The sequence below is a fragment of the Ornithinibacillus sp. 4-3 genome, assembly GCF_040958695.1.
Classification (GTDB): domain Bacteria; phylum Bacillota; class Bacilli; order Bacillales; family Amphibacillaceae; genus CALAMD01.
Window position 1 is genome coordinate 1,211,098 of record NZ_CP162599.1, and the last position, 230,686, is coordinate 1,441,783.

Annotated in this window: 213 protein-coding genes, 1 tRNA gene, 4 pseudogenes, 1 riboswitch and 2 other annotated features (2 of these 221 running past the window's edge); of the genes and pseudogenes, 147 read left to right on the forward strand and 71 right to left on the reverse strand. The window is 34.7% G+C overall.

The window, feature by feature from the left end; all coding sequences use genetic code 11:
• Positions 1–1,538: the 5' portion of a catalase gene (locus AB4Y30_RS05885; RefSeq protein WP_368654562.1), read on the reverse strand. It extends 523 nt beyond the left edge of the window; only the first 1,538 of its 2,061 coding nucleotides appear in the window; the start codon lies at positions 1,536–1,538; its stop codon lies off the left edge, out of view.
• Between the two features lie 313 nt (positions 1,539–1,851).
• Here AB4Y30_RS05885 and AB4Y30_RS05890 point away from each other — a divergent pair, with 313 nt between their 5' ends.
• Positions 1,852–2,697 carry an MBL fold metallo-hydrolase gene (locus AB4Y30_RS05890; RefSeq protein WP_368655176.1) on the forward strand — a complete coding sequence of 282 codons (846 nt, stop codon included), beginning with the start codon at positions 1,852–1,854 and terminating at the stop codon, positions 2,695–2,697.
• 205 nt (positions 2,698–2,902) lie between these two features.
• On the opposite strand, the gene AB4Y30_RS05895 is transcribed toward AB4Y30_RS05890, so the two are convergent.
• Entirely contained in the window at positions 2,903–3,415 is a 513-nt protein-coding gene (locus AB4Y30_RS05895; RefSeq protein ID WP_368654563.1) for a DUF3231 family protein, read from the reverse strand.
• Positions 3,416–4,044: 629 nt separating this feature from the next.
• Here AB4Y30_RS05895 and spxA point away from each other — a divergent pair.
• The 6 genes from spxA (at position 4,045) to AB4Y30_RS05925 (ending at position 13,495) form a co-directional block, all read left to right on the forward strand.
• Positions 4,045–4,440, forward strand: a complete 396-nt coding sequence (spxA, locus tag AB4Y30_RS05900) for a transcriptional regulator SpxA (protein ID WP_368654564.1) — start codon at positions 4,045–4,047, stop codon at positions 4,438–4,440.
• A gap of 456 nt (positions 4,441–4,896) precedes the next feature.
• Positions 4,897–5,586 carry an adaptor protein MecA gene (gene mecA / locus AB4Y30_RS05905; RefSeq protein ID WP_368654565.1) on the forward strand — a complete coding sequence of 230 codons (690 nt, stop codon included), beginning with the start codon at positions 4,897–4,899 and terminating at the stop codon, positions 5,584–5,586.
• A gap of 133 nt (positions 5,587–5,719) precedes the next feature.
• Entirely contained in the window at positions 5,720–6,883 is a 1,164-nt protein-coding gene (locus AB4Y30_RS05910) for a competence protein CoiA (protein ID WP_368654566.1), read from the forward strand.
• Between the two features lie 61 nt (positions 6,884–6,944).
• Complete coding sequence (pepF, locus tag AB4Y30_RS05915; RefSeq protein ID WP_368654567.1) at positions 6,945–8,744, forward strand: oligoendopeptidase F; 1,800 nt, start codon at positions 6,945–6,947, stop codon at positions 8,742–8,744.
• A gap of 998 nt (positions 8,745–9,742) precedes the next feature.
• On the forward strand, positions 9,743–10,108 hold the full coding sequence (locus tag AB4Y30_RS05920; protein ID WP_368654568.1) for a LytR/AlgR family response regulator transcription factor: 366 nt from the start codon (positions 9,743–9,745) through the stop codon (positions 10,106–10,108).
• A 345-nt stretch (positions 10,109–10,453) separates the two neighbouring features.
• On the forward strand, positions 10,454–13,495 hold the full coding sequence (locus tag AB4Y30_RS05925) for an ATP-binding protein (RefSeq protein ID WP_368654569.1): 3,042 nt from the start codon (positions 10,454–10,456) through the stop codon (positions 13,493–13,495).
• Positions 13,496–14,298: 803 nt separating this feature from the next.
• Here AB4Y30_RS05925 and AB4Y30_RS05930 read toward each other — a convergent pair.
• From AB4Y30_RS05930 to AB4Y30_RS05940, 3 genes are all read right to left on the reverse strand, one after another.
• On the reverse strand, positions 14,299–15,165 hold the full coding sequence (locus AB4Y30_RS05930) for a DsbA family protein (RefSeq protein ID WP_368654570.1): 867 nt from the start codon (positions 15,163–15,165) through the stop codon (positions 14,299–14,301).
• Between the two features lie 14 nt (positions 15,166–15,179).
• A complete protein-coding gene (locus AB4Y30_RS05935) occupies positions 15,180–15,566 on the reverse strand; it encodes a globin (RefSeq protein WP_368654571.1) in 387 nt (128 codons plus the stop codon).
• A 198-nt stretch (positions 15,567–15,764) separates the two neighbouring features.
• Positions 15,765–16,367, reverse strand: coding sequence for a CYTH domain-containing protein (locus AB4Y30_RS05940; protein ID WP_368654572.1), 603 nt, complete (start codon positions 16,365–16,367; stop codon positions 15,765–15,767).
• 218 nt (positions 16,368–16,585) lie between these two features.
• Between AB4Y30_RS05940 and AB4Y30_RS05945 the strand changes: the two genes are divergently transcribed.
• The 5 genes from AB4Y30_RS05945 to AB4Y30_RS05965 all read left to right on the forward strand — a co-directional run bounded on the left by AB4Y30_RS05945 (position 16,586) and on the right by AB4Y30_RS05965 (position 20,901).
• Complete coding sequence (locus tag AB4Y30_RS05945) at positions 16,586–17,215, forward strand: GTP pyrophosphokinase family protein (RefSeq protein ID WP_368654573.1); 630 nt, start codon at positions 16,586–16,588, stop codon at positions 17,213–17,215.
• Between the two features lie 26 nt (positions 17,216–17,241).
• Positions 17,242–18,045 (forward strand): NAD kinase, encoded by an 804-nt coding sequence (locus AB4Y30_RS05950; RefSeq protein WP_368654574.1) that lies wholly within the window; start codon positions 17,242–17,244, stop codon positions 18,043–18,045.
• 21 nt (positions 18,046–18,066) lie between these two features.
• Positions 18,067–18,942 (forward strand): RluA family pseudouridine synthase, encoded by an 876-nt coding sequence (locus tag AB4Y30_RS05955; protein ID WP_368654575.1) that lies wholly within the window; start codon positions 18,067–18,069, stop codon positions 18,940–18,942.
• Positions 18,943–19,028: 86 nt separating this feature from the next.
• On the forward strand, positions 19,029–20,387 hold the full coding sequence (mgtE, locus tag AB4Y30_RS05960) for a magnesium transporter (protein WP_368654576.1): 1,359 nt from the start codon (positions 19,029–19,031) through the stop codon (positions 20,385–20,387).
• A 130-nt stretch (positions 20,388–20,517) separates the two neighbouring features.
• Positions 20,518–20,901, forward strand: coding sequence for a CotO family spore coat protein (locus AB4Y30_RS05965; RefSeq protein ID WP_368654577.1), 384 nt, complete (start codon positions 20,518–20,520; stop codon positions 20,899–20,901).
• 71 nt (positions 20,902–20,972) lie between these two features.
• Here the strand turns inward: AB4Y30_RS05965 and AB4Y30_RS05970 are convergent, their stop codons facing one another.
• Positions 20,973–21,428: a CotY/CotZ family spore coat protein gene (locus AB4Y30_RS05970; RefSeq protein ID WP_368654578.1), complete on the reverse strand. Its 456-nt coding sequence runs from the start codon at positions 21,426–21,428 to the stop codon at positions 20,973–20,975.
• Between the two features lie 206 nt (positions 21,429–21,634).
• Between AB4Y30_RS05970 and AB4Y30_RS05975 the strand changes: the two genes are divergently transcribed.
• On the forward strand, positions 21,635–21,898 hold the full coding sequence (locus tag AB4Y30_RS05975; protein ID WP_368654579.1) for a hypothetical protein: 264 nt from the start codon (positions 21,635–21,637) through the stop codon (positions 21,896–21,898).
• Positions 21,899–21,903: 5 nt separating this feature from the next.
• Here AB4Y30_RS05975 and AB4Y30_RS05980 read toward each other — a convergent pair whose 3' ends face one another.
• The 6 genes from AB4Y30_RS05980 to AB4Y30_RS06005 form a co-directional block, all read right to left on the reverse strand.
• Positions 21,904–22,617, reverse strand: a complete 714-nt coding sequence (locus AB4Y30_RS05980; protein WP_368654580.1) for a DUF421 domain-containing protein — start codon at positions 22,615–22,617, stop codon at positions 21,904–21,906.
• Positions 22,618–22,779: 162 nt separating this feature from the next.
• Positions 22,780–23,229, reverse strand: a complete 450-nt coding sequence (locus AB4Y30_RS05985; RefSeq protein WP_368654581.1) for a hypothetical protein — start codon at positions 23,227–23,229, stop codon at positions 22,780–22,782.
• A gap of 9 nt (positions 23,230–23,238) precedes the next feature.
• Complete coding sequence (locus AB4Y30_RS05990; RefSeq protein ID WP_368654582.1) at positions 23,239–23,676, reverse strand: GNAT family N-acetyltransferase; 438 nt, start codon at positions 23,674–23,676, stop codon at positions 23,239–23,241.
• A 79-nt stretch (positions 23,677–23,755) separates the two neighbouring features.
• The gene (locus AB4Y30_RS05995) at positions 23,756–24,490 is read right to left on the reverse strand and encodes an alpha/beta hydrolase (protein WP_368654583.1); all 735 of its coding nucleotides are present in this window, start codon (positions 24,488–24,490) and stop codon (positions 23,756–23,758) included.
• A gap of 69 nt (positions 24,491–24,559) precedes the next feature.
• On the reverse strand, positions 24,560–26,380 hold the full coding sequence (locus AB4Y30_RS06000) for an ABC transporter ATP-binding protein (RefSeq protein WP_368654584.1): 1,821 nt from the start codon (positions 26,378–26,380) through the stop codon (positions 24,560–24,562).
• Positions 26,370–28,097 (reverse strand): ABC transporter ATP-binding protein, encoded by a 1,728-nt coding sequence (locus tag AB4Y30_RS06005; RefSeq protein WP_368654585.1) that lies wholly within the window; start codon positions 28,095–28,097, stop codon positions 26,370–26,372. Before AB4Y30_RS06005 ends, AB4Y30_RS06000 begins: the two co-directional genes overlap by 11 nt.
• Positions 28,098–28,546: 449 nt before the next feature.
• Between AB4Y30_RS06005 and AB4Y30_RS06010 the strand changes: the two genes are divergently transcribed.
• The 3 genes from AB4Y30_RS06010 (at position 28,547) to AB4Y30_RS06020 (ending at position 31,678) form a co-directional block, all read left to right on the forward strand.
• Positions 28,547–30,058 carry an aldehyde dehydrogenase family protein gene (locus tag AB4Y30_RS06010; RefSeq protein WP_368654586.1) on the forward strand — a complete coding sequence of 504 codons (1,512 nt, stop codon included), beginning with the start codon at positions 28,547–28,549 and terminating at the stop codon, positions 30,056–30,058.
• 154 nt (positions 30,059–30,212) lie between these two features.
• Positions 30,213–30,284: transfer RNA gene (locus AB4Y30_RS06015), tRNA-Val, on the forward strand.
• Positions 30,285–30,640: 356 nt separating this feature from the next.
• A complete protein-coding gene (locus tag AB4Y30_RS06020; RefSeq protein WP_368654587.1) occupies positions 30,641–31,678 on the forward strand; it encodes a hypothetical protein in 1,038 nt (345 codons plus the stop codon).
• A 197-nt stretch (positions 31,679–31,875) separates the two neighbouring features.
• On the opposite strand, the gene AB4Y30_RS06025 is transcribed toward AB4Y30_RS06020, so the two are convergent.
• The 5 genes from AB4Y30_RS06025 to AB4Y30_RS06045 form a co-directional block, all read right to left on the reverse strand.
• Entirely contained in the window at positions 31,876–32,217 is a 342-nt protein-coding gene (locus tag AB4Y30_RS06025; RefSeq protein ID WP_368654588.1) for a hypothetical protein, read from the reverse strand.
• Between the two features lie 112 nt (positions 32,218–32,329).
• Entirely contained in the window at positions 32,330–32,665 is a 336-nt protein-coding gene (locus AB4Y30_RS06030; RefSeq protein ID WP_368654589.1) for a hypothetical protein, read from the reverse strand.
• 511 nt (positions 32,666–33,176) lie between these two features.
• Positions 33,177–34,274 carry a nitric oxide synthase oxygenase gene (locus tag AB4Y30_RS06035; protein WP_368654590.1) on the reverse strand — a complete coding sequence of 366 codons (1,098 nt, stop codon included), beginning with the start codon at positions 34,272–34,274 and terminating at the stop codon, positions 33,177–33,179.
• 155 nt (positions 34,275–34,429) lie between these two features.
• Complete coding sequence (locus tag AB4Y30_RS06040; RefSeq protein WP_368654591.1) at positions 34,430–35,386, reverse strand: superoxide dismutase; 957 nt, start codon at positions 35,384–35,386, stop codon at positions 34,430–34,432.
• 203 nt (positions 35,387–35,589) lie between these two features.
• Positions 35,590–36,039, reverse strand: coding sequence for a CoxG family protein (locus AB4Y30_RS06045; protein WP_368654592.1), 450 nt, complete (start codon positions 36,037–36,039; stop codon positions 35,590–35,592).
• 525 nt (positions 36,040–36,564) lie between these two features.
• Between AB4Y30_RS06045 and AB4Y30_RS06050 the strand changes: the two genes are divergently transcribed.
• From AB4Y30_RS06050 to AB4Y30_RS06080, 7 genes and pseudogenes are all read left to right on the forward strand, one after another.
• A complete protein-coding gene (locus AB4Y30_RS06050) occupies positions 36,565–36,825 on the forward strand; it encodes a holin (RefSeq protein ID WP_368654593.1) in 261 nt (86 codons plus the stop codon).
• A 158-nt stretch (positions 36,826–36,983) separates the two neighbouring features.
• The gene (locus tag AB4Y30_RS06055) at positions 36,984–37,943 is read left to right on the forward strand and encodes an N-acetylmuramoyl-L-alanine amidase (protein WP_368655177.1); all 960 of its coding nucleotides are present in this window, start codon (positions 36,984–36,986) and stop codon (positions 37,941–37,943) included.
• Positions 37,944–38,223: 280 nt separating this feature from the next.
• Positions 38,224–38,817 carry a hypothetical protein gene (locus AB4Y30_RS06060; protein WP_368654594.1) on the forward strand — a complete coding sequence of 198 codons (594 nt, stop codon included), beginning with the start codon at positions 38,224–38,226 and terminating at the stop codon, positions 38,815–38,817.
• Positions 38,818–38,878: 61 nt separating this feature from the next.
• Positions 38,879–39,018: pseudogene (locus AB4Y30_RS06065) on the forward strand (ArsR family transcriptional regulator); the annotation flags it as partial.
• A gap of 11 nt (positions 39,019–39,029) precedes the next feature.
• Positions 39,030–39,767: an azaleucine resistance protein AzlC gene (gene azlC, locus AB4Y30_RS06070; RefSeq protein ID WP_368654595.1), complete on the forward strand. Its 738-nt coding sequence runs from the start codon at positions 39,030–39,032 to the stop codon at positions 39,765–39,767.
• On the forward strand, positions 39,767–40,093 hold the full coding sequence (locus tag AB4Y30_RS06075) for a branched-chain amino acid transporter permease (protein ID WP_368655178.1): 327 nt from the start codon (positions 39,767–39,769) through the stop codon (positions 40,091–40,093). The genes azlC and AB4Y30_RS06075 overlap by 1 nt, the downstream gene beginning before the upstream one ends.
• A gap of 19 nt (positions 40,094–40,112) precedes the next feature.
• Positions 40,113–40,631: a DUF1572 family protein gene (locus tag AB4Y30_RS06080; protein WP_368654596.1), complete on the forward strand. Its 519-nt coding sequence runs from the start codon at positions 40,113–40,115 to the stop codon at positions 40,629–40,631.
• 57 nt (positions 40,632–40,688) lie between these two features.
• On the opposite strand, the gene AB4Y30_RS06085 is transcribed toward AB4Y30_RS06080, so the two are convergent.
• Positions 40,689–42,350: a 2-isopropylmalate synthase gene (locus tag AB4Y30_RS06085; protein WP_368654597.1), complete on the reverse strand. Its 1,662-nt coding sequence runs from the start codon at positions 42,348–42,350 to the stop codon at positions 40,689–40,691.
• 67 nt (positions 42,351–42,417) lie between these two features.
• Positions 42,418–42,643, reverse strand: a binding site (T-box leader).
• A gap of 352 nt (positions 42,644–42,995) precedes the next feature.
• Between AB4Y30_RS06085 and AB4Y30_RS06090 the strand changes: the two genes are divergently transcribed.
• The 4 genes from AB4Y30_RS06090 to yidC all read left to right on the forward strand — a co-directional run bounded on the left by AB4Y30_RS06090 (position 42,996) and on the right by yidC (position 46,307).
• Complete coding sequence (locus AB4Y30_RS06090; protein ID WP_368654598.1) at positions 42,996–43,868, forward strand: DMT family transporter; 873 nt, start codon at positions 42,996–42,998, stop codon at positions 43,866–43,868.
• A 134-nt stretch (positions 43,869–44,002) separates the two neighbouring features.
• Positions 44,003–45,154 (forward strand): AI-2E family transporter, encoded by a 1,152-nt coding sequence (locus AB4Y30_RS06095; protein WP_368654599.1) that lies wholly within the window; start codon positions 44,003–44,005, stop codon positions 45,152–45,154.
• 38 nt (positions 45,155–45,192) lie between these two features.
• Entirely contained in the window at positions 45,193–45,567 is a 375-nt protein-coding gene (locus tag AB4Y30_RS06100) for a hypothetical protein (RefSeq protein ID WP_368654600.1), read from the forward strand.
• Entirely contained in the window at positions 45,516–46,307 is a 792-nt protein-coding gene (gene yidC / locus AB4Y30_RS06105; protein ID WP_368654601.1) for a membrane protein insertase YidC, read from the forward strand. Before AB4Y30_RS06100 ends, yidC begins: the two co-directional genes overlap by 52 nt.
• 173 nt (positions 46,308–46,480) lie before the next feature.
• Here yidC and AB4Y30_RS06110 read toward each other — a convergent pair.
• Positions 46,481–47,732, reverse strand: a pseudogene (locus tag AB4Y30_RS06110) (IS110 family transposase).
• A gap of 347 nt (positions 47,733–48,079) precedes the next feature.
• Between AB4Y30_RS06110 and AB4Y30_RS06115 the strand changes: the two are divergent.
• From AB4Y30_RS06115 to AB4Y30_RS06135, 5 genes are all read left to right on the forward strand, one after another.
• On the forward strand, positions 48,080–48,229 hold the full coding sequence (locus AB4Y30_RS06115; protein WP_368654602.1) for a hypothetical protein: 150 nt from the start codon (positions 48,080–48,082) through the stop codon (positions 48,227–48,229).
• A 392-nt stretch (positions 48,230–48,621) separates the two neighbouring features.
• Positions 48,622–50,295 (forward strand): thiamine pyrophosphate-binding protein, encoded by a 1,674-nt coding sequence (locus AB4Y30_RS06120; protein WP_368654603.1) that lies wholly within the window; start codon positions 48,622–48,624, stop codon positions 50,293–50,295.
• 18 nt (positions 50,296–50,313) lie between these two features.
• Positions 50,314–51,483, forward strand: a complete 1,170-nt coding sequence (locus tag AB4Y30_RS06125) for a Glu/Leu/Phe/Val dehydrogenase (protein WP_368654604.1) — start codon at positions 50,314–50,316, stop codon at positions 51,481–51,483.
• A 113-nt stretch (positions 51,484–51,596) separates the two neighbouring features.
• Complete coding sequence (locus tag AB4Y30_RS06130; RefSeq protein ID WP_368655179.1) at positions 51,597–52,295, forward strand: ABC transporter ATP-binding protein; 699 nt, start codon at positions 51,597–51,599, stop codon at positions 52,293–52,295.
• The gene (locus AB4Y30_RS06135) at positions 52,285–53,442 is read left to right on the forward strand and encodes an ABC transporter permease (protein ID WP_368654605.1); all 1,158 of its coding nucleotides are present in this window, start codon (positions 52,285–52,287) and stop codon (positions 53,440–53,442) included. The genes AB4Y30_RS06130 and AB4Y30_RS06135 overlap by 11 nt, the downstream gene beginning before the upstream one ends.
• A 62-nt stretch (positions 53,443–53,504) precedes the next feature.
• Here AB4Y30_RS06135 and AB4Y30_RS06140 read toward each other — a convergent pair whose 3' ends face one another.
• Both AB4Y30_RS06140 and AB4Y30_RS06145 read right to left on the reverse strand, forming a co-directional pair.
• Complete coding sequence (locus AB4Y30_RS06140; RefSeq protein ID WP_368654606.1) at positions 53,505–54,557, reverse strand: NAD(P)H-dependent flavin oxidoreductase; 1,053 nt, start codon at positions 54,555–54,557, stop codon at positions 53,505–53,507.
• Between the two features lie 28 nt (positions 54,558–54,585).
• The gene (locus AB4Y30_RS06145; RefSeq protein WP_368654607.1) at positions 54,586–55,707 is read right to left on the reverse strand and encodes a response regulator; all 1,122 of its coding nucleotides are present in this window, start codon (positions 55,705–55,707) and stop codon (positions 54,586–54,588) included.
• Positions 55,708–56,263: 556 nt separating this feature from the next.
• On the opposite strand from AB4Y30_RS06145, the gene AB4Y30_RS06150 reads away from it, so the two are divergent.
• From AB4Y30_RS06150 to AB4Y30_RS06165, 4 genes are all read left to right on the forward strand, one after another.
• Positions 56,264–57,439: a hydroxymethylglutaryl-CoA synthase gene (locus AB4Y30_RS06150; protein WP_368654608.1), complete on the forward strand. Its 1,176-nt coding sequence runs from the start codon at positions 56,264–56,266 to the stop codon at positions 57,437–57,439.
• Positions 57,440–57,504: 65 nt separating this feature from the next.
• Complete coding sequence (locus AB4Y30_RS06155; protein WP_368654609.1) at positions 57,505–58,971, forward strand: nicotinate phosphoribosyltransferase; 1,467 nt, start codon at positions 57,505–57,507, stop codon at positions 58,969–58,971.
• 272 nt (positions 58,972–59,243) lie between these two features.
• Positions 59,244–59,552 carry a hypothetical protein gene (locus tag AB4Y30_RS06160; RefSeq protein ID WP_368654610.1) on the forward strand — a complete coding sequence of 103 codons (309 nt, stop codon included), beginning with the start codon at positions 59,244–59,246 and terminating at the stop codon, positions 59,550–59,552.
• Between the two features lie 118 nt (positions 59,553–59,670).
• Complete coding sequence (locus tag AB4Y30_RS06165) at positions 59,671–60,192, forward strand: hypothetical protein (protein WP_368654611.1); 522 nt, start codon at positions 59,671–59,673, stop codon at positions 60,190–60,192.
• Between the two features lie 82 nt (positions 60,193–60,274).
• Here the strand turns inward: AB4Y30_RS06165 and AB4Y30_RS06170 are convergent, their stop codons facing one another.
• A complete protein-coding gene (locus tag AB4Y30_RS06170; protein ID WP_368654612.1) occupies positions 60,275–60,949 on the reverse strand; it encodes an RraA family protein in 675 nt (224 codons plus the stop codon).
• Positions 60,950–61,230: 281 nt separating this feature from the next.
• Here AB4Y30_RS06170 and AB4Y30_RS06175 point away from each other — a divergent pair, with 281 nt between their 5' ends.
• The 3 genes from AB4Y30_RS06175 to AB4Y30_RS06185 all read left to right on the forward strand — a co-directional run bounded on the left by AB4Y30_RS06175 (position 61,231) and on the right by AB4Y30_RS06185 (position 64,057).
• Positions 61,231–62,460, forward strand: a complete 1,230-nt coding sequence (locus tag AB4Y30_RS06175) for an amidohydrolase (RefSeq protein ID WP_368654613.1) — start codon at positions 61,231–61,233, stop codon at positions 62,458–62,460.
• 18 nt (positions 62,461–62,478) lie between these two features.
• The gene (locus tag AB4Y30_RS06180) at positions 62,479–63,699 is read left to right on the forward strand and encodes an amidohydrolase (RefSeq protein WP_368654614.1); all 1,221 of its coding nucleotides are present in this window, start codon (positions 62,479–62,481) and stop codon (positions 63,697–63,699) included.
• A gap of 94 nt (positions 63,700–63,793) precedes the next feature.
• On the forward strand, positions 63,794–64,057 hold the full coding sequence (locus AB4Y30_RS06185; protein WP_368654615.1) for a hypothetical protein: 264 nt from the start codon (positions 63,794–63,796) through the stop codon (positions 64,055–64,057).
• 303 nt (positions 64,058–64,360) lie between these two features.
• On the opposite strand, the gene AB4Y30_RS06190 is transcribed toward AB4Y30_RS06185, so the two are convergent.
• The 4 genes from AB4Y30_RS06190 to AB4Y30_RS06205 all read right to left on the reverse strand — a co-directional run bounded on the left by AB4Y30_RS06190 (position 64,361) and on the right by AB4Y30_RS06205 (position 66,723).
• Complete coding sequence (locus tag AB4Y30_RS06190) at positions 64,361–64,498, reverse strand: YjcZ family sporulation protein (RefSeq protein ID WP_368654616.1); 138 nt, start codon at positions 64,496–64,498, stop codon at positions 64,361–64,363.
• 29 nt (positions 64,499–64,527) lie between these two features.
• Positions 64,528–64,629, reverse strand: a complete 102-nt coding sequence (locus tag AB4Y30_RS06195) for a YjcZ family sporulation protein (RefSeq protein ID WP_368654617.1) — start codon at positions 64,627–64,629, stop codon at positions 64,528–64,530.
• A 162-nt stretch (positions 64,630–64,791) separates the two neighbouring features.
• Positions 64,792–65,604: a DUF2268 domain-containing protein gene (locus AB4Y30_RS06200; protein WP_368654618.1), complete on the reverse strand. Its 813-nt coding sequence runs from the start codon at positions 65,602–65,604 to the stop codon at positions 64,792–64,794.
• A gap of 18 nt (positions 65,605–65,622) precedes the next feature.
• Positions 65,623–66,723, reverse strand: coding sequence for a histidine kinase (locus AB4Y30_RS06205; RefSeq protein ID WP_368654619.1), 1,101 nt, complete (start codon positions 66,721–66,723; stop codon positions 65,623–65,625).
• Between the two features lie 245 nt (positions 66,724–66,968).
• Between AB4Y30_RS06205 and AB4Y30_RS06210 the strand changes: the two genes are divergently transcribed.
• Together AB4Y30_RS06210 and AB4Y30_RS06215 are read left to right on the forward strand one after the other, a co-directional pair.
• Positions 66,969–67,769: an SdrD B-like domain-containing protein gene (locus tag AB4Y30_RS06210; RefSeq protein ID WP_368654620.1), complete on the forward strand. Its 801-nt coding sequence runs from the start codon at positions 66,969–66,971 to the stop codon at positions 67,767–67,769.
• 306 nt (positions 67,770–68,075) lie between these two features.
• Positions 68,076–69,203, forward strand: a complete 1,128-nt coding sequence (locus AB4Y30_RS06215) for a response regulator (RefSeq protein ID WP_368654621.1) — start codon at positions 68,076–68,078, stop codon at positions 69,201–69,203.
• 87 nt (positions 69,204–69,290) lie between these two features.
• Here the strand turns inward: AB4Y30_RS06215 and uraA are convergent, their stop codons facing one another.
• Positions 69,291–70,583 (reverse strand): uracil permease, encoded by a 1,293-nt coding sequence (gene uraA / locus AB4Y30_RS06220; RefSeq protein ID WP_368654622.1) that lies wholly within the window; start codon positions 70,581–70,583, stop codon positions 69,291–69,293.
• A 383-nt stretch (positions 70,584–70,966) separates the two neighbouring features.
• Between uraA and AB4Y30_RS06225 the strand changes: the two genes are divergently transcribed.
• The 6 genes from AB4Y30_RS06225 (at position 70,967) to AB4Y30_RS06250 (ending at position 76,661) form a co-directional block, all read left to right on the forward strand.
• Positions 70,967–71,200, forward strand: coding sequence for a type II toxin-antitoxin system death-on-curing family toxin (locus AB4Y30_RS06225; protein WP_368654623.1), 234 nt, complete (start codon positions 70,967–70,969; stop codon positions 71,198–71,200).
• Positions 71,201–71,600: 400 nt separating this feature from the next.
• Positions 71,601–72,824: an NAD(P)/FAD-dependent oxidoreductase gene (locus tag AB4Y30_RS06230; RefSeq protein WP_368654624.1), complete on the forward strand. Its 1,224-nt coding sequence runs from the start codon at positions 71,601–71,603 to the stop codon at positions 72,822–72,824.
• Between the two features lie 413 nt (positions 72,825–73,237).
• Positions 73,238–73,345: riboswitch (TPP riboswitch) on the forward strand.
• Positions 73,346–73,427: 82 nt separating this feature from the next.
• A complete protein-coding gene (gene thiT / locus AB4Y30_RS06235; RefSeq protein ID WP_368654625.1) occupies positions 73,428–74,006 on the forward strand; it encodes an energy-coupled thiamine transporter ThiT in 579 nt (192 codons plus the stop codon).
• Between the two features lie 134 nt (positions 74,007–74,140).
• A complete protein-coding gene (locus AB4Y30_RS06240; protein ID WP_368654626.1) occupies positions 74,141–75,565 on the forward strand; it encodes a hypothetical protein in 1,425 nt (474 codons plus the stop codon).
• 158 nt (positions 75,566–75,723) lie between these two features.
• Positions 75,724–76,116: a VOC family protein gene (locus AB4Y30_RS06245; RefSeq protein WP_368654627.1), complete on the forward strand. Its 393-nt coding sequence runs from the start codon at positions 75,724–75,726 to the stop codon at positions 76,114–76,116.
• 47 nt (positions 76,117–76,163) lie between these two features.
• Positions 76,164–76,661 (forward strand): LURP-one-related/scramblase family protein, encoded by a 498-nt coding sequence (locus AB4Y30_RS06250; protein WP_368654628.1) that lies wholly within the window; start codon positions 76,164–76,166, stop codon positions 76,659–76,661.
• Positions 76,662–76,752: 91 nt separating this feature from the next.
• Here AB4Y30_RS06250 and AB4Y30_RS06255 read toward each other — a convergent pair whose 3' ends face one another.
• The 7 genes from AB4Y30_RS06255 to AB4Y30_RS06285 form a co-directional block, all read right to left on the reverse strand.
• Complete coding sequence (locus tag AB4Y30_RS06255) at positions 76,753–77,535, reverse strand: GntR family transcriptional regulator (protein ID WP_368654629.1); 783 nt, start codon at positions 77,533–77,535, stop codon at positions 76,753–76,755.
• Positions 77,536–77,700: 165 nt separating this feature from the next.
• On the reverse strand, positions 77,701–78,735 hold the full coding sequence (locus AB4Y30_RS06260; RefSeq protein WP_368654630.1) for a low specificity L-threonine aldolase: 1,035 nt from the start codon (positions 78,733–78,735) through the stop codon (positions 77,701–77,703).
• Positions 78,736–78,750: 15 nt separating this feature from the next.
• Entirely contained in the window at positions 78,751–79,920 is a 1,170-nt protein-coding gene (locus tag AB4Y30_RS06265; protein WP_368654631.1) for a cation:dicarboxylase symporter family transporter, read from the reverse strand.
• 380 nt (positions 79,921–80,300) lie between these two features.
• On the reverse strand, positions 80,301–80,840 hold the full coding sequence (locus AB4Y30_RS06270) for a GNAT family N-acetyltransferase (protein ID WP_368654632.1): 540 nt from the start codon (positions 80,838–80,840) through the stop codon (positions 80,301–80,303).
• 12 nt (positions 80,841–80,852) lie between these two features.
• A complete protein-coding gene (locus tag AB4Y30_RS06275; protein WP_368654633.1) occupies positions 80,853–81,476 on the reverse strand; it encodes a TetR family transcriptional regulator in 624 nt (207 codons plus the stop codon).
• Positions 81,477–81,735: 259 nt separating this feature from the next.
• Positions 81,736–82,605, reverse strand: coding sequence for a permease prefix domain 1-containing protein (locus AB4Y30_RS06280; RefSeq protein ID WP_368654634.1), 870 nt, complete (start codon positions 82,603–82,605; stop codon positions 81,736–81,738).
• Positions 82,606–82,607: 2 nt separating this feature from the next.
• Positions 82,608–82,943: a PadR family transcriptional regulator gene (locus AB4Y30_RS06285; RefSeq protein WP_368654635.1), complete on the reverse strand. Its 336-nt coding sequence runs from the start codon at positions 82,941–82,943 to the stop codon at positions 82,608–82,610.
• An 896-nt stretch (positions 82,944–83,839) separates the two neighbouring features.
• On the opposite strand from AB4Y30_RS06285, the gene AB4Y30_RS06290 reads away from it, so the two are divergent.
• The 4 genes from AB4Y30_RS06290 (at position 83,840) to cydC (ending at position 89,868) form a co-directional block, all read left to right on the forward strand.
• A complete protein-coding gene (locus tag AB4Y30_RS06290) occupies positions 83,840–85,186 on the forward strand; it encodes a cytochrome ubiquinol oxidase subunit I (RefSeq protein WP_368654636.1) in 1,347 nt (448 codons plus the stop codon).
• Complete coding sequence (locus AB4Y30_RS06295; protein ID WP_368654637.1) at positions 85,186–86,202, forward strand: cytochrome d ubiquinol oxidase subunit II; 1,017 nt, start codon at positions 85,186–85,188, stop codon at positions 86,200–86,202. The genes AB4Y30_RS06290 and AB4Y30_RS06295 overlap by 1 nt, the downstream gene beginning before the upstream one ends.
• Before the next feature lie 217 nt (positions 86,203–86,419).
• Complete coding sequence (gene cydD, locus AB4Y30_RS06300) at positions 86,420–88,153, forward strand: thiol reductant ABC exporter subunit CydD (RefSeq protein WP_368654638.1); 1,734 nt, start codon at positions 86,420–86,422, stop codon at positions 88,151–88,153.
• Positions 88,150–89,868, forward strand: a complete 1,719-nt coding sequence (gene cydC / locus AB4Y30_RS06305; protein ID WP_368654639.1) for a thiol reductant ABC exporter subunit CydC — start codon at positions 88,150–88,152, stop codon at positions 89,866–89,868. Before cydD ends, cydC begins: the two co-directional genes overlap by 4 nt.
• A gap of 105 nt (positions 89,869–89,973) precedes the next feature.
• Here cydC and AB4Y30_RS06310 read toward each other — a convergent pair whose 3' ends face one another.
• From AB4Y30_RS06310 to AB4Y30_RS06325, 4 genes are all read right to left on the reverse strand, one after another.
• Positions 89,974–90,249, reverse strand: a complete 276-nt coding sequence (locus tag AB4Y30_RS06310) for a hypothetical protein (RefSeq protein ID WP_368654640.1) — start codon at positions 90,247–90,249, stop codon at positions 89,974–89,976.
• A 136-nt stretch (positions 90,250–90,385) separates the two neighbouring features.
• On the reverse strand, positions 90,386–90,724 hold the full coding sequence (gene ytxJ, locus AB4Y30_RS06315; RefSeq protein WP_368654641.1) for a bacillithiol system redox-active protein YtxJ: 339 nt from the start codon (positions 90,722–90,724) through the stop codon (positions 90,386–90,388).
• Positions 90,725–90,825: 101 nt separating this feature from the next.
• On the reverse strand, positions 90,826–91,488 hold the full coding sequence (locus AB4Y30_RS06320) for an oxidoreductase (RefSeq protein WP_368654642.1): 663 nt from the start codon (positions 91,486–91,488) through the stop codon (positions 90,826–90,828).
• A 30-nt stretch (positions 91,489–91,518) separates the two neighbouring features.
• Positions 91,519–92,367 carry a LysR substrate-binding domain-containing protein gene (locus tag AB4Y30_RS06325; protein ID WP_368654643.1) on the reverse strand — a complete coding sequence of 283 codons (849 nt, stop codon included), beginning with the start codon at positions 92,365–92,367 and terminating at the stop codon, positions 91,519–91,521.
• A gap of 332 nt (positions 92,368–92,699) precedes the next feature.
• Here AB4Y30_RS06325 and AB4Y30_RS06330 point away from each other — a divergent pair, with 332 nt between their 5' ends.
• From AB4Y30_RS06330 to AB4Y30_RS06350, 5 genes and pseudogenes are all read left to right on the forward strand, one after another.
• Complete coding sequence (locus AB4Y30_RS06330; protein WP_368654644.1) at positions 92,700–94,259, forward strand: ABC transporter substrate-binding protein; 1,560 nt, start codon at positions 92,700–92,702, stop codon at positions 94,257–94,259.
• Between the two features lie 48 nt (positions 94,260–94,307).
• Positions 94,308–95,192: a polysaccharide deacetylase gene (locus AB4Y30_RS06335; RefSeq protein ID WP_368654645.1), complete on the forward strand. Its 885-nt coding sequence runs from the start codon at positions 94,308–94,310 to the stop codon at positions 95,190–95,192.
• Between the two features lie 859 nt (positions 95,193–96,051).
• Positions 96,052–96,216, forward strand: coding sequence for a hypothetical protein (locus AB4Y30_RS06340; RefSeq protein WP_368655180.1), 165 nt, complete (start codon positions 96,052–96,054; stop codon positions 96,214–96,216).
• A gap of 41 nt (positions 96,217–96,257) precedes the next feature.
• Positions 96,258–96,591 (forward strand): annotated as a pseudogene (locus AB4Y30_RS06345) (dihydrodipicolinate synthase family protein).
• A gap of 218 nt (positions 96,592–96,809) precedes the next feature.
• Entirely contained in the window at positions 96,810–98,384 is a 1,575-nt protein-coding gene (locus AB4Y30_RS06350; protein WP_368654646.1) for an ABC transporter substrate-binding protein, read from the forward strand.
• Positions 98,385–98,626: 242 nt separating this feature from the next.
• On the opposite strand, the gene AB4Y30_RS06355 is transcribed toward AB4Y30_RS06350, so the two are convergent.
• The 3 genes from AB4Y30_RS06355 to AB4Y30_RS06365 all read right to left on the reverse strand — a co-directional run bounded on the left by AB4Y30_RS06355 (position 98,627) and on the right by AB4Y30_RS06365 (position 102,607).
• Complete coding sequence (locus AB4Y30_RS06355; RefSeq protein WP_368654647.1) at positions 98,627–100,231, reverse strand: ABC transporter substrate-binding protein; 1,605 nt, start codon at positions 100,229–100,231, stop codon at positions 98,627–98,629.
• A gap of 201 nt (positions 100,232–100,432) precedes the next feature.
• Positions 100,433–101,599, reverse strand: coding sequence for an NAD(P)/FAD-dependent oxidoreductase (locus AB4Y30_RS06360; protein ID WP_368654648.1), 1,167 nt, complete (start codon positions 101,597–101,599; stop codon positions 100,433–100,435).
• A 102-nt stretch (positions 101,600–101,701) separates the two neighbouring features.
• Positions 101,702–102,607, reverse strand: coding sequence for a LysR family transcriptional regulator (locus AB4Y30_RS06365; protein WP_368654649.1), 906 nt, complete (start codon positions 102,605–102,607; stop codon positions 101,702–101,704).
• A gap of 328 nt (positions 102,608–102,935) precedes the next feature.
• Here AB4Y30_RS06365 and AB4Y30_RS06370 point away from each other — a divergent pair, with 328 nt between their 5' ends.
• Genes AB4Y30_RS06370 through AB4Y30_RS06380 form a run of 3 tightly spaced genes read left to right on the forward strand, consistent with a single transcriptional unit; the run spans position 102,936 to position 106,630 of the window.
• Entirely contained in the window at positions 102,936–103,874 is a 939-nt protein-coding gene (locus tag AB4Y30_RS06370) for an NAD(P)-dependent oxidoreductase (RefSeq protein WP_368654650.1), read from the forward strand.
• Between the two features lie 2 nt (positions 103,875–103,876).
• Positions 103,877–105,229 carry an MmgE/PrpD family protein gene (locus AB4Y30_RS06375; RefSeq protein WP_368655181.1) on the forward strand — a complete coding sequence of 451 codons (1,353 nt, stop codon included), beginning with the start codon at positions 103,877–103,879 and terminating at the stop codon, positions 105,227–105,229.
• 45 nt (positions 105,230–105,274) lie between these two features.
• Positions 105,275–106,630: an MmgE/PrpD family protein gene (locus AB4Y30_RS06380; RefSeq protein WP_368654651.1), complete on the forward strand. Its 1,356-nt coding sequence runs from the start codon at positions 105,275–105,277 to the stop codon at positions 106,628–106,630.
• A gap of 447 nt (positions 106,631–107,077) precedes the next feature.
• On the opposite strand, the gene AB4Y30_RS06385 is transcribed toward AB4Y30_RS06380, so the two are convergent.
• Positions 107,078–107,557 carry a glutathione peroxidase gene (locus tag AB4Y30_RS06385; RefSeq protein WP_368654652.1) on the reverse strand — a complete coding sequence of 160 codons (480 nt, stop codon included), beginning with the start codon at positions 107,555–107,557 and terminating at the stop codon, positions 107,078–107,080.
• A gap of 483 nt (positions 107,558–108,040) precedes the next feature.
• Here AB4Y30_RS06385 and AB4Y30_RS06390 point away from each other — a divergent pair, with 483 nt between their 5' ends.
• A complete protein-coding gene (locus AB4Y30_RS06390; RefSeq protein WP_368654653.1) occupies positions 108,041–109,618 on the forward strand; it encodes an ABC transporter substrate-binding protein in 1,578 nt (525 codons plus the stop codon).
• A gap of 366 nt (positions 109,619–109,984) precedes the next feature.
• Here the strand turns inward: AB4Y30_RS06390 and AB4Y30_RS06395 are convergent, their stop codons facing one another.
• The 6 genes from AB4Y30_RS06395 to AB4Y30_RS06420 form a co-directional block, all read right to left on the reverse strand.
• On the reverse strand, positions 109,985–111,421 hold the full coding sequence (locus AB4Y30_RS06395) for a M20 family metallopeptidase (RefSeq protein ID WP_368654654.1): 1,437 nt from the start codon (positions 111,419–111,421) through the stop codon (positions 109,985–109,987).
• Positions 111,422–111,474: 53 nt separating this feature from the next.
• Positions 111,475–113,046: an ABC transporter substrate-binding protein gene (locus AB4Y30_RS06400; RefSeq protein WP_368654655.1), complete on the reverse strand. Its 1,572-nt coding sequence runs from the start codon at positions 113,044–113,046 to the stop codon at positions 111,475–111,477.
• Positions 113,047–114,142: 1,096 nt separating this feature from the next.
• On the reverse strand, positions 114,143–115,585 hold the full coding sequence (locus AB4Y30_RS06405) for a M20 family metallopeptidase (RefSeq protein ID WP_368654656.1): 1,443 nt from the start codon (positions 115,583–115,585) through the stop codon (positions 114,143–114,145).
• Positions 115,586–115,697: 112 nt separating this feature from the next.
• The gene (locus AB4Y30_RS06410) at positions 115,698–117,296 is read right to left on the reverse strand and encodes an ABC transporter substrate-binding protein (protein WP_368654657.1); all 1,599 of its coding nucleotides are present in this window, start codon (positions 117,294–117,296) and stop codon (positions 115,698–115,700) included.
• Between the two features lie 316 nt (positions 117,297–117,612).
• Positions 117,613–119,409, reverse strand: coding sequence for an IS1182 family transposase (locus AB4Y30_RS06415; protein WP_368654658.1), 1,797 nt, complete (start codon positions 119,407–119,409; stop codon positions 117,613–117,615).
• A gap of 289 nt (positions 119,410–119,698) precedes the next feature.
• Positions 119,699–121,138, reverse strand: a complete 1,440-nt coding sequence (locus AB4Y30_RS06420) for a sodium:solute symporter (protein ID WP_368654659.1) — start codon at positions 121,136–121,138, stop codon at positions 119,699–119,701.
• A 743-nt stretch (positions 121,139–121,881) separates the two neighbouring features.
• Between AB4Y30_RS06420 and AB4Y30_RS06425 the strand changes: the two genes are divergently transcribed.
• From AB4Y30_RS06425 to AB4Y30_RS06435, 3 genes are all read left to right on the forward strand, one after another.
• Complete coding sequence (locus AB4Y30_RS06425) at positions 121,882–123,042, forward strand: alanine--glyoxylate aminotransferase family protein (RefSeq protein ID WP_368654660.1); 1,161 nt, start codon at positions 121,882–121,884, stop codon at positions 123,040–123,042.
• A 152-nt stretch (positions 123,043–123,194) separates the two neighbouring features.
• The gene (locus AB4Y30_RS06430; protein ID WP_368654661.1) at positions 123,195–124,181 is read left to right on the forward strand and encodes a zinc-binding dehydrogenase; all 987 of its coding nucleotides are present in this window, start codon (positions 123,195–123,197) and stop codon (positions 124,179–124,181) included.
• Between the two features lie 157 nt (positions 124,182–124,338).
• Positions 124,339–125,211, forward strand: coding sequence for a DMT family transporter (locus AB4Y30_RS06435; RefSeq protein WP_368654662.1), 873 nt, complete (start codon positions 124,339–124,341; stop codon positions 125,209–125,211).
• A gap of 392 nt (positions 125,212–125,603) precedes the next feature.
• Here AB4Y30_RS06435 and AB4Y30_RS06440 read toward each other — a convergent pair whose 3' ends face one another.
• From AB4Y30_RS06440 to AB4Y30_RS06460, 5 genes are all read right to left on the reverse strand, one after another.
• Entirely contained in the window at positions 125,604–126,977 is a 1,374-nt protein-coding gene (locus AB4Y30_RS06440; RefSeq protein ID WP_368654663.1) for a M20/M25/M40 family metallo-hydrolase, read from the reverse strand.
• Between the two features lie 127 nt (positions 126,978–127,104).
• The gene (gene spoVAE / locus AB4Y30_RS06445; protein WP_368654664.1) at positions 127,105–127,458 is read right to left on the reverse strand and encodes a stage V sporulation protein AE; all 354 of its coding nucleotides are present in this window, start codon (positions 127,456–127,458) and stop codon (positions 127,105–127,107) included.
• 6 nt (positions 127,459–127,464) lie between these two features.
• Entirely contained in the window at positions 127,465–128,469 is a 1,005-nt protein-coding gene (gene spoVAD / locus AB4Y30_RS06450; protein ID WP_368654665.1) for a stage V sporulation protein AD, read from the reverse strand.
• A complete protein-coding gene (gene spoVAC / locus AB4Y30_RS06455) occupies positions 128,470–128,949 on the reverse strand; it encodes a stage V sporulation protein AC (RefSeq protein WP_368654666.1) in 480 nt (159 codons plus the stop codon).
• Between the two features lie 202 nt (positions 128,950–129,151).
• Positions 129,152–129,568, reverse strand: coding sequence for a YhcN/YlaJ family sporulation lipoprotein (locus AB4Y30_RS06460; protein WP_368654667.1), 417 nt, complete (start codon positions 129,566–129,568; stop codon positions 129,152–129,154).
• A gap of 311 nt (positions 129,569–129,879) precedes the next feature.
• Here AB4Y30_RS06460 and glp point away from each other — a divergent pair, with 311 nt between their 5' ends.
• Genes glp through AB4Y30_RS06475 form a run of 3 tightly spaced genes read left to right on the forward strand, consistent with a single transcriptional unit; the run spans position 129,880 to position 133,609 of the window.
• Positions 129,880–131,142 (forward strand): gephyrin-like molybdotransferase Glp, encoded by a 1,263-nt coding sequence (glp, locus tag AB4Y30_RS06465; RefSeq protein WP_368654668.1) that lies wholly within the window; start codon positions 129,880–129,882, stop codon positions 131,140–131,142.
• Positions 131,143–131,163: 21 nt separating this feature from the next.
• A complete protein-coding gene (moaA, locus tag AB4Y30_RS06470; RefSeq protein WP_368654669.1) occupies positions 131,164–132,189 on the forward strand; it encodes a GTP 3',8-cyclase MoaA in 1,026 nt (341 codons plus the stop codon).
• Between the two features lie 46 nt (positions 132,190–132,235).
• Positions 132,236–133,609 carry a TrkH family potassium uptake protein gene (locus tag AB4Y30_RS06475; RefSeq protein WP_368654670.1) on the forward strand — a complete coding sequence of 458 codons (1,374 nt, stop codon included), beginning with the start codon at positions 132,236–132,238 and terminating at the stop codon, positions 133,607–133,609.
• Between the two features lie 331 nt (positions 133,610–133,940).
• Here the strand turns inward: AB4Y30_RS06475 and lepB are convergent, their stop codons facing one another.
• Complete coding sequence (gene lepB / locus AB4Y30_RS06480) at positions 133,941–134,456, reverse strand: signal peptidase I (RefSeq protein ID WP_368654671.1); 516 nt, start codon at positions 134,454–134,456, stop codon at positions 133,941–133,943.
• A 305-nt stretch (positions 134,457–134,761) separates the two neighbouring features.
• Here lepB and AB4Y30_RS06485 point away from each other — a divergent pair, with 305 nt between their 5' ends.
• Positions 134,762–134,923: an FbpB family small basic protein gene (locus AB4Y30_RS06485; RefSeq protein ID WP_368654672.1), complete on the forward strand. Its 162-nt coding sequence runs from the start codon at positions 134,762–134,764 to the stop codon at positions 134,921–134,923.
• A 501-nt stretch (positions 134,924–135,424) separates the two neighbouring features.
• Here the strand turns inward: AB4Y30_RS06485 and AB4Y30_RS06490 are convergent.
• The gene (locus tag AB4Y30_RS06490) at positions 135,425–135,937 is read right to left on the reverse strand and encodes a YkyB family protein (protein WP_368654673.1); all 513 of its coding nucleotides are present in this window, start codon (positions 135,935–135,937) and stop codon (positions 135,425–135,427) included.
• 30 nt (positions 135,938–135,967) lie between these two features.
• On the reverse strand, positions 135,968–136,831 hold the full coding sequence (locus AB4Y30_RS06495) for a metallophosphoesterase (RefSeq protein ID WP_368654674.1): 864 nt from the start codon (positions 136,829–136,831) through the stop codon (positions 135,968–135,970).
• A 405-nt stretch (positions 136,832–137,236) separates the two neighbouring features.
• Here AB4Y30_RS06495 and cbpB point away from each other — a divergent pair, with 405 nt between their 5' ends.
• The 5 genes from cbpB (at position 137,237) to AB4Y30_RS06520 (ending at position 141,732) form a co-directional block, all read left to right on the forward strand.
• On the forward strand, positions 137,237–137,689 hold the full coding sequence (gene cbpB / locus AB4Y30_RS06500) for a cyclic-di-AMP-binding protein CbpB (protein ID WP_368654675.1): 453 nt from the start codon (positions 137,237–137,239) through the stop codon (positions 137,687–137,689).
• A 241-nt stretch (positions 137,690–137,930) separates the two neighbouring features.
• A complete protein-coding gene (locus tag AB4Y30_RS06505) occupies positions 137,931–139,412 on the forward strand; it encodes an MDR family MFS transporter (protein WP_368654676.1) in 1,482 nt (493 codons plus the stop codon).
• A 436-nt stretch (positions 139,413–139,848) separates the two neighbouring features.
• Complete coding sequence (locus AB4Y30_RS06510) at positions 139,849–140,409, forward strand: peroxiredoxin (RefSeq protein WP_368654677.1); 561 nt, start codon at positions 139,849–139,851, stop codon at positions 140,407–140,409.
• 47 nt (positions 140,410–140,456) lie between these two features.
• Positions 140,457–140,900, forward strand: a complete 444-nt coding sequence (locus AB4Y30_RS06515) for a redoxin domain-containing protein (RefSeq protein ID WP_368655182.1) — start codon at positions 140,457–140,459, stop codon at positions 140,898–140,900.
• A gap of 163 nt (positions 140,901–141,063) precedes the next feature.
• Entirely contained in the window at positions 141,064–141,732 is a 669-nt protein-coding gene (locus tag AB4Y30_RS06520; protein ID WP_368654678.1) for a TrkA family potassium uptake protein, read from the forward strand.
• A 107-nt stretch (positions 141,733–141,839) separates the two neighbouring features.
• Here the strand turns inward: AB4Y30_RS06520 and AB4Y30_RS06525 are convergent, their stop codons facing one another.
• The 3 genes from AB4Y30_RS06525 to AB4Y30_RS06535 form a co-directional block, all read right to left on the reverse strand.
• Positions 141,840–142,223 (reverse strand): hypothetical protein, encoded by a 384-nt coding sequence (locus AB4Y30_RS06525; protein WP_368654679.1) that lies wholly within the window; start codon positions 142,221–142,223, stop codon positions 141,840–141,842.
• 155 nt (positions 142,224–142,378) lie between these two features.
• Entirely contained in the window at positions 142,379–144,046 is a 1,668-nt protein-coding gene (rnjA, locus tag AB4Y30_RS06530; RefSeq protein WP_368654680.1) for a ribonuclease J1, read from the reverse strand.
• Between the two features lie 3 nt (positions 144,047–144,049).
• Positions 144,050–144,259 (reverse strand): DNA-dependent RNA polymerase subunit epsilon, encoded by a 210-nt coding sequence (locus AB4Y30_RS06535; protein WP_368654681.1) that lies wholly within the window; start codon positions 144,257–144,259, stop codon positions 144,050–144,052.
• Positions 144,260–144,755: 496 nt separating this feature from the next.
• On the opposite strand from AB4Y30_RS06535, the gene AB4Y30_RS06540 reads away from it, so the two are divergent.
• On the forward strand, positions 144,756–145,529 hold the full coding sequence (locus AB4Y30_RS06540; protein WP_368654682.1) for a Cof-type HAD-IIB family hydrolase: 774 nt from the start codon (positions 144,756–144,758) through the stop codon (positions 145,527–145,529).
• Between the two features lie 99 nt (positions 145,530–145,628).
• Here AB4Y30_RS06540 and def read toward each other — a convergent pair whose 3' ends face one another.
• On the reverse strand, positions 145,629–146,180 hold the full coding sequence (gene def / locus AB4Y30_RS06545) for a peptide deformylase (RefSeq protein WP_368654683.1): 552 nt from the start codon (positions 146,178–146,180) through the stop codon (positions 145,629–145,631).
• Between the two features lie 208 nt (positions 146,181–146,388).
• Between def and AB4Y30_RS06550 the strand changes: the two genes are divergently transcribed.
• The 6 genes from AB4Y30_RS06550 to AB4Y30_RS06575 all read left to right on the forward strand — a co-directional run bounded on the left by AB4Y30_RS06550 (position 146,389) and on the right by AB4Y30_RS06575 (position 153,432).
• The gene (locus AB4Y30_RS06550) at positions 146,389–147,039 is read left to right on the forward strand and encodes a YkyA family protein (protein WP_368654684.1); all 651 of its coding nucleotides are present in this window, start codon (positions 146,389–146,391) and stop codon (positions 147,037–147,039) included.
• Positions 147,040–147,670: 631 nt separating this feature from the next.
• The gene (gene pdhA, locus AB4Y30_RS06555) at positions 147,671–148,753 is read left to right on the forward strand and encodes a pyruvate dehydrogenase (acetyl-transferring) E1 component subunit alpha (RefSeq protein ID WP_368654685.1); all 1,083 of its coding nucleotides are present in this window, start codon (positions 147,671–147,673) and stop codon (positions 148,751–148,753) included.
• A 1-nt stretch (position 148,754) separates the two neighbouring features.
• Positions 148,755–149,732, forward strand: coding sequence for an alpha-ketoacid dehydrogenase subunit beta (locus tag AB4Y30_RS06560; protein WP_368654686.1), 978 nt, complete (start codon positions 148,755–148,757; stop codon positions 149,730–149,732).
• Positions 149,733–149,754: 22 nt separating this feature from the next.
• A complete protein-coding gene (locus AB4Y30_RS06565; RefSeq protein ID WP_368654687.1) occupies positions 149,755–151,071 on the forward strand; it encodes a dihydrolipoamide acetyltransferase family protein in 1,317 nt (438 codons plus the stop codon).
• A 4-nt stretch (positions 151,072–151,075) separates the two neighbouring features.
• Positions 151,076–152,488: a dihydrolipoyl dehydrogenase gene (lpdA, locus tag AB4Y30_RS06570; RefSeq protein WP_368654688.1), complete on the forward strand. Its 1,413-nt coding sequence runs from the start codon at positions 151,076–151,078 to the stop codon at positions 152,486–152,488.
• A gap of 140 nt (positions 152,489–152,628) precedes the next feature.
• The gene (locus tag AB4Y30_RS06575) at positions 152,629–153,432 is read left to right on the forward strand and encodes an inositol monophosphatase family protein (RefSeq protein WP_368654689.1); all 804 of its coding nucleotides are present in this window, start codon (positions 152,629–152,631) and stop codon (positions 153,430–153,432) included.
• Positions 153,433–153,488: 56 nt separating this feature from the next.
• On the opposite strand, the gene AB4Y30_RS06580 is transcribed toward AB4Y30_RS06575, so the two are convergent.
• Entirely contained in the window at positions 153,489–153,665 is a 177-nt protein-coding gene (locus tag AB4Y30_RS06580) for a DUF5325 family protein (RefSeq protein WP_368654690.1), read from the reverse strand.
• A 314-nt stretch (positions 153,666–153,979) separates the two neighbouring features.
• Here AB4Y30_RS06580 and AB4Y30_RS06585 point away from each other — a divergent pair, with 314 nt between their 5' ends.
• Positions 153,980–154,279: a YlaH-like family protein gene (locus tag AB4Y30_RS06585; RefSeq protein WP_368654691.1), complete on the forward strand. Its 300-nt coding sequence runs from the start codon at positions 153,980–153,982 to the stop codon at positions 154,277–154,279.
• Between the two features lie 57 nt (positions 154,280–154,336).
• Here AB4Y30_RS06585 and AB4Y30_RS06590 read toward each other — a convergent pair whose 3' ends face one another.
• Positions 154,337–154,543, reverse strand: coding sequence for a YlaI family protein (locus AB4Y30_RS06590; protein ID WP_368654692.1), 207 nt, complete (start codon positions 154,541–154,543; stop codon positions 154,337–154,339).
• 175 nt (positions 154,544–154,718) lie between these two features.
• Between AB4Y30_RS06590 and AB4Y30_RS06595 the strand changes: the two genes are divergently transcribed.
• Entirely contained in the window at positions 154,719–155,015 is a 297-nt protein-coding gene (locus tag AB4Y30_RS06595) for a hypothetical protein (RefSeq protein ID WP_368654693.1), read from the forward strand.
• A 55-nt stretch (positions 155,016–155,070) separates the two neighbouring features.
• On the opposite strand, the gene AB4Y30_RS06600 is transcribed toward AB4Y30_RS06595, so the two are convergent.
• A complete protein-coding gene (locus AB4Y30_RS06600) occupies positions 155,071–155,649 on the reverse strand; it encodes a YhcN/YlaJ family sporulation lipoprotein (protein WP_368654694.1) in 579 nt (192 codons plus the stop codon).
• Between the two features lie 105 nt (positions 155,650–155,754).
• On the reverse strand, positions 155,755–156,240 hold the full coding sequence (locus tag AB4Y30_RS06605; protein WP_368654695.1) for a hypothetical protein: 486 nt from the start codon (positions 156,238–156,240) through the stop codon (positions 155,755–155,757).
• A 219-nt stretch (positions 156,241–156,459) separates the two neighbouring features.
• On the opposite strand from AB4Y30_RS06605, the gene AB4Y30_RS06610 reads away from it, so the two are divergent.
• The 4 genes from AB4Y30_RS06610 to AB4Y30_RS06625 all read left to right on the forward strand — a co-directional run bounded on the left by AB4Y30_RS06610 (position 156,460) and on the right by AB4Y30_RS06625 (position 159,764).
• Entirely contained in the window at positions 156,460–157,311 is an 852-nt protein-coding gene (locus AB4Y30_RS06610; protein ID WP_368654696.1) for a DUF72 domain-containing protein, read from the forward strand.
• 50 nt (positions 157,312–157,361) lie between these two features.
• Positions 157,362–157,907 (forward strand): histidine phosphatase family protein, encoded by a 546-nt coding sequence (locus AB4Y30_RS06615; protein ID WP_368654697.1) that lies wholly within the window; start codon positions 157,362–157,364, stop codon positions 157,905–157,907.
• A 273-nt stretch (positions 157,908–158,180) separates the two neighbouring features.
• Positions 158,181–158,456, forward strand: a complete 276-nt coding sequence (locus AB4Y30_RS06620) for a YlaN family protein (protein WP_368654698.1) — start codon at positions 158,181–158,183, stop codon at positions 158,454–158,456.
• 96 nt (positions 158,457–158,552) lie between these two features.
• Positions 158,553–159,764 (forward strand): FtsW/RodA/SpoVE family cell cycle protein, encoded by a 1,212-nt coding sequence (locus AB4Y30_RS06625; protein WP_368654699.1) that lies wholly within the window; start codon positions 158,553–158,555, stop codon positions 159,762–159,764.
• A gap of 94 nt (positions 159,765–159,858) precedes the next feature.
• Here the strand turns inward: AB4Y30_RS06625 and AB4Y30_RS06630 are convergent, their stop codons facing one another.
• On the reverse strand, positions 159,859–160,779 hold the full coding sequence (locus tag AB4Y30_RS06630; protein ID WP_368654700.1) for a heme A synthase: 921 nt from the start codon (positions 160,777–160,779) through the stop codon (positions 159,859–159,861).
• A gap of 584 nt (positions 160,780–161,363) precedes the next feature.
• On the opposite strand from AB4Y30_RS06630, the gene cyoE reads away from it, so the two are divergent.
• From cyoE to AB4Y30_RS06665, 7 genes are all read left to right on the forward strand, one after another.
• Positions 161,364–162,302 (forward strand): heme o synthase, encoded by a 939-nt coding sequence (gene cyoE / locus AB4Y30_RS06635; protein ID WP_368654701.1) that lies wholly within the window; start codon positions 161,364–161,366, stop codon positions 162,300–162,302.
• Positions 162,303–162,373: 71 nt separating this feature from the next.
• Positions 162,374–163,447 (forward strand): cytochrome c oxidase subunit II, encoded by a 1,074-nt coding sequence (gene coxB, locus AB4Y30_RS06640; RefSeq protein ID WP_368654702.1) that lies wholly within the window; start codon positions 162,374–162,376, stop codon positions 163,445–163,447.
• Positions 163,448–163,485: 38 nt separating this feature from the next.
• Positions 163,486–165,342, forward strand: coding sequence for a cytochrome c oxidase subunit I (ctaD, locus tag AB4Y30_RS06645; RefSeq protein ID WP_368654703.1), 1,857 nt, complete (start codon positions 163,486–163,488; stop codon positions 165,340–165,342).
• A 2-nt stretch (positions 165,343–165,344) separates the two neighbouring features.
• A complete protein-coding gene (locus AB4Y30_RS06650) occupies positions 165,345–165,959 on the forward strand; it encodes a cytochrome c oxidase subunit 3 (protein WP_368654704.1) in 615 nt (204 codons plus the stop codon).
• A gap of 3 nt (positions 165,960–165,962) precedes the next feature.
• Positions 165,963–166,271 carry a cytochrome c oxidase subunit IVB gene (ctaF, locus tag AB4Y30_RS06655; protein ID WP_368654705.1) on the forward strand — a complete coding sequence of 103 codons (309 nt, stop codon included), beginning with the start codon at positions 165,963–165,965 and terminating at the stop codon, positions 166,269–166,271.
• A 277-nt stretch (positions 166,272–166,548) separates the two neighbouring features.
• Positions 166,549–167,469 (forward strand): cytochrome c oxidase assembly factor CtaG, encoded by a 921-nt coding sequence (gene ctaG / locus AB4Y30_RS06660; RefSeq protein ID WP_368654706.1) that lies wholly within the window; start codon positions 166,549–166,551, stop codon positions 167,467–167,469.
• 33 nt (positions 167,470–167,502) lie between these two features.
• On the forward strand, positions 167,503–167,958 hold the full coding sequence (locus AB4Y30_RS06665) for a DUF420 domain-containing protein (RefSeq protein ID WP_368654707.1): 456 nt from the start codon (positions 167,503–167,505) through the stop codon (positions 167,956–167,958).
• 113 nt (positions 167,959–168,071) lie between these two features.
• Here the strand turns inward: AB4Y30_RS06665 and AB4Y30_RS06670 are convergent, their stop codons facing one another.
• Positions 168,072–168,440: a YugN family protein gene (locus tag AB4Y30_RS06670; protein WP_368654708.1), complete on the reverse strand. Its 369-nt coding sequence runs from the start codon at positions 168,438–168,440 to the stop codon at positions 168,072–168,074.
• Between the two features lie 244 nt (positions 168,441–168,684).
• Here AB4Y30_RS06670 and ylbD point away from each other — a divergent pair, with 244 nt between their 5' ends.
• The 6 genes from ylbD (at position 168,685) to coaD (ending at position 171,588) form a co-directional block, all read left to right on the forward strand.
• A complete protein-coding gene (gene ylbD, locus AB4Y30_RS06675; protein ID WP_368654709.1) occupies positions 168,685–169,056 on the forward strand; it encodes a spore coat protein YlbD in 372 nt (123 codons plus the stop codon).
• 11 nt (positions 169,057–169,067) lie between these two features.
• Positions 169,068–169,334, forward strand: coding sequence for a YlbE-like family protein (locus tag AB4Y30_RS06680; RefSeq protein ID WP_368654710.1), 267 nt, complete (start codon positions 169,068–169,070; stop codon positions 169,332–169,334).
• Positions 169,335–169,487: 153 nt separating this feature from the next.
• On the forward strand, positions 169,488–169,937 hold the full coding sequence (locus tag AB4Y30_RS06685; protein WP_368654711.1) for a YlbF family regulator: 450 nt from the start codon (positions 169,488–169,490) through the stop codon (positions 169,935–169,937).
• 41 nt (positions 169,938–169,978) lie between these two features.
• The gene (locus tag AB4Y30_RS06690) at positions 169,979–170,236 is read left to right on the forward strand and encodes a YlbG family protein (RefSeq protein ID WP_368654712.1); all 258 of its coding nucleotides are present in this window, start codon (positions 169,979–169,981) and stop codon (positions 170,234–170,236) included.
• A 272-nt stretch (positions 170,237–170,508) separates the two neighbouring features.
• Positions 170,509–171,075 (forward strand): 16S rRNA (guanine(966)-N(2))-methyltransferase RsmD, encoded by a 567-nt coding sequence (gene rsmD / locus AB4Y30_RS06695; protein WP_368654713.1) that lies wholly within the window; start codon positions 170,509–170,511, stop codon positions 171,073–171,075.
• A 30-nt stretch (positions 171,076–171,105) separates the two neighbouring features.
• Positions 171,106–171,588, forward strand: a complete 483-nt coding sequence (coaD, locus tag AB4Y30_RS06700; protein ID WP_368654714.1) for a pantetheine-phosphate adenylyltransferase — start codon at positions 171,106–171,108, stop codon at positions 171,586–171,588.
• Positions 171,589–171,643: 55 nt separating this feature from the next.
• Here the strand turns inward: coaD and ylbJ are convergent, their stop codons facing one another.
• Positions 171,644–172,846 (reverse strand): sporulation integral membrane protein YlbJ, encoded by a 1,203-nt coding sequence (ylbJ, locus tag AB4Y30_RS06705; protein ID WP_368654715.1) that lies wholly within the window; start codon positions 172,844–172,846, stop codon positions 171,644–171,646.
• Between the two features lie 245 nt (positions 172,847–173,091).
• On the opposite strand from ylbJ, the gene AB4Y30_RS06710 reads away from it, so the two are divergent.
• Positions 173,092–174,114: a SepM family pheromone-processing serine protease gene (locus tag AB4Y30_RS06710; protein WP_368654716.1), complete on the forward strand. Its 1,023-nt coding sequence runs from the start codon at positions 173,092–173,094 to the stop codon at positions 174,112–174,114.
• Positions 174,115–174,729: 615 nt separating this feature from the next.
• Here AB4Y30_RS06710 and AB4Y30_RS06715 read toward each other — a convergent pair.
• Positions 174,730–175,938, reverse strand: coding sequence for a nucleotidyltransferase (locus tag AB4Y30_RS06715; RefSeq protein WP_368654717.1), 1,209 nt, complete (start codon positions 175,936–175,938; stop codon positions 174,730–174,732).
• Between the two features lie 355 nt (positions 175,939–176,293).
• Between AB4Y30_RS06715 and AB4Y30_RS06720 the strand changes: the two genes are divergently transcribed.
• Together AB4Y30_RS06720 and rpmF are read left to right on the forward strand one after the other, a co-directional pair.
• Positions 176,294–176,842, forward strand: a complete 549-nt coding sequence (locus AB4Y30_RS06720; protein WP_368654718.1) for a DUF177 domain-containing protein — start codon at positions 176,294–176,296, stop codon at positions 176,840–176,842.
• 42 nt (positions 176,843–176,884) lie between these two features.
• Positions 176,885–177,058: a 50S ribosomal protein L32 gene (gene rpmF, locus AB4Y30_RS06725; RefSeq protein WP_368654719.1), complete on the forward strand. Its 174-nt coding sequence runs from the start codon at positions 176,885–176,887 to the stop codon at positions 177,056–177,058.
• A gap of 160 nt (positions 177,059–177,218) precedes the next feature.
• Here the strand turns inward: rpmF and AB4Y30_RS06730 are convergent, their stop codons facing one another.
• On the reverse strand, positions 177,219–177,770 hold the full coding sequence (locus tag AB4Y30_RS06730) for a helix-turn-helix domain-containing protein (protein ID WP_368654720.1): 552 nt from the start codon (positions 177,768–177,770) through the stop codon (positions 177,219–177,221).
• A gap of 185 nt (positions 177,771–177,955) precedes the next feature.
• Between AB4Y30_RS06730 and AB4Y30_RS06735 the strand changes: the two genes are divergently transcribed.
• The 22 genes from AB4Y30_RS06735 (at position 177,956) to AB4Y30_RS06840 (ending at position 204,269) form a co-directional block, all read left to right on the forward strand.
• Positions 177,956–178,420: an RsfA family transcriptional regulator gene (locus AB4Y30_RS06735; RefSeq protein ID WP_368654721.1), complete on the forward strand. Its 465-nt coding sequence runs from the start codon at positions 177,956–177,958 to the stop codon at positions 178,418–178,420.
• A 682-nt stretch (positions 178,421–179,102) separates the two neighbouring features.
• Positions 179,103–179,969: a 2-dehydropantoate 2-reductase gene (locus AB4Y30_RS06740; RefSeq protein WP_368654722.1), complete on the forward strand. Its 867-nt coding sequence runs from the start codon at positions 179,103–179,105 to the stop codon at positions 179,967–179,969.
• Positions 179,970–179,981: 12 nt separating this feature from the next.
• Positions 179,982–180,365, forward strand: coding sequence for a DUF3397 domain-containing protein (locus AB4Y30_RS06745; RefSeq protein ID WP_368654723.1), 384 nt, complete (start codon positions 179,982–179,984; stop codon positions 180,363–180,365).
• Between the two features lie 186 nt (positions 180,366–180,551).
• Complete coding sequence (gene bshC / locus AB4Y30_RS06750) at positions 180,552–182,171, forward strand: bacillithiol biosynthesis cysteine-adding enzyme BshC (RefSeq protein WP_368654724.1); 1,620 nt, start codon at positions 180,552–180,554, stop codon at positions 182,169–182,171.
• 201 nt (positions 182,172–182,372) lie between these two features.
• On the forward strand, positions 182,373–182,804 hold the full coding sequence (gene mraZ, locus AB4Y30_RS06755; RefSeq protein WP_368654725.1) for a division/cell wall cluster transcriptional repressor MraZ: 432 nt from the start codon (positions 182,373–182,375) through the stop codon (positions 182,802–182,804).
• A gap of 19 nt (positions 182,805–182,823) precedes the next feature.
• Positions 182,824–183,798, forward strand: coding sequence for a 16S rRNA (cytosine(1402)-N(4))-methyltransferase RsmH (gene rsmH / locus AB4Y30_RS06760; RefSeq protein ID WP_368654726.1), 975 nt, complete (start codon positions 182,824–182,826; stop codon positions 183,796–183,798).
• A 2-nt stretch (positions 183,799–183,800) separates the two neighbouring features.
• Entirely contained in the window at positions 183,801–184,169 is a 369-nt protein-coding gene (ftsL, locus tag AB4Y30_RS06765; protein ID WP_368654727.1) for a cell division protein FtsL, read from the forward strand.
• A gap of 15 nt (positions 184,170–184,184) precedes the next feature.
• Positions 184,185–186,386, forward strand: a complete 2,202-nt coding sequence (locus AB4Y30_RS06770) for a penicillin-binding transpeptidase domain-containing protein (protein ID WP_368654728.1) — start codon at positions 184,185–184,187, stop codon at positions 186,384–186,386.
• 92 nt (positions 186,387–186,478) lie between these two features.
• The gene (locus tag AB4Y30_RS06775; protein WP_368654729.1) at positions 186,479–188,410 is read left to right on the forward strand and encodes a stage V sporulation protein D; all 1,932 of its coding nucleotides are present in this window, start codon (positions 186,479–186,481) and stop codon (positions 188,408–188,410) included.
• Between the two features lie 246 nt (positions 188,411–188,656).
• The gene (locus AB4Y30_RS06780) at positions 188,657–190,126 is read left to right on the forward strand and encodes a UDP-N-acetylmuramoyl-L-alanyl-D-glutamate--2,6-diaminopimelate ligase (protein ID WP_368654730.1); all 1,470 of its coding nucleotides are present in this window, start codon (positions 188,657–188,659) and stop codon (positions 190,124–190,126) included.
• Between the two features lie 3 nt (positions 190,127–190,129).
• Positions 190,130–191,494: a UDP-N-acetylmuramoyl-tripeptide--D-alanyl-D-alanine ligase gene (gene murF / locus AB4Y30_RS06785; RefSeq protein WP_368654731.1), complete on the forward strand. Its 1,365-nt coding sequence runs from the start codon at positions 190,130–190,132 to the stop codon at positions 191,492–191,494.
• Between the two features lie 125 nt (positions 191,495–191,619).
• Entirely contained in the window at positions 191,620–192,594 is a 975-nt protein-coding gene (gene mraY / locus AB4Y30_RS06790; RefSeq protein ID WP_368655183.1) for a phospho-N-acetylmuramoyl-pentapeptide-transferase, read from the forward strand.
• Positions 192,591–193,934 (forward strand): UDP-N-acetylmuramoyl-L-alanine--D-glutamate ligase, encoded by a 1,344-nt coding sequence (murD, locus tag AB4Y30_RS06795; RefSeq protein ID WP_368654732.1) that lies wholly within the window; start codon positions 192,591–192,593, stop codon positions 193,932–193,934. The genes mraY and murD overlap by 4 nt, the downstream gene beginning before the upstream one ends.
• A 90-nt stretch (positions 193,935–194,024) precedes the next feature.
• Positions 194,025–195,134 carry a stage V sporulation protein E gene (spoVE, locus tag AB4Y30_RS06800; RefSeq protein ID WP_368654733.1) on the forward strand — a complete coding sequence of 370 codons (1,110 nt, stop codon included), beginning with the start codon at positions 194,025–194,027 and terminating at the stop codon, positions 195,132–195,134.
• A 138-nt stretch (positions 195,135–195,272) separates the two neighbouring features.
• On the forward strand, positions 195,273–196,013 hold the full coding sequence (locus tag AB4Y30_RS06805; protein ID WP_368654734.1) for a cell division protein FtsQ/DivIB: 741 nt from the start codon (positions 195,273–195,275) through the stop codon (positions 196,011–196,013).
• A gap of 180 nt (positions 196,014–196,193) precedes the next feature.
• Positions 196,194–197,471 carry a cell division protein FtsA gene (ftsA, locus tag AB4Y30_RS06810; protein WP_368654735.1) on the forward strand — a complete coding sequence of 426 codons (1,278 nt, stop codon included), beginning with the start codon at positions 196,194–196,196 and terminating at the stop codon, positions 197,469–197,471.
• A gap of 90 nt (positions 197,472–197,561) precedes the next feature.
• Positions 197,562–198,683, forward strand: a complete 1,122-nt coding sequence (gene ftsZ / locus AB4Y30_RS06815; protein WP_368654736.1) for a cell division protein FtsZ — start codon at positions 197,562–197,564, stop codon at positions 198,681–198,683.
• 841 nt (positions 198,684–199,524) lie between these two features.
• A complete protein-coding gene (spoIIGA, locus tag AB4Y30_RS06820; RefSeq protein WP_368654737.1) occupies positions 199,525–200,433 on the forward strand; it encodes a sigma-E processing peptidase SpoIIGA in 909 nt (302 codons plus the stop codon).
• Between the two features lie 27 nt (positions 200,434–200,460).
• Positions 200,461–201,171 (forward strand): RNA polymerase sporulation sigma factor SigE, encoded by a 711-nt coding sequence (sigE, locus tag AB4Y30_RS06825; RefSeq protein ID WP_368655184.1) that lies wholly within the window; start codon positions 200,461–200,463, stop codon positions 201,169–201,171.
• A gap of 122 nt (positions 201,172–201,293) precedes the next feature.
• Complete coding sequence (sigG, locus tag AB4Y30_RS06830; protein WP_368654738.1) at positions 201,294–202,076, forward strand: RNA polymerase sporulation sigma factor SigG; 783 nt, start codon at positions 201,294–201,296, stop codon at positions 202,074–202,076.
• A 570-nt stretch (positions 202,077–202,646) separates the two neighbouring features.
• A complete protein-coding gene (locus tag AB4Y30_RS06835) occupies positions 202,647–203,786 on the forward strand; it encodes a gamma-glutamyltransferase (protein WP_368654739.1) in 1,140 nt (379 codons plus the stop codon).
• A gap of 72 nt (positions 203,787–203,858) precedes the next feature.
• The gene (locus tag AB4Y30_RS06840; RefSeq protein ID WP_368652992.1) at positions 203,859–204,269 is read left to right on the forward strand and encodes an HTH domain-containing protein; all 411 of its coding nucleotides are present in this window, start codon (positions 203,859–203,861) and stop codon (positions 204,267–204,269) included.
• Positions 204,270–204,358: 89 nt separating this feature from the next.
• Here AB4Y30_RS06840 and AB4Y30_RS06845 read toward each other — a convergent pair whose 3' ends face one another.
• Complete coding sequence (locus tag AB4Y30_RS06845) at positions 204,359–205,543, reverse strand: IS110 family transposase (protein WP_368655145.1); 1,185 nt, start codon at positions 205,541–205,543, stop codon at positions 204,359–204,361.
• Between the two features lie 311 nt (positions 205,544–205,854).
• Here AB4Y30_RS06845 and AB4Y30_RS06850 point away from each other — a divergent pair.
• The 21 genes and pseudogenes from AB4Y30_RS06850 to AB4Y30_RS06950 all read left to right on the forward strand — a co-directional run.
• Positions 205,855–206,784, forward strand: a pseudogene (locus AB4Y30_RS06850) (IS3 family transposase); the annotation flags it as partial.
• A gap of 93 nt (positions 206,785–206,877) precedes the next feature.
• Positions 206,878–207,531, forward strand: coding sequence for a gamma-glutamyltransferase (locus AB4Y30_RS06855; RefSeq protein WP_368655185.1), 654 nt, complete (start codon positions 206,878–206,880; stop codon positions 207,529–207,531).
• 283 nt (positions 207,532–207,814) lie between these two features.
• Positions 207,815–208,057, forward strand: a complete 243-nt coding sequence (locus AB4Y30_RS06860; protein ID WP_368654740.1) for a YlmC/YmxH family sporulation protein — start codon at positions 207,815–207,817, stop codon at positions 208,055–208,057.
• Positions 208,058–208,139: 82 nt separating this feature from the next.
• Positions 208,140–208,958, forward strand: a complete 819-nt coding sequence (gene pgeF / locus AB4Y30_RS06865; protein ID WP_368654741.1) for a peptidoglycan editing factor PgeF — start codon at positions 208,140–208,142, stop codon at positions 208,956–208,958.
• Between the two features lie 20 nt (positions 208,959–208,978).
• A complete protein-coding gene (locus tag AB4Y30_RS06870; RefSeq protein ID WP_368654742.1) occupies positions 208,979–209,650 on the forward strand; it encodes a YggS family pyridoxal phosphate-dependent enzyme in 672 nt (223 codons plus the stop codon).
• Positions 209,651–209,764: 114 nt separating this feature from the next.
• On the forward strand, positions 209,765–210,208 hold the full coding sequence (locus tag AB4Y30_RS06875) for a cell division protein SepF (protein ID WP_368654743.1): 444 nt from the start codon (positions 209,765–209,767) through the stop codon (positions 210,206–210,208).
• A complete protein-coding gene (locus AB4Y30_RS06880) occupies positions 210,209–210,469 on the forward strand; it encodes a YggT family protein (protein WP_368654744.1) in 261 nt (86 codons plus the stop codon).
• 2 nt (positions 210,470–210,471) lie between these two features.
• Positions 210,472–211,248: an RNA-binding protein gene (locus tag AB4Y30_RS06885; protein ID WP_368654745.1), complete on the forward strand. Its 777-nt coding sequence runs from the start codon at positions 210,472–210,474 to the stop codon at positions 211,246–211,248.
• Positions 211,249–211,382: 134 nt separating this feature from the next.
• On the forward strand, positions 211,383–211,889 hold the full coding sequence (locus AB4Y30_RS06890) for a DivIVA domain-containing protein (protein ID WP_368654746.1): 507 nt from the start codon (positions 211,383–211,385) through the stop codon (positions 211,887–211,889).
• Between the two features lie 67 nt (positions 211,890–211,956).
• Positions 211,957–212,171, forward strand: a binding site (T-box leader).
• A 221-nt stretch (positions 212,172–212,392) separates the two neighbouring features.
• Complete coding sequence (ileS, locus tag AB4Y30_RS06895; protein WP_368654747.1) at positions 212,393–215,146, forward strand: isoleucine--tRNA ligase; 2,754 nt, start codon at positions 212,393–212,395, stop codon at positions 215,144–215,146.
• A gap of 166 nt (positions 215,147–215,312) precedes the next feature.
• Entirely contained in the window at positions 215,313–215,612 is a 300-nt protein-coding gene (locus AB4Y30_RS06900) for a DNA-binding protein (RefSeq protein ID WP_368654748.1), read from the forward strand.
• A 620-nt stretch (positions 215,613–216,232) separates the two neighbouring features.
• Positions 216,233–216,700: a signal peptidase II gene (lspA, locus tag AB4Y30_RS06905; protein WP_368654749.1), complete on the forward strand. Its 468-nt coding sequence runs from the start codon at positions 216,233–216,235 to the stop codon at positions 216,698–216,700.
• Entirely contained in the window at positions 216,701–217,609 is a 909-nt protein-coding gene (locus AB4Y30_RS06910; protein WP_368654750.1) for an RluA family pseudouridine synthase, read from the forward strand.
• Positions 217,610–217,844: 235 nt separating this feature from the next.
• Positions 217,845–218,384, forward strand: coding sequence for a bifunctional pyr operon transcriptional regulator/uracil phosphoribosyltransferase PyrR (pyrR, locus tag AB4Y30_RS06915; protein WP_368655186.1), 540 nt, complete (start codon positions 217,845–217,847; stop codon positions 218,382–218,384).
• 203 nt (positions 218,385–218,587) lie between these two features.
• Positions 218,588–219,505, forward strand: coding sequence for an aspartate carbamoyltransferase catalytic subunit (locus AB4Y30_RS06920; RefSeq protein ID WP_368654751.1), 918 nt, complete (start codon positions 218,588–218,590; stop codon positions 219,503–219,505).
• Positions 219,468–220,745: a dihydroorotase gene (locus AB4Y30_RS06925; RefSeq protein ID WP_368654752.1), complete on the forward strand. Its 1,278-nt coding sequence runs from the start codon at positions 219,468–219,470 to the stop codon at positions 220,743–220,745. Before AB4Y30_RS06920 ends, AB4Y30_RS06925 begins: the two co-directional genes overlap by 38 nt.
• 125 nt (positions 220,746–220,870) lie before the next feature.
• The gene (locus AB4Y30_RS06930; RefSeq protein WP_368654753.1) at positions 220,871–221,626 is read left to right on the forward strand and encodes a dihydroorotate dehydrogenase electron transfer subunit; all 756 of its coding nucleotides are present in this window, start codon (positions 220,871–220,873) and stop codon (positions 221,624–221,626) included.
• Positions 221,623–222,534, forward strand: a complete 912-nt coding sequence (locus AB4Y30_RS06935) for a dihydroorotate dehydrogenase (protein WP_368654754.1) — start codon at positions 221,623–221,625, stop codon at positions 222,532–222,534. Before AB4Y30_RS06930 ends, AB4Y30_RS06935 begins: the two co-directional genes overlap by 4 nt.
• Complete coding sequence (gene pyrF / locus AB4Y30_RS06940) at positions 222,531–223,238, forward strand: orotidine-5'-phosphate decarboxylase (RefSeq protein WP_368655187.1); 708 nt, start codon at positions 222,531–222,533, stop codon at positions 223,236–223,238. Before AB4Y30_RS06935 ends, pyrF begins: the two co-directional genes overlap by 4 nt.
• Positions 223,222–223,836: an orotate phosphoribosyltransferase gene (gene pyrE / locus AB4Y30_RS06945; RefSeq protein ID WP_368654755.1), complete on the forward strand. Its 615-nt coding sequence runs from the start codon at positions 223,222–223,224 to the stop codon at positions 223,834–223,836. Before pyrF ends, pyrE begins: the two co-directional genes overlap by 17 nt.
• 97 nt (positions 223,837–223,933) lie before the next feature.
• Positions 223,934–224,797 carry a LysR family transcriptional regulator gene (locus tag AB4Y30_RS06950; RefSeq protein WP_368654756.1) on the forward strand — a complete coding sequence of 288 codons (864 nt, stop codon included), beginning with the start codon at positions 223,934–223,936 and terminating at the stop codon, positions 224,795–224,797.
• A 62-nt stretch (positions 224,798–224,859) separates the two neighbouring features.
• On the opposite strand, the gene AB4Y30_RS06955 is transcribed toward AB4Y30_RS06950, so the two are convergent.
• Positions 224,860–226,560: an NFACT family protein gene (locus AB4Y30_RS06955; RefSeq protein WP_368654757.1), complete on the reverse strand. Its 1,701-nt coding sequence runs from the start codon at positions 226,558–226,560 to the stop codon at positions 224,860–224,862.
• Positions 226,561–226,721: 161 nt separating this feature from the next.
• Between AB4Y30_RS06955 and AB4Y30_RS06960 the strand changes: the two genes are divergently transcribed.
• From AB4Y30_RS06960 to remA, 3 genes are all read left to right on the forward strand, one after another.
• Positions 226,722–229,376, forward strand: coding sequence for a cation-translocating P-type ATPase (locus AB4Y30_RS06960; RefSeq protein WP_368654758.1), 2,655 nt, complete (start codon positions 226,722–226,724; stop codon positions 229,374–229,376).
• A 271-nt stretch (positions 229,377–229,647) separates the two neighbouring features.
• Positions 229,648–230,010 carry a CotD family spore coat protein gene (locus AB4Y30_RS06965; protein WP_368654759.1) on the forward strand — a complete coding sequence of 121 codons (363 nt, stop codon included), beginning with the start codon at positions 229,648–229,650 and terminating at the stop codon, positions 230,008–230,010.
• A 442-nt stretch (positions 230,011–230,452) separates the two neighbouring features.
• A protein-coding gene (gene remA / locus AB4Y30_RS06970) for an extracellular matrix/biofilm regulator RemA (protein ID WP_368654760.1) crosses the window boundary here: on the forward strand, positions 230,453–230,686 show its 5' portion. It continues 27 nt past the right edge of the window; only the first 234 of its 261 coding nucleotides appear in the window; its start codon is at positions 230,453–230,455; its stop codon lies beyond the right edge, outside the window.

Genomic DNA, 230,686 nt, shown 5'->3' on the forward strand with positions numbered 1-230,686 from the left:
ATATTATCTGCAATGATGTTAGCCATTTCCTTATCTACATTAACAAGCAGATTAACGTTTTGTTGACGAACAGATCTACTTTTTACTTTTCCAAGCTGGTAGCTGAAGCCTTCAATCGTATGCTGCTTTTCAATTGGAACCATACTATTCCAAAGTATCCTTGGTTGAGTAAAATAATCTTTGAATGAATCACTTCGAGCTCTAATCTTGTAACCATCGACTTTCTCTGGATAACTTTCATATCCGCCTTCCTCTGGAGGTACCGTATATGGGGTATTATTCGCTAGTGAATTTTGATGATAGTTAACCTGGTCAACATCGATCCGGTGTCTCATATAGCCACGCCGTTGATTATTATGGAATGGACAGATTGGTCGATTAATTGGTAAATCAACGTAATTGGCACTACCAAGACGATGTTGTTGTGTATCTCTATATGCCATTAATCTTCCTTGCAAAACAGGGTCATTTGAAAAGTCTATTCCAGGCACGACATTTGCAGGGTTAAAGGCGACTTGTTCAGATTCCGTAAAGTAATTATCAATATTTCTATTTAACGTCATCTTTCCGACAAGTTGAACAGGAACAAGCTCTTCTGGCCAAAATTTTGAAGGATCAAGAACATCGAAATCAAAATTAAATTCATCCTCCATGGAAATCAATTGAACACCTAATTCGTATTCAGGATAATTTCCACAATCAATTGCCTGTCTAAGGTCTCGACGGTGGAAGTCTGGATCAAGGCCACCGATTTTCAGTGCCTCATCCTGAAGCAAAGAATGAACACCAAGGACAGGCTTCCAAACATATCTCATAAAGGTTGCTACATTTTGTTCATTTACAAATAGATATGTGTTGATGGACCATGATTCCATCATTCTATAACTTCTTAAAATTCCGCGATCAGACATGATCCACTGTACCATATGAAGTGCTTCATAATTATTAGCTACGTAATCCCAGAAGCGATCATGAGCACCAGAAGCTGTTGGTATATCATCCGATTGTTTAGATTGATATGCATGCATTGCATCTGGAAATTTCATTGCATCTTGATTAATTAATACGGGCATTGCAATTGTGGTCAAATCGACGTTTCCTTCTTCGGTATACAGTTTTACACCTTTACAACGTAAATCCCTTGCTGTATCATATGAACCTTTAGCACCCTGAACAGTAGAAAAACGGACAGTAACTGGCGTCTTTTTCCCCGCTTCCTGTAAGAATCCCGCTTTTGTTACATGTCTCATGGACTGATAACATTCAAACTCTCCATATGCACTGTAGCCTCTTGCATGAACTACTCTCTCTGGTATCTCTTCATGGACAAAATGGGACATTTTTTCAAGAAACTCATAGTCTTGACGTAATGAAGGTCCCCGCACTCCAGCTTTTAATTGATCCTGATCTTGAGATCTCTTTTTTCCTTCTTGTGTTGTCATTGGCTTGCCTGTGCTTTGTACACGGAATTTATCTAATTGCTCTTGTTTTGCATTGTTATTGGCAGAATTTTGATTTCTTGATGATTTATCATCCATGTAATCACCACCTAAATTTAATTTTTTAACGCTATTTATATGTCTATGTAGTTTTTCAGCGCCTAGAACAGTCGAACTACATCTACATACATTCTTAATATTCCGTCAAGTATTTATGTCTACAAAGGAGATAATTTGGATGATAAATATAATATCTATCTAGGACAAGTACAGGATAGTTACATATTTTGTACTCTATTCCTAATAATAAAGAAGAATCAGAGCAATTATTTGCATGTATTGCATTTGGATGATATTCCAAACAAAATATGAAAAGTGGTGAAAACCAATGGAAAAAAACAGACATGATGGTATGAATGATGCTATGGAAGGCAAGTTTTTGCCATTGTTCTCTTTTACAAGTGGAATGGTGCACGAGATACTAACTGACCTATACTGTTACACAAATCAAATTGTAAATCTGTGCTGTGTAAGAAATCTTGAAAATACAGAGGAATGGGTTTTAGTTGATACTGGTATGCCTGAATCCGCTAACCGTATTGTTGAAGTGGTGGAAAAACTATTTGGGGAAAATACAAAACCAAAAGCAATTATATTAACACATGGTCATTTTGATCATGTTGGTGCTGTGGTAGATTTAGTAGAGAAATGGAGAGTAAAGGTTTATGCGCATGAAGCAGAATTACCTTTTTTAACCGGAGAAAAAAGTTATCCAGAGCCTGATGGTTCAGTTGAAGGAGGATTGGTGGCTAAGATGTCCCCAATATTTCCAAATGAGCCAGTTGATTTAGGAAATAATGTGGAGGCATTGCCTTCTGATGGAAGTGTTCCTCATATGCCTGGTTGGCGCTGGGTATTTACCCCAGGGCATGCTCCTGGGCATATTTCATTATTTAGGGATAAAGATAGGGTTCTTATTGCGGGTGACGCCTTTGTCACCGTAAAGCAAGAATCACTTTATAAGGTGATAACCCAAGACAAGGAAATCAATGGACCGCCAAGATACTTGACTACTGATTGGGATGCAGCAAGGGAGTCTGTTGAAAAATTAGAAGCTTTAAAGCCGACAATTGCAATAACTGGACATGGCCGCCCAATGAGTGGAAAAGAGCTTGTAGATGGTTTGGCTAGGTTAGTAAAAGATTTTGACCAAATAGCAATTCCAGATTATGGACGCTTTGTGAATCGAAAACATTAAATTTGCCCTTTAAAAGGTTTTAAAACAAAAGAAGGAGTGCCAATTTAGGAACTTCTTCTTTTGTTTTGTATTAAGATTAAGAAATTATCATTGTGTGTTTAAATCAATTCTTGGGCAAGAACTTCTAGAAGTAACGCTCATAGAGACGAAAGGTCGTAGAAGTGAAAGACTCCGACTTCAAGCGTAACTAAATGGTCACAAATTATTAACAATCTTCTGCCTTATAATGGTGTAGTGGTGGAGGAACTAGCCACCCTTTATCTTTATTTAACTGTAGTGCTTTAGCTCCAAGTGCTGCTTTTTGAACATGAAACTGACCAAACATCATAGCAATGTCTTCTCTAATGGATTTTCCCATAATTGAACTACAAGCTACCAATCCTGCTGCAATATTCATCGAAATCATAGCAGCTATCTCAGGGTCAGTAAAACGTGCTCCGGCTGGAATGTCTTCTAAGCGGGCATTGGGACGCTCAGGAGGAGTTGGGGGTAATTCTACTCCGTTTTCTTTTAATAATGATTGAATTTGTTTAACTTCTTGCTGTCCACTTTGAATAGCTTCTTCGAGTAATTTTTTTAAATCTTCGTCACCAGCATGATTTAGATGAGTTTGATAACCAGCAATTACTCCTTTAGCTGTTATGAGAAACGACCATGTACTAAACACTTCCCCATAGTGCATTGGTTCATTTTTTGGATTTCCACTTAAAATTCCCATTATAATCCTCCTAATTAAATTCATCATTAGTGCTATCTTGAAAGCACTTATCACTTAGACTGCTCAATCTATTGATATTTAATTCACTATTTGTAAGTGTTTGGAGAAACTATAATTTTGAATCATGAAATTACTAAGAAGAAAATGTTAGAAAACCTTTTATTAATTTGATTAGGGGTTGGTTTATCATTTCATTAGTCTTTAATTATAAGGTCTGTATCATATTTTTCTTATAAATTATATAAAATGATCAGAGGTAAAATATTTGTTCCAAGATTCAATTCTCAGTTGCGTATTGTTTATTTCGCTATTTACAAGATCACGATAACAACAGGGGATATTTTCTTAATCAATATGATTGTCTATTAAAGATAGAAAAGGAATTATTCCTTGCTTGATAGGAAATGAAAAATTGCTTTACCAATAAACGTTTTAATATCCAGTTTTTGGGGCATACTATGAAGAAGGGGACAGCTATTGTATTTTGAAACTTTTATAAAAAAGGTCGAAAAATCTTGAAAATGCTCTACCTTTAGCTTGACAAATATAGTATAATTATTTATATAGTTACTTGGTTGAACATTTATAAGAATGACCATACACACTTTTTAGATGAGGAGTGAAGTTACATGGTAACACTTTATACCTCACCAAGTTGTACGTCTTGTAGAAAGGCGAAGGCATGGTTAGAAGAGCACGATATATCGTTCACAGAACGAAATATATTTTCTGAGCCGTTATCTTTGGATGAGATAAAGGAAATATTGCGAATGACAGAGGATGGTACAGACGAGATTATTTCAACACGCTCTAAAGTATTCCAAAAGTTAGATGTTAATATTGATTTACTTCCTTTAAAGGATCTATTCCAGCTAATCCAAAAGAATCCGGGCTTATTAAGAAGACCGATTATTTTAGATGAAAAACGTCTCCAAGTTGGATACAATGAAGATGAAATTCGTCGGTTTTTACCAAGAACGGTGCGCACATTCCAATTACGTGAAGCGCAGCGAATGGTTAATTAATATTCTATTCATTTTATATGATAATGTAAACGCAGAGGACTTAGGTTTTCTGCGTTTTATTATTTTTAAAGTGCTCTTGCACATGTTATACTGTAAGAGGTATCTCAGCCTGTAAAAGATCAAATACTTTTCTAGGCTTTTTTTATCTGGGTAAACCTCCACTTCCATGTGTAATTTATATGTAAAACGGGAAAAGTCTTTATAAGAGGCAGGTATTTCCCATTTCTTTCCATAAGTAATATTGAAATTCTTTATGAAATGACAAATCCAATGAAATCGTCTATAATCTTAATTTAATTAATTAAATTCTTTAGGCGTTTTAGCTTTTGATTAAGAGATGAATAGAATACAATATAAGTAGAAACATATAAATCCATCCATAGATGGAAACATTTCTTTAATAAAAGAATTTCAATTGAGTAAGTACTCTTACTTTATAGAAGGGAGAGAATTGAAATGGAAATAGAAAGAATTAACGAAAATACAGTCAAATTTTATATATCGTATATAGACATTGAGGATCGTGGCTTTGAGCGCGAGGAGATTTGGTATAATCGTGAACGTGGTGAGCAACTCTTCTGGCAAATGATGGAGGAGCTTAACTACAAGGAAGATTTTTCTTTCGAGGGTCCACTTTGGATTCAAGTTCAAGCATTGGAAAAAGGGTTGGAAGTACTTGTTACAAGAGCTCAGCTTTCCGCTAATGGAGAGAATGTAGAAATACCGGTTGATGGTGAGAAGACAATTGATATTCCAATTGAAGAGAAAATTGAGAATATGTTTGAGCAAGGCTCAGCTAAACTTACAGAAGAAGCTGAACAAGATTGGAGTAATGACGATAGTGATAATGTCATGTGGATAGTTGTAAGTTTTGATGATTTCGAGGATGTTATCCAATTAAGTCATGCTTTTAAAGCAAACCATGAACATATAGAAGAATCACTATATCATTTTGAAGATAACTACTATCTGTGCATTGAATTTACAGAGGATATTTTCAATGATGATGAACAGGAAAACATCATTTGCCAAATTCTTGAATTCGCTAATGAATCAGAAGCATCTATTCACGTCATCGAAGAATATGGAAAAACAATATTTGAAAAAGATGCATTAACTCAAGTGAGAAAGTATTTTCCGGCATAGCTAAAGACACCTGTAAGGGTGTCTTTTTTTAGCTGGAGATGCTGTAGAACTAATTTTCAGAAGTAATCCTCTTCCAATTTCCTCTAATTTATATTTCCCTTATAAAAAATTCTATTTGAGGTGATTTTTAATTATGCTACAAGCAAAAACAAATACAGGAGAGCTCATTATGCTTACCCCTTTTTCACGAAAGGAGATTGATGTGCTACGAAGGAAAGAGTCATTTTACTGTCCAGTATGTGATGAGCAAGTGATTATTAAAGCTGGCAAGCAGGTGATTCCTCATTTTGCTCATCGACATAAGTCAAACTGTTATTTACAAGAGGGTGGAGAAGGAGCTTATCATGAGGCTGGTAAATTACAGCTTTATCATTGGTTACAGCAACAGAGATTACCAGTTAAGCTTGAACATTATTTGCCAGAAATCAATCAACGACCAGACCTATTTTTGGAGTTCAACAATCGAAGGATTGTCATAGAATTTCAATGTGCAAGAGTACCAATAGAACAAATTCAAGCGAGAAATAAAGGATATCTCCAAACAGGTATTGTCCCGATTTGGATATTAGGTGCAAATCTATTTAAACGATTATCAACAAACCATTTGAAGCTAGACCAGTTTCTACGACAGTTCATTCATAAATTCTCCATAGAACATCCCCCAAGCCTTTATTTCTTCCATCCAGAAAATCTGCAATTTGTTTCTTTTCAACATATTTATCCCGCAACAGGTAAAAAAGCAATTGGTACATTTTTATTTCAATCTCTTTCTAAGCTCTTATTTTCAGAAATCTTTGCGGTTAAAAGCTTATCTGAGCAGTTACTTTATGAATTATGGAGTAAAGAGAAGTCTAAGTGGCGTGTCAGCAAACGCATCGGAAAATGGTATAAATGGCTATATGAAAAGGGAACGAATATAGATTATTTACCTTCCTGTATTCACCTGCCTGTACCTGGACAAATATTGATGAAATCTCCCTTATGGGAGTGGCAAAGCAAACTCTGTCTAGAACTAATCCGTCAGATAAAAATTGGTGACATATTTACGTTGCAAACTTGCTTTCATTTACTTAAAGACGATTATTATTCCCCAGAAAACTATCCACTTTTTTCATCCACTATAAACCCAATCGAAGCATATCTTAAACTTCTTGAAGCTTTACAAATTATTCAGGAGGTTTCTCCAAATCAATATATAAAAATTCATCCACTTCTTTTCCATACTAATCTTTTTTCAGCAATGCATGAAGACAGGCAAGTGTGTAATATTTTAAAACAAATCAAAAAACAAGCATAAAATGGAAAAAATTCGTTATACTATAATTGGATTGAAATAGATTTAGAGGAGGAGAAGTACTATGGCGAACAATGAATTAAAGCGTCGTGAGCAAATTCCAGTCGAACGTACATGGGATTTAACAGCCATTTTTGAAACAGATGAGAAATGGGAAGAAAGCTATAAGCAGCTACAAGCAGACCTTCCAAAAATTCAAGAATTTAAAGGTCAGATCGGATCCTCAGCACAAAGTCTATATGATTTATTTAAACTACAGGATAATCTTTCAGAGCGCTTAGGGAAGCTATATACATATTCGCATATGAAATATGACCAAGACACAACTAATGCTTCTTATCAAGCGATGAATGGGCGTGCAGATCATTTGCTTACGATGTTTTCTAGCTCAATGAGTTTTATCGTTCCAGAAATTCTTGAAATTGATGAAAAACAACTGGCAGCTTTTCTAGAGGAAAAAGAAGAACTGCGTCTATACAAGAAAGTACTAGATGAAATTAATCGACAGCGTCCTCATACTTTAAGTGAAAGCGAAGAAACGCTATTAGCAGAAGCCTCAGATTCATTACAAACAGCATCACAAGCATTCAGCATGCTAAACAATGCTGATTTAGTATTCCCTAAGATTAAAAATGAAGCTGGAGAAGAAATTGAATTAACACATGGACGCTACGTAGGCTTTTTAGAATCGAAGGATCGTCGCGTTCGTAAAGAAGCGTTTCAAGCAATGTTTGAAACGTATGGAAAATACAAAAATACATTTGCTGCAACATTAAGTGGAAATGTAAAAAAGGATAATTTTTATGCTAAAGTGCGTAATTATGAATCTGCAAGACAATCTGCACTTGATAGCAATAATATTCCTGAATCGGTATATGATAATTTAGTGGAAGCGGTCAATGAGAAATTACCTTTATTACATCGCTATATTGAATTGCGCAAAAAGGTACTGAAAATTGACGAACTGCATATGTATGATTTGTATACGCCCCTTGTAGACACAGATATGAAAGTAACCTATGAAGAGGCTCAAGAATATGTATTAAAGAGCTTAGCGCCAATGGGTGAAGAGTATATTAATATTGTTGAAGAAGGTTATAATAATCGCTGGATTGATGTAGAGGAGAATAAAGGAAAACGAAGTGGTGCTTATTCTTCTGGAGCATATGGAACAAATCCATATATTTTATTGAATTGGCAAGATAATGTGCATGATATGTACACATTAACACATGAATTAGGACACTCTGTTCATAGTTATTACACAAGGAAAGAACAGCCATTTCGTTATGGAAATTACTCCATTTTCGTTGCCGAGGTAGCTTCTACCTGTAATGAAGCTCTACTCACAGATTATTTAACGAAGCATTTACCAGATGAGAAGCAAAAATTATATATTTTGAATCATTTTCTAGAAGGATTCCGTGGAACAGTATTTCGTCAAACCATGTTTGCTGAATTTGAACATCAAATTCACTTAGAACAGCAAAAAGGGAATGCACTCACTGCAGATCAATTAACAGAGATGTATTATGAACTGAATAAGAAGTATTTTGGTGAAGAGATGCATATCGATGAAGAAATTGGTCTAGAATGGTCAAGAATCCCACATTTTTATTATAATTATTATGTGTATCAATATGCGACAGGCTATTCTGCTGCAACTGCATTAGCGAAACAAATTCTTGAAGGAAAAGATGATGAAGTAGCACGTTATATTAGCTTCTTAAAAGCAGGAAGCAGTGATTTTCCAATCGAAGTATTGAAAAAAGCTGGGGTCGACATGACAACCAAACAACCAATAATCGATGCATTAAATGTTTTTGAAGAAAAATTAGCAGAAATGGAAGCTTTGCTTTCGTAGACTTATACAACAACTAAAATAGATGCTGGATGAAAAAGGCTAATTATTTCAGAAGAAGTTAACCTTTATTATCCAGCATTTTTGCATGCGTAGTTTCTCGATTGAAGTTAGTTGAATGAATTATTTGATTGTAGTATGTGAAATATGATATGTCCGTGGCGTAAAGTCTAATTTCATCACCGTATAACTAGATGTGATTCCGTTTCAAAATAAAAGAACATGTTATTTCGAAGTGAAGAATAGGTAGCAACAATACAATTGGTCTAACTAACATGCAACAAGGAATGTGCTAGTAGGCTAAATTTGCGGACTAGCACATCACCAGCTTCACAACCTCTGGAATTTTTCATTTTATGTTCCTATGAAAGAGGACATTTACTTTCAAAACTTTCTAGTCATCTAACGCATGCCACGATATATATGACGGTGTGTATATGAATAGAGTGTTAAATAAATGGAGACAAAAAGCAATGGCAATATAATGATAAGAGGAATTATTTGCATAAAGGCAAGGATGGTTAAGAAAAAGAGAATTATCGTTACAATGAAAAAGGTAAGTGTTAAAAAATCTTGCAAGCTTCTTCACTCCAATCTAAATTATTGGCCTTTATAATTTTATGAAACTTATGAAAAAAAATGCCTAGCTTAGATAAAGAGATTTTAAATTAAGAAATAGCTGAATCCAATGTGTACACAAGTCGATATTAAGCTGAAACAAAAGAAAAGCCCAATGTGTGTAAAATAGAATCATTGTCGATTTTATGTGGAAAAAGGAAGTGGAATAAGTAAAAGTTCTTGTTTAAATGATATTTTTCCGTAAAATTATTCATAAGAGCATCTTTGGTACTATCCTAACGGTGATATTGGGAGTATTTAATTAAGGTACATTTTTGTGCTTAATCATTTATAGTCTAAAGAGGCCATAAAATATGGTTGTCAAGAATAAGTTCTAGCTTCTGATGCAGCTTTACGTAAATGATGATGAAAAGAGGTATTCCATGCTTAAACTTTGTATTATAGATGATGAGCATTTGGCATTACAATATTTGAATTTTATGCTGAATAAAATAGAGGGGGTACGGGTTAAAGGCATATATAGCAGCCCGAAACATTTAATTGATTACGCTGAGAACCATCACATTGATGTAGTATTTATGGATGTACAGATGCCTGGTATTAGTGGATTTGATTTAGCTGAGCAATTATTGAAAATCCAGCCTTCCTTACATATTGTGTTTGTGACTGCCTATGAAAAGAATGCGGTAGAAAACTTTAAAGCAAAAGCATTAGATTACATATTGAAGCCGATACAAGAGAAAAACTTAAGCTTATTAATCAACCAAATTAAAGAAAAAACACTCTAAAGACTAATTTCTAATTCTAAGAATAAAAAGATTGATTTTTAATTCGTAAACAATTAGATAATGGAATAAACCGTGGATGAGCAAAAGGAATTTGGTCTAATAACATCACTACGCAGGTTGCAAAGGTTATATGGAGTGTAGAAACTGATTTATTTAACAATAACCTTCAAATAGTTTAAAAATCTTGGCTAGCAGAGATGGAACAGGATAGAGCTTAGTAAGAAAAATTTTTCTACATTAAGTTCGACATTAGCTGATGAATCAATGATATAGAAAGAAATGTTGATCTCTAGGTAAGTTCCACTTTTTTGCTATGAAACAGAGTAGCAAAAAAAGGAGAGGGCTATGATTCGAAAAAAAATATTATTTACACTACTATTTATTATTTTACTTACTAGCTTTCGTTTGATATGGCTAGCTTTTTTTGATGTGGAAAAGATTAGTTCTATTCAAGATGGACAGATCCATTTAATGAAACAGAAAACAGGAGAATTGGAAATTATAAGACTGAGTGAGGATTGGGAATTTTACCCTGACCAATTAATCACTCCTGAGGAAATAAACCATGCTGGTGCTCCTCAAGAAAATTTGTCTATTCAGTTTCCAGATGGTTGGTTTACCTATTCACAGAATCAAGAATATTCCTATGGTACATTTCGTTTGCAGGCAACACTTGATGAAGCACTTGTTCATCAGCCTTTAGCTTTTTATATGCCCAGACTCCCTTCGGCACATAAAATATACATTGATGGAAAGTTGGTGGGGGAATCTGGTAATCCAGCAACCCAGGTGGAAGACTTTTCATTAAAAACACTCCCTTATGAGGTAATTTTTCAAGCGGAATCATCAAAACTTGATATTCTTATACAAGTTAGTCATCTTAATAGTCCAATTAATTATAGTGCGCAACCATTACTATTTGGTACCGCAAGCGATATTTATAGTATATTACATGTGAATATGCTGGCAAAAATAATCGTGATTATTTTTACACTTTTGTTCGCTAGTATAGCTATTTTTTTGTTTTGTATGAAATATAGACCTAAGCTAATGTTTTATTTTGGGCTGTTAATGACCAGTCTTGCTCTAATGGTATACTTTGATCCAGAGGGAGCTGTTTTGTTGCCGCAACCAATGGGAGAGATTGTTCGTGTTAAATTAAATTTTTGCTTACATGTTTTGATAATGATTTCGTTATTTAAGTTTAGACAGCATTTCTTAGCATACAATACGCCAAAAATACTCGATCGAAGTGTATTTATTCTAATTATGGCATATAGTTTGTTTGTCTTAATAGCGCCAATTTCTATTATTTTTGCATATCAATGGCTGCTTGGTATTATAGGTATACTTAATGTGCTTTTAGTTGTTATCCAGGTTATTAAAGCGAATAAAGAAGGTTTGCCGGTGCCGGACGCTTTTCTTTTAATATTGGCGGGAATTGCTGTATTTAATAATGTGATATGGGCATTTTTAAAGCATCGAATGGATCTGGTACTTTATTTCTACCCTCTAGACCTACTAATTGCTTTATTTCTTTTTACATGTTTTTGGGTTGGTATGTTTTTGCATCATGTAAAGGATATTGAAGAAAAAAACAAAAAACTGCATCAATTCAATAAGAGCAGAGATGATTTTCTTGCGAATACCTCGCATGAAATGAGGAATCCATTGCATAGTATGATACATATTGCACAATATGTATTAGATAATCGGGAGAATAAAATCATAAACAAAGATCGCCAGGATTTGATGTTGCTTATTCAAGTTGGAAAAAGAATGTCGATGTTGATCAATGACTTGATTGACTTGTCTCAAATAAGAGAGCATAATTTACGACTAAATAAAAAAGTTGTATACCTTCATGGGCAGGTCAAAGTTGTGTTAGATATGTTGGCACATGTAATAGAAGGAAAGCCAGTACAAGTTCTTAATCAAGTAAGTCCATCATTTCCGCCGATAGTTGCTGATGAAAATCGCCTAAATCAAATATTATTAAACCTAGTGCATAATGCACTTAAATTTACAGAAGAGGGTACGATTACGATACAAGCAAAAGTGGCAGGTGATATGGCAGTAATTGAAGTTATTGATACAGGAAAGGGTATTGATAATGTCGATTTTGAAAAAATTTTTCATCCATATGAGCAAATAATGGATGAAAAGAAATCCTACCAAGAAGGAAAAGGATTAGGTCTGGTTATTACTAAAGAGCTTATCGAACTACAAGGTGGTACGATCCATGTAGAGTCGAAATTAGGAAAAGGGAGTACATTTCGCTTTACACTTGCATTATGTAAGAATAGTGCATTAACACCTAAGAATACCAATCGAATTGAATCAAAAGGAAAGAATGTACGGGAACAGACAAATCCTATACAGAAATCGCCTGAACAACAGTTTAGCATACTAGTTGTGGATGATGAACGAATCAATCAGACTGTGATATCCAAAATATTAGATAGAAATCGATATGAGATTACTTTTGCTGATAGCGGAGCAGAAGCACTAGCGTATCTAAATAAACAACAATTTGATTTAGTGATAAGTGATGTAATGATGCCTATGATGTCAGGTTTTGAGCTGACACGAGAAATAAGAAAACATTATAATTTATCTGAATTACCTGTTTTGTTACTCACAGCAAGGGCCAGAACCGAGGATTTAGAGACTGGCTTTTTAGCAGGAGCAAATGATTATGTAGTGAAGCCAATTGAACCCTTAGAATTGCGAGCAAGGGTACGTGTGCTCACTGATTTGAAAGTTGCTGTCACTGAGCGGTTGCACATGGAAGCAGCATGGATGCGAGCTCAAATTAATCCACATTTTATATTTAATACGATTAATGCGATTTTCAGTTTAATAGAGTTCGATCAAGACAAGATGCGGGAGTTATTTGGACATTTTGCCTATTATCTACAAACGAGTTTTGATTTTCAGAATGCAGATCATCTTGTTTCGTTAGATAAGGAGCTAAATTTAGTAGATGCTTATTTGGCGATTGAACAGACACGTTTTGGAGATAGGATCCATGTTCATAAATTTATCAACGTGGATAGCACCTCTGTGCTTATCCCACCTTTGTTGCTTCAAACTTTAGTAGAAAATGCGGTACAGCATGGAATCTTAAACCGTCAAGAAGGTGGTAATATTACTATCGAGGCGGAGGATTGTGGAGTTAACTATGAAATTAGAGTGAAGGATGATGGAGTGGGAATCCCGGAAGAAGTAAAAGAGATGTTGCGTACTAAAGTTCGAGTCGATAAATTTGGTATTGGATTATGGAATACAGAAAAAAGACTACAGCAGTATGCTGGTGAAGGATTATCTATCACAAGTGAAGATGGTAAAGGCACTACAATTCAATTTCAGCTACCAAAGAAATGAATATTTGAAATGTTATACCTCTAACTCCACTTGTATAGAATTTTGTATTTGTTAAAGAAATGATCATGTGATCTGACAGAGCAAGATTACATGGCTGTAAAGTATACTTTGAAGACATGAAATTTTCTAGAAATCTCAGGCAACAATACAAATAAAGATGAATAAAAGTATTGATCTAAGGGATTGCAGAGCTTAGAGATGCCACCAGAGAGACAATGCAAAACAACGCTTCATCAGGCTATAGCTAATGCCAAATATAATTACTGATGGGCGCATAAATTATAACGTTCAGTAAAATTACGTAAAGATAATAAAATTAAGATTATCTCAGTTTTATGTTTATATAGAAAATAAGCAAGTGAGTTCCCTTTAGAGTATAAGTAAACTAAGAATACATCTAAGAGGGAACTCACTTGCTTATTCTAATAATGTTAAAACTTTCAACTGATATTTCAGTTTTTTATAGAGTAAGAAAGTATATAAAATTTACGCAAATTAATGCTTATTCAGAGATAGCGCTGTCTGGCTCCGAGCGCCAAAAACTAAGAGCTAACGCGAGCACCCTACAATAAGTCAACTTCGACTTTGTTTTATAAGGAAGCCCGACTAAAACCAGGCTAAAGCCTAACGTCGGACCCCTAAAGGGGCATGTTTCCTTTATCTCGGTTGGCCACTCCAATCTCTATGTTTTTACGACGCATAGGATGTGCTACGACGTACAAGATGTACTAGTGCGGATGTTGCCACAGGAAGTGGCGTACTTAATCCGTATTCCCCTAACGTTGCGAAACGACGTCGCGTTTTTAGTCTGTAAGGGCACTCTGCGTTTTTCGTTCTTCTTTAATATATTTCCAAACATCATCATAACAGTCAGGAATGCATTTCACTTTTTGCATCATTTGTAGCTTCTTTAATTGACGTAATGTGTCTGCTATAGACCAATCATAAATAATTGATAGTTCTTTGGTTCCAGCTATTTTATAATGAGCTAGGAAATCTTCGAGACTAGGTTTTTCTACAGGATCTATATCTGTATGCATCATCTCTTCTAAAATAGAAACATAAATATCATAACTATAAATACCAGAAACTTTAATACCTTGCTCATCTACTGCTGCTTGGTTAAAGAAAACAAAGGTTGGTGTTGATTGAACTTCCATTTCTTTTATAATTGCTAAATCACATTGTAATGCTTTACTTGTTGTTGCAGAGCAGATATCATTTTTGAATTCCTGTACATCTAAATTTGCATCTTCGGCACATTGGATGATCAATTGTTTATCAATGACATCCATCTTTCTTAGAAAATAGTATTCTTGTAATTGACGTAAAAAGTTCTTCCCTGCATTTTTTCCTTGAAGCTCCGCAGCTTTAATAGCTAATGGAATCCATGAATACATATTAGTAGGATAACTAGATTTATGATTTTGTTCTATATGGCTTTCGTTGAGTACTTTTAAATGGCAGCTTAAAATGGTGCGAAATGTAAATAAATGTCCATATTCAAGATATAGCTTCAATAGATAAGGTTGTAAAGACCAACACTCTGAACAAAAGGGATCAATAAAAACATAAATTTCGATTGGTTTATGAACAGGGTTCGAATATTTTTGCGGCGATGTGTTTGTATGCTGAAAGTTATTTAATGGTTTAGCATGTGTCCAACTCACATCGATTCTCCTTTCTATTGTTCTTCAGTATTTACCATATGTTGCCCTACCATTGTTAAACGTTCAAAAATAGCGGTTTTATATGGCTCTGCTATTTCAGCTTCTTCTAAAGCGCCGTGTAAGCAGGATAGCCATGCTTCTTTACGTTTAGGTGTTATTTCAAACTCCATATGACGACGGCGAAGCATCGGATGCCCACGCTCCTCTGAATAAAGAGCTGGCCCACCAAAAAATTGGATAAAAAACAATCGTTGTTTTCGAGCTGATTCTTCTAAGTCTTCTGGAAAAATTTCTAATAAATCGGGATTTTTTCCAATTCTTTTATATAGACCATCTATAATTCTTTCAATTGGTTCTATTCCACCAATCGCATCAAATATTGTTCCAGGTTTCATCGTCATGGATTACTCCTTCTCCAAAGGGTTGATTATATTTTAGCAATGCAGAAGTCATAGGGCAAATGATGTGATTTCCAATTTCTATTTTGTCAGGATTTAATAGATGTAAATGAAAAGAAAGACGAAAGAAAATTAAGAGAAATTCCGTTCTGATACCTTCTTAAAAAGATATGCTTCTACATAGAAATTATAAGACATACTTTATGCTTTAGGTTTTAATTTTACTTGTGTCTCTTGAGGTAATGTTTTAAAAAAGCGTTCAATCTTTGTAGGTGTATCTCGTGTGATAATTCCATGTGTAGTAAGGATTTGCTGGAATTTTTTTGAGCCGACTTGTTGATTTGGCGCTTCTAGCTCCAATTCGTAATCTTCTTTGCCATTATAAATGCTATGATCAAGAACAAGGGTTACCTCCTGATCAGTTGTTTCATAACGAGTGGTTGTTAAACTTCCAAAGAAAATCATGTCTTTTAATGAAATACCAATTTTATTGATTTGCTTTTCCACATGCTGTGCACTAGAGGGTTCTCCTTGCATCCATGCTTCAAAATCTTCCTCTGTCAATCTATCATGTGTTTCTAAAATGCCATCTGGGTGTGGCTGCTTTAATGTTAATTGAAATTGATTGTTTTTACTACGAATTCGTAATGCATATCGATGTGTAGCAAGTTCGAAATTCTCTGTATCAAAATAATAATTTGTCTGTGATTCGGGTTTTTCTGGAAAAGGATATTCATGTAGTAATCGTATAAATTCTTCTTTAGTTAGTAAATTTTTATATTCAATCTCTATTTCTTGGCTCATTTCTGCCCACCATTTCAATGATATATTTTTTATATTTATGTTCAGCGTAATGAACATGGCTAGTGAGTATTATTATCCGAAAATGAAACTACATTTGCAAAAGAAAACCATTGATTATGGTATGATGAAAGGAGGAGAGAATATTAAGCTAATGATGATTCTTTAGTAAATCAAATTTTCTTGAATGAAGATGGAATGTCATATAGGTGGTGAGCATGATGAATTGGGAAAAATTTCTTGCACCATATGCGCAAGCTGTGGAAGAGTTGAAAACCAAATTAAATGGGATGCGTATTCAGTTTGAAAATGAATCACAGCATTCACCAATTGAATCTGTAATAGGAAGAGTGAAACCGATACGAAGCATCTTAGAAAAAGCGAAGATGAAGAATGTCCCGCTTAATCAAGTAGAAGAAGAATTACAAGATATTGGTGGAATACGTATTGTATGTCATTTTGTGGATGATATCTATACAGTAGTAAATTTAATTTGTGCTCGTCATGATTTCACTGTTATTGAGGAAAAGGATTATATTCAAAAAAATAAAGAAAGTGGATATCGCTCTTATCATATTATCATTAATTATCCAGTTGAAACGATTCATGGGGTGAAATTAGTACAGGTAGAGATTCAAATTCGTACATTAGCGATGAATTTTTGGGCAGTCAATGAGCATTCGCTTAATTATAAATATAAGGGAGCAATTCCGCTTGAAATCAAATCTAAATTGAAACGTGCAGCAGAAGCCGCTTTTAAATTAGATGAGGAAATGTCAATGATTAAAAATGAAATACTAGAAGCACAACAAATGTTTAATCGCTCTGAAAGGGAAGAGGGGTTATACTAAATATGAATGAAGGAGGGAATATTACGATGAAGTTTTCCATTGTATCAAGAGGTGATGAACGTTCTCAAAACCTTACAGAATCAATTATTGCGTATTTAGAAGGTTTTTCTTTAATATATGATGAAAAAGAACCTGAGCTTGTTATTTCTGTTGGTGGTGACGGAACTTTTCTAGAAGCTTTTCACCGTTATGTTCATCGATTATCTGAAACAGCATTTATCGGAATTCATACAGGACATCTTGGGTTTTATGCGGATTGGACTCCAGATGAATTAGAAAAGCTTGTGATCGAAATTGCGAAAACACCATATCAAATTGTAGAATATCCATTATTGGAAGTTATTATTTGTCAACGTGGCAATGAAGAAGGAGAGCGGGTATTAGCATTAAATGAAGCAACTATTAAAACGGCAGAAGGATCGGTTGTATTCGATATTGATATCAATGGAGAGCATTTTGAAACCTTCCGTGGGGACGGGCTTTGTATTTCGACACCAACTGGTAGTACTGCATATAATAAAGCTTTGGGTGGGGCAATTATCCATCCATCCCTTGATGCAATACAGGTAACAGAAATGGCATCTATTAATAATCGTGTTTTCCGAACAATTGGTTCTCCCTTAATTTTACCAAAACACCATACTTGTGTATTAAAGCCAGGTATTAATAGTAGCTTTTTAATTGCGAGAGATCATTCAACCGATACATATCAGGATGTAATCTCTATCCAATGTCGGGTAGCGAAAGAGAAAATTCGTTTCGCTAGATATCGTCCATTAACTTTCTGGAATCGAGTGAAGGAATCATTCGTATCAGCAAGTGATAAGTAATCTGTATGAAGTAGGGATATGATGAGAAGAATAATTGAAGCAGCATATGATGGCATGATGTTAAGGGATTATTTGCAGAAAGAGTTGCATTTTTCAAGAAGGATCATTAAAGGATTAACCTCAACACCTGGTAATATCTGGATTAATAATGAACCACAAACGGTCCGCTATACATTATGTGTAGGGGACCGTTTATTCATCCAGTTTCCACCAGAGGAACGCGGAAGTGTATTACAACCTGAACCAATTCCACTAACAATGATTTATGAAGACGATGATTTAATGATTATAGATAAACCTGCTGGCATGGCAACACTACCATCATCTGTTCATCGCTCAGGAACATTAGCAAATGGAATTCTCGCCTATTATGATAAAAAACATTTACCTTTTACTGTGCATATTGTAACAAGGTTAGATCGTGATACATCTGGTATTGTTCTGATTGCTAAGCATCAATATAGCCATTCCTTACTAGCAAAAGCGCTGAAAGAAGGCAATGTGATGCGAAAATATTTTGCTGGTGTTGAAGGCAAGCTTTTGCCAAAACAAGGAACAATCAATGCACCAATTGGACGAGATACTAGATCAATTATAAAACGTTTAGTGACAGAAGAAGGGAAAACGGCAATCAGTCATTATCAAGTAAAACAAGAAATGGGCAGTTATTCACTGGTTGAAATTAAATTAGAAACAGGAAGAACACATCAAATACGGGTACATTTTTCCTATATTGGACATCCACTTGCAGGTGATGATTTATATGGCGGAACACGTATAGATATAGCTCGTCAAGCCTTGCATTGTAGCGAAATTTCTTTTGAACATCCCATTTCAAAAAAGATAATGCATTTTCGTTCTTCCAATCCAGAAGATATAGAAAAATTGTTTATGTGAACACTGAATAGGATATAAGTAATAAATATCATTTAATATAAGGAGCATATACTAAGAAAATGTAAAAAGCAGAGAAGGTGAAATACATGGACAAGCATACAGACAATGAAAAAGACATTAAAAAAATCCAATTAGCATTAACTAATAAACATATGGATCAATTTCGCCAGTTGTTTTTAGATGAACACCCATATATTCAAGCGCAATTTTTTATCAAACAAGATGAAGAAAGTCGTCAATTGATTTATGCACATTTATCAGCAGAAGAAGTTGCCTTGTTTATGGAAGATATTGACCATGAAGATACAAAAACTTTTATTATGGAAATGGATACACCATTTGCCGCCAGCGTATTAGCAGAAATGCCAGCAGATGATGCGGTAGACATTTTAAATGAATTAGATAAGGAAGTAGTTGTCAGCTTTTTAACCATTATGGATGAGCAAGCTGCAGATGAAATTAAGCAGCTTCTACATTATGAGGAGAAAACTGCTGGTAGTATCATGACTACAGAGTTTGTTTCTTTAATAAAGTCACAAACAGCCAAGCAGGCGATGGCACGAATTAAAGAAATTGCTCCAGATGCAGAGACTATCTATTACATGTATGTTGAAGACGCTAATAAAAGATTGGTTGGCGTATTATCCTTAAGAGAATTGATAGTTGCTAATGAGGAAACATTAATGGAAGAGATTATGGATGATAACCTTATTTCTGTTTCTGTTGGTGCTGACCAAGAAGAAGTAGCGCGGATGATGCGAGATTATGATTTCCTTGCATTACCTGTAGTCGATTTTCAAAATCATTTATTAGGGATTATTACGGTAGATGATATTTTGGACGTTATGGATGAGGAAGCTAGCGATGACTATTCAAAATTAGCAGCGATTTCTGATGTTCAAAAACCTGATGATAGTGCTATTGTAGCGGCGAAAAAACGTTTGCCCTGGTTAATTATTTTATTATTCCTAGGAATGTTGACGGCAAGTCTTATCGGTCAATTTGAAGAAACATTAGAACAGGTTGCTTTACTAGCAATATTTATTCCACTTATTGCAGGAATGGCTGGTAATACAGGAACACAATCATTGGCAGTTGCTGTAAGAGGACTAGCAACAGGTGATTTTGGTCAACAAGGTAAGTTGAAATTACTTTTGCGAGAAGCAACCACTGGTTTGATTACTGGTTCAGTTTGCGGACTCTTAATTGCAATCATCATTTTTGTTTGGAAGGGAGAAATCTTTTTAGGTATTCTTGTTGGTTTTGCCATTTTAACTACTTTAATTGTGGCAACATTATCAGGCTCCATTATTCCAATCATTATGGATCGACTTAAAATTGATCCAGCTGTAGCATCTGGTCCGTTTATTACTACAATTAATGATATTATTTCAATTTTAATTTATTTTGGCTTCGCAACAGCATTTATGAAATATTTAATATGAAGAAATAGTAGGAGAAAGTCCGCACACTTAATTGGTGCGGGCTTTCCTTATGAAAAATAAGTATGAGTACACGGATGAATGCCCATTATCATATATTAAGATGAATAGTTGAATAAAGGAGGAAGAGTAGATGGATAAAGAAAGATACGCAAATGCACCATTGCTTTTTATTCATCAAGCACAACATATAAATCCGGAAGTACAAATGCAATATAATTATGTATCCAATAGAAGAAGTGAGCGAAGAGGGAAAGATAAGCAAGAAGAGAATATAAAAAAGGAAAATACATCAAATACTAAATTTAAGGATCTACCTGTTAAGGAAAAAATTAATTATATTCAATCCTTGCCAGATAATGCACCGAAAATGTATTATCATGTGCTTACGAAAGAAAGGAATTACCGCGGAGAGGTTGATGAGGTTCTTGAAAATGAGTTAATTCTTTCGTCCAGTGGAAATGAATGGAAGTTAGATATTGATAAAATTACTGACATTCAAATTATTGGCTTTTAAGGAGGATGAATCCTTTTAAAATGCAAAAAAAGAAAAGAGAGAAAAACCCTCTTTTCTTTTTTAAGTTGCATTTACATTGCAGAAATTGCTGGTAAACATGTAATGTGACAGAAACAATTCGCATCAACAGTAATACAGATACCAGTTGCTCTTAAATGACGTGTTTTCTGATCTGTAGGATCATTAGGATTACGATCATCATCTTGTGGATCTCTTAATAATTCTAGAACGGCACAGCAATTTTTATCTACACTTTTCACGCGGAAATAAAAGCTGCCTACTACGTTACCGATCTGATTAGAACGCGCACCGAATCCTTTAAATGGCTTACAGGTACCTTTACAATATAAAATTACAGGTACTGTATCTAATCCATTTCTTTCCTCGTTTTCACCAAGTAAATCACGAATTGAACGTTCACAGCTCGTATCACAGCAGTTTTCAACGATATCTGTTTGTGCTCGTGCAATCTCTTTTAATGTATCACATACACAATTTCCAGTATGGAATTCTTTCCCACAACCCATAAACAATTTCCCCTTTCTTGTGATGATTGACTACTCTAGTCTGTATTAGAATATGTTTTAGGAAACTGTTCGTGTGGGCAAAAATTTAAATATAAATCTTAAATAAAATCAAATAAAAGGTTTAATTGATTCATTTTTCGGAAAATATAATAAAGAAGAATTTTATTTAGAGGATGTATGAAAATAGCAATGTGGAGGGATATTAAATGGGATATTTATTACCAATTACATTGAATAGATATAGGGATTATCATGTTCGATCAATCATGGGAAAAGAAAAAAATTATCACATAGAAAAAGCAGCTAAGGTAACTCCAACGCCATTTAATCAATTGTTAGAAGAAGAGAAACGTAAATACCAAAGATTTAATCGCAGAGATAAGAGAAAAAATCTTCACAGATATTCAGATAATCAACAAAAACCAGTAGCAGATGAGTGGGGAGGTCATCTTTTTCATAAACGTGTATAAATAAATTATTTAGGTTTTACTTTTTTATTATATTCTTTTGTTTTAATATTTGTATAAGGTAGGATGAATAGACCTTTACCTTCTAGCCATTCCGCATAAAAAACTTCTGTGATGGACTTGTATTGTTGACGTTGTAATTCTGCTTTCACCCATTGTTCAGTCATATTTAATTCGGCAATGTTGTCTTCTATAATTTCACCATCAGAAATAATGGTTATAGCTACATGAACATCTGCAGCTGGAATTTCTAAATCTGATTTTGTAGGTAGTTGTAACGGAGCTTTTGTTAGTACAGACAATTGTCCATTTGTTTCTAAAATAGCATATTCTACATCTTGAACAGCAAAAACATCTTTATTTCGTAGCATATGTTGAAGCTCACCAACATCAATTTTATTTTTTTTCATTTCGTCATAATTAATGAGACCTTTATCAATGATAAAGGATGGTTTACCTTCTAAAATATAACGAGAGCCTTTAAACTTTTGAGTAATTAGTTCAATGACATACAAAATAAGCCCAAACAAAATAACAACATATGCGATATCCAATATTCCAGCATCTGGATCAAATAAAGCATTACCTACTAATTCACCAAGTAATACTGCTGCAATAAAATCAAATGCAGTAAGCTGAGATAATTGCCTTTTACCTAAAAAACGTGTAACCGCAAATAAGGCAATAATTCCAAACAACATTTCAAAAAACAAGCCTAACATGATGTATTGACCTCCCATTTCATATACAATCCCGCTCATAACTTATAGCGTATCCAGAATATGAAATATCATGCAGAAACCACTTTTTTCTATTTTAATTAAAGTTGCTAAAAAAATAAGACCGAAAAAACTGTGATGACAGTTTTTTTCAGCCCTATAGTATTAACCCCATTGATTAAAGATAATATGTCCAATAATTGCTGGTCTCCAATAACGAATTTCTGCTATTTCATCAGAGCTTAATGAAGATTGTTCTTCGTCAAAAGGTTGGTTTAACGTCTCTGCATCAAGTACTTGATAGTATGGAGAGAGATATTTTTTCCACTCTAATACATCAATAAAAATAGCTTCACCATGTTGTATCTCTGATGCAAAAGCAATAAAAGGAAAATGCTGATGCAGAAGAATTAAAAAATCTTTATGATTATGTAGAGTTGTAATTTGAGCAAGATGATAATTATTCGGATATTCTGCTTCAGTCCACTGGGTAACAAGTCCACCAGTTTTTAAAATAATGTTATAGCACAGCTGTTTAAATAATTTTTTATCTACTTCAGGAAGCGCAGGTTCTCCAGCTTTATGAAATCCAGTTATACCTCTAGGTAGTCTCATCATTCTCCCTCATTTAACTGATGAAGGTAATTTTTTGGTCATCGTTACATGTGGGATTCCCGCATCATAAAACTCATCAGAAACAGTCTCATAACCTAGCTTCACATAAAACTGTTCTGCATGTGATTGAGCATTTAGCTTAGCTTTTTGATAACTATGTTCTGCAATAACTTCTTCCATAGCTAAAATCATTTGCTGACCATACGACTTTCCACGATATTCCTTTAGAACACAAAGCCGCTCTAGCTTTCCGTATCCATCTACCCAACGTAATCTTCCAGCAGCAACAGCCTTATCATCTGCATACCCTACAAAATGAATTGCTGTTTCATCAAATTCATCATGCTCGATTTCTGGATCTACTTTTTGCTCTTCGATAAATACGGTTCCACGAATTTGATAAGCATCTTTTAATTCAGCTTCAGATTTTACAATTACAATTTTCATTTTCATCCCTTACTTTCTGTATAAAATAGTAGTGAAATGTTAGGCTGTAGAGAGGGGTATCTCTACAGTATTAGTTAAATTATATAGAAAACATTAGTTTAATAACATCTGGTAATTCCTTTTGCCAGTATTTCCATGTATGATTTCCTTCAGCTATTTCTTCATACGTATATTCGTCTGTCTTACTTGCTAAAACTTCTTCAAGTTCACGGTTTGGAGCTACAAAGTCAACCGAACGATTAAAGGAAGTTTCAACAGCAGTTTCTTGTAGACCGATAGAATGATATACATTTGTTAGATCATTGGCGCTGTAGCTTACACGATTCATCACTTCCTCATCGATGTAAGGAGACTGCATAATTACATGAGTAAAAAGGTCAGGATGAGAAATCCCAGCCATTAAAGCAATTGTTCCCGCTAAGGAATCCCCCATTAATGCATGAATAGACTCATTTGGATTATATGGAAGTAATTCATCTAAAAATGGAATAACTTCATCTGTTAGAAATTGCACATAAGCATCATATTGATCACCATTTGGATGGTATTTACGTTTACGATCTTCTTTATCTAGATAATGAATTCCGACGAAAATCGTATTTATAAGCTCGCCACTTTCATGAAGACGATCGCTAATAGTTGCAACACGACCGAGTTGAAAATAATCATTTCCATCTTGCATAATACAGATTGTATAAGGATCAGCAGAAGAGAGTGTTTCTGGTTCATATATTTTTAATTCTTTTTTCTCCTGAATAAACTGGCTATCAATCTCTTTTGTATACATTGTTCCTTTTCTTTTCAATAAAAGCACCTACTTGCTATCATAGTATTATTTGATTATAGAGGTTGAACACGCACTTATAACACTTCATAATTTTTGCTAAGGCATTAATCTCTTTAATTGATTTTGATAAAGCTGATTGTATTTCCCTTGTTGCTCTACTAATGCATCATGATTTCCTCTTTCAATAATTTTTCCATTTTCTAGCATGATGATTTGATCAGCTTCCTGGATTGTATTTAGACGGTGAGCGATAACTAAACTTGTACGTCCGTTCATTAATTTCTTTAATCCTTGTTGAATTTTCATTTCTGTAATGGTATCAATATTACTTGTTGCTTCATCTAAAACTAATAAGGAAGGTTTTGCTAGGAATGCTCGTGCAATGGTAATTAATTGTCTTTGTCCCTGGCTGATTCCTGTTCCATCCGTATTTAAGATTGTATCATACCCTTTAGGAAGTTCCATGATAAAATCATGTGCATTTGCATTTTTAGCAGCCTTTATAATTTCTTCATCTGTTGCTTTTAAATCACCATAGCGAATATTTTCACGAATCGTCCCATGAAATAAGAAGGGATCTTGTAAGACAAATGCCATATGGGAGCGTAAATCATTCCGCTTAATCTGCTTTAAAGGAATCCCATCTAATAATATTTCTCCACCTGTATAGTTATAAAACCGTGATACTAAATTAATAATTGTTGATTTTCCGGCACCAGTATGACCGACAAAAGCAATGGTTTCTCCAGGTTGTGCTGTGAAATTAATATTTTGCAAGGTTAATTCTTTTTCATAAGCAAAGGAAACATCTTTAAACTCAAGACGTCCTTGGATATGATCAAGCGTTTTTGCATCTTTCTCATCTGCTTCTTCCTGTGTTTCATCCATAATATGAAACACTCTTTCTGCTCCAGCAACAGCAGACAATAACACATTAAATTGGTTGGAAAGCTCATTAAGTGGACGTGTAAATTGTCGTGCATATTCTGTAAAAATAACAATGACTCCGACAGTTATATATCCATTAAATGCAAGAATTCCACCAAACAATGCAATTAATCCGAAGCTTAAAAAGTTCAACATATTCATTACTTTTGGAATATAACCAGAGAATACCATAGACCAGAAGCCAGATAATTGTAGTTGATCATTTTTTTCACGAAAATCTGTATTTACTCGCTCTTCCTGTGAAAAGGTTTTGATGACATGATGACCTGAAACCATTTCTTCCACAAAGCCATTGACCTCACCAAGACGATTTTGTTGGAGCTTAAATAAAGGACCTGTACGTTTAGTAATCCAGCGCATACAGATAAACATGACTGGAATAATAGTCATTGTAATGACAGTAAGCAGGGGACTTAAATAAAGCATTACACCTACAGTCCCGATTAATGTAAGCACACTAGCAAAAATCTGAATAACAGATTGATTCAAGGTGATATTTACATTATCAATATCATTTGTCACCCGACTCATTAATTCTCCATGTTTTCGCTTATCGAAAAAGGAAATTGGGAGCTGATGAAATTGCCGAAACAATTCATCACGCATTTTATACACTGCATTTTGTGCAATTCCAATCATCCAATAGTTTTGTAAGAAAACAGATACCGAATGCATTAGATAAACCCCAACTAGTAGAAGCAGTAATGTGCCTAAGCCATTTACATTTTGCTGTACAATAAAGTCATCGATTGCCATACCTACCATAAATGGTCCTAATAAACTTAATGCGGAGCTTATTAGCACCATTGAAATGACAAGAGTCAATTTTCCTTTTTCTCGTGTTAAATAAGACCAAATTCGTTTAATGGTTTTCCACATGTTTTTTGGACGATTTTTCTTATCTCGCTTAACCTTCGATAAGGGAATTCTTTCATATTGAAAAGGCTCTTTTAGTAGTTTAGTAAACATTACGAAGCTCCTTTCCAAATTGAGATTCAACAATTTGATAATATAATTTAGAGTCCTTCATTAACTCTTCATGTGTTCCAATTGCTAATACTTTTCCTTTATCAAGCAAAATGATACGGTCTGCCCGCATAGCGGTAGCAATCTTTTGCGTGATAATTAAGGTCGTGCAATGATCACGCTCAATCGCATCAAGTAATCGGGATTCAGTGTCTATATCAAGTGCACTAGTACTGTCATCAAGCATTAAAATTTTTGGCCGACGAATTAAAGCTCGAGCAACAGAAATACGTTGTTTTTGTCCACCAGATAAGTTTACACCTTTTTGGCTCACGACTGTCTCGTATTTTTCAGGAAGTGCCATGATTGTTTCATGGATTTGTGCATCCTCCGCCGCTTGGATAACTTCTTCTTTGGTAGCATCCTTTTTACCCCAGACAATGTTATCTGTGACAGAGCCACTAAAAAGTAAAGGGTTCTGTGGGACATAGCCAATTTGCGAACGAAGATCTTCTAAATCATAAAGCTGAATATCCTTGTCATCAATGAAAATCTCCCCAGATTTAATATCATATAGTCTAGGAATAAGCTGAAATAATGTAGATTTTCCCGAGCCTGTAGCACCTAGAACAGCTATCTTTTCACGTGCATTAATTGAAAAAGATATATCCTGCAATACTTGTTGATTCATATTTGGATAAGTAAAGGAAACGTTTTTAAAATCAATTTTTCCATCTTTAATGATATCAGGATTAGCAGCTCGATCCTGAACCTTTTTTTCATTAATAGCTAATACCTCACTCAGACGATCAGAAGAAGCCTTGGCCCGAGCAAAAGCCATAATGATAAATGAAAACATCGAAATCGACATTGCGATTCGTAAGGCATAGTTTCCAATTGTTACGACATCACCGACAGAGGTTTCTCCCGTCATAATTTGTTTATTTCCAAACCAAAGAATGAAAATTAAACTTAGGTTCATCACAAATAACAGAATAGGTGTGGATGATTCTACAAAGCGAAAAGTAAACCGCGTAGAATCAGCAAGCTCTTCATTAGCTTTTGTAAATCTTTTTATTTCAAAAATTCTTCGTACAAACGCTTTAATTAAGCGCATACCAGCCAAGTTTTCCTGTAATAGTTGGTTGACGCCATCAACATTATTTTGTACACGATGAAAATATGTACTAGCCTTACGTAGTACCCATAACATAAATAGAACAAGTAAAGGTACTGTAACAAGAAAGATTGCTGCTAGCTTTGCATTTACAATAAATGCCATGATAACGCCACCGATTACCATTAAAGGTGCACGTGTCATAATTCTTAGTGCCATATAAATGGTATTTTGAACTTGACGAACATCATTTGTAAATCGGGTAACAAGTCCAGAGGTTGGGAAGCGTTGTAGCTGACTTAATGAGAAGGAAAGAATCTTTTCAAATAATTTCTCTCGAATGTCATATGCAAAGCGATTGCTCGCATGAGAAGCATAAAAGGAATTAATAATTCCACAAATGAAGGCCAAAAGGGTAAGGCCTAACATAATTGATCCCCACATGATAATATTGTCCATGTTTCTATTCATAATCCCATCGTTTATCATTAATCCAAGAAAGAGAGGAAGTAATAATTCAATGATTAATTCGATGAACGTTAGGGAATAAGCAATAACGATTGGAAATTTATAAGGTTTTAAAAACGCCAAAACTCTTTTCACAAGCATCCCCCATAATCGTATTTTAAATTTTCTTTTTATTAATTATAGAACAAATAAAAAGTGGATTCCACGAATCACGCTTAAAGTAGGAAATTTGCTTTGAATAGATTCTTCCAATACACTTAAAGTTATGTGAAAAGAAGAAGATTTATCTGGAAAATAAAAGAGGATGTTCAAAAAGTCCAACAGAAATGATAGGGCGAATAGGGGAACTTCGACTAAGTTCCAACACGTCCTGTGTTGAACGTCGAAGTCATCACATCCTATGAAAGTCCGTTCGTAAAATGATATCGCCTTGAACTTTCGACGCACAGGATGCGCTACGACGCACAGGATGTACTAGTGCAGATGTTGCGAACTTAACCGATGATGGTCCTTTTTGAACACGCACTAAAAAGAAATCTTTTTAAGTATCTGGATAGATAATTTGAGAAAGGAGAATCATCTAAATGGAAAACTTACAAGAAAAAGTAAAAAAAGTACAAGCACAATTACAAGAGAAACAAAATATGTATATTGATGGTGAATGGGTAGACAGTGCATCAGGAGCAACAAGAGAAATGATTAACCCAGCAACGGAAGAGGTTATTGCAACAGTCGCAGATGGAAATGAATCAGATGCTGCGCAAGCAGTAGAAGCTGCTTATCGTAGCTTTTATCAGGATGGTTGGTCAGAAAGCTATGCGCGCGATCGGGCAGATAAGCTATTTGCCTTAGCTAATTTATTAGAAGAACGAGTAGAGGAATTTGCGATTATTGAAACATTGAATGCTGGAAAAGTGTTGGATGATGCTATTTATGATATTCACGATGCAGTAAATCAATTGCGCTATTATGGAGGACTAGCTACAAAGCCAAACGGACAAACCTTTGATGTTCCTGATAATGTTCAAACATTGGTTATTGCTGAACCCGTTGGCGTAGTTGGGGCGATTGTTCCATGGAATTACCCATTATTAATGGCAATGCAAAAACTCGCTCCTGCTATAGCCGCTGGATGCTCTATCGTAATAAAGCCTGCGGAGACAACACCACTAACTTTAATTAAATTTTTTGAACTGATTGATGAAGTTGGTTTTCCAAAGGGAACAGTGAATTTAATACTTGGAGACGGAGCTTCAGTTGGAGCAGAGATTACAAGACATCCTAAAGTAGATAAGGTTACGTTTACAGGTGGAAATGCAACTGGAAAGAAAATCATTCAGGCTTCAGCAGATACGATTAAGAAAGTAAGCTTAGAATTGGGTGGAAAATCACCATTAATCATATTCGATGATGCTGATTTTGAAGCGGCAGTGGATCATGCATCTTTTGCTATTTTCTCAAACCAAGGTCAAGTATGTTCAGCTGGATCAAGACTCATTTTACACGAGTCCCTGCACGATAGATTTATGGAAGCCCTTGTTGCATTAACAAAGAAAATTAAAGTAGGCAATGGATTAGCTAAAGAAACAGATATGGGGCCGCTGATTTCTAAAGAACATTTTGAACGAGTGCTTAACTATATTGCAATAGGTAAAAACGAAGGTGCAGAACTAGCTTGTGGAGGAAATCCTATTGATGGAAAAGGCCATTATTTAGAACCGACCATTTTTACGAATACTACTCCAGATATGCGAATTGTGAAAGAAGAAATCTTCGGACCAGTCTTAGTTGTACAAACATTTAAGACAGAAGAAGAAGCTATTGCACTTGCCAATGATAGCATTTATGGATTAGCTGGTGGTGTATTCACAAATGATTCAGCAAAAGCAATGCGTGTTATTAAAAAAGTACGTGCTGGAATTACCTGGATTAATACGTACCATAATACGTATAATGAAGCGCCATGGGGCGGATATAAGCAGAGTGGAATAGGTAGAGACCTAGGAACCTATGGCTTAGACCAGTACCTGGAATATAAACAAATTAATATGAGCCTAAATGTAGCTCCATCTAATTGGATTAAAAATAGAGATTAAAATAAGCGAGATTCCTAGATATGATAGGAATCTCGCTTTATAGCTGTAGTTGACTTTAAATAAAGAATCACCTATAATAAATTCTGCATCTTCAAATATATCTGATTCCGTAGCTCAGCTGGGAGAGCGCCACCTTGACAATAATAATTATTACGAGCCGTTAGTTCAGCGGGAGAATACTTCCTTGACAGGGAAGGGGTCACAGGTTCAAATCCTGTACGGCTCATAGATTTAAGCCACTTCATATTCTTGTGAAGATGGCTTTTTATTTGCTTTCAAAAATGTGTAGAAATTTAGAGGAATGCAGTCGGAATCATATAAATTATAAAAAAGGTTGATAGCAAATCAAGTTTTTTTATGGAGATAGATAAATTAAAAGAAAAATCCGTAATGAATAAGCTGTAGATAGGTAAGAAATGAATAGAATAGAGAATTCTTATTTGGAACAGCGATTTTTAAAAGATAAATAGAATTGAAATAAGTACATCCTGAGATAACTGTTGTCTGTTTCAAGGCTATTGACTTGGCATTTGTGTTTGTTAGAATTGATTTAATGGAGAATGACGACAAAGGGGCTCAATTATGAATAAGTTTTTGAAATTAAGTGTATCGAGTATCATGGTTGGGGGACTGCTTGTTGGTTGTGGTGATTTGGCAACAATCAAAAATAAGGAAGAAGTAGAAAGTGATACAGTAGCAACTGACAAAATAGATGAAGTTGTTGCGGAACAAGAAAAAGATGAGTTGCTTCTGTGGGAAAGCAGCGAAAACTTTGGTGAATGGATTACGAAATCTATCGAAATTCTTGAAGGGGATTTGGACGATCCAAGAATTGAACAATCAGGGAATGACGAGGGATTTACGTATTATTTGAAGTCAGAAGCAATTTCGGAATTGAAGCTCGAAATGAGACCATGGGTAGAAGGTAAAACAATAGGTGAAGACATGAAGAATTTGGTCATGCTTCAATCGATACTTGGTCATTTGCAATTTGTTCGAACTTCACATTTAGGATATAGCGGAGAAGCGATAGAAGCGGTTGAACTTGTAGAACAATGGGAACAAACGCCTGACGAGATGAGGGAAGCCAACAAATACATGAAGCAATTATTGCATGACCTTGACATTGCGGTCAATCACGATGGAGAAGGAGAAACATATGGCGTAACACATACGTTGGATGGCGACAAAGTTTTAGAAATGGAGAAGGCTTGGAATGGTGGCGCTATTCCTGCCTCGGATCTTGAAATTGAATTTTTCACTTATGGAGACGACTTAGACTCGAATTATGATTCACTTGAAAGTTTCGTTAATGAGCTTTCCAAAAATTGGGCGCACGATTCGCAATTCCGAGTAAATCAAATGGACTATACTGCTGAAATGCAACTTGTAGAACAAGCGCTTTATGATATAGCATACTTCGAAAATGAAATTGAAGAATTAGGATTATCTGAACAATTTGGAGACCTGCAACAAACTGGCTTCGAAATGGTAGTCAATGATTATGATGACCGTGACACGAAAATTCACGATGAACTAGCGGTAAAATACGAAGAAATTTTAAAGGTTATAATAGAAGAATCAAATGGAGCATTTAAAGATTTCGAAAGCGGCGATTAATTTCGCCGTTTTTTCTTGGTTTCATATCTTTCTTAGGTTATAGCCTAGATATCTAGTAAATTTTTATATTTTAATTGTTTTTAAAAACTTTAAGAGAAAAAGATGGACGAATAGTTAGATAAAAGTATCTAAATGATTTTAAAAAATATAACCTATCTCTTGCCGATTTCCAAAAAGGGGACATGCTTTGACTCCATTTACCATGAAAGTAAAATTGCAACTGCAATTAGTAACAATATGTACAAACTTTTAAACTTATGTTCTTTCCACATGCTAACTAAAATATTTACTCCTGCAATAGCCATTAGAATAATCCCTATTTTATTTAATATAATTAAATAAAATAGGTTTCCTAACAGAATAAGCAAATATCCAATTATAAGTAAACCAACGGTAAAAAAGAAACTCTTTGATTTTAAATCTCTTTTAGCCTCGTTTTTCTCTTTTTCACTCATTGTTCTATACTCTTTAACAACAAAAAAGGTAGTAGCTCCTAAAGTAATTAACAAGAATACAAGGGTATCAACGTTTACTGCCAAATAATCTCTCCTAAACTATTAAGATGTTTCATATTACCTGATATTTACATTACTTGATGGTGTAAAAAGAATAATTAAAGGTGGAACAAAAGAAACTATTATTTACTTATGTTTAGTTAACAAATGTAGTATGTTTAGCTTTCCAATCTTCCAACTTGATGAAAACCCAAAAACCATAGATACCTAGTGTAATAATAGTTAGCAACCACCATTTAATCCAATTTCCAAATAAGCCGATGGCAGAACCATTAAATTTCATCCTTTTACCTTCAATAACAGTGTGATTAATTCTCCATCCATAAATCATCGTAACTGCCCAAGGATAGCAAATTCCTAAAGTACAGATAGTTACTAAGGCACCTAATATTACCCAACCTACAAATTGTAATAATCCCCCATCAAAAAAAGATGTTCTTCCTCTGTGTACTTGAATGGTTTGTGTAGACATACTTATCCCCCCAGTATTTTTTATAGTGATTGATAAAAAAATATAATTGCTACAAAAGAATTAATATATAAATTCTTTTGTAATTAAATATACCTATATAAAAGTTGAAATTTTTTTGAAGTGAGAATTAACCATAGTATGTTAGATCTCATCTCTCACGAAATTCCCCGAACTGAGACTAGTTATTTTGTAATAGATAATATTATATTAACAGAAATAAATGAAAAAAGGTAATCTTGTTATTTTTCGAGTTAATTTCTTTCCAAAAGAGCTTTATAAGTAGGTCAATCGAGAACATCATAAATGAGATGAATCAAAGCATTAATTTGTATAACTGAAAAAAGAGCCAAAAGAATGTTGAGGTTATTTTAACAGTCGCGAGTATTTGGTGATAAAATAAAGCAGCTCATAACAGCTTATACATGAAGGACTGTTACGAGCTGTATATAGATTGCTTACTAGGGGAGAAGTTGTATCTCAAACAAACTAGAAAAACAATTTTACTCCTACTCTAAAAAGTGGGTTTTGATTGGTAAAAGTAATTTGGTGTTACAATATCATTCTTATATGGTTTATGGTAAATATGAGTTGTTGCAGGAGATACTGGCGGAATAAGCCATGTCCAGTTCCCTGTTATTGATCTGCCATGCTTTTCTTCGTTCTTTTCAAAGCTTTTAAATTGTTTTGCAGCGGTATGATGATCAATTAAAGTCACACCAGCTCCTCGATAAGAATGTAGTACCGCAATATTTAGCTCGACCAAGGCTTTGTCAATCCATAATGGGTTTTGTTTCGTATTTAACTTCATTATTTCTGCCATTTTAGGTAATAAATTATAGCGATCACTATCTGCTAAATTTCTAGCTCCAATTTCAGTTCCCATGTACCAGCCATTAAAAGGAGCCATAGGGTAATCAATTCCACCTATTTCCAAGCGCATATCTGAAATAATGGGAACAGCATACCATTTAACATTTAAGTCACTAAAGTCATCGAATTCTGGATGAGTTATTGGTACCTCTTTGATAGTGTGCTCTGGTATTTCGAAAATTTTAGGTTCTTTTCCTAATTCTTGTATAACTAAAGGTAGGATATCAAAATCACTATGCTTTCCTTTCCAGCCAAGTTCTTCGCACATCTTAGTAAGCTCTATTGATGTTGAATCGCCAATCACTTTATCCCCAATTTGATATCCAGCATAACGAATTAATTGATGATTCCATATTCTGATTGGGTCTTTTTCAGTTTTACGAGGGGCAAAGATTGTAATGGTAGATTGGATTTTTCCATCATTTGTAGCAAACTTAATATGTTCAATAAGTTTCTCATAAGCTTGCTCTGTTGTATGTACATCTCTTGCATCAAAGACATTTAAAGTATTCCAAAGTAGTCGGCCTATGCAACGATTGCTATTCCGCCAAGCCATTTTTGCGCCATGTATTAATTCAAAATCTTCATGAGTGTATGTTCCAGTAGCATTTATCTCATTTTTAATATTCGTAATTCTTTTTTGTTGTTTTTCCTTAGATATGCCAAGCTCGTCATAACAATTTTGTATGAATTTCGTAGCTTCTATAAATAAATGATTAGTTTTAGTAGATTGAATCATCTGTATCAACTCCATTACCTTAAGTTTATCATGTGTGTATATTTGTAATAACAATAGGTGTGGAGAATCTATGAATTTTTTGTGGAACGGTAAATAAGTAGAAGAAAAATTACAATAACTTTTTCTTCTACTTACATATAAAATAGTATTGTTTTTTAATAGGGTTTCCAGCGGAGTTTCTCAGCTTCTCTATATCTACGGTCTACAGCATCCCAGTTAACAACATTCCACCAATTATCTACATATTGGTCACGGTTATTTTTGTACTGTAAGTAATAGGCATGCTCCCAAACATCAAGAACGAGGAGAGGCACGACATCCCATTGACTTAGATTTTGATGTTTTTCTGCCTGTAAGATTTCTAGACGATGTGCCCTAGGAGACCAAACGAGAATTGCCCATCCGACACCTTCTACATTTTTAGCTGCTTCAGAAAAATGTTTTTTAAACTTTTCGAAACTGCCAAAAGATTCATCGATAGCTTGTTTTATTTTACCAGACGGGACTCCGCCGCCTTTAGGACTCATAATTTCCCAAAAAATGGTGTGTAAATAATGGCCTGCCCCATTAAAAGCAGCCTCTCTTTCCCAATGTGTAATTAATTTATAATCATTCTTTTTTCTAGCCTGAAGCATTTGACGTTCTGCTTCATTTAATCCATCTACATATTTTTGATGATGCTTTAAATGATGAAGTCTCATGATCTCTTCACTTATATAAGGCTCTAATGCATTATAGGCATAAGGAAGAGGAGGCAATTTATGTTTACCAATTCCAACCTTCGTTCCACTGTTCTCGCCCCGTAGTTGCTGATCGTCATTATCTGCATCCGGAAGCTTTTCTTCACGTTCTTCACGACTTGGTGATGGATTTAATAGTAGCTCCCATTCATCGTATAAGTTTTGAGCGGTTTGATATAAGTCATCTAATGTTTCATCTCTAGATTCTTCCTCAAGGGATCTTTTGAATTGTTGAATCTTATTTCCCCATTCTTGCTCCTTTTCTTCAGAAGGAAAATTTAGGCTTCCTTTAAGCTGTTGAGAGTTCTGATACACGGTATCACACCAATTAATTAAATACGATCGATAATTTTGTTGCGTTTGTTCCACCAACGAACACCCACTTTCTGCTGTTTGTCATTAATATATTAATGAACTAGGTGAATGGTTCATATGGAATAAAAATAGGAACAATTTGCTTGTCGATAATTATTTAGATGGATAAAAATGAGTCGATGAAACAAGAGAGAGCATTAGAATTTGGAACATTAAACAAGCTATAAACCCATTGTAGATAAGGTTTATAGCTTGTTTTTCTAAACTGTTTGCATATGATGAATCTTATTTGCGACTGCTTTTGTTAACTCTTGTGCTGTTTTAGGTACGAAGTTTTTTAAAATAGGATTAATGAGTGGGCCCATCATGCCTTTCGCAGTAATATCAAGATTACCGGTCATTTTTGTTGTGGAGTCTAAATTTGCTTCCGCTTCAAAGTATCCATTACCCTTAAAGTTTTCGTTTAATCCAGTTAAGTTAAAGGATATACGATTGGGCTCTTTCCATTCTGTAATATCAATTTGTAGCTTAACGGTTTTCTGTATGATTCCAATATCACCCTTAAACACCCATGTAGACTGCTTATCATTTATAATTTCATGTGCAATATACCCTGGGACTAATGGAGCCCATTTGTCCATATCACTTACGAAATCCCAAATTTCATTTATTGGTGCCTCTAATTCTGTCACGTAAGTTCCTGTTGACAATATTATATCCTCCCTCAAAATACAATCAAATTAACGGTTCTTCTTGTTTGTTTTCTCAACATGAAGCCCTGCTAAATAGCTATATGTTCTAATTCATTCAATTATTCCAATGTTATATGGATATCTTTTTCTTTTTTTGTTTTTTTGCTCTAGTCCTATTAAAACAAAGCAAGATATATTTTATTCATCTTGAGCATAAAGATGATAAACAAATAAATCAATTAATGAAACAGTACGAAACACGTTAGCTGTACATGCATAAACTAAGATAGATTTAGCAAACATTAAAGCAGCATAAAGAACAATAGATCGTATAAAACCAAATTATTTCAAACAAAAGCGAAAGTAGGGCCTGTTTTAAAACGTTGAGATTGCATCCAATTTCGGAAGAATTCAATCCCAATTGAGCTTCCTTTAGTTGAGAGATAGAGACAAAGAGCACTCTCATATTAACTCCTCTTTTTTGGCAATCGAATTGGATAGGAGATTTACGCATTCTTATCTTTTAAGAAAGGAGATTTTACAATGGAAAGTATTTTAGTATTAGCGACATTGATTGCCCCAATAGTCACTGGATTAGTACAGGCTATTAAAGTCGCATTTCCTATTAGGAAAAGCTTGTTGCCATTTGTAGCTGTTGTGGTAGGTATCATATTAGGGTTTGTGGCTTACCCATTTAGTGATGTGGAAACTGCCTCTAGATTATGGGCTGGGGGTATGGCAGGACTTGCATCAGTTGGCTTGTTTGAATTAGGAAATCAAAGGAATGGAGAAAGGAAAGAGTAGCTATGTAGCTGCTCTTTTTTTAGGTGAGAGGTTATAAAGTTTTTGCCTAAATGTGTCTTATATCTAGATTTGAGCGTAACTGCCCTTTTCTTAATAGGTAATTACAATGTACAAGTTTCATTTAACAACATACATAAAAGTAGGAGGTGTTTTTTGTGATGAAAGTTTTTATCGATCCTGGACATGGTGGTGCTGATTCAGGTGCATCTGGAAATGGAATACGAGAAAAAAATATTGTATTAGATATTGGTAAGAAATTACAATCGAAATTAGAAAAATATCCAGATATTCAAGTGCGTTTAAGTCGTACAACGGATCAGTATGTGACATTAACTCAGCGTGCTAATAATGCGAATGCTTGGAATGCAGATCTATTTATATCCATTCACATAAATGCTGGGGGAGGAACAGGGTTTGAGTCCTATATTTTTAATGGTAATGTATCTTCTAGAACAAAAGATGCCCAAACTATGATACATGAAGAAATTATTGAACAAATAGGTGTTGTAGATAGAGGAAAGAAGACAGCTAATTTTGCTGTGCTACGTCAGACAAATATGCCTGCAATCTTAACAGAGATGCTATTTATTGATACAAAGGCAGATGCCGATAAACTAAGGGATAGTCAGTTTATAAATAAGGCGGTTACTGGTTATGAATTAGGTATTTTAAGATTTTTTGGTTTAGAAAGATCGTCTGCAGAAGGGGGCAGACCAAAACCTACAAAATCTGATCTGTTTATTCGTCAAGTACAGCAGTTTGTGGTTGATTATGGTTATAACATCACTATTGATGGAATTGCTGGACCTCAGACAAAACAAGGATTAATTAAAGTGCTTCAGGCTGAGCTTAATAAACAGTTTGAAAAAGGTTTAATTATAGATGGTATTCTAGGACCTAAGACATCTGCTGCACTTGTTACAGTAAGAAAAGGAGCAAGAGGGAATATTACCAAAGTGCTACAAGCATTGCTCTATATAAACGGTTTTAATCCTGGTCCGTTTGATGGGATTTTTGGTGAACAGACTTATAAAGCAGTTCAAGATTATCAAAGGTCTAACAAGCTATCTGTGGATGGTATTCCAGGAAGAGTTACATGGACAGCATTGCTTAAATAGGGTTACTTTATTTTAATAAAATGATTGCTAACATGCCATAGGAGTATTCACTCCCATGGCATGAAAAATTATTTGATATTTTATGATAAAAGCATTAGATTAGACATGGTGAATTAAATTTTACTTTTTACAATAAGGTGGACTTTTTATTTGAAAATCAAACTTACATAAACACTGTTTTTCAAGAATTACGCAATCTATTTTACCATTGCGAAAATGGACAAACATAATAATTTTTTACTAAATAAGCTTATTTAAGATTAAAAGAAGGGGAAGAAAAATGAAAAAATTATTTGTGCTACTCCTATTAGGACTACTTTCATTAGTTTTAGTTGCATGTAGTCAAAAGGATATGGAATCAAACACTATTGCTACTAGTGAATTAACAGAGAGAGAAAAAGCTATACTTTCGACTACTTCAGATAAATCATTTGTATTTGATTTTAATATAGACAGCGAATATGAGGAAATAACTGTATGGGTTGAAAAATTTGAATCAGGTATTTTGGTTGATGATGGATTAGGACATATAACAACACAGGCTGGGGAAAATGGATCTATTATTTTTACAACTTCAAAAAATGATAATGAAAAGCAGAATATCTTTAATATTGGAATTAGTACTGATGAGAGCACGTCTTCCATAATTATTTCGGATACAGCTTTAGAGGAAATGGCAAGTGTGTGGAACCATATTCCAGAAGAGAAGTCTTTAGCTAATGGAGAGGTAGTATTGGCAAATATTTGTTATTCGGATGACGAAAATGGTATGCAATCACTTACAACAGATTTTTATGATGATGTTGATGGTCATATGGGTGAGCTAGCAGAATATGATGTTGTCTATTTACTTAAAGCTGAATTTCTCAAGTAAACATTAGGGAAATAGTTTAATTGAGTATTACACCACGATTTCAAATTTGCATTTATCAAAAAGGATTATTACAAAAGATATGGAGAGCTATCGTAATTTTATCATCGACTCTTTAATGAAAAATCCAGCATTTAGTAAGATGGATACATTGTAATGAGTACAGAAAAAAGAACGCTTAGTCTCCCTATTGAAGAGGGGTAGGGGGAAGGAAGATGAATAAAGTAACTATGGAAAACAGTGTGAACCAGGCAAAGGTACTTCCAGCATTTCGTGTGGCTCTGCCAGCTACTATACCTATTTTTGCAGGTTTCACATTTCTAGGGATTGCTTATGGAATATTAATGAATTCATTAGGATTTAGTGCTATCTATCCTATTTTAATGAGTTTACTGATCTTTGCGGGATCAATGGAATTTGTAGCTGCAAATCTTTTGCTAATGGCTTTTAATCCATTAAACGCATTACTACTCACCTTAATGGTCAACGCTAGGCATTTATTTTACGGTATTTCCATGCTTGAAAAATACCGTGGAGTCGGGAAGAAGAAACCATATATGATTTTTGGACTCTGTGATGAATCATTTGCGATTAATAGTACAGCAACTATTCCACCACAGATTGATAAAGGATGGTATATGTTCTTTGTCACAGTATTAAATCATTTTTATTGGGTGTTTGGTGCGGCACTTGGGGGAATTTTTGGTTCTTATCTTACATTTAATACAGAAGGCTTAGAATTTGTAATGACAGCACTTTTTATTGTTATTTTTATCGAGCAATGGATGAAGGAAAAGGGGCATCATAGCTCGTTGATAGGGCTTGGATTATCGGTTTTATGCTTGATTTTATTTGGAGGGACAAACTTTATTATTCCTGCGATGATTGCAATATTAGGGGTACTGACATTAATGCGTTCAACTCTCCAAAAGGATGAGGTGAAGGCAGTATGATGAGTACCGCGCAGCACATTATCACAATTGCAATGATAGTACTTGGGACAATGTTAACTAGATTTATTCCTTTTATCGCTTTTCCTTCTGATAAGCCTACTCCCAAGTATATTCAATATTTAGGAAAGGTATTGCCTGCGGCTGTTATTGGATTACTTGTTGTTTATTGCTTTAAAGATGTTCGTTTAACTTCTGGAAGTCATGGGATTCCAGAATTGATCGGTGCAGTTATTGTAGTAGTTTTGCATTTTTGGAAGAAAAATATGTTTATTTCTATTGCGGCAGGAACTATTGCTTATATGTTTTTGGTACAAATGGTATTTTAAAGAAAGGTGGTGTTAAATCATGAAGCTTGAGACAAATTTATCAAAAAGTTTAATCGAGAAATTTGATTTATTAAAAAAGCGCTGTTTATTGGTTATAGAACAACTGAATGAAAATGAACTTGTTTGGCAACCTAATAATGAGAGTAACTCCATTGCTAATTTATCCTTACATATTCGTGAAACGGTACGATACCGGGTAGAATCTTTATATTCAGAAATAGTAGTAGAGCGTGAGCGGAATAATGAATTTGAAACAGGATTAATACTATCGAAAACAGAAATCGTTACTCATGTAACTGAATCATTTGTTATCTTAAAGAAATTAGTCCAAGATCTATCAGAGGAAGAACTGTTAGAAAAACCTTATCTAAATAATAATACGCTTTCGCATAGCGCCATGAATAAAGATGCAACGGTTTTAGATGTGTGCTTGCAAATGTTAGCACATCTTTCTGAACATGTGGGACAAATCTTTTATATTGTAAAATTAATCAAAAGTGATCAATATATAACAACTACTTTTCCCAAAAAGCGATAAAAAAACAAACATCCAGTTATCTTCAAATTGGGAAGATGCTGGATGTTTGCTTATTATTTATTTCGTTAATACTTTATTAATTACGCTAAATAAACCTTTGATAGATGAGACCATGATATCTGTGTCGATTCCGCTTCCCCAGTATACCTGGCCATCCTTTGCACGGATACCGACATAGGATATTGCTTGGGAGCTTGAACCAATTGTTAAGGCATGCTCGTTATAAGTTAAATCTGTGTATTCAAGCTGTAAATGTTCTTTTAATGCATTACTTATCGCATCAAAACGTCCGTTACCTTTACCGCGACATGTAATCTCTTCTCCATCGACTTTAATAGTTACCGCAGCATTATATTCACCGTTTTCGGTATATTTAAAGCTGACATATTCTACCGGAGTACTGATATTAACATATTCCTGCATAAATAAATCGTAAATTTCTTCTGGTGAAAGCTCTTTATGGCTTTGGTCAGATACATCTTTCACATGATAGCCAAATCCTTCACGCATTTCCTGCGGTAAGTCAATGCCATATGTTTGTTGCAGGATATAAGCAACTCCACCTTTACCAGATTGACTGTTGATGCGGATGATATCTCCTTCATATTGACGTCCAATATCATGTGGATCAATTGGTAAATAAGGTACAGTCCAAAAATCACGTACTTCATTTTCACGCCATTTCATACCTTTTGCAATCGCATCCTGATGTGAACCAGAGAATGCGGTAAATACTAGCTCACCTGCATACGGTTGTCTTTCATGGACAGTCATTCTTGTTAAACGCTCATATTTTTTGATGATTGCTGGTAGCTTTTCAAAATTTAATTTTGGATCGACGCCGTGGGAATACATATTTAAGGCTAGTGTGACTATATCCACATTCCCAGTTCTTTCTCCGTTTCCAAAAAGAGTACCTTCTACACGGTCTGCTCCGGCAAGCAAAGCAAGTTCTGTATCTGCAACTCCAGTTCCACGATCATTATGTGGATGAACAGAAAGAATTACATTATCTCTTGCCTTTAAATGGTCGCTCATATATTCAATTTGACTTGCGTATACATGTGGCATAGACATGGAAACAGTAGCTGGTAGATTAATGATAATTTTATCGTCAGCAGTTGGATTCCAAATATCAATAACACGATTACATATTTCTAATGAAAATTCGATTTCTGTACCCGTAAAGCTTTCAGGAGAATACTGGAATTGGAAGTTCCCAGGTGTTTCTGCTGCATATTTTTTCAGTAATTCTGCACCTTTCACAGCAATCGCAATAATTTCTTCTTTAGATTTTCTAAATACTTGATCACGTTGAGCAACAGATGTTGAATTGTAAACGTGAACAACTGCTTTTTTTGCACCTACTAATGACTCAAATGTGCGTTTGATAATATGTTCACGAGCTTGTGTTAATACTTGAATAGTCACATCATCAGGAATTAAATCTTCTTCAATTAATTTACGTAAGAAAGCATATTCTGTTTCTGAAGCAGCAGGGAAGCCGACTTCAATTTCTTTGAATCCAAGATCTACAAGCATTTGGAAGTATTCTAATTTTTCTTCTAACGACATTGGAATAATTAATGCTTGGTTACCGTCACGTAAGTCAACACTACACCAAATCGGCGCCTTGGTAATATATTCTTTTTCTGTCCATTTCAAGCTTTGGACGGGAGGCATAAAATAGCCTCTTGAGTACTTTTCTACATTTTTCATTTTTAACTCTCGCTTTCTATATAAATTATTAGTCAAATAAAAAAGTCTCGTCTCTATATAAATAATAAATAGAGACGAGACTATACTCGCGGTACCACTCTAATTGATTAATGATTAATTCATTAATCCGCTTAAAGTTCTTATTAACGGTAGAAAACCGACTACCCTTACTTCTTGTTTTTCAGGGTGGTAGCTTATGGACGAGTTCAAAGGGAATAATTACCGATTTACACCAACCATCGGCTCTCTAGACAATTATTAAACCTTCTACTACTTCCAATCTTAGCATATAAATATTTCATCTCAGCGTTTAATCACTGAGACAATTTGGAGAAAAGAATCTCCTTTTCTATGATTCATCCTTATTATGTGGATGAGCTTTGCTAATCAAGTTAAATTACATACTATAGTATGCATTAATAGCTGTAAAGTCAATAGTTATTTAAGTTTTAAATTAAACTTATGACAAATTGTGATAAAAATTAAGCTGATTTCCAAAGTTTTATATTGCCTTTACTCTCTATGTAGCAAGGTATATGAAATTTTCTCTATGCTATTAGGATCATGGATGGGGGAGAACATATCCAACTTTTCATTTAAATGATACAATGTCCATGAAAGTGAAAAGAATGGAAGTGATGCATCATGACAAGAACTCAAGCCAATTTAATTTTAGTTACGATTACAATTAGCTGGGGTACCTCATACATATTTATGAAAATGGCTGCAGATACGATGTCTGCTTTTTCAATTGTAGCTTTACGATTTGGAATTGCATTTATCCTAATGTTTTTACTTTTTTATAAAAAAATGCTTAAAGTGGATCGACGAACTTTACAATATAGTTTTGTATTAGGAGCACTTCTCGCAGCAACTTTTATTGTTTTCATCGCTGGAGTTAGAACAACATCAGCCTCAGTTGCTGGCTTTTTAACAAGTACAACAGTTATGTTTGTCCCATTATTCCAAATGATTATAACAAGGAAATTGCCAGTTAGAAAAATCAGGATCGCTGTTCTACTTGCTTTTATTGGATTGTTACTCTTTAGTATCAAAGGTGATTTTTCATTATCAACAGGAGCACTTCTTTGTTTAGCAGGAGCAGCAATTTATGGAGTTTACATTATCGTAACAAATAAGTTTGCTAAAGAAGTAGACGCTTTTGTCCTCGGTATTTATCAACTTGGATTTACTGGTGTGATTGCGTTAATGTTTGTCTTTATTGCTCAAACTCCATTAACACCGCCATCTAAAATGGAATGGATTGCAGTGCTGGGTTTAGCTATAATTTGTACAGCCTATGGTACAACCATGCAGCCTGTAGCGCAGAAGTATACAACAGCGGAAAATACAGGCTTTATTTTTGCACTTGAACCACTATTTGCAGCAGGATTTGCCTTTATTCTTTTAAATGAAACACTGACTGGGCAAGAATATATTGGTGCTGCTTTTATTTTGATTAGTGTATTAATAGCAAATTATACTCCACGGGAGAAGAAGGTAGTATCAACTTCATAATATGTTAAAATAATAACTAAATAAAGTTAATAGAGGATGTTCAAAAAGTCCAACAAAAATGACACGGCGAATTTCTACGTTAACGTCCTTTTTATCGACTTTTTTGCACATGTACTAATAGAGGAGGGGCTAAATTGAATGAACCCAGTAAATTTATTAAATTTTTAGGTGGAAAAAATTTAATATTTTCCTTGGTAGTATTAGTTTTATTAGGATTAGTAATCATTGTTTTTGATAAAATATCTTTTCTTTTTGAACCAGTGTTTATTATCATGGCAACGATTACACCACCTGTAATATTAGCTTTTATTGCTTTTTATCTATTAAATCCAGTTGTAAATTTACTTGAAAAAATTAAGATTAATCGACTTTGGGGGATTATTCTCCTGATTATTGCGTTTTCTGGTATCATTACAGGTGTTTTCATGCTCACTATACCAGTAATTCAGCATCAAATTATGGAGTTAATTACAAATTTCCCAGGCTACATAGAAACGATTAATGAGACAATTAATACACTTGTAAGTAATTCAATTATTGAAAATTATTATAATCAAGCACGCTTATGGGTAGAGGATAATATTGGTAATATTCCATCTACAATTGGAACATATTTAGGTAGTGCAATTGATAGTATCGCAGGGTTTGCTCAAGCATTGACAACCGTTATTGTATCACTTATTACTTTTCCATTTGTCTTATTCTTTTTATTAAAGGATGGGAAAAAATTTAGAGAATTCTTTTTAAAATTATTTCCAAAAGGTTTTAGAAAAGACGTTGATCAAATCATTAGTAATATGGACACACAAGTAGGTTCATATATTCAAGGACAGATTTTTGTAGCCTTTTGTATTGGTCTTTTATTATTAATTGGGTATTTAATTATTGGCTTAGATTATGCGATTACATTAGCTATTATTGCTGCGGTAACTAGTGTAGTACCTTATTTGGGACCAATCATAGCAATTACACCAGCAATCATTATCGCAATTGTTACTTCACCATGGATGCTAGTGAAATTAGCTATCGTCTGGGCGGCAGTTCAGTTAGCAGAAGGAAATCTAATCTCACCAAACGTGATGGGAAAAACAATGAAGGTTCACCCATTAACGATTATGTTCGTCCTGTTAGTTGCAGGAAAGATTTTTGGATTAGTTGGGGTAATTCTTGGAATTCCAGGTTATGCGATTTTGAAGGTGCTCGTTACCTATGCATTTGGCAAATTTAAACTTCATTACAATAAATACTATAAAGATGGATATGAAGCAGTAGAGCCAAAAGAATAATGATTTATGGATAATAATCTGAAAGGAGGTGAGTATGTATGTTTTTAGAGGTACTAAGTGATTTATTTGCAAACTCACCAGTATTTTATATGTATTTTGGAATGTTTATTTTTACAGTTGGATGGAGTCAAATGCTTATCTTCCAGCATCATCGTTTACATGTGCATATGAATGTGACCATTAATGAACTTCAGAAAGTTGAAGTTGATAATAGGATGTTTACACAACCGCTTATTCAGCATGTTTTATTTATCAACTGGTTTATTAAGAAGTTCAAACGAGCAGATAAATCTAGTACAGATCAAGAAGACACGTCTCTCTCTTATTTTAAAAATAGATTTAAAATAAGAGGAGGACAAAAATGGAGAAAAACAACATACTTACATCCTTTGCAGGAAAAAGCATTATATTAGGAGCTATTCTTTTATTATTTTTGACAGGCTGTGGTGGTGGCGATTTTACACCAATTGATGCATCAACAACAGGCTTTTTTAATCAATATTTCGTCTATCCATTTTCATTGCTGATAAAGGGTGTTGCAAGCTTTGTAAATGATAGTTATGGATTATCAATTGTACTAATTACATTAGGATTAAGGCTTGTGATTATGCCTTTTATGGTAAAACAACAGAAGCAAGGTCAGCATTCTCAAGCAGTAATGAAAATAATCAAGCCTGAGATGGAACAGATACAAGAGAAGTATAAAGATAAAAAAGAAGTTGAACATCAGCTAGAAATGCAGAAAGAATTAAGTGAACTATACAAAAAGCATGATTTTAATCCTGGAAAAATGATGTTAGGTTGCCTGCCATTAATTATCCAAATGCCATTTCTGATTGGATTTTATTATGCGATTCGCCGCACACCAGAAATTGCAGAGCATACATTTCTTTGGTTTAATCTAGGGGAAACTGATTATATACTGATTGCAATTGCGGTATTGGTCTACTTTCTACAAGCGCGTGTTAGTATGCTTGGTTTAGATGAAAAAAGTAGAAAAACAATGGCAATGATGGCGTATTTCTCACCAATTATGATCGGAATAATTTCCTTTGTTGTACCTTCAGCTCTAACAATGTACTGGGCTGTAGGAGGAATATTTATGATTATCCAAACTTTGTTTATCAAGAAGATTATTTTAAAACAAATATAGGCTTACTAGGAAGAGACTGGGACAAAAGGAAAAACTAAGCTTGAAATCCAAACAATATTCAAGTGAAGCGTAGGAAAAAGTCTGAAATAAAGACCTCAAAGGTATCATTTAATTATAGACATGCCAAAGAAACCATCAAAAGATGATTTTTAAAAAATGGATTTGAATCAATTCTAGGTAGCGGTAGGTCGCTCTAGAATGCGAAATCCTTGAGATTTTGCGAATGAAATTGCTTGTTCAACCGTGATTTCACGGCTTACTGGAAGAACATCTACTGTTTGGTATAATTCCGGATTATAAGGTTCTTTCTTCTTTAAAATATGATATATTGCAGTTAATAACATTCGTGCGATGGCGATAATCGCACGTTTGTGACCGCGTCGCTTTTTTATGTTTAAGTAGCGGTTTCGAATTTCGGGATGTTTATCGCTCTTCACTACACTAAGACAACATTGTACGAGGAGAGGTTTTAAATATACTCCTGCTCTCGAAATTCTAACAGACTTTTTCTTGCCGGCACTTTCATGATTGGTTGGTGTTAACCCTGCCCATGAACATAAATGCTTGGCTGTCGGGAACACGTCCATCTTCACACCTATTTCTGAGATAATAGTAATGGCAGAAAAGATGTTTTTAATGGACGGAACAGTCAGAAGTAAATTTATTTCTTCGGTGTAGGGTTCGGCAAGAAAAAGAATCATTTTCTCAAGCTCTTGCTTCCGTTCTTGAATATCCTCATAATGTTGTTTTATCACTGCCATTTTTCCAGCCTGTTCAGGAGTGATAAAACCATCCACCGCAAGCTTTAGTTCTTCGACTTTATGTTTCATTGCCCCAAAAACTAATGGTTCGATATCAAAATCAGTATGAGTTGGATGGTCTAAAAGTTTTTGAATAATATTCATAGAACCTTTTCCAAACGTGTCACTGACAGTGTTGGCAAGTTGAATGTTAGAGACAGTTAAACTATTTTGAAAACGATTTTTTTCACTGGAACTAAAATTAGTGAGTTTATAGCGATAACGCATTAAATCTCGAAGCTGTCTGATTCGAAATGGTGGCATAAAACTTCCAGCTACCAAGTCATGTTTGAATAAATCAGCTATCCATTTCGCATCTTTCTTATCTGTTTTTTTTCCCTCGAATCGCTTTCACATATTTAGGATGTGCTAAGGTGATATCACAGGAATCCTCCAATATATTAAACACAGGAATCCAGTATTTTCCTGTTGATTCCATGCAGACATCTTTACAACGATGTTCATCAAGCCATTTGGACAGCTCTCTCAATCCCTTTGTATAGGTTGAAAAGCGACGGCTTTGATAGGAAGTAACTCCATTGGTTGTGGAAGCAATCACCGCCACCACAAAATTTTTGTGGACATCAATACCACAACAAATAGGGTAGACAATTTTTAAAGCCATAAAAAGACTCCTCTCTAGAATATATAGAGACAAGCCACAGGGACTGACTACCCAGCTGTAAACGTATTTGTTTTCTCCAAAGATAAGTCTTCGTGCTCGATAGGCACACTTATTTGTGCTTAAAAAGGTAATCTACACATATATATACGCGGTCATCTCCTATTCGAGACAATCCACTCCCTACGACGTGATTTGTAGTATGTGACACATCTCTATATTTTTAGATTAATGATTCTGAGTCAGAAAGCAAATTTTATTTCCTGTCGTTTTGTGCCTCAAGCAAAGCGAGAGGCATGATTATATATACGTAGACTCCTATGGGAGGAAGGCCTAGGTGAGACCCCACAGTGCGTAGCACGAGGCAGACGAGTACGCCACATCCTGTGGCAACGTCTGCATTAGGACGTCCTGTCCGTCGAGGCTTTCCAGCCGCCCATGGAAAGCGAAGTATATTTCCGAAGCGGTTATTTGCACAATTTATGTTTGGAATTAGCTAAGTAATAAATTCTTTTGTCCCAGTCTCTCTTAATAATTTGCGGAGAATTTCTTGTGTAGTCCTTTTGTCCTGTTTTTAATTTTAGTGATATGGATATATCTAAGTCCTTTTTTCTCAGATATACAAAGAGTTATATTTTCTTGTAATCCTATGATCTAGCTGAAACAGGTAAGATGAATAATGTAAAGAAATAGAAGGAAATACGTAGTTTTATTTTAGGGTATTCATAGAAATACCCTAGTAATTTTTATCACATCATTTGCAAAATCTAATTACCTATGTAAGCATAATATGGTGTAGGTAAGTGTTAAAACTTACCTTTTTTAGATGGGTTTATAGATTTGAATATGAAAAAGAAACCATAAAAATATTCAATTACTTAGGAGGTAGAAAATGACTTATAAAGATTCAGCATATACGGTATCTGATGCAGTTGTTGAAGAATTAGTTGGAGCAGGAGTAGAAGTGATCTTTGGGATTGTAAGCATACATAATATGCCAATTTATGATGCAATCTTGCGTGATGGTCAAATTCGCATTGCTACAGCTAGATCTGAAGGTGGAGCAGTAAATATGGCTGATGCTTACACGCGTGCTACAGGAAAATTGGGTGTTGTTATTACAAGCACAGGAGCGGGCGCAGGAAATGGTGCTGGTTCTCTAACAGAGGCTTGGAACTCAGGTACACCACTCCTACATATTACAGGAGAAGCAGATGCTAATTATATCGGAACAGATCAACGCTACATTCATGAATCAAGAGACCAACTACAAATGATGAGTGGAGCTAATAAATCAGCTTACTTATTAAAACGACCTAAATTAATTACTCCATTTATGAAAAAAGCCATTCAAGATGCTTTAACAGTTCCTAAGGGACCAGTTACCGTGCAAATTCCAACAAACTATCAAGCACTTATTATTCCAAAAAACGAGCTAGTCTACACGAAAAAATGTGATGAAAAAGAAGAGCAAATAAACATCCCTGATGCTATTATCAAAAAAATTGTAACTGCGAAGCGTCCAGTGATTTGGATAGGGGATGGAATTATTCATTCAGGAGCTTCTGCTGAGTTATTAACATTAGTTGATAAGCTTCAAGCAAGTGTAGTTACTAGTGAATCAGGAAAAGGTGCGATAGATGAGGCTCATCCATTATGTATCGGTAACTTTGCATGGTTTCCAGAGGTAGAAGAACATGTAAGTAAAGCGGATTTACTGCTTAGTATAGGAGTTCGTTTCAGAGGAACAGAGACAAATAATTGGACAACACCAGTTCCAGAAAACCATATTAATATCGATGCCAACCCAGAGGCATTTAACCGTAGCTTCGATACGCAGCACTTATTAGTAGGTGATGCAAAAGCAGTTCTCCAAGAAATAAATAAACAATTAGTAGATCAATCAATCACTGTGGATTCAACATATGTCGATGAAGTGAAGCAATTACGTCTCAAGGTTAGAGAGGCTTTACGTCAAGTTATTCAGCCGTATGATGAATTTGCAGACATTATGAATAAACATTTGCCACAGGATAGTATTCTCATTACAGATGTTACAATTCCTGGATATACTTGGGCAAATAAATTAGTTGATGTTCATGAACCAAGAAATTATTTATATATGACTGGTGGAGGAATTGGACAAGGTCTTCCAATGGCAATTGGTGCTAAAGTGGGACAACCGAATAAGCCTGTTGTGCTTGTCGCTGGCGATGGAGGATTCATGGTTAATTCTAATGAAATGATCACTGCAACACATGAATCAGCACCAGTAATTACTCTGCTATTTGATGATGGTGGCTATGGAATTTTAAAATATTATCAGGAAGCAGCATATGGTAGACAAGTAGGTGTCGACCTCGTTAATCCAGATTTTGTGATGCTAGCAAAATCAATGGGACATGAAGCAGAGAAAGTCACTTCTGCAGCAGCATTTGAGGAAAGTTTGCAGAATGCATTAGCAAGTAATAAATCATACTGTATTGTGGTTGATGTGGAAGCAGTTGGCGTATTGGATTATGAGGATTCTCCAGAATATATTCGCTCTTTCCGTCCACATGAATAAGAAGAAGGGGGTTATCTTTTGAAAAAAAACAAACCATATTTCGTTGTTGAATGGAATGATACAGAAACAGATGCACAAGGATGGCTAGTTGTTCATAATTTTGTAAAAGGATATACAGGTGGAGGTACACGTATGCACCCATCTGTTACAAAAGAAGAGGTTGAGAGACTTGCTGAAGCAATGGCATATAAATATGTAGCAAGCGAATCGACAACAACTGGTGGATGTAAAGGTGGAATTTCATACGATTATAAAGCACCAGATGCGTATGATGTCTTAAGAAGATATATGATTGCAATGCTACCATATATTGATCATGGAGTATCTTTAGGTAGTGATTTAGGGACAAAATATGAAGATGTTTTGCAGATATTTAAAGAGTTTGGTATCGATATTCCACTAACACAATCCATGAAAAAGGATCCAGCTGTTTTAGAAGGAATTAAGAGATATGATAAGCTTTTACTAGAAAAAGTAGATGGTCTCTTATTAAATGATGTGGTAACAGGCTATGGAGTAGCATTTTCTGTAGATGAAGCTTGGAAGTTTAACCATGCTAGTAAAGGTGCTAAAGTAGTTATTCAAGGCTTTGGTAGCGTAGGAGCTAGCTGTGCATTAAAGCTATCTCAATTAGGCTATAGCATAGTAGGTATCTCAGATGCGAACCTACTAGTAACCTGTGAAGATGGATTAGATGTACAGAAATTGATAGACCATAAAAATAATTATGGAGAAATGGATCCAGCTTCATTTGCAGATCATTATGAGACACGCCCCAACACAGACTGGCTTGAAGTAGATTGTGATGTACTTATCCCTTGCGCATTAGAAGATGTCATTCATGAAGGAAATGCACAGGACGTGAAAGCAAGTCTAGTTGTTGAAGCGGCAAATATTCCAGTATCTGCAGCTGGAGATGAAGTGCTAAAAGATAAGAAGATTGATATTGTCAATGATTTTGTAGCAAATTTAGGTGCAATAAGAGCTTATGATGCAGTTATTTTTGGGTTAGTAGAACCAAATACGCAAGCAGTTATCGATGATATTGAACAGCTATGTCGAAAAAATGTACAGAAGCTATTTACTGAGGCTAAAACACAAAATCGTTATCAACGAGATGTTGCTTTTGAATTATTTAAACCAAGTAAAAGTGATTTTGTTGAATATACCGCTCAATTTAATAAATAAGATTAATACGGCTGACGAATTTCAATCTATTTTCGTCAGCCGTTGTTTATTTTGCTAGAATAGAAACAAGAAATAACTACTTGGTATAAGAGAGTGGTGAAACTGTGACGTTAATGAACGTAAATATAAATCAAGCTGGTTATGAAGAGAATGTTGCTACTGTGGAGAACATTCATTTTAACATTGAAGCCTCGCAGCTGCTTGGAATGATTGGACCAAACGGAGCCGGGAAGAGTACAACCATTAAAACAATACTTGGACAAGTTGCTTTTTTTGAAGGGAATATTGAGCAAAAGGAAGGCACTACTTATTCCTTTATTCCTGAGCGTCCTATTTATTATGATGAATTAACCCTATGGGAGCATTTTGAATTTGTTGCTGCTGTGGAAGGATTAGGTGAAGAGAGCTTAATTTATGCCAAACAATTTTTAGAGAAGTTTAAATTAATTGACCATCTGCATGAATTTCCTCGTAGCTTTTCTAAAGGAATGCAACAAAAAGGGATGATTGCTTTGGCATTGTTTACCAAGCCAGACATATTGATTATTGATGAGCCCTTTATGGGACTTGACCCAAGCTCAACGAAGCTATTATTAAAATTAATAGATGATGAATGTAAGAAGGGCACAGGGGTTCTAATGTGTACACATATTTTAGATACAGCGCAACGTATTTGTGATTCCTTTATTATTATTGAAAAAGGATTAATGAAGGCTAATGGAAATTTACAAGAAGTGCTGAAACAATGTGATGTACATACAGGAAGCTTATATGATTGTATTGCAGATGAGGAAGATATAAATGAAGAGTAGAAGCTTATTTCTCACTCGCTGGATACAGGATATAAAATATCAGTTATCTGTTTATCGACTTGTCATAGATTGGACGGTTATTATTTATGCTACCATTCCAGCACTTGCTATTTTTATTTATGCGTACCACAGTTGGTGGCTGGAAATACCGAATTGGGTTCAAGATGTACCAATGTCAGGTGTCTTTCTCCTGCTCTTTCTATTTCTATGGTATGGTGCGTTTCGTACTTATGTTAGGGAAGCAGATCTAGTATTTCTACTTCGAAAGCCTAGATTATTACTTCATTTAAAACGTTTTGGATTGGGTTATTCTATTGTTAAACAAATTGTTCCAGCTAGTATTTTAGCTCTTGTGCTTGCACCCTTCTGGTTTAAGCATTTTCAATGGGGATTCAGCCAATTAATATCCTTCGTATTACTATGGACTGCATTAAGATGTTTTGTACTAGGTGTAAAGGGTCAATTACAACAAGAAAAACGCTTTTGGAAGAATCGTATATATTGGTTAGGGTTAATACTGGCAACAGCGCTTCTTTGGGTAATTAGCTATTATTGTATTTTCTATGGTGGTTTTTTGCTTTCTATTGGACTTTTTATTATCTTTATTGCTATAGCTTTTTATGTGATTAGAAAGCGCTTCTTAACCCTACATACACTGGAACAAGATCTATTAATAGAGAATCATCAGCGTAATAAAATAGTAAATACCATTTTTAATTTGTCCTTTGAACTAGAGGGGATGCCTAAGCGAACATCGAGTCGCAAAACACCACTTTTATTTCGAAAATCACAACGAATTTTCTCCAATCGTACAGCAGAAAAAGGGTTTCATGAATTATTTATGAAAGCCTCGTTAAGGGAAAGAACATATTTATATAAGTATTTACAAATTATTGGTTGGACAAATGCAGCAGTTATTCTTTTTCCAAAATGGTGGATAAAAATATTGATTCTTGTGATAGGATTATTTGTCTTAAATGTATGGTTGAAGGAGGTGTGGGATAAAGTGATCGGCTCACATCCTTACACCAAAAAATACAATGAAGAAGCGGCTTATCGTAAAGCAAGAGGTCAAATGATTGCTGTCTGTTATATCCCATATGTTTTCTTCTTACTATTTGGAATATTGTTCAGTTTAATTTTTTGATAAAGGAAAAAGCGAGCATAGATAAGATAATAAATCCTTGTCCATGCTCGTTTTTAGATCATTTATAAAGTTAATGCATCCATTAATGCTTTAACACTCTGCTGTTTGGCAAGCTGTGGGTTATGCCCAGACCAGAGGGACATATAGGCTGTGTTATTTAATAAAGCAGCTTGTTTACGAATAGATTGGGTTAAGGCATTTTGAACTGGAAAGGGAGGGAGTAGATGTTCATATTTCTCCATGTATTGCATGAAGTCATTCTGAATTCCTTGTGCCCATTTTCCAGAAAATGCACAAGTTAATTGTAAATCTGTTTTGTTTGCTTGAATAATAGCAGACTTATATATAGGGTGAGCGCCGCTTTCTTCACATGTTAGAAAAGCTGTGCCCATTTGTACAGCATCTGCTCCTAGCTCTAATACAGTTTTTATCCCATGCTCGTCCATAATGCCTCCTGAAGCAATGAGGGGGATATCTATCGCTTGATTGGTTTGGCGAATAAATTCATTTAACTCAATTCCAGCTTTTGGCGCATTTGCAGTAAAACTACCACGATGTCCACCAGCCTCCTGCCCTTGTAAAACGACCATATCAAAGCCAACTTCTTCCACTAGTTTTGCTTCTTCTAGCGTTGTAGCAGTACCAATTAACAAAATATTTGCCCCTTTTAATTGTTCAATTATCTCCTTGGATGGAATTCCAAACGTAAAGGAGCAAATAGGTACTTTTTCAGCTATAATTATTTCAATTTGTTGCTGAAAGCTTCCTAAAATCTCTTCATAAGTAGGGATAGAAGGAACTGTAAGATTATCTAATTCTAATTGTTTGCATATAGGATCTAATAATGTCAATGCTTGATTTATATCTTGCGTATGAACGACAAAGGATTGTGGGGTAAATAAGTTAATTCCAAACGGCTTTTCTGTCAGTTGTTTGATTTCAGCTATTTGTTTCTTAGTTTGTTCGGGTGTCAGATAGCCTGCACCAATCATTCCTAAGCCACCTGCATTTGCTACTTCTATAATCAGTGAAGTAGTTGTGATACCTCCAGCCATTGGTGCTTGAATAATAGGATAGGTAATATTCAATTGTTCTGTGATTTTGTTTGGTAACATAATCCATGCCCCTTTCGACAGGATAAAGCTATTTTAATTCCTTCCAATTATTATACCAAACAAGGATTGCTTTGCTTGGCCTTTTGTTAGCTTGCTGACATGCAGCATCATAAGTGCGAAATTGATGATCTACGAGTACTCCGTAACCTAATTTCGCATATAACTTCATTAATTTAAGATGTGCACTCATTTCTAATGGTGAACGTTTAGTGATTTCTACTAACCAATGCTCCATCGCTTCCGTATTTTTGGTTTGATGAAAGTATTTAGTGATAGCAAAAGCCCCTTTGAGCCATTTTTGCTCTAGTTTCTTTCTCCATCCTTTTAACCATTTGTATTCAAAGCCTGGCAAGTAATTCCCTTTACACACCCTTAAAACTTCTTCATAATCTTTAATCGTTTCCCTATGTAGTGGAGGAAGGTTTAAGAATTTCTCTTCCCATTGAAAAACATCAACTTCAACTTGTTTCGTTGTTAAGCAATAACCATTTCCATGATTAAGAATTTGAAAATGGTTGGGCCATTTAGAAAGTGCTTTTCGTGCATGATATACCGTGTTATATAACTGTGAATATACACGTTCTTCATTAAATTTAGGCCAGAATGTAGAAGCTAGGTCAGATTTGGAAATTATTTCATCCTGGTGATGAAGCAAGTATAAGAATAGCTCTTGAGACTTACTTGTTCTCCAAGGAATATCTTCTACCATATTATTGATATGGATAGCGAATGCACCACAAAAATGAATATGGATGGTTTGTGATAAAGGTAATGAAGGTTCCTTTTTTGTTTCTTTATCTTTTTGGATGCGATTTACAGTTGTAATTAATTTATTAAAATGAACTGGTTTTAATATATAGTCTGTTATATTTAACTCATATGCTTGTGTAACATATTGTTCATGAGCAGTAACAAAAACAAATTCAATATTAGGATTAATCGTATAGATTTTTTCTGCTAATTCTAAGCCGTTCATTTCGGGCATCTCTATATCTAAGAAGACGATATCTATTTGTTTTAATATGTCGGTTTCTTTATCTGGATCAAAAATAGTGTATGAATTCAATAGATTAACCATTTTTGTTTGATTTAGCATAATGGTTAGAGAATCAATTGCAAGAGGTTCATCATCGATTATGATAGCATTCATAGCTACAGCCCTCCTTTGTTTGGTAAAAAACATTTTAGTTTTCTTTCTTAACCATATATCGGATATAACTTGCTGTTATTATAGGATAAAAAAATGCACAAAAAATATACATAAATTGGAAATATTTGAAAATGGGTTAAGTCAATCAATGCTGTTTAGAAAAGTGATTGAAAAATATGTCATTTTAGCTTAGAAATAATTTGCATATTTCTAGTATTTAGAAGTCTAATGATTCAATCTGAAATCCAGCACGTACTAATTTAGCGAAACATTAAGATATGACTATTTCATGTATAAAATCTTGACGTTTTATTAACTATTTTCTTAGGAAACTTGATACAATAAACATACTACGATAAAATTAATACTTCGGAACATAATACATCTTCGTTCCACAAAGTTGTATTTAATTGTAGTTTATATTACTATTTTAAAGGGCTTTGTATTACATGTAACATTGTAATTCATTGTCTTTATTTGTAAATATGAACGAAGCTTACATTGACCTTAAATAATAATGTTTGATTTTTTTAATACGTTTCAAAGGAGAATACCATTGAAAATAGGAATTGATAAAATAGGTTTTTACACCCCACATCTGTATGTCGATATGAACGAATTAGCTAATGCGAGAGGTGTAGAACCAGAAAAATTCACTGTCGGAATCGGACAAAGCCAGATGGCTGTTACACCAATTACACAGGACGCTGTATCACTAGCTGCAAATGCTGCATTACACATTATTGATGAAGAAGATAAGGAAAAAATTGACTTAGTTATTTTCGGAACAGAGTCAGGTATTGATCATTCTAAATCAGCAGCAGTTTATGTACATCATTTATTAGGGATTAATCCACAAGCTCGCTGTATCGAAGCAAAACAGGCTTGTTATGGGGCTACAGCTGCTATTCAATTAGCTAAAGGTCATATTGCATTACATCCCGAGAGCAAGGTACTTGTGTTAGGTGCTGATATTGCTCGTTACGGATTAAATACTCCTGGAGAATCTACACAGGGTGCTGGTGCAGTTGCTCTATTAATAAGTGCAGAGCCTAGAATTTTAGCATTAGAAGAGAAAAGCGCATATTTCACAGCGGATATTATGGATTTTTGGCGTCCCATTTATTCAGATATTGCTTTTGTAGATGGAAAGTTTTCAAATGAACAATACATTTGGTTTTTCAATAAGGTATGGGAGCAATACCAAGAGAAAACAGATTTAACTTTAAATGATATTAACGCAATTTGTTATCATCTACCGTATACGAAAATGGGCTTAAAAGCATTAAGAACAATAATAGAACAAGCGTCAGAAGAGCAGAAAGAGCAATTACTTTCGAACTATCAAATTAGTACAGCATACAATAGGAATGTTGGTAATATCTATACAGGTGCGCTATACTTAAGCTTACTTTCTTTATTAGAACAAAACAAAGATTTAAAAGATGGATCACGTATTGGTCTATACAGTTATGGCTCAGGTGCTGTTGGTGAATTTTTTACAGGGATTTTACAGCCAAACTTTAAAGAGCATTTGAACAAAGAACAGCATACAAGCTTGTTCGCCTCTAGAAAACAAATTTCGATTGAAGCATATGAAGAGATCTTTGAAGAAGAATTGCCTACTGATGGTTCAACAACGGAACTGGACATCACACAGGATCCAGCACCAATTTGCTTAGCAGGAATCTCTGATAATATGCGTCAGTATGTGAATAAGTTAACAAAGTAATACGCTTTTTATATATAGAAGGAACCTTATAGCGTATCACTAAAAAAATAATTGGAGAGCAGAAAATGAGTTATTTAGATGATAGTTTGTCTCTACATACAGATTTATATCAAATTAATATGACAGAAACCTATTGGAAGGATAACATGCATGAAAAACGTGCAGTCTTTGAAATTTACTTTCGAAAACTTCCATTTGAAAATGGTTTTGCGGTATTTGCAGGGATAGAAAGAATCATTAATTACTTACAAAACTTCCAATTTTCGGAATCAGATTTAGCATATTTAAAGAATGAACTTGGGTATGAAGATGATTTTATTGATTATCTAAAAACGATACGCTTTACTGGCAATATAAAAGCTGTTTGTGAGGGAGAAATCGTTTTTGCAGATGAGCCAATTATTCAAGTAGAAGCTAATTTAGCAGAAGCGCAATTAATAGAAACAGCATTGCTAAATATTGTGAATTACCAAACATTAATTGCTACAAAAGCAGCTCGCTTTAAACATATTGTAGGAGACCAAGTTTTAATGGAATTTGGTACACGTAGAGCCCATGAAATGGATGCGGCAATCTGGGGTACACGAGCAGCATTTATTGGTGGATTCAGTGGAACAAGTAATGTGCGCGCAGGAAAGCTCTTCGGAATCCCTGTTGTTGGAACACATGCACATGCAATGATTCAGGCATATCGTGATGAATATACAGCATTTAAAAAGTATGCTCAAACACATAAAGATTGTGTCTTTTTAGTGGATACATATGATACATTGCGCTCAGGAGTTCCTAATGCAATTAAAGTTGCTCAGGAACTGGGAGATCAAATTAATTTTATCGGTATTCGTTTAGATAGTGGAGACATGGCATATTTATCAAAACAAGCTCGCAGGATGCTTGATGAAGCAGGCTTTCCAAATGCAAAAATATTTGCATCCAATGATTTAGATGAAGCAACTATTGTGAGTTTACAATCACAAGGTGCTGCTATTGATGTATGGGGAGTAGGTACGAAACTGATTACTGCATATGATCAACCAGCATTAGGAGCAGTATATAAAATCGTAGCTATCGAAAAAGAAAATGGAGAAATGGTTGATACGATTAAAATCTCTGCTAATCCAGAAAAAGTAACTACTCCAGGAATTAAAAAACTTTATCGTATCATTAATCGAATTAATAATAAATCAGAAGGAGACTACATTACTTTAAGTGATGAGGATCCTAATCAGGAAGAACGTTTGAAAATGTTCCATCCTGTACATACGTATATTAGTAAATTTGTAACTGATTTCGACGCAGTCGATTTGCATCATGATATTTTTAAAAATGGCGAACTTGTTTATAAGCTTCCAGAGCTTAAAGAGATACAAGCTTATGCAAAACAACAATTAGAATTATTCTGGGATGAATATAAGCGAACAATTAAACCAGAAGTATATGCAGTTGATTTGAGTCAAAAAGCTTGGGATAATAAAATGGATAAAATTCGCGAAGTACGTGAAGAAGTTATCTTAATGGCAAAGAAAAGATAGTTGAATGAGCGGGTAAAGTTATTGGGAAATAACTTTACCCGCTTTTCGTTCATTTATCTATAAAGTTTGTTACTATTTAATGTAAAGTAATAAGTCTGGGAAGTGATATTATTAGAAAAAGGATTATCGTATTAGGGGTATCAGTATTAGTAATTGTAGTTCTTTATTTCATTAAAAATGCTGTAGGATCCACCACATATGCAGAGCTTTTAGAGGAACTGATAGGTGAAGACGCAGAAATAACGGAAATAAAATTATTTACTGACCAAGAGATGCTTGGTAAAGTTTTTACTACAACAATAGAAAACGAAGATATGATAGAGGAAATTCTTCAATCTCCCTCCATGAAATTAGAAAAAACTTCCGAAGATTCACCGCTAATGTTAGAAAATACAATGTATATACACTTAAAAAGAGACAGCAATGAAATAATAGAAGGAGATAGCGTAAGATTGAGTTTTAATGACAGGTTTCTTCAACTTGGAAATGATAGATATGAGATTGTATTTGGAGAAGAAACTGAACTGAATTTATATAATGTGATAAGAAATGCAGACATTGAGTGGACTGCTATTGAATGAATAGCATGCGCTGTTTAAATCTCCATCTGTAAGCCAATCAGAATGTAACAATGTCATTGCTTGCTCCATATTTTTTGTGAGATTTATTATTATATTAATTAAAGTGGAAAGGGGTATTATGAGAAGAAAAATTATAGCAATAGGAGTAATACTAATATTATTATTGGTGTCATATTTTTCCCATAAGTTGACTTTTACAACATATAAAGACCTTATGGAAGATTTTATAGATGAAAATGCAGAGGTCATTGAAATAAAAATAGCTAGTAGATCTGATATACAACAGAGAAGCTTTTCAACTGTTATAGAAAGTGAAGAACTGATAGAAAAAATTCTTAAAGAACCTTCCATGCAATTGAAAAAAACAAATGAACCACTACCTATATTAGAAAATAGTCTATTTATAGAATGGAAAAGGGGAACAGGAGTAGATGGAACCGAAACAACAAAAGAGAATAGTAATTCGATCTTCTTTAATCAGAACTATCTTGATATAGGAGGTAATCATTATAAGATTTTTCCTGGATTAGAAGATATAATAAATCCATTTGATGCTGTAAAGGTTTTGTTTAGAGGAGAAGACCCAAGAAATTTATTTGATGTTGTAAGGTATGCAGAATTGGAATGGGTTGAAAATTGATTTAAGTACAATCCTACGTTATTTGCTAATCCATAAGAAATCTCCTCTTTCTAGAGAGGAGATTTCTTATGGATATTCATAGCTACTCAATAAACTGATAGCCTTTTTCCTTCAATGTTTTATCTATCCAGCTACGATCAACAGTTCCAGCTTTGATTTCTTCAATTTGTTTTTCTTCTTTTGCTTGATAAGCATCAATCTTCGGTAATAGACCTTCTGTTTCGGCAAGTGGGACAACAACAAGACCATCTTCATCTCCAACGACAAGATCCCCAGGATTAACAATCATACTATCAATTTCAACAGGAACATTAATTTCACCTGGTCCATCTTTATAAGGGCCCAGATGTGTTACTCCTTTAGCATAAATAGGGTAATTTGCCTCTTTGAATGCTGCAACGTCACGGATAGATCCGTTAATGACAATACCAGCTGCTTGTTTCTCCATTGCAATGGTCATCATAATTTCGCCAAATACGGCGTTCTTTAATTCACCACCAGCATCGACCACAAGTACATCGCCAGGTTCAAGCATATCTAATGCTTTATGAATAATTAAATTATCTCCAGGTCGTGTTTTTACTGTTAATGCTGTACCAACTAGTTTCCCGTCTCCATGAAGAGGGCGTAATTCAGCAGTTCCACCTCGAAGTCGATCCATATTATCACTAATATGAGGAGTAACGACATGCTGATATTTTTCTAATAATGCCTTGTCTGCGCGATTACGACGATAATATATTCTTTTTTCACTCATAATTATCCCTCCGTTTTTTTGAAGTCTCTATTTAATATATTCTATCATAGACACTACCTATTGTATTAAAGATATGAACTAAAATTCTGAATATGGCGTATGTTTGATTAAGAAATGTCTATATGCTATATTAGTGTTGTTTAAAGTTGAATGAAGGATGCGTTTTCTGGGCTTTAAGAAAGTAGATAAATTAGGCATGTATTTATTCTTGTTTAGGAATATTCATGTCCAACTTTCTTATACGCTAATGAAAACGCTTTAATTAATTTTAAGGAGGGAGTATGTTGACAAAGCTGCTTATAAAAAATGCAAGATTAGATGCAGGATATGAAACTGATTCGCGTGGAGTTGTACATACATTAACGGAGAAGAAAGATATTTTGATTGAGGAAGGAAAAATCACTCAAATTAATGACTCCATTGAAGCTAATGATGTTGAGGTGCTGAATGCGGACGGGAAATTACTTTTACCTTCTTTACGCGAAATGCATATTCATATTGATAAAACATATTTTGGTGGACCTTGGAAAGCACCAAAGCTTCCAACCAAGTCTAGTGTGGCTTTTAGAATTGAAGAAGAATTAGAATTACTACCAAAACAATTGCCATATGCTGAGGATAGAGCAAGGTATTTTGTAGAGCATTTGATAAAAAATGGACATACTCATATTCGAACACATTGTAATGTTGATCCTGGTATTCAATTAAAACATATGGAAAATACGTTAAAGGTACTTGAAGATTATAAAAATGATATTTCCTATGAAATTGTGGCATTTCCCCAGCATGGTCTTCTACGTAGTGGTGTTGAAGGTCTTATTCGTGAAGCAATGAAAATGGGAGCAACCTTAGTGGGTGGGGTAGACCCTGCAACAATTGATCGTAATATTGATCGCTCTCTTGAAACAACCTTTGACATTGCTGTAGAAGCAAATGCTGGCATTGATATTCATTTACATGATCCGGATACATTAGGAATTTTCCAAATGGAGAAAATTGTAAAACTCATAAAAGAAACAAAGCTACAAAATAAAGTAACAATTAGTCATGCGATGTCTTTAGGACATATTAAAGCAGATAAAGTGTTATTAAAGGATACTGCACAAATGCTCGCAGAGGTGGGGATTGATATTACATCGACCATTCCTATGAATAGTGGAACTATCCCTGTTTTAGAGTTATTAGAATATGGAGTGCCGGTTAGTGTGGGACATGATAGTTTAATGGATCACTGGAGTCCATTTGGTACAGGGGATACGATTGAAAAGTTAAGCATATTTGCTGATCGTTTCCGTTTGGTAGATGAAAAGTCTTTAAGTAATGCTTGGAGACTAGGAAGTGGTGGAATTCGTACATTAAATGAAAATGGGGAACAGCAATGGCCTAAAGTAGGAGACGAAGGAAATGTATTGCTTGTTGATGCATCATGCTCTGCTGAAACGGTTGCCCGCAGAAAACCTATTACACATACTATCTATCAGGGAAGAATCATTAGTAGCTTAACAAATTAAGGAATGGAGGTTTTGGATATGCAATCCTACTGGTTAACAAATGTTAGATTAGAAACTGGAGCATATACAGATGCAGAAGGTTATGGACATACACAAACAGATTTATTTGATTTAAAAATTGAGAACGGAAAAATCACCGAGCAAGTAAATAGTGCTCAAGCAAATCATGACGATACGTTAGAAAAAATAGATGCGAATGGGAAGTTAGCTGTTCCGGCATTTAAAGAAATGCATAATCATTTAGATAAAACATATCTTTCATTGCCTTGGAGATCTACCAAATTAACAGATAATCTAAAAGACAAGCTACATAATGAAGCTATGGAGCTTGTAGAGATTTCTCCAACAACAAAGCAAAGAGCTTCTGCCATGATTGATTTATTGCTGTCCCACGGAGCAACTCATATTCGCACACATGTAAATATTGATGATTATATTGGATTAAAGAATTTAGAAGGCGTATTAGCTGCATTGGAGGAATATAAAGGCATTGTAACTCATGAAGTTATCGCATTTCCACAGCACGGGCTATTAACTGGAAATGTACCAAAATTAATGCGTGAGGCAATGCGTAATGGTGCTACAATGGTTGGGGGATTAGATCCAGCAGGTATAGATGGAGCAATTGAAAAATCGCTCGATCTAGTTATGGATATTGCTGCTGAATTTGATGCAGATATTGATGTACATATCCATGACCATGGTCATGTTGGTTGGTATACGATTGATAAATGGATAGATATGATAGAGGATGCAGGCTGGAAAGGACGTTGTGCTGTCAGTCATGGATTTTCATTAGGTGGAATTCCAGAAGCCTTACAACATGAAGCAGCTAAACGATTAAAGAGTCAAGAAGTCTCCATTATGTCTAATACTGGTCTGGCACGAGTATTACCACCATTTGATATTTTAGATAGCTATGGAGTCCCTATTCATTTTGGTTTTGATGGTTTTTATGATTCTTGGAGTTCATTAGGCTCTGGAGATTTATTGGAGAAAGTACGTAATCATTGTATAATGAACCGTAAAATTGATGAGCATAGCATTCGTAAATCACTTAAATTTATTACAAAGGGAATTACACCGTTAAATGATGAAGGGAAAAAGGTTTGGCCACAAAATGGAGATGCTGCTGACTTTGTTTTCTCTGATGCTAGTTGCTCAGCAGAATTAATTGCTCGCCTGCCAAAAGAACGTACAGTTATGGTTGCTGGTAAAGTTGTTATTGGCGAACTATAAGCCTATTTGTTCATAGTCATTACAAATAAACTATACGCGTCTCTTTCTCACTCATAAGATGCTATATGCATGTATGAGTGAGGAGGGGTGTTCTTTGTCTAGAGATCATTATTATAATTTATGTCAAAAACATGTAGGACGTTGTGTTGAAATTAGAACAAATGATGGAAGGGTTCATAGAGGTCGAATACGTAGTGTGGATCGACGGTATGTTTATATGGAACCACTAGGAGCTAGAGGTCGTGGATTAGGAGGCTTAGGATACGGCTATTATGGTGGCTATGGTCGTGGTGCTGGCTTTAGTATTGCACTAGGATTTATCACAGGTCTTGTTTTATTTCCACTTTTATTTTGGTAAACAAAATGAAGCTTTAGTCTGTGGGAATTTTATTCAATATAACTGGACGCATAACTCGCTTCAAGAAACGCACATATTTCTTGAAGGGAGAGCGGACAGCTCTTCCACTGATATACTGCTTGTAATGTGCAAAAAGTGAAGCTCGCAGACGTAACAATAGTGTACAACCTATATATCGAAAACACCCACGACTTTATATTAGCAATAACGCTTGAAATCATTTCAAGTGTTATTATATTTTTTGTAAAAAACAAAAAAGCAGCAAGCCTTTGGGGAAAGGGATTGCTGCCTCTGATCAAGAGGTTAACAGAACCAAGCTGCACCTACAATTATTAACAAAATAAACAACACAACGATTAACGCAAATCCACGACCAGAACCGTAGCCACAACATTCAGCTCCACCAACTGGGCCGCCATAGTCACAACCCCAAAAATTCATTGAAATCCCTCCTTAATTATTAATAAGCTTTAGCAAAATCCTACGTAAGCTGTTCCTACAATGATTAAGAGAATGAATAGCACTACAATTAGCGCAAATCCTCCACCATAACCGCCAACATTTTCACCCATTCGTTATCCACCTCCATTGCTTTTGTACCCAATATATGTTTATTTCCTAATAAGGGTATGGTCATTATCCCAATTTTTGATTATTTAACTTCGTAGCTTTACTAAAATTCCCGCTCTTATGAAGAGGAGTACAAGTGTCACTAAGTTTTGAAATAATCGCGACTAAGGTTCTGTTGTAAATGGAACCAAGTCTTCTTTATCTGGAAGGAATGCTTGAGATGCTTTCATTAAGAGTTGCTGTGAATTATAATTTTTGTCATGACAATATTTTTCTACCAAGTAATAACCTACTGCATAACCAACCATGCGGGGGAGAGGAGAATGACCATATAAAATTTGTAGATGCTTCTCATCCGACCTTCGTAAAGTAAAATTGGGGAGTATCCACCGTTTATAATAATCTTTTAGCTGCTCTATGGTGTAGGCTTTTGTCCAAAAAGCAGTATGAGATTTACCAAATCGCTCCATCACAGCGTACTCAGCAATACCTTCCATGATAATGGAATCTAACAAGGTGTAATCATCATGGGGTTTTGACTGATATTGCATCCGACAAACATGATTATATTCATGAGTAAGAATTATTCTAGCGTCTAATATGGTGGACCTATCTGATAAAAATAAAAATAATTTATCAGAAAAGGCAATTCCTGATTTTCCTTGAAAATTTTCTTGAAGGGATAAAGCATTAGTATCCGCAGGGAGAATATAGATAGGGTGGGATGGTCCATTCCAATCATTAACTAAATCATGAAACTCTGCTTTAAGTGTTTCCCAAATGTTTTCCTCTAATAAATGATTGGTGATGTCTCTAATTTCTTCGATATTGTTAAAAGGATGCATACCATGTAGGACAAGATAATGATAGACTTCGTTGATATCAATATTTGGAAAAGATGTTATTATCTGCTTTAAGATAGTTGATGGGGATACTTTATCATCACGTAGCCAGTTGTCTGTTGCGATGATGGTCAATTTAATCACCTCTAAATATCATATGAGTATAATAATTTGATGACACATCAAAACAGGATTGACGAATAAATCATACCTCGCCAACCCTGTGTGATAGATGACGCCGATTCCAGTAGAATTGGTTGTATCAAAGTTTAATAAATCTTTGATTTTATCTTCAGGAATACCAACTCCATCATCACTAATTTTTACTATTGCTTCTTTGTCTTTACGCGTTATCTGAATCGTAATTTTACCACCAGAGAGACGTTGTAATATTCCATGTCTGATTCCATTTTCTACTAATGTTTGAATGGACATGGAAGGTACATAAATATGATCTAGCTCATCCATTATCCATTCCACCTCAATCCGATCACCAAAGCGCTCTTTCTCGATATACAGGTAGGAATGAACAAAATCGATTTCTTCTGATAATTTTACTAATGTTCCTGTTTCTAAGAATCGAAAGCTTTTCTCCAAATAATTAGTAAATGTTTGTAGCAGGGTAATCATACGGTTCTCATCCATATAGCTTAATGAAATAATAGAATTCAATGTATTAAACAAAAAATGTGGTCGAATCTGTGCATGTAACCAAGCTGCTTCCATATCAAAATGCTCTTGAATGGAGCGCTTTAATGCCGTTAATGCATGCACACGGGATTGTAGTTCTATAGCATCAACTGGTATGGTTACATAATCGTTTGCACCAGCTAGAAATCCTTTTAGAATGTCTTCAGATTGATTACGAGCAATCAGTAGAAGGATTGGCAAATCGGAAATAGAATCATTTTCACGAATAGTTTTAGTTAATCCATATCCAGAAAGCCTTGAATTTGATAACCTTGCATTGACAATCACTAAATCCCATTGTTCGTTTTCAATTCGTTGTAAAGCTTCTTTTCCATTAGAAATAGTAATAATTTCATATGCAGGTGATAAAATGTTTTTTAATACTTTTAAATGCAATGGATCATCATCAATTACTAAGATTCGTGCACCTGAAATAATTGCTAATTGCTCTGAAATTTGTCTAATTCCTCCTGTTGTCATTAAGAGGGAATCTTCAGTTGAAATAGAATCTGCATGAGCTTTCTGTTGTCTTGTCTTAGGCTGATCCTGCTTTAATTCACTCATATAGCTTATTGGAAGCGTGAAGATGAATTTAATCTTATTCCTATCCGTTTGAGCATTGATTTTCCCACCATGTAATTCAACTAATTGCTTGCAAATTACTAGTCCAAAGTCAACTTTTTCCTGTGTTATAGCAGTATAGGATTCTGAAAGTTTTCCGTTGCTTTCAACAGAAACATGAACATGCTGTTGCTCTTTTGTGGCGTCGATAATTAAAGTTTCCCTTGTTCAATGGATTTCATTGCATTATGAATAAGATTAAAGTGAAAATCGATCGTGACGCATCAAAAGAAGCTTTACGAGGTTATGAACCAACGTTACATGAAATTGGAGACGACAATACCGTAGATTCATCTACATGGGAAGCAACATCTCGTCATCTAGAAGAAGATGGTGAGCGTGACCCAACATTAGACTTTGGATTCGTTAAGACTAAGAAGGTAAGCGTAGGAGACTATGTCTGGATTGATGTAAATGGTGATGGTCTACAAGATGATACGGATATTAAGCTTCCAGGGGTAGTATTAGAAATTTTTGAAGAAGATGGAGAAACACCAGTAATAGATGTTTATGGAAATAAAGTTGGTCCAACAACAACAGATAAAAATGGCTACTATATCTTTGAAAACCTACCAGCTGATAAAACGTATGTAGTAAAAATTAATCGTGAATTATCAGCGAAAGCATTAGAAGGTTTAGAGCCAACATTACATGAAGTTGGGGATGACAATTCCATTGATTCATCAACATGGTTTGCGGTATCTCGTCATTTAGTAGAGGATGGTGAGCATGATCCAACGCTAGACTTTGGATTCATCATTCCAACTGAACCAGAGGAGCCAGTTGATCCTGAAGATCCAACAGATCCAGAAGAACCTTCTAAACCAGAGGAACCGACAGATCCAACTGATCCTGAGAAGCCAACTGATCCAGAGAAACCAGAAGAACCAACTAAACCTGAACCAAAAGATGAAGATAAATCTGATAAACTACCAGAAACAGCAACAAACACATTAATATTAAGATCTTATAAAATGAGCTTGTATTAATTATCGCTGGAGTTCATTTCATCTCCAGAGGAAAGAAACTAAATCAAGAAGAATAATAAGAAGGAGAAAAGTCGCTTAAAGTCTATTTAAGTGGCTTTTCTCATCTATTATTTATATTTATGGCTGTCCAGTGTAAAAATACTACAATTAATATTTAGATAAGAAAGATACATATGCTTTTAAGGAATTTTCGATATCAGAAAGATGAAGAGATTTCAAAGAATAGAGCTTAACAAGCTTTCCGAACTAGATTATACTTATGTTAGTATTAAATTCTGTTATATGTCTTAGAGAGGGGAATGGTCATTGCGAGCAATACTGATTGATGATGAATTATTAACCCTAGATTTTTTAGAGAGAAAATTAAATCAGCTATCAAAAATTAACGTAATCGGAAAATATACAAATCCACATGAAGGGCTTATTGCAGTAATTAAGGAAGAACCAGACATTGTATTTTTAGATATAGAGATGCCAGAAACAACAGGGATGACATTGGCAAAAGAGATTCAAAAGGCATTCCCGACGATTAAAATTGTATTTGTTACTGGATTTGAAGAATATGCGGTTAATGCATTCGAACTACAAGTAGAAGATTATGTTTTAAAGCCATTTGACGATGAAAGATTGATGAAGACAATTGCTAGAATTTCTAATCATACTATGAAAAAAATGACGAAACATATTAAAATGATATGTTGTTTTCAGCAGCTTAGCTTCACTTATTATGGCACAAAACAAGAAGCAATCGATGTGAATTGGCGTACATCAAAAGCAAGAGAGCTATTTGCTTTTCTTGTTCATCATCGTGGTCAATTTGTAAGAAAAGATATTATACTAGAGCATTTTTGGGCAGACTCAACAATAAAAAATGCATACGCACAGCTTTATTCAACGATTTATCAAATCCGTAAGTCGTTGGCAACTGTTGATTTTAATATTAAAATTATTAGTTCAGATAATAGTTATAAGCTAGAGTTGAATGACGTAGTAACAGATGTTGATCTATGGAAAAAAGACTTAGAAGAAATTCCTTTTGTGACGAAAGAAAATATCAAAAGGCATAAAGAGCTTTTAGAATTATATCGCGGAGATTATTTTGAAGAAGAAGGTTATCTTTGGGCAGAAAATGAGAAGAATAGATTGCATGTTGATTGGCTGGATCATCTAATGAAGATCGCAGATTATTACATAAACATTGAAAAACATGGAGAAGCAATCATTTTATATTTGAAAATGCAGGAAATACTTCCTTATAAAGAGGAGAGCTATTTTAAACTAATGAAACTATATCATACATTTGGTGATCGTTATTCTGTTATGGATCAATATAAGCGGTTAAAAGGGATGTTGAATGAAGAATACGGCACAGAGCCAAGCCAGGAAATTGAACAATGGTTCAAAGAATGGGAACAAGCACAAGCTAAGAAATGATAAGATCTTTGTATATATAAATTACAGATTAAAGAATCTCCATCTTCTTTCTCAGAAAGATGGAGATTCTTTTTGACCTGTTGAAAGTTACTTATCATCATTAGATAATTTTAATATATTAATTACTTTAAAGAAGATACCTAATACAATTGCTACAATGGTTGCTAACCCCATCCCTTTTAATGCTACTTCGCCAATACTAATAGTTGCACCACTAATTCCAACAACAAGCACGACACAAGTTAGAATGAGGTTCTGAGATTGACTATAATCAACTTTAGCTTCTACAAGCATGCGAATTCCACTAGCAGCAATAATTCCGAATAGTAGAATGGAGATACCGCCCATTACTGGTTTTGGAATAGATGAGATTAATGCAGCTAATTTTCCGCAAAAGGATAGTAAAATTGCGATACTTGCTGCCCCACCAATGATCCATGTAGAATAAACTCTTGTAATTGCTAAAACACCAATATTTTCACCATAGGTTGTATTTGGTGTTGAACCAAAGAAACTGGATAATATGGTGGAAATTCCGTTCCCAGCAAAGGAACGATCTAGACCAGGATCCTTCATTAAGTCCTTTCCAACAATATTACTTGTAACAAATAAATGACCGATATGTTCAGGAATTAATACGAGTGCAGCTGGAAGAATAATAAGAATTGCTGACCAATCAAATTTCATCGTATAGAATTCTGGTGCTGTAATCCAAGCAGCTTCTTTTACTGGATCTAGATCTACTAAACCAACGTTGTAAGCAATAATATAACCAATCACAATCCCTAATAAAATAGGAATAATTTTTAGGAAACCACGTAAAGTGACCCAACAAATAATGGTAATTGCTAATGTGGAAAGAGCAACCATTGCTACTTTAGGATCCATTACCCAGGTACTTGGATCAGCATCATCTCCTGGAATCCAACCTGCCATCTCTGCAGCAACAGGTACTAGCTCAAGTCCAATGACGGCAACAATAGCTCCCATAGCCGCTGGAGGGAAAATTACATCAATCCAAGAGGTTCCTACATATTTAACAATAATTGCAACAAGTGTTAACACAATACCTACAGCTAGAAAGCCCCCAAGAACATAACCATACCCATCTAAGCCATTATGCATGCTAAGTACGACTAGAACAGGTGAAATAAAGGCAAAGCTTGAACCTAAGTAAGCTGGTATTTTCCCCTTTGTTAGGAAAATATAAATGAGTGTTCCAATCCCGTTCATTAATAAAATAATTGCTGGATTAATTCCAAATAAAACTGGGACTAGTACAGTTGAACCAAACATTGCAAATAAATGTTGAAGACTTAATGGAAGACTTTGCAATAATGGAAGTCGTTCATGTACTTGAATTTCATCGTATTTCTTCATTTTCTAATCCTCTTTTCCTTCGTATATTTTTGCATATGGAACAGAAAAAACACCTAGTCTAGAGTTAGCCAGGTGTGGAAGGTGGATGGAATATAAATATCCATACTATTATTCATTTCTCCACCTTGCCAGCCTCTCCGGACTGTATTAAAGGTCTTTCAAAAAACTTATTGATTGTATGTATTGTCACAGTAATTGCAAGAATTGTCAATAATATTTTAATGGTAATTATTAAAATGATAAATCTTGTAGAATGGAATGCTGATTATTGTAAAAATAGCATCTGAAAACATATTTTTTATCATGTAACTAGAAATGAAAATTAAAGGGTGTTTCCCTGAAATGTGTCGAACAAAGAGTAGTAGAGCCCCAAACCAAGTATTTTGGGGGAAGAACAGTACCCAGGTCTATTTAGAAAAGCAGCAGTATATTGGTATCGAATTACAATATCACATTGTTTTAGTGATGGTAATAAAAGAGTGGCAATTATTTCTACCGATTTATCCCTGAGGTACAATGGATACAAAATTAAAGTTGATCAAGAAACTTTATATGCGTATTGTTTGCGAATCGGTGATCATAACACAAGACCTACACTTGATAAAATAGAAGATTGACTAAAAAGAAATGTTGTACCACTCAATTATTTTAACTAAGGATTATTTTATTTTTAAATTATATTGTAACTGATGATTAATCAAAGAACACCTCACATTAATTTGTGAGGTTTCACCTATAATATAGTCCAATTTTAGTACATCACTCACTTATCTTAGCTAGCGGCATTTGTTTTCAATTCTTTATTTTGACAGAGATTATATGAAATTTCTTCCACTTTTATTAGGCAGTTTTGTTCTGGAAAAATTAAAAGGAATAAAAGCGAATAATTACTGAAAAATAATGGAATTCGTTCGCATTATCGTATAAACTTTGATATTATAAGTTTGTCTTTATAATTGTCCGATTATGGAAATTGAACAAAAATCATTTTTATGATTAGGAAGGTGAATGACAATAATGAATATAGTGAGACCAAAGATTGTTGTTCTTGGTGCTGGTTATGCTGGACTAATGACAACAAAGCAATTAACAAAAGTTTTATCCCCAGAAGAGGCGGAAATTATCCTTGTAAATAAGCATAACTACCATTATGAAACTACATGGTTACATGAAGTTGCTGCTGGTACAATTAATCATAACCAGGCTCGTGTTATGTTAAGTGATGTAGTAAGTCAGAATCGCGTGCGTTTGATTTATGATGAGGTTGAGAAGGTAGATAAGGAAGAGAAGAAAGTTGTTTTATCGAATGCTGAATTAAGTTATGACTATTTAGTTGTAGCTTTAGGATTTGAATCGAATACATTTGGTATTAAGGGAATGGAAGAGAATGCATTTGCTATTAAGGATATCGATTCTTGTCGCTTAATTCGTGAGCATATGGAATATCAATTTGCTAAGTATAATAATAATCCAGATGCTGAGGACCATAGCTTAACTATTTTAGTAGGGGGCGGTGGATTTACTGGTATCGAGCTTGTAGGTGAGCTTGCAGAACGTGTTCCTGAGCTATGTAAGAAGTATGATATTGATCGCTCTAAAGCAAAAATTATCAATGTTGAAGCTACTCCTTCTATTTTGCCTGGCTTTGATGAAGAGTTAATTACATATGCAAAGCAATCTTTAGAAGCTCGTGGCGTTGAATTTCGTTTAGGGGCAATGATTAAAGAATGTACAGAAGATAGCTTTATCGTTGGTGAAGAAGCAGAAGAAATTAAAGCAGGTACAATTGTTTGGACTGGTGGAGTAACTGGTAACTCTGTTTTAGGTGCTTCAGGCTTTGAATTAAACCGTGGAAAAGTTTCTGTTACAGATGATTTACGTTTACCAGAAGATGAGAATATCTTCGTTCTAGGCGATTGTGCATGGGTTTGGAATAAGGAAGCGGATCGTCCATATCCACCAACAGCACAAATTGCACTTCAACAAGGTGTAGCAACAGCGAAGAATATTAAAGCATTAATGTACAACCAACCATTAAATAACTTTGAATTCCATGACAAAGGAACGGTTGCTTCTTTAGGTAGCACAGATGGAATGGGTTCTGTCTTTAATGGTAAAAAATTATTCGGTAAGCCAGCTGCAGTAATGAAAAAAGTAGTGGATAACCGTTCTTTATTCTTACTTGGTGGTGTAGGTTTAATTCTGCGAAAAGGTAAATTAAATCCATTTGATACGCTATAAGAGCGTGTTCAAAAAGGTCATTTCTACGGGACTTTTTGAACAACCTCTATAAAAAGTAAGCAATAAATGGCTGAATAGATTAGCTAGCATTTTCAATTAGTAAACGAAGAAAACGCTAAAGAATGGGAGGTAAACCTAAGATGAAAAACGGATTTTTTAGTTGTTTAGTATTAGGTGTTGCTGCGTTAGTAGGGTATACGATTATTACAAGAACTTTAGAAGAACAAAAAGACTTCAGATAAAAATAATCAAGGCATTGGGAGATGGTGATTCTACTCCTGATGTCTTTTTATTTGCATAATAACCGACCATTATGAAGGGACTCTCGACGCAAGCTTCTACTTTTCTGAAAAAGGGGAATCTTGTTTTATTTTATTTTCTAAGCTATAATAATGATTAGCAAAAAAAGTGTATAAAGCCTCAGGGGGAGCCATATGGCTGAGAGTGAATGTGGGAATAATCATTCAGACCCTTTGAACCTGTTAGTTAATACTAGCGTAGGGATGAGAGCTTATTTGATGGAGCAAGAGCGTAAGGAAGAACCCATCAGAAGCTTCCCTTGGCGTTGCTTTTTTTGTGGAAAAATAAAGGGAGGCATGTTTGATGAGTTCAAAGAAAGTGCTATTTCTAGTAGAGGTAGCCATTTTTACAGCACTTGCATTGGCGCTTGATCTGATTCCGTTTCTAAGCTTTAAAATTTGGGGGCAAGGTGGATCTATTTCCTTTGCGATGATACCAGTATTTATTATCGCATTCCGCTGGGGATTAAAAGGGGGATTATTATCTGGATTTTTATTTGGGATACTCCAAATCCCTTTTGGCGCTTGGATTCTAACACCGTTGCAAGGTTTTATTGAATATGGATTAGCTTTTACCGTCATAGGCTTCGCAGGAGTATTTGCAAAACAAATTCAACAAGCTGTGAAGGATGGAAGAGCCGGAAAATATTTCACGTATATTTTGCTAGGCGTATTATTAGGAACTACCTTACGATTTATTGGGCATTTTATAGCAGGAGTTGTATTTTTTGAAAGGTTTATGCCAGAGAATTTTACAAATATCTGGTTCTATTCCTTTGTATATAATTTCTCTTATTTATTCCCTTGCTTTATTATTTGTAGCGTCGCTGTCTTTTTCTTGTTTTATAAACAACCACGTACTTTATTAAATACAGCATCTTAATATTTGTATACTCACTTCTTCCATGAAGTGAGTTTTTTGTATTGAAAACAAGTCCTAACAACATTTGAAAAATGGTCACCTAACCACTGACATTCGCATAGATTATAGCATTCTATGTAGAAAGGAAGAAACCTATGGATTTGTTGTTTTCACATTGGTTATATGCTGCATTTACGCTAATAATAATTATTACAATGATTTTTAGGAAAGGTGTAGTTTTACCAACATTAATAGGGACATTTTTGGTTGGATGGGTTTATAAAGGAAATATTGTAGATGGATTTACTTCTATATTTCAGGCTAATTTAGTTGCTGCAACTGAATTATTTAATATTTTCTTAATCATTACATTTATGATGGCATTACTTCATTCCTTACGAGATATTGGAGCTGATCAGAAGATGGTTCAGCCGATTCAGAAGGTAATGATTAATGGTCATGTTTCCTTTTTTGTATTAATTGCTGTAACGTACGTTATTTCCCTTTTCTTCTGGCCTACTCCTGCTGTTCCACTGATTTGTGCATTATTGGTTCCAGCTGCTGTTCGTTCTGGTTTACCAATTATGACAGCTGCTGTCGGAGTAGCACTAGCTGGGCAAGGAATGGCTTTATCATCAGACTATATTATTCAAGTAGCGCCAAGTATCTCTGCCGCATCAGCAGGATTAGATACAAGCATTGTTGCTGATAAAGCATTTATTCTGTCACTTATTACTGGAGGTATTGCGATTTTCCTTGCTTATTTCATGTATCGTAAAGGAATTCGTAGTAAAAATCATCCAGATAGTGAATTAGAATTACAGGCAATACAAGAGGAAGAGGATATGCAAAAAAGGGAAAGTACGATTAAAAACTTTACCTTTTGGAGTAAACTCTTTGCGATTCTCGTACCATTGACTTTAACAGCAGTAGTTGTTTATATGATCTATACAAAATTGGCATATGGAAGAACAGGTGGTTTAGAAGGTGGCGATGGTGCAGCGTTTATTGGTGGAGTTGCAGTTATTCTCCTTGTCCTTTCTACAATTGCGTTTGGTAGACAACATGCATTAGATTATGTAAGTAATCATATTACTAATGGATTTATGTTTGCATTTAAGGTGATGGGCCCAGTTATTCCAATTGCAGGATTCTTCTTTTTAGGAAGTAATGAATTCTCAGGGAAAATTTTGGGAATAGAAGAATCTCCACCTGCATTTTTATTTGATCTTGTTGAATCTGCTCAACAATTTATTCCACAAAGTGCTCTTTTCGCTGGTATCAGTTTATTAATCATTGGGATCATAACGGGATTAGATGGCTCAGGATTTTCAGGCTTACCGTTAACAGGAGCTTTAGCAGCTACATTAGAAACTAATGGAATGGATGCTAGTACACTTGCAGCGATTGGGCAAATGGGAGCGGTATGGACTGGCGGCGGAGCAATTATTGCTTGGTCCTCACTAATCGCTATTGCCGGTTTCTGTGGAGTATCTGTCATGGAGTTAGTAAGGAAAAATTTTATACCTGTTATCATAGGTCTTGTTGCAAGCACGCTTATTGCTGTGTTCTTTTTATAAAAATTTTCTTCTATGTAAGTAAGAAATTTCAACTTCTTACTTACATAGATTATCGATTTTTAATGGACAGGCTTGGGTTCAAGATCATGGATAAAAGGTAAAATGGAAGTTATAATAAATGAGTATTTTTATCTTTAAAAAGAGGTAGGTGTGTTGAGATGAAAAAAGCAGCACCATTTTTGATGTTTCAGGGAAATGCAGAAGAGGCAATTAACTTTTACGTAGATAAATTTAAGGAAGCAGAACTTAAAAGTATGACTTACTATCAGGCAAATGGAGCGGGAACAGAAGGAGAGGTAGCAAGTGCTGTCTTCGCTGTTAAAGGACAGGAATTTATGAGCTTTGATAGTCCAATTAAGCATCAATTTGATTTCACACCGTCCTTTTCTGTTTTCATTACTTGTGAATCAGAGGATGAAATAGATACATTATATGCTAAATTGTTAGAAGATGGACATCCATTAATGCCGATTGGGGCTTATGGTTTTAGTAAGAAATTTGGCTGGGTGAATGATCGTTTTGGTGTTTCCTGGCAATTGAATCTAGAGTAATAAATAAAAAGATGCAAAAAATTCAAAGATAAAAAGGGGGCTACATCATGAAACAGCTTTTTATTAAACAAAAGGTCTTCAGTCTAGGTGAGAAGTTTACGGTTAAGGACGAACAAGAGAATGATGTATATTTTGTGGAAGGTAGCTTTATGCAGATTCCAAAGGTATTCTCCATTATGAATGAAATACGAGATGAAGTTGCACATATTACAAAAAAAGTGTTTACCTTTTTGCCGAAATTTGAAGTTGAGGTTGATGGGCGAAATATCTTAACCATTAAGAAAGAGCTCTCCTTTTTAAAGGCACGCTATTCGATTGAAGCAGCAGATATTGAAGTACAGGGTAATTGGTGGGATATGGATTTTCAAATCATACATCAAGGTGAAGTCATTGGGCAAGTAAAGAAAGAATGGTTTACTATAGCTGATAGCTACACGGTTCAAGTAGTGGATGAAGAGATGGAAGCTATCGTTATTGCAATTGTTGTGGCTATTGATTGTGTGAAAGCAGATCAATCATCTTCAGCCTCTGTCAATAATTTCTAAGCATATCCTTTTTTCTTATGAATGTGTGTTTTCTTATATGAATGCAAAAATCCAGCGAATGAACCAAGATGCTCATTTGCTGGATTTATTGTTACTCACTATCATTTTGTACAGTTGGTGGAATGGTTGGCCACATTGGAGTAATGCTAAGGCTATTTAAGTTTACTTTAAAAGCGAAGACATCATATCGATAGTAAAAAATGATTTTCTCGACAAGTTGATTATCTGTACTATAGGTTAAGCGAGATGCCTTCAGCAGAGGAGAGTCTTGTTGAACATTGAGTATTTTGCCAAGTTCTTCACTTGCGGGACATGCTTCAATTGCCTGTTCTGCTTGACTGAGCTTGATTCCTAATTTGTTTTCAAGTAATTCATAAATTGTATAATGTTCAAGTTCTTGATTACTTAAATGTTTGCCTAGTTCCCAAGGAATATATGCTTTTGCTAAGGCGATAGGTTTCTTTTCCACGAAATGAACTCTCTCAATTGCCAAGGTATCAATTTTTTTAGTTGTTTCTTTCACTAGAAAGCTATCTTCAGTCTGTTGTTTTTTCATTTTAATAATTTTTACTTCAGGGTCGTAGCCGCTTTTCTTAATAATATCAGATAGGCTTTGTAGCTCGTCTAACGTTTGTTCTACTTTTTCTTGTCTCACATATGTACCTTTACCTTGACTAGTCACTACAAGACCTTCATTTTCTAGTACTTCAATTGCTTTTCGAATGGTTATTTTACTGACGTTAAATCGCTCTTCTAGCTCTTTTTGAGTCCCAATTCTTTTTCCAGGTTGAATTACTTCAGAGAAGATATCCTTCTTTAATGTTTCTGCGATTTGAAGATAGAGTGCAATTGGGTTTTCTCTTGAGATAGTCATTAATACCAACTCCTACAAATTACAAGTAAATACAGCGACGTATATGTTCCTATGCTAATTTAAGTATACAGGATTATTACTAAATTACTATTTTTTTCATAGGCTAGCTAGGTGTTTGCATGAAAAAAACCACTTTTCTAAGTAACTCGAAAAGTGGTTTGTTATCTAAGCATGCGCTTTAGTAAAAGAAGCAAAAGAGGCAACAACTTCGTCAATGTCTTCATCGGTAATTAGGTAATGGACAATCATACGAACTTGCTTTTTACCAATGTTTTTAACTTTGATACCTTTCTTGAGTAGGTAGTCGATTAATTTTTGTGAATTCCAATGATCTTTTTCTAGTTTTGGTGAGACGATATTTGTCTGTACATCAGCTAAATCAATGGATAAACCGTCTAATTTCGCAAGTCGTTGAGCTAGTACTTTGGCACGGTCATTATCTTCTTTTAGACGATTGACCATATGCTCTAAGGCATAAAGAGCAGGTGCTGCAATAATACCAGCTTGTCGCATTCCGCCACCGAGTCGTTGACGGTTTAAAATAGCTTTATCAATAAATGCTTTAGAACCAGCAAGAATAGAACCAATTGGACAGCCTAATCCTTTTGTAAGGCAAATTTGTACAGCGTCCACTTCTTGGCAAATTATTATTGGATCTACATTTAATTCAACAGATGCATTAAACAATCTTGCACCATCCATATAAATAGGCAAATGATATTCATTTGCTAATTTGCGGATTTCCTTTAAGTTTTCTAATGGAATGATTTCGCCTTTATTCAGGTTATACGTATTTTCAAGGCAAATTAGACTTGTACGTGGTCTTTGAATATCACCGACATTAATAGCGTTTTCTATCTTTGCTAGATCATAGCTACCGCCATTAACTGGAATGGGGCGAATTTGAACCTGAGCTACTGTAGAAGTTGCTGCTCCTTCTAGTGTAAAGATATGAGAGTCTTCACCCATAATAATTTCTTCTCCTCGATTACAGAAGCTCATAATTGCTACTTGATTCGCCATTGTTCCAGATGTAACAAGTAGGGCAGCTTCCATTCCAAGCAGTTTTGCAAATTCTTTCTCTAGTTGATTAACTGTTGGATCTTCACCCATAATGTCATCACCTAATTGCGCATGAAGAATGGCTTCTAACATTTCTTGTTTTGGCAATGTTACTGTATCGCTTCTTAAATCAATCATTTCTTTTTACCTCCATTAAGCACTTTCTGTTCCTTTATTTCCAAAGAAACGGTTGACGATTAAGGCAAGAGCTCCGTCCCCAGTAATATTTGTTGCGGTACCAAATGAATCCTGTACCATAAATAAAGCTAGCATTAAACCTAGTCCAACCTCATCGAAGCCTAAAATCGATTGTAATATCCCAAGTGTTGCAAGTACTGAGCCTCCAGGGACTCCAGCAGCGCCAGTTAAAACGATACCAAGTACGATAATAAAGACGATAATCAAATTGATTGGTGGTAATTCGCCAAGGGTAATAATTGAAACAGTAATGGCACTAATGGTTAATGTTAATGCAGCACCAGCTGTATGAATATTTGCATATAATGGTATCACGAAATCGGCAATTTTTTTATCCATATTTGGAATTGTTTTTGCCTGTCTTAAGGATACAGGCATTGTAGCTGCGCTAGACATCGTTCCAAGTGCGGTTACATATGCTGGTAACATTGCTTTAAATGCCACAAATGGATTTGCTTTTGCTATAAAAGCAGCTAAGCTAAATTCAATGGTTAACCAAACTAATTGAAGCAGGATAATAAGAACAAGCATTTTTCCAAAGATAACAATTGCTGAAGTCATTTCACCTTTGGCTGTAATACCAGTAAAAATACATAAAATAAAAATAGGGATAACAGGAATAATAAATTTCCGAATGACAACATCAATAATATCTTTAAATTCATCAACTAAATTGGCGATAAGCTTTGATTTTCCCCAGCTTGCTGCTAGACCAATTACAATTGCCAGAACTAATGCGGACATAATATCCATCATTGGTGGAAAGGCAATTTCTACAAATGGTTCTCCAATTTCTGCACCTTCAACATCCGTAAATGTTCGATTAGCAATGAATTTAGGAATAATTAAATAGGAGCTAACTGCTGCAATTGTACAAGCAATAATTGTATCAACATAAGAAAGTCCAACAGAGAATGTCAATAACTTTCCAGCATTCTCTTTCAGTTGAGCGATGCTTGCTGCAACAAACGCAAAGATAATAAAGGGAATGAAAAACTTAATTAAATTACCTAAGAAAACTCTACCTGTTTCCGTGATGCTGATTATCCATTGTGGTGCAAATAAACCAATTAAAATACCAATTATAATTCCAATTAAAAGTTTCGGGATTAGACCTAATTTCACAAGTAATTCCCCCAATCTATATTTTTAAATATTGCAAAAATAATAAGAAAAGCTTCCTCCTTTCAATTTAAATTAATTATATTATATTACAACATATAATATGACATCATATGATAAGTTGTCAATGTGATGATAAAGTAAAATTTTGTTTAGGGAAATATAGCGGTTAATTATATAGTGATGAAATTAAGGATAGAGAAGGAGAGGAGTTTGAATAAAGGGGAAGCATCAATAAAGCCAGCGAATGAACAAAAACTGCCCATTCGCTGGCTTTATTAGATGCTACTTTTCTTCGTATAAATGCTAGAGTAAACAAAGATAAACATAAACGCTATATCTATATTTCTAGAATAAGAAATCAAGTTGGAGCATTTTAGATATTATTGTTTCGCAAAGTATTCATTTTGCAGAAGTCCCATATGAATGATGTCATGCCACTTGCCATTTCTAAATAAACTTTGTCTACTGTTTCCTTCTTGTTGAAAACCAATCTTAGTGTACAAATGAATAGCCCTATCATTAAAAGAAAACACATTAAGGGAAACTCGATGAAGGTTCATTTCATAAAAAGCGTAATCCAGTAGTAATTTCAATCCTTCTGATCCATATCCTTTACCCCAATATTCCTTTTCTCCGATATCAATAATACATTCAGCATTTCTATTTTTATAATCAATGTTAATTAATGATACAATACCAATCGATATCTCGTTTTCTTTTTCAACCATGATATAGCTTTTGGCTGTAGAAGATCCCAATATCACATGATCTACAAATTCTTGCGTTGCATTTATCGGATAAACATCCAAAGAAGGATTGGTGGACTGTATAACTTCTATATCATTTCTCCACTTATGATAAAGTTCTGTATCTTCCTTTGTCACTTTTCTCAATTTTATTCTTGATGATTCAAATAACATAACAACCACTCCTTATTTTGTGGATTTTGGATTAATTAATTTTTCTAAAGAGAAAAGTAAGACAGATAATTGATCCTTTACTTTTGTTTGTTCATATCCCAATTGAAATGTGTCCAACATCAAACCATTTATAAATGATATGAGATATCTAGCAATCGAACAGGTGGAGTGTTCAGGTCTAAATTCTCCTCTATGTGTTCCTTCATTTAAAACTTCCTCTATAACTGCAGTAGTCTGATTGTAACGTTCTGCAATGTAAGGGAAATTGTCTTTGTTATTGGCATAATTGGAGGATAAAAAGAATTCCGCCTTTGCATAGAGTAATGTTTGATCAATTGTTTCAATATAAATATGCTGTTCTTCAATCCAGTTTTTTAGCTGTTGCCATAGTGGAGTTTCGTCGGAGAGCATAAAATACTGAATATCTTTTTGGTCATCATATTTTAATACCTCGATAAAAACATGATCAATATTATTGAAATAACTATACAATGCACCCCTAGATATTTTGGCTTTGTCCATAATATCTTGCATAGATGTGTGAACAAATCCTTTTTCGATAAACACTTTCTTAGCTGCTTCTATCAATTCTTTTTTTCTTTCCTTTTTATATTTCTCACTAACTTTTGGTGCCATAAAAGCTACCTCCTTAATAATTGAGAAAAAAACTATACACTATTGTCGTTTTATATTGTGAATTATACCGACAATAGTGTATAGTTTCAACTATGTTTTGCGATAACTATGGAAATTCATTTGTAACAATTAGTCATAAAAAACCACATTCTTATCAAGAAGAATGTGGTTAAGTATTTGTATTAGTATAAATAATTTCTTCCTTCTAAAAAGTTCAATCATGCTTCAGTTAATTTATACTAAATTCGATTGATAGCTTCTATTTTTTCTTCATATAAAATGCTAGAGCGAACATCATTAGCGCAAATGCGAGGACAAAAGGTATCCAGCTGTATATCCATAGTTTTAGAAGAAGCAATAGAACAAAAGCGCCAATTGCTAAAACCCAGATAGCTGCTGTTATGATACCAAAGGCTGCAGCATTCCCTGAGTTTTGAAATTCTTTTGCCCATTCCATTTCTGCTGTTTCAACTTTTTTCACCCACGATTTACGGTGATCTGCTTCAGTAATTATTAAATAACTCAGTACTCCAATGCTTGGTAAGGCGAAAGGAATTAAAACTCCAAATGCAGCAGCTAATGATTTTGCTTCTCCGAAGATTAACATAGGTACTAATAAGGCACCAAATAACAAAACAAAAGTTGCGATTCCATAGATAGAAGCACGCACTGGTCGCATTGGATTTCTAGTGGCTGTTTCTTGTGTTAATGCCATGTACACGAATCCTGCTATTGGGATAGCTAGGAATACGAATAGGGAACCGATAAAAGCTTCAATTTTATTGGATGCAAAAAATCCTTGGAAAGCAATAATGATTCCAAATAATGTCAGCACTGCTAAGATAGTATAAATTGCTGCTCTAGGTTTTGAGATAAAGTGACGTAATGACATGTATTGATATTCAAATACTTCTTTCTTTTTTGATAAACTCATTTCATCAGCGATTTTATTTACATCAGCAAATTCTATTTCAATTTTTTTCATTGCATCATTTCTTGTGGTACCTGAAGCGATTAAATTATCAACCCGTTCTTGGAGATTGGTTAATAATTCTTCTTTGAAATCATGTAATTCAGCAGTATCTTCATAAGCTTCAAATGCTTTATCAATAAACAATTTTAATTCCATTTTTACTCCTCCATAAATAATTTTTCTAAAATTTGCTTGGTAAACTCATAGTCCTTCAGTTTTTGTTGATATAATAAGCGGCCAACATCTGTGATTCGATAATATTTTCTCCGACCGCCCTGGGTTTCATCTCCCCAATAAGATTCAATGAATCCGTCTTTTTCCAAGCGTTTATAACTAGAATAAAGTGTTGTTTCTTTCAATTCATATAAGTTATTTGTCTTCTGTAATACGCGATTATAAATTTCAAACCCATAACGATCACGTTTTTGTAAACTTGCAAGCACAATTGTATCTGTGTGACCACGTAAAATATCACTTGATAATCTTCCTTCCATTAGACTCACCATTCTTTCTTATCATAGTACTACGACTGTCGTATATAATGTTTTAAAAAAGAGATGCAAAGATAGTGCTGATTGTTTTAATTGTATGTCATAGTACTACGACTGTCAAGTATATAAAAGTACTTAATTTAAAAGGAATGAAAATCGATATAAAATTCTTATTAAGAAACATTGTCACAACCTTGTCAAAAAGAGCTTGTTTATAGTGGGAGATGAGACCGCTCTCTATACTTTTTCATTTACTACTTTGTTATACTGAAAATAAATAAAGAGAACTTAAATAAACTGAATATTAATATTTGTCATCTTGATAATTGGATTTCGTGGATGATTATTGAATCTCTATTTCGCTACTGAATGAACGAATAACATGAGAGGTTAGAAATTAGTTTCATCTAAGTTTTATTCACCTCTACAGTAGGGAGGGTTCATAGAAAAGCAATCTGTTAGACAAAATTTAATTAATATGTGGTTTCTTCAATCTTCATTGAGACGTCTCCTGCTTAGGAATGGATTTATTGTCAGAAAATATTGTGAATTTTTTGTGTGATTGGCTTAAGGATATTTATTTTAAAAAAGATGAATAATGATTTATAAAGTAATATTTAACAAGCCAGTAGCTGTAGGGTTTCTACTGGTTCCGTTCTATATATACCAACTTGAATAATGAAAGCCACAGGATTAGCAGTCACATTTATTTCATCTATTGGGGGAACAATAACAAGAAAAATTTGATTATAGTAAGTGTTATTGTTGCACTACTTAAGGGAAAAGTAAGACATTAAGTTAAATACAGAAATTTTAACTCTTTTCATTTCAGCTATAGCATTAAAACTTGAATTGGCGAATGATTTTAGTGTGATAATTGCAAGAAGGAGAGGAAATGTATGTTATTTGATGATCCAGTATTTATGAGTCGAATGTTAACGATATTAACATTATCTTTTCACATTATTTATGCAACCATTGGTGTCGGTATACCATTAATGATAATGATTGCACAATGGATCGGGATTCGCAAAAATGATCAGCACTACATTTTAATGGCAAGAAGATGGGCTCGTGGATATGTTGTTACAGTAGCAGTTGGTGTTGTAACTGGTACAATTATTGGTTTACAGCTTTCCTTGTTATGGCCTAACTTTATGGAGCTTGCTGGTCATATTATTGCACTTCCTTTATTTATGGAAGTTTTTGCATTTTTCTTTGAAGCTATTTTCTTAGGAATTTATATTTACACTTGGGATCGTTTTAAAGACCAAAGAAAGCATTTCTTATTGTTAATACCTGTCATGATAGGTGCTGGTATGTCGGCATATTTCATTACAGTTGTAAATAGCTTTATGAATGCACCACAAGGATTCGATCTTGTGGATGGTGCACTAACGAATGTTAATCCGATATTAGCGATGTTTAACGTAGCTGTACCAACAAAGGTATCTCATGTACTGGCTACTGCATATATGACTTCTGCTTTTATTCTTGCAACTATTGCAGCTTTCAAATTGATAAAAGGCTCCAAACATGCTTATCATAAAAAAGCTTTGTATATGACAATGAAGATTGGTTTAGTATTTGCTTTAGCTGCAGCAATTATTGGTGATTTTTCAGGGAAATATTTAGCAGAATATCAGCCTGAAAAATTAGCAGCGGCAGAATGGCATTTTGAGACGGAAAGTGAAGCACCTTTAGTGTTATATGGTGTATTGGATGAAAATAATGAAACACGCTATGGTTTAAAAATTCCGTACGCATTAAGCATTCTCGCGCATGGTTCACCAAACGCTGAGGTTACTGGTCTAAATGAGTTTCCTGAAGAAGAGAGACCACCATTAAAAATCCATTATTACTTCGATATTATGGTTACGATTGGTGTGTTTATGATTGTTGTTTCATTGCTATTCTGGGTTGGTGTAAAACGGGGATGGCGTTTTGTAGAAGGAAAAGGATTCAGATGGTTAATTGTCGCAGGAGGTCCATTATCCTTTCTTGCAATTGAGGCAGGCTGGTGGATGGCAGAAGTAGGTAGACAGCCATGGATTTTACGAGGGATTATGACTGTCGATGAGGCAGCTACAACTAGTGATTATGTTGGTTTAATGTTCATTCTCTTCTTGATGCTTTATACGGTACTCGCGATCGGAACTATTGTTATATTAAGACGTATTTTCCTTCATAATCCGATTGAGAAGGAATTAGAAACACTAGAGCCTGTTAAGGATGGTGAGCGATAATGGGTTTAGAAATCTTAGGTATCACTGTACTATGGATCTTTCTTTTTGGTTATTTGATTCTTGGGTCTATTGATTTTGGTGCTGGATTCTTTAATGCGTACAGCATATTAACTGGAAAAGAGAGGATTCTCTCAAGTATTATTCAGCGATATCTCTCACCTGTCTGGGAAGTAACGAATGTGTTTTTCGTATTCTTTTTCGTTGGAATGGTTGGTTTCTTCCCACAATCTGCATTCTATTTCGGTACCATTTTACTTATTCCCGGAAGTATTGCCCTCATTTTAATGGCGATACGTGGTTCCTATTATGCTTTTGAGACTTATAGTTCTAAGGGACATAAAGGGTATGCATTTATGTATGGTGTTGCAGGGATCTTAATTCCAGCTTCATTATCTGTTGTATTTGCTATTGCACAAGGTAGAGTTGTTTCCATTGAAAATGGAAATCCAGTACTTGACTATGCGGCATTATTTACAAGTCCATTATCATGGTCAATTGTAGTACTTGCGTTAATTGCTGTTCTATATATTTCAGCTGTTTTCCTCACTTGGTATGCACACCAAGCTGGAGACGGGGAAGCAAGTAATTTAATGAGGAAATATGCTCTTATTTGGGCAGTGCCATTAATCATTGCAGCTGCAGGTATTATTTTTGAATTAAGAGCTGCTAATCCGGAATTGTATTCTAATATATTAAATCTATGGTGGATGTTTGCCTTCTCATTTATTTTATGGTTATTAACCCTATGGCTTGTATGGCAAAGAAAGAATTATGCTACTGCAGTTTGGCTCTTGATCGGTCAATTTGCTTTTGCCTTTTTTGCGTACGGGATTGCTCATTATCCTTATATTCTTTATCCACACGTAACAATTCATGAGGGGTTTACAAATCAATCTATGGCTATTTCATTAGTTATTGTATTTATCCTTGGACTTGGACTATTAATCCCATCCATTTATTTACTATTGAAGCTTGTTTTATTTAATCAAGACGACCAAAAAAATAAGAAAGAGTGAGAAATATATGTTGAATGATTTCCTGATTTTTATTGCTCCTGTTCTTATGATAGGCATAGCTATGTTCCTTTCTTTTTTCGTATCAGTGAAGGATGAAGCTGTTAGAGATGATCTAGAGTCGGATGATAATGGAAAATAACATATAAAATAAATCTATAAAGATAGAAAAGATGAAGTAAAGGATAAAAGTAATGATTTTTATGTAGGGGACATGAACATGAAACATTTAAAGAGTGCTGTTTCATCACAGAAAAAAAGCTTTATCAGTTTCTTTATATTAGCCATATTGACAGGTGTTATGATTATTGGCCAAGCGTACTTACTTGTCACTATTATTGAAGATGTCTTCCTTAATAATCAGACTTTTCGTGTGATACTTCCGTTATTAGGGATATTATTGCTTGTTTTGTTTGCGAGGGTTTTATTCAGTCATATCAGTACACGCATAGGAATTCGAATGGGATCAAGGGTAAAAAATGATTTTCGTACAGAGCTACTGCACCAATATGCTCAAAATCCTATTCAACTATCCCAGCGTGGACAATCAGGAAAAAAGGTTAGTGTCATGATGGATGCAGTAGATGAAGTGGACAGCTATTTTAGCCAATACTTACCACAGATGATTCAATCTGCGATTATTCCATTTATGATTTTAATCTTTATTTTTACACAGCATGCTAATACGGGATGGATTATGCTGATTACGACACCTTTTATCCCTATTTTTATGATCATTATTGGGATGCAAACGAAAAAGAAATCCGAAGATCAGCTTGAGAAGCTCGGAATCTTTTCAGGGAGATTTCTCGATACATTACAGGGGCTTGTCACCCTTAAATTATTTGGCCATGCTAAAAAGCAAAAAGAGATTATCGAGAAAAGCAGTCTTAACTTCAGAGAGGCCACTATGGATATCTTAAAGGTTGCCTTCACGAATTCATTTATGATGGAGCTCATCTCGATGTTAAGTATCGGTATTATAGCTCTTGAAGTAGCTTTACAATTAATTGTATTTGATGGTATTTCCTTCTTTACGGCATTCTTTGTGTTAATTCTCGCTCCTGAATTTTATTCCACATTAAAAGAACTTGGTAATGCTTTTCATAATGGACGTAGTAGTATGGGAGCAGTAGAAAAAATAACAGATGAATTAAATGAAGAAGAACAACCTGTTAATAAAGGAGTATTAACCTTTCAGAAGGAGAAGGCACCTCCAGCAATTACTCTAGAAGAAGTAGACTTTAGTTATGGTGAGGAAGAATTCGAATTAAAAAATATAACTGCTCAGTTTCCACCATATAGCCAGATTGCGATTGTTGGTCCAAGTGGGGCAGGAAAAACGACTTTATTACACATCATGGCCGGTCTTATTGTTCCTTCGGCAGGAAAGGTCATTGTAAATAATCAACCTTTAACAAGCTATCAAGAAGAGGAGTGGCTAAATCAATTAAGCTATATTTCACAGAATCCCTATATATTTTCTGGTACGATTACAGAGAATATTGCGATTGGTGGAGGTAGCGAGACTTCTGAAAAGGATATCACAGCCGCAGCTGAACAGGCAGGGCTTATGGGCTTAATAAAATCATTAGAGAATGGTTTTAATACACAGGTGGGAGAGGCAGGAAGAGGATTATCTGGTGGTGAGAAACAGAGATTAGCACTTGCAAGGGCTTTTTTGAAAAAGCCATCTATCATTCTGTTTGATGAACCAACGACTGGACTTGATCTATATACAGAGCGGATTTTACAGGAATCTATTAATAAACTGTCAAAGCAAGCTACCATCATTACAGTGGCACATCGACTTCACACGATACAAGATGCTGACCAGATTCTTTTTCTAGAAGATGGAAGGTTACTTGGGATTGGCACACATGAACAGTTGATCAATCATGTACCTGCATACCGTGACATGGTTGTCATTCAGCGGGGAGGAATGGCGCGATGAAAGAATTAGCCATAGTCACCAAATTAATGCTGAAGGAAAAAAGAGATATTCTATTATCGATTCTTGCTGGCTTTATTGCAGGGATTGCTGCTGTAGGACTTTTTGCAGCAAGTGGATATCTTATCTCTAAAGCTGCTCTAGAACCGCCATTGTATGCTTTAATTATCTTGACCTCAACTGTGAAGCTACTCGGATTTACGAGAGCATTAACACGATATGTAGAACGATACTTTTCACATCGTGCCACATTTACCATTTTAAGTAATCTAAGAGTATCTTTTTTTGAAAAGCTCGAACCATTAGTTCCAGGCGTTTTTCAAAAATATCGGAGTGGTGACTTACTAGCCCGTATTGTGGGAGATGTTGAAGCATTACAAAATTACTTTTTACGAGTTTTCTATCCACCAATTGTGTTAATGATGGTTTTTTTAAGTACGGTTTTATTTACGCTTTATTTCTCAATATATACTACGGTTATTTTACTAATTGGCTTTGTTTTAACGACATTTGTTTTTCCTTTACTGTTTGCTTTGAGACAACGAAAAATTAATAGCAAGGTTAGAGAGGTTAGGGGATTACTGTCCATGGAAGCAACGGAGTTTTTATATGGGTTTCGCGATCTAAAAATATATCAGAAGCTGGAAAGAAAAGAACAACAAATTAATGAAGTGTCGAACAGTTATATTCATGAGCAAGAAAAAGAGCAAATCCATATTGCTTCAAGCCAATCGGTCAACACCTTTATTTCATTATTCATAGCCTGGCTTGTTTTAGGAGCAGGAGCTTATGCTGCCTCCATTGGAGAAATGGACGGAATCTTTTTGGCTATGCTAGTCATGATTGCTTTAACTGTATTTGAAGATGTAGATACAATGGCCATCTTTCCAGTATATTTAAATGATAGTAAACGGGCAGCAAGGCGTTTATTTTCTGTTGTTCGGGAGCAAGAATTGGATAAGCCTAAACATCAAAAATGGATGGAGCTTCCTAGTAAAAAGCCATTCTCTATTAAAATGGAGCACGTTAGCTTTACCTTTCCAGATGAATGGAGGAAATCTATTGATGATATTACTATTCATTTGCCAGCTGGATCAAGAACCGCGATTGTTGGTCCAAGTGGTTCAGGAAAATCAACATTACTTCATCTCCTTTTAGATATATATACTGTTGATCAAGGAGAGATTTTAATTGATGGTCAATCCATTTCTCTCATCCATCAGGAGGAGCTATGGAACAAAGCGAATGTAGTGTTGCAGGAGAATCACTTTTTCTATGGAACCATTCGAAGCAATTTACAGCTAGCAAGGAATGATGTAACGGATGAAGAAATGCAGACGGCTCTTTTCAATGTAAGGCTTGATCATTTTACACTCGATGATCCTATATTGGAAAAAGGAGAAAATTTATCAGGTGGGGAAAAACAACGTTTAGCAATTGCTCGTGCTATGCTGAGAGGGGAGAGCTGTTGGTTTCTCGATGAGCCAACATCTTCTGTTGATGCATTAACAGAGCAGTCGATTTACAAACAGATTTTCGATCAAGCTAGGAATGATACATTAGTGCTCATCAGTCATCGTCTTAATGGAATTGAAGAAATGGATCAGATTATTGTCATGGACCAAGGGCGTATCATGGAGTCCGGAACATTTGCAGAGCTCATGAAGAACAAAGGATATTTTTATGAAATGAAAAAAATTGAGAAGAGCCTGTTATAAGATAGTCTAGGAAATTGAAAAAACATACTAAAATCAGTGGGTAAAATCATCGACGGGTGAACTTATCCACTAATCTTTTAGTATGTTTTGTCTTCATAAAAATATTTATTTAGCTTTCTTTAATAACCTAACATCAGCTTGGGTATTTATTAAAGCTTCATTTAGAACCTCGAACTTTGCATCTATCTTGTCTACTTTACTATCTAACTTATTTACCTTAGTATCCAATTTATCAACTTTACTATCTAACTCATTTACCTTAGTATCCAATTTATCAACTTTTTCATTTGTCTTTTTCATTTCTAAGGATAAATTGTTTACTTCTGAAGATAAATCCATTATCGCCTGAAGAAGTTGTTCATTACTTACTTCATTACTCAATATATTCCGCTCCCTTATTTCTAATTCATATTAGAATAATTGTATCATAATAAAGAAATAAATATTAGAGTTTATTAGATTATTGCTTCAGATTATCTTTACGATCAAATGATTCTCCCAGCCTCTTCTTTATCTATTAATCAATCACTGCAGCCATATGTGCTTTTGTTACAGACCAATGAGAGGTTGTCCAATATTTTTTCTTGTTTTTAATGTAGATGATTTGCGGTGATTCATGCTTTACATCTAAATCCTCTGCAATTTTATTTGATACAGGACGAGATTCTCTTACTTTTACAAGTGTATAATCAATCTCTTGATCTGGTTTATCTGCTAGATAGTTATCATATTCATCTAATGCATTGAAGCTTACTGGACAAGTTGTGCTGTGCTTTAGAATAACTTGACCTTTTTCAGCTGATTTTTCTAAAATAGCATCCCATTCCTCAATTGTTGTGATTTCTTTCCATTCCATATAAAATGCCCCTTTCCAAGTCCGTTGATTGTTAATCTATTGATAAGATTTTCTCTAGTGTACATCAACAGGCTCTAGGATTCAAAAGAATAGTACTCAACTTATGCTGGTCTAATTTTAGTAATCGCATCTGACTCATAAATATGAACCCCTTGCATCTTACTAAGTGCTGCATTTTTCATTCCTTCTGCAACTATTGCACTATGAATAGGTTCGTATTGCTTCATAGGTCCAATGAAAAGAAAGGGTAGTGCTTGGGTTAGCTTTTCCGTTGCTTTTTCCGCTAAGCGAAATTCATTGCGATGACCAAGCAATAAGGACGGTCTGAAAATATGAAGCGCATGAAGTGGTAGCTTCTTTAATTCTTCTTCAATAGTTCCTTTCACCTTTGAGTAAAAGATACGAGACTTTGCATTAGCACCAGTGGCAGAGATAATTAAATAATTATCTACTTGATGCTTTACTGCAAGCTTTGCAGCAGCTAATGGATATTCTAAATCTACCTTTTTAAAATTTTCCTGTGATCCCGCTTTTTTTATCGTTGTACCTAAGCAGCAAAACACATCATTTACCTGAAATGCTTCTTCATTGCTTATCAGTTGATCATAATTAACAATGATTTGCGTTAATTTAGGATGTGTAAAAGAGACAGGATGACGGACGAGAATTCTGACTTCCTCATATGCTTTTGACTCTACTAACTGTTTTGTTAACTCTGAACCAACCAATCCAGTTGCCCCTAAAACTAAGGCTTTTCTTTTCATCTATTTCACTCTCCTTACATTTATAGATCATTATACGAAAAAGTTTAAAAATGGTGGTTTTGTACCTTTTAAATAGATAATTTCAATTTTCCTTTTAATGTGTGGGACAGGAGAGATAGGAATTGTAAATAACTCTCCAGCAGCTCGTTCATTTTCAAAACAAAGCTTTGGTAAAAAGCTAATTCCCATGCCTTTTAAAACCATAAATTTTACGGTTTCAATATTATCTACTTCAAACACAATATTTGGCTTTAAATTCTGTTCTGCAAAGGTTTTTTCCACAACACTTCTATCAAATACTCCTTGAGAGATGGTAATAAATGGTTCAAATGCAATATCTTTTAAAGTTACTTCTCGTTTTAACGAAAGTAGAGGATGGTTTCGAGGTACAACAAGTGAGTATGGATCCGTATGAAATGGAAGGCTATTAAATCGTGAATCTGGTCTTGATTCTATAATTCCAAAATGGCATTGGTTGTGGATAAGTCTATTTAAAATATCCTTTGTAGGCCCTGTGACAATATTTACAGAAACGGTAGGATACTGTTCTTTGAAAGAGGCTAATATTTTAGGAAGTAGGCTAGTGGATACAGATGTAATACTTCCAATAGTTACTTCTTTTAATTCTTGTCCTAAATTAATTTTAGCTTCTTTATAAGCATTGAAAATACGATAAGCAAAAGGAAGAAATACTTTTCCTTCATTTGTTAAAGTTATCCCTTTTCGATCGCGATGAAACAATGTAGTATTCATATCCTTTTCTAGTGTTTGAATTCTAGCTGTGATAGTAGGTTGTGTTAAATAAAGAGCTTCAGCTGCTTTATTAAAACCTGACAAATGGTACACATAGATAAATGCTTCAATATTACTTATATTCAAATGTAACACCCCTTTTCAAGAATTTTGCTAGGACAAACAATAGTTGAATAGAGAATCTCTATCGTAAAAATGGATGTTGGTCGATTCTTTCTATTCATTATAATAACACGGATTGAGTAATGTAGACATCTAACTTGGTATAAGAAAAGGAACAATACAAGGTGATAAGGGAAAAATACTACTTTGAACGGGAGTATTTTTGACTTGTTAAAATAGATTTATGAACCCTTTTTATATCCATAATTAATAGAAAATTCCAATTAGACTATAAAGCGTTTTCATTTATACTGAAAAATATAAGCGTGAAACTATATATTTAGGGGGAGAATCAGATGAGAAAATTAACAGTAATATTTTTGGTCTTTACATTTGTTTTTTTATTAGCTGCTTGTGGAGATGACACAGATAGCGGTAGTGAAAATAACGGAAATCAGGTGGAAAGTACAGAACTAAAGATTGGTATTAATGCACAACCAACAACACTAGATATTCATAAAACAGCAAATATATTAACAAGGAATATTGTGAAGAACATTTATGAGACACTGATTACATTTGATGAGGATTATGAGATAGTTCCGATGTTAGCAGAATCTGTTGATGAAAGTGATGATGGAAAAACATATACCTTTAACTTACGACAGGGAGTATTGTTTCATAATGGCGATGAAATGAAGGCAGAAGATGTGATTGCTTCCATGGAAAGGTGGTTAGAGAGTACACCTCCTGCTCAAACCGTTTTAGGAGATGCGAATTTTACAGCAGCGGATGATTATACTGTAGTTCTAGAGTTGGAAGAGTCATCAGCACTTGCTTTACCAGTTATAGCAAGAACATCACAACAATTCGCTGGGATTATGCCTAAAGAAGTAATTGATTCTGCAGATTCAACTGGGGTTACAGAATATATAGGGACAGGCCCTTACCAGTTTGAAGATTGGAAGGAAAGTCAATATGTTAAATTAACAAAGTTTGAGGATTACCAAGTTTTAGAAACAGGTCATCCAGTCGTTCAAAAGGATGCGAAAATTAATGATGTCTATTTTTATATTGCATCTGATGCAGCAACATTATTAACAGGTGTTCAAACAGGTGAATATGACCTGGTATTAGATATTCATACGGAACATTATGAGCAGTTAAAAAATGATTCGAATTTAGAAGTGGATGTTGAGCTGTATGGAGAAAATGGATTATATTTTAACAAGCATGAAGGTTTATTTACAGATCAAAAGATGAGGCAAGCAGTTAATACTGCTCTTAATTTGGATGATTTGATGCAGGCAGCATATGGAAATAAAGATTTATATGAGCTTGATTCAAGCTATGCATCAGAGCATCAACAAGGCTGGTACAGTGAAGCAGGTAGTGAATTTTATAATCAAAATGATAAAGAGAAGGCGGCACAACTATTAGAAGAAGCTGGCTATGATGGAGAACCGATTCGTATCATATCTTCTCGAGATTATGAATATGTTTATAATTCTGGAGTAGTAGTTATGAATGAGCTTGAGAAAATAGGGGCAAATGTCGAATTAGAAGTTTATGATTGGGCTACATTGATGAGTAAACGTGATGAGAAGGATGCATGGCATATCTTTATTGCAGGTGGTCCATTCCAATCTATTCCGATTGAAATGAATGTTTTTTCACCATCTTATTTTGACGGTCCTTTAGATGATACGATTTATGGGTTAGTGGATGATATTATTCATGCAGATACAACAGAAGCGGCTCAGGAAATATGGGATGAGCTTCAAGGTTATACTTGGGAATACTTACCTTTTATTAAACTAGGGAACTTTTCAAAGTTAAATGTAATATCTAAGGATGTTAAAGGATATTCTCGTTTTGAAGGACCTATCTTATGGGACTTGACGATTGAAAAATAATTGCTAAAAATGCTTCATATATATGATTAAAAAAGGATGGAAAAAGTAATGACAATCACATGGCCAAATCAAAAACGTATGGCAGTTTGTTTAACATGGGATTTTGACGGAGAATCTGCAGCGTATGTGCGGTATCCGAAACAGTCCCGAAAATTATTAAGCGAGCTACATCAACGAAGATATGGACCAACACTAGGTATGAAAAAGATATTAAATTTGCTGGACAAATATCAGTTATCTGGAACATTTTATATTCCGGGTTACACAGCAGGCGTATATAGAGAAGTTACAAAGTCGATTAGAGAACAGGGCCATGCCATTGGTTTACATGGCTATATACATGAATCCTTAGATGATCTAAGTCAAAAGGATGAAGAAGATATTTTATTAAAGAGCAAGGAAATGCTTCATGATATATTAGGATATGCTCCAAACATTTATCGTTCTCCATCATGGGAGCTAAACCGCTGGACACCAGATTTGCTGATTAAACATGGTATACTTTCGGATTCAAGCTTAATGGATGATGAAATTCCTTATGAACTGAAAACAAAAGGCGGTTCAATTATCGAAATTCCGATTCAATGGATATTAGATGACGCAGAGTATTGGGGACACACACGTGCAAGTCGAAATAAAACAATTGTTGATCCTGATACGGTATTTAAAATTTGGAGCAGAGAGTTTGATGGATATTATGATTCAGGGGGATGCTTTGTATTAACTTTACATCCATTTATTAGTGGTAGATCAGTATATATGCAAACAGTGGAAAAGTTAATCAAGTATATGAGACAATTTCCAGATATTTGGTGGACCAACCTTGAGGAAGTAACCAGGTATTGTGATGAACTTAGGAAAAAAGGAGAGCTTGAGATAAAAGAATCTCCTCCAGCAGAACCTTTCGGATATGAAGCTTTACTTCGAGGATAGTCCAAGGTTTTGTTGGATACAAGGAATGAGAAAAGTATAAAAAAGAGGTCCGACACAGAAAGTCAGTTTTCACTGACTTTCTGTGTCGGACCTCTTTATGTAATAGTTCTTAAAAAAGATATAAAACTCGCTTTTTCTAATAAAATGGAGTTAATGCACTCTCCAATACAATGGGAAAGTAAAACTAAAATTCAAATTAATCGTAAAAGACGAACTTAAATTAAAGCTATTTTAGTATAATTATAATGCAGAATATTTTCACTTTACATAATATACTAAAGAGGTTGAAAAAACATTTTATTTAATATATAGTTCTAAGCATGGGAAAAAGTAAAAAAATTAGCGTTTGACTTTATTCACAAATAGATAATAAAATGGCGAGTATGACCCAAGATATCGTATGGTTATAAGTGATATCATCTCTAAAAAATTCAAAATACCTTTAAGGGTGGCAATTAGTCAGTCAGTTAACTAATGAAGGTTTTATTGAATTAATACATAACTAAGGCGCTATTGTTTCTATATAGAAAATACTTTAGAAGCATTTTTTATCAAGAGAAAAAACTAATAAATAATTGGTATGATGTGGATTGAATTTCAAGTAATTGCTTCAAATAAAAAACTTGGTTAGAAATTTTAAGTTTTGATTCATTTAAATTAATGCATTGATATTCTATATTTAATTTTTTAAAACAAATTATTGAAATAGAGTGATAGTAAATGTTAAAAAAATAAAACAGAAATAAAGGGGATTCTTCTGTCAGGTAATTACATCGTTTAAGGAAGGTGGTGAAGGAGATTAGGAAGCAATGTCTAATCTGATAATTGACAAATAAGTATTGGTAGTCATGGTATTTCTATTACTGGAACATCTGGAAAAACTAGTTCTTTAACCATTAATAAGCGTATAAAAGAGATGGGGAATGCTATTAAAACGGTTGATAATAAGGTTCCTGTAATTCCTGCAACTGGTCAACAAATCATCAACTGCCCAAATCAAAAGGCGTTATATAAACGCTTATAAAGCGGTGGCAGACGGTAGATTTATCAATTATTGTTTACAACATTCCGGGTCGTACAGCAGTTAATTTAGAAGTAAATATATTGGCTTGTTTGTTGAAAGGTTGCGACAATATAATTGGCGTAAAAGAATCAAATAAAGACTTGGAACAGAATTATGTATTCTTTGGGAAAGGATTTCTTACTATTCTTAGGCATTTTATTATTATGTTATCTCATGTTAACTATTGGTGCTGCTGGATCAATAAGTGCTACTACAAATGTTGCGCCTAAACTAGTGACTAATGTGTGTAATGCTTGGTTAAAAGGCAGGGCATTGGATCTGCATTACAATTTGCTACCTTTAAATGATGTATTATTACAAATCCAGGTCTTGTAAAAGGTGGCTCTCAGAATGATGGGTAAGATAAATTCTAATTTAATGTTACCAATGTACTTACCCGCCAACGAACTACAAGACGAGATTAGAGATACATTGGAAAAGTACAATATGATTTAAAAACAATTTTTCATTATACTTATTACCTTAAAATTACATGACATATTTAGAGAAATAATGGATAAAAATAGTAAATTATTGATTTCAGGAGGTAAATGATGCAATTAAAGAAGATTGGGAGCTTGTTACTATTGTTAACGTTAGGTATTGCGCTGATTAGTTGTTCAACCAGTACGGGTGATGTTAATCAAAACAAGAAAAAAGATGAAGCACTACAAGGTGGAAAGTTAGACTTCGCTTATCATGTTCAACCATTGACATTAGATCCTCATTTTACTACCTCAGATGCTACAAGAGATATTTCAAATCATATATATGAAGGATTACTGACCCTCAATTCCAGCTTAGAAGTAGCCCCTATGTTAGCCGAAAGCTATGAAGTTAGTGAAGATGGTAATTTAATAACTTTTTATTTGCGTAAGGGAATAAAATTTCATAATGGACAAGAAATGAAAGCAAAAGATGTGATAGCCTCATTAGAAAGATGGCAGTCATTATCATCCCAGGCATTAACGTATTTGGCCGATACCAAATATGAATCAAAAGATGATTATACGGTTATTGCACATATAGATAATCCAACGACATTAGATTTGTATATTTTTTCGGATATTACACAGTTTGCGGCAATTATGCCGGAAGAAATTATTAAAAGCGCTAGTGTTGACGGGGTAAATGAATATGTTGGTACTGGTCCATATGCGTATAAAGAATGGAAACAGGATCATTATATTCATTTAGAAAAATTTTCCGAGTATCAATCACGTAATGAACCTGCTGATGGTATGGCAGGTGAAAAGAAAGCATATTTGGATGATATTTATTTTCACATCATTACTGATCCCTCCACGCGCTTGGCTGGTCTGCAATCAGGTGAGTATGCCATTGCAGGTGATATCCCACCAGATAGTGCTTTAAAATTACTAGATAACCCAGATTTTAAAAATTCTATCGATTCAAGTTCATTTACACCGATGGTATTTAATAAAAAAACGGGTGTATTTTCCAATCAAAAAGCTCGTCAAGCCGCTAATGCTGCTATAAATGCTGAAGATGTCCTAAAAGCGGCTTACGTTGATGAACAGTTTTATGAAATGGATCATGCACTTGTTAAAACAGAACAAACGGGATGGTATTCGGATGTTGGGAGCGATATATACAACACTTACGATCCTGAGTTGAGCAAAAAGTTACTAGATGAAGCGGGATATAATGGAGAGGAAGTAGTGATGTTAACCAGTCGAGAATATGCTAATTATTACAATATGTCTCTAGTTATTCGAGAACAACTAGAAGCTGTGGGGATGAACGTCAAACTGGAAGTGACCGATTGGGCTACAGTACTTAAATCTCGTGAGGATGAAAACAAATTTGATTTATTTTTCACTAATTTCACGATTAGACCGATACCGATTCAATATCTTTTTATGAATTCGGAATGGCTTGGCTGGACTGATAGTGATGATTTGAAAAGAATTTCTGAAGGGATCTTATATGCAAGCTCTATTGAAGAAGCTCAAGAATATTCCGATGAACTTCACCAAGTCTTTTGGGAGTATTTACCCGTATTTAAGCCAGGGAATATTGCGCTTATTACTTCTATGAATAAGAATGTGGAAGGATTTCAATCTATTTCAAATCCTATTTTATGGAATGTTTCCATTACTGAATAACATGGACATATGTATACCATGTAAATGGGAATAGAAAGTAATAAGGAGTAAATTCGGAAAGAATGATAAGTCTATTAACCTCTGTCAATTGGAGGTTAATAGACTTTTTTTAAAGATGAGGGCATTTATTTAGGTTCGTAGAAGAGCGAAAACAAACCAGCCAATTATCTGCTAAATATTTAGTCGAAGCTTTATGGGTTGATACATAAGGTCTAAGTCGCTTACTTCTTTCATGCTGAATTTTATTCTTTTACACTTGTGTTCCAAGGAATCGTACCTCGGAATACATTAAAGCCTTCAAGCTTATCTGAGGTTGCAATAATGCTTCTATAATGACCGAATGAAACAATCGGTACATATTCATCTAATAAGTAGCCTTGTAATTCATCCCAAATTTCATCTGCTTTTTCCTGTGATTCTGCTGCCCTAATGGAGCTCAATAGCTCGATCATTGTTGGATCATCTGGCCACCCTGCAAAATCTGTATTTAATGCTAATAGCTGGGATGGTGTTGTGACATAACCCGTACTTGTGAAAAAGATATCCCATTTATCTGGATCTGTCATGTTTTCATTTAAAGTAGGCCAATCATAAATTTCCAGGTTGACGTTCATACCAGCTTGTTCAAGTTTTTCCTGCACAACCACTGCTGCACTGTAATGGTGATCATAATCACGAGTCGCCATCATTGTTACTTCTTCGCCATTATAACCAGCTTCCTCTAATAACTGTTTGGCTTTTTCCGCATCGCCTTGGTTATAAGAATCCTGACCATTTTCACTTACAAAATAAGCTTGTTCAGGGTTGTTATAGCTTGAATGAATATCATATAGATCTTCATGAGCAAAACTAGCTAACATAATTTGGTCCATATCTAACGCTGCATTTACAGCTTGTCTAATTGTTTGATCAACCATGATCCCTTCTTTTTTGTTGAAAAACATTGAATTTGTCCCAGACAGATAAGTGTATGTTTCAACGTTTGGTGTATCTAGTAGTTGTTCATAATTGTCAGGTGACATTTGTTCTGCAATATCATATTCGCCTGTTTGTATTCCAGCGATTCGTGTAGAAGTATCTGATACAATATGGTAATAAAGATCATCAACGAGCGCTTCCTTTTTCCCAGCATAACCGCTTGTTTCTTCTTCTGAAGCCTTGTAATCTTCAAACTTTGATAAATGAATGTACTGGTCTTGTTTCCACTCTTCAAATTTAAATGGACCTGTCCCAATCGTTTCTGTAACACCTTCTGAGGTTGCGGACTCAATTATTTCTTTTGGCATAATCGCCGCAAATTGTCCTTGCCCTGCCATCACATCTAACGTATCAGAAGCACGTTCCTGTAAATTCAATTGAACCGTATACGGATCCACTTCTTCAAATGTTGCTCCACTTAAAAGCATCTTAGCTCGAGATGATTGCTCTAACCAACGATTCATTGACGCAACCACATCTTCAGAAGTCATTTCCTTATCGTTGTGGAATTTAACACCCTCTCTTAGCTTGAATGTATAAGTTTTACCGTCATCACTTACATCAATTGATTCAGCTAACATAGGAACAGATTCATAGTTTTCATTCATTGTTACTAATGTTTCGAAAATATTTCTTGTCACATCAAGAGCTACGGTTGCTGTTGTCAAATGTGTATCAAGAGTAGGGGGCTGGGCTGCTACCGCAATATTTAATTCTCCACCACTACTTTGTTCATTATTTTCCACTTCATTATCTGGGGAAGCAGTATCATCCGTATCTGAAGAGTCTTGCTGTTCAGAACTACATGCTGCCATCACAAGTCCAAACGTGAAAATTAAGAAAAGTATACTTATCAACTTTAGTTTCATTTATATTTCTCCTCCTAGCTCTATTGCAACAATAGTCATCAACTATTATTAATAAATATTTGCAACAGATTCAGTATTTGAAGTTTTTATGGAAATTATGACTATGACATGATGTAAAAAGCTATATATTCTTGGACTATTATCACCTCTCATGGACATGTTAAACATATTTCATGAAATATGATACATTACCAGATTTGTTTAACCCGGAAGGTTATGTATTGCACTTGTTTCACCTTCCACTGGCTTATTATAAGAACGATCAATTTTAAACGCTTCAATTGAAATGGAAGGTTGCTTGCCTTGTGCTACTTCTGCCATCACCATACCTATTGCTGGAGATAAAGTAAATCCATGTCCACTAAATCCGGCGGCGATTAAATATCCTTCAACCTCTGGGATAGGACCTAGTATTGGAATATTATCGATACAATATGCTTCCGCACCATAATAAGTAAAATCAATTTCATATGCTTCTACTGCTGGCAGGAGGGAGAGCACTGTATTTCGCTGTTCTTCTAGTTCTTCCTCATTAAAGATTCCAGTATATTTGTCTGGACCTGGTTTTGTTATATAGCCTCCACCAGCTCGTATACGTCCGTCAATGGTCTGTTTAAGTGATATTTTAGTTCCTTTTGCTCCAATTGTTGGTCCTGGCAAGGTGGATAAAGGAGCCGGATATGTTGCAGACATTTGCCGAATAGAATGCTTAATTTGCGGAAGTGAAAGTCCTAATGTTTCGTGTAATGCTGGTGTCCATGCTCCAGCTGCGTTAATAACGGTGTTAGCATGTATAAATCCATTACTAGTTTCTACACCGACAACCCGATTGTTTTCTTTAACGATGGAATATACTTCTATCCCTGTGATAATTTCTGCTCCTAGACGACGTGCTTTAGAAGTATAAGCAACTGTTGTTAACAATCCATTTGCTTGACCTCCACTTGGATAGTGTATTGCTTTTGTAATAGTGGGGGAGAGAGATGGAACTAATTCATTTAATTCTGATCCAATCACAATCTTAGCTTCGATTCCATTTTTCAAATCATCTATTACTTGCTTTTCAACCTCGTCCATCATGTAGCGATCATCAAACAGCATGATTTGCCCTGCTGACCCATATTCTAAATTGGCTTCCAATTCTTCCTCTAAAGATTCCCATCGTTTAATACTTGCTTTTGCTAAATCTAACTCTCTAGGGTCACGATTATTTAATCTTATCCCACCAGCACTGGCCCTAGATGCAGCACCTTGATTAGCAATACTTCCTTTTTCTAACTGTTTTACTTTAACACCGTCACGAGCTAAGTGATAGGTTATCGATGATCCAATAACTCCTCCACCAATAACAATTACATCTGCATTCATTTCTTTGCATCCCCTTAGTTAATTTTAGAAATCTAATTAAGCAGTAATATGATGAACCACCCTGAAAACAGGAGGTTGATAAACTAAAATTCACTTTCTATTTTAGATCTTATGATTACCAGGACTATTAAAATATGCCTTGGATTGTTTAATAAGCTTTTCGATAAATAACTCTTTATTCTGCTTATGATATGCGATATAAGTATGTCGAAAGGAAAAAGGATTATCTGCTAGGTTAATCTTCATTACTTGCTTATTTTTCACTTCGTAATCAACATATGATTCTGGTAGGAAGGTTATCCCGAGATTAGATTTCACAAAAAACTTTATGAGTTCAGAATGATTCGCTTCCACCTTCGTTTTATAGGTTAGATTTAAGTCGAAAATGGCTGCTTCCACCATATTGCGGAGATTGGATCCTTCCCGATAAAGAATAAGTGTTTCAGAACATGCTTCTTCAAGTGTTACCGATTCTCTTTTGGTAAATGGGTGATGAGGTGGCACGATTAAACAAATAGGATCCTTATAAATTTCGTCAAATACTAAACTCTCATCATTCACTGTATATCTTGTAAAACCAATTTCTAATTCCTGATTTTTTAATGACTGTATGATCATATCTGAATTACTGACATAAAGATTCATTGACGAATCAAGGTTATGATTCAAATAATTGGAAAGAAAGGATGGAATCATACTTTGACAAAGTGCTAATGAAATGCCGATATTGTATGTCACATCAATTCCCATTTTCGTAACTTCGATAGCCTTCTTTCCTCTTGAATATCCCTCGAATACTTGCATGGCAAAAGGGAGAAATGTTTCTCCTGCTTTAGTTAAGTGAATCCCTTTATTGTCTCTCTTAATTAGTTTTTCACCAAGATCTTTTTCCAATTGATTCATCCGATGAGATAAAGTTGGTTGCGGAACATAAAGATTTTTTGACGCTTCTGTAAAGCTACCATAACGAATAATTTCAATAAATGATTCAATAGCATCCATATTCATATTTAATTCCACCTTGCTCTTGGCAGTTATTTATTGGCATCATTGACAATCTGAATAACATAATTCATTAAATTTTCTTTACTGTCAGATAATAACGCTTTAAACTTATTTTAAAGACTTTATTCAAATAACTCAAGAATTGCATCTTTTAGAATGATGATTGAGTTATTTGTAAAAATGATTTTAAAAGGAGATTTAGACGATGAATCAGCTAAAGCCTAATTATCCATTTTATACGTTTAAAGGAACACATAGAGAAATTGGAATATGTTTTCGTAAATGAAGAGAACCAACAAAATAAGTAATGAAGGAGGGAGCTAGTGAAGGTATGACAAAACAAATTGTAGTGCTTAGCGATTATGAACGTATTTATCCATCATCTCCTAAAGTTGCAGAGTTGGAGAAAAAAGGTTATTCCATCACTTATCATCATCACAAAATAACGGAAGAAGCAGAGGTTGTGTCCCTTTTAAAAGAGGCAGATATCGCTGTACTGATAAGAGAGCGTGTCAATCTTTCTGCTGATGTGCTTAAGAAGCTTCCTTCACTTCAAATGATTTCACAAACAGGCGGTGGAGCGGCTCATATTGATCTTGATCAAGCTGAAAAACAAGGTATCACTATTACGTTGACAGGCAGCACTTCACGTCCATCTGTTGTGGAATTAACATTTGGTCTGATGATAGCGTGTGCGCGCCAATTCACGCCTCATCAGCAAAACCTTCAGCAGGACAAATGGATCCAATATCCAGGAATGGAGTTGCAGAACAAACGTCTTGGGTTATTAGGGTACGGGAAAATTGCGAGGGAAGTAGCTTTGGTGGCTGAAAGTTTTAATATCGAAGTGGTTGCATGGAGACCAACTGGGAAAAAAGGAGATGAACATATCTCAATACTTGAACTAGAAGAAGTTCTATCCACGTCAGATATCGTCTCTGTCCATCTTAAATTAGTACCTGAATTAAGAGGCATTTTAAATCAGCAGCACTTAAACCTTATGAAAAAAGGGAGTATTTTTATAAATACCGCGCGTGGAGCTCTAGTCGACACCAAGGCGTTAGTTGAGTTATTAGAAAGCGGACATTTATACGGAGCGGGCATAGATACATTTGAAGAAGAACCTTTAGTACAGAACCCTTTTAAAAATTGCCCAAATGTTGTCTTGACGCCCCATATTGGCTATGTGACAACTGAAGTTCTTGAGCGATTTGCGGAACAATCCTTACAAAATATATTAGATCATGATCTAAAAAGTGAGATGAAATAGTGATGAATACAACGGAAGCATGTGGAATTTTTATCGAGAATTTTGAATTATCATCGGTAACTCAATCGGCAATTGAACATACAAAGAATGCAATCATCGATACGATTGGTGTAATGATAGCAGCAAAGGATGAGCCTGTTGTCACTAAGCTATTGAAATATTTAGAGCAAGCTAATCTTTTGCAGCAGGAAGGTGGACAAAGTACGATTATTCCATTCTCATATAAAACCAATGCAAGAGATGCTGCATGGGTAATGGGAACATTAGCACATGCACTAGATTTTGATGACACATCACTTGTAATGAAAGGACATCCGTCAGCAATTTTAATCCCAGCAATCCTGTCATTAGCAGAGAAATATAACCGATCGGGAAAAGAAGTGTTGGAAGGATATATATGTGGGTTGGAGGTTACTCATCAATTAGCCAAACAGCATGCAAGTCAAGGATGGCATACAACTGCAACATATGGCACGCTTGGTGCGGCAGCTGCGAGTGCGAAGATCATTGGGCTTAGTCAACAACAAATCCGTTATGCGCTTGGAATAGCAGCATCAAGTGCAAGTGGACTGCGGGCTAATTTTGGAACGATGACGAAACCACTTCATGCTGGACAGGCAGCAGCGGCAGGAGTTTTCGCCGCATTACTCGCTGAACAAGATGTAACGGCAAATTCAAACGTTCTAGAAGCTGACTTTGGCTATGGAGATGTGTTTCATCATGATCAGGATTTTGAAAATCTGTCGTTTTCAGTGGATAGCTTATATTTAGAATCGAATGGATTGAATGTTAAAATGAATCCTTCTTGTTCCATGACACATCGACCGATTGATGCTGTATTTTCACTAATCACAAAGCATCAGTTAGATCCTGAGCAGCTTGAAACAATCGAATGCTCTATTTCAAAAAGAGCGGCTTCCATTTTAAGATATCATCAACCTAAAGATGAGATGGAGGCGAAATTTAGCCTTGAATATTGTATTGCATCAGCTGTACTGAATCAGGAAGTAAGCTTAGCTCAGTTTCATGATGATCAAGTAAAGAGAACGGATATTCAAAGGATGATGAAACAGGTTATTATTTTGGCTGAAGAAGATAAGGAAGAGGAAAAGGCTACTGTGACGATCAAAACAAAGGAAGGGGATATCTATACGAAAACAGTCACCCATCCGATTGGATCAAGTCAAAAAGCTTTATCACGAGCGCAATTAAAGCAAAAATTTTCGGAATGTGTTAACCACATCATGACAGACGAACAACAGCATTCCGCATTTGCTTACTTAGAGAAGCTGGAAGAAATAGATGATATTAGAAGACTTCTTAAATCATTAACTTTGGAATTTCAAAAGAATTAACTTTTTTCCATAGAAACACCAATTTAGGTAGTAGGAGAGATAGAGATGATAACAAAAACATTGGTCAGAAATATTCTAAATACAAAGATGGAAGATATTCCGGGAGAAGTACGTGATCATGGAGTAAAGAGCTTACTTAATTGGATGGGAGTCGCGATAGGAGCAGCTCATCATCCATCCGTTGAAATGGTACTTTCATTAAAAGAAGAGCTAGAAGGGAGTAGTCAGGTATCCATTTTCGGTCGAAGTGAAAAGTGTGATCTCTTGCTAGGGGCGATGATTAACGGGATGACATCACATATTTTTGATTTTGATGATACTCATTTAGACACCATTCACCATCCAAGTGGTCCAGTTGCACCTGTTGTATTTTCACTAGCAGAGAAACACCATATAAGCCCAGCTAAAATGCTTCACGCTTTTATTTTAGGCTGTGAGGCTGAACTTAGAATTAGTAATGCGGTGTATCCGAGTCATTATCAACTTGGTTGGCATATCACAAGTTCAACTGGTGTTTTTGGGGCAGCAATCGCAGCAGGTATTATGCTTGATTTAAAGGAAGAAGAGCTTCTGTATGCGTTAGGTATTGCTGGCACTCAAGCATTTGGTTTAAGAGAAATGTTTGGAACAATGACGAAGCCATTTCATCCTGGTAAAGCAGCACAGAACGGTTTAATGGCTGCTTTATTAGCTAAAAAAGGCTTTACCAGCTCTAGACAAGTTTTAGAGGCTAAGCGAGGATTTGCAAATGTGTTAGCCCCTGAACATGATTTAGAGAAAGTCAATATCAATTGGGGCAAAGAATGGGAATTACTCAAGAACACCTTCAAACCATATGCTTGTGGGATTGTTTTACACCCTTCCATTGATGCTTGTATTAAATTAGGGAAGAAGGTTGAAGCAGAGGAGGTTGATTATATTGAGGTACATGTTAACCAATATGTGCTAGAACTGACTGGGAAGCCTAACCCACAGACAGGATTAGAAGGAAAGTTCAGCATTTACCATTCAGCAACAGTTGGGTTTTTAGAAGGTGCGGCAGGAGAGAAACAGTACTCAGATGAAATGGTAGCCTCACCTAGAATTATTGAATTTAGAAATAAAATTCGCCCAATTGTTATAGAAGAGATGAAAGAAGAAGAAGTGTATGCGAAATTAGTTAAGAAAAATGGAGAAACTATTGATATTAAAATTGAGAATGCGACAGGGAGCTATGAAAATCCACTGTCAATGGAGGCATTGGAAAGCAAATTTACTGTACTAACAGAACCAATCATAGGCAAAGAAAAAACAATTAAATTAATTGATGCTTTAAAAAATCTTGAAGCTAGTGATAGTATTGCTGAAATATTAGAAAATGCGGTTTTAAAGCCAACATGGACACAAGTAAAAGAAAAGTAAGAGACACCATGATTTGATGGGAAAACTATCAAAAAATATGACAGACACTTGGATAATGCGTATCAAACAAGGGAAACTGGGAGGATTTAGATGTACAGGATAAAGGGATTTAATCCTTAAAATGAAGATGGCGTCGGTTATCAACCCAAGGGTTAGGTAATTTGTTTCATAGAGAAAATAGGCATATTCTCAGATTTTTAGTTCTTCAATACCTCCATTTCTTGCTTGATGTATGTATTCTTTTAAATAATCGACTGAAAATTCAACAGTTTCTACCATGTGGATATGATAAATCTGTACTGGCCCCATAAAGTTAGACTAAGTATTTAAGCAGCTAATTGGCTGGTTTGTTTTCGGTATGCTACCGGATTCATCTCAGTCAATTTTGCTTTGATTCGCTTATCTGGGTAAGTCTTGAACAAAAAGAAGCATATCTAGGTAGACTTTTTACGCTTTAAGTGCAGATTCTATTTCTTTATGTATTTTTGCTGGATCTGTTTGAGGTGCAAATCGGTCAATAACTTCACCCTGTTTATTGATGAGGAACTTTGTAAAATTCCACTTAATTTGATTAGACATCAATCCCTTTGCATGCTCTGTTAAATAGATAAAGAGAGGATGCGCTTTTTCTCCTTTAACCTCTACCTTACTAAACATTTGGAAGGTAACACCATAATTTTTTTGACAAAAAGATTGGATCTCATCATTCGTACCAGGATCTTGGTTTCCAAATTGATTACATGGAAAGCCGAGAATGTCAAAACCGTCATCTTTATAGGTATCATATAATTTTTGTAAACGATCAAATTGAGGTGTAAATCCACATTGGCTTGCAGTATTGACAATTAGCAGCACTTTCCCCTTGTAATCTGAAAGAAGTTTTTCCTTCCCATCAATTGTTTCAGCTGAATATTGATAAACGGTCATAGTGACGCCTCCCTTTGTGAAAGGATAGCAAATTAGCATCCCAAATTAAAGTTATTTCAACTATTTAATCATGACAATCTTAGGAGAGCCACGATGAGTTTGCAAAATCAATCGGTCTGATAACATAGTACAATTCGTCCATTATTTAATTTATAATTAAATTTCAATTCCCTTACTTCAGTTTATTCAGAATATTATTTGACCTAAAATTCTATATTTGCTATGTTATTGATAATGCTTAATATGAGCTACTAAATCTAAATTACAGAAAAATATGTAAAGCGAGTCCTAGATTCAAACCAGTTATATAGACAGAGCTGTTGTAAAAACTCGTGTCCTTGTAACTGTTTTTTTTTTATTTTATAAAAAGCTTGATGGATTAAGCATTTTAAAGGGAGGGAGCCACAGTTCAAAACATGAAAACCTTTTGTTAATGGCATGCAACTTATAGTGCATCAAACAAAGGTAACTGGGAGGATTTAGATGTACAGGATAAAAGGATTAGGAATAATGTTTATTTTGTTTTCACTTATTGTCATCGTAGGATGCAACGCAAAATCAGATACAGGTCAAGATCAGGATACTCAACCTCAAGGTGGGGAAATAAAAGTAGCATATCCTGCTCAACCCCCTGTGCTTGATCCACATGTTAGTAACGTTATAGCGACAACAGATATTATGTCCCATGTTTACGAAACATTGCTAACCGTCGATTCTAATTATAGTGTACAGCCCATGCTTGCTGAATCATATGAACAGAGTGAAGATGGGCAAATGGTGACGTTTAAGCTTCGCGAAGGTGTATTGTTTCATAATGGTGAGGAAATGGTAGCGGATGATGTAGTCGCTTCCATGAAAAGATGGAAAGATAGTGTCGGAGCGAGAGGGCAATTTAATGAAGCAACATTCGAAGCGCAAGATGATTACACAGTTACTTTAACATTGCCAAAACCTATGTCAACGGTTTTTGTGACGATGTCTTATATAGGAGCAGGATTCCCAGCTATTATGCCAAAAGAGGTAATTGATCGCGCAAATGACACGGGTGTTGAAGAATATATTGGAACAGGTCCATATCAATTTGAAGAATGGCAACAAGATCAACAGGTTCATTTAACAAAATTTGAAGATTATCAATCTCGCGAGGAGCCCGCTAGTGGATTTGCTGGCGAAAAGGAAGCAGTAGTTGATGATTTGTTTTTTGTTTTCACACCAGATACTTCTACTCAAGTGGCTGGAATACAGTCTGGAGAATATGATATCGCGTTTGGTGTGCCTTATGATGTAGGGGATCAAATGCAAAATGAAGCCAATTTAGAAAACACTTCTTTTCCTAATGCTTATATGGCAATCCACTTTAATAAGAGAAATGGACTGTTTACCGATGTCAAGGCGCGTCAAGCAATAGCAGCAGCTTTGGATATGGAGAGCATCATGATCGCACCTTTTGCGAATGATTCATATTATTCTTTAAGCCATAATCTGATGATGTCTCATCAGAAGGGACAATGGGATAGTGAGGTTGGTGAAGATCAATATAATGTGGTAGATATAGAAAAAGCAACACAATTATTAAATGAAGCAGGTTATAATGGTGAGGAAATCACATTTATTACAACGAGAGACTATGAAGAACAATATAATGCGGCTGTCGTCATACAAGAGCAGTTAGAACGTATTGGGATGAATATAAAACTAGAAATATATGATTGGCCTTCTTTATCAGCGAAACGTGAAGATGACACCGCTTATGATATGTTTATGATGGGGAATGTTCCTGTACCAGAGCCAACGTCAAATGTATATTTAATGAGCGATTATAGTGGATGGACAGATAGCCCTGAACTTGATAATATTATTGAAGAATTTAGGGAGCAACCTTCTGTAGAGGAGGCCAAACCTGTTTATGACAAACTTCAAGAATGGTTTTGGGATTATATGCCAATTGTAAAAGTTGGCGATTACGATAAAATTGTAACACTACAAAACACTATCGAAAATTTCAAAGAACAAAATGAAAACCATCGTCTTATCCTTTGGAACGTTTCAAATAATAAATAATACAAGCATGAACAAAGACGGTCTTAATGGCCGTCTTTTATATTTGCGCCAGGGCATGATGATACACATCAATCAATAACTAGAGAAGCACAAGTTATTTATCACGTGGTAAAAGCTGAAGGAAGTGCATAGCAAAATCTTGGCTCAACGAACAGCAATCTGGTATGAAGGTCCTGTAGGCGATCAAGTCAAAAGTTAGAACAGTTTTTCTTCAATAATAAAAAAAAGTAGCACAAAACTATGCCCTTAGTTTTGCGCTACTAATGTTAGTGTGTATAGAGATAAAACAACTACTTACACATTTTAGTTTACACTTCCATCTGAACTAACTAGATTCTACAGCTATGATTAATCCACCAATCTTTACTATTTTAAGATAGTTGGTTGAACATTAGCTGGAATCGGGCAAGTATATGGATGAGCAGCTTTGAATGCTTCAAATTCTTCTCTTACTTTTTCGTAGTCTTCTTTATTATTAAATAAGTGTATTGCTGCTTTAGACATAGCTTCCGCAACTCTTAACATGCCATTATAGGCAATACTGCTTTTTCCTTGCGCCGTCATTTGCCAGGTGTGAGCAGGCGTTCCTATCGCACATGTTGCTGTAGCCACTTGAGCGGTTGGTACGACCCAACTGACATCTGCCACATCTGTAGATCCAGCCATAGATCTATCTGCTGGTGTATAAGGAGAAATTAAATCGGATACATATTTTCCTTCAAATTCACTTCCATCACCATTGTATCCATAATCTGTCATTGTTGTTAAGTAACCCTCTTGCTCATTTTCTGTTAATGATTCCCAAATACCCTTGGCAAATGCATTTTCTTCTGGAGTGGGTTCTTGCAGACTTGAATCTTTTAAACTATCATATAATATTTCTTCCAGCTTTCGATTCGGTATATAATTAGAACAGGCCTTGTCAAAACGCATCGTCATTTTTGTTTCCGTCATTAAAGCTGCACCTTCTGCAATTTTAATTACTCGTTTAAATATATCATCGACTTGATGAACTTCAGGTGCGCGAAGTAAATATAATACCTCTGCATTTGCTTGAACAACATTAGGAGAGATACCGCCAGTATTTGTCACTGCATAATGCATACGTGCTTCAGGTACAACATGTTCACGCAAATAGTTAACCCCTGAATTCATTAGCTCTACTGCATCTAACGCACTGCGTCCAAGATGTGGAGATCCTGCGGCATGTGACGACACCCCTTCAAATTGGAAATAGACTTGATAATTAGCTAAACTTGACACGCTCATAATTCCATTCATATCTGCAGGATGCCATGTTAAGGCAATATCAACCTCGTCAAAAACTCCTTCTCTTACCATATAAGTCTTTCCTGATCCACCTTCTTCAGCAGGACAACCAAAGAATTTAACCGTTCCAGGCAAATTATTTTCTTCTAAATAATTTTTGGTTGCACATGCTGCTGCAAATGCACCAACACCTAATAGGTTATGACCACAACCATGACCATTCGCATTCCCATTTGGTTTTGGGCTTGTTTCATTTGGAACCTGACCTAAACCAGATAGTGCATCATATTCTCCTAAAAATCCAATGACAGGACTACCACTTCCATAGGTTGCAACAAAGGCTGTTTCAATATTTGCAACACCCCGTTCCACTTCAAATCCTGCTTTTTCACATTCTAAAGCTAAAAATTCTGCTGATTTATATTCTGCAAATCTTAATTCTGGATGATCGAAAACATAATCACTCATTTTTGTGAATGCATCGTAATTATTTGCTAAATACTCTTTTACTTGGTCTGCTGCATTTACTCCCATTGATGAAACACTCCTTAGCTGTATATACAATTAAATATTTCATTTAAAGACTTTTATTCAGAAACTGTCACATTCCAGAAAATCGGGCCTGAAGTTGTCTCAATACCTTGTACCTTTGAACTACTTCCGTATAAAGTACTGTTACCGCCTAACTGAACAGCAGGTAGAAGTTCTTCCCAAACATAGAGCTGTAAATCATCCCATAAATCATGAGCTTCTTCTATTGTTGGTGCTGTTTCAATGGCTTTCATTGCTTCACCAACGAAATCATCATTTACTCCACCTGCCCAAGAAGAACTTAATACAAGAAGCTGTGGTGGCGTGCTAACAGTTGTAGAAGACGTAATAAATCCATCCCATTCACTTAGCTTATTATCACGTAGATCAAGCATGGTTGGCCAGTCATAGACCTCTAGTTTTACATTCATTCCAAGCTGCTTCAATTGTTCTTGAATAACGACCCCTATATTATAAAGATAGAAATAGTCACGTGTTGTAATGATTGTAAATTCTTCACCATCATACTCACTTTCTTCTAACAATTGTTTTGCTTTTTCCATGTCATTCTGATTGTAATACTCGCTTCCAGCTGTGCTTGCCCAATTGGCTATATGAACATCCATATACCCTGAGTCCAACCAATAGAAATCCTCGTTAGGATAACCAGCCATCATAATCGTTTCTGCATCTAGAGCCGTATTAATAGCTTGACGTAATTTAAAATCAGATGCTGGACCCTCCACATTGTTTAAACCTAATAGATTATTGGCTTCTGGTTCAAGGATTGTTTCGAGATTTGGGTCATTTTGTAATTGTTCATAGTTATCTAAAGGCACACCATAAACAAAGTCATATTCACCCGTTTGTAATCCAGTTAATCGTGTAGAAGGGTCAGTTACGATATGAAAATAGATCTCATCTACTAATGCTTCTCTTTTTCCAGCCAAGCCATCTGGTTCCATATCGAGAGGCTGATAATCTTCATATTTTTCAAATTTAATATAGTTATCTTGTTGCCATTCTACAAATTTATATGGACCTGTCCCAATATATTCTGTGACACCTTCAGCTGGAGCAGAATCGACAATCTCTTTTGGCATAATTGCTGCTCCTTGTTTAGATGTGGCAATGGTGTCTAAAACAAGAGCAGAAGGGGACTGTAATTCTAGTACAACGGTATAGTCATCTTCAGCCGTCCATGTTGCACCATTAAAGATATTTCCTGTTATTGATGATTTTTCCAACCAACGTTCCATAGAAGCAATAACATCTTCAGCAATCATTTCTTCTCCATTATGAAATAGGATGCCTTGTCTTAAATGGAATGTAAATGTTTGATTGTCCTCGGTTTCAATGGATTCAGCCAACATTGGTACTGGACTAAATTCAGAGTCGGTTGTCACAAGACTTTCAAAGATAAGTCTAGATGTATCACGAGCATTTGTTGCCGTGCTTGTTGGTTGATCAAGTGAAGGTGGGGAAGCATCAACGGCAATGTTTAATGTTCCGCCAGCCTCTTGTTCGTTGTTCGTATTATTATCGGATGTATCTGAACTACATGCGACAGCAAATAATAAAGAAACGAACATTATCATAAATAGCCCTTTTCGTATATTTAACCCCATTATTTTTCTCTCCTTAGTAAGTTATAATTTTAAAAATGTTTCCATAATCATTTCCGAAATATTACATACGAGAGACGATGGTTATTAACACATAATTTTTTTAGCGGTCTTTTGTAAAATGCATGTTGAGAAAATATCGTTTTAAAAAAACGATAATATTTTTCCTATAAGCATAAGGGAATAAAAATACTTTCAATTTGATGATAATCAAGTATGACTTAAAATTTTTCCTTAAAGTCATATATACATTCAAAAAAGGAGGACAAAAAGACCCAAGTCACCTAAATTGTGACGTCCCGGGATTGTGCAGGATGTGCTGATTACTGTAAAGCGCACAAAATATGTACGTAAGCAATTTCAGCACTAACGAAGAAATTCGATGTGTCTTTTTTTACGCTGTTTTTTGAATAACCTTTATGAGTTATTCATTTATTAAAACAAAACTTCTTTATTCAACCTCTATAATGAACTTGACCATCTGATCTCAGTGCATTATTTAAGTGTCACACTTGTCTCTGATGTATATCTCGGATTGTAAAAGACCAGTCTGGTTTTTTAAAACTATGGTGTGTATTTTTAACCAGATCTTTAAGTAGATTAGATTATCATACCCCCATTCTTTTTCTACAGTACATTTTCGTGCTAATGTCCCAAGCATGTAGCAAGTTCAATTTTTTACACAATTAATATACTAAACTTCATAAATTTGCATGTCAAATTAGCAATTCAGTGAAAGTGGTGCCAATTTCCTAATGCTTTCATATAAATAGAGAAGAAAAAAATTTAAAACGCTACAAATTTTAAATAGAAGAGGGGGGAAGGAAGGGTGATTCCTATTGTTTTGGCTTACATAAGTTTCTTTCAACTAACTAGATTAGGTAATGGAATTTATGAGATTATCAAACCTTTGAATGAAGACCTACAACGCTAAAAAACAAGAGATTTTTTCCATAAAATACCGCTTGATCGCATAGTAAGATTTTGAAGGAAGTATATATTTTAAAAAGATAGAGATAGGAAATTATATAAATTCCCCATCTCTATCTATTTATAATTAGATTCTATATGATTAGTCTAATCTACCCTCTAGCTAGATTTAATCAATCTTTAAAATATTTGGTCGAACATCAGCTGGGATTGGACAAGTATATGGATTGGCTGCTTTAAATGCTGCGAATTCTTGCTGTACTTTTTCCAAATCCTCTTCATTATTTAATAAATGTATAGCTGTTTTTGCCATTGCCTCAGCGGATCTTAGCATTCCTTTATGTGCAAAGCTGCTTTTTCCTTGTGTAACCATTTGCCATGTATGCGCAGGAGTTCCGAGTGCACATGTTGCTGCAGCCAATTGAGCCGTAGGAACAACCCAGCTTACATCGGATACATCTGTGGATCCAGCCATCGCCTGATCAGAAGGAGTATAAGGTGAAATTAAATCGGATAAATATTTCCCCTTAAATTCACTACCATCTCCATTATAGCCAAAGTTTTCTGCCATTTTTAAGAAACTCTCTTGTTCACCTGGAGTTAAAGATTCCCAAATTCCCTTGGCAAATGCGTTCTCTTCTGGAGTTGGTTCCTCCACATTTGATTCTTTTAAGCTATTATATAAAAGTTTTTCTAAATGACGATTAGGAATATAGTTCGAGCATGCTTTATCAAAGCGAATGGACATCTTTGTTTCTGTCATCAATGCAGCACCTTCGGCAATTTTCACAACACGTTTAAATATATCATCAACTTGTTTTACTTTTGGTGCTCGAATTAAATATAATACCTCTGCAATTGGCTGAACAACATTAGGTGAAATTCCTCCAGCATTTGTAATCGCATAATGCATACGTGCTTCGGGTACAACATGTTCACGTAAATAGTTTACTCCTGAATTCATAAGTTCTACAGCATCTAACGCACTTCGTCCAAGGTGAGGAGAGGCCGCAGCGTGTGAGGAAATCCCTTCAAATTGGAAATATACTTGATAGTTTGCAAGGCTTGATTGACTCATGATGCCGTTTGAATCTGCTGGATGCCATGTTAAGGCAATATCAACTCCATCAAAGACACCTTCTCGCACCATAAATGTTTTTCCTGATCCACCTTCTTCTCCAGGACAACCAAAGAATTTAACCGTTCCAGGCAAATTATTTTCTTCTAAATAATTTTTTGTTGCACATGCAGCAGCAAATGCACCAACACCTAATAAATTATGGCCACAACCATGACCATTAGCATTCCCGTCTGGTTTCGGACTTGTCTCATCTGGTACTTGGCCTAAACCAGATAATGCGTCATACTCTCCTAAAAAACCAATGACTGGTGATCCGCTTCCATAGGTTGCGACGAAGGCTGTTTCAATATTTGCCACACCACGCTCCACTTCAAATCCTGCCTTTTCACATTCTGAAGCTAAAAATTCCGTTGATTTATACTCTACAAATCTTAATTCTGGATGATCAAAAACATAATCACTTATTTTCGTAAATGTCTCTCGCTGATTTGCTATATATTCCCTTACGTGATCTGTTGTACTTACTCCCATTGATAAAATTCCTCCTTAGATGTATAAAAAATTTAAAAAAATCCGTATCTATTTAGCAGGGAAGGGATGATTGTTTATTGGTGACATCCCTCACTTACAATATAAATTGTACTTATTCAGAAATGTAAACATTCCAGAATATTAAACCTGTATTATTTGTAATTCCTTTTACTTTTTCGTGATGTGCATATAAGGTACTGTTACCTCCTAATGGGATAACAGGTAATAATTCCTCCCAGGCATAAAGCTGTAAGTCGTCCCATAGTTTCTGAGCCTCTTCTATCGTTGGTGCAGTTTCAATAGCTCTTATCGCTTCACCAACAGAATCATCATTTACTCCGCCACCCCAAGTAGGACTTAATGCAAGAAGCTGTGGTGGTGTGCTAACTGTTGTTGAAGCAGTAATAAATGCATCCCAAGCACTTGTATCTGAATCACGAAGCTCAAGCATAGTTGGCCAATCATATAATTCAAGGGTAGCATTCATTCCAATTTGTTTTAATTGTTCTTGAATAACGACCGCTAAATTATAAAGCTGACCATAATCACGTGTTGCCATGATTCTAAACTCTTCGCCATCATAACCCATTTCTTCTAACATCTGTTTAGCTTTTTCAGGGTCATTTTGGTTGTAGTATTCACTTCCAGCTGTGCTTGCCCAATTCTTTATATTGACATCCATATATCCAGAGTCTAACCAGTAAAAGTCTTTATTAGGGTAAGCAGCCATCATAATCGCATCCATATCAAGAGCCGTATTAATAACCTGACGCATTTTTAAATCAGATGCTGGACCTTCAACATTGTTTAAACCTAAAAGATTATTTGCTCCTGGTTCAAGAATTGTTTCTAGGTTTGCATCGTTCTGTATCTGGTCATAGTTGTCGTACGGAATACCGTAAGCAATATCATACTCGCCTGTTTGTAATCCAGTTACTCGTGTAGAAGGATCTGTGACAATATGGATATAAATTTCATCTACTAATGCTTCTCTTTTACCAGATAACCCATTTGTTTCCAAATCTACAGGCTGATAGTCTTCGTATTTTTCATAATGAATATATTGGTCCTGTTTCCATTCTACAAATTTGAACGGGCCTGTTCCTATGTATTCATCGACCCCTTCAACTGGCGCTGATTCGATAATTTCTCTTGGCATAATCGCAGCTCCTTGCTTGGAGGAAGCAAGTGTATCTAAAGCAAGAGCGGAAGCGACCTCTAATTCTAATACAACAGTATGGTCATCTTTAGCAGTCCATGTTGCTCCAGTAAATATATTTCCTGTTATCGTCGATTTTTCCATCCAACGATTCATGGATGCGACAACATCTTCTGCTGTCATTTCTTTTCCATTATGAAATTTAACGCCTTGTCTTAAATGAAATGTATATGTTTGATTATCCTCGGTTTCAATTTTTTCCGCTAGCATAGGAACTGGATTGTATTCCAAGTCAGTTGTAACGAGACTTTCAAAAATAAGTCTAGAAGCATCACGCGCAGCAGCAGCAGTACTTATTGGCTGATCAAGTGTCGGTGGAGGGGCATCCATAGCAATGTTTAATATTCCTCCTGTTGTTATTTCTTCATCGCTTTCCTCGTTCTCATTGGTGGATTCATCCTCATCTTTTGAAGAATTTGAACTACATGCAACAACTAATAATAGAGAAGCTAACAATAAAAAGAGAATTCCTTTTCGATTAATAAGTCTCATTATCATTTTTCCCCCAATACATTAAGTCCTGATAAAATTCTGTGATTTTGGCGTTTTAATACAGGTAAAACTAGGGACTAGAGTTGTTATTGAAGATGTGCAATAGCTTTGAGAATAGCTGATTTAAAATGTTATACGTGAGGAGTGGCATCAGCACCTTTCTTCATAAAAGAAGTAATTTTGGGAAAATAGAAATTACTCTGTTAAAAAAATGATACACCTCGGAACTTTGCGTGTCAATTTGGAAAATTTAGATAGTAATTTTAAAAATGAGGTGCCGGAGGTTAAAGAAATTACTATCTAGTAAGGGCTTGAGTTAAATGATATTTTCCATCTGTACACAAGAAAAAGGGGCTGTCCAATAAGCCCCCAAAATAAAACAAGAGGAAGAAAAATAAATCATTTTTCTCTTCTTGTTTTTCATTTGTAAAAAATTCCTGAAAAGTAGCCTGCGAAGCTCAGCTATTTTCAGGATATTGTGGGCTATTGCCACGATCCCGAATTCTGTGTGGACTTTATCGATACCCCGTAAAGAAAATCTACGGAACGACCGATTGCCCTTGATGTGACCGAAAACACTTTCTACTTCCACTTTTCGTTGGGCGTAGATTGCTGCTTCCTCTTCACTTTCAAGGGCTGCTTTTGCCTTAGCTTTCATTTCTTCAAAGATTGTATTCCAAAAAATTTGTCTGTTCCCCTTTGCCTTCGTACACTGGGGCTTCAATGGACAATCCAAACAACTTTCACATTCATAAATTTTATAACTCTGCACATAACCAGACCTATTCTTCCGATTGAGATATTTTTTGAACACGACTCTTCGGTTATTTGGGCAGATATAATCATCCTCATGGGCACGATAGGTCCAATTTTTAAAGTTTTTAATGTCTTTTTTGTACGCTCTTTTTTGTTCTTTGAGATAGGTGCCATAGGGTATTAAAAATTCAAAACGAGGGGATTTCTCTTCACCAATCGCATATAAATAATTTGCTTCACTTCCATAACCTGCATCGGCAATGATCCGTTGAGGCATCGGAAGGTTAGAAGCTGCCAACTTCTCCAAGTGTGGAATAAAACACCGAGTATCATTTGGTCGTTGATGCACGGAGTAATCGACAATCAATTGATTTTCTGTGGCCATTTGTACATTATAGCCTGGCTTCAACTGTCCATTTCTCATATGATCTTCTTTCATCCGCATAAACGTGGCATCCGGATCTGTCTTGGAAAAGCTGTTTCGATCTCCTAAGATGGTTTGATAGGTCTGATACTTTTCCATACGTGGAAGAAAGTTCTCACGTATTTGTTTCATTGGTTTTTTTAAGGTGCTACGACGAGAGCGGAGCTGTTTTCGAAGCTGACTTTCTTCCGTATTTTCGATAGCTTCAGAAAGGGCATCTACTTTTTCTGCTAGTTGATTGGCAATCGCTTCTAAGTCTTCCGCAGTCGCTTCTTCTTTAGAATGGCTTATCTCTAGCTCTTCCTGTGCGGCAATCGTATCGATATGTGCCAACGTTTCCTGGATGCGTTGCTTTAACTGCGCCTCCCATCGCACGGTTGATTTTTTCCATACGAAAGAATACTTATTGGCATTGGCTTCTATCTTTGTGCCATCCAAGAAGTAGTTTTCCATCGTAATCCATTGATCTTCTATCAGTTGCAGAATCATCGTTTCAAATAGCTGATCCATCATGGCTTTCATTCGCTTCCCACGAAACGCATTGATGGTGCGAAAATCAGGGGTTTGCATACCTGCAAGCCACATAGTTGGTAGATTTTCTTTGGTCATTTTTTCGATGTCTCTACAGGAATATATTTTTTGGCTGTAAGCATATAAAATAACTTTCAGCATCATTTTGGGATGAAAGGCTGGTCTACCTCCACCGCTATAATAACGATAGAGCTGTTCCTTTGGGATACGCTCCACCATTTCATCTACCACTCGTGCTACATGATGTGTAGGGATATAATCTTGGATATCAAAAATCACCGTGCTTTGTCGGTTATCGTAAGGTTTAAATAAGGGAGTTGCTGGGTTAGAAGCTGTAACTTTTTCCTCGATTACCTCTAGAGGAAGTGTCGTTTGTGTGGTACAATTTGTATGAGATTTCATAAAAAATCGCCCTTTCTGAAATGTTGTGTGGTAACTCCATTTTACAAGAAAAGGCGATTTTTTTATATGTTTTTTAGGAAGAATAAAGAAAAAAAGGGCCGTCATAGAAAAGCAGTTTTCACTGACTTTTTGGACAGCCCCATTTCATAGGAGAGTAAGAAAGTATAAAAAATGCGTAAAATAATACTTACTCATAATTGGTGTTGTCTAGCTTTGAGCACCAAAAACTAAGAGGTCTCGCATCATGCTTTTAGCCTGTAAGGACGCTCTAGGCTTTTCTTTCATAATTTTATGGTTGTGTAATTGATTCTTCGTTCAAATCTGGTTTGCGATTAGTTGGGATTAGAAGAGACAGAATAATGGTCAATATGGATGAAATAAGAACTCCCCAAAGAATTCCAAATGCAAGAGATGCAGCAGCTCCTGAAACTAAGCCGATTCGACCGCCCCAAACGGATACACCACTATTTTGTGTTCCCATATTAAATGCTTCTTGTTTTTTCCGTTTCCAAAGTAATCCAATAATTAAAACAGGTATAACGCCACCACCAGCCATGGTATAAGCAAGGCTAAATAGGTCAATGATCGATTCTGACCAAACAGCAGCCCCTACAGCGACAATCCCGACCAGCAGGATGCACCAACGAGTAAACTTGATGTAAAAATCATCTGTTCTAGCTTTTGTATTAGGGATAATTAAATCATTGGTAATGACTACTGACGCAGAATGTAACAAGGATGATGCACTTGAGATGGCTGCGAGATAAATAAGAATAAAGAATCCTAATGCTACAAATTGGGTCATTTCCTCCAAAATCAACCATGAGATAGCTTGACCAGGATCAAGATTCGGATTCGTTACTTTGACAACCAAACCTGAAATAGTCGCTAAACATGTTAAAATAATTGCTGCAATTCCACTGTAGAACATAGCTCGACTTGCATCCTTTGGCTTTTTAGCAGCAAAACATCTTTGCCAATAGACCTGTGCGGCAAGCACACCTAAGGTTCCTGTTAAAAACAATGTAAATACCTCTCCAAAGGATAAGGTCATTTCTGCTAGATGACCAGCACCTACATCAGCAAGGCGTGTTTTTAATTCGGAGTAACTAAAATTAACCTTGGCAAATATTTTCACATAAATCCAAATAGCAATGGCAATGAGCAATGAGCCTTGAATTAAATCAGTCCATACAACCGAATACATACCACCAATCATCGTGTAAAGTATGAAAACACCTGAAAATACGACGATCATAAGGGTGGGATCAGTTCCCGTGAACACTGAAAATAAGGCACCCATTCCTTTTGCTTGTCCGCCAACCCACGCAATCATAATGGAGGCTGTTAATAGACCAACCAATGCCCTGGCAATCTTATCACGTAATAATAAATCATTCATTAGCTCTGCAAGTGTTTTATAGGCGAATTTTGCAGCAAACCCTGCGAATACTAATGCGAAAATTATTTTTGCTCCTTGCTCTCCAATCACAAAAGGAATATTGGCTAAACCAATTTCATATCCCTTAGAGGAGTGACCAACAAAATTTCCAACTCCCATAATAGTGGCAATATCAGTAAATAAGAGCAAAATAAACGGGAGAGTTCCTCCTGCAATAGCAAAATTAGTAAAACTAGTACTGGCTTTTTTCCTAAAAGCAAGTGACATACAAATAAAGAAAATACTTAATACAATAGTTGAGATCCAAGTTAATGTTAATAGACTCATATCATTTCTCCTTTCCTTATAGTTGATGTTCAAAAAGGAGGTTAAAAAGAATTGGGTTCGTTAAAGTGGCAATATCAATTACACTTCTATTCTATTCATCTAAAATTACAGATGTCATAAACGTCACTAAAAAGTATTCGAGGAACAGATGTGTATTGGATGTGCTGATTTTTAAGTTACTTACTTGAAGTAATAATTTTAGTTGATAATCAAGTGCTAATCATAAGCTTTTTTATAGAAAACAGTGACTACCATGTTGGGTATAAGTTGACTCTGGACTTATTTGAATATCCCTTGCGTAATATATTTTTGCCGAATTTTTGAACCACTTCTTAATAGCAATACCTTTGTGAAAATATTTCCTTTTTGTACAGTGAATTACTTTGGACATTTGAGTTATATAAATTTATATGGATAAAAACATTAATTATTACTAAAAAGCTTTTCTTGCCTGTATCTTGTGTTATTGTTTTTTGGTTTTTTTGATGTTTAAATCACTAAATTAATATACGAAAAATAATAGAAGGAAAAATTCTGTTAGTAAATCTATTCAACCATTCTTTTCCTCCTTCCTCATTAAATAAATATTTCGAAAAAATCTCATTATCATGAAGATACATTGTATATATAATTAAGAAAAGTCGATATATTGACAATGTTATTGGTTTTGATATGATGAAAGAGAAGATTGCGCTTACATAATAATATAATAAATATCAGTTTAATGAAATGGGGATTGTTAGATGAAAATGTCACTTGATCATCTCGTTTTACGTTTTCCAGGGCCAACACCATTACCACCAAGTGTAGAGAGAGCAATGACCCTCCCAATGGTTGCAAGAGGGCCTGAAATGACAGAGGCTATTGTAAGTCTTTCTCCAAAGCTTAAGCCTATATTTGGAACCAAGCAGGAAGTTGCTGTCATGTCTGGTAGTGGAACAGCAAGTATGGAAACTGCGATTGTTAATGTAACAAATTCTGGTGATGAAGTTTTAGTACTTGTTACAGGACGATTTGGAGAATTGTATGCGTCCATGTGTGAAGCACATTTACTTCATGTGCATGTATTGGAAACAGAGTGGGGAGAAGCAGCAGACCCAGAAGCGGTAAAGGATTATTTAAAAAGTCATCCAAATATTAAAGCTGTTTTTGCGACATTTTGTGAAACATCAACAGGTGTTATTAATCCAATGAAGGATTTAGCGGCTGTTGTACATGAATATTCGGATGCTGTGTTTATTGCTGATGGCGTTTCAAGTGTGGGTGGTATTGCAGGAAACATGGATGAGTGGGATATTGATATTCTAGGAACAGGTTCTCAAAAAGCGATGATGACTCCTCCAGGATTAGGTTTTGTAGCTTTTAGTGAACGTGCCCAAGAAGTTGCAAAGCAAGTTACGCGAGGAAGATTTTTCTTTGACTACAATAAATATATTGAACAATTAGCAGAGGGACAATCACCTTTTACACCTGCAGTTCCATTATTAAATAGTTTAAATGCTTCTCTTGATTTAATGCATGAAGAAGGCATAGAAAATGTGTTTGCTCGTCATCGTTTATTAAGTGACATGACTCGTGCAGCGTTTAAACAATGGAATATTCCATTAACAGCTAGTGATGAAACCGCTTCTCCAACAATAACAGGAGCAAAAGCAGATGATTTTGATGTAGAAGAGCTATTAGCTGTTGTGAAAAAAGACTTCCATATTGCAATTGCTGGTGGACTCGGAAAAATGGCAGGAAAAATGTTGCGTATTGGTCATATGGGGTATTGTTCTCCAGCTGATGCGCTACAATATATCAGTGCCCTAGAAATTGGACTTGTAAGAATTGGTAAGAAAATCAATTTAGGCGAAGGTATTCAAGCAGCGCAGGAAGTTTTCTTGTCAACTAAAAAAGTATAAATGCTTTCTTAATAAATCAAATTTTTTTAGAATTTATTAGTATTAGCGTATAATTATAAGCAATGGATCAGTTTAAAATCTGTATCCATTGCTTTTTTTATAAAAAGACTTCGTTTATTATGATTTTATGAAAATGGAGGAATGGAATAATTATGAAAGCATTTGTTTATGAATATGGGAAGTTAAAATTAAAAGAGATGTCTACTCCAGTTGCAAAGGTTGATGAAGTTGTAGTCAAATTAAAGGTATCTGGGTTAAATCGCAGAGATTTATATATTCCAAATCGTTTAGGGCCAGATAAAGAGGCATTAATTTTAGGTTCTGACGGAGCTGGGGTAATTGAACATGTAGGTGCAGAGGTAAAAGATATTAATGTAGGTGACGAAGTAATTATTAATCCAGCTTTACGTTGGGAGAAGAATAGTGATGCTCCACCTGCTGGATTTGATATTCTTGGAATGCCTGATCATGGCACATTTGCAGAACGAATTGTTCTTGCTGCTAATCAGGTAGAGAAGAAACCAGCTCATTTAACATGGGAACAATCAGGCGTTTTAGGTTTAGCCGCATTAACTGCCTATCGTGCTACTTTTACAAAAGGTCAATTACAGAAAGGACAAACCTTATTTGTTCCTGGTGTTGGTAGTGGTGTTGCAACCTTTATTGTATGTTATGCTAAGCATATTGGTGCAAGAGTAATTGTAACTTCTAGAAGTGAGGAAAAACGTGAACATGCATTAAAGGTGCTTGGAGTCGATAAAGCCATTGATACAAATGGAGATTGGCAGGAAGAGTTGAAGGGTGAAACAATTGATTTAGTTATCGATAGTGTTGGGGAAGCGACATTTAACCGATCCTTGGAAGTATTAAAGCAAGGAGGGAAAATAGTTGTTTTCGGAGCAACAACAGATGATACTGTTCAGCTTAACTTACGTGAATTTTTCTACGGTCAATATCAATTAATTGGTTCGACAATGGGGAGTAGAGAAGAGTTTAAAGCAATGCTTGAGTTTATTGCAACACATGGGATTTATCCAGAAATTGCAAAATCATTCCCATTAGAACAAGCAGAGGCTGCTTTCCAAATGCTAGACAAAAGTGAACAATTTGGAAAAATTGCTTTGTTAATAGAAAAGTAAAAAAAAGCAATTAATGAACAATAATTTATAAGAAAAAGGTATAGTGGATAGTCATATAAAAATGATTAATACTATGTCTTTTTCTTGTTGTAAAATGTTAAATCACAATCATTATTTAGATTTAATGTTAAATTTATAAAGAGAGAGAATCAATCACATGTATTTTTTTATGATCGTTTTATGCTTAATATGGGGCTTTAATTTTGTAATTATGAAACTAGGAAATGACTTTTTTCCTCCCGGGGAGTTTGCTACACTAAGGTTTTTGACTGGTGCAATAGTACTTATTCTTGTATGTGTATGGAGAAAAACACCACTTCCTCATAAATCAGATTTAAAATGGCTTATTTTATGCGGTTTTTTCCAGACTGCTTATTTTAATATCGCTATCCAAATATCACTTAATTACATTAGTGCAGGTCTTACTTCTGTTTTAACTTATAGTATGCCGCTTTTTTTATCACTCATGGCTCATAAATGGATTCCTGGAGAAAGGCTAGCAGTAAAACAAACTATTGGAATTATTATCGGCATTATGGGACTGTTTATTGCGATGAATATTCAATCAGGAGGATCCGTATGGATTATGTTACTTGGTCTAAGCTCGGCTGTTTCTTGGGCGATAGCTAATTTACTTTTTAAATTGAAATTAAAGCATAGTGATACAGTGCAATTTACGACTTGGCAAATGACAATTGGGGCGCTAGGATTATTAATGTATACTTTATTATTTGAACATGGTGAATCTCAATGGGGAGTAGTGCCAGTTATTTACATATTGTATTCTGGTATTATTGCCTCTGCACTAGCCTTTGTGATGTGGAATTACATATTGCGACGTACAGAAGCGAGCAAGGCTTCAATGTCTTTGCTATTAGTACCAATTATGGGAGTAATTTGCGGATATATCTTTTTAAATGAAAATCTAAGTATGGTAACAATGATTGGGGTTTTCCTTGTATTATTAGGAATACGTTTTGTAAATAGTCCAAACCAGGAACGAAAAGCGCAGAGCGCCCGTACAAGCTAAAAACGCGACGTCACGAGCATAACGTCCTGCACTAGTACATCCTGTACGTCAAAAAACGTAGAGATTGGAGTGGCACAACCGAGATAAAGAAAACATGCCCCTTTAGGGGTATCCGACGTTAGGCTTTAGCCTGGTTTTAGTCGGGCTTCCTTATAAAACAGATAAAACAGAACCGATGTTGACTATTGTAAGGTGGCTCGTTAGCTCTTAGTTTTTGGCGCTCGGAGCTAGACATAGCTAGCTCTGAATAAGAATAATTTGTGCAAAACTTTTATACTTTTTTATCTCCCAAAAAAGTGAAGATAGTATATCACGTAATGTTTAAAATGATTATCGGTAAAGAATACAGAAAAAGGAGCTATCATGCATTGATGACAGCTCCTTTTCCATTCTTATCCAAACTTCTTCATTAAATATGCCATATGAACAATACCTTCTTCAAAATCTGTTAGACGAATAGATTCATTTGGCGAGTGGGCTTTTGAATTTACCCAGCCAACTCCTGTACTAACTACAGGTACTGCTAGGCGATTCCCAAATTCATACATTGGGCCTGTTCCCGCTGAATTTGGTGCAATTACTACTTCTCTTTCATAGGTATCTTTGGCTGTTTGGACAACTAAATCTACAAAAGGATCATCAAAATCAGAACGATATGCAAATTGTCCATTGAGAGAAGATACTTTTACATCGGTGAAGCCATGTTTATCTAAATGACGACGTACACATTCCACAATGTGGTTAGGGTCTTGTCCGGGAACTAAACGGCAATCGAGTTTTGCCATTGCCTTTTTCGGAAGAACGGTTTTACTTCCTTCACCATAGTAACCACTTTCTAACCCACAAATAGTCATTGTCGGATCAAAAACCATTGCTTCACGTGGGTCCTGATTTTTATTTTTAGTAATTAGCGGTCGCTTTAAACCGTATAATTTTTCAAGAGCTTCTTCATTAAATGGAAGGTTACGAACAATTTCTAGCTCTTTTTCTGTTGGCGGAATGATTCCGTCATGGAATCCTTCTACAATAATTTCATTGTTCTCATTTCGCATAGAAGCTAATGCATGTACAAGGCGCCAAGCAGCATTGTCCACATATGCTCCAACAGACGAATGTAGGTCGAAATCAGCCCCCTCACAGATTAGATCCATATAAGCCATCCCTTTAATTCCAGCAACCATGCTAACACGGTCTTGTTCATCTTTGCCACCAAATTCCCAAATACAAGCATTTGCTTGGAATAAATCAGTATATTTAGCGAGATAAGGAGTTAGATTAGGGCTACCAATTTCTTCTTCGCCTTCAATAAGAAATTTAATATTACAAGGAAGTCCATCTTCTAATTCTTGTAATGCTTTAATTGCAGAAAGACGAGCGATTAAGTCCCCTTTATTATCTGCTACACCTCTAGCAAATAAAGTTCCATCTACATTTGTTAAGCTGAAAGGTTCTGTTTTCCATTCTTCCAGTGGTTCAGGTGGTTGGACATCGTAATGATTGTAAAATAATAATGTCTTATTAGAATTTCCATTTTTCCCCGCTGCAAAGAATCCATAGATAACAGGATTTCCACCAAGGTCATCAAGTATCTTTACTTCACCGTTTAATTCTTCAATAAATTTCACAACTTGATTAACAGCTTCAGGAATTCCCTTGTTTTGTGCAGAAATAGAAGGGGTGCTTATATACTTACTCAACTTTTCAACAGACTCACTTAAATTTTTATTTACTGTAGTTCGTAAATCCTGTAAAAATACTTCACTCAACGGATAATTCCCCCTTTAAATTAATTATATAAGATCATTCCAATTGGAATGATCTTATAAAATACAGACTATTTATCTGAATTATATCATTTTTAAGAATAAAGGGGAAAAGAATCGCATTGTCATGTTAGTTGCTTTTTGGTTTAAATAAAATAGCACCAATAACCCCAAAGATAATCGCAGCAGAAATTCCGGCACTTGTTACTTCAAAAATTCCAGTAACAACACCAATGATTCCGTGTTTTTCTCCTTCAGCCATTGCACCATGAACTAAAGAGTTTCCAAAGCTTGTTATTGGTACAGAAGCTCCGGCACCAGCGAAATCTATTAATGGCTCATACCAACCTAAACCATCTAAAACAGCTCCAAGTATAACGAGAAAGGTCAATGTATGTGCTGGAGTTAATTTAAATACATCAAACATTATTTGGCCGATTACACAAATTAATCCGCCAACAAGAAAAGCCCAAAGAAAAATCATAAATACTCACTCCATTTCAATGGATACCGCATGAGCAATAGTAGGTATCGATTTTTTTTGTTGAATAGATAAAGGTGAGTGGAGAGAGCCGGTTGCAGCGATTAATACTCTGCGAACAACCCCAGATTGCAGTAAGCGGAAGATATGACTATATAGTACAACAGCAGAACAAGCTGCTCCACTACCTCCAGCTAAAACTGGTTGTTCATCTGTGTAGATGAGGACACCACAATCAAGAAATTGCTGTTCGGGCAATTGGATGTCATTATCTTCTAAAAGCTGTAAGGCTGTTTGTCTCCCGATTTTTCCAAGATCACCTGTAATAATGAGATCATAATAATTAGGAAGAATTCGACGATCATTTAAATGCGCAATAATCGTGTCTACTGCGGCAGGAGCCATTGCTTCTCCCATATTAAATGGATCAGTAATTCCAAGATCAACTACATTACCAATCGTTGCAGAAGTAATTTTAGGACCTTTTCCTAATTTGCCAACCACCGCACAGCCAGCACCTGTTACTGTCCATTGAGCAGTTGGGGGAGATTGTCCACCATATTCAGTTGGGTAGCGAAATTGTTTTTCTGTAGCAGCGTGGTGGCTAGAAATACCACTTAATATGTAGTCTGCTCCACCGCCATTAATAATCATTGCAGAAAGGGCTAAGCTTTCCATAGATGTTGCACACGCACTGAATAAACCAAAATAAGGTAATCCTAATGTTTTAGCTGCGAAAGTGGTAGGGGTGATTTGATTGATTAAATCTCCACTAATAAAAAATTGCATACTTTCCTGTGAGAGACCACTTTTTTGTATAGCTATTTTGCTGGCATCTTCCATTAAAATAGTTTGTGCTTGTTCAAAGGAAGGTTGGTCTAACCACACATCATCATAAAAATGATCGATATCTTCACGTAAGTTTCCTTCTGCTTCTAATGGTCCTGCAACAGTTCCAGTTGAAACAATGACAGGTTTATTTTCAAATAACCAGGTTTGATTTCCAATAAGCAATTAGATGACACCACCTTTAATAAGTAGGGTTTTAATTAAAGCAATTATAAAAGCAGAAAAAACACCATATACAATAACAGGTCCTGCCAGCTTTAACATGTTTGTTCCGACACCTAGAATAAAACCTTCTGTTCGATGTTCGATTGCCGAAGAAATTACTGCGTTTGCAAATCCAGTTACAGGAACAGCAGTACCGGCTCCAGCGAATTGTCCAAATTGATTATAAAATCCAAAACCAGTTAAAAGCATGGTAATAAAAATTAATGTTGCAACCATTGGATTACTAGCTGTTTTTTCAGTGAAATCAAAAAAGTAAATGTAAAACATCATAATTGCCTGCCCAATTACACAAATTAATCCACCAATCACAAATGCTTTCAAACAATTTTTTAATAAGGGACGTTTTTTATTACTATCTTGTTCATAGGTGACATATGATTGTCCTTCGGATGGAAGGTTTTGTTTCTGTTCATTAGCCATAATGTTTTTAACTCCTTAGTTTATCGCAGTATAGTCCTCATAAAATGAAGTTTTTTATAGAGGTAAGAAAATATAACAAGTTGCGCAAATTAATACTTATTCAGAGCTAGCATTGTCTAGCTCCGAGCGCCAAAAACTAAGAGCTAACGTGAGACACCCTACAATCTCTACGTTTCTAAGCAGTCGCTCTGCGCTTTTCTTATTATGTTTCTTCTTTTTCTAAATCAATTATTTTTTGTAAAGCTTGCTTAAATTCATCCTCTGATAATGTATCCTGTTCTTCCTGCAATTTATTTAATTCCAGCATTATTTTTAAATCTGTGGATACAGTAACATCATAGTCAGGGAAATTTTTCTCCACTTTCTCTTTGATTGATTTTTTAATTTTCTTTAATTGAAAATTCTTTAATGAATTTACTTTAAAGGCGATAACAAGATTCTCTTCATTAGCTATAGCCTGAACTTTATTTACATCTCTTTCCTCAGAAACAAGTGCTATTGCTTCTTCAACAACAGGTGGATGAGTAGCTGAGGATGCTTGGGGATTATTTTCATCATTATTATTGGAACAACCGATGAGCGTCATACTTAATAAAAGTATCAAGAGAATACGAAACAAATTCATCACCTTTTCTATTAACGTATACAAATGCGTTTAATTATTCGTATTGTGTGTTATGTTTTTGAAAATATTCATTTAATGGAATAAAATTTTAGACAAATGACCAATTGACAGAAAATTCATTTGATAAAAACCCATTGATATGAAAATATATTAATTAATTTGTATTTTTGGTAGACTAGGGTATATAGAAGGTAATATATAAAGACTAAGACGAAAGAAAAAGTTAAATCTTGTCTACATCTAATAAATATTTAGAATGAATAATAAATACTTTTGTCCAAAACGCTATAATTGGAGGGAAGAATATGGTAGAGATTCGTAAACCAATTCCTGTAAATAGAGCAATAGAAAAAGTAATGAAACATAAAAAAAATGGTGAAATAGAAACGATTTCTTTTCATGAATGTGATTATCGACGATTAGCCGAGCCTATTATTGCAGATAATCCTATTCCTGCTTTTGATAAATCTCCTTATGATGGATTTGCTTTAAGGGCAGAAGATACATTGTTTGCGTCCCCAGATAATCCGATTGAATTTGAAGTGATTGATCATATTGGTGCTGGTATTGTGTCTGATAAAACATTAGAGAAGGGGCAAGCTGTTAGAATCATGACAGGAGCAGAGATCCCAAAGGGTGCTGATTGTGTAGCCATGTTCGAGGTTTGTCAGCAATGGGAAGATGCAGATAAAAAGTATATGGCAATTACAAGTAAATTTGAACCTGGTACAAATATTATTGAAAAAGGTTCTGAAGTGGTTGCAGGGCAAGTGCTAGTCGAAGCAGGAGTTTTAATTGATGCAGGTGTTAAAGCTTTACTAGCTACTTTTGGTTATGCAGAAGTAAAGGTTGCGAAACAACCTGTTATTGGTGTGATTGCAACGGGTACAGAATTATTAGATGTGCATGAAGCCCTTGAACCTGGGAAAATACGTAATTCCAATGCATATATGGTATGTTCCCAGATATTACGGTCTGGTGCAAAGTATCAATACTTAGGTAAGCTTGCAGATGATTTTCAAACAGGCTATGATACGATTAAAGTCGCATTAAATAAAGTAGATGTGCTCATTACTACAGGTGGAGTATCTGTTGGTGATTTTGATTTAATGCCAGCCATATTAAAGGAACTAGGTGCAGAAATATTATTTAATAAAATTGCCATGCGTCCGGGTAGTGTGACAACAGTTGCTGTAATTGATAATAAGTTTTTATTTTGTTTATCAGGAAATCCTTCAGCTTGTTATGTTGGTTTTGAATTATTTACTAGACCAATTATTCAAACCTTGTTGTATAATAAGAGGCCATATTTAAAACGAATTAAAGCTACATTTGTAGATGACTTACCAAAGGCTAACCCATTCACGCGATTTGTCCGTACCTATATCGCGTATGAAGAGGGAAAGGTTTGCGCGAAGCTAGCAGGGATGGATAAATCCAATGTGGTAAGCTCTTTAGCACATACTAATGCATTGATGATGCTTCCAGGAGGGACATCAGGTTATACTTCTGGTGATAAGGTTGAAGTGTTGCTGTTAAATGATATGGAGGGTCAAGAAGTATTCTAGTGATAGATTGGAGAGATTGATGTGAAATCAACACAGATAAGTCCAATTAAAGATCATTTTGGAAGATTGTTACGGGATTTAAGAATTTCGGTGATTGACCAATGTAATTTTCGTTGTGGCTATTGTATGCCAAAAGAAATCTTTGGACCTGACTATGCATTTTTACCAGAAAAAGAATTACTGTCCTTTGAAGAAATAACTCGTCTAGCTTCTGCTTTTGCTAAATTAGGAGTTCATAAAATTCGTCTTACTGGTGGAGAACCGTTGATGCGTCGTAATTTAGATGAATTAATTGCTAATTTGATTCAAATGGATGGTATTGATGATATTGCCTTAACAACAAATGGAGTTTTTTTAAAACGTGATGCTCAAAAATTAAAGGACGCAGGCTTAATGCGTGTGAATATTAGTTTGGATGCTATTGATGATGAGGTATTTAAAGAAATTAATGGAAAAGGTGTAGTTACTTTACCTGTTTTAAAGGGAATCGAAGCAGCAGAACAAGCAGGTTTGAAAGTGAAAATAAATATGGTTGTCAAAAAAGGAATGAATGATGAACAGATTATTCCAATGGCAAGATATTTTAAGGATACAAATGTTATTTTAAGATTTATTGAATTTATGGATGTTGGAAATCATAACGGATGGGATTTCAGTAATGTAATTTCAAAAAAAGAAATTATTGAACACATTCATAATGAGTTTCCACTAGAACCTTTAGAAGAGAATTATTATGGAGAGGTTGCTTCAAGATATCGCTATCAAGATGGCGGGGGAGAAATTGGTGTTATTTCTTCTGTTTCTGACTCCTTCTGTGGGGATTGTTCCCGTATGCGACTTTCTGCAGATGGGAAATTATATACATGTTTATTTGCTTCCAGTGGGTTTGATATGAAAGAGAAACTCCGTGCTGGAATGACTGATGAAGAATTAATTAATGAAATAACAGGCATTTGGGGAGACCGAAAAGATAGATATTCTGAAGAACGTGCAGATTTAATAGATCAAGACCGTGAAAAAATCGAAATGTCTTATATTGGTGGTTAGAAATATTAACTAATTAAGTTGCGCTTTCAGACAGGAGTTTGTTGCTATGTTAGAAAAAAGAAGGAAAAGAACGCAGCAACAATGGGGACATCGTTTTACGCCAGTGCAAATGATTTTAGTCTTTTATTTGATTGCTTTAATCATTTCTTCTGCTTTACTGGCATTACCCATTGCTCATAAAGAGCATGCGACATTTTCCGCAATGGATATCGTTTTTACTGCTGTTAGTGCATTAAGCGTAACAGGATTGAGTACAGTTGAAATCAGTGAAACATTTAGTACAGTTGGAATTATCTTTCTTGCCATTATTATGCAATTTGGTATGTTTGGTATCATGGCAATGGGTACATTAATTTGGATGTTTTTGGGCAAAAAAATTGGTTTACGTGAACGACGTTTGATTATGACGGATCAAAATCAAACTAAATTCTCTGGAATTGTTCGTCTAATGAAACAAATTCTTATTTTGCTCATATCTATTCAATTGATTGCTTTTCTAGTAATAGGAACTTATTTTTTAAGCTATTTTTCAACAGCAAAAGAAGCCTATTATCATGGTTTTTTCTTAACCGTAAGTGCTATTTCTAATAGTGGATTTGATATTACAGGAAACTCAATGATCTCTTATCATAATAACTATTTTATTCAGATTGTTATTATGTTACTTATTGTAGTGGGGTCCATCGGTTTTCCAGTGCTTATAGAAGTAAAAGATTATTTACTGGCTAAACGTGAAGAGAGAAAGCGCATGCGCTTTAGTCTATTTACAAAAGTTACCACATTGACTTTTTTTGTGTTAATTATTGTTGGAGCAATTGTTATTTTTCTACTTGATTTTGCTGCTTATTTTAGTGATAAACAGCTTGTGGAATCTTTTTTCTATGCGTTATTCCAGTCTGTTACCACTAAAAGTGCTGGTTTAGCAACATTAGATGTGAGTCTATTGACAGAAGAAAATCAGTTGTTCATGTCATTACTTATGTTTATTGGGGCTTCTCCAAGTAGTTCAGGTGGAGGAATTCGTACAACAACCTTGGCGTTAGTGATCATTTTTATGATTACTTATATACGAGGTGGAAAGAGTGTTCGACTTTTTAAGAGAGAAATTTATGAAGAAGATTTAGTAAAAGCAGTTACCGTGACATTAATGGCTATTATTATGATTCTGATTTCTGTCTTTATTATTCTTGTTATTGAACCATTTTCTTTGAATCAAGTGCTCTTTGAAGTAACCTCAGCCTTTGGGACGACGGGACTTTCATTAGGAATTACTCCTGAGCTATCTCATACAAGTAAAATTATTTTAATGATATTGATGTTTATAGGAAGAGTAGGAATTATTACATTCCTATTTATATTTAATAGCAATCGAGCTGAGCCGAAATATCGTTATCCAAAAGAAAAAATGATTATAGGATAAGTTTGATTTCCTATTAGGTAAAAATATACTTTCAATACTTTTCATTTCTTGTTATGATAGAAAAAAAGTAATAGATATTAGTTGCTTTAGATTAATTAGCAAAAGTGTTTGGCCTGATGAACTTAAAAAACTAGGTATAATTATGATGAGGTGTAATGGATTAAGGAGGTGCATTTCCATGTGGGAAACGGTATTTGGTATCATTTGTGTTGCTATTCTTGCACTAAACGTTGGTTTTATGCTTCTTGATAATGAAGGTTAATAAAAAACAAAAGTATCTCCAAATGATAGTAAATATCATTTGGAGATACTTTTTTAGGTTAACAACGTATTATTTAATAATTTGCATCTCCTTAATAGGATAGATAACAAATTCTGATCTTCCAATAATATCATCGCCACTGATAAAACCAAGGCCGTTTCTACTGTCTTTACTAACTGCCCGATTATCTCCCATCACATAATAGCTGTTTTCAGGGACTGTAATGGGTCCAAAATCACCAGTCAGGTATGCAGGATCATCCGGAAGATATAATTGGTCATATTCTTCATCATTAATATAGAGTACATGATTACGTATTTCGATTGTTTCTTCTGGTAAGGCAATAATACGTTTAACATAATTTTTATGTGTTCTTTGAATAATTACGACATCGCCTCGTTTCGGCTGACCAACAAAATAGATGAATTTATTAAAAATAATTCTCTCTCCACTTTGTAATGTGGGCTCCATACTGTCTCCATCAACAATAGAGGTAGAGAATACAAAAGTTCTAATAAAAACGGCGAGTAGAATTGCAATGAGTATTGCTTTTCCCCATTCTAACCATTCATTTCTATATTTCATAATGTTTACCCATGTCCTCCCTTCTAAAACATCCATGTATAAGAAAAGTATAAGAAATTACTTATTAGTACGTGTGCAAAAAGGTCAGTGAAAAGAACTTTCATCGGTTAAGTTCACAACATCACGAAAGCAGCACTGACATACTCTATTGTTTCTTTATAAAAGCTTCCTACTACTAATATAACAGACATTTTGTGTTTTAACTGATAATTTACCTAAATTAAACATTTTTATTATAATTTATTGAATAATTATGGAAAAAACTGGACATCCTACGTGTAAAAATTAAAAAGGGTGTAATGAAGATGCGTGCAAAACACTTAGATTATGAGCAACTAGTTCATCATTATAAAGAAGAAATACTAAAAGATCATAAGCGGATTGAACAAATTGAAATGAAGTTTGAACAATCACATATGATCGAAGTACAGAATAAGCGGAATCAATATTTGAAGAAAGCAGAATAACAAGGTTTAAAGAATTCATTATATAGCTGTACAAAGAATATACGCAATTACAGGAAGAATTAACCCTGTTATTTATAGTGAAATAGAAATAAAGAGAGGTAAAAGGATTTGACAGTATGATAAATATATTTTTAATCCATTGGCAACATCTTAAAATGATGCTTTTACTATTCCCAAACGAAAAATATGTTTATTATATCTTATTGATTAGTTTGCTTCTTTTTATTTATTTTCTTAGTCAGTCGCTAATATTATTCTGCATCCAATTGAATCTCCAAAGGCTATTAAGCTTTTTAGCGAGTAGTTTGATACTCGTTTTATTGGTGATGCTCATTGTTCCTCATATGAACATGCCTGCTAATGATTCTATACAAGTCGCCGTCATCTTGATGGAAGTAATTATAGGATTCGGGCTTTGCATGATCCTATTTCATGGTGTCAAAAAACTACGGAAGAAAAAATGGTAGAAGATTAACAAGCAGCCGAATAAAAGATATATTCTTATTTATTCGGCTGCTTGTTATGCGTTGTTCTCTTTCGATTTCCATGAGATTTCGTAGGAGGCCATTCCATTTTACCAAGTGCGGAGGGAATATAATAATTGGGAGCTTTTTGTTTATTTGATTGATGTGTAGTATTTTTCTTTTTTTGTTCCCATCCGATATATCGATAAATGATTTTCTTAGCATAGGACAATGACATTTTTGTTTGTGGATTTCGATAATTTTGATCGATGGATCCTAAATGTTTTAATTCTTGAAAATCCTTTTTAGTTGGCAAGGTATGAAAATAATAATCGTCCACCTTTATAAGCAGGGTAGAATGCTGATTGCTTAATTTTGGATGCTCAGAAAAATGTAAGCCAATTCGTTTTGCTTTTTTTTCCTTTACAAGCTGCTCAATTGCTTTTTTCTTAATTTGATATAAATGCTGTGGCTGTGGCGCTGTCTTCGCATGGCGATTGATCGTATAGAGTGCTTGGGCAATTTCTTTAAGCGTTGTGTTGCCTTGCATACTTCTTTTCCTCCTTCATAATAATTGAACTTACGATAACATGGAGTGGTTGACTAATGAATAAACATGTAATTCAGGTTTACAAAAAAAGCGAAAAGGAAGTCGAGTTGTTCCAATACCACGATTCACATGGAGAATGAAGTCAGATGGTGAGAATGTGTATTTTCCATGGATGTAATTCTGTGCATAACTTGGAGTATATAAATGTCCAATAAAAGGAAGACGTACTTGTCCCCCATGACTATGTCCTGATAATTGTATATCTATAGGATAATCTATTGCTACGTCAGCCATATCAGGTTCATGGGCTAGGAGCATAATAAAGTTATCAGCTTGTGTATCTTGCATGGCATTTTTAACATCTGGTACACCAAGTATAGCATCATCAATACCAGCAACGATAATTTTGTCTTTTCCTTTTTCAATGACTTGATGTTCATTTAGTAATAATTGAAAGTCAGCCGCTTCCATTAAATCATGAATAATATTTGTTCCATATCCACCATGATCATGATTCCCATATACCCAATATTTCCCATAAGGAGCCTTTAATTGCTTTAAAATCTGAATTAATTGATCATGATTTTTATAAGTCTGTGGTTCATCAATTAAATCACCAGTAAATACAATCATATCTGGATTTTGTTTATTGATTGTCTCGACTAAATCACTAAGTTGTTCTAAGGAATAATGGAAACCAACGTGAGTATCAGAAAATTGAACGATTTTAAAGTATTGAAAGGAGGGAGGGATTTTCTTGGAATCGATAGTTTGCTTATTAATTTGAAGCATATTCGTCTCTAACTCTGAGGCATAATAGTAACCGCCAGTAGTTACACCTACTGTGGCAATGAATGCGCCTAACATTTTCTTTAAAAAAGAGCGACGATTCATGAAAATACTCACCTTCTTTATCTATAAAATAAAGCTTATACATTATGTTTTTAATGTTTTTTCTGTGCATATTTGAGATTATAAAAAAATCTGTGACATTAGAATCTGAACAAGGAAGAAAATTCTGATGAATAAAAATTTCCTTTCATATATTAAGTAAAATTATAACATGATTTTTAGATAACTAAAAAAGGAATTAGCTGGATTTATCTAAAAATGTTAAAGAAAATAGAAATTTGTCGAAAGGATTTATATGAAATAAAGAATTTTGAACAAAAATATATTATACTGCGAATCTGTACTCCTTTATCAGTAACTGTGGTAAACTATACTTATAGCATGTTAACTCCTTTTTAGGGATCCGCCTCCCAAAAAGTAATATGTTTCGAAAAGGAGAGTTATAAAATGAGTATGATTCGTGAAAAGAAAGAAATAGACGATATTATTGTTGATGATTTGATGATACCATCAGAAAAAGTAGCACATGTGCAGTTGAACAATCCTTTAGAGCATGCCTTGTTAGTTTTAGTAAAATCAGGATATTCGGCAGTACCAGTTCTTGATTCAACTTATAAATTAGTTGGAGTTATTGGTAAAACAGTTATTTTAAATCAGATTATTGGATTAGAAAGATTTGAAGTTGAAAAATTATCAGATATAACAGTCCAAGAAGTGATGGATGCTGATATTCCAAAACTAACAAGAAAAGACAGCTTTATTAATGGTTTAAAAGCAACGATTAATCATCCTTTTGTTTGTGTGGTAGATGATGAAGGTTATTTTGATGGCATATTAACAAGAAGGTCTATTTTAAAGCAGTTAAAGAGAGATTATTATTCATCAAGAAACAAAAATTAATATCTTAAGTATGTGTTCAAAAAGTTAAGTGAAGAGAGTAATTTGGTTTTGGGAATAGATGTTAGGTTCTTCCTTTTTACTAAACTTTTTGAACATCCTTTTATATGAATTGGAATGAAGGTATTCTAATTCAGTTATAAGTTAAGCTTTTAGACCCCTTGCCAAGAAATTGTCAAGGGCTTTTTCGTACATATATATTCAAGAGAATAATTTAAGAAATGTTGTGATAGATGTGGAAACAATGGCAGCAAAAGAGAAGCAAATGAAACGACCTCTTGTTTTATTTTCAGTTATGCTAGGTATGTTCTTATCAGCAATTGAAGGGACTATTGTAGCAACAGCCATACCTACGATTGTAGCAGATTTAGGTGGGTTTTCTTTATACAGCTGGGTGTTTTCCTCCTATTTGCTCACTAGTGCTGCTACTATCTTAGTTTTTGGAAAGCTTGCGGATATCTTCGGACGTAAACCAATTTTTATTATTGGTGTCATTATCTTTTTAATTGGTTCAACTCTGGCAGGGTTGAGTACATCCATGTTCATGCTTATTATTTCTCGATTTGTGCAAGGGGTAGGTGCAGGAGCTTTAATGCCAGTTGCAACAACGATAGTAGGAGATATTTATACGAAAAGTGAACGAGCAAAGATTCAAGGCTATTTATCAGCAGTTTGGGGTATTTCTGCTGTTTCAGGACCATTACTTGGAGGGCTTTTTGTTGATATCTTAAATTGGCGTTACGTGTTCTGGATGAATTTACCTCTAGGAATATTAGCAATGTTAGGGATCTGGTTCTTCTTACATGAGCAGATGGAGAATAAAGAGAAGAAACCAATTGATTACAGTGGAGCAATACTGGTAGTCGTTTGTGTCAGTACTCTAATGTATTTATTGGTAGAAGGCGGTATTGGAATCGATTGGAATTCGTTTATTGCATACATATTAATTAGTGTAACGTTTCTTTCTTTTGTATTATTTATGATTATTCAAAAGCGTGCTGAAGATCCAATGATGCCACTAATAATCTGGAAATCACGGATGGTTTCTGTTGCAAATATTGCCTCCTTAATCGCTGGTATGATTATTATTGGTGTTTCCAGTTATTTACCAGCCTTTGTTCAAGGAGTAATGGGATATTCTGCAACTGTTGCTGGATTTACGTTAACTGCTATGTCGATTGGTTGGCCAATTGCTGCAACTATTAGCGGCCGATTATTACTAAAGGTTGGATACCGAGTTACTTCAGTTTCGGGTGGGTTTTTCCTAATTATTGGAGGGCTATTATTTTTCCTGTTGACTCCAGAAAAGGGACCACTCTGGGCTGGAATAGGTTCATTCTTTATTGGGATAGGTATGGGATTAACAAATACCTCCTTTATTGTAGGAATACAAAATGCTGTTGGTTGGGAAATCCGCGGGATAGCTACAGCTTCCAATATGTTTATGCGATCATTAGGTAGTGCAATTGGTGCCGCTTATTTAGGCGGTTTATTGAATAAAGGAATATTAAAGCAAATTGAAAGTCATGGATTAGGGGGAGAATTAACTGTTGATTCCACTAATTTATTGCTTGATCCTAAAGAGAAAGTGAATTTATCTTCTGAGATTATAAATGTGCTAGAAAATGCATTAACTTCTGGCTTACATATTGTTTATTTAGGTATTTTTATCTTAGCTGTCATTGGATTTATTGTAATTTGCTTTATTCCAAAGAAAGAAATATAACTGTATATTTGTGTGAAAACTCGGATATGATTATAGAGGATGTTCAAAAAGCCCAATAAAAATGACGCAGCGAACAGAGGAACTTCGACTAAGTTCCGACATGTCCTGTGCCAAACGTCGAAGTCATTACAACACGCGCAAGTGAGTTACTCAAGCTACGCCGCCTTGACCCTTCAACGCACACGGTGCACTACGACATACAGGATGTACTAGTACAGATGTTGCTCTCGTGACGTTGCGAACTTAACCGATGATGGTCTTTTTTATCTTCTTTTTTGAACGCGCACTTATAGAGAATAGGGAACTTGTTACAGCATTTCGACAAGTGATGGGTTATTTTATATTAATTCTAAAATAGTATTGACTGGAATTAAAACTATCCATATAATTGTCTATGGACTATAAATAACGTAATAGTATTTGGAGGGTTTCAAATATGACAGAATTAAACACACAAGCAGTAAGAATGGTAGCTAAACAAGCACCACGTTTTGAAATGGAAGCAGTTATGCCAAATAAAGAATTTGGTAAAGTAAACTTAGAAGCAATCATGAAGGAAGACAAGTGGACTGTATTATTTTTCTATCCAATGGACTTTACTTTTGTATGTCCAACAGAAATTACAGCGATGTCTGACCGTTATGATGAATTTGAAGATTTAGATGCAGAAGTTATTGGTGTATCTACTGATACAATTCATACACATAAAGCATGGATTAATACTTCCCGTGAAGATAATGGATTAGGAGAGTTAAACTATCCATTAGCAGCTGATACAAACCATACCGTTTCTAAAGACTATGGTGTTCTAATTGAAGAAGAAGGAATTGCTCTACGTGGATTATTCATCATCAGTCCAGAAGGAGAGTTAATGTACCAAACTGTTTTCCATAACAATATTGGTAGAGACGTAGATGAAACTTTACGTGTATTACAAGCTCTTCAAACTGGTGGACTTTGCCCAGCTAACTGGAAGCCTGGACAAAAGACTCTTTAATTAATAGTTCTCCAATAAATATTAATTTTCAGGAGGTAACAAAAATGATGAAATTACGTGAACAAATGCCTGAATTAGATGGAGCAACTGTTTGGTATAATAGTGAACCAATTCAAAAATCAGATCTTATCGGAAATAAACCGACATTAATTCATTTTTGGTCTGTTAGCTGTGAGCTATGTAAAACAGCAATGCCAAATATTAATGAATTTAGAGATGAATACAAAGATGAATTAAATGTTATTGCTGTTCACATGCCCCGTTCTGAAAACGATCTTGATTTAGATCTTGTTCAGAAAGTTGCTGAAGAGCATGATATCACACAGCCAATTTTTGTTGATAGTGATCATGCATTAACAGATGCATTTAAAAACGAATATGTTCCAGCATATTATGTGTTTGACACAGAAGGTCAATTAAGACATTTCCAAGCTGGAGACGGCGGAATGAAAATGTTGACGAAGCGTGTAAACAGGGTGCTAGGAAAATAAATTATTAGCTAAAAACTTCTATGATTATTTAAGTCATAGAAGTTTTTTGTTTTATAGAAGAAGGTTAACCTTTATTTATATGGCTTATTGAATGAAGTTCACTTTACGTAGTAAAATAAGGTAAGATACATCTATAAGATAAAAAAGATTAGGAGAACAGGATATGAAAAAGGAATTTGCAGTCATTGGTCTAGGGAGATTTGGCAGCAGTCTTTGTAGAGAATTATGTATGGAAGGCATGGATGTATTAGCCATTGATTTAGATGAAGATAAAGTGAATGAATTTAGAAATATCGCATCTTATGCAGTTATTGCTGATTCGACAGATGAAACTACATTAAAAGAGCTTGGAATCAATAATATTGATCATGTTATTGTTTCAATTGGTGAAAATATTCAAGCAAGTATCCTAACTACTGTTATTTTAACAGAGCTAGGGGTAAAGAAAATTACAGTAAAAGCACAAAATGATTATCATGAGAAAATTTTAAAAAAGCTAGGTGCACATCAAGTAGTTCATCCTGAGCGAGATATGGGAAGAAGAATTGCTCATAGTATTATTTCCAACAATATACTAGACTATTTAGAGCTTTCTGAGGAGCACAGCATTATAGAGGTTATTGCTGGAAATAAAATGATTAATAAGACATTAGTGGATTTAGAAATTCGTGCTAAATATAATTGTAACGTGGTTGCTATTAAGCGTAACAATACAATCAATGTTTCTCCAGCAGCAGATTTGCAAATAGAGAAAAATGATATTCTAATTGTAATAGGGGCAGACAAAGATCTTTCCCGATTTGAAAAACGTTTAGTTATTGATGATGAGTAAATGGTTTTGTAAAATATTTTAACAGCTTTAGGTATAAGGGGAGAAGCTTAGTGTATAACTAGGCTTTTTTCAATTGCCTAGAGAGCCTATTTTAAGAAGTACTCAACTTATTCATGGACTATTATTGTAGTCGCAATTTCTATTTCTCTATTATCTATCTGGCTTGTCCATACTTGCAATAAATCATCTATTTCTAAGCCTTGAAAATCATTTATTTTACCTCTGAAATCGGTATTTTCATCTACAAATATCTCGTAAGCTGGATATTGTGCCGTAGGATCTGTGGCAGGAGGGGTGATCATAATACTGTTTTTCTTAATTTCATAAACAAACATATTGTGGTAATCAGCTTTTTTATAAGTGAGTTTCTGATTTTGATTCTGAATAAATATATTTTCTATTTTTATTTTATCTTGATTTAGCTTTTCTTGTTGATGAACACATCCCAAAAGTAACATAAGAAATAGAAGCATCCATAACCCTTTTTTCAAATGGAATCAACCCTTTCTATTTTGAGCTATAAGTTCATTATATTGGCATTTTAAGAAAATCCTAAAATGGGTCAATTTTTAATCGTCTCGCTTTTTCATAACTAAAAACACCTGCTAAAAGGATTTTTTAAAATCCATAAAGCAGGTGTTTTATTTTATACTTCCATAATGATTGGTAAAATCATTGGGCGTCGTTTTGTTTTTTCGTATAAGAATGGTGCAATTGTATCTGTTATTTCATTTTTAATTTCAGACCATTGCGATGTTTTACGTTCCATTACTTTTTTCAAGTGTGAGGATACAAGCTGTTGAGCTTCATTGATAAGATCTTCTGATTCTCTCATGTATACAAACCCACGTGAAATAATGTCTGGGCCTGAAGCAATTTTGAAATCTTCCATATCAATACTTACAATCACAATAACCAATCCTTCTTCAGACAGGATACGGCGATCTCTTAAGACGATATTACCGATATCACCAATACCACTACCATCTACATAAATAGAGCCAGAAGGAATTCTTCCAGAGATGGATGCATTATCTTTACCGATAGCTAATACGTCGCCATTGTCCATGATAAAGGAATTATCAAATGGGACATCACATGATGCAGCAAGCTTTGTATGCTCTTTTAGCATGCGGTATTCCCCATGGATCGGTACAAAATATTTTGGTTTCATAAGTCTTAGCATTAGTTTTTGTTCTTCTTGACTTCCATGTCCAGATGTATGAATCTTACTTGAGGAGCCTTGAATTACTTCTGCTCCAGCTCGTGTTAATTTATTAATAGTACGACTCACACTTACATTATTACCTGGAATAGGTGTGGATGAGAATACAACTGTATCTCCAGGAATAATTTGAATTTGGCGATGTGTTCCATTCGCAATTCGGGATAAAGCAGCCATTGGTTCACCTTGAGAGCCTGTACATAAAATAACAATATCCTCAGCAGGTGTACGGTTAATTTGGTTCGGCTCAATAAATGTATCTTTTGGTGCTTTAATATATCCAAGTTCTTGGCCAATAGTAATAGAAGATTCCATACTACGCCCAAAAATAGCGATCTTTCTATTGTTCTTAACGGCTGCTTCAACTACTTGTTGGAGTCGGTAGATGTTTGAAGCAAATGTAGCGAAAATAATTCGTCCATCTGTCTTTGCAAAAACATCGTTAATATTGCCACCAACCACTCGCTCAGATAATGAAAAACCAGGTACTTCAGCATTTGTACTATCAGATAGTAAGCATAAAACGCCTTCTTCACCAATTTGAGCCATTTTTGTTAAGTTGGCTGGTTCTCCAACCGGTGTAAAGTCAAATTTGAAATCTCCTGTATGAACAATATTTCCTTGAGGAGTTTTTACAACGATACCGTATGAGTCTGGGATACTATGTGTTGTACGGAAAAAGCTAACAGATGTTTTACGGAATTTGATAACATCATCTTCTTGTATTATGTTTAATTTTGCATTTTTTAATAAACCATGTTCGTCTAACTTATTTCTAATTAATCCAATCGCAAGTTTTCCACCATAAATGGGAATATTCAATTCACGAAGTAAATAAGGGATTCCTCCAATATGATCTTCATGTCCATGAGTAACAAAAAGTCCTTTGATTTTATCTTGATTTTGCACAAAGTAAGTATAGTCTGGGATTACGTAGTCAATACCAAGTAATTCATCTTCTGGAAATTTAATACCAGCATCAATGATGATAATCTCGTCTTGGAATTGAATGGCATACGTATTTTTCCCGATTTCGCCTAGACCACCGAGTGCAAAAATAGCAGCTTGATCATTTTTTACAAATTTCATGATTTATACTGTCTCCAATACAAACTGCTCAGATTGTTTTTCATATTCTAAATGGGCTTCGTTTAACTCTTGGATTAATTCAATATTATAGTTGCGATTAATTAGTTTTTTTCTTACATCTTTAACAGACCCTGCTTCTACGTAAATCGTTTTTGTACGTTCACGAACAGGAACTTCTATTAAGTCTTCTTGAAATAGTACTTTAAAAATCATTTCATCTCTCCTTGTTATATCTTTCACTTCGTACTTTTTATTTATTGCAATGGTGTAATTCCGTTTCCACCAATTAATTTCCGTAGCAAGTATCGTATCTATATAGTATCATTATTAAAAGTGATTGGTACTGTTAATGGTTATGGTAATCTTTTTTATATGTTGTTGGAACACTACCCCGGCCTAAAAAATCCTTCCAACGCTTTCTCAGCTTTTCCTTTAGGCGCTTTAACATAAAAATGCACGACTCCTTTCTTTATTTCTAAGAAAAGCAATAAAAAGTTTATACCGATCCAATCCATCTTACTTTCATTATAGTATTGTTTTAAAAATATTGAAACGAAAATATATACATTTAGTAAAAATCTTTTTTATTATACATACGAAAATGAAGTAAAGAATAAGCTTTTCTTCAGTAAGTTTCTTTATTTTTTACTTGGAATATTTTTTTATACATATATTCATTTAATACCAAAATTATAGAGGAGAATATGGGATGGAGAATAAAATTGTTTTTTTCGATATTGATGGAACACTATTAAATACAGAGAAAAAAATCCCACAAACAACGAAAGCATCCATTGAAGAATTAAAGAAGAATGGAGTACATGTAGTTATTGCCACAGGCAGACCTCCATTTATGTTTGAACAAATTCGTGAAGAATTAGAAATAGATTCTTATGTTAGTTTTAATGGTCAGCATGTTGTCTATAAAGGTGAAACAATCTATAAAAAGCCAATGAAGAAGCATGAAATTATTCATTTACACGAGGATACACTTCAAAGTAAAATTCCGATGGTTTATTTTAGTGAATCGGAAATGCGTGCAACAGTGGGAGAGCATCAATATATAAAAGAAGGATTAGGCAAATTAAAGTTTTATTATCCTGAAAAAGATGAACATTTTCCATTTAACGAATCCATTTATCAAGCGTTGATGTTTTGTGAGAAGGGGAAAGAGGATTCATTGATACAAAAGCATGCAAGCTTTTACTTTTTAAGATGGCACACTTATTCTATTGATATTTTACCGGTTGGTGGTACAAAAGCGATTGGAATTGAACATATGATGAAGGCAAGCGGATTAAATCATGCGGATAGCTATGCTTTTGGGGATGGTTTAAATGATTTAGAGATGCTTCAAGCAGTTGGTACTGGAGTTGCGATGGGAAATGCTAGAGATTCTTTAAAAACGATTGCTGATTTTGTAACAGACAGTTCGGATAATGATGGAATCTTTAAAGGGTTAAAGCAATTAAAATTGATTTAAATGTGGGAGAGCTTTTTTGTTAGTATGCCCAATTGCTGATAATATACGATAAAAATCGGAAGGCTAAAATAGTCCTTCCGATTTTGTATTTAGTTCTGCTTATTCGATTGCTATTGCATTTGCCGGTGGAGTGTAAGGAGATTTTTTATTAATATGATCATAAAACATAATTCCATTTAAATGATCTATTTCATGCTGAAATACTACTGCAGCATAACCTTTTAATCTTAATTTAATAGGTTCTCCATCAAGATTTATTGCCTTGACAGTGATACGAGCATATCGCGGAATATATCCTTCAACTTCTCGATCAACAGATAAACAGCCTTCTCCGGTGGTTAAATATGCTTGCTCCACAGAGTGGCTAATGATTTTGGGATTAATTAATCCATAGTTATATTTTTTACCATTATCATCCTCAAAATACACCGCAAACATTCTTTTATTAATGCCAAGCTGCGGAGCGGCTAAACCAACTCCTGAGCGTAAATCATATTCCTTTGATATTTCAGGGTCTTGACTATTTTTTAAGAAAGTCAGCATGTTTTGTAATAGTTCCACATCTTCTTCTGATGGTGGAAGAGGTACTTCAATAGCAGTTTTTCGTAAAGCAGGATGCCCCTCACGGACAATATCTTTCATTGTAATCATATATGCCACTCCTTGAATTTACATTGCTAAAAATACTTTAACACAAAACTAGAATAAAATGCTTGCAAATCATTTAGAAAATTAAGTTTTTCTTTAAATAAACATATAAAAAAACAAAAACGCTCAAAAGAATATTTTAGATAATATGTTGTTCCACATGGTATACTGTCTAAAAAAGAAATTAGCAGGATAGAGGGGAGCTATAAAGTTGTTTAAAAAGAGTTTTTTATTAATTATTCTTGCTTTCGTTTTTTTAGCAGGTTGTAGTGGAGATGGCATTGAAGAAGAAATGTATGTACATATGGAGAAATCTGTAGAGTTAGAAGAAGATTTTGAAAAGGTACAGGAAGAAATTAGTGAGTTAGAGAAGAAAGAGCAAGATATATATAGTGAGATTTTTGAAATAGCGATTATTCATTATGAAGAAATAAATGCCCTAGCTACAGAGGCGATTCAATTTATTGAGGAACGTGAGCAAAAGGTGTTGGAAGAACAAGCAAGTATTGAAGCTTCCTATGAGGAATTTATGAAGGTTGAATCCCTGATTTCAGACATTGAAGAAGAGGATGTAAAAGCCACTGCTGATGAATTGTTGGAAACAATGACTCAACGTTTTGATGCTTATGGCGAATTATTTGAAGCATATCAAGAGTCTATGGAACAAGAGAAGAAACTATATCAAATTTATCAAGAAGAGGATATTATTCAAGAAGAGATTTCCAATCAAGTAGCAGAAATGAACAACAGTTATACAAAGATTATGGAAGTAAATGAAAAATTTAATGAGTTAACAGATCAATTTAATGAGCTGAAACAAAAATTTTATGAACAAACTGATATTATCGTGCAATTTGAATAAGTAAAATATGAGTTGAATGAAACACTTGGAGATTAAGACAACTTGGAAGATTGCTTAGCTTTTATAGCGAAAATCCTTAGTTGAGCTTATGCAGGTAGAAAGTTTTAAATTTTTTACCTGTAAAACACCTTCAAGTGTTTTTTTTATGTAAATCATTCTTCTTTTAGGAATCACTGTACTTCCACAAAATTTTATTTGGTTATATTTCATCCAGCATAGAGTTTTTATAGCCTAGAAAAAACAGAATTACTTTTACTATTCAAAAAGTGTCGAGAGATCATTGATTTGAGGATTTCAACAATATAGCTGTCTGAATATAAAGCTGTATTAAGGAAATTGATACAGTTTTATGTTCAGAGTATAACAGATTACTGAGGTTTACAAATATGTCTTTTTAAAGTAAAATCAGTTAAAATGATTGACCAAAGTAGTATGCTTGATATAAAATTTAATCAAGTGGAAAATTGTACTATTGTTTTTTTCTATTCCTATATAACAGTTTTTATTGTCAGACAAAAATAAATAGATTACTAATATATTTATTTGGGTATTCCAATAATAGACGAACCCAAACATGGGAAGGATAGAAAGGAACACGAAATATGGTAAACGAAAGGTAGAGGTGACTGTTTTGAAACATGTACTGGAAACAATTGAAAGTCAGTTCGAAACGTTTCAAATTCTTAATGAAGAAGGAAAGATAGTAAATAAAGATTCAATGCCTGACCTGTCAGATGATGATTTAAAAGAATTAATGCGCAGAATGGTATATACAAGAGTATTGGATCAGCGTTCTATTGCATTAAACCGTCAAGGACGTCTAGGTTTTTATGCACCAACTGCTGGTCAAGAAGCATCTCAATTAGGTACGCAATTTGCATTAGAGAAAGAAGATTTCATTCTTCCTGGATATCGTGATGTACCACAGTTAATATGGCAAGGACTTCCTTTATATCAAGCATTTTTATTCTCCAAAGGACATTTCCATGGAAATCAAATGCCAGAAGGTCTGAATGCATTTAGTCCACAAATTATTATTGGTGCACAATATGTGCAAGCTGCTGGTGTTGCATTAGGTATGAAACTACGTGGTAGCAAGTCCGTAGCGATTACATACACTGGCGACGGTGGTACTTCTGAAGGAGACTTCTATGAAGGATTAAACTTTGCAGGTGCATATCAAGCTCCAGCAATTTTTGTTGTGCAAAACAACCGTTTTGCTATTTCTGTTCCAGTTGAAAAACAAACAGCTGCAAAAACATTAGCTCAAAAAGCGGTTGCTGCAGGTATGGAAGGATATCAAGTAGATGGAATGGACGTTCTAGCTGTATATGCGGTGACAAAACATGCGCGTGATAAAGCAATTAATGGTGGAGGTCCTACATTAATTGAAACACTAACATATCGTTATGGTCCCCATACAATGGCAGGAGATGACCCAACTCGTTATCGTACAGATGATCTTGATTCTGAATGGGAGAAAAAAGATCCAATTGTTCGTTTCCGTAAATTCTTAGAAAGCAAAAAGCTTTGGACAGAAGAAGAAGAAAATGAAGTAATTGAACAAGCAAAAGAGGATATTAAAGAAGCGATTAAGAAAGCAGACACATATCCAAAACAAAAAACAACAGATTTTATTTCTAATATGTTTGAAGAGCTCCCAAGTCATCTCAAAGAGCAATTTGAAGAATATAAAGCAAAGGAGTCGAAATAATATGGCTCAAATGACAATGATCCAAGCAATTACAGATGCACTTCGTATCGAATTAAAAAATGATGAAAATGTGCTAGTTTTTGGTGAAGATGTAGGTCAAAACGGTGGAGTATTCCGTGCGACTGAAGGTTTACAAGCAGAGTTTGGTGAAAATAGAGTATTCGATACACCATTAGCAGAATCAGCGATTGGTGGTTTAGCAGTTGGTTTATCTACACAAGGTTACCGTCCAGTGCCAGAGATTCAATTCTTTGGATTTGTATATGAGGTAATGGATTCAATTAATGGACAATTAGCTCGTATGCGTTATCGTTCTGGAGGCACACATCATGCACCAGTAACTATTCGTTCGCCATTTGGTGGAGGAGTACAGACTCCTGAGTTACACGCAGATTCATTAGAAGGTTTAGTTGCACAGCAACCTGGATTAAAGGTAGTTATTCCTTCTACACCTTATGATGCAAAAGGTTTATTACTAGCATCTATTCGTGATAATGATCCAGTAATATATTTAGAGCATATGAAATTATATCGTTCATTCCGTCAAGAAGTACCTGAGGATGAATATACGATTGAGTTAGGAAAAGCAGATATTAAACGTGAAGGTAAAGATGTAACTTTAGTTGCTTATGGTGCAATGGTTCATACATGTTTAAAAGCTGCTGAAGAATTAGAAAAAGAAAATATTGATGTAGAAGTTATTGATTTAATGACTGTTTCTCCAATTGATGTTGAAACAATTGTTGAATCAGTGAAGAAAACAAACCGTGTTGTTGTAGTTCAAGAAGCACAGCGTCAAGCTGGTATTGCGGCAAATGTAGTTACAGAAATTCAAGAAAGAGCAATCTTACATTTAGAAGCACCAATCTTACGTGTAACAGCTCCAGATACAGTTTACCCATTTGCTGCAGCAGAAGATGTTTGGTTACCAAATCATACAGATGTAGTAGAAAAAGTTCATGCGGTTATGAATTATTAATATGGAAAGGAGGCAATAAATTATGGCATTTGAATTTAAATTACCAGATATTGGAGAAGGAATTCACGAAGGAGAAATCCTTAAATGGTTTGTAAAAGCAGGAGATGAAATCCAAGAGGATGATCCATTATGTGAAGTGCAGAATGATAAAGCAGTCGTTGAAATCCCATCCCCGGTTGACGGAACAATTAAAGAGATACATGTAGATGAAGGTACGGTTGCAGTAGTTGGCGATATTCTTGTAAGTATTGATGCTGAAGGATATGAGTCAGAAGAATCTGAGAGTGAGCCTGCAGCAGAAAAAGCTGAAGAGACAACAGAAACTAAAGAAGAAAATGTTGAAGAGGCAAAAGAAGAAAAAGCAGTACAAGAGGAGTCATCAACTGATAAGCAGTCTGATGATAAGAAAATTGTTATTGCAATGCCTTCTGTAAGAAAATATGCACGTGATAATGGAGTAACCATTCAAGAGGTTAATGGTTCTGGGAAGAATGGACGTATTCTAAAAGAGGATATCGACAAGTTCTTAAGTGGCGATCAAACTGTTGAAGCTTCTACGGAAGAGACAAAAGAAGAGGCAACTGCTACAGAAGAGAAAACAACAGAAAAAGCTAAACCTGCTACTCGCCGTGGTGAGTATGTAGAAACAAGAGAAGCTATGAGTCCAATTCGTCGTGCTATTGCTAAAGCAATGGTTAATTCGAAGACCAAAGCACCACATGTAACATTAATGGATGAAGTAGATGTTACAGAATTAGTTGCACATCGTAAGAAGTTTAAAGAAATCGCTCAAAAAGAGGATATCAAGTTAACTTACTTACCATATGTAGTAAAAGCGCTTGTTTCAGCATCTAAGAAATTCCCAATTCTGAATTCTATAGTTGATGACGAAACAAACGAAATTGTTGAGAAGCATTATTATAATATTGGTATTGCAGCAGACACAGAGAAAGGTTTGTTAGTACCAGTTGTAAAAGATGCAGATCGTAAATCTATCTTTGATATTTCTAAAGAAATTACAGAGTTGGCAGAAAAGGCTCGTAGTGGTAAACTATCTTCTGAAGAGATGCAAGGAGCTTCTAACACGATTACGAATATTGGTTCTGCAGGTGGACAATGGTTTACTCCAGTATTAAACTATCCTGAAGCAGTTATTTTAGGAATTGGACGCATTGCAGAGAAACCAGTTGTACGTGATGGAGAAATTGTTATTGCTCCAGTATTAGCTTTATCATTTAGCTTTGATCATCGTATCGTTGATGGTGCTACAGCTCAGCATGCTCTAAATCAAATAAAACGATTATTAAATGATCCACAATTAATCATGATGGAGGCGTAGTTCTATGGTAGTTGGAGATTTTCCTGTTGAAACAGATACTTTAGTAGTAGGTGCTGGTCCTGGTGGTTATGTAGCAGCAATTCGTGCAGCACAACTTGGACAAAAAGTTACCATTGTTGAAAAAGATAAATTAGGTGGAGTATGCCTGAATGTTGGTTGTATCCCATCTAAAGCGCTTATCCAAGCTGGACATTTAGCAAGTCATGCTAAAGGCAACGAAGCGATGGGTATTACAACTGAAAATGTATCAATTGACTTTGGTAAAGTACAAGAGTGGAAAGGTACTGTTGTTAATAAATTAACTTCAGGTGTTGAATCCCTTTTAAAAGGTAATAAAGTAGATATCGTAAATGGTGAAGTTTACTTTGTAGATAGTAATACAGTAAAAGTTATGGATGAAAATAATTCACAAACTTATAAATTCAAAGATTGTATTATTGCGACTGGTTCTACACCAATCGAAATTCCTAGTTTCCCGTTCTCTAAGCGTGTACTTGATTCTACGGGAGCACTTTACTTAGATGAAATCCCTGCTAAATTAGTAGTAATTGGTGGAGGATATATTGGTACTGAATTAGGTACTGCTTATGCTAACCTAGGTTCTGAAGTAACAATCGTTGAAGGTGCAAAAGACCTTTTAGGTGGAACATATGAGAAACAAATTACTCATTTTGTTAAAAAACGCTTAAAAGATAAAGGTGTTAAATTAGTAACAGATGCTATGGCTAAAGGTGTAGAAGAGACAGAAAATGGCGTAAAAGTAACTTATGAAGCTAAAGGTAAAGAAGAGGTTGTTGAAGCGGATTATGTATTAGTTACTGTCGGTCGTCGTCCTAATACAAGTGAACTTGGCCTTGAGCAAGTAGGTATTGAATTAGATGAGCGTGGTTTAGTGAAAATTGATAAACAATGCCGTACAAATGTGAGCAATATCTATGCAATTGGTGATATCGTTGCAGGTCAGCCATTAGCACATAAAGCATCTTATGAAGCCAAAGTTGCTGCAGAAGCTATTTCTGGCGAGAAATCTGAAATTGACTATATTGCAATGCCAGCAGTAGTATTCTCAGATCCTGAGATTGCAACAGTTGGTTATACAGAAGAAGCTGCTAAAGAAGAAGGAATTAATGCAAAATCAGCTAAATTCCCATTCGCAGCAAATGGTCGCGCATTATCATTAAATGATAGTGATGGTTTCTTAAAGCTAGTTACTAGAGAAGAAGATGGTTTAGTAATTGGTGCACAAATTGTTGGACCAAGTGCTAGTGATATGATCGCTGAAATTGGTCTTGCGATTGAAACAGGTGTAACTGCTGAGGATATTGCATTAACAGTTCATGCACATCCAAGCTTAGCTGAAATTACGATGGAAGCTGCTGAGGTTGCAATTGGCAAACCAGTTCATATGTTAAAATAAATTTAATCGAAAATCGAGCTTGCGTCATGCAGCTCGATTTTTTTTGAATGTTTCCTCTATCTGCTTAAACGAGGGCTATCGTATGACGAGAAGCATACATTTTGATACAATTATTGCATACGGGGTGGGGGAGGATGCGGATGGATAAAGAGAAACGCAAACAATTATTTCAACAAGCTAAGGCATGGGTCCTAGCTGCTGGGGAAATGATTCGCAAACAAATAAATGAACCACTTGAAATAAATATAAAGTCTAATCCAAATGATTTAGTAACATCAATGGATAAAGCGATAGAGAAATTTTTTGTGACGAATATTAAAGAATATTATCCCGATCATGCTATTTTAGGTGAAGAAGGATATGGTGATGAATTAACTTCACTATCTGGAACCGTTTGGATTATTGATCCTATTGATGGGACGACAAACTTTGTCCATCAAAAACGAAATTTTGCTATATCTATTGGAATTTATGAAGAGGGTATAGGAGAAATTGGGTTAATATATGATGTGATGAAGGATGATTTATATAGTGCCAAAAGTGGGGAAGGTGCATATAAAAATGAGCAGAGATTATCGCATCATCCTGTACATATAAAAGAAGCTATTCTAGGCTTAAATCATCATTGGTTATGTGAAAATAGGTTAGTAGATGAAAAAGTCATGCAGAAGTTAATTAAAACGATTCGTGGAGCTCGTTCATATGGTTCAGCTGCTTTAGAGCTTGCTTTTGTTGCTGAAGGAGTGACAGATGGCTATTTATCCATGCGACTTTCACCTTGGGATATTGCTGCAGGAATTATTTTAATCCAGGAGGTTGGTGGGATAATATCTAATTTAGAAGGTGAACCTTTGAATCTCTTGATAAAACAGCCTATCGTTGTTAGTAACTCACATATTTACCAAGATATAATGGAAGAATTTATAAAAAAAGGTAAAAAATAACGCATAAAGATAACTATCCCAAATAAATTAAAATCAATTTATTTGGGATATAATTCCTAATGGGCGCTATTTTTCCTTTTTAATGATATTCCATAGCTCATAATAACAAATCCTAAAACAGTAAATAGAGCGATAAACCAAATACTACGGAATGCGATGGCAACACCAACGCCTATAAACATAGAAATAACAAGCATTGCTAATAATAGCATCGAAATATTAATTTTTTTCAACAAAAGTCACCTCAATCATTTACATATATTAGTATATATGATTTAAATGAGATATCAAGCTATAGATAACTAGCATGTCTAGAAAAGATTTAGTATGATAGAGATAGATTTTATCTTTATTTAGCAAAGAACTTCTTGGAGGAGGTATCCTAGCTTATTGGACATCAAACTCTGGTTGAATAAAAAGTAAGGCGTAATTTTTATATTGTAAGAAGCTCGTTGATCTCGATTGGTGAAATCGTATAAAAAACTTAAAAAATTTAGAAGTAATTGCGTCGAAGTATAATTGATGTAAAAGTTGATGGGGGAGACAGATGGTAAAAAGTTTTATATTTGAATTTTTTATAGAGCAATTTGGGACAAATAATATTTTTTGGTATTTTTACATTGTTAATCTTATTTTATCTGTTATTGCATATAAACTAGGCTTCGCTAGAAAATTGCCATTAGGAAAGTCAATTATTGTTTATATATTATTAGCTATAGCTACATTTATATCAACAACTTTTAGTTTATTACAATTTCCAATTACAGAAAGCTTGATTATTGTTTCTATTATAATGGGAATTTATCGCTTGCGTTTGCATCGTGAACGATCAGCAAAAAATAATTAAACAACACAAAAATACACAAGTCAGTAATGGGTAATCACCATGTTGACTTGTGTATTTCTATTTAAGAAAATCATTTTCTTGTTTTTTCTCTTCATAGAAGCGAAATTTACCTGTCGAATGCCGTGCAATTGTTTTCTCACTAATACGTTCATAACAAACACTACATAAATATAAATTGGCACGACGATTTTTTAATCTTTTCGCTTGTAAGGAATCATCGCTAATTTCTTCTATAAGATCACATAATGTGCATTTAACCTGCATTCTTCTCACCTCGACTACCAATAAACTATATCATAATATAGCCAGAAATGTATATATTTTATGTTTAAACAAATAATAAATGGGGAAGAAAATAACCATACAGCAAAAAATAGTTATTAAAGGTAGATTTTATTATCAGAATTATCTTTAATACTAAAAGGAGAGGCGAAAACAAATGAAAAAAAGTATAATTGCATTTGGAGCTGGAACTGCTGGGTTAGTTGGCTTATTATTAACTAAACAAGAAAATCGTAAAAAAGTAAGAAAGACATATCATATGATTGTAAATAAAATAAGAGGTATTCAGGAATACCCTACAGTCGTACAAGCGGGAATCCCAGATCAGGTAGATCGTGAAGATATCGCTCAGTTAGAAAACGCGAAAATGGTTTCTGAGGGTTCACAATATGGGGTAAACTACTATAACAGGCAGGTTCAAGAAGAAAAAGCAGAAAAAATGCAAACACAATAATAATGAGTAAGCAGTACTTCCTAATTAATTAGGAAGTACTGCTTTTTTAAAGAAATTATTCTTGGATCTGTTCATTACGAATTTGATTTAACTTTTCTTGATCATCATTTGGAATATCTTCAGGCATATCTCGATCCTCTGGTGGTGGAGCTTCTTTAATTGGATAGTCTGGCATGTATCTACCAATAATTGCTGCTAATTCATCCATGATTCCTCTGATAGGATAGCCTTCATCTATCTTTTGTTTCATTGCTTTGAATCGGTCAGGTAAATCTGCATCAGCAATAATAATTGCTTCTTTACCATTTGGATCATGTTGAAGTGCTTCAGAGACAGAGTACTTAATTGTACCAACACGTCCTCTATCTAAATCACCATCCACGTCAATAGCAACAACTGCATATGGACCAATAACAATGGAATTTGCCCGATTAACATTAGGAACATCACTAGCAATTTTTGATAAATGATTTGCTACTTCATTATTAACGCCCGTATCTGTAGTACGTTCTGTATTATTTCTAACTTGTTGTTGATTTATTTCATTTGCCGAGTTCTGTTGTTCATTATCTGCACGACAGCCAGTAAATAGAGTAATTATTAATATGCAGAAGATGATATATTTAAGTTTCAACAGCCATTCCTCCTTTAAAATAACTATCTTTATTTTGGATGAATGTTGTTAAAAATATGCATAATAAAAGTCGAACCAAACTAGATTCGACTTTTAAAGGACTGCTTATTGGATAATAATTTTTTTAATGCTAGTAAATGGTTCATCTTGATTAGAGCCGTCTTTTAAATAAACATGAACAGGACCATTTTCCTTAATAGGTTTTCCATCAATAGAGAATAATAAATAACAATTCTTTAGCTGTTCTAAAGAAATCATATATTCTGCATCCTCAGAAATTAAGATCGCTTTTTCTGCATCTTCCTTGACTTCAGCATGTTCAATAAATTCTTTAATTGGCATGACATAGGAAGTAGATAAAAGCTCTTCTCGATCATATTTTTTTACAGTGTTATTTACAGGTGGCTTCACATTTTGTTCGTAAATAGCTGCATTTAACTGATCAGCTGTACGTAACTTTTCTTCGACCTCTTCCTGTACTGCATCTGGATTAAATGCATCTGCTAGTTTAATTTTTCGATCGTCAAATATCCATACAGATGGATCAAGTGTTATGGAATAATTTATATTTCCTGTTAATTGTACAATCATGTTAAAACTCCCCTCATGAAATTCCTCTAATAAGAATAACAGAGTTTTTGTTTTTTATCATGAAATTAAGAAATATATTTTTAATAAGCTAAATTAAGCAAGATTTATAACTTCTCAAAACTTATTTTCCATATTCTAACTGGTTGTGTATCATTCTCAAAGTACATTTCTACAATATGTTTCTGTGAATATGTTATTCTATGGGGAGGAGGGATTGGAATGATATATATAGGTGTAACAGGTTGGGGAGACCATCATTCACTATATCCACCTCATATAAAGCCAAAGGATAAACTAGCAGAATATAGCAGCCATTTTCTCACAGTGGAAGTAGATGCATCATTTTATGCCGTACAGCCAATCAAAAATGCTTTAAAGTGGGTAAATGAAACACCAGATCAATTTCGTTTTGTTGTAAAGGCATATCAAGGGATGACTGGGCATCAAAGAACAGATATCCCATTTGAAACGAAGGCCGAGATGTTTCAAGCCTTCAAGGAATCGTTAGAGCCTTATCAACAAGCGAATAAACTAGCAATGGTTTTATTTCAGTTTCCACCTTGGTTTGATTGTAAGAAGGAAAACGTGAACTATTTAAGATACTGTAAGAAAATGATGGGCGATATTCCAATTGCATTAGAGTTTCGTAATCAATCGTGGTTTAGTGAGAAATACCGTTCGAGTACTATTCATTTTATGAAAGAACAGGGATGGATTCATACGGTAGTGGATGAGCCTCAGGCAGGAGATGGATCAGCTCCAACTGTGCCAGTAGCTACAGATTCAAATATGACATTGATTCGTATGCACGGTCGAAATGTTCATGGTTGGACAAGACCGAAAAATGCAGAAACAAATTGGCGCGAGGTGCGCTACTTATATAAATATAACGAAAAAGAGCTTTTAGAATGGAAGGAACATGTATTAACTCTGGCAAAAAGCTCAAAAGATATCATTATTTTATTTAACAATAATTCTGGTGGCGATGCAGCAGGCAACGCAAAGGACTTTCAAAAAATGCTTGGAATTGAATATGAAGGATTATCGCCTAAACAGCTTGATCTATTTTAAAGTAGGCTGAGTATGTGATTTCGCAGTGAACCATAAGGGAGAGGGTGTATATGGAAAAAGCAATATATATTATTCGACATTGCGAAGCCATAGGGCAGGGTAGAGAAGCATCATTAACAGAGAATGGTTTTCGACAAGCGAAGATACTTTCAGAATGGTTAGTAAACAAACGAATTAGTCGAATTATTTCTAGCCCTTATTTACGTGCGGTACAAACAATAGCTCCTTTCTCTGAGAATAATAATATAGAAATAGAAACAGATAATAGACTAATAGAACGCATATTAAGCACTCAAGATTTTCCGGACTGGTTAGAAAAGCTAGAAACTACTTTTTCTGATTTTAGTTTAACTTATGAAGGCGGAGAATCAAGTGAAGAGGCTACAGCACGAATTGTTGAACTTATTAATGAAATTAGTACAAGTGACCATGAAAGTATAGCAGTTGTTGCACATGGTGGAATTATTGCTCTATTGCTTCATTACTACGATAAGAATTTTGGGTTTGAACAATGGAAGAATATGTGTAATCCAGATGTATTTTTATTACGTTTGTCAGAAAATATTCCGAGCTGTGAACGGATTTGGGAAGAATAGGAAAATCCCTAGATATACATTAAATGTGTCGAAAAATGTACCTAAATGAAGTTTCGATTTATTATAAGAAAAAAGATATGACTGTCAGAAAGAAACAATAGCAAATATAGTTGCATTTTTCGTTTTCTAGCGATAATATTAAAAGAGAAGGAACCTTTATGAGAGCAGACATAAAGTAGGCTGCATGAACATATTGTGTTTTAAAGCAAAAGTTTTCAAGTAGAAGGAAAACTTTTACCACTATTAAGTTTTCTATTGGAGAGGATATGTCCGATGCAAGATATTACTATTGATCATCGTGAAAAAGCTTATGCTCTATTAAAAGAGGACGCAGATAAAATTCTACGTTTAATAGAGGTTCAGATAGAGAATTTAACGATGCCTCAATGTCCTTTATATGAAGAAGTACTAGATACACAAATGTTTGGGTTTTCAAGAGAAATAGATTTTGCAATTCGCTTGAATTTAATTAGCGAAACAGCAGGAAAAGAACTTATTGGAAACCTAGAAAAACAGCTCAATAGATTACATGAAGCTGCACAGAAGTAGGATCAATTTAGTCTATTGTTAAAAACTTTGCCTTCATAATTGAATCGGCAAAGTTTTTTTATCTTAATGATAAGGTTTATGGTAGAGGTGGAGTAAATGGTTAGGAAATTGAAAAATTACGATTATATATTATTGATTACTCCAGTTTTCCTAGCCGCATTTGGAGTAATAATGGTATATAGTGCCAGTATGGTAAGTGCAGTTGTTGAAGGTCTTGAAAGTACTTTTTATTTAAAGAAGCAAATTCAGTGGTTTGTAATTGCAATGGGTGCTTATATTTTCTTTTTAGCATTTCCATATCAGTATTTTAAACGTTTAATGAAGATTATTATTCTTGGTTGTATTATTTTATTGTTGATGGTTTTGTTTTTTGGAGAAACAGTACATAATGCAACAAGAGCTGTAAAAATTGCTGGATATTCTTTACAACCAGCAGAGTTTGTTAAATTAGGGTTGATTATTTACTTAGCTGCAATCTATTCAAAAAAACAAGCTTATATACAAGATTTTGCTAAAGGTGTTTTGCCACCATTAATGATAACTGCTGTAATTATTAGTTTAATTATTATGCAGCCAGATTTAGGTACTTCAGCTATTGTATTTGTAATAGCTTGTTCTATTATATTTAGTTCAGGTGTACGTTTTAAACATCTAGCAGGCTTATTTGTAGTATGTCTTGGATTTATTGCTGTATTAATTCCAAGAATGATTACAGGCGAACGTATTTCACGTTTTGTTGGTGCATATCAGCCATTTACACATCCTGATTCTACTGGGTATCACCTTATTCAATCTTATGTAGCGATTGGAAATGGCGGATTAGGTGGTGAAGGATTAGGACAAAGTGTACAAAAACTGGGATACCTATGGGGAGCTCATACAGACTTTATTATGGCAATTGTGGCAGAAGAGTTAGGTGTGTTTGGAGTTGTTTTAGTACTTGGCATGTTATTACTTATTATATTACGAGGTATCTTTATTGGTAGAAAGTGTAAAGATAGCTTCGGCTCATTCATGGCAATCGGAATTTCTACAATGGTAGCCATTCAAGCATTTGTTAATTTAGGTGCAATTAGTGGAGTTTTACCAATTACCGGGGTTCCTTTACCATTCTTAAGCTATGGTGGATCTTCCTTGCTAGCATTAATGATTGCTATGGGTATATTAAATAACATTGCGAAATCAGTCAAGAAAGAGGAAGCTGTCCAAACAGTAGCAACACCTCCAACAGGTAATAGTTATAATAGAACTACAGCACCATCTGCGCCTACACAATCTTATGTAAGGAAAAATCGATGGCAAAGATAACCATAGATAAATAAAAATGCACTTCCAAATTTTGGGAGTGCATTTTTCTGTGAGGATATAAAAAAGTCGGGAGTATATCTCCCGACTTAAAAGCTTACTTATTTTTTTCTAATAATGCGCTTCTTGTAGATAAAAGGATAAAATAGCTCAACATTCCAAAGAAGCATGTGATGACTAAAGCATGTAGTAAAGCAATACCTAAATTCAATACAGTAAAGATAATCATTGCACCAAAGAATACTTGAAGAACAATTAAGCTAGTTGTGATTGTCCATCCCCAAAACATAATTCCATTACGCGGATAATTACGTACTACTTTTATAAAGAATAGGATTGTCCAAATAAATAAAATAGCGGCTGCTAATCGATGGCCCATCTGTACCCATTGCTCAAAGCTATAATCAGCAAATGCTAAGGGCTGATTATTCTTACAAAAAGGCCAATCGCCACAAACAAGGTCAGCTTGAACATGACGTACAAGTGCACCAGTGTATACAACAAAGCCTGTATATGCTGTTAGTAAATAGATTTCAATTCTATGTTTCTTTTGAATAAATAATGATTTTGTATCAAATTTCTTATCAATTTCAAAAACAAGTAAAGATAGTAAGAAGACAGCTGCAAATGAAATAAGTGAAATACCAAAATGTGCTGCTAAAACAAATTTAGATTGCCCCCACATTACTGCAGCAGCACCGATTAATCCTTGTAAAATTAAAAAGAAAATAGAAAGAAAAGACAGGAATTTAACTTCCCTGATATGTCCAAGATATTTCCAAGCAAGAATACCTAAAGCTAGAATAGTAATTCCCATTACTGATGAGACGAGACGGTGGCTTAGTTCAATAATTAATTCAGGTGTAATATTTTCTGGAATTAATTGTCCATGACATAAAGGCCAACTAGCTCCACAACCGTCACCTGAACCTGTTTTTGTAACGAGTGCACCGCCGATGAGTATAAAAATCATACCTATCGTACTCACAATAGATAGAGATTTTAAAGTTTTGATCATTTTCGTTCCTCACTTTATGCGATTTTGAATATACAAGTTGCTATAGAGTTCATTTCTGAAGGTTAAATATAACTACAGAAAATCTCTTGTGATCTAGTAAATAAAGTATATCTGAATAATAACACAAAAAAATAATACTATTTGGGGATAGTAGTTGCTAAACATTCTGCTTAATCTGTAGATGAAATTAATTTTGTAAGAAAAAATTTAGCTAAATATCACTATACCTTATAGTAATATTATTTATGAAGAGTTTGCAATGTATTATCATTATAAAATAGCAAATGACACAAAATTGTTATACTCTTATACATTTTTATTCGACAGAAATTGAAAAAAGGAAAATCCCTTGCATTGTTCGGTTTTATTTGCTAAAAATAGTGTAGGGGAGTTCTGCTAAAGATCGTAAATATCATAATTGTTTTTTAATAAATGAAGTATAAAACAATATGGTTTATTTATGATATTAGTTGTTATTTAATAAGTAAAAAAAACAGTTTGAAATGAAACATTTTATCCGGAAATTTTGATTTATCACTCGATAAATCAAAATTTTTGTGGAAAAACGAAAGGGGGGAATGTGATTGAACAAAATTGAGCCAGCTAGTCCTAATGTTGTAGGAGAAGGATCTGTTCCTAAAAAAAGAACTACAAATTTGTTAGCTGACTTTAAAGCGTTGATAAAAATAGGCATAGTTAATTCAAATTTAATTACCGTATTTACTGGTTTCTGGTTAGCGCTTTATTTTACAAATAATTCATTTTTAGCAAATCTTGATGTGTTCTTGTTTACGATGATCGGAAGTACTTTTGTTCTAATAGGTGCAAGCGTACTTAATAATTGGTATGATGTTGATATCGATCCAATCATGAAACGAACAAAATCTCGACCAACTGTAACAGGAGCTATATCATTAAATACAACATTATTTATTGGTATTGGATCAACATTATTAGGTCTTATTCTATTATTGAATACAACCGTAGCAGCAACAGTTATTGCGTTTATTGGATGGTTTACATATGTAATTTTATATACGGTATGGTCAAAACGTAAATACACGTTAAACACGGAGATTGGTTGTATCTCAGGAGCTGTACCACCATTAATTGGCTGGGCTGCAATTAGTCCAGAGTTACATATTGTTCCCATTATTTTATTTTTGATTATGTTCATATGGCAAACGCCGCATTTCCTTGCATTAGCAATGAAAAACCATGATCAATATAAAGCTGCTGGAATACCAATGTTGCCAGTTGTATATGGTTTTGAATTTACGAAGCGCCAAATCATTGTTTATATTGCATGTTTAGTCCCATTGCCATTCTTTTTGAGTGCACTTGGCACAACATTTCTTGTGATAGCCACAACTCTTAATATTGGATGGTTAGTAATTGGCTTAGCTGGTTTATTTATTAAAAACGATTTGAAGTGGGCAAATGTAGTTTTCTTTTATTCACTAAACTATCTCCTAATTCTTTTTGGGTTAATGGTGTTAGTGACAATTTTGAATCCCCTTTAGTTCAAAACTTATCCTTACAATATCCAAAAAATATATAAGGAAGAGACAAATAGAAAGAGAGGTATGCATACATGAAAACTTGGTTAGGAAAATCTAGAGCTTTGTTTTTATTAGGCTCATTAGCACTGTTACTTGCCGGATGTGGTAGAGAAAACTTAACTGCTCTTGTACCAAAAGGTTACGGTGCTCAATCATCTATGAATTTAATAATCTTAACTATTGTCATTATGACATTTGTTTTCTTAGCAGTAATGATTGCTTATGTAGTCATTATTCTCCGTTTTCGTAAGAAGAAGGGGAGAGAAGATTTTATACCAAAACAAGTAGAAGGTAGTCACACACTTGAAACGATTTGGACTGCTATACCGATTATTTTAGTATTAATTATGGCTGTACCAACAGTTATTGCTACATTTGATTTGGCAGATACATCAGATCAAGATGAGCATATTAATATTGACGTAACAGGAAAACAATACTGGTGGCATTTTGATTATCCAGGAGAAGAGTTTCAAACAAGTCAGGAATTATATATTCCAGTAAACACAAAAGTATATGTGAATTTAAAAACTGATGATGTTCTTCACTCTTTCTGGGTACCTAGTATTTCAGGAAAATTGGATGCTAACCCAGAGAACTTAAACACATTGTTTATTGAAGCATACGAAGAAGGGGTTTACTTTGGTAAGTGTGCAGAGCTTTGCGGTCCTTCTCACTCTTTAATGGACTTTAAAGTTGTCGTAGTAAGTGAAGAAGATTATGAAACTTGGGTACAGGATATGAAAGACTTTGATCCAGAACAGCTAGAATTAGATGCTGTAGCTCAAGAAGGTAAAGAATTATTTGAAGGAAATAGCTGTCTAAACTGTCACGCGATTGGTTCTCAAAGTGGATATATTGAAAATTCAGTTCCAGTTGGTCCAGACTTAACTGCTTTCGGTACAAGATCTAGACTTGCAGGAATTAAACCATTTACGAAAGAGAATATCGTTGACTGGTTAGTTGATCCTGAAGCGATTAAACCTGATAATAAAATGACAGGCGCTTATCCTGAATTAAGTAATGAGGAAGCTGAGAAGATTGCTGAATATTTATTGCAATTAAATCCTTCTGAAGTGGGCCCTGATACAGTTGGTGCTCAATAACATCATATTAATTTAGATTACTAAAGGAGGTAAATTTCGTGAGTGTAGCAACTGCTGGAAAACAAAAATCCGTTTTATGGGATTGGTTAACAACAGTAGACCATAAGAAAATTGGGATATTGTATTTGGCTGGCGGAGGTTTCTTTTTCTTACTTGCAGGATTAGAAGCACTTATTGTCCGTATTCAATTGATTAAGCCAGAAAATGATTTTATTAGTGCGGGACTATTTAATGAAATGATTACAATGCATGGAACAACAATGCTATTTTTAGCGGCAATGCCGATATTGTTTGGTTTCATGAACTATGTTATGCCACTACAAATTGGTGCACGTGATGTATCGTTTCCATTCCTAAATACATTAGGTTTTTGGTTATTTTTATTTGGTGGTATTTTACTTAATTGTAGTTGGTTTTTAGGTGGAGCTCCAGATGCTGGATGGACTTCTTATGCATCTCTAGCTATGTATTCACCTGGACATGGTGTAGATTTCTATATACTTGGGTTACAGATTTCAGGTGCAGGTACGTTAATGGGTGGTATTAACTTGATTGCCACAATCGTTACGATGCGTGGACCTGGTATGACTTACATGAGAATGCCATTATTTACATGGGCTACGCTGATTACAAGCATTTTAGTTCTATTTGCTTTCCCAGCGCTTACAATTAACTTATTCTTATTAATGTTTGACCGTATGTTCGGAAGTGCATTCTTTGATGTTGCTTTAGGCGGTAACACCGTTATTTATCAGCATTTATTCTGGATTTTTGGTCACCCTGAGGTTTATATTTTAATCTTACCTCTATTCGGTGTATTTAGTGATGTATTCTCTACATTCTCTAAGAAGAGATTATTTGGATATACTGCAATGGTATTTGCAACTATGTTAATTGCCTTTTTAGGATTCATGGTTTGGGCTCACCACATGTTTACAGTTGGTTTAGGTCCAGTCGCAAACTCTATCTTTGCTGTAGGTACAATGGCAATTGCAGTACCAACAGGTATTAAAATATTTAACTGGCTAGCAACAATGTGGGGCGGTAATATTACGATTAACTCTGCAATGTTGTGGGCATTAGGATTTATCCCTTCATTCACAATTGGTGGTATGACTGGTGTAATGTTAGGTTCTAACGTTGCCGATTATCAGTACCATGATACGTATTTCGTAGTAGCTCACTTCCACTACGTAATTGTTGGGGGATCCGTTTTCGGTATCTTTAGTGCACTGCATTACTGGTGGCCGAAGATGTTTGGACGTATTTTAAATGAAACATTAGGTAAAATTACATTCTGGATATTCTTTATTGGATTCCATTTAACATTCTTTATTCAACATTTCTTAGGTTTAATGGGAATGCCTCGTCGTTATTGGGTTTTCTTAGAAGACCAGGGATTAGATTTAGGGAATATGATTAGTTCGATTGGTGCTTTACTCATGGGAGTTGGGGCAATTATCTTCCTAATAAACGTATTTGTTACTATTAAGAGCGAAAAAGTTGGTGCAGATCCATGGGATGGTAGATCACTTGAGTGGGCTGTATCATCACCACCACCATACTATAACTTTGAACAGCTTCCTTTAACTCGTGGATTAGATCCATTATGGATTGAGAAAACAGAAGGAAACGGAAAAATGTTACCTGCTGAGCCTTTAGGTGATGTTCATATGCCAAACGGTTCTATCTTACCATTCTTAATGTCAATTGGTTTCTTTGTTGCAGGTCTTGGATTTATTTTCCAAGTAGATAATGCACTTTGGACTATTGCATTAACTGGTGGTATGGCGTTCTCTATTGGGTGTATGCTTATCCGTTCATTAAAAGACGACCATGGATACTATATCCCTAAAGAGGAATTAGAAAAAGAACTTGAAAGGAAGGCTGATTAATTATGGCAGATTTAAAACCTAAAGTGATGCCGAGTAATCCACATACAGCCACCCTTGAAGGTCGTAACAAGCTCAACGGATTTTGGTTCTTCCTTGGTGGAGAGACAGTACTATTTGCATGTTTATTCGGTGTATATTTAGCACTTAGAAATTCTACTGCTGGTGGGCCTACATCAGAAGATTTATTCGGTCTTGAGTTAGTATTCTTAATGACTTTATTGTTATTAACAAGTTCATTGACAAGTGTATATGCTATATACCATATGAAAAATAATGACTTTAAGAAAATGCAACTTTGGATGGGAATAACTGCTTTACTAGGTATTGGATTCTTAATTGGAGAAGTTTATGAGTTTGCTCATTATATTTCTGATTATGGATTTACTTTCCGTTCATCTGCATTTGGATCTGCTTTCTATGCGTTAGTAGGATTCCACGGTGGACACGTAACATTTGGTATTTGTTGGATAATTACATTAATGATCCGTAATGCGAAAAGAGGTCTTGATCTTTACACAGCACCTAAATTTAATACATTTGCTTTATATTGGCATTTTATTGATGTAATTTGGGTTTTCGTATTTACAGTAGTATACCTAATGGGGAAGGTGGGTTAACTTATGACAAATCAAACTGATTCCTTTAAGAAGCAACAAAATAAGGAAGAAATGAAGCGAATGGTAATTTCCTTTGCTTTAATGATTCTCCTTACAGTAATAGCATTTGCTGTTGTAGCTGCTGGCGGAATTCCATCTATGTTTATTGTCCCAGTCCTACTCATTATGGCAGCTATTCAAGTAGCTTTCCAATTATACTATTTCATGCATATGAAGGATAAAGGGCATGGCATGCCAGCAACTTTAATGTATGGTGGAATTTGGGCAGCATTACTAACTCTTGGTGGATTATTAATCATTAGTTGGTGGTAATTATTTCTAAAAAGATCGGGAAAATACTCCCGGTCTTTTTTTGTATTTAGAATGATTGATTATTTAAATGTTTGAAAGTGAACTCAAGCAAGAAATAGGGATAATCACTTTCATTTGAAAATTTACTAGGATTGTCACATAAAATGATAGCCGCTTGGCAATTTTGCGGTATAATTATAACTATCTAGATGTTTAAAGATTAATTTTGTATGTTTTTTTGTAGCTATGGAACTCTAAGTACTATTTCTATAGAAGACTTTCAAGTGGAGTGATTTACATGACGTGGCTAGAGACGATGTCGTTAGATTTACAAATATTTGGCTTCCGTGCTTTATGGAGTCCATATTATTTCTTATTTTTATTAGCTATAGCAATCGCATATTATTTGATTACAGGTCCGATGCGTGAAAAATTTGGTGCAGAAGATCAGCCAACTGTTCGACAACAAATTGGCTTTTATATTGGATTAATATTACTTTATATTGTAAAAGGATCTCCAATTGACTTACTATCACATATTATGTTGACTGCTCATATGACACAAATGGCAATCTATTTATTAGTCGTTCCTATTTTAATTATAAAGGGAATACCTGTATGGATTTGGAAAAAAGTAGTATATGCTCCAATAATCCGGCCGATTTTTAAATTATTAACACAGCCAATTGTAATTGTATTAGTATTTAATTTGGCATTTTCTATTTATCATATGCCAGCAGTTTTTGATTTTACAAAGTCATCACCAATCGCACATTCTTCTATAGCGATTGCCTTATTTATTTTAGCAATTTGTATGTGGTGGGTAATCTATTGTCCGATTAAAGAATTAGATCGTCTAAATCCATTACTTAAAATTGTTTATATGGTTGCACATGGAGCGTTAATTACACCTGCTTGTGCGTTGCTTATTTTTACAGGAACTCCTCAATTTGCGGCGTATACTTCAGAAGGTGCTTGGATACAGGCAATGGCTTTATGTGTACCGGCAGATGTTTTAAATGGGATTTCTGGAGATTTATCAGGACCTGAGATGTTTTCTCCTTTGAGCACGATGGATGATCAGCAGCTTGGTGCAATTATTATGCAAACAGTAATTCAATTCGTATATGCATATGTAATTGGTAAAGTATTCTTTGCTTGGTTTAAAAAAGGATCCGGAAAAATAGATCCAATACCAACTTCACATATATCAAGTTAATAGGATTAAACGAAGGAAAGGAAATAATATACGATGCCAATTTTACCTACAATTAGTACATTATTTATTTTTATAAGCGCAGTTTTAGTTGTTATTGGTTGGATACTTGTTTCAAAGAAGAAATATCATGCACATAAACGTACAATGATTGCAGCAGCAATTAGTGCATTGCTCTTTTTCATCATTTATATTTCTAGAACGATTTTTGTTGGAAACACAAGCTTTGGTGGTCCAGATGATCTTAAAATTTATTATACGACTTTCTTACTTTTCCATATTACACTTGCCACTATAAGTGCTTTTTTTGGAATAATTACCTTAAGGCTAGCTTTAAAGCGTAACATTACGAAGCATAGAAAGCTTGGACCAATTACAAGTGTGATATGGTTAATTGCATGTATTACTGGAATTATGGTTTATTTTCTTTTATACATCTTTTTTGATGGTGGAGAAACAACTAGTATGATTCGAGCAATTCTTGGATACTAATATGAATATTTTAACGATAGAGAAGGCTGTTATCATTGATAGCCTTCTTTTTTATGACAATTTAAAAACCCAACTACTTAAAAATAAAAGTAGTTGGGCTCCTTTGAATTAAATTATTGTTTTTTAACTTTTTCTACTTCTTTGGCTACATTTACAACTAATTTATGAGCGCGTTCCACAAGACTTTCAGAGAAATTTTCTTCTTTTCCATATTCAATACCATGTGGATAATAATGTTTCCCTAGTAATGGAGTTAAGACTTTAACAACTGCATTACCTAAATCAATATCTCCCTCCACAGCATATGCTTGGATACGTACATAATAAGTAACATTTTTCTCTTGGGAATCAATTCTATAATCATATGTAACTCTTTCATAATCCCAGTGATCACCTTTAATAAAAGCATGCAATCCCATTAAATGGTTTAGTTGTTTTATATCGACTAATGCACCTTCGATACCTGTGTTTTCTAATTTCACTTTTTTCACCTCACGTTTTTACTCACTACAGATATCATAATATGAAATAGCCTAACTTGCAACGGAAAAGCGAAAAGGAAGCAGAGGATTTTAGTGATTAAAACTCGATAATAGAAATAATTTTGACACAACTTCATAAGAATGCTTTATAACCATATTGGAGGAAGGATTTTTCCATTTACTTTAAAACACGATTTAAAAACTTTCGCATAATATAAAAAAGAAAATGTGTGGAGTGATGAGATTGACTAATTCGTTACATCCATCTGTGGAGCAGTTCAAAGTATTTATTAATCAATATCCTCCGTTAATTAAAGAAATAAGAAGAGAGGGGAGGTCATGGCAAGAGATTTATGAAAAATGGGCACTCTTGGGTGAAGAGGATGCCTATTGGGAGAAATACAAGGAGCAACAAACAGAAAAAGAAGGAGCCTTACTGTCACAGATTACTAATTTTTTTAGTGACTTGGATGTAGAAAAGGTTCAAAAATATATTGTTCAGCTACAACAGATGCTTCAATTGTTTCAAGGAGTGCTTATAGATCAAGAACAGGAACAAAAACAGAATCCCGAAGTGAGACAAAGGCAAAATGCTTTTCCATTTTATCGTGATTAAGGAGTAAAAGTATGGATAGAGATAGTTATATTTATTTGCAAAACCATCCTGATTTATTGCAGTATATTCGTCTTCATCCAATATGGTATCGTTATTTGTCCCGTGATCCTCAGTCAATAACTCAATTAGAAAAAGATGCAAAGGAATTTTATGGAAAAACCTTTCCGCAAAGGGTAAAAAAAATCGAAGAGCAAATTCAATTAGCACATCTTTTTTGGGAATTAATTAGCACAAAAGAAGAAAAAGAAAAGGAAGAAGAGAAGGAAGAGAAAGTATAGATTGGAATCACAATATTTTCTTTGTCACTGAGAGGTAAAAGCTTTACTAGGATAATAGAAAAAGAAAAATACTTAAATATATGTACTGCTTAAGACTATTATATTTCCAGATGCCATGAAAAATGATAAACTGTAGATGGAGGTGGAGCAAATATGATAGGTACATTGGAATATGTTGATGTACTTGATCGTGCAGAATTGTTAGGTAAGATGATTCTTGATTCAGACATAATGAAAGCATATTATCAAGCAAAGCACGAGCTAGAAAATGATCCGGAAGCCCAACAGCTAATTAAAGCGTTTAATGATATAAAATTACATTATGAGGATGTGCAACGATTTGGAAGATATCATCCTGATTATAATGAAATCATGAAGGAAGTCCGTGCAAGTAAAAGAAATATGGACTTAAATGGAAAGGTGTCAGCCTTTAAGGTTGCAGAACGTAATTTACAACGTCTCCTAGATGAAATAAGTGAAACATTGGCATTCAGTGTTAGTACACAAATTATGGTGCCAAAAGAAGGAGCTTTATTTGCTGAAGGTGGCTGTGCAAGTGGAAGCTGCGGCACAGGTGGCGGTTGTAGCTGTAAAGCATCGTAAATAGATGGGGAATAATAATGAGTAAGCGAGGATTATAAAGCATGAGAATAAATCGCCAAGGTATAGTAATATGGTATCAGCATCGTAAAAACATAAAGAAAATTAAACGGCATGGTAATTTAATTTACGCATCTAAACGAATGAAATATGCGATCTTATATGTTGAACAAGAGGCAATTGAAGATATTTCTCAAAAGCTCTTAAGTTATCCATTTATTTCAAAAGTTGAGCTTTCACAAAGGCCGTTTATTGAGACAAATTATGACACAACAAAATCAGAATATGATATAGAGGTATAATGATTTAGAAAAAGAAAACCTGCAGAATATGTGAAATCTGCAGGTCCTTTTTGTCCTTATTTCTAAACAAAAAGGTAAAGGGAGAGGAGAAATTCTGAAGAAGCCTGGGAAGAAGCGACTTCTTCAGTTGAAACAAACTTTATAAAAGCTGCTTCTCTACTATTATGTACGATAAATAAACCTCTATTCATTTTATTGTAGAGTTCTATGTCGAAGTTTACATAAATATTTCATTTATGGTAGGATATTAACGAACAGAAAGAGGTGAATTCATGCGAGTTATTGCTGGAGAGTTTAAGGGACGAGCATTGAAAGCTGTTCCAGGTAATTTTACAAGACCAACAGCTGATAAAGTAAAAGAATCTTTATTTCAAATAATCGGTCCATTTTTTAATGGGGGAAAAGCTTTAGATTTATTTGCTGGCAGTGGTAATCTAGGAATCGAGGCACTTAGCCGTGGAGTAGATCATGTGACATTTGTTGATAAGCATCCCAAAGCAATACGAACGATTTATGAAAACATTAAATTAGTAAAAGCAGAAGATCAATCAGCAGTTTTTCGCATGGATGCATTACGTGCATTACATATTTTTGCAGAAAAGCAATCGCAATTTGATATGATTTTTCTTGATCCACCTTATGCAAAAATAGATTATCAAAAAGTGATTGAAAACATATTAGATAAAGATTTATTAGCTGAAAATGGAATAATTATTTGTGAGCATGATCCAAAAAATGAGATAGCTCATGAGAAATTACATAAAATAAAGCAAGTAAAGTATAGTGGAACAATTGCAGTTACCCTTTTAGAGGATGTTCAAAAAGTCCACAAAAAATGAGACTACAATATAGATAGGAGTTTGGTCTAGTTGGCGAAAATAGCAATTTGCCCAGGAAGCTTTGACCCGCTTACAAATGGTCATATGGATATTATCCAGCGAGGTTCGAAAATATTTGATGAAATTATCGTTGCTGTTTTTATTAATTCATCTAAGAAAACATTATTTTCAGTAGAAGAGAGAATTCATCTCATTAAAGAAGCAACGAAGCATCTACCAAATGTGAAAGTAGATGCAAGTGAAGGGTTATTAATTGATTATGCTCGAAAAAAAAATGTACAAGTCATTTTAAGAGGACTACGCGCAGTAAGTGATTTTGAATATGAGATGCAAATTACCTCCATGAACCGCAAGCTAGAAGAAAAAATTGAAACCTTTTTCATGATGACCAATAATCAATACTCCTTTTTAAGTTCTAGTATTGTCAAGGAAGTAGCAACATATCATGCGGATGTAAGTGATTTAGTTCCACCTGTTGTTGCAGAAGCATTAAAACAAAAATTTAATAATTAGAGCTTTAAATAGAAGAAAATCGTATTCCTATTTTGCTTAGGAATACGATTTTCTTCTATTTATAAGTTCGTTGGATATATAAGATGCTTGCTATTCCAATAGCTGTTATGGTGATAAATGTACCATAAATCATCATTTTTTCTAAAGTAAAAGCGAAAAAGGAAAAAACAGGTTCTTGGGAAACAGGCATCGTTTCAAGTTTAGCACCTTGCTTACTTAGATACATTGGCGAAAATAGAAAAATGGTTAGTATACTAGCGATAATACCGTGCATAATTCTTGCAAAAAAGTAAGGAGCGAAACTTATATCTGTCTTGGCTAAGATGGAAGCAACCTGTGCATGTACAGAAAAGCCATTAAAACCAAGTAAGAAACTGACAAGTATTAGTTTTTGGAGCAAACTACCAGCATCCTCATTTGCGATTAAGTAGGACCCTAAAGATAATTCAAATAAACCAGTGAAAATAGAAAAACTAAATTCCGTGGATATGGATAGAGCAGACAGGATGCCTGCGATGGTCCAAACAATAATTTGTGTACTCTCAATGACGATGAGAAGATTGGATAGAACAGAAAATAAGATGATAAATCCTCCAATTAATAATAAGGTTTGAATGGATTGAATGACGGCATCGCTTAATACTGTACCAAATGGTCTTGTATCACGTATCCGAGTAAGGTGCATTTGATTAAAAGCTTGTTTGAGGGAAAAATTTTTTTCGGTAATTTTTTTAGGACTTTCTGATTTAGTCCCATAAAAACGCATACAAAAGCCAATAATCATATTTCCCATATAATGACAAACAGCAATCAATAATCCTAATTGAGCATCATGGAACATTCCAACTGCTACAGCTCCAAAAATAAATAAAGGACTAGCGTTGTTAGAATAAGCAATAATCCGTTCTGCTTCTATTTTACTTAGTTGTTCTTCTTCCCTTAATTTTGCTGTGATTTTTGCACCTGAAGGATAACCACTTGCCATTCCAATAATCCAGGCAAAGCTACCTGCTCCTGGAATATTAAAGATAGGTCGCATAATTGGTTCAAATAATACTCCAATAAAACGAACTACACCAAAGCTGATTAATAGTTCAGATAAAATAAAGAAAGGGAGTAGGGAAGGAAAAATTATTTTCCCCCAGACATTTAAACCATTGAGGCTTGCTTCAAGTGTTTCTTGTGGATAAATAATAAATAAGATAAAGACACTTATTGTACAAAATGCGATCATTAATGTTAAGAACCAATGTTTCAATATTACTCCCCCTATATGGATTAACAAATTCTGTACTTCTATTGTTAGGAATAGTAAAATAACAATAGAATATATTGTAGTTAAGTAAAGGCTTCAAGCAAGTGGATTTCTCCACGAAAGAATAGTTAAATGGATAATTGATTCATGGGTATAGTTGATCTAGAAAAAGCTTTGTAATAGATGTATACGCATAAAGGACAATCATTTATTCCATACACATTTGTAATATTGAGAAAGGAACAATCATGAAAAATACAATAAGACGTTTACTGCTTTTTGGAACGATAACAGTTATTTTAGCTTTCCTTTTGTCGACTTATAAATTACCTTATTATGTTTATCAGCCAGGTAGCGCAGATCCATTAACAGGTGTTGTGGAAGTAGAAGGAGCTACAGCAAGTGAGGGACAAATGCATTTAGTGACTGTAAGTGGTGGGCAGGCAACTCCAATACGATTATTAGCGGCAAAGCTTCTCCCTCATCATGAGATTCGTCGTTTAGAAGATGTACGACCAGAAGGATGGACAGACGAACAGTATTGGCATGCTCAGCTACAAATGATGGATAGTGCACAAAAATCAGCTACAGTAGTTGCTTACGAGGCCGCTGGTAAGGATATTACGATTGAATATGATGGTGTTTATGTAGTGTCTGTAGTTGAGAATATGCCTGCAGATGGTAAGCTGATGATGGGTGATCGAATTGTTAGTGTTGATGGACGTGAAGTAAAAGAAACAAGTGATTTAGTCGATTATGTAACAGCAAAATCAGCGGGAGACACAGTGGAAGTGGAATTTATTAGAGATGAAGAACCCGGTAGTGAAACACTTACACTCGCTCAATTTGAAGATGAAGATAAAGTTGGTGTAGGAATCCAGCTTGTTGCTGATCGTCAGGTAAAGGTCCAACCAGAGGTGACTTTCTCTAGTGGAAATATTGGTGGGCCAAGTGCAGGTTTGATTTTTGCCTTAGAGATTTATGATCAATTAATAGAAGAGGATTTAACAAAAGGGTACCAAATTGTTGCAACTGGTGAATTAGATTTTGAAGGAAATGTCATTCGTATCGGTGGCATAGATAAAAAAGTAGTTGCAGCTGATCGCCAAGGATGTGATATTTTCTTCGTTCCTAATGAAAATGGGGCTAAAGGCTCCAATTATGAAGTTGCCCAACAAACTGCTGAAGAAATTAAAACAGATATGGAAATTGTACCTGTAGATACCTTTCAAGATGCAGTTGATTATATGAATCAGTTAGATCCAAAATAATATAGGAAACACAGAAGAGGTATGGGCATGAATTCCCATACCTCTTCTATGTGGTGAGATAAGCAAGAATAAATTTGCGTAAATTAATGCTTATTCAGAGATAGCGCTGTCTGGCTCCGAGCGCCAAAAACTAAGAGCTAACGCGAGCCACCCTACAATGAAGAAGACTTACTGATTGGCAAGCCGGCAGGCGCAGACAGAAGTAAAGTCGCACTTTCATCGACTAAGTTCGGTCACGTCACGAACACCAACATCGATACTAGCTCGTCGTGTTCGTCGTGTCCCGCCGGTATAAGTCAACATCGGTTTTGTTATATAAGGAAGCCCGACTAAAATCAGGCTAAAGCCTAACGTTGGATACCCCTAAAAGAGCTTGTTTCCTTTATCTCGAGGATAAAGGAAGTTCGAATAACGTCAAACCACCCCCAAAAAGCAGGGGCGCAATCTCTACGTTTTTAAGACGCATAGGATGTGCTACGACGTACAGGATTTACTAGTGCGGATGTTGCTCTCGTGACGTAGCGTACTTAATCCGTACCCCTATGCGTTGTGCTCGTGACGTCGCGTTTTTAGCTTGTAAGGGCGCAACTTGCGCTTTTCGTTCGATACAGTGTGTTAATACATTCTTACAGGACCTGTTATTTCTTGTTTTATTAGCCTTCTCGCCTTATCAGGAGAGAGAACACTGTAATAGGCTGCTGTTGCCTTTTCCTCTGCAGCTAGCAGTCCCACAGGATTACGTCCAATAGAAGTAAGCAAGGGAACTTCCATTTGTTTTTTAATTTCATGTAGATACTCTTGACCCATATTGGAAAAACCTAAGATACGTACATAGGGAACATCTTCTTCTAATGCTTGCATTTGCTCGGTTGTGGTATTTGTTAGTAAATGAATAAATAAGCGCTGGATTCTTGTCCATGTATAACGCTTTGTTTTAATGCGATTAATCCAATCATTCATCGATGTCGCTTGTTTAGCTGTTTGCTTGATACGATGCTCTAGACCTTCATTTACACCTTGTATTTGAGCAAGTTCATCTAATGACATGGTTTGTACTCGATAGTGTAATAAAGGAAAATAATGCTCCAATGTATGCCATATTCCTGCATTTTCCTTATACATTAATAATTGTACTTCTGTACTATGTGGAAAAGACTGTAATAACTGTTGAGATAAACCTTTCTCTTTAACGAGTTCTTTACGGATACTTGTTGCACTAGAGATAGGGTTAGAAATAGCGGTATCATGAAAGTCATTATTTATCCGTTTAATTGTTAGGGGTTCAATAGGTAAATTTTGGTCTAGAATTGTTCGTATATAGCTAAACCCTAATATATTATTTGGCTTAGAAATATCAAAGTCATTATTTAAAGCATCAATTTTCTGCTTTGCTTTTTCACTAGAAACTGGGAATGAGAGCCCTTGTTGTAAAAAGCTTTTTAAAGCCTGCTCGTATTCTTTTTCTTTCTCTTTTAAATTTGTATAACTTGTTATAAAATGAGAAATAGAGCCTGACTCACTACCAAAGCAAATACTTGAAGCACCAATATGATTTAATGTTTGTACAGCGCCTTGTGCGAATAATTCACTGCTTTGTACAGCATACATAAATGGTAGCTCTAAGACGATGTCAACACCGGCTTGTAATGCTGCTTTCGTTCGGTGGAATTTATCGATAATGGCTGGTTCTCCTCTTTGTAGAAAGGAACCACTCATAACAGCAATGATACAATCTGCTTTTGATATTTTTTTGGATTCTTGGATATGATATACATGTCCGTTATGGAGAGGATTGTATTCAACGATTACACCACAAGCTTTCACAGTAACAACTCCTAAATATTGATACCGTCATTATAACAAATATTTATTGTAACGTTCACTATGAAAGAGATGATGTTAGAGAATGATTTTTATTATTTGTGAAAAGCTATTATAAGGTTTTAATCTTGCTGTAAATATGGTATGTTATTTAAGGCTTTATCTTTGATTAACAGAAGCTTGCTGACAGAAAATAACACTCTGGTAGATGTCATAGTTTTATAACCAGAAATGTCTTTTCCTCCATAGTAAGCTCGAAAAAAGTTAGATTAGGAAAAAATATTCTTGTAAAGAAAGAACTATTGACAAAAGTCGTTTTTTCTTTTAAAATAACTTCTGTTGCCCTGAGGTGAATTTGATGAAGTTTTCATTAGCTGAAATAAGAAGAAAAACAGAAAATGCTGTTTTCTATTTTGAAAGAGAAGTGGATGCTTCTGAAGTGAAAAAGCTCCATGAAGATATTCGTGATATATCACCAGTCCTTGTAAAAGGGAATTGTGTGGTAGATGGCGATCGTTATATTATTTCTCTGGAAATAAGTGGAGAATTGATACTTCCTTGTGCCAGAACATTGGTAGATGTTCCGTACCCTTTTCATATTAAAGAGGTGGAAGTATTTTCAATTTCTGCAGATGAAGAAGACGATGATGATGCAGAGGAAATTATTTTTCCAATTGAAGGGGAAGTAATTGATTTAGCGCCTAGTATTCATGAAAATATTTTATTAGCTGTTCCATATCGAGTTTTCTCTGATGATCCAGAGGTTCTCAATCAAGCATTAATGCAAGGTAAAGGTTGGGAGCTAACATTGCAGGACGACGAACAGGATGATAAAAAACGAGAAGATGCAGTTGACCCTCGTTTAATGAAATTGCAATCTTTATTAAATAACAAGAAAGATCAATAATCATGTTGATTATATTTTACCCACTTGAAGGAGGTGTAGGGCATGGCAGTACCTAAAAGAAGAACTTCTAAAAAAGTAAAAAGACAACGTCGTACACATGATAAATTAAGCGCATTAAACTTAATCAAATGCTCAAATTGTGGAGAAGCAACTTTACCACACCGTGTTTGTAAAGCATGTGGTCATTATGATGGGAAAGAAGTAGTAAACAACTAATTTTAAAATAAACATTACTTAACCAGGAGAATTTCTCCGAAGGCAAGATAAGATTATTACTAGATTAGTTCGACGCTTTTCTAACATACAATATATAAAAATCGCTCAGATAATTTATCTGAGCGATTTTTATATATGTAGAGGTGATTCCTATTTTAATTCACTTAGCAATAGAATATTGGGAATAGACGTAGAGAAGTTTCACATGTTGTTGTGTGTGATTATACCAAGTATGTGGAGTGGAAGAGTCGATATGAAAGCTGTCTCCAGGCTCCAGAGTTGCCTCCTTGTCCTCAATTAATACAGTTAGTGTACCTTCTAAGACATAGATAAACTCTTGTCCACTATGTGTAGAAGCCCTTACATTCTCTTCGTTTGGTAGTAAAACAACTAACATAGGCTCAAACATGGGATGTTTTACATTTCCGGACAAGCTTTGATATACAAAATTAGAATTATGGAAATTTAAATCATTCTCTTCCTTGCTTCTAAAAATATGTTCAGTTTCCTTATTTTCGGTAAAGAAATAACTCCGACTCACATCTAATGCATCGGATATTTTTGAAAGTGATTGTAAAGTGATAGAGGATTTTGAACGTTCCACTTGAGACAAGAAGCTAGCAGATAAACCTGTTTTCTCTGCTACTTGTTTTAAGGTTAGTCTTCTTTCGATACGTAAGTCTTTAATTAGTTCTCCAATTCGTTGATCCACACCAAATTCTCCTTTAGTTACGAAATATCTCTAATAATTAATATACCACAGAATATATAAATGCATTAAACTTCCTCCTTTCGATCCTTTTGCGAAGGAGAAAACTTAACAATATATAAAAACATTGATTCTACTAATCTAATAACCCACATACATTGATAATAAAAATATTTAGGAGGAATCAAATGAAAAAGCAAAGACAGGATGCTTGGTCAAAAGATGAAGATATGTTACTAGCAGAAATTGTTTTACGTTATATACGTGAAGGAAAAACACAATTAGAAGCATTTAAGCATGTTGCAGAGGAGCTTTCAAGGTCTGCTTCCGCATGTGGTTTTCGTTGGAATGCTACGGTAAGAAAGCAATTTGAACAAGCAATACGGTTAGCAAAAGAAGAACGTAAATTAGGAAAAGGTCATCAAGATAAAAATAGAGTCCAACCGCCTAATCAAGATACGATAGAACAAGCGATAGCTATATTAAAACAATTAAAATCGCATCATGTGGATAAAAATGATGTAGAGGAATCTGTCGTGCGTCTGCAAAATGAAAATAAAGAATTAAAGGCATTATTAGAACGTTATGAAGCAGCATGGATAGAAATGAGAAGACTATGGGAATGGGTAAATCAACCGACAGAGAAAATTTAAATAGTAAAAGTTTCAAAATTAGTAATGGACTATTTATTTTTATAAACTAGGAATCAGTGGGGGAATTTTCCTCCACTGATATTAGCTTGTGAGATAAGAAAGTATAAATTTGCGTAGATTAATGCTTATTCAAAGATAGTGCTGTTTGGCTCCGAGCGCCAAAAATTATGGGCTAAAGCGAAGCTAGTCTATGATAAAGAAAACTTACTGATTGGCAAGACGACAGGCGCAGACAGAAGTATAGTCATACTTTCATCGACTAAGTTCGGTCATGTCACGAGCACCAACGTCGATACTAGCTCGTCGTGTTCACTGTGTGGAAGTCACTATCGGTTTTATTTTATAAGAAAGCCTGACTATAACCAGGCTAAAGCCTAACATCGGATACCCCTAAAGGGGCATGTTTCCTTTATCTCGGGGTAAAGGAAGTTTGACGCATAGGACGTGCTACGACGTAAAGGATGTACTAGTGCGGATGTTGCTCGCGTGTAGTGCGTATTTAATCCGTGTAACTTACGCATTGTGCTCTTGGCATTACGTTCTTAGCCTGTAAAGGAGCGAGTTACACTTTTCGTTCAATATCTTTATTTGGAAATATCAGAGTCAACAAGTGTTTCCCTTTTTCTCCTCTAGCTTGATTTGCTATAATAAAACAAAATAAGCGGTAGGGATGAGAGGCATTGTGAAGATTGGTATTATTGGTGGGGGATCTATCGGTTTATTATTAAGTAGTTTTTTATCAAAGTATCATGAGGTACATCTTTATGTAAGGAGACAGGAGCAAAAGCATAAAATTAATCATGAGGGAATCTTACTTAATCAAAATCAGATGATTTCCAGTGTAAAAGCATTCTTATTAGAAGAGATGATGGAAGAAGATCTTCTTATTGTTTGTGTGAAATCGAATCAACTGAAAGATGTTTTACCCCAGCTTAAGCAGAAAAATGAGCATACGCCTCTATTGTTTTTACAAAATGGTATGGGGCATATTCATTTACTAGATGAATGGGGTACTCAAGTGTTCCTTGGTGTTGTGGAGCATGGTGCACTTCGGCAAAAGGAAAATCATGTTATACATACAGGATTAGGTGCTATAAAAATAGCAGCTTATCCCAAAGAAAATCAATTATTATACCAATTAGTAAATAGTTTACATCAAAGTGATTTCCCTGTTTATGCAAATATAGATTGGAAAGAACTTCTCCAATCAAAGTTAATTATTAATGCTGTCATTAATCCACTGACAGCTATTTTTGAAGTGAAAAATGGGGAACTACTTACAAATGATTATTTACGAAAAATGGCTTATACATTATGTGTAGAATCAACAAAGCTTTTGAAAATGAATAAAGAGGAGCAATGGAAGCGAATTCAGAAAATTGCTTATGCTACAGCTGATAACACTTCCTCTATGCTAGTAGATATTCAAAGCAATCGTTCTACAGAAATAGAATCGATTACAGGTTATTTATTAACTATTGAAGCTATGGAAAAACCATTAACTCAATTTGTTTATCATGCTGTTAAAGCAAAAGAGATGAAAGGATAAAAAATAATTATTATGTTAGATATATTTAGTTACGCATTAGCTTTTTTTATAATCGCTCCATTTATGGTTACAGCGGTCGTCTATTTTATCAGTTTAAAGTTAGGTAAACATCCAGTAAGAGCTTTTCATAAAGCGATTAATTATTCCACGGTCGTTTACATGATCAGTGTGAGCATGATGTTAAAAGCAATATTTGGAAGCTATTATTTAGCTGCTTCACTCACTTTTATTTTATTGATTTTAGTTACCATTGTTATTATTCAGTGGAAGATACATAATGAAATTCTATTCCCTAAAATGATCAAATTATTTTGGCGAGTTAGTTTCTTAATCTATTTTATGTTATATGTCATTTTTAATATCATTGGAATCCTACAGCGAGTTTTCTTTTATTAGATGTTTTTGCAAACAGATTTCATGCATTATGAAAAGCTTTTCTGTACAATATGAATCAATGGAATGAAATTGCTGTAATTAGAGGTCTGGAAAATATCTTTGTCTCAATCTATTTATCTATTTAAAAATCAGTAATTATCACTTCATTATTGAAGAGTTAATTTATATTAAAGGAGCTTATGTCCTATGCGCGTGGAGCCAATTAAACTACATAATACAAGTAACTTAATCAAACAATATAGAGAAAATGATGAAAGCATCATGCAATATTTCGACTACTCACCGTTTCATTCCTATGGACAAAGAGTGAAAGATTTACAAAAACGTTCTTTTCGTAGAGAACAGTTAGCAGAAACTTTACATGCGATGAATGAAGAGTGGGGGGCACCAACATCCACTTTTGAAAATATAGAAAGATTAAAACAGGATAATAGTGTTGTCGTTATTGGAGGACAGCAAGCGGGTCTACTTACTGGTCCGTTATATACCATTAATAAAGTTATATCGATTATTCAATTTGCTAGAAAGCAAGAAGCAGAATTAAATATTCCAGTTATTCCGGTTTTTTGGATTGCTGGAGAAGACCATGATTATGATGAAGTAAATCATGTATACACACAAAATCAGACGAAAATTAAAAAGGTAACACTTGCCCAGCAGGTTGATGAAAAACAACCAGTTTCAAGCATTAAACTAGAAGAAAAACATATGAATAAATGGCTTAATCAACTGTTTACTCAATTAAATGAAACACAGCACACAAAGACATTATATGATGAAATAAAGCGATGTTTGCATGAATCAAAATCTATGGTTGATTTCTTTGCACGAGTGATTTTTCAATTATTTAAAGAAGAAGGACTTGTGTTAATGGATTCTAATGATACTCGTATTCGTTCTTATGAAAGTGAGTATTTTGAATTGATGATTGAAAAACAGCCTGATATTGCAAAGGCAGTATACCAAACCTATCATTCTCTTAAACAATCTGGATATGCGATAGATTTAGAGCCAGAAGAGGATGATGCGCATTTATTTTATTTACATGAAAATGAACGTATTTTACTAAAGCGTGAAACGAAGGATTTATGGGTGGGTAAACAAAATGAAGTAGAATTATCTACAGATGAATTACTTGAAGCTGCTAGAAAATCCCCCTGTTTATTAAGCAATAATGTTGTTACAAGACCAATCATGCAAGAGCTTGTATTTCCAACATTAGCTTTTATTGGAGGAAATGGTGAGATAAGCTATTGGGCTGTTTTGAAAAAAGCATTTCATAGCTTAGACCTGCAAGTGCCACCTGTTTTACCACGACTATCCTTTACATATGTGGATTATGCTCTACAAAAACGATTAGCAAAACTAACAATATCGATGGAGCATGCTATTTTAAATGGTGTAGACGACCTTAAAGTGAATTGGTTAGCGTCTCATGCGAATCCACCAATTGACGCAATTACAGAACAAGTAAAATTAAGTATCGAAAAGTTACATCAACCACTACAAGAAATCGCGGGAGATATACGCGCTGATTTATCAGGATTAGCAAAGAAGAACTTAGCTTATCTACACAAAGAAGTAGATTTTCTAAAACAACAAATGCTTCGTGCGCTTGAGGAAAAGTATGCGAATGAAATTAAAAGTTTTGATATGATTTCAAACCAATTACATCCACTAGGTGTCTTGCAAGAAAGAATATGGAGTCCATTAGAATGGATGAATAATTATGGATTTGAATTTATGAAACCTTTGATTGACGTAGATTGTTCTTTTGAAGAAGAGCATTATGTTGTATATATCTGATCCCCACCATCTACCACAAAAGATAAAAAGAAGGAAAAACAAATAGATTTTTAGCTTGATAGCACCAGAATTGGAGTATTTCCAGTTCTGGTGTTTTCTTGTGTACAAAGTATTTTTAATACCATATTCCTATTTTTAATAAAACTGTGGTGAAAAGTGGGGGGATGTGGTAATATAAAAACATGAAAGTGGGGGTTCTGTATGTTCATGGGTGAATACCAACACAACTTTGATACAAAAGGAAGAATAATTGTTCCAGCAAAGTTTAGAACGGAGCTTGGCGACCGTTTTATTGTTACCCGTGGACTGGATAAATGTTTATTTATCTATCCAATGGATGAATGGGAAGTTATTGAAGGAAAGTTAAAAAAACTCCCGCTTACAAAGAAAGATGCACGAGCATTTACACGATTCTTCTTTTCGGGTGCAGTGGAATGTGAAGTAGATAAACAAGGAAGAATTAATGTTCCTCAATCACTTCGTACATATGCAGCGTTAGATAAAGAATGTGTAGTTATAGGTGTATCAAATAGACTTGAATTATGGGCTAAGGATGCTTGGGAAGATTACTTTGATGATTCTGAGGAATCTTTTGCTGAAATAGCTGAAAACCTAATGGATTTTGATATCTAGTATTAGAATGGGTGGATGTATGTTTAAACATGAGAGTGTTTTAAAAGAAGAAACAATTAAAGGATTAGCAATTAAACCGAATGGAATTTATGTTGATTGTACAGTTGGTGGCGCAGGCCACTCAATTGAAATTGCATCCAGATTATCCGAAGAAGGTCAATTAATAGCTTTTGATCAAGATACTGTTGCACTTGAAGCAGCAAAGACAAAACTCCAACCCTATCTATCACGTACTAGGTTTGTACATTCTAATTTCAGACAGCTACGTGTAGAGTTAGAACGTCTTGAAATTACAGAAGTGGATGGTATTCTTTTTGACTTAGGTGTTTCCTCTCCACAATTAGATCAAGGAGATAGAGGATTCAGTTACCAACATGATGCAAGGTTAGATATGCGAATGAATCAAGAGCAAGCACTTACAGCTTATGAAGTAGTCAATGAGTGGCCATATGAAAGGTTAGTATCCATCTTTTTTTCCTATGGGGAAGAGAAGTTTTCTAAACAAATTGCTCGTAAAATTGAACATTATCGTGCTACAAAAAAAATAGAGACAACACATGAATTAGTAGAAATTATTAAAGAAGCTATACCTGCTCCTGCTAGGCGAAAAGGTGGACATCCAGCGAAGAGAGTATTTCAAGCAATTAGAATAGCAGTAAATGATGAATTAAAGGCATTTGAAGATGCACTGCATCAAGCTGCAGAAATGACTGCAATCAATGGTCGAATTGCTGTAATTACTTTTCACTCCTTGGAAGATCGTATATGTAAACAAGCCTTTAAAAAATGGTGTACTCCATTAGAGACACCGAGAGGTTTACCTATCATTCCGCCAGAGCACGAAGCACCATTTAAATTAATTACGAGAAAACCAATTATAGCTAATGAAAGCGAACTAGAAGATAATCGTCGTTCGCGTTCTGCAAAACTAAGAATTGTAGAAAAGAAACGAAATTGGAATAATGCATTTATGTATGAAGAAGGGTGGAAATAGATTTGAATACCAATCATGCGAGAAGATGGAATGAAAGTGCACCACATAAACAACCTGTTGAAAGAAAAGTAATTCGTGTAAAAAAACAAAGCTGGATTACAAAAGGTGAAAAAATATTATATTCATTGGTTGGGTCCTTATTAGTTGCTTCAAGTCTTTATATGGTTTCTTTCTCTTCAACAACAGATAGTCTAAATCGTGAAATACAAACATTAGAAAGTCAAGTACAGCATCAAAAAATTGAAAATGAAGGTTTAGCCTTTGAAATTAAAGAATTAAGTAAACCAGAGAGAATTACGAAGATAGCGAAAGAGAACGGATTGAAAATTAAAGATGCTGAGGTCAGACAAGCTAAAGTTTTAAACAACTAGTTAGGGTGAACAATCATGAAGAACAATAATAATACCAAATTAATGACAGGTATTCTTATGATTGTGTTTGTTGCAATGTTTATGATTATTGCAGGGCGTTTCATATACATACAAGCTAAGGGAGAAATTGATGGTGTTTCTCTTAAAGAATGGGCAGAAGAGCAAAGAAAATCTTCCTATGTACTTAAAGCAAGTCGAGGGAAAATTTTTGATGCTAAAGGAATGCCGCTTGCTGCAGATCGTTTAACATATCGCATGTACGCTATTATTGATGAGGACTTTTCACGTGGAGCGAAAGAGAAAAAGCATGTGGATGATGTAGAAGGAACAGCGGAAGCACTAGCACCAATCTTAGAAACGGATGAAGCATTTTTAATTGAACAAATCGAAAATGGTAAAGAAAAAGGCAGCTTCCAAGTAGAATTTGGAAAAGTTGGTAGAGAGCTATCGCAAAAAACAAAGGTAGCGATTGAAGAATTGAAATTACCAGGAATTCAATTTGATGAAGAGCCTGTTCGTTATTATCCAAACGGTGTGTTTGCATCACATATTATTGGTTTTGCTCAAAAAAATAATGAAACGGAAGAATTGCATGGCGTAACTGGAATAGAAAAGGATTTAGATGAATTACTAAGTGGGAAAAATGGTGAGGTTAGCTATCAACGAGATTTATATAATAAAAAGCTTCTCGATCCAGATGAAGTAGTTCAAAAGCCTTTAGATGGCCATGATGTATATTTGACTATTGAGCAAAAAATCCAAACATTATTAGACGATGCAATGACAGAGGTTGAAAGTACTTATGAACCTGAGCGAATTACTGCAGTTGTAATGAATGCAAAAACTGGTGAAATTGTGGCAATGAGTAACCGTCCTAGTTACGATCCCAATTATCCAGCAGATGTAGAAAATTGGTATAACGATGTAATATCAAGCCCATTTGAACCAGGTTCTACCGTGAAAATGTTTACTTGGGCTGCGGCAATTGATGCAGGAGTTTATGAAGGTAGTGAGCTTTTTAAATCAGGAAGGTATCAAATAAACCAACGTATCGAACCTATTGGTGACCATAACCAAGGAGAAGGCTGGGGAACAATTAGCTATGATGAAGGCTTCGCACGCTCATCAAATGTTGCTGCTTCCAAGCTCGTATGGGAAGAGCTAGGTCCAGAGAAATTTTTAGAGTATTTAGAGGCATTTGATTTTGATAAGAAAACATCTATTGATTTACCTGGTGAAATTCCTGGAAGAATTCTCTATAATTGGCCATTGGAAAAAATAACAACTTCGTTTGGACAAGGAAGTACAATGACTCCTATTCAGCAAATAAAAGCAGCATCAGCTTTTGCTAATGGTGGGAAAATGTTACAACCATATGTAATCGACAAAATCGTTGATCCAAACACAGGAGAAATTATTGAGGAAAAGGAACCAAAAGTAGTTGGTGAACCGATTTCAGAACAAACAGCAGCAGAGGTTATTGATTTGTTAGATCTAGTTGTAAATTCTGAAGAAGGTACTGGGCAAATGTACCAACTTGATTCTTATTCGGCGATTGGTAAAACTGGAACAGCAGAAATTCCAGATCCAAAAGGAGAAACTGCTTATTTAACAGGGAAAAATAACTATGTTTTTTCTTTCTTAGGAATGGCACCTAAGGATGATCCAGAATTAATCATGCATATCTCAGTGAAGCAGCCAAAATTAGATGATGGTGAATCGGGATCTGCTCCAGTTTCTTATATTTTTAGAAATGTAATGGAGAATGGTCTGCACTATTTAAATATTGAACCAGATCAAGAGGAAAACCAGGAAGCACAAGTTGTAAAATTACCTAATTTAATTAATGAAAATGTAGAACAGGTTTATCAATTACTAACAGAACAAGGTTTACGAGTTTCCATTGTTGGTAAAGGAGAGAGAATACAGGAAGCAAGTGCTAGACAAGGCACAGAACTGCTTATCAATGATCGACTTATCCTGATAACAGAGGAACCGACAATGCCAGATGTAACTGGCTGGTCGTACCGTGAAATTTTACTATTTGCTGAAATGCTTGATATGAAATTAGAAACTATCGGAAATGGTTATGTAGTGAAGCAAAGTGTGGAAGAAGGAATGGAGTTAAAAGAGAATGATTATTTAGCTGTAGAGCTTCTTCCGCCTACAGAAAAACCAAAGCCAGAAGAAGAGAAGAAAGAAGAAAGACAGGAATAAACACATGTAGGAATGCTAGAAAGACAGTGTTCTATTCGACTTTGTAAGCTCATATAGTTGAACAAGCCTTTTATACTTAAAGGAGATGAATTATGAAATTTGTTTCAACGATGATGACGAAAAAGCGAATAGTTACTGTTTTTCTTTTTGGAATTTTACTATTTATTGTGATTGCTCTACGTCTAGCTTATGTACAATTGGTAATGACAGACAGATTGACATCAGAGGCGAATGACTTATGGAGTAGAGATATTTCGTTTGCTGCTAATCGTGGAGATATATTAGATGCACAAGGAAAACCAATAGCGGATAGTACTGCTGCGCTTTCTGTAATGGTAGTTCCTAGTCAAATTGAGGACAAAGAGACAGTCGCACAGGCCTTTATGGATATTTTGAATATGGATTATAAGCAGGCAATTGAATTTATCACAAAGAGGGAATCGATTGTCCGTGTTCAACCACATGGCAGAAAAATATCTACAGAACAGGAAGAAGAATTAAAGAAATTAGATCTTAAAGGAGTTTATCTCGCAAAAGATTCTAAACGCCATTATCCTTATGATAATTATTTATCACATGTATTAGGTTTTACGGGTATTGATAATCAAGGTTTAATGGGGCTAGAGCTTTTTTATGATGAAAAGTTAAGTGGAAAAGAAGGGAAGCTCTCGTATTTTTCAGATGCAAAGGGAAGAAGACTAGAGGAATCAGCAGATTTTTATATGGCAGCAGAAGATGGTTTGCATTTACGCACAACCATTGATTTACGTATTCAAACAATTTTAGAGCGTGAACTAGATATCGCTGAATCAAAGTATAGTCCTGATGGTGCAATTGCGATTGCTTTGAATCCAAATACAGGAGGAATACTGGGGATGAGTTCACGACCTAATTTCCACCCGAATGATTATCAAAAGGTGGACAGTGAGGTATTTAACCGTAACTTGCCAATTTGGAGCACGTTTGAGCCTGGCTCTACTTTTAAGATTATTACACTTGCAGCTGCTTTAGAAGAGCAAGTAGTAGATTTAGAAAATGATAGATATTTTGATACTGGCAGTATTGACGTTGGTGGAACGAAGTTAAGATGCTGGAAGCCAGGTGGACATGGCGATCAATCATTTTTAGAAGTAGTACAGAACTCTTGTAACCCAGGATTTGTTCATTTAGGACAATTGTTAGGCAAGCAGAAACTATTCTCCTATATTGAAAAATTTGGCTTTGGATCTAAGACAGGAATTGATTTATTCGGTGAAGGTACAGGAATTTTATTTAATTTAGAAAATGTGGGTCCGGTAGAGCTTGGTACAACATCTTTTGGTCAAGGTGTATCTGTGACACCTATTCAACAAGTTATGGCAGTAGCGGCAGCCATTAATGGCGGATATTTATACGAACCTTATATTGCTGAAGCTTGGATTGATCCAGAAACGGGTAAAGCAGTAGAGAAAATGGAACCGAAATTAAAAGAAAAAGTTATTTCAGATTCAACCTCTGAAGAGATACGTCATGCATTAGAAACCGTTGTTGCAGAAGGAACTGGTCGACCAGCTTATGTGGACGATTATCGCATTGGAGGAAAAACAGGAACAGCGCAAAAGGTTGGCCCTGATGGACGTTATTTACAAAATAATTATATTGTTTCATTTATCGGAGCTGCTCCCATAGAAAAACCAGAAATTGTTGTCTATGTAGCAATTGATAACCCTAAAAATGTTGTGCAATTTGGTGGAGTTGTTGCCGCACCAATTGTTGGAACAATTATTGAAGATAGTTTACGCGCTTTAGATGTCCCACGAAGCAAAGATGGTGTTCCTAAAAAATATGCATGGCCAGAACAACCAACAATAGAAGTACCTGATTTGATTGGGATGCAGACAAGTGAATTACTTTCCTTTATGGATGATTTAACGGTTGAAACGAGCGGTGAAGGTGATTACATTATTGCTCAGGAACCGAAAGCAGGAATAAAGGTAGAGGAAGGATCTACTATTCGAGTATTTTTAGATGAAAAGGCTCGTTGATTCATGCGTATCTTTGATATAATATTATGGAAGATGTAATTGGTTAGTTATTTTATTTCGCATGAAGTTAGGTAAAAGTAATAAAACATGCATCGCTATCCTAAGGACCTTGGAAGGCGGTGCATGTTAACCAATTTTTTAAATAGGATTCATACACGAGATATAAAGGGTATTGAAGAATATGTTATAAGATAAACAAAATCAATACAAATATAATTGATACAGCAAAGGTAGGTTAAATGTAAAATGAAATTAGATAAATTATTGGAAATACTACCATTCTTTTCCGCAAAAAATCCAATAGAAGATATAGAAATTAACAATGTTGAAATGGATCACCGTAATATCAAAAAAGGGGATCTTTTTGTTTGCATAAAAGGGTTTACAGTTGATGGACATGATTTTATCGAGCCAGCCATTGAAAATGGGGCAAGAGCTATCATTGCTGAAAAAGAAGTAAACACTTCTGTACCAGTAATTGTTGTGTCTGATACAACTAGAGCATTATCTCTTCTAGCAAATCAATTTTATGATTATCCAACAAATAAGCTCCAATTAGTTGGAATCACCGGAACAAATGGTAAAACAACAATTACTTATTTATTAGAGGCAATATTGAATAAGGCCAACCAAAAAACAGGTGTAATCGGCACAATTCAAACCAAAATTGGAACAGATACATATCCAGTAAAAAACACAACTCCTGATTCGCTACAACTGCAAAAGACATTTTATCAAATGGTGCAGGCAAATGTAGATACAGCTATTATGGAGGTTTCTTCTCATGCACTTGATTTGGGAAGAGTATATGGTTGTGATTATGATATCGCTATTTTTACAAATTTATCTCAGGATCATTTGGATTATCATGAGGATATGAAGGATTATTTACGAGCAAAAAGCATGTTGTTTGCACAGCTGGGTAATGGATATGACAAAGCTAAGAAAAAGTTTGCCATCGTTAATGAAGATGACGTACATAGTGCCATTTTAAAGAAAAGTACTGCACAGCCTGTCTTAACTTATGGCTGTAAAAATACTGCGGATATCATGGCAAAAAATATTTCACTGGAAATTACACACACTACTTTTACCCTAGAAACTCCGGTGGGAACAGTGGAAATAAAAACTCCACTTATTGGAATGTTTAATGTGTATAATATGTTAGCAGCAATAGCAGCATCACTTGCTATGAATATTCCATTAGAGACGATTAAAGCAGCATTAGAAAATATTCCTGGTGTAGATGGTCGCTTTGAGCAAGTAAAGGCTGGTCAAGACTATGCAGTCATTGTTGATTATGCACATACACCTGATTCTTTAGAGAATGTACTACAAACAATTACAGAGTTTGTTAAGGGTAAAATTTATGTTGTTGTTGGCTGTGGTGGCGATCGTGATCGTACGAAGCGCCCATTAATGGCTAATATTGCTGTTCAATACGCAGACAAAGCATTGCTTACTTCAGATAATCCGAGAACAGAAGATCCAGAAAGCATTTTAGAAGATATGGTTGCTGGAATCAAAAAAGATAATTATGAAGTAATTGTTCAGCGAAAAGAAGCTATAGCAAGAGCAGTTGAAATTGCATCTGAAGGTGATATTATACTGATTGCTGGTAAAGGTCATGAGACATATCAAGAAATTAATAATGTACGATATGACTTTGACGATCGTATCGTTGCGCATGAAGCCATACGAGCTAAGGAGAATTAAAACATGTTATTAACAACAAAATGGATTGAAAAACATTTACCAAATGAAAAGGGTAATCTTTTCGAGGAAATCATGATTGAGCATGTTACAACAGATAGTCGCTTACAACAGCCGAATGCATTATTTGTTCCCATTGTTGGCGATTTATTTGATGGGCATGACTTCTTAGAGCAGGCAATCGATAATGGAGCTGTTGCTACGCTGTGGAAGAAAGATAAAGAGCTACCAAGCTTTGTTGCAAGGGATTTTCCTGTTTTCTACGTTACAGATACGTTAGAGGGATTACAGTATCTTTCTCATATGTATCGTAAAGAAATAAATCCGATTGTTATTGGGATTACAGGATCAAATGGAAAAACGACGACAAAAGATATTGTTGCTGCTGTTTGTAAGAAGAAATATAAGACACATTATACAGCTGGGAATTTCAATAATCATATCGGTATGCCGTTAACCATATTAAGTATGCCTGAGGATACAGAAGTACTCGTGTTAGAAATGGGTATGAATCATTTTAAAGAGCTTGAATTATTATCTAATCTTGCTGAGCCAGATTATGCAATTATTACTAATATTGGGGAATCACATATAGAATTTTTAGGTTCACGTGATGGTATTACCCAAGCTAAATTAGAAATAATTAGTGGCCTTGCAGAAGAAGGAAAGTTAATTATCGATGGTGATGAGCCATTGCTCCATATACATAATACGTTTAGACGAACATTAACTTGTGGTTTTCAAGTAGAAAATGATGTGGTTATTAGCAATGTTCATGTATCACAAAAGAATACGACATTTGAGCTTTCTGATCAGCAAACTTATGAGATACCTTTAATTGGTAAGCATCATGCTCAAAATGCGTCTTTTGCAGTTTGTCTAGGGAAGTTATTGCAAATTCCTGTCGATCAAATAAAAGAAGGTTTAATGAGTTTAGAATTAACAGCAATGCGTTTCGAATTTTTAACTGGCAAAAATGATGCGGTTATTATTAATGATGCTTACAATGCTTCACCAACATCGCTGAAGGCTTCCATTGAGATTGTTAAACATTTAGACGGTTTCAAAGAGAAGATTTTAGTGCTAGGGGATATTTATGAACTTGGTGATCGTTCAGAAGAAATGCATCGCTCAATTGTTCCTGTGATAGACGAAAAAATTACTGCTGTGTTAACATATGGGAATGATTCTATTTATATTCATAATGCCATCTTAGAACAAAATAAACCTGTAGCATGTATGCATTTTACAGAAAAAGATGCTTTGTTAAATCATTTGGAGCGCTATTTAGTAAAGGATAATTTAATTTTATTTAAAGCATCCAGAGGTTTGGCATTCGAGCATTTGGTAAAAGACGTCTTAGCAAAATAGGGAATTATAAAGAAAAGCGAAAGTTGCGCCCTTACAGGTTAAAAACGTGACGTCACGAGCACAACGTCCTGCTCTATGGAATATGACGGTTATTGCAACAAGGAGGAAGTAAATTGGAGCTATATATGTTAATTATAACAATTTTGATTGCATTTTTAATTACCGTCCTTATATCACCGATTGCTATTCCCTTTCTTAGAAGATTAAAGTTTGGACAGAGCATTCGAGAAGAAGGACCAGAATCACATCAGAAAAAATCAGGTACTCCAACTATGGGAGGTATCATGATTGTTTTAAGTATTGTCATCACTTCCATCATTGTAGCGTTTAAATTTAGTCCATTTGGCTTTGGTCATGAGATGGGTCTACTTCTATTCGTTATTATTGGTTATGGTTTAATTGGTTTTATTGATGATTTTATTATTGTAGCATTTAAAAGAAATTTAGGTCTTACATCTAAGCAGAAAATGTTTGGGCAATTATTGATCGCATTTATCTTTTATCTATTATTAAGATATTACGAAGTGCCAACTTATATTCAAATTCCTGGAACTGATATTCAATGGGATCTTGGATGGGGTTATGCAATACTTGTTGTATTTATGCTGGTAGGGGCATCTAATGCGGTGAATCTTACGGATGGATTAGATGGTTTATTATCAGGTACGGCGGTTATTGCTTTTGGAGCTTTCGGAGTTTTAGCTTGGTATGGAATTCCACAAAATGATGTAGCCATCTTTACTTTAGCTGTAGTTGGAGCATTATTAGGCTTTTTAGTATTCAATGCACACCCAGCAAAGGTCTTTATGGGTGATACTGGATCTCTAGCATTAGGTGGGGCGATAGCTGCAGTTGCTATTTTAACAAAAATGGAAATTTTACTTGTTATTATTGGAGGAGTTTTCGTTATCGAAACGATTTCTGTTATTCTTCAAGTAATTTCCTTTAAATTAACAGGAAAACGTATTTTTAAAATGAGTCCACTGCATCATCATTATGAATTAAAAGGATGGTCTGAGTGGCGAGTGGTAACAACATTTTGGTTTGTAGGTCTTATCTTCGCTGCTTTAGGCATTTATATTGAGGTGTGGTTAACATGAAAAAACAATTTGATTTTCCTTATGAAAATATTCTTGTTTTAGGCTTAGCAAAAAGTGGAACCGCTGCGGCTAAATTCTTACTAGAAAATGGTAAAAATGTCTGTATTAATGATCTTCAAGCAACTGAAAATGACGTAATGATTCAAGAATTAACAAAAATGGGAGCGAAAGTTGTGTTAGGCTCCCACCCACTTGATATCTTAAATAATGTCGATATCATTGTAAAAAATCCAGGCATACCATATCATATCCCATTGCTGAAAGAAGCAATGGAGCGAAAAATTCCGATTGTCACTGAAATTGAGATAGCTAGTAGTATTACAGAAGGTGCCATTATTGGAATTACAGGATCGAATGGAAAAACAACAACCTCTACATTGATTTATCAAATGCTGAAGCATGATCAGCAAGCAGTGAAAATTGCCGGAAATATTGGTGTAGTAGCAACAGAAGTGGCAAAAGATATGACAAAAGATGAAAAGATGGTTTTAGAACTATCTTCTTTCCAATTATTAGGCATTGAATCCTTTCGCCCACATATGGCTGTATTATTAAATATTTATGAGGCGCATTTAGATTATCACCATTCCATAGAGCATTATGAACAGGCAAAGTTTAATATTTTTAAAAATCAGGAACAGACTGATTATCTAATATACAATGCTGATCAAGAAAGAATTGCCACAGCTGCGAAGCTTTCTAATGCTACACTAGTTCCATTCTCTACGAAACAAAAAGAAGTTTCAGGAGCTTGGACAGATAAGGAATATATTTATTTTAAGAATGAAAAGGTTATTGCAATTGATGAAATTGTGTTAGTTGGTGAGCATAACTTAGAAAATATTTTAGCAGCAGTTAGTGTAGCGAAATTAAATGATGTGAGTAATGAAAGCATTCAATATTTACTCAAGCATTTTACAGGCGTAGAGCACCGCTTACAATTTGTTCGAAAAGTAAATGAGCGCTTGTTTTACAATGATTCTAAAGCAACTAATATATTAGCTACAGAGGTTGCCTTAAAAGCATTTAACCAACCGACTATTCTTCTTGCAGGAGGGTTAGATCGAGGTACGGAATTTGATGAGATTATTCCGTTTCTAAAAAATGTAAAGCATATGATTTTATTCGGTCAAACAAAGGAAAAGTTAAAAATGATTGCTGAGAAGGCTGAGAAATCATTTGAATTAGTGGAAACTGTTGCAGAAGCAGTAGATCAAGCATATAAACATTCGGCAAATGGAGATGTCATTTTATTATCCCCTGCATGTGCAAGCTGGGATCAGTTTAAAACTTTTGAAGATAGAGGAAACATGTTTATCCAAGCTGTACATAAACTTTAGTATAGGGGACATGTTTATTCAAAAGTGAAATCATTATTTAATTCACTAAAACACCCCTAAATTAAAGCTATAAATAGGGGTGTTTTTTTGATGCGAAATATAACCACAAAGAACAAGCCAGATATTTATTTATTGTTTTTCGTAATTTTATTAGTTGGTATAGGGTTAATGATGATTTATAGTGCTTCTCATATCTGGGCAACAGATAAATTTGCTGATCCGTTTTATTTCGTGAAACGTCAAGGACTATTTGCTGTCCTTGGAATTGCTTTAATGTTTTTTGTGATGCAAATACATTATTTACAATGGAAAAAATATGTTTACATCATTTTGTTTCTATCCTATCTGCTCTTAATACTTGTATTAATCCCAGGAATAGGTATTGTTCGTGGAGGTGCACAAAGCTGGATTGGCATTGGAATTTTTAGTATTCAGCCTGCTGAATTTTCTAAGCTAGCACTGATTATCTTTTTATCTACATTTTTAACTTCAAAGAATACGGAAATAACTTCTTTAAAGAAAGGATTTATTCCTTCCTTATTTATTCTCTTTTCTACCTTTGGTTTTATTATGTTACAACCAGATTTAGGAACAGGTATCGTTTTAGTATTAACTTGTATGCTGTTAATTTTTATCGCTGGTGCAAAAATTTCCCACTTTTTAAGTTTAGCAGCTATGGGGGGAATTGCCTTTGTAGGGTTAATTTTATCTGCTCCTTATCGAATTAGTAGAATAACAGCCTTTCTAAATCCGTGGGAAGATCCCTTAGGTGACGGTTTCCAGATTATCCAATCTCTATATGCAATTGGTCCAGGTGGGTTATTAGGAGTAGGCTTTAAAAATAGTCTGCAAAAATATTTCTATTTACCAGAGCCACAAACTGATTTTATTTTCTCAATCTTTGCAGAGGAATATGGTTTTATTGGTGGGGTAGGTTTGTTAATATTATTTATACTAGTGTTATGGCGTGGAATCTATATTGCATTGAAAGCTCCAGATGCTTTTAGTAGATTTCTAGCATTTGGGATTGTAGGAATGATTACCATTCAGGTAATGATTAATATCAGTGTAGTAATTGGTTTGATTCCAGTAACTGGAATTACCCTGCCATTATTAAGTTATGGAGGCTCATCATTAGTTTTATGTTTATTTTCCATTGGAATTTTACTTAATATTAGTAAATTTACCAAGGATTATTAAAAAAAAGACGTTTTTAAAATAGATGTAATATATGTATCAACACTTCTTATGTTATAATAAAAAATAATTAAAATGTCATTAAGCTTCTTATTTATATGACAAAAATTAACTTTTAGAGATAAAGGAAGAAAATCGGATATGAAACAGGAAAAGATTGTTTCCATTGAGGATCGTATTCCTAAATTGAAGCAAGCTAGAAAGAAGAAAGCTAATCGTCGTCTGATTATTTATCTCTCAATCTTTTTTTTATTGATTGCTATTATTGTCTACATGCAATCCCCTTTAAGTCATATTAAAGTAATAAACGTAGAGGGAATCGAACATGTGGATGAACAAGAAATATTAAAAAGAAGTGAATTGAATACAGAAACGAATATTTGGACTGTTACGAAGAAATCTATTGAGCAACGTATTGAAAAGCATCCAGTAGTTTCAAATGTGGAGATTAGAAAAAAGTTGCCGAGCACAATAGAAATTAATGTAACAGAATTCGAAAGAGTAGGTTATGTATTTCAAGATAACGGGTATTATTTATTATTGGAGAATGGAAACATGTTATCAGAGCCCCAACAACCTACTGGCGATGCTCCTCTACTTCTTCAATTTACGGATGAATCCTATTTACAAAGAATGACAGAAGAGCTTAAAAATTTACCAAAAAGTATTTTGAATCTCATTTCCGAAATTTATTGGAATCCTGCTGAAGAGGATGAAAATAAAATCCTGCTTTATATGAATGATGGAATCATGGTAGATAGTTCTATTCGAGATTTTTCTGAGAAGATGAAAATATACCCATCCATCGCCGCACAAATAGAGCCAGGAAGTAAGGGAATACTACACATTGGTGTAGGTGCATATTTTGAAAAATTTGAATAGAAATGATTGAAACATTAAAGATGTATTACAAAATATGGGTATTTTAATCATTACCTTGAGTTTTGTCTAGTAAATTGTGTACTATATTAATATGTATATCAAATGTATATAAAATTAAAGATAACATCAGGATATGGATTCATACAACATAGATAGTGCTGATATAGGAGGTGCCCTTCATTGAATAATAGTGAACTAGTAGTGAGTTTGGATATAGGTACATCTGAAATTAAAGTTATAATTGGAGAAGTTTTAAATGATTCATTGAATATCATTGGTGTTGGTACCGCTGCATCAACTGGAATGAAGAAAGGTGCCATTGTTGATATCGATGAAACAGTTAATTCGATAAGAAAAGCTGTAGAGCAAGCAGAAAGAATGGTAGGAATAGAAATTAATCAAGTTGTTGTAGGGATTAATGGAAGTCATATTCAATTACACCCAACACATGGCGTTGTAGCTGTGCAAAATGAACAGCGTGAAATTACTGACGAAGACATCGCCAGAGTAATTGAGGGGGCACAAGTAATGTCCATACCTCCTGAACGAGATATTATAGACGTAATTCCAAAACAATTTATTGTTGATGGATTAGATGAAATTAATGATCCTCGTGGAATGCTTGGTGTTCGTTTAGAAATGGAAGGGACAATTATCACTTGTTCGAAAACGATTTTACGAAATATATTAACTTGTGTAGAACGAGCTAATTTAGAGATTATGGAAATCTGCTTGCAGCCTTTGGCAGCAGGTTCTATTGCTTTGTCAAAAGATGAAAAGAATTTAGGTATTGCTTTAGTTGATATAGGTGCAGGATGTACAACCGTATCTATTTTTGATCATGGAAATATTGCTACAACAAGTGTTATTCCACTTGGTGGAGATAATATTACAAAAGATTTATCCATAGGGCTTCGAACATCAACAGAAGTTGCAGAAGAGGTTAAAGTAAACTATGGACATGCTTATTATAATGATGCTAGAGAAGACGAGACCTTTGAGGTATCTGTTATTGGAAGTAATTCAAAGCAAACCTATAATCAGCTACAAATTTCTGATATGATAGAAGCGAGATTAGAAGAAATTTATCTTTTAGTAGAAAGAGAAATTAAAAAAATGGGCTACCATGATGTTCCAGGAGGCTATGTTTTAACAGGCGGAACAATGAAAATGCCCGGTGTTTTAGAGCTTGCTGAAGACATACTTAGAGCAAATGTACGGGTTGCAATTCCGGATTACATAGGTGTACGCGAACCACAATTTACAGCAGGAGTGGGAATCTTGCAATTTGCTTATCATAATGCGAAAATACAAGGAAAAGAAATATTTCCTTCTGCAGATATAGGTTCAACTGGATCACATGAAAAGGTTAAGAAACAATCGAAAAAGAAAGAAACTGAAGAAGGTACGAAAAAAGGATCAAAAATTGCTAATTTATTTAAGTACTTCTTTGATTAATAGTACGTTCCTAAAGAAATAGATTAAAAGAAGTTTTTTAACAGTATAATATTCTTGTATTTTGGAGATAGGTATAGGAGGAACGATGATATGTTAGAATTTGATACGGAATTAGATCATCTTGCAAAAATAAAAGTAATTGGTGTCGGTGGTGGAGGAAACAACGCTGTAAACCGTATGATTGAACATGGGGTTGAAGGTGTTGAATTTATTGCCGTAAATACAGATTCACAAGCATTAAATTTATCAAAAGCAGAAATTAAGTTACAGATTGGAAATAAGCTTACTCGTGGATTAGGTGCAGGTGCGAATCCAGATGTTGGAAAAAAAGCGGCAGAAGAAAGTAAAGAGCAAATTGAAGAAGTACTTGAAGGCGCAGATATGATTTTTGTAACCGCAGGAATGGGTGGAGGAACTGGAACAGGTGCTGCACCAGTTATTGCGCAAATTTCTAAAGAATTAGGAGCACTAACTGTAGGTGTGGTAACTCGTCCGTTTTCTTTTGAAGGAAAAAGACGTTCTACACAAGCTATTTCTGGTATTGATGCATTAAAAAGTGCAGTAGATACATTAATTGTAATCCCTAATGATCGTTTATTAGAAATTGTGGATAAAAATACTCCAATGTTAGAAGCATTCCGCGAGGCTGATAATGTATTACGTCAAGGTGTACAAGGTATTTCAGACCTAATTGCAAAACCTGGTCTTATTAATGTTGATTTTGCGGATGTTAAAACGATCATGTATGATAAAGGTTCTGCATTGATGGGTATCGGAGTTGCTACAGGTGAAAATCGTGCATCTGAAGCAGCGAAAAAAGCTATTTCTTCTCCATTATTAGAAACATCTATTGATGGAGCACACGGTATTCTTATGAATATTACTGGTGGAATGAACTTGAGCTTATTTGAAGTTCAAGAAGCTGCTGATTTAGTTACTTCTGCAGCAGATCAAGAAGTAAATGTTATATTTGGATCTGTAATTAATGAAGAGCTAAATGATGAGATAATTGTTACGGTTATTGCTACTGGCTTTTCAGAAGTAGCTACACAAAAAGCACAAGCAACACGCCGTCCAATTCAGAAACCGATTACTGAGGCTCCATCAAGACATGAAGAGCAACATAGACCTGAACCTCGTCATACACAACAGGAAGCTGAAGAAGATGCTTTAGATATTCCAGCATTTTTAAGAAATAGAAACCGTAGATAATATATATTTTTACAAAACTCATTTAAACCGAGAAATAAGGTTTAAATGAGTTTTTTTAATGGAGATAAGCAAGTAAAAAGTTTTGCACAAATTTATTCTTATTTAGAGATAGCCATGTCTAGCTCCAAGTGCCAAAAACGAAGAGCTAACGCGAGTTCCCCTAGACTTAACGATTAGCAAGCCGCCAGGCGCAGACAGAGTCATAATCGCACTTTCATCGACTAAGTTCAGTCACGTCACGAGCACCAACGTCGATACTAGCTCTTCGTGACCGTCGTGTCCTACGGGTGAAAGTTAACATCAGTTCTGTTTTATAAGGAAGCACAACTAAAACCAGGCTAAAACCTAACGTTGGATACCCCTAAAGGAGCATGTTTCTTTTCTCTCGAGGGAAAAGGAAGTTCGACTAACGTCGAAGTCCCCAAAGAACGGGGGCGTAATCTCTACGTTTTTATGACGCACAGGGCGTGTTACGACGTACAGGATGTACTAGTACAGATGTTGCTCTCGTGACGTCGCGTTTTTAGCCTGTAAGGGCGCGACTTTCGCTTTTCGTTCTATAAAAATCGACACTTCAAATATCACTTTCCGAAATCTGTATAACGTCCGTATTGATGTGGATGCTGATACTTCCTCCTTAACTTGTCCTCTTGTTAGTTGCTCTCTTTCCCGACAATCTCCGAGATAATATATTGAATTTAGCTCTATCACACATTCATTTTATGACAGACTTTGCTTTTTAGATGAGCTATACTGCTCCTATAACAAACAATTGTAGTTTAAAAAGATAAGTTTTCCTATCAGCATAAGTAATAAATCAGCTATAGAAAGGACGTGAGCAGTGGCTGTTTATTTAGATGCTATATGGCTTTTAAATTTTATTTTTGATTGGTTGATTTTATTACTCACAAAAGGGATATTGAAGGATCGTACGAAGAATTACCGAGTTGTATTTGGTGCATTTATCGCTTCTCTTATTATCCCACTTCAGATGCTATTCTCCATTAGTTTATTAATGAATCCAGTAGGTAAAGGTCTTTATTCTATATTAATTATTTTATGTTCTTTTCAAATTAAAACTCTTAAACGCTTTTTCACATTACTTTTATACTTTTATTTTATTTCGTTCGCCATTGGTGGTGGATTATTTGCTCTTTACTATTTCCTGAATGAATCTTTTGCATTTTTAGCATCTGTATCGAGAGGATATGGTGATCCAGTTAGCTGGCTTTTTATAGTTATAGGTTTTCCTATCGTTTTATTTTTTACAAAGGGACGTATGGAGAAGTATGCAGTAGAAAAAATCCGCTATGACCAATATTGTGAAGTTCAGATAACTGTGCAAGGAAAGATCATTACAACAACAGGATATATAGATAGTGGTAATCAATTAGTAGATCCTGTTACAAAGCTACCAGTAACTATTTGTGATCAAACAGTACTAAAAAGTTGGTTTTCTGACCATGATTTAAATAGATTAGAAGTGGCATGTCGAGAACTTGCATTTGAAAAAATTCCTGAAGTTTGGCAAAGCTTTATCCGTATCATCCCATATCGTGGTGTGGATGGAAAAAATAATTTCCTATTAGCTATCAAGCCAGATGCAATGATCTTTGTATACGATGGACAAGTTATATCCACTAGAAAAGTGTTAATTGGAATGCAATTTTCAATGATGACTCATGATCAAAGCTATCATTGTTTATTACATCCACAGCTAATCAAATTATTTTCGAAAAATATTGCATAAATGAAAGGGATGAGGAATTTGAAGAAAATGTTTTTTCATTTAAAAATATGGTGGTATCGAGTTCTTACTAAATTAGGATTTAAATCAGATGAGATTTATTATATTGGTGGAAAGGCTTCTTTGCCACCACCGCTAACAAAAGAAGAAGAAATCCAAGTTTTACAATTAATCGCTAAAGGAGAGCAATCCGCAAAAGCAACTCTAATTGAACATAATTTGCGACTCGTTGTTTATATCGCTAGAAAATTTGAAAATACAGGAATTCATATTGAAGATCTGATTAGTATTGGCACCATTGGTCTGATTAAAGCAGTGAACACCTTTGATACTGATAGAAAAATAAAGCTAGCAACATATGCTTCTAGATGTATTGAAAATGAAATTTTAATGTATTTAAGAAGAAATAGTAAAACGAAATCTGAAATCTCTTTTGATGAACCTATCAATATGGATTGGGATGGCAATGAGTTATTGCTCTCTGATGTGTTAGGAACAGAAAGTGATTTAATCTCACAAAAGCTGGAAGCGGATGTAGATAAAGATTTATTAAAGAGAGCATTAAGCACACTAAATGATCGCGAGAAACAGATTATGACCATGCGCTTTGGATTAGCAGGAGAGGAAAGTAAAACACAGAAAGATGTTGCTGATTTACTTGGAATTTCTCAATCATACATTTCAAGATTAGAGAAAAAAATAATTAAACGTTTGAAAAAAACATTAAACCGCATGGTATAAATGTTTTCACGGATTATCGATAATAATTGCCCATTTCATGCTAGAATATTTTCCCTTTAGTTGGTGATACTGACTTTAACGCATCACAACATATGCAGCATCACGAACTAGGAGGACGAATCATGTATAGGCAAAAGGTAGAAATATGTGGTGTAGATACATCAAAATTACCAGTGCTAAAGAATGAGGAAATGCGTGAATTATTTATCGAACTTCAACAGCATGACATTCAAGAAGCGAGAGAAAAATTAATCCATGGTAATCTACGACTTGTATTAAGCGTAATCAAACGATTTCATAATCGTGGTGAATTTGTAGATGATTTATTTCAAGTCGGTGTGATTGGCTTAATGAAATCCATAGATAACTTTGATTTAAGTCATAATGTGCGTTTTTCCACCTATGCTGTACCGATGATTATTGGAGAAATCAGACGCTATTTACGGGATAATAATCCAATACGTGTTTCACGTTCTTTGCGTGATATAGCGTACAAAGCATTGCAAATTAGAGAACAACTAATTCAAGAAACATCCAAAGAACCAACGCCATTAGAAATTGCTAAAGCAATGGAGGTTCCATATACAGAGGTTGTGTTTGCGTTAGATGCGATTCAAGATCCTGTTTCTTTACATGAACCAATCTTTCATGATGACGGTGATCCCATCTATATTTTAGATCAAATTAGTGATCAATCTACAAAGGAAGATTCCTGGGATGATCAACTTTCTTTAAAAGAAGGAATGCTTCAGTTGAATGATCGTGAAAAAATGATTTTAAATAAACGTTTTTTCCAAGGGAAAACACAAATGGAAGTAGCGGAAGAAATAGGGATCTCACAGGCTCAAGTATCTCGTTTAGAAAAAGCTGCAATCCAGCAAATGAACAAAGAAATGTTCAACTAAATAGGATTGAATGAAAAACAAGTAGGTGAAAAGGTGGTTACTCCTAAAAGTTAGGTTTTCTACTCTAACTTTCGGGGGCGGTACCTAATCACTTACTTGTTTTTTTATTTTGTCTAAATAATTATAAAATGTGCGAGTTGTGGATATTTATTCAGCACCATAAGTTATTACGCTAAGAAATCTTGATTTAAGAGAGCTTGCATTGGATTCTTATATTAAGCTTATCTCATTTTTCTAATTAAAATCGTACTTTTATTTTATAATCTAAAAATATTTTGTTGGTACCTAAATGCTTGGCATAAAAGAATCTTGTGCTAGGATTGTTATAGAGGAGTGAAAGAATGTTACCTATATTCAGTTAATTACTAATACTATAATATAGGCAACTAAATGTTCCTTTCGGCATTGTTTGCGTGCTAGACAATCGAACAAATCTGATATTTATTGGAGGTTTTTTATAAGTTACAATTTGTATGCTAATAAGCTTACTATAATAACTAGCGATTCGGATCAACCAGCAAATAAAGATCATTTCAGATAATAGTGTTACTAATAGAGGAGGAAATGATGATGAAGTCTATAAATGGTGGAGCGGTTGCAAGTGAAAGCTATGAAGCATCTCAAGCCGCAATTTCAATTTTAAATAAAGGTGGTAATGCGGTAGATGCTGCCATCGCTGCTGTAGCTGTCCAAGGAGTCACTCGACCATATTCTGGTGGAGTAGGTGGAGGTGGATTAATACATCTTTATCTTGCTAAAGAAAAACGTTTTTTGATCCTCGATCATCGGGTCATGTCATCTTCAAATTTTGGACCAGAATCCATTGTTAATCCAGATACTGGGCGTGCCTACCCAGGAAGTTCCTTTGTGTCAAGCACAATGTCAACGGCTGTTCCTGGTGCTGTAAAAGCATGGGAGGAAGCGTTAGAGAAATATGGAACAATGACATTACATGAAGTCTTACAACCAGCGATTGCTGTGGCTGAAAAAGGCTTTGTAGTGGATCAAAATTTTGTGAATGAAACAGAGAAGAATGTCACTAGATTCAAATTGTTTGTATCCACGAAAAAGTTATATTTAGATGAAAGTGGCAGGCCGCTGAAAGTTGGTACGATAATAAAAAATCCTGATTTTGCTAAAACGTACCGATTAATCGCAAAACATGGTAGTAAAGTATTCTATGAGGGTGAAATTGCTGAAGCTATCATTGACACAATTAAAAATCCACCTGTTGTAGAATCTCCCAATTTTACCGAGGTTGATAGTGAATGGGATCCAACATATGGTGTGATTAAGGGGAATATGGATTTAGAGGACTTAAAAAATTACCGAATTGTTACTACAAATTCAACAAGGATGAACTATCGAGGCTATGATGTTTATGGAGCACCACCAGTATCTAGTGGAGGTATAACAGTTGGTGAAGTGTTAAATATTTTAGAAAAATATGATCTTACCAATTTACCACGATCACAAGCAATTCATTATTATATCGAGGCTTGTCGTTATGCATATGCAGATCGAAGTGCTTACATTGGTGATCCAAAATTTATAGATGTGCCAATAAAAGGTTTACTTTCTAAGGATTATGCAACGGAACGAAGGAATAATATAAAAGTCGATAAAGCGTCTATAGGACAAGTGATGTCGGGTGATCCATGGCCTTATGAAAAGAAACATTCCCAAAATAAAATGTACCCTATAAGATAGACACTTTAAAAAGTCTCTCTTATGGGGTACTTTTATTTATAATGAAAGAAATTGCGAATGGGGCGGATGAAAATGTCGAAAATATTATTTACAGATCAAGAACAGTACTTATTGATGAAACATCCTTATGTAAAAGCGGTTAGTAAAAAGGCAATTACATACACGGATGAATTTAAAGCAATAGCTGTTAAAGAATATGGAGAAGGAAAATTTCCTCGTCAAATATTTGAAGATGCAGGATTTGATATTGAAATCGTTGGGATTGAACGCGCTAAATCGGCTTTAAAAAGATGGCGTACTGCCTATCAAGAAAAGGGTTTGGAAGGGCTTGAGGATTCACGTAACTCTTCTTCAAGACGTCTTCTTGCGCGTGAATTAAGTATAGAAGAAAAGTATGCTCGATTAGAAGCACAAAACGCATTATTACGCGCAGAAAATGAATTACTAAAAAAGATCGATCTAGCAGAAAGACTAACTATATAAAGTCAAGTGGAAAAGTAAAGTGATTTTTAGAAAAATGTATGGAAAAAACTCATGTCAAATAAGCATCAGATAAGCTGCCTTTTTTTCGCTTACTGACGAATTTCATAAGGTTCATTTTTAGTTAATATCGCATGAATGATGTAACAGAGTTTTCGAGACACGGCACCTATTGATGTGAGATGATGCTTTCCTTCAGACCGTTTTTTCTCATAAAAAGCTTTCAAAACAGGATCACTTCTTGAAGCGACAATGGCAGCTTGAAACAGTGCTTTTCTAAGATAAGGAGAGCCACGCTTGCTCATGACATTATGGGTTGAGTCAAATTGGCCGGATTGTGATACAGATGCATCAATACCAGCATAAGCGACTAATTTTTTAGGATTAGAAAATTTGTGAATATCACCAATTTCTCCTAATATCGTTGCACCAATTACTGGACCGATACCTGGAATCGTTTCAATAACTGAGTCAATAGATGTCATCAATTGGTTTATTTCTTCTTCTGTTTGTTTTATTTGCGTTTCTAGAAAATTGAGCTGTTCAATCATGGAGCGGAATTGGAAAGTAAATGCATCCTGTGCAAACCGAATTCCAAAGGAGTTTGAAGCTGCTTTCTTTAGCGCTTCGGCTTTAATTAACCCCACACGATTACGGCTTGCTAAACCGAGTGTTTCAGCAAGCATATCGGCTGTAATTTCATTAAATGCATCCGGTGTGGAATATTCAAGTAGAGCAGCTCTTGAAGCTTTCCCAAACACACCAACTTTAGAAAAAACGGTATCGTATTCGGGGAAGATTTGATCTAAAACAGCAATGATTTTACGTTTAAAATCACCAGCAGTTCCAACGAGGTAAGAACGATAACGCGTCAATTGACGTAAGGAGAACATATCCTCATTCGCTAAGGTAGTGTCTTCAAATGAACCGTAACGAATAAGATCGGCTATTAATACCGAATCAATGATGTCAGTTTTTCGCTTTCGAATTTCAGTCCCTTTCCTCCAACCATCAGTTTGGATGGGGTTAATGACATGGACGAAATAATTGGCTTCTTCTAGGAAGGAAAAAAGAGCGAGCCAATAATGACCGGTCGCTTCCATTCCTGTAAGGAAATATGATGGATCATCTGAAATAGCATTTAAACGAGTGAGTAATGAGTGACCGCCTTCAAGTGTGTTAGGGAAAGAAAATCCTTTTAAGACTACTTTCCCTGCATCGTCCATAACAGAAGCAACATGTGTACGTTTACCAATATCAATACCAAGATAAAACATCGCTTCACCTTCTTTACTTGTTTTGGATTGAATGCCACTCAACTGAAAAGCGTCACGACCTTGTGCTAAATACGGAGTAAGGCAATACGCCTTCAACATCTAACTCATTCGCAATCAGCTTAACAGAGAGAGGGATCAGTCTTTCGATAACGAGTTTTATCACCCAAGGTTGGAACGATCCACCTCTCAATCCATTAAGTATATTTTCTCAAATAATTGAGGAAATACCAACTTAGAAACAACTTAGGTTCATAAGGTTTTCCTTTCAAAGTCGGGAGACTAAAACCTTAAATATAATATACAAGGTTGTTGATAAAGGAAAAGAAAAACTAACTGCGGAACAGAAATTTCAGTTAGTCCAATTCGTCATTGAAAAATACGGTTTAAATCGAATGGTGAGGTATCTTTGTGAATTAGTTGGCGTCTCTAGATCAGGTTATTATCGTTATTTTTCAGAAGAAGCACAACTGAATAGACAAGCACGAGATAAAGCAGATGAAGAAGTAAAGGCAATCATTTTAAAAGCGTTCAATTTCCGCCGTCGTAAGAAAGGTGCACGTCAAATCAAAATGACATTAGAACATCAGTATCACATTACCTATAACTTGAAACGCATTCGTCGTATCATGAAAAAGTTTCAAATTATTTGTCCCATTCGAAAAGCCAATCCTTATCGAAGAATCGCGAAAGCAACGAAAGAACATAGAACACTACCGAACCTATTAAACCGTGAATTTAAACAAGGAATCGCTAGAAAAGTATTATTGACAGACATTACCTACTTGAGTTATGGAAAAGGAAAACGTGCTTACTTATCCACTATCAAAGATGCCGAAACCAATGAAATTTTAGCCTATGAAACATCTGATAGAATCACCCTAGATATTGCATTAAATACAGTCAAGAAGTTAAAAAACAGTAAGATAAAGTTGGCTGAAGACGCATTCATTCACTCAGATCAAGGAGTTCACTATACGAACCCCCATTTTCAAAAGAAGGTGAAGGTAATGGGGCTAGGTCAGTCAATGTCCCGCCGTGGAAACTGTTGGGACAATGCCCCTCAAGAATCATTCTTTGGGCATTTTAAAGATGAAACAGACTTTAAATCGTGTGAAACATTAGAAGAGGTAAAAAGAGAGATTAAGAGTTATATGATTTATTACAATCATTATCGAGGTCAATGGAACTTAAAAAAGATGACGCCTGCACAATACAGTCATCATCTTCTTCAAGTTACTTAATTCCCTAGAGTCTTTTTAAAAATGTCCTTTACAAAGGGTACACTTTAAAATGCTACGAAGGCTTCTGTAATAACAGATGATGCCGATGAACGAATCAACGGGAAAAACAAACCAGAGGGATCAACCATCCATTTATCTGTATCAGATCAGGAAGGCAATATCGTTAGTTATACTTCGACGATTATATCATTTGGTGGAAATGGTATTGTTGTTCCTGGTTATGGATTTATTTTAAATAATGCGTTAATAGGAATGTTTTCTGCAAAGGATAAAAGCAGTCCTAACTATCCAGCACCAAACAAAAGACCTTTAAGTAGTATGTCACCAACAATCGTTATGAAGGACGGGAAGCCTGTAATAACTCTAGGATCACCAGGAAGTGAAACAATCATGACAACTGTTTTACAAACGATTATTAACTATCTTGATTTCGATATGAATTTTCCAGAAGCAATCGCCTCACCACGTCTATCGCAAATGAATAATGAACATGGAAAGACACACTATGAAGAAATTTTCCAAGATAAATACATGATCCAAGGGAAAAATTTGTTGGAAGATTTGAAGGAAATGGGGCATGAATTTAAACTAGAAAAGAATCCTCAAGGGCTTGGAACAACAACGGGTTTAGAATTCTTACTGGATGGTCGCGTGCGGGCAGTAGCCGAACCAATTAGAAGAGGTGGAGGACATGCTATGGTTCAATACCCTTCTAAAGAAACAGGAGTTTCTCATATTGCAGAGTAAGAATAAAGTAGTCATTTAAATGGGTTGAGTTATTATCTAATATTTAGCGGTGTTAAAAAAATTCTTAATAAAAAATTGAATGATGGATATTTATTCAGAGTAGCCATTTCTAAAGCAAGCATACTTACAGAAGTTAAGATCGTGAAGTTTTGATTTTAACATGTAAGGGTGCTTGCATTATTGTTTTTTGCGTAGAAATAACAATATAAACCTGCCAACTGTTTTGATTATTTTCGTATGTTTATATGTTATGGCATATATATGTATAGAGGTGGGTGATAGGATGATAAAGCTATCGGAATTACAATTAAAAGAAGTAATTGTTGTTCAAGGCGGTAGAAGATTAGGTTATATTTACGATTTAGAAATCAATTCATCTACAGGCTATATTGAAGCGGTTATTATTACGAATAAAAATAAACAACATATTTTCGGCAAAGCAGAAGAATACATCATTGATTGGAAGCAAATTGTTACGATCGGTTTAGATGTTATTTTAGTGCAATATGATGATGGGGAGGTATAATAGGGTATAAGTAAAAATACGACAAACATAACATATTTGCAGTTTCAGTGATCGTAAATATATGGAGGAAAGGATGCTTAAAATGTCAGATATATTCAAACAAGCTGCAGACAAATCTTATTTATTTATCGATAAATGGCAGAAACAGCATCAACAATTGCAAGTAGGATTTACAATGAAAAATGGCGGTTGTAGTAAGCACCCATTTGCAACATTTAATATGGGCTTACATGTTGATGATAATTATGAAGATGTTATTAATAATCGTAAACGTTTAGCAGAGAAACTACAATTTCCTCTTTCTTTATGGGTTTCAGGTGAACAAACACATCATAATGAAGTATATGTTGTCGAGCGAAAAGACAAAGGGAAGGGATCAGTGGCTTATGATACTTCACTTAAGGGAATTGATGGATTGATAACGAAAGAAAAGGGAGTACTTTGTACCGCTTTTTTTGCTGATTGTGTTCCTTTATTTTTCTTTGATCCTGTGACTGCATATCTGGGTATTGCTCATGCAGGCTGGCGTGGTACGGTTGGCAAAATTGCTGAAGAAATGGTGAAGAAATTTATAGAATTAGGGACTCAAATAGAGAACTTGCAAGTCGTTATTGGTCCATGTATCTCGCAAAAGCAATATGAAGTAAATGACTTTGTTATTCAGCATATCCCTAAGGTTTTACAAAAAAATGCTGTAATAGCAAAAGAAGAAGGAAGCTTTTTATTAGATTTAAAACAATTAAATATGGAAATCCTTTTACAATCTGGTGTATTACGTCATAATATAGAAGTAACAAACTATTGCACATTTACAGATGCTGACAGTTTTTTCTCACATCGTCGTGATCATGGACAGACTGGGAGAATGCTGGGATATATTGGATATAAAGAAGATGAATGATAGTAAGGAGTAGAGATTTCATGGACATCAAAACAAATTTAGCTTATATACAGGAAAATATTAGAAAAGCATGTGAAAAAACTAACCGTGATTTAAGTGAAATTACCATCATTGGAGTAACGAAATATGTTACAATAGAACGAACAATAGAAGCAATGGAAGCAGGAGTACATCATTTTGGCGAAAATCGTGCAGAAGGACTCCTAGAAAAGTATAATCATATCGATCAGCCTGCCAAATGGCATTTTATTGGAACCTTACAAACAAGAAAAGTTAAAGATATTATTGATAAGGTAGAAGCAATTCATTCACTAGATCGTGAATCGCTTGCGAAGCAAATTAATAATCGAGCTAATCGTGTCATTGATTGTTTTGTACAAGTAAATGTCAGTGAAGAAGAATCCAAGCATGGTTTAGCAGTAGCTGATGTCATTCCTTTTGTGGAATTACTGGCAGCATATGAAAATATTCGTGTTGTTGGATTGATGACAATGGCACCACATGTGTCAGATGAAGAAGTGTTAAGAAAAACCTTTAAAGACTTGGCACAATTACGCGATGTAATTATGACGAAGAATTACGCTCATGCTCCATGTAAGTACTTAAGTATGGGAATGAGTAATGATTATGAAATTGCAGTGGAAGAAGGAGCAACCCATATCCGTATTGGATCAAAATTAGTTGGTTCATAAAATTTGGCAATCTGACTTTTAAAGAAATCAAATAAAGTTCAACTTAGTCATATGTATACAATAGGGTTATTAAGTTGATACTGGAAGATTGCTTGAAAAATGAGGTGAAATAAAATGGGCTTTAAAAATAAGTTTAAATCTTTTTTTACTGTAGATGATGAATATGAGTACATTGAAGAGGAAGTACCATATGAGGAAGAAGAGCCTAGACAGCAGTATCAAAAGAAAGATAAACAAAATATCGTAAATTTGGCTACGGTTAAACAGCCTACGTCTAAAGTTGTATTAATTGAACCAAGATCTTATGGTGAAGCACAGACGATTGCGGATAATATTCTTAATCGCCGTTCTGTTGTTATTAATTTAGAACGAGTGGATAATCATCAGGCAAAAAGAATTGTCGATTTTTTAAGCGGGACTGTCTATGCTTTAAATGGTGATATCCAAAAATTAGGTACACAAACTTTTCTCTGTACTCCTGATAATGTAGAAATATCTGGCACTATCTCTGATATAACAGTAGATGAGGATGACTTTGGTAAAGGATGGAAATATTAGATGGATTTGTTACATGTTATATTATCTAACGCACTATATATCTATAGTTTTGTACTAATTATTTATATTTTAATGTCATGGTTTCCAGGTGCACGTGAATCGTCTTTCGGGATGCTTTTAGGTTCAATCAGTGAACCTTATTTGGAGCAATTCCGCAAATTTATTCCGCCAATAGGTATGATTGATATTTCACCAATTGTAGGTATTTTTGTCCTACATATTGCTAGAATGGGATTAGATACATTATTTAATTATTTTTAAATATGAGTATTTATCAGCATTTTAGACCAGAGGAACATTTATTTATTGATCATGCATTGGCTTGGAAAAAAGAAGTAGAACAATCCTATCGAATGAAATTAACCGATTTTTTAGATCCACGTGAACAGCAAATTCTAAGTATGTTAGTTGGAACGAATCAAGATGACTTTGAATTACATTTTCATGGTGGAGGAATGTATACAGAAAGAAAGCGAGCAGTTATTTGTCCTTTCTATGAAGATGTTGATTTCTCAACTTTTGATTTAGTTCTATTGGAAGCGACATTCCATCAGAAATTTATTTCGCTTACACATCGAGATGTGATGGGAGCATTTCTATCCTTGGGAATAGAGCGGAAGAAATTAGGTGATATTTTTATTGAGGATAATCACCTACAAATAATTACTACAGCAGATATTGCTACTTATGTGGAAATGAATTTAACAAAAATCAAAAATGCTTCAATAAAATTAACAACGAAACCTTTTAAAGAGCTTCTAGAGAAAGAAGCAAATTGGATTTCTGCAGATCATACGATTTCTTCTTTACGTTTAGATAATGTAATAAAAGAAATTTATCGCATTTCTCGAAGCGAGTCTGCTAATTTAATTAAAAAGAAGCTTGTAAAAGTTAATTTTCGTGTTGTAGAAGACGCAGCTTATCCATTGTTTGAAGGAGATTTACTTTCTGTCCGAGGTAAGGGAAGAAGTAAACTTGTTGCAATACATGGTAAAACGAAAAAAGATAAATTTCGCGTGACATCAGCAATTTTAAAGTAGTGATTGCAGAGAGTGGTTTCTGAAAATGAACCCATTATAAATTCACACTTGTATAGTTTTGTATAGTAATATAATATTTAAAACAACAAGTGAAGTCATTATTAGACAAATTTTTCAAGGAGGTGGCCTTGTATATGCCATTAACACCTTTGGATATACATAATAAAGTTTTTGCCAGAAGTTTTCGCGGATATGATGAAGATGAAGTAAATGAATTCCTTGATCAAGTGATCAAAGATTACGAGATGGCAATTCGTAAAACAAAAGATTTGGAAGCAAAAGTAAATGAATTAGAAGAAAAAGTTGGCCATTTTTCTAATATTGAGGATACATTAAACAAATCCATTTTAGTGGCTCAAGAAACTGCTGAAGAAGTTACAAGTAATGCAAGAAAAGAATCGAAGCTGATTATTAAAGAAGCGGAGAAAAATGCGGATCGAATTGTTAACGAAGCATTAAACAAATCAAGACAGATATACTTAGATATTCAAGAGTTAAAGAAACATGGGAAAGTATTCCGTACGAGATTAAAGATGTTAGTGGAAGCTCAGTTAGAATTATTGAATACGGATGAATGGGAAGATCTACTAGGAACAGATGTCCTTGGAGAATTGGAATTAGAAGAAGAATATCAAGAATAAGGAGTTGGCGTCATAAACCTTGACGATAACGCATTTTTTACATATAATTTTTATAAAAATAGCATATGTAAAAACGATGAAAGAGACAGTATAAAAGTAACCACTGTTAAGCGAGTCAGGGAAGGTGGAAGCCTGATACAGAAATACTTTTAGAAAATCACTCTTGAGTTTCCATTTGAAGGATAAGTAGAATTGGACGATTGATTCACGTTACGAAAAACGAGTAAGTTTAAATTTTTTTAAATTTATAAGGGTGGTATCACGAGTCTTCTCGTCCCTTTGGGGGCGTTGAGGGCTTTTTTATACTTTATTTCTTAAAGTATGAAGGAACAGATTTCATATGGATGTTGATCTGACAATGACTAGTTATTAACACCATGGAATATGGATCGCATTTCTCATAAATGCATTTGTCGTAGAGCATGCTATGAATAAAGCTGCTCATATATTTACTTCATACCGAATAATAAGAATATTTTTTAAGATAATTAGGAGGGCAAAGGATGGACTATAAAGATACATTATTGATGCCAAAAACAGAATTTCCAATGCGTGGAAATTTACCGAACAAAGAACCAGAAAGAAGAGTACAATGGGAAGCAGACAATGTTTACGAGCAGAGTCTAGCTAGAGCAGAAGGGAAACCACAATTTGTCCTTCATGATGGACCACCATATGCAAATGGAGATCTCCATATCGGTCATGCAATGAATAATATTTTAAAAGATTTTATTACTCGTTATAAATCAATGACTGGCTATCAAGCACCATTTATTCCTGGTTGGGATACACATGGATTACCAATTGAAACAGCATTAACAAAGAATAAAAAAGTAGACCGTAAAAAATTATCTGTTGCTGAATTCAGACAAATGTGTGTGGATTATGCTTTAGATCAGGTCAATAAACAAAAGGAACAACGCAAACAATTAGGAGTTCGTGGAGATTGGGATCATCCATATATCACTTTAACGAATGACTATGAAGCGGCGCAAATTAGAGTGTTCGGTGAAATGGCAAAAAAAGGATATATTTACAAAGGCTTACGTCCAGTACATTGGTCGCCATCTTCTGAATCTGCTTTAGCTGAAGCGGAAATCGAATACCATGATAAAAAATCTCCATCTATTTATGTTTCCTTTACAGTAACAGATGGAAAAGGTTTACTTGATGAAGGAGATAAGTTTATTATTTGGACAACTACTCCTTGGACACTTCCAGCAAACTTAGGAATCAGTATTCATCCAGATTTAGAATATGATCTAGTGAAAGTTGGTAATGACAATTTTGTCATTGCTCATGATTTATTAGAGGATATTGTTGAAGTTCTAGGCTGGGAAGATGCTCAAGTGATTAAATCCTTTAAAGGAAAAGAAGCAGAACGTATTATTACAAAGCATCCATTCTATGACCGTGATTCACTTGTTATGTTAGGAGAACATGTAACGATTGATGCGGGTACAGGGTGTGTTCATACTGCGCCTGGACATGGAGATGATGACTTCTATGTTAGCCGTCAGTATGATTTAGAACCACTAAGTCCAGTGGATGATAGAGGTTGCTTTACAGATGAAGCTCCTGGATTTGAAGGGCTATTCTATGATGATGCAAATAAAGTGATTACAGAAAAACTTGAAGAGGTAGGAGCTTTATTAAAGCTAGATTTTATTAAACACTCTTATCCACATGATTGGCGTACGAAAAAACCAACGATCACAAGAGCAACAGCACAGTGGTTTACATCTATTAAATCATTTAGAGATGATATTCTAGATGAAATTAAAAAAGTACAATGGTTCCCTTCATGGGGAGAAACACGCATGTACAACATGTTCCGTGATCGTGAAGATTGGTGTATTTCTCGTCAACGTTCATGGGGTGTACCAATTCCAGTATTCTATGGAGAAGATGGTACACCAATCATTACAGATGAAACAATTAGTCATGTAGCTAAATTATTTAGAGAGCATGGTTCTAATATTTGGTTTGAAAAAGAAGCGAAGGAATTACTTCCTGAAGGATTTACATCAGAGCATAGTCCAAATGGTCAGTTTACAAAAGAAAATGACATTATGGATGTTTGGTTCGATTCAGGTTCTTCACACGAGGCTGTCTTAATCGAAAGAGGTCTTGATCGACCAGCAGACATTTATTTAGAAGGTTCAGATCAGTATCGTGGTTGGTTTAACTCATCTTTAACTACATCAGTAGCAATTTCTGGTAAAGCACCTTATAAGAATATTGTTAGTCATGGTATGGTGTTAGATGGAAACGGAAGAAAAATGAGTAAATCACAAGGAAATGTAATGGACCCATCTAAAGTAATTAAGCAATTAGGAACTGATATTTTACGTTTCTGGGTATCTTCTGTAGATTACCAAGCGGATGTGCGAATTTCAGATGAGATTTTGAAGCAGATCTCTGAATCTTATCGTAAGATTAGAAATACAATTCGTTTCTTACTAGGTAACTTAAATGATTTCGATCCAGCAACAGATCGTGTTGCAGTAGAAGATTTACAAGAAGTTGATCGTTTCATGTTCTATCGCCTACAAGAACTAATTACTAAAGTAAAAGAAGCTTACGAAACATATGAATTTTCTACTGTTCACCATGAGATCCATGATTTCTGTTCTACAGAGTTAAGCTCATTCTATTTAGATTTTGCGAAAGATATTTTATATATTGAAGCAAAAGATCATGAACGTCGTCGTAGCATCCAAACTGTTTATTATGATATTTTAGTTGCATTAGTGAAATTAATTGCACCAATTATTCCACATACAGCTGAGGAAATTTGGAGTCATATTCCTGGCTTAGAAGAAAATTATGTGCAATTAACAGATATGCCAGAAGCAGTTGAGATTGCTGACATGGATGAAACCGTTGCGAAATGGAACCATTTCATGAAAGTTCGTCAGGATGTATTAAAAGCACTTGAAGAAGCTAGAGACGAGAAAGTGATTGGTAAATCATTAGAAGCGAAAGTTACAATTACTGCAATGGATGAAGAAACCAAGCAAGTTCTAGCATCAATTCCGTATTTACATCAAATGTTAATTGTATCTGAAGTAGTAATACGTGATCGTGATTCAAATGCCAAGGAATATCGTTACGTTAAAGTACAAGTGGAAAAACACCCAGGTGAAGTTTGTGCACGCTGCTGGGTATCATCTGAAACGGTTGGTCAAGATAAGGACCATCCAACTCTATGTACACGCTGTGCAGAAATTGTAAAAACACATTATGCAGAATAAATTTTTAAAATAATTAAAAACGCCTTAGTTCTAATATGGAGCTAAGGCGCTTTTGTATGTTTAGTTGAAAAAAGCCTGGAATTTACGAATGTTGATTTCCCATGTTTGCTACACTTAAGATAATCTATTAATATTGACATATCATACAATTAGGAGAGATATTTATATGGAATTTGATTTCATTTGGATTGCTATAGGAATTGCTGTTGCGGGATATTTTATCGGTAATGGATTGCAAAATTTCCAAAACCCTGGAGTTAAAAGTGGAATTAGTGATTTCTTTGATGACGATGATGAACACGAATTGATAAAAGAAAATGATGTACATTATTTTATCGGGATTTCAAAGGAAGATACAAAACATTTACTTAAGGATCATCCTGATATTCCACATATCATTATAAATGAGCAAATCTATTACCCAAAAGCACAATTACGTAAATGGTTATTAAGCTTAGGGGAGTAGATAGATAGCTGAATAGCCTCCAAATAACAGCTCTGCCACGAGATAAATTAAATCTTTTATCTCGTGGCAGAGCATTTTTTGTACGTTATAAGTTTCAAAAATAGAATGGTACTACTTCAAGTTATTATAAATAAAAAATATTGGAAAGTAAGGATTATTATTTTGTACTTAAGATGAATATTTATAATAATGAAAAGTTAAAACTCTAAAAAGAAATGAGATGGATTAATTAATGGTTAGATTATTACAAGGTTTAGAAGTGTTTGGTTTTATTTTTATCATTTCATTAAATTTGTACAGTATTCTCATAAAACCCATTACACATGAAAATTTTTTTCCATACTTATTTTACGGGGCAGCTTTTATTACTTTATCCGCATTCACTATAAGAAAGTTAGTTTATGAAAGTAATAAATAATTTGAAGGGGTTAAATTCTTAGATGAGGGATTTGTTATATGAAAGTATCTTGAAATGTAATATTTTTCTTTTGAGATAATGTGATTCGTTGTAGAAGAATTTCATTTTCATCAGGCAATATCGATATGTAAATATCCTTTTCTAACCAATGTATGATAAACTACTTATTAATAATCAGGAAAATAATAGCGGAGGACATAACATGTATAAATACTATATTATCGCACTTATCATTATTGGAATTGATCAGCTTACAAAATGGATTATTGTAAAACAGATGGAATTATATGAACAAATTCCAGTTATTGAAAACTTTTTCTATATCACTTCACATCGAAATACAGGTGCGGCCTGGGGGATTCTGCAAGGTCAGATGATTCTATTTTATATAATTACAGTACTTGTAATTATCGGCGTTGTGTACTATATGCAGAAGCATGTAAAGGGACAATTATTTCCATCATTAGCACTTAGCTTTATTTTAGGTGGGGCAATTGGGAACTTTATTGATCGAGTGTTTAGAAAAGAAGTTGTTGATTTTCTAGACTTTAAAATTTTCTCATATGATTTCCCAATTTTTAATGTTGCAGATTCTGCATTAGTAGTAGGAGTTATTTTAATGATATTGACAATTTTCTTTGAGGAAAAACAGAAGGGAACTTCTAAATAAATGAAAACTATAGAGCATGTAGTAACTGAAGCGGAACAAAATAAGCGAATTGATAAACTACTAACAGAATTAGAGACAGAACAATCTCGTTCTCAAATCCAATCGCAAATAGAGCAAGCCTTGGTGACGGTGAATGGGAAGAAGATAAAATCTAATTATAAATGTCAGTTAAATGATGAAATTATATGGCAAATACCTGAAGAAGAGAAGTTAGATTTGGTAGAGGAAAACATTCCTTTACATATTGTTTATGAGGATGAAGATGTACTCGTTGTGAATAAACCGAAAAACATGGTAGTGTATCCAACATTAACTCATAAACAAGGTACATTGGTAAATGCATTATTATATCATTGTGAACAGCTATCTGATATTCAAGAAGGGCGTCCTGGAATTATTCATCGCTTGGATAAAGATACAAGTGGGCTTCTATTGGTCGCAAAAAATAATCAGGCACATGTATCGTTAGCAGAACAGCTAAATCGAAGAGAAATAAAACGTGTATATGAAGCAGTGGTACATGAAGTAATTGAGCATGATACTGGTCTGATTGATGCCCCAATTGGTCGTGATCCATATCAACGAACGATGATGAATGTTATTGAAGGTGGAAAGGATGCACGAACACATTTTAGAGTACTGCAACGGTTTAATCATTACACACATGTAGAATGTCAGTTAGAGACTGGTAGAACCCATCAAATACGTGCACATATGAAATATATTGGACATCCACTTGTTGGTGATACAAAATATAGTGCTCCTAAAACAACAGATATAGATGGACAAGCTTTATTTGCCAAAACAATAGGTTTCCATCATCCTGTAACAAACGAATGGTTAGAGTTCTCTATTGAACAACCAAAATACTTTCAAAAATTACTGATGAAGATGGAGAAAATATCTTGACATTAGTAATTGAATTTGAAATAATAGTAAAGAACAAAATAAGAGTTCCTTTAATATAGTCCTGTGAGGCTGAAAAGGTAGCGTGAAGATTTATATGTGTATACACATGCCTTTTGTCACAGAAAGGCATTTTTTTATGCCTATAAGTGCGTGTTCAAAAAGGTCATTTTTGTTGGACTTTTTGAAAGACCTCTATAAAGGACGTTTAAAAGTGTAAAAGGTGGGTGAGACAATGATCAAAAAAACAATAATATTGGATCAGCCTGCAATGAACAGAGCATTAACACGAATTGCTCATGAAATTCTTGAAAAGAACAAGGGTGGAGAAAATCTAATTCTTGTTGGAATTAAAACAAGAGGAATTCCATTGGCAAAAAGGCTACAGGAAAAAATCAAGTTGATTGAGAATATCACGGTACCTGTTGGGGAATTAGATATTACATTATATCGTGATGATTTGAAAAAGATTTCTGTAGATGCAGAGCCGCAGCTTACGAATACAGATGTAAAAGAAGATGTTACAGGTAAAACAGTTATCCTAATTGATGATGTTCTTTACACTGGTAGAACGATTCGAGCAGCAATGGATGCAGTAATGGATTTAGGAAGAGCTTCACAAATTCAGCTTGGGGTGATGGTGGATCGTGGCCATAGAGAATTACCGATTCGAGCTGATTATGTTGGGAAAAACATTCCGACATCAGAAAAAGAAAGCATTGTTGTTAAGTTAGAAGAAATGGATAACATTGATGAAGTAGGAATTTATGAAAAATAAAACTTTTGACCTTTAAATAAGTCCAGAGAGATTTACAAGGTTGCTTAAAGAAAAACGTGCGGGAAAATGCACGGATGCCTCTTTGCGATCTTCGCAGAGGCTTTTTTTATGCGAACCTGTCAAAAAGTGAAGAATAATGATGAAAAAGCAAGAGTAAAACTAATCATGCTATTGCTTCAAGTAGAACAGGAGGAGCTAAAATTATGAAACATTTTATTTCAATGAACCAATTAACTAATGAGGATATTTTCAACTTACTGGATACAGCAGAATTTTTAAGAAAAAATGATGTGAAATATGAAGACCAAATCTTTGCAGCAAATTTATTTTTCGAGCCAAGTACAAGAACAAAAATGAGTTTCGAGGTAGCGCAAAGAAAATTAGGTTTAGAAATGCTAGATTTTCACGCAGATAGTTCAAGTGTATTGAAAGGTGAGACACTCTATGATACAGCTAGAACTTTTGAATCTATCGGTGCGCAAGTATTAGTTATCCGTCATGAGGCTGATGATTGGTATAAAGAAATTAATGCAAATATTAATGTTCCAATTATTAATGGAGGTTCTGGTAAATCAGAGCATCCAACACAATGTCTACTTGATATTTTAACAATCTATCAAGAATTCGGACGTATCGAAGGATTGAATATTGTTATCTCAGGAGATATCAAGCATAGCCGTGTAGCACATTCTAACATGCATGCCTTAGAACAATTAGGAGCCAATGTTTATGTAAGTGCAGCGCCGGGATTTGAAGATCCTAACTTAAACTTTCCTAATTTATCCATTGATGAAGCAGTTGAGATTTGTGATGTAATGATGTTATTACGTATTCAACATGAGCGTCATGCAGAAACAAGTGATGTAGGAAATTACTTAGACACATATGGATTAACAAAAGAGCGAGAAGCAAAAATGAAAGATCATGCAATTATCATGCACCCAGCACCAATCAATCGTGGGGTAGAAATCGATTCTGAATTAGTAGAGTGTGAACGCTCAAGAATTTTCAAGCAGATGAATAACGGAGTATATATCCGTATGGCGATTATGATGAAGCTTTTAAAAGAATGGGGGATTACTAATGAAAATCTTATTGAAAAATGCGAACCAACTGAATAATAACACATTAGTTCCAGTAAACGTGTTGATTGAAAATGATAAAATTATCAAAATTGCAGAGGTAATTAATGAAGATGCTGATCAAGTGATTGATTGTCAAGGAAATCTATTAACACCAGGATTGATTGATGTTCATATTCATTTACGTGAGCCAGGTGGAGAACATAAAGAAACGATTGTCTCTGGTACAAAGGCTGCTGCTCGTGGAGGATTCACGACAGTATGCTCTATGCCAAATACAAATCCAGTACCAGATGATGTTGATGTGGTTCGTGGATTAAATGAAAAAATTAATCAAGATGCTGTTGTACGTGTTATTCCATATGCAGCAATTACAAAAGGTCTACAAGGTGAAGAGTTAACAAATATTGCGGAAATTTCCAAAGAGAACATTTTTGCTTTCACAGATGATGGTGTTGGCATTCAGACAGCTGATACAATGCTTCGTGCTATGGAAGAAGCTGCAAAGCAGGATAAAGCAATCGTAGCGCACTGTGAGGATAATTCATTAATTTATGGTGGAGCGGTACATAGAGGGGATGTAAGTAAACGCTTAGGCATTCCTGGAATTCCGTCTATTTGTGAATCTGTGCAAATTGCTCGTGATGTTTTATTAGCAGAAGAAGCAAATTGTCATTATCATGTATGCCATGTAAGTACTAAAGAATCTGTACGTGTAATCCGTGATGCGAAGAAAGCAGGAATTCGTGTAACTGCAGAAGTATCTCCACATCATTTAATTTTAAATGAAGATGATATTACAGAAGCAGATCCAAATTTCAAAATGAACCCACCATTACGTGCTAAAGCAGATCAAGAAGCATTATTAGAAGGTTTGCTAGACGGAACAATTGATTTTATAGCAACAGACCATGCTCCACATACAGATGAAGAAAAAGCAGTTGGAATAGAAAAAGCACCATTTGGTATTGTTGGTTTAGAAACTGCCTTTTCTCTTTGCTACACATATTTAGTGAAGACAGGTAAAATAACATTACAACAATTAGTTGATTTCTTAACTAGTAAACCAGCTGATGTCTTCAACTTACCATACGGTAAACTTGAAGTAGGCACAGTTGCAGATATAACAGTAATTGACTTAAATCGTGAAGAAAAAATCAATAAAGAAACTTTCCAATCTAAATCTAAAAATACACCATTTGATCAGTGGGATGTTTCTGGGGTTCCAGTATTAACAATTGCAGAAGGAAAAGTAGTTTATGAAGATGCCGTTCTCTAAATAGAGGAACGGCTCCTCTAGCGTTTAATGGGCATATAAAGTTTCTTTTCATTATGCTAGAATAGATGTATGAAAAATAATGCTTACTAAGTTTTCTTTAAAAAATAAAAAAGTAGGGTTGTTAGATGAGAAAAGAACAATTACGAATCATTGATATGAAAAACATTGCTCTAGATACATTTGAGCTTAGGGTAGAAAATAGTTATATTAGCCAAACGGCTGTACCTGGTCAATTTGTCCATATCAGTATAGACAACCGTACACTAAGAAGACCGATTTCCATTGCAACAATTGATCGTGACAATGAAATTATTACACTCATTTTTAAAGTTGTTGGTGCAGGTACACATGACTTATCAACGTATGCACCTGGAAAAGTACTAGATGCACTAGGGCCATGTGGAAATGGATTTCCTATTGATGATGTCAAGGAAAATGAAACTATTTTATTAGTAGGTGGCGGAGTTGGGGTACCACCAATTCACTTTTTAGGGCAGGCATTAGCGGAAAAGAATGTACGTGTTATTTCTGTATTAGGATATCAGACAAAAGAAAGTGTTTTTTTTGAGGAAGAATTTAAAGCAATTAGTGAGACACATATTGTTACAAATGATGGAACACACGGACAAAAAGGTTTTGTAACCAATGTATTAGAAGAAATTGGTGAATTTGACCGTTATTATACTTGTGGACCATTACCTATGCTGCAAGCTGTAACGAAGCAGCTAGCATATAAAGAAGGTTTTATTTCTTTAGAAGAACGTATGGGCTGTGGAGTAGGTGCATGCTTTGCTTGTGTTATTCCAACAGATGAACAAGGTGGATATGTGAAAATTTGTCAGGATGGACCTGTATTTGCTGCGCAGGAGGTAATTATATGAGTGAATTAGCAATGAACTTACCAGGATTGCAATTGAAAAACCCAATTATCCCTGCTTCAGGCTGTTTTGGATTTGGGAAAGAATATAGTCAGTTTTATGATTTAAGTATACTTGGAGCAATTATGATGAAAGCAGCAACAGGCACACCTCGTTATGGAAATCAAACTCCTCGTGTTGCTGAAACACCTTCAGGCATGTTAAATGCAATTGGTTTACAAAATCCAGGTGTTGAAAAAATTATTGAAAATGAAGTGCCATTTTTAGCTAATTATGATTTATCAATTATTGCTAATATCGCAGGTAGTACAGTAGAAGAATACGAACAAGTGGCTGCTGCATTTAATGCTACAGATGATGTACATGCATTGGAATTAAATATATCTTGTCCAAATGTAAAAGAAGGCGGCGTACAATTCGGTACAGATCCAGATATGGCAGCAAGTGTAACAAAACGAGTAAAGGAAGCAAGTAATAAACCAGTTTATGTGAAACTATCGCCAAATGTTTCAGATATTGTTGCGATGGCAAAGGCTGTGGAGGCTGCTGGTGCTGATGGGATAACAATGATTAATACACTGGTTGGTATGCAAATTCATTTACCATCTAGACGTCCTTTGCTTGCTAACAGGACTGGTGGACTTTCTGGAGCCGCTGTGAAACCGGTAGCTGTACGTATGGTTTATGAAGTATATAATCATGTTAATATTCCAATCATTGGTATGGGTGGAGTAAATACAGCAGAGGATGTTCTAGAATTTTTACTAGCTGGAGCAAGTGCTGTTGCTGTTGGAACAGCAAACTTCCAAAATCCATTTGTTTGCCAAGAAATTATTGAGGAATTACCTAAGGTTCTTGAAAAATATGGCTTCAGCTCTGTACAAGAGGCGATTGGAAAGGGGCATGAATAATGAATCCTATCTACTTAGCACTTGATTTTCCGACATTTAAGGATGCTAATCATTTTATTGAGGAAAATAAATTGCAAGGAGTTCCTGTGAAAGTAGGCATGGAACTTTTTTATCGTGAAGGCCCTGATATTCTCAAACGTCTAAAAGAGAATAATCATCCAATTTTTCTTGATCTAAAATTATTTGATATTCCTACCACTGTTCATAATGCAATGCGTAATATTGCTAAGCTAGATGTTGACTTAGTTACAATTCACGCGCTTGGTGGAAGTGAAATGATTAAACGAGCGAAAGAAGGCCTGCAAAGTGAATCTAATCATACGAAATTAATTGCAGTAACAATTTTAACTTCTTTTGATAAAGAAACGATTAATCATGAATTATTAATTCCTGGTGAACTTAATGATCATGCTGTTCATTTTGCTAAGCTTGCTCAAACAAGTGGGGCAGACGGAGTAGTTTGCTCTGTACATGAGGCTTCTTCAATTAAGGAAGCCTGTGGACCAGATTTTTATACAGTAACTCCAGGAATTCGTTTGCAGGATTCTAGTCAGGACGATCAGAAAAGAGTTGCTACACCTGGAGTAGCGCGTCAGCAAGGATCAGATTTCTTAGTAATAGGACGTAGCATTACCAAAGCAGAAAATCCATTAGCGGCATACGAGAATGCATTGAAGGAGTGGGAAAATGGGATTAAATATTGAAGTTGCTAAACGTTTATTAGATATTAAAGCAGTACAAATTAGACCAAATGATTATTTCACATGGACTTCTGGAATTAAATCACCAATTTATTGTGATAATCGTCTAACAATGTCTTATCCAGAAGTACGTAATAAAATTGTAGATGCATTTGTTGAGAAGGTTGAAAATTTAGAGCAACGTCCAGATGTTATTGCAGGATGTGCAACAGCAGGTATTCCACATGCTGCATGGCTAGCTAGTCGCCTTGATTTACCAATGACATATGTTCGTTCTTCGGCAAAAGGTCATGGAAAAGGCAACCAAATTGAAGGTGAAATTAAGCCAGGACAAAAAGTAGTTGTTATTGAGGATTTAATTTCTACAGGTGGCTCTGTATTAACTTCTGTTAAAGCATTAGTTGAAGCAGGAGCAGAGGTAGTTGGTGTTTTAGCTATTTTTACATATGGCTTAGAGAAAGCGAAGCAACAATTTGCTGATGCAGAGCTTTCTTTTGAAACAATTACAAATTATGATGAATTATTACAGCTCTTAGAATCAGAAGGTAAAATTACTTCGGAGGAGAAAGCTGAATTAGAAAACTGGCGTAATACGCTTTAATTTAGAATAACCATTTGCTTATGGTAATTACCATGCAGGTGGTTATTATTTTGTTTTTAGGCTAAGATAAAAAGAAACATTAGGTAGGGAGTTAATTATGAGAATTGAGGATTATGAGTTGCTTATTCAGTTAAATGAAATAGGGACCATTCGTGGAACAGCAAAAGTAATACTAGTTTCTCAGCCAGCAGTATCACAACGCCTGAAAATGATTGAGGATTATTTTGGGATGCCTATTTTTATTCGTACGCCTAAACGATTAATTCCTACTCCAACAGGTGAACTTATTTTAGCGCATGCGAAGCAAGTTGTTGAAAAGGAGAAAAATTTATTAAATACACTTGCAGAAGCAAATGAGGAAGTGCGTGGAACTTTATCCATTGCTTGTTCATCTTTAATTAGTCAGAGATTCTTACCTGCAATACTTGCAACATATACGAAGCAATTTCCAAATGTATCCATTGATTTAGTTACAGGAATAAGTGAAGATATCAAACGCAATCATAAGAATTTTCATGTATGTATTATTCGTGGAGAAAAACTAAAGGATAGTACATGCACACGTCTCTTTGAAGACCCATTATATATTTTCGATACAGAGGATTTTTCTTCTAATGATCTAAAGGAACGTCCATTAATTTCGTTTAAAAGTGATGATAGTATGCATGAGCTGGTTGAAAACTGGTTGCAGTTTCAACATCATATTAAACCACAAAAAGCGATTCGGGTAGACCAAATAGAAACATGTAAGCAATTTATGAAACAAGGGATAGGAATGGCAGTGTTGCCTAAAAGTGTATCAGAGTCTTTAATGGAGCACTATCCCCATTTGCCATTAAAGGTAAATGGACAGCTAGTAACAAGAGATACTTGGTTGTGCTATCAGGAAGGAATTACTGGTTTGCCTCAAGTGGCCGAATTTATAAAAGCAGTATTAGCGAATGAATTTCTTGATGATTAATGAAGAGAACATAAGGGAGTTAGATACGATACCTTAACTTAGGTAATATCTAACTCCCTTATTTATTTTACTTTTCTTTCCTTTACAACAGTCGGACTTGGAGTGACAAAGATGGTCTTTTGATTATCGTATGTTACAAATCCTGGCTTGGCTCCATTTGGTTTTTTCACATGACGTACCAAGGTGTAATCCACAGGTACAGAAGAGGATTGCTGTGCTTTGCTAAAGAAGGCCGCTAATTGTGCAGCTTCTTCAAGTGTTTGCTCATCTGGTTGATCTGATTTGATGACAACATGTGAGCCAGGGATATCCTTCGTGTGAAGCCAAATATCATTTCGATGTGCAACACGGTTGGTTAAATAATCATTTTGCTTATTATTTTTCCCGACTAAAATAGGTATTCCATTTGTAGAAATGTATTCTTCAGGTAATGGTTTTGTAAGCTTAATCTTTTTCTTACGTTTTTGCTTACGTAAATAACCTTCTTCTCTTAACTCTTCTCGAATTTCTTCTATATCTTCTACGCGAGCAACATCAATTTGTTGAAGTAATTGCTCTAAGTAAGTAATTTCTGCTTCTGTCTTTTCGATTTCTTTTTGAACGATTTTTTGTGAATTTTGTAGTTTACGGTATTTTGTAAAAAATATTTGTGCATTTTCACTTGGCGATTTATTCGGTTGAAGAGAGATAGTAACTTCTTTTTGCTCCGGATCATAATAGTCAACTACTGTAACCGATTCTTCGCCCGGCTTAATTAAGTGCATATGAGCAGTTAATAATTCCCCAAGACGTTGTAATTGAGCTGCATTTTTAGCTTTATCTAATGTTCGTTCATGAATTTTTTGTTTACGAATATTTTTATCTAATTCATTTTTAATAAATCGATAAAGATCTTTCGCCTGTTGCTTTACTCGATCACGTTCAGCCTTTCCAGAATAAAATTGATCAAGCATTTCGTTGGTACTCGCAAATGTTTCTGAAGCTTGTAAGGATTCCATTGCGATAACATGGAAATCTTCCTTTTCATTTACATAAATGGCAGGTGAAAACTGATTTTCTTTTATATCCTCGATAAATTCATTCGTTTTTTCTATAAATGCTTTTGAATTACGAAACCCCATACGATGAATAACTTCACGTGCAATAAATGGCGAGATTCCTTCAGCAACATTTACAAGCTGTTGATCTAGCTTTCCAGCATTAAAATCTATTTTTTTAACAATATCCTCACCAGTTACTTCTAAAAGATGAAGCTTTTCCTGAGCTGGTGCTTCTGTATAAGGCTGACCGGGTAATATACTACGATATCGATTTTGTGAAGGAGAAATATGCTTCATGCTATCGATGATATGTGTTTTATCTTCGTTTAATAATAATAGGTTACTATGTCTCCCCATCAGCTCAAGGACTAAGTATTTTATTGCAGTATCACCAATCTCATCTACTGAGCGTAGTTTAAAGGTAATAATTCGTTCTAGTCCTTTCTGTTCGATGTCTTCTATTACAGAGCCTGCTAAATGTTTTCGCAGCACCATACAAAACATTGGTGCTTCTTGAGGATTAATATATTTTTCATTTGTTAAGTGAAAACGAGCATAAGATGGATGCGTTGAAATCACAAGATTATATGTTTTCCGGTTACTTCGAATAGCTAAAACAATTTCTGATGTTGTTGGCTGGTATATTTTTGAAATTCGTCCAGATATGATATTTTCATTTAATTCAGTTACAGCTGCTTTTGTAACTATTCCGTCAAACGGCATGGTAATCAACTCCCTTTGTTATTATAGCATTTTTTATCAACTGACCGCATATAAATTGCTAAGAACGAAAAGTCTGATGAGACAAACCTTAAGTAGGACGAGATAGTCATATAATCAGCAATGACAGAGGTGAATGAAAGTTGAACGGTGGAGGTAAATCATTGAACTGGTATCAATTAAATCAAAAACAAATTGAACGAAAGCTACACGTATCTACAACACAAGGATTAAATAAGAAACAGGTAAAGGATAGACAAAAGCAATATGGCCTAAATGTTGTAGCAAGTGATAAGAAGCCATCAAAATGGTTTATTTTCTTAAAACAATTTCAAGATTTTATGGTATTTATTCTACTTGGTGCTACCTTAATTGCGGGATTACTAGGTGAATTTGTTGATGCCATAGCTATTATGATTATTGTTTTTATGAATGCATGTATCGGATTTTTTCAAGAGGCAAAAGCAGAAAAGGCATTGGACAAGCTCCAGGAATTATCAGCACCGATGGCCAATGTACTTCGTGAGGGAGAATGGCAACAGATTCCATCACAGGATGTTGTCGTTGGGGATGTTATTCAAATCGAAAGTGGTGGCAGGGTACCTGCTGATATGCGAATAGTACAAACAAATAGGTTAGAAGTAGAGGAATCAACATTAACTGGGGAATTCTATCCTGTGGCAAAACAAGTTGAAGCAATTTCAGGAGATGGACTTGCTGAGCAAGAACAACAGAATATGGCATTTATGGGCACATTAGTGACAAGGGGTTCAGGAATAGGAGTAGTAGTACAAACTGGGATGAATAGTGCAATAGGAAAAATTGCTTCCTTAATGCTCACAACGAAGAAACAATTTACACCTTTAGAAAGACGTTTAACAGAACTTGGTAAGGTATTAATTATTGTTGTGATTTTTCTAACACTATTTGTAGTAGGGATTGGTATTTATCAAGGGCATCCTGCCTATGAAATGTTTTTAACGGGTATCTCTCTGGCCGTTGCAGTAATACCAGAAGGACTGCCTGCTATTGTAACTGTTGCATTGTCATTAGGTGTACAGCGAATGATTCGGAAGAAAGCCGTCGTGCGAAATCTATCTGCTGTAGAAACATTAGGTTGTACGACAATTATTTGTTCAGATAAAACAGGAACAATTACAGAAAATAAAATGACAGTAACCGATTTATTTGTAAATGGGAAATTTGTTACAGTCACAGGTAAAAGTGCCGATTATGTTGGAGATTTTTATTATAAAAAACAGAAAATAACTAAAGATTTTCCACATCTTCAAACGATACTAATGTATGGAATGCTGTGTAATCATGCGAAGCTAATGGTGAAAAAAGGAAAATATATCGTTCATGGTGATCCAACAGATGGTGCTTTATTAATTGCTGCACGTAAATTTGGAATTATCCATACAGCGGATGAGAGCTTCCGGATTATCGATGAAATTCCCTTTGATTCTGAACGAAAGCGCATGTCAGTGATTGTTGAAGATGAGCATCAACGACGTTTTCTAATTGTAAAAGGAGCACCAGAAACCATCTTACCACGCACGAATTATACTTTAGAAGATGGCAAAAGAAAGAAATTAGAATCTAAGAGGGAAATAGAAAACGCTATTGATATGATGACAAATAAAGCATTGCGCACGATTGCAATTGGCTTTAGACCTTTACAGAAAAATGAAGATTATTCTATGGAATTTTTGGAGAAGGAATTAACATTTATTGGCTTATTTGGAATGATTGATCCACCAAGAGAAGGCGTACAACAATCCATTGAAGAATGTAGACAAGCAGGGATAAAGACAATCATGATTACTGGAGATCATGCATTTACTGCCAAAGCGATTGCAAAGCAAATTGGATTACTTCCAGAACACGGTAAAGTATTAGAAGGCTATGAGTTAAATCAATTATCCGATTCAGAATTACGTGAGGTTATTGATGATGTTTTTGTATTTGCACGTCTCACCCCAGCGCATAAACTAAGAATTGTAAATGTATTACAGGATCTTGGACATGTCGTGGCAATGACTGGGGATGGAGTCAATGATGCTCCAGCTATTAAGGCAAGTAATATTGGAATAAGCATGGGACGGAGTGGAACAGATGTAACACGAGAAGCGTCATCACTTATTTTATTAGATGATAATTTTCGAACGATTAAAGAAGCGATTAAAGAAGGAAGAAATATTTATGCAAATATCTTGAAGTTCATTCGTTATATTTTAGCATCTAATGTTGGGGAAATTACAGTGATGTTATTAGCAATGCTTGCTGGAATGCCACTTCCGTTGGTACCTGTACAAATATTATGGGTGAACTTGGTGACAGACGGGCTACCAGCGATGGCTCTTGGTTTAGATAAACCGCAAGCAGATCATATGAAGCAACCACCGCGAAACCCAAAAGAAGGTATCTTTGCTAACGGTCTTGCATTTAAAATCATTAGTAGAGGAATTTTAATTGGAGTAGTATCACTAATTGCCTTCTTACTTACGTATCATAATGATCCAGAAAATTTAGTAGCAGCAAGAACAGTCGCTTTTACGACGCTTGTTTTAGCACAATTAGTTCATGTATATGATTGCCGAAATGATCGTCAGTTGTTTTCTATTAAGATATTAGATAATTTATTTTTATTATTTGCGGTTATTTCTTCCTTCTTTTTATTACTTGTTGTTATTTATTGGGCACCTCTTCAGCCGATTTTCCATACGACGCCACTTTATATCCATGACTGGTTATTAGTGATAAGTCTCTCTGTATTACCAACATTGTTATTTTATTTCCCTAAGAAAAAGAATTAACTACTATAAAAATAAACAATACTTAAGGTCTAGGGAATGAAAAATAATCAGTCCTTAGACCTGAATTATAGTTAATTACTAAATGAAAATTGTCTTGTCCAGACTCAATTAAATTAATAATTCAAGCATCTTAAATAGGGATGTTTAGCATACCCTAAAAAATAAATGATGGATTTAACTAGTATAATGGTCTTGTATGTTGATGGAACTACCTATAACTAGTCCTCCTCCGTTGCATAAGATGTAGTGATGGAAAAAGGAGGTGTAGCATATGTTTTTTAATGATAATGTAAGAGGTTCACGGGGATGTGGTTGTAATAATAATGAACGCCCTGAAAATGACAATACACAAGTAAGCCCTACAGAAACAGTTGTTAATACTAGAACTAAAAAACGTGTGGTAAGGCATATTCATCCAACAGAGGTTATCAATGTCAATCGAACTGTTATACGAAATGAACATTTCTATCCAGTAACTGAAAGAGAAGTAAATGAAACGGTTGTAGAAGACTATGATTGTGGTAGCGACATCAATAACCCTAGATGTAGAAGACGAGGTAGCGGGAATACTGGTAATAACAACAATAATAGCTGCGGTTGTAAGAACCATCGCTGTAATTGTAGAAATAGATAATTTATATGTTCACCTAAAAAAGCACTCAAATTAATGAGTGCTTTTTTAGTATACTTAATTAATAATAAGATAATTGATGGAATTATGATTTACATGTTGTCAAAAGTAAAAAATAGCAGAGAGTATTAATATAGCAGACTGGGATATAACTAGTTTTACATTCTTGATTTATCGTTAAAAAATGTTGATTGATCAAGGGTTATAATAGCTTTAATCTATTTCTTTAAGAAAAAATTAAAATAAAGTATGAAAGAATCAATCCTTGTCTAAAATAGAATATTTAGATGGACGAAATTCTTTTTTAAAAAAAGAGAGATAAATCATATAAATAGGTGGAATTACAATTGATTTTGATATATGATTTTCTTTACAATATACATTTTCTAATGATTAAGAGAAAAAGTGATAAGATAGAAAATTAAGAAGTGATAGGAGGGTGAACGTGGCCTTACAATTAATCAATATTGGATTTGGAAATGTAGTATCTGCCAACCGAGTTATTTCTATTGTTTCTCCAGAGTCAGCGCCTATCAAACGCATTGTCTCTGTTGCTAGAGATAATAATAAATTAGTAGATGCAACATATGGTAGACGTACAAGAGCGGTTATTATTACAGATAGTGATCATGTTGTACTCTCTGCTGTTCAGCCAGAAACAGTAGGACAACGTTTGCTA

Bases quoted from the DNA above. Each gene is read 5' to 3' on its own strand.
- AB4Y30_RS05890 (WP_368655176.1), top strand. From the start codon at position 1,852: ATGAATGATGCTATGGAAGGCAAGTTTTTGCCATTGTTCTCTTTTACA.
- AB4Y30_RS05895 (WP_368654563.1), bottom strand. From the start codon at position 3,415: ATGGGAATTTTAAGTGGAAATCCAAAAAATGAACCAATGCACTATGGG.
- spxA (WP_368654564.1), top strand. From the start codon at position 4,045: ATGGTAACACTTTATACCTCACCAAGTTGTACGTCTTGTAGAAAGGCG.
- mecA (WP_368654565.1), top strand. From the start codon at position 4,897: ATGGAAATAGAAAGAATTAACGAAAATACAGTCAAATTTTATATATCG.
- AB4Y30_RS05910 (WP_368654566.1), top strand. From the start codon at position 5,720: ATGCTACAAGCAAAAACAAATACAGGAGAGCTCATTATGCTTACCCCT.
- pepF (WP_368654567.1), top strand. From the start codon at position 6,945: ATGGCGAACAATGAATTAAAGCGTCGTGAGCAAATTCCAGTCGAACGT.
- AB4Y30_RS05920 (WP_368654568.1), top strand. From the start codon at position 9,743: ATGCTTAAACTTTGTATTATAGATGATGAGCATTTGGCATTACAATAT.
- AB4Y30_RS05925 (WP_368654569.1), top strand. From the start codon at position 10,454: ATGATTCGAAAAAAAATATTATTTACACTACTATTTATTATTTTACTT.
- AB4Y30_RS05935 (WP_368654571.1), bottom strand. From the start codon at position 15,566: ATGACGATGAAACCTGGAACAATATTTGATGCGATTGGTGGAATAGAA.
- AB4Y30_RS05940 (WP_368654572.1), bottom strand. From the start codon at position 16,367: ATGAGCCAAGAAATAGAGATTGAATATAAAAATTTACTAACTAAAGAA.
- AB4Y30_RS05945 (WP_368654573.1), top strand. From the start codon at position 16,586: ATGAATTGGGAAAAATTTCTTGCACCATATGCGCAAGCTGTGGAAGAG.
- AB4Y30_RS05950 (WP_368654574.1), top strand. From the start codon at position 17,242: ATGAAGTTTTCCATTGTATCAAGAGGTGATGAACGTTCTCAAAACCTT.
- AB4Y30_RS05955 (WP_368654575.1), top strand. From the start codon at position 18,067: ATGAGAAGAATAATTGAAGCAGCATATGATGGCATGATGTTAAGGGAT.
- mgtE (WP_368654576.1), top strand. From the start codon at position 19,029: ATGGACAAGCATACAGACAATGAAAAAGACATTAAAAAAATCCAATTA.
- AB4Y30_RS05965 (WP_368654577.1), top strand. From the start codon at position 20,518: ATGGATAAAGAAAGATACGCAAATGCACCATTGCTTTTTATTCATCAA.
- AB4Y30_RS05970 (WP_368654578.1), bottom strand. From the start codon at position 21,428: ATGGGTTGTGGGAAAGAATTCCATACTGGAAATTGTGTATGTGATACA.
- AB4Y30_RS05975 (WP_368654579.1), top strand. From the start codon at position 21,635: ATGGGATATTTATTACCAATTACATTGAATAGATATAGGGATTATCAT.
- AB4Y30_RS05980 (WP_368654580.1), bottom strand. From the start codon at position 22,617: ATGTTAGGCTTGTTTTTTGAAATGTTGTTTGGAATTATTGCCTTATTT.
- AB4Y30_RS05985 (WP_368654581.1), bottom strand. From the start codon at position 23,229: ATGAGACTACCTAGAGGTATAACTGGATTTCATAAAGCTGGAGAACCT.
- AB4Y30_RS05990 (WP_368654582.1), bottom strand. From the start codon at position 23,676: ATGAAAATTGTAATTGTAAAATCTGAAGCTGAATTAAAAGATGCTTAT.
- AB4Y30_RS06000 (WP_368654584.1), bottom strand. From the start codon at position 26,380: ATGTTTACTAAACTACTAAAAGAGCCTTTTCAATATGAAAGAATTCCC.
- AB4Y30_RS06010 (WP_368654586.1), top strand. From the start codon at position 28,547: ATGGAAAACTTACAAGAAAAAGTAAAAAAAGTACAAGCACAATTACAA.
- AB4Y30_RS06020 (WP_368654587.1), top strand. From the start codon at position 30,641: ATGAATAAGTTTTTGAAATTAAGTGTATCGAGTATCATGGTTGGGGGA.
- AB4Y30_RS06030 (WP_368654589.1), bottom strand. From the start codon at position 32,665: ATGTCTACACAAACCATTCAAGTACACAGAGGAAGAACATCTTTTTTT.
- AB4Y30_RS06035 (WP_368654590.1), bottom strand. From the start codon at position 34,274: ATGATTCAATCTACTAAAACTAATCATTTATTTATAGAAGCTACGAAA.
- AB4Y30_RS06050 (WP_368654593.1), top strand. From the start codon at position 36,565: ATGGAAAGTATTTTAGTATTAGCGACATTGATTGCCCCAATAGTCACT.
- AB4Y30_RS06055 (WP_368655177.1), top strand. From the start codon at position 36,984: ATGAAAGTTTTTATCGATCCTGGACATGGTGGTGCTGATTCAGGTGCA.
- AB4Y30_RS06060 (WP_368654594.1), top strand. From the start codon at position 38,224: ATGAAAAAATTATTTGTGCTACTCCTATTAGGACTACTTTCATTAGTT.
- azlC (WP_368654595.1), top strand. From the start codon at position 39,030: ATGAATAAAGTAACTATGGAAAACAGTGTGAACCAGGCAAAGGTACTT.
- AB4Y30_RS06075 (WP_368655178.1), top strand. From the start codon at position 39,767: ATGAGTACCGCGCAGCACATTATCACAATTGCAATGATAGTACTTGGG.
- AB4Y30_RS06080 (WP_368654596.1), top strand. From the start codon at position 40,113: ATGAAGCTTGAGACAAATTTATCAAAAAGTTTAATCGAGAAATTTGAT.
- AB4Y30_RS06085 (WP_368654597.1), bottom strand. From the start codon at position 42,350: ATGAAAAATGTAGAAAAGTACTCAAGAGGCTATTTTATGCCTCCCGTC.
- AB4Y30_RS06090 (WP_368654598.1), top strand. From the start codon at position 42,996: ATGACAAGAACTCAAGCCAATTTAATTTTAGTTACGATTACAATTAGC.
- AB4Y30_RS06100 (WP_368654600.1), top strand. From the start codon at position 45,193: ATGTTTTTAGAGGTACTAAGTGATTTATTTGCAAACTCACCAGTATTT.
- yidC (WP_368654601.1), top strand. From the start codon at position 45,516: ATGGAGAAAAACAACATACTTACATCCTTTGCAGGAAAAAGCATTATA.
- AB4Y30_RS06120 (WP_368654603.1), top strand. From the start codon at position 48,622: ATGACTTATAAAGATTCAGCATATACGGTATCTGATGCAGTTGTTGAA.
- AB4Y30_RS06130 (WP_368655179.1), top strand. From the start codon at position 51,597: ATGAACGTAAATATAAATCAAGCTGGTTATGAAGAGAATGTTGCTACT.
- AB4Y30_RS06135 (WP_368654605.1), top strand. From the start codon at position 52,285: ATGAAGAGTAGAAGCTTATTTCTCACTCGCTGGATACAGGATATAAAA.
- AB4Y30_RS06140 (WP_368654606.1), bottom strand. From the start codon at position 54,557: ATGTTACCAAACAAAATCACAGAACAATTGAATATTACCTATCCTATT.
- AB4Y30_RS06145 (WP_368654607.1), bottom strand. From the start codon at position 55,707: ATGAATGCTATCATAATCGATGATGAACCTCTTGCAATTGATTCTCTA.
- AB4Y30_RS06155 (WP_368654609.1), top strand. From the start codon at position 57,505: ATGAGTTATTTAGATGATAGTTTGTCTCTACATACAGATTTATATCAA.
- AB4Y30_RS06160 (WP_368654610.1), top strand. From the start codon at position 59,244: ATGCTTGGTAAAGTTTTTACTACAACAATAGAAAACGAAGATATGATA.
- AB4Y30_RS06165 (WP_368654611.1), top strand. From the start codon at position 59,671: ATGAGAAGAAAAATTATAGCAATAGGAGTAATACTAATATTATTATTG.
- AB4Y30_RS06170 (WP_368654612.1), bottom strand. From the start codon at position 60,949: ATGAGTGAAAAAAGAATATATTATCGTCGTAATCGCGCAGACAAGGCA.
- AB4Y30_RS06175 (WP_368654613.1), top strand. From the start codon at position 61,231: ATGTTGACAAAGCTGCTTATAAAAAATGCAAGATTAGATGCAGGATAT.
- AB4Y30_RS06180 (WP_368654614.1), top strand. From the start codon at position 62,479: ATGCAATCCTACTGGTTAACAAATGTTAGATTAGAAACTGGAGCATAT.
- AB4Y30_RS06190 (WP_368654616.1), bottom strand. From the start codon at position 64,498: ATGAATTTTTGGGGTTGTGACTATGGCGGCCCAGTTGGTGGAGCTGAA.
- AB4Y30_RS06195 (WP_368654617.1), bottom strand. From the start codon at position 64,629: ATGGGTGAAAATGTTGGCGGTTATGGTGGAGGATTTGCGCTAATTGTA.
- AB4Y30_RS06205 (WP_368654619.1), bottom strand. From the start codon at position 66,723: ATGAGTGAATTAAAGCAGGATCAGCCTAAGACAAGACAACAGAAAGCT.
- AB4Y30_RS06210 (WP_368654620.1), top strand. From the start codon at position 66,969: ATGAATAAGATTAAAGTGAAAATCGATCGTGACGCATCAAAAGAAGCT.
- uraA (WP_368654622.1), bottom strand. From the start codon at position 70,583: ATGAAGAAATACGATGAAATTCAAGTACATGAACGACTTCCATTATTG.
- AB4Y30_RS06230 (WP_368654624.1), top strand. From the start codon at position 71,601: ATGAATATAGTGAGACCAAAGATTGTTGTTCTTGGTGCTGGTTATGCT.
- thiT (WP_368654625.1), top strand. From the start codon at position 73,428: ATGAGTTCAAAGAAAGTGCTATTTCTAGTAGAGGTAGCCATTTTTACA.
- AB4Y30_RS06240 (WP_368654626.1), top strand. From the start codon at position 74,141: ATGGATTTGTTGTTTTCACATTGGTTATATGCTGCATTTACGCTAATA.
- AB4Y30_RS06245 (WP_368654627.1), top strand. From the start codon at position 75,724: ATGAAAAAAGCAGCACCATTTTTGATGTTTCAGGGAAATGCAGAAGAG.
- AB4Y30_RS06250 (WP_368654628.1), top strand. From the start codon at position 76,164: ATGAAACAGCTTTTTATTAAACAAAAGGTCTTCAGTCTAGGTGAGAAG.
- AB4Y30_RS06255 (WP_368654629.1), bottom strand. From the start codon at position 77,535: ATGACTATCTCAAGAGAAAACCCAATTGCACTCTATCTTCAAATCGCA.
- AB4Y30_RS06260 (WP_368654630.1), bottom strand. From the start codon at position 78,735: ATGATTGATTTAAGAAGCGATACAGTAACATTGCCAAAACAAGAAATG.
- AB4Y30_RS06270 (WP_368654632.1), bottom strand. From the start codon at position 80,840: ATGTTATTTGAATCATCAAGAATAAAATTGAGAAAAGTGACAAAGGAA.
- AB4Y30_RS06275 (WP_368654633.1), bottom strand. From the start codon at position 81,476: ATGGCACCAAAAGTTAGTGAGAAATATAAAAAGGAAAGAAAAAAAGAA.
- AB4Y30_RS06280 (WP_368654634.1), bottom strand. From the start codon at position 82,605: ATGGAATTAAAATTGTTTATTGATAAAGCATTTGAAGCTTATGAAGAT.
- AB4Y30_RS06285 (WP_368654635.1), bottom strand. From the start codon at position 82,943: ATGGAAGGAAGATTATCAAGTGATATTTTACGTGGTCACACAGATACA.
- AB4Y30_RS06290 (WP_368654636.1), top strand. From the start codon at position 83,840: ATGTTATTTGATGATCCAGTATTTATGAGTCGAATGTTAACGATATTA.
- AB4Y30_RS06295 (WP_368654637.1), top strand. From the start codon at position 85,186: ATGGGTTTAGAAATCTTAGGTATCACTGTACTATGGATCTTTCTTTTT.
- cydD (WP_368654638.1), top strand. From the start codon at position 86,420: ATGAAACATTTAAAGAGTGCTGTTTCATCACAGAAAAAAAGCTTTATC.
- cydC (WP_368654639.1), top strand. From the start codon at position 88,150: ATGAAAGAATTAGCCATAGTCACCAAATTAATGCTGAAGGAAAAAAGA.
- ytxJ (WP_368654641.1), bottom strand. From the start codon at position 90,724: ATGGAATGGAAAGAAATCACAACAATTGAGGAATGGGATGCTATTTTA.
- AB4Y30_RS06320 (WP_368654642.1), bottom strand. From the start codon at position 91,488: ATGAAAAGAAAAGCCTTAGTTTTAGGGGCAACTGGATTGGTTGGTTCA.
- AB4Y30_RS06330 (WP_368654644.1), top strand. From the start codon at position 92,700: ATGAGAAAATTAACAGTAATATTTTTGGTCTTTACATTTGTTTTTTTA.
- AB4Y30_RS06335 (WP_368654645.1), top strand. From the start codon at position 94,308: ATGACAATCACATGGCCAAATCAAAAACGTATGGCAGTTTGTTTAACA.
- AB4Y30_RS06350 (WP_368654646.1), top strand. From the start codon at position 96,810: ATGCAATTAAAGAAGATTGGGAGCTTGTTACTATTGTTAACGTTAGGT.
- AB4Y30_RS06355 (WP_368654647.1), bottom strand. From the start codon at position 100,231: ATGAAACTAAAGTTGATAAGTATACTTTTCTTAATTTTCACGTTTGGA.
- AB4Y30_RS06360 (WP_368654648.1), bottom strand. From the start codon at position 101,599: ATGAATGCAGATGTAATTGTTATTGGTGGAGGAGTTATTGGATCATCG.
- AB4Y30_RS06365 (WP_368654649.1), bottom strand. From the start codon at position 102,607: ATGAATATGGATGCTATTGAATCATTTATTGAAATTATTCGTTATGGT.
- AB4Y30_RS06370 (WP_368654650.1), top strand. From the start codon at position 102,936: ATGACAAAACAAATTGTAGTGCTTAGCGATTATGAACGTATTTATCCA.
- AB4Y30_RS06375 (WP_368655181.1), top strand. From the start codon at position 103,877: ATGAATACAACGGAAGCATGTGGAATTTTTATCGAGAATTTTGAATTA.
- AB4Y30_RS06380 (WP_368654651.1), top strand. From the start codon at position 105,275: ATGATAACAAAAACATTGGTCAGAAATATTCTAAATACAAAGATGGAA.
- AB4Y30_RS06385 (WP_368654652.1), bottom strand. From the start codon at position 107,557: ATGACCGTTTATCAATATTCAGCTGAAACAATTGATGGGAAGGAAAAA.
- AB4Y30_RS06390 (WP_368654653.1), top strand. From the start codon at position 108,041: ATGTACAGGATAAAAGGATTAGGAATAATGTTTATTTTGTTTTCACTT.
- AB4Y30_RS06395 (WP_368654654.1), bottom strand. From the start codon at position 111,421: ATGGGAGTAAATGCAGCAGACCAAGTAAAAGAGTATTTAGCAAATAAT.
- AB4Y30_RS06400 (WP_368654655.1), bottom strand. From the start codon at position 113,046: ATGGGGTTAAATATACGAAAAGGGCTATTTATGATAATGTTCGTTTCT.
- AB4Y30_RS06405 (WP_368654656.1), bottom strand. From the start codon at position 115,585: ATGGGAGTAAGTACAACAGATCACGTAAGGGAATATATAGCAAATCAG.
- AB4Y30_RS06410 (WP_368654657.1), bottom strand. From the start codon at position 117,296: ATGAGACTTATTAATCGAAAAGGAATTCTCTTTTTATTGTTAGCTTCT.
- AB4Y30_RS06415 (WP_368654658.1), bottom strand. From the start codon at position 119,409: ATGAAATCTCATACAAATTGTACCACACAAACGACACTTCCTCTAGAG.
- AB4Y30_RS06420 (WP_368654659.1), bottom strand. From the start codon at position 121,138: ATGAGTCTATTAACATTAACTTGGATCTCAACTATTGTATTAAGTATT.
- AB4Y30_RS06425 (WP_368654660.1), top strand. From the start codon at position 121,882: ATGAAAATGTCACTTGATCATCTCGTTTTACGTTTTCCAGGGCCAACA.
- AB4Y30_RS06430 (WP_368654661.1), top strand. From the start codon at position 123,195: ATGAAAGCATTTGTTTATGAATATGGGAAGTTAAAATTAAAAGAGATG.
- AB4Y30_RS06435 (WP_368654662.1), top strand. From the start codon at position 124,339: ATGTATTTTTTTATGATCGTTTTATGCTTAATATGGGGCTTTAATTTT.
- spoVAE (WP_368654664.1), bottom strand. From the start codon at position 127,458: ATGATTTTTCTTTGGGCTTTTCTTGTTGGCGGATTAATTTGTGTAATC.
- spoVAC (WP_368654666.1), bottom strand. From the start codon at position 128,949: ATGGCTAATGAACAGAAACAAAACCTTCCATCCGAAGGACAATCATAT.
- glp (WP_368654668.1), top strand. From the start codon at position 129,880: ATGGTAGAGATTCGTAAACCAATTCCTGTAAATAGAGCAATAGAAAAA.
- AB4Y30_RS06475 (WP_368654670.1), top strand. From the start codon at position 132,236: ATGTTAGAAAAAAGAAGGAAAAGAACGCAGCAACAATGGGGACATCGT.
- lepB (WP_368654671.1), bottom strand. From the start codon at position 134,456: ATGAAATATAGAAATGAATGGTTAGAATGGGGAAAAGCAATACTCATT.
- AB4Y30_RS06485 (WP_368654672.1), top strand. From the start codon at position 134,762: ATGCGTGCAAAACACTTAGATTATGAGCAACTAGTTCATCATTATAAA.
- AB4Y30_RS06490 (WP_368654673.1), bottom strand. From the start codon at position 135,937: ATGCAAGGCAACACAACGCTTAAAGAAATTGCCCAAGCACTCTATACG.
- AB4Y30_RS06495 (WP_368654674.1), bottom strand. From the start codon at position 136,831: ATGAATCGTCGCTCTTTTTTAAAGAAAATGTTAGGCGCATTCATTGCC.
- cbpB (WP_368654675.1), top strand. From the start codon at position 137,237: ATGAGTATGATTCGTGAAAAGAAAGAAATAGACGATATTATTGTTGAT.
- AB4Y30_RS06505 (WP_368654676.1), top strand. From the start codon at position 137,931: ATGGCAGCAAAAGAGAAGCAAATGAAACGACCTCTTGTTTTATTTTCA.
- AB4Y30_RS06510 (WP_368654677.1), top strand. From the start codon at position 139,849: ATGACAGAATTAAACACACAAGCAGTAAGAATGGTAGCTAAACAAGCA.
- AB4Y30_RS06515 (WP_368655182.1), top strand. From the start codon at position 140,457: ATGAAATTACGTGAACAAATGCCTGAATTAGATGGAGCAACTGTTTGG.
- AB4Y30_RS06520 (WP_368654678.1), top strand. From the start codon at position 141,064: ATGAAAAAGGAATTTGCAGTCATTGGTCTAGGGAGATTTGGCAGCAGT.
- rnjA (WP_368654680.1), bottom strand. From the start codon at position 144,046: ATGAAATTTGTAAAAAATGATCAAGCTGCTATTTTTGCACTCGGTGGT.
- AB4Y30_RS06535 (WP_368654681.1), bottom strand. From the start codon at position 144,259: ATGATTTTTAAAGTACTATTTCAAGAAGACTTAATAGAAGTTCCTGTT.
- AB4Y30_RS06540 (WP_368654682.1), top strand. From the start codon at position 144,756: ATGGAGAATAAAATTGTTTTTTTCGATATTGATGGAACACTATTAAAT.
- def (WP_368654683.1), bottom strand. From the start codon at position 146,180: ATGATTACAATGAAAGATATTGTCCGTGAGGGGCATCCTGCTTTACGA.
- AB4Y30_RS06560 (WP_368654686.1), top strand. From the start codon at position 148,755: ATGGCTCAAATGACAATGATCCAAGCAATTACAGATGCACTTCGTATC.
- AB4Y30_RS06565 (WP_368654687.1), top strand. From the start codon at position 149,755: ATGGCATTTGAATTTAAATTACCAGATATTGGAGAAGGAATTCACGAA.
- lpdA (WP_368654688.1), top strand. From the start codon at position 151,076: ATGGTAGTTGGAGATTTTCCTGTTGAAACAGATACTTTAGTAGTAGGT.
- AB4Y30_RS06575 (WP_368654689.1), top strand. From the start codon at position 152,629: ATGGATAAAGAGAAACGCAAACAATTATTTCAACAAGCTAAGGCATGG.
- AB4Y30_RS06585 (WP_368654691.1), top strand. From the start codon at position 153,980: ATGGTAAAAAGTTTTATATTTGAATTTTTTATAGAGCAATTTGGGACA.
- AB4Y30_RS06590 (WP_368654692.1), bottom strand. From the start codon at position 154,543: ATGCAGGTTAAATGCACATTATGTGATCTTATAGAAGAAATTAGCGAT.
- AB4Y30_RS06595 (WP_368654693.1), top strand. From the start codon at position 154,719: ATGAAAAAAAGTATAATTGCATTTGGAGCTGGAACTGCTGGGTTAGTT.
- AB4Y30_RS06605 (WP_368654695.1), bottom strand. From the start codon at position 156,240: ATGATTGTACAATTAACAGGAAATATAAATTATTCCATAACACTTGAT.
- AB4Y30_RS06610 (WP_368654696.1), top strand. From the start codon at position 156,460: ATGATATATATAGGTGTAACAGGTTGGGGAGACCATCATTCACTATAT.
- AB4Y30_RS06615 (WP_368654697.1), top strand. From the start codon at position 157,362: ATGGAAAAAGCAATATATATTATTCGACATTGCGAAGCCATAGGGCAG.
- AB4Y30_RS06620 (WP_368654698.1), top strand. From the start codon at position 158,181: ATGCAAGATATTACTATTGATCATCGTGAAAAAGCTTATGCTCTATTA.
- AB4Y30_RS06625 (WP_368654699.1), top strand. From the start codon at position 158,553: ATGGTTAGGAAATTGAAAAATTACGATTATATATTATTGATTACTCCA.
- AB4Y30_RS06630 (WP_368654700.1), bottom strand. From the start codon at position 160,779: ATGATCAAAACTTTAAAATCTCTATCTATTGTGAGTACGATAGGTATG.
- coxB (WP_368654702.1), top strand. From the start codon at position 162,374: ATGAAAACTTGGTTAGGAAAATCTAGAGCTTTGTTTTTATTAGGCTCA.
- AB4Y30_RS06650 (WP_368654704.1), top strand. From the start codon at position 165,345: ATGGCAGATTTAAAACCTAAAGTGATGCCGAGTAATCCACATACAGCC.
- ctaF (WP_368654705.1), top strand. From the start codon at position 165,963: ATGACAAATCAAACTGATTCCTTTAAGAAGCAACAAAATAAGGAAGAA.
- ctaG (WP_368654706.1), top strand. From the start codon at position 166,549: ATGACGTGGCTAGAGACGATGTCGTTAGATTTACAAATATTTGGCTTC.
- AB4Y30_RS06665 (WP_368654707.1), top strand. From the start codon at position 167,503: ATGCCAATTTTACCTACAATTAGTACATTATTTATTTTTATAAGCGCA.
- AB4Y30_RS06680 (WP_368654710.1), top strand. From the start codon at position 169,068: ATGGATAGAGATAGTTATATTTATTTGCAAAACCATCCTGATTTATTG.
- AB4Y30_RS06685 (WP_368654711.1), top strand. From the start codon at position 169,488: ATGATAGGTACATTGGAATATGTTGATGTACTTGATCGTGCAGAATTG.
- AB4Y30_RS06690 (WP_368654712.1), top strand. From the start codon at position 169,979: ATGAGAATAAATCGCCAAGGTATAGTAATATGGTATCAGCATCGTAAA.
- rsmD (WP_368654713.1), top strand. From the start codon at position 170,509: ATGCGAGTTATTGCTGGAGAGTTTAAGGGACGAGCATTGAAAGCTGTT.
- AB4Y30_RS06710 (WP_368654716.1), top strand. From the start codon at position 173,092: ATGAAAAATACAATAAGACGTTTACTGCTTTTTGGAACGATAACAGTT.
- AB4Y30_RS06720 (WP_368654718.1), top strand. From the start codon at position 176,294: ATGAAGTTTTCATTAGCTGAAATAAGAAGAAAAACAGAAAATGCTGTT.
- rpmF (WP_368654719.1), top strand. From the start codon at position 176,885: ATGGCAGTACCTAAAAGAAGAACTTCTAAAAAAGTAAAAAGACAACGT.
- AB4Y30_RS06735 (WP_368654721.1), top strand. From the start codon at position 177,956: ATGAAAAAGCAAAGACAGGATGCTTGGTCAAAAGATGAAGATATGTTA.
- AB4Y30_RS06745 (WP_368654723.1), top strand. From the start codon at position 179,982: ATGTTAGATATATTTAGTTACGCATTAGCTTTTTTTATAATCGCTCCA.
- bshC (WP_368654724.1), top strand. From the start codon at position 180,552: ATGCGCGTGGAGCCAATTAAACTACATAATACAAGTAACTTAATCAAA.
- mraZ (WP_368654725.1), top strand. From the start codon at position 182,373: ATGTTCATGGGTGAATACCAACACAACTTTGATACAAAAGGAAGAATA.
- rsmH (WP_368654726.1), top strand. From the start codon at position 182,824: ATGTTTAAACATGAGAGTGTTTTAAAAGAAGAAACAATTAAAGGATTA.
- AB4Y30_RS06770 (WP_368654728.1), top strand. From the start codon at position 184,185: ATGAAGAACAATAATAATACCAAATTAATGACAGGTATTCTTATGATT.
- AB4Y30_RS06775 (WP_368654729.1), top strand. From the start codon at position 186,479: ATGAAATTTGTTTCAACGATGATGACGAAAAAGCGAATAGTTACTGTT.
- AB4Y30_RS06780 (WP_368654730.1), top strand. From the start codon at position 188,657: ATGAAATTAGATAAATTATTGGAAATACTACCATTCTTTTCCGCAAAA.
- murF (WP_368654731.1), top strand. From the start codon at position 190,130: ATGTTATTAACAACAAAATGGATTGAAAAACATTTACCAAATGAAAAG.
- mraY (WP_368655183.1), top strand. From the start codon at position 191,620: ATGTTAATTATAACAATTTTGATTGCATTTTTAATTACCGTCCTTATA.
- murD (WP_368654732.1), top strand. From the start codon at position 192,591: ATGAAAAAACAATTTGATTTTCCTTATGAAAATATTCTTGTTTTAGGC.
- spoVE (WP_368654733.1), top strand. From the start codon at position 194,025: ATGCGAAATATAACCACAAAGAACAAGCCAGATATTTATTTATTGTTT.
- AB4Y30_RS06805 (WP_368654734.1), top strand. From the start codon at position 195,273: ATGAAACAGGAAAAGATTGTTTCCATTGAGGATCGTATTCCTAAATTG.
- ftsZ (WP_368654736.1), top strand. From the start codon at position 197,562: ATGTTAGAATTTGATACGGAATTAGATCATCTTGCAAAAATAAAAGTA.
- sigE (WP_368655184.1), top strand. From the start codon at position 200,461: ATGTTTTTTCATTTAAAAATATGGTGGTATCGAGTTCTTACTAAATTA.
- sigG (WP_368654738.1), top strand. From the start codon at position 201,294: ATGTATAGGCAAAAGGTAGAAATATGTGGTGTAGATACATCAAAATTA.
- AB4Y30_RS06835 (WP_368654739.1), top strand. From the start codon at position 202,647: ATGAAGTCTATAAATGGTGGAGCGGTTGCAAGTGAAAGCTATGAAGCA.
- AB4Y30_RS06840 (WP_368652992.1), top strand. From the start codon at position 203,859: ATGTCGAAAATATTATTTACAGATCAAGAACAGTACTTATTGATGAAA.
- AB4Y30_RS06845 (WP_368655145.1), bottom strand. From the start codon at position 205,543: ATGTTTTATCTTGGTATTGATATTGGTAAACGTACACATGTTGCTTCT.
- AB4Y30_RS06860 (WP_368654740.1), top strand. From the start codon at position 207,815: ATGATAAAGCTATCGGAATTACAATTAAAAGAAGTAATTGTTGTTCAA.
- pgeF (WP_368654741.1), top strand. From the start codon at position 208,140: ATGTCAGATATATTCAAACAAGCTGCAGACAAATCTTATTTATTTATC.
- AB4Y30_RS06870 (WP_368654742.1), top strand. From the start codon at position 208,979: ATGGACATCAAAACAAATTTAGCTTATATACAGGAAAATATTAGAAAA.
- AB4Y30_RS06875 (WP_368654743.1), top strand. From the start codon at position 209,765: ATGGGCTTTAAAAATAAGTTTAAATCTTTTTTTACTGTAGATGATGAA.
- AB4Y30_RS06880 (WP_368654744.1), top strand. From the start codon at position 210,209: ATGGATTTGTTACATGTTATATTATCTAACGCACTATATATCTATAGT.
- AB4Y30_RS06885 (WP_368654745.1), top strand. From the start codon at position 210,472: ATGAGTATTTATCAGCATTTTAGACCAGAGGAACATTTATTTATTGAT.
- AB4Y30_RS06890 (WP_368654746.1), top strand. From the start codon at position 211,383: ATGCCATTAACACCTTTGGATATACATAATAAAGTTTTTGCCAGAAGT.
- ileS (WP_368654747.1), top strand. From the start codon at position 212,393: ATGGACTATAAAGATACATTATTGATGCCAAAAACAGAATTTCCAATG.
- AB4Y30_RS06900 (WP_368654748.1), top strand. From the start codon at position 215,313: ATGGAATTTGATTTCATTTGGATTGCTATAGGAATTGCTGTTGCGGGA.
- lspA (WP_368654749.1), top strand. From the start codon at position 216,233: ATGTATAAATACTATATTATCGCACTTATCATTATTGGAATTGATCAG.
- AB4Y30_RS06910 (WP_368654750.1), top strand. From the start codon at position 216,701: ATGAAAACTATAGAGCATGTAGTAACTGAAGCGGAACAAAATAAGCGA.
- AB4Y30_RS06920 (WP_368654751.1), top strand. From the start codon at position 218,588: ATGAAACATTTTATTTCAATGAACCAATTAACTAATGAGGATATTTTC.
- AB4Y30_RS06925 (WP_368654752.1), top strand. From the start codon at position 219,468: ATGAAAATCTTATTGAAAAATGCGAACCAACTGAATAATAACACATTA.
- AB4Y30_RS06930 (WP_368654753.1), top strand. From the start codon at position 220,871: ATGAGAAAAGAACAATTACGAATCATTGATATGAAAAACATTGCTCTA.
- AB4Y30_RS06935 (WP_368654754.1), top strand. From the start codon at position 221,623: ATGAGTGAATTAGCAATGAACTTACCAGGATTGCAATTGAAAAACCCA.
- pyrE (WP_368654755.1), top strand. From the start codon at position 223,222: ATGGGATTAAATATTGAAGTTGCTAAACGTTTATTAGATATTAAAGCA.
- AB4Y30_RS06950 (WP_368654756.1), top strand. From the start codon at position 223,934: ATGAGAATTGAGGATTATGAGTTGCTTATTCAGTTAAATGAAATAGGG.
- AB4Y30_RS06955 (WP_368654757.1), bottom strand. From the start codon at position 226,560: ATGCCGTTTGACGGAATAGTTACAAAAGCAGCTGTAACTGAATTAAAT.
- AB4Y30_RS06965 (WP_368654759.1), top strand. From the start codon at position 229,648: ATGTTTTTTAATGATAATGTAAGAGGTTCACGGGGATGTGGTTGTAAT.